212 protein-coding genes, 1 tRNA gene and 1 pseudogene (2 of these 214 only partly in view) are annotated in these 228,259 nt (G+C 70.0%); 98 read left to right on the plus strand and 116 right to left on the minus strand.

The features are described 5' to 3' along the window. The 6 genes from FKO37_RS30300 to FKO37_RS30325 form a co-directional block, all read left to right on the plus strand. Positions 1-108 carry the 3' end of a cation:proton antiporter gene (locus FKO37_RS30300; protein ID WP_238606682.1) on the plus strand. 240 nt of this gene lie to the left of the window's left edge, so 108 of the gene's 348 nt are visible here — the last part of the coding sequence; its start codon lies off the left edge, out of view; it ends in the stop codon at positions 106-108. Beyond that, complete coding sequence (locus FKO37_RS30305; protein WP_238606683.1) at positions 75-425, plus strand: cation:proton antiporter; 351 nt, start codon at positions 75-77, stop codon at positions 423-425. Before FKO37_RS30300 ends, FKO37_RS30305 begins: the two co-directional genes overlap by 34 nt. Positions 426-451: 26 nt before the next feature. Next, positions 452-592: a hypothetical protein gene (locus FKO37_RS30310; RefSeq protein WP_238606684.1), complete on the plus strand. Its 141-nt coding sequence runs from the start codon at positions 452-454 to the stop codon at positions 590-592. Between the two features lie 9 nt (positions 593-601). Next, the gene (locus FKO37_RS30315; RefSeq protein ID WP_238606685.1) at positions 602-1,075 is read left to right on the plus strand and encodes a hypothetical protein; all 474 of its coding nucleotides are present in this window, start codon (positions 602-604) and stop codon (positions 1,073-1,075) included. Positions 1,076-1,218: 143 nt separating this feature from the next. After that, positions 1,219-1,968, plus strand: a complete 750-nt coding sequence (locus FKO37_RS30320) for a hypothetical protein (protein ID WP_238606686.1) — start codon at positions 1,219-1,221, stop codon at positions 1,966-1,968. Between the two features lie 119 nt (positions 1,969-2,087). Continuing rightward, the gene (locus FKO37_RS30325; RefSeq protein WP_238606687.1) at positions 2,088-2,984 is read left to right on the plus strand and encodes an HNH endonuclease; all 897 of its coding nucleotides are present in this window, start codon (positions 2,088-2,090) and stop codon (positions 2,982-2,984) included. 139 nt (positions 2,985-3,123) lie between these two features. Here the strand turns inward: FKO37_RS30325 and FKO37_RS30330 are convergent, their stop codons facing one another. After that, a complete protein-coding gene (locus FKO37_RS30330; protein ID WP_238606688.1) occupies positions 3,124-4,071 on the minus strand; it encodes a hypothetical protein in 948 nt (315 codons plus the stop codon). 92 nt (positions 4,072-4,163) lie between these two features. Here FKO37_RS30330 and FKO37_RS30335 point away from each other — a divergent pair, with 92 nt between their 5' ends. Next, positions 4,164-4,508: a recombinase family protein gene (locus tag FKO37_RS30335; RefSeq protein ID WP_374204419.1), complete on the plus strand. Its 345-nt coding sequence runs from the start codon at positions 4,164-4,166 to the stop codon at positions 4,506-4,508. 2 nt (positions 4,509-4,510) lie between these two features. Continuing rightward, entirely contained in the window at positions 4,511-5,614 is a 1,104-nt protein-coding gene (locus FKO37_RS30340) for a recombinase family protein (RefSeq protein ID WP_238606690.1), read from the plus strand. Here the strand turns inward: FKO37_RS30340 and FKO37_RS30345 are convergent. Continuing rightward, a tRNA-Leu gene (locus FKO37_RS30345) sits at positions 5,596-5,679 on the minus strand. The genes FKO37_RS30340 and FKO37_RS30345 overlap by 19 nt on opposite strands. A 471-nt stretch (positions 5,680-6,150) precedes the next feature. Here FKO37_RS30345 and FKO37_RS30350 point away from each other — a divergent pair. The 10 genes and pseudogenes from FKO37_RS30350 to FKO37_RS30395 all read left to right on the plus strand — a co-directional run. Beyond that, a pseudogene (locus FKO37_RS30350) lies at positions 6,151-6,342 on the plus strand (XRE family transcriptional regulator); the annotation flags it as partial. 428 nt (positions 6,343-6,770) lie between these two features. Beyond that, entirely contained in the window at positions 6,771-7,067 is a 297-nt protein-coding gene (locus FKO37_RS30355; protein ID WP_238606691.1) for a hypothetical protein, read from the plus strand. 591 nt (positions 7,068-7,658) lie between these two features. Continuing rightward, positions 7,659-9,035, plus strand: coding sequence for a flavin monoamine oxidase family protein (locus FKO37_RS30360; protein WP_238606692.1), 1,377 nt, complete (start codon positions 7,659-7,661; stop codon positions 9,033-9,035). A 500-nt stretch (positions 9,036-9,535) separates the two neighbouring features. Then, positions 9,536-11,419: a PAS domain-containing sensor histidine kinase gene (locus FKO37_RS30365; protein WP_238606693.1), complete on the plus strand. Its 1,884-nt coding sequence runs from the start codon at positions 9,536-9,538 to the stop codon at positions 11,417-11,419. Then, positions 11,416-12,054, plus strand: coding sequence for a response regulator transcription factor (locus tag FKO37_RS30370; protein ID WP_238606694.1), 639 nt, complete (start codon positions 11,416-11,418; stop codon positions 12,052-12,054). Before FKO37_RS30365 ends, FKO37_RS30370 begins: the two co-directional genes overlap by 4 nt. Before the next feature lie 272 nt (positions 12,055-12,326). Further along, positions 12,327-13,934: a cytosine permease gene (locus tag FKO37_RS30375; protein WP_238606695.1), complete on the plus strand. Its 1,608-nt coding sequence runs from the start codon at positions 12,327-12,329 to the stop codon at positions 13,932-13,934. 37 nt (positions 13,935-13,971) lie between these two features. Beyond that, positions 13,972-16,047, plus strand: coding sequence for a hydantoinase/oxoprolinase family protein (locus tag FKO37_RS30380; RefSeq protein ID WP_238606696.1), 2,076 nt, complete (start codon positions 13,972-13,974; stop codon positions 16,045-16,047). 1 nt (position 16,048) lies between these two features. Beyond that, positions 16,049-17,815 carry a hydantoinase B/oxoprolinase family protein gene (locus FKO37_RS30385; RefSeq protein ID WP_238606697.1) on the plus strand — a complete coding sequence of 589 codons (1,767 nt, stop codon included), beginning with the start codon at positions 16,049-16,051 and terminating at the stop codon, positions 17,813-17,815. Positions 17,816-17,912: 97 nt separating this feature from the next. Then, positions 17,913-19,169 (plus strand): aspartate aminotransferase family protein, encoded by a 1,257-nt coding sequence (locus FKO37_RS30390; protein ID WP_238606698.1) that lies wholly within the window; start codon positions 17,913-17,915, stop codon positions 19,167-19,169. A gap of 27 nt (positions 19,170-19,196) precedes the next feature. Continuing rightward, entirely contained in the window at positions 19,197-20,750 is a 1,554-nt protein-coding gene (locus FKO37_RS30395; protein ID WP_238606699.1) for an AMP-binding protein, read from the plus strand. Between the two features lie 184 nt (positions 20,751-20,934). On the opposite strand, the gene FKO37_RS30400 is transcribed toward FKO37_RS30395, so the two are convergent. The 4 genes from FKO37_RS30400 to FKO37_RS30415 all read right to left on the minus strand — a co-directional run bounded on the left by FKO37_RS30400 (position 20,935) and on the right by FKO37_RS30415 (position 25,491). After that, positions 20,935-21,711, minus strand: coding sequence for an acetoin reductase (locus FKO37_RS30400; protein WP_238606700.1), 777 nt, complete (start codon positions 21,709-21,711; stop codon positions 20,935-20,937). 78 nt (positions 21,712-21,789) lie between these two features. Beyond that, on the minus strand, positions 21,790-22,674 hold the full coding sequence (locus FKO37_RS30405; protein WP_037814443.1) for an MIP/aquaporin family protein: 885 nt from the start codon (positions 22,672-22,674) through the stop codon (positions 21,790-21,792). Positions 22,675-22,744: 70 nt separating this feature from the next. Further along, positions 22,745-23,884, minus strand: coding sequence for a glycerol dehydrogenase (locus tag FKO37_RS30410; protein WP_238606701.1), 1,140 nt, complete (start codon positions 23,882-23,884; stop codon positions 22,745-22,747). A gap of 155 nt (positions 23,885-24,039) precedes the next feature. Further along, positions 24,040-25,491: a helix-turn-helix domain-containing protein gene (locus FKO37_RS30415; protein WP_051171511.1), complete on the minus strand. Its 1,452-nt coding sequence runs from the start codon at positions 25,489-25,491 to the stop codon at positions 24,040-24,042. Between the two features lie 179 nt (positions 25,492-25,670). On the opposite strand from FKO37_RS30415, the gene FKO37_RS30420 reads away from it, so the two are divergent. The 4 genes from FKO37_RS30420 to FKO37_RS30435 are packed head-to-tail and all read left to right on the plus strand — an operon-like array spanning position 25,671 to position 28,802. Then, positions 25,671-26,696 carry an amidohydrolase family protein gene (locus tag FKO37_RS30420; RefSeq protein ID WP_134666042.1) on the plus strand — a complete coding sequence of 342 codons (1,026 nt, stop codon included), beginning with the start codon at positions 25,671-25,673 and terminating at the stop codon, positions 26,694-26,696. Further along, complete coding sequence (locus FKO37_RS30425) at positions 26,696-27,427, plus strand: iron-sulfur cluster assembly protein (protein ID WP_238606702.1); 732 nt, start codon at positions 26,696-26,698, stop codon at positions 27,425-27,427. The genes FKO37_RS30420 and FKO37_RS30425 overlap by 1 nt, the downstream gene beginning before the upstream one ends. Next, on the plus strand, positions 27,424-28,449 hold the full coding sequence (locus FKO37_RS30430; protein ID WP_238606703.1) for an NAD(P)-dependent alcohol dehydrogenase: 1,026 nt from the start codon (positions 27,424-27,426) through the stop codon (positions 28,447-28,449). Before FKO37_RS30425 ends, FKO37_RS30430 begins: the two co-directional genes overlap by 4 nt. A 26-nt stretch (positions 28,450-28,475) precedes the next feature. Then, complete coding sequence (locus tag FKO37_RS30435) at positions 28,476-28,802, plus strand: putative quinol monooxygenase (protein WP_134731619.1); 327 nt, start codon at positions 28,476-28,478, stop codon at positions 28,800-28,802. A 58-nt stretch (positions 28,803-28,860) separates the two neighbouring features. Here the strand turns inward: FKO37_RS30435 and FKO37_RS30440 are convergent, their stop codons facing one another. The 7 genes from FKO37_RS30440 to FKO37_RS30470 all read right to left on the minus strand — a co-directional run bounded on the left by FKO37_RS30440 (position 28,861) and on the right by FKO37_RS30470 (position 36,240). After that, positions 28,861-29,436, minus strand: a complete 576-nt coding sequence (locus FKO37_RS30440) for a TetR/AcrR family transcriptional regulator (RefSeq protein WP_037814450.1) — start codon at positions 29,434-29,436, stop codon at positions 28,861-28,863. 66 nt (positions 29,437-29,502) lie between these two features. After that, entirely contained in the window at positions 29,503-30,057 is a 555-nt protein-coding gene (locus FKO37_RS30445) for a nuclear transport factor 2 family protein (protein ID WP_238606704.1), read from the minus strand. 11 nt (positions 30,058-30,068) lie between these two features. Next, complete coding sequence (locus FKO37_RS30450) at positions 30,069-31,511, minus strand: aldehyde dehydrogenase (RefSeq protein WP_238606705.1); 1,443 nt, start codon at positions 31,509-31,511, stop codon at positions 30,069-30,071. Then, positions 31,508-31,849, minus strand: coding sequence for a hypothetical protein (locus FKO37_RS30455; RefSeq protein ID WP_043827562.1), 342 nt, complete (start codon positions 31,847-31,849; stop codon positions 31,508-31,510). Before FKO37_RS30455 ends, FKO37_RS30450 begins: the two co-directional genes overlap by 4 nt. Beyond that, positions 31,836-33,806: a primary-amine oxidase gene (locus FKO37_RS30460; RefSeq protein WP_238606706.1), complete on the minus strand. Its 1,971-nt coding sequence runs from the start codon at positions 33,804-33,806 to the stop codon at positions 31,836-31,838. The genes FKO37_RS30455 and FKO37_RS30460 overlap by 14 nt, the downstream gene beginning before the upstream one ends. Positions 33,807-33,834: 28 nt before the next feature. Further along, positions 33,835-35,274, minus strand: a complete 1,440-nt coding sequence (locus FKO37_RS30465) for an APC family permease (RefSeq protein ID WP_238606707.1) — start codon at positions 35,272-35,274, stop codon at positions 33,835-33,837. Between the two features lie 207 nt (positions 35,275-35,481). Then, complete coding sequence (locus FKO37_RS30470; protein ID WP_238606708.1) at positions 35,482-36,240, minus strand: GntR family transcriptional regulator; 759 nt, start codon at positions 36,238-36,240, stop codon at positions 35,482-35,484. A 119-nt stretch (positions 36,241-36,359) separates the two neighbouring features. Here FKO37_RS30470 and iolC point away from each other — a divergent pair, with 119 nt between their 5' ends. From iolC to FKO37_RS30495, 5 genes are read left to right on the plus strand one after another with little or no spacing between them, the layout of a single operon-like run. Next, positions 36,360-37,307, plus strand: a complete 948-nt coding sequence (gene iolC / locus FKO37_RS30475) for a 5-dehydro-2-deoxygluconokinase (RefSeq protein ID WP_238606709.1) — start codon at positions 36,360-36,362, stop codon at positions 37,305-37,307. Beyond that, positions 37,304-38,170, plus strand: coding sequence for a hypothetical protein (locus FKO37_RS30480; protein WP_037814461.1), 867 nt, complete (start codon positions 37,304-37,306; stop codon positions 38,168-38,170). Before iolC ends, FKO37_RS30480 begins: the two co-directional genes overlap by 4 nt. After that, positions 38,167-38,973, plus strand: a complete 807-nt coding sequence (gene iolB / locus FKO37_RS30485; protein WP_238606710.1) for a 5-deoxy-glucuronate isomerase — start codon at positions 38,167-38,169, stop codon at positions 38,971-38,973. Before FKO37_RS30480 ends, iolB begins: the two co-directional genes overlap by 4 nt. Beyond that, complete coding sequence (gene iolD / locus FKO37_RS30490) at positions 38,970-40,835, plus strand: 3D-(3,5/4)-trihydroxycyclohexane-1,2-dione acylhydrolase (decyclizing) (RefSeq protein ID WP_238606711.1); 1,866 nt, start codon at positions 38,970-38,972, stop codon at positions 40,833-40,835. The genes iolB and iolD overlap by 4 nt, the downstream gene beginning before the upstream one ends. 23 nt (positions 40,836-40,858) lie before the next feature. Then, positions 40,859-42,352, plus strand: a complete 1,494-nt coding sequence (locus FKO37_RS30495) for a CoA-acylating methylmalonate-semialdehyde dehydrogenase (protein WP_238606712.1) — start codon at positions 40,859-40,861, stop codon at positions 42,350-42,352. A gap of 478 nt (positions 42,353-42,830) precedes the next feature. Here the strand turns inward: FKO37_RS30495 and FKO37_RS30500 are convergent, their stop codons facing one another. The 6 genes from FKO37_RS30500 to FKO37_RS30525 form a co-directional block, all read right to left on the minus strand. After that, a complete protein-coding gene (locus FKO37_RS30500) occupies positions 42,831-43,706 on the minus strand; it encodes a sugar phosphate isomerase/epimerase (RefSeq protein WP_238606713.1) in 876 nt (291 codons plus the stop codon). 67 nt (positions 43,707-43,773) lie between these two features. Then, positions 43,774-44,766 carry a sugar phosphate isomerase/epimerase gene (locus FKO37_RS30505; protein WP_238606714.1) on the minus strand — a complete coding sequence of 331 codons (993 nt, stop codon included), beginning with the start codon at positions 44,764-44,766 and terminating at the stop codon, positions 43,774-43,776. Beyond that, positions 44,763-45,782: a Gfo/Idh/MocA family protein gene (locus FKO37_RS30510; protein WP_238606715.1), complete on the minus strand. Its 1,020-nt coding sequence runs from the start codon at positions 45,780-45,782 to the stop codon at positions 44,763-44,765. Before FKO37_RS30510 ends, FKO37_RS30505 begins: the two co-directional genes overlap by 4 nt. A 22-nt stretch (positions 45,783-45,804) precedes the next feature. After that, entirely contained in the window at positions 45,805-46,149 is a 345-nt protein-coding gene (locus FKO37_RS30515) for a universal stress protein (RefSeq protein WP_238606716.1), read from the minus strand. Positions 46,150-46,152: 3 nt separating this feature from the next. Continuing rightward, positions 46,153-47,595 carry a sugar porter family MFS transporter gene (locus tag FKO37_RS30520; protein ID WP_238606717.1) on the minus strand — a complete coding sequence of 481 codons (1,443 nt, stop codon included), beginning with the start codon at positions 47,593-47,595 and terminating at the stop codon, positions 46,153-46,155. Between the two features lie 71 nt (positions 47,596-47,666). Continuing rightward, positions 47,667-48,596: a TIM barrel protein gene (locus tag FKO37_RS30525; protein ID WP_134731703.1), complete on the minus strand. Its 930-nt coding sequence runs from the start codon at positions 48,594-48,596 to the stop codon at positions 47,667-47,669. A gap of 162 nt (positions 48,597-48,758) precedes the next feature. On the opposite strand from FKO37_RS30525, the gene FKO37_RS30530 reads away from it, so the two are divergent. Continuing rightward, positions 48,759-49,814 (plus strand): LacI family DNA-binding transcriptional regulator, encoded by a 1,056-nt coding sequence (locus FKO37_RS30530; RefSeq protein WP_308196552.1) that lies wholly within the window; start codon positions 48,759-48,761, stop codon positions 49,812-49,814. Here FKO37_RS30530 and FKO37_RS30535 read toward each other — a convergent pair. After that, a complete protein-coding gene (locus FKO37_RS30535; RefSeq protein WP_238606718.1) occupies positions 49,808-50,713 on the minus strand; it encodes a LysR family transcriptional regulator in 906 nt (301 codons plus the stop codon). The genes FKO37_RS30530 and FKO37_RS30535 overlap by 7 nt on opposite strands. 90 nt (positions 50,714-50,803) lie before the next feature. Between FKO37_RS30535 and FKO37_RS30540 the strand changes: the two genes are divergently transcribed. The 6 genes from FKO37_RS30540 (at position 50,804) to FKO37_RS30565 (ending at position 56,675) form a co-directional block, all read left to right on the plus strand. Next, a complete protein-coding gene (locus FKO37_RS30540) occupies positions 50,804-52,135 on the plus strand; it encodes an aspartate aminotransferase family protein (RefSeq protein WP_238606719.1) in 1,332 nt (443 codons plus the stop codon). Next, on the plus strand, positions 52,132-53,637 hold the full coding sequence (locus tag FKO37_RS30545) for an APC family permease (RefSeq protein ID WP_238606720.1): 1,506 nt from the start codon (positions 52,132-52,134) through the stop codon (positions 53,635-53,637). The genes FKO37_RS30540 and FKO37_RS30545 overlap by 4 nt, the downstream gene beginning before the upstream one ends. A gap of 96 nt (positions 53,638-53,733) precedes the next feature. Further along, complete coding sequence (locus tag FKO37_RS30550) at positions 53,734-54,102, plus strand: BlaI/MecI/CopY family transcriptional regulator (RefSeq protein WP_037814578.1); 369 nt, start codon at positions 53,734-53,736, stop codon at positions 54,100-54,102. Next, positions 54,099-55,037: a M56 family metallopeptidase gene (locus tag FKO37_RS30555; protein ID WP_051729047.1), complete on the plus strand. Its 939-nt coding sequence runs from the start codon at positions 54,099-54,101 to the stop codon at positions 55,035-55,037. The genes FKO37_RS30550 and FKO37_RS30555 overlap by 4 nt, the downstream gene beginning before the upstream one ends. Positions 55,038-55,125: 88 nt before the next feature. Continuing rightward, positions 55,126-55,839, plus strand: a complete 714-nt coding sequence (locus FKO37_RS30560; protein ID WP_238606721.1) for a thioredoxin domain-containing protein — start codon at positions 55,126-55,128, stop codon at positions 55,837-55,839. Further along, positions 55,836-56,675 (plus strand): cytochrome c biogenesis CcdA family protein, encoded by an 840-nt coding sequence (locus tag FKO37_RS30565; RefSeq protein WP_238606722.1) that lies wholly within the window; start codon positions 55,836-55,838, stop codon positions 56,673-56,675. The genes FKO37_RS30560 and FKO37_RS30565 overlap by 4 nt, the downstream gene beginning before the upstream one ends. Positions 56,676-56,685: 10 nt before the next feature. Here the strand turns inward: FKO37_RS30565 and FKO37_RS30570 are convergent, their stop codons facing one another. The 6 genes from FKO37_RS30570 to FKO37_RS30595 are packed head-to-tail and all read right to left on the minus strand — an operon-like array spanning position 56,686 to position 61,327. Further along, positions 56,686-57,729: an LLM class flavin-dependent oxidoreductase gene (locus FKO37_RS30570; protein WP_043827543.1), complete on the minus strand. Its 1,044-nt coding sequence runs from the start codon at positions 57,727-57,729 to the stop codon at positions 56,686-56,688. After that, positions 57,726-57,938 carry a tautomerase family protein gene (locus tag FKO37_RS30575; protein ID WP_037814481.1) on the minus strand — a complete coding sequence of 71 codons (213 nt, stop codon included), beginning with the start codon at positions 57,936-57,938 and terminating at the stop codon, positions 57,726-57,728. Before FKO37_RS30575 ends, FKO37_RS30570 begins: the two co-directional genes overlap by 4 nt. Positions 57,939-57,940: 2 nt before the next feature. Continuing rightward, positions 57,941-59,428 carry an aldehyde dehydrogenase gene (locus tag FKO37_RS30580; protein ID WP_238606723.1) on the minus strand — a complete coding sequence of 496 codons (1,488 nt, stop codon included), beginning with the start codon at positions 59,426-59,428 and terminating at the stop codon, positions 57,941-57,943. After that, positions 59,421-60,152, minus strand: coding sequence for an alpha/beta fold hydrolase (locus FKO37_RS30585; RefSeq protein ID WP_238606724.1), 732 nt, complete (start codon positions 60,150-60,152; stop codon positions 59,421-59,423). Before FKO37_RS30585 ends, FKO37_RS30580 begins: the two co-directional genes overlap by 8 nt. A gap of 6 nt (positions 60,153-60,158) precedes the next feature. Then, positions 60,159-60,710, minus strand: coding sequence for an amino acid synthesis family protein (locus FKO37_RS30590; protein ID WP_037814485.1), 552 nt, complete (start codon positions 60,708-60,710; stop codon positions 60,159-60,161). Next, positions 60,707-61,327 (minus strand): amino acid synthesis family protein, encoded by a 621-nt coding sequence (locus FKO37_RS30595; RefSeq protein ID WP_238606725.1) that lies wholly within the window; start codon positions 61,325-61,327, stop codon positions 60,707-60,709. The genes FKO37_RS30590 and FKO37_RS30595 overlap by 4 nt, the downstream gene beginning before the upstream one ends. 321 nt (positions 61,328-61,648) lie before the next feature. On the opposite strand from FKO37_RS30595, the gene FKO37_RS30600 reads away from it, so the two are divergent. Genes FKO37_RS30600 through FKO37_RS30625 form a run of 6 tightly spaced genes read left to right on the plus strand, consistent with a single transcriptional unit; the run spans position 61,649 to position 65,794 of the window. Further along, on the plus strand, positions 61,649-63,124 hold the full coding sequence (locus tag FKO37_RS30600) for a cytosine permease (protein WP_134665994.1): 1,476 nt from the start codon (positions 61,649-61,651) through the stop codon (positions 63,122-63,124). Positions 63,125-63,156: 32 nt separating this feature from the next. After that, a complete protein-coding gene (locus FKO37_RS30605) occupies positions 63,157-63,585 on the plus strand; it encodes an ester cyclase (protein ID WP_134666234.1) in 429 nt (142 codons plus the stop codon). A 5-nt stretch (positions 63,586-63,590) separates the two neighbouring features. Further along, positions 63,591-64,115: a flavin reductase family protein gene (locus FKO37_RS30610; protein ID WP_238606726.1), complete on the plus strand. Its 525-nt coding sequence runs from the start codon at positions 63,591-63,593 to the stop codon at positions 64,113-64,115. Positions 64,116-64,157: 42 nt separating this feature from the next. Beyond that, on the plus strand, positions 64,158-64,838 hold the full coding sequence (locus FKO37_RS30615; protein ID WP_037814493.1) for a GntR family transcriptional regulator: 681 nt from the start codon (positions 64,158-64,160) through the stop codon (positions 64,836-64,838). 20 nt (positions 64,839-64,858) lie between these two features. After that, the gene (locus FKO37_RS30620; protein ID WP_238606727.1) at positions 64,859-65,449 is read left to right on the plus strand and encodes a 3,4-dihydroxy-2-butanone-4-phosphate synthase; all 591 of its coding nucleotides are present in this window, start codon (positions 64,859-64,861) and stop codon (positions 65,447-65,449) included. Positions 65,450-65,491: 42 nt separating this feature from the next. Further along, positions 65,492-65,794 carry a colicin immunity domain-containing protein gene (locus FKO37_RS30625; protein WP_238606728.1) on the plus strand — a complete coding sequence of 101 codons (303 nt, stop codon included), beginning with the start codon at positions 65,492-65,494 and terminating at the stop codon, positions 65,792-65,794. A gap of 336 nt (positions 65,795-66,130) precedes the next feature. On the opposite strand, the gene FKO37_RS30630 is transcribed toward FKO37_RS30625, so the two are convergent. From FKO37_RS30630 to FKO37_RS30640, 3 genes are all read right to left on the minus strand, one after another. Then, complete coding sequence (locus tag FKO37_RS30630; RefSeq protein ID WP_238606729.1) at positions 66,131-67,096, minus strand: S1 family peptidase; 966 nt, start codon at positions 67,094-67,096, stop codon at positions 66,131-66,133. Between the two features lie 505 nt (positions 67,097-67,601). Further along, positions 67,602-68,162 carry an isochorismatase family protein gene (locus FKO37_RS30635; RefSeq protein WP_037814504.1) on the minus strand — a complete coding sequence of 187 codons (561 nt, stop codon included), beginning with the start codon at positions 68,160-68,162 and terminating at the stop codon, positions 67,602-67,604. Positions 68,163-68,317: 155 nt separating this feature from the next. Beyond that, positions 68,318-69,850: a GMC family oxidoreductase gene (locus FKO37_RS30640; protein ID WP_238606730.1), complete on the minus strand. Its 1,533-nt coding sequence runs from the start codon at positions 69,848-69,850 to the stop codon at positions 68,318-68,320. A 104-nt stretch (positions 69,851-69,954) separates the two neighbouring features. Between FKO37_RS30640 and FKO37_RS30645 the strand changes: the two genes are divergently transcribed. Both FKO37_RS30645 and FKO37_RS30650 read left to right on the plus strand, forming a co-directional pair. Further along, on the plus strand, positions 69,955-70,431 hold the full coding sequence (locus FKO37_RS30645) for a GbsR/MarR family transcriptional regulator (RefSeq protein ID WP_134731557.1): 477 nt from the start codon (positions 69,955-69,957) through the stop codon (positions 70,429-70,431). Positions 70,432-70,486: 55 nt separating this feature from the next. Further along, entirely contained in the window at positions 70,487-71,719 is a 1,233-nt protein-coding gene (locus tag FKO37_RS30650) for a hypothetical protein (protein WP_238606731.1), read from the plus strand. Here FKO37_RS30650 and FKO37_RS30655 read toward each other — a convergent pair. Continuing rightward, positions 71,714-72,709, minus strand: a complete 996-nt coding sequence (locus FKO37_RS30655) for a PQQ-binding-like beta-propeller repeat protein (protein ID WP_238606732.1) — start codon at positions 72,707-72,709, stop codon at positions 71,714-71,716. The two genes, FKO37_RS30650 and FKO37_RS30655, sit on opposite strands and share 6 nt — an antisense overlap. A 271-nt stretch (positions 72,710-72,980) precedes the next feature. Here FKO37_RS30655 and FKO37_RS30660 point away from each other — a divergent pair, with 271 nt between their 5' ends. Further along, a complete protein-coding gene (locus tag FKO37_RS30660; RefSeq protein WP_238606733.1) occupies positions 72,981-73,451 on the plus strand; it encodes a hypothetical protein in 471 nt (156 codons plus the stop codon). A 402-nt stretch (positions 73,452-73,853) separates the two neighbouring features. Here FKO37_RS30660 and FKO37_RS30665 read toward each other — a convergent pair whose 3' ends face one another. Further along, positions 73,854-74,396, minus strand: a complete 543-nt coding sequence (locus tag FKO37_RS30665) for a flavoprotein (protein WP_238606734.1) — start codon at positions 74,394-74,396, stop codon at positions 73,854-73,856. Positions 74,397-74,455: 59 nt separating this feature from the next. After that, positions 74,456-75,163 (minus strand): 5-formyltetrahydrofolate cyclo-ligase, encoded by a 708-nt coding sequence (locus tag FKO37_RS30670; protein ID WP_238606735.1) that lies wholly within the window; start codon positions 75,161-75,163, stop codon positions 74,456-74,458. A 153-nt stretch (positions 75,164-75,316) separates the two neighbouring features. Between FKO37_RS30670 and FKO37_RS30675 the strand changes: the two genes are divergently transcribed. Continuing rightward, the gene (locus tag FKO37_RS30675) at positions 75,317-75,991 is read left to right on the plus strand and encodes an HAD family hydrolase (protein ID WP_238606736.1); all 675 of its coding nucleotides are present in this window, start codon (positions 75,317-75,319) and stop codon (positions 75,989-75,991) included. Positions 75,992-76,040: 49 nt separating this feature from the next. On the opposite strand, the gene FKO37_RS30680 is transcribed toward FKO37_RS30675, so the two are convergent. The 3 genes from FKO37_RS30680 to FKO37_RS30690 all read right to left on the minus strand — a co-directional run bounded on the left by FKO37_RS30680 (position 76,041) and on the right by FKO37_RS30690 (position 79,135). Next, positions 76,041-76,925, minus strand: a complete 885-nt coding sequence (locus FKO37_RS30680) for a phosphotransferase (RefSeq protein ID WP_238606737.1) — start codon at positions 76,923-76,925, stop codon at positions 76,041-76,043. Positions 76,926-77,111: 186 nt separating this feature from the next. Continuing rightward, on the minus strand, positions 77,112-77,762 hold the full coding sequence (locus FKO37_RS30685; protein ID WP_205673300.1) for a response regulator transcription factor: 651 nt from the start codon (positions 77,760-77,762) through the stop codon (positions 77,112-77,114). 5 nt (positions 77,763-77,767) lie between these two features. Then, positions 77,768-79,135 carry a sensor domain-containing protein gene (locus tag FKO37_RS30690; protein ID WP_308196553.1) on the minus strand — a complete coding sequence of 456 codons (1,368 nt, stop codon included), beginning with the start codon at positions 79,133-79,135 and terminating at the stop codon, positions 77,768-77,770. Here FKO37_RS30690 and FKO37_RS30695 point away from each other — a divergent pair. The 3 genes from FKO37_RS30695 to FKO37_RS30705 are packed head-to-tail and all read left to right on the plus strand — an operon-like array spanning position 79,134 to position 81,782. Continuing rightward, positions 79,134-79,895: an ABC transporter ATP-binding protein gene (locus FKO37_RS30695; protein WP_134731689.1), complete on the plus strand. Its 762-nt coding sequence runs from the start codon at positions 79,134-79,136 to the stop codon at positions 79,893-79,895. The genes FKO37_RS30690 and FKO37_RS30695 overlap by 2 nt on opposite strands. Position 79,896: 1 nt before the next feature. Further along, entirely contained in the window at positions 79,897-80,937 is a 1,041-nt protein-coding gene (locus tag FKO37_RS30700; protein WP_238606738.1) for an FtsX-like permease family protein, read from the plus strand. 47 nt (positions 80,938-80,984) lie between these two features. Next, complete coding sequence (locus tag FKO37_RS30705) at positions 80,985-81,782, plus strand: ABC transporter permease (protein ID WP_238606739.1); 798 nt, start codon at positions 80,985-80,987, stop codon at positions 81,780-81,782. Between the two features lie 22 nt (positions 81,783-81,804). Here FKO37_RS30705 and FKO37_RS47630 read toward each other — a convergent pair whose 3' ends face one another. Further along, the gene (locus FKO37_RS47630) at positions 81,805-83,040 is read right to left on the minus strand and encodes a helix-turn-helix transcriptional regulator (RefSeq protein ID WP_238606740.1); all 1,236 of its coding nucleotides are present in this window, start codon (positions 83,038-83,040) and stop codon (positions 81,805-81,807) included. Continuing rightward, on the minus strand, positions 82,995-84,011 hold the full coding sequence (locus tag FKO37_RS30715; RefSeq protein WP_238606741.1) for a trypsin-like serine protease: 1,017 nt from the start codon (positions 84,009-84,011) through the stop codon (positions 82,995-82,997). The genes FKO37_RS47630 and FKO37_RS30715 overlap by 46 nt, the downstream gene beginning before the upstream one ends. Positions 84,012-84,256: 245 nt before the next feature. On the opposite strand from FKO37_RS30715, the gene FKO37_RS30720 reads away from it, so the two are divergent. Then, complete coding sequence (locus FKO37_RS30720) at positions 84,257-84,403, plus strand: hypothetical protein (protein ID WP_238606742.1); 147 nt, start codon at positions 84,257-84,259, stop codon at positions 84,401-84,403. A 274-nt stretch (positions 84,404-84,677) separates the two neighbouring features. Continuing rightward, positions 84,678-85,439: a hypothetical protein gene (locus FKO37_RS30725; protein WP_238606743.1), complete on the plus strand. Its 762-nt coding sequence runs from the start codon at positions 84,678-84,680 to the stop codon at positions 85,437-85,439. A gap of 120 nt (positions 85,440-85,559) precedes the next feature. Here the strand turns inward: FKO37_RS30725 and FKO37_RS30730 are convergent, their stop codons facing one another. Genes FKO37_RS30730 through FKO37_RS47635 form a run of 3 tightly spaced genes read right to left on the minus strand, consistent with a single transcriptional unit; the run spans position 85,560 to position 89,423 of the window. After that, the gene (locus tag FKO37_RS30730; RefSeq protein ID WP_238606744.1) at positions 85,560-87,350 is read right to left on the minus strand and encodes a dihydroxy-acid dehydratase; all 1,791 of its coding nucleotides are present in this window, start codon (positions 87,348-87,350) and stop codon (positions 85,560-85,562) included. A gap of 52 nt (positions 87,351-87,402) precedes the next feature. Beyond that, complete coding sequence (locus FKO37_RS30735; RefSeq protein ID WP_238606745.1) at positions 87,403-88,398, minus strand: helix-turn-helix domain-containing protein; 996 nt, start codon at positions 88,396-88,398, stop codon at positions 87,403-87,405. A gap of 2 nt (positions 88,399-88,400) precedes the next feature. Further along, complete coding sequence (locus tag FKO37_RS47635) at positions 88,401-89,423, minus strand: ketoacyl-ACP synthase III family protein (RefSeq protein WP_037814515.1); 1,023 nt, start codon at positions 89,421-89,423, stop codon at positions 88,401-88,403. 211 nt (positions 89,424-89,634) lie between these two features. Here FKO37_RS47635 and FKO37_RS30745 point away from each other — a divergent pair, with 211 nt between their 5' ends. Both FKO37_RS30745 and FKO37_RS30750 read left to right on the plus strand, forming a co-directional pair. Then, a complete protein-coding gene (locus tag FKO37_RS30745) occupies positions 89,635-90,807 on the plus strand; it encodes a cytochrome P450 (protein ID WP_238606746.1) in 1,173 nt (390 codons plus the stop codon). Between the two features lie 109 nt (positions 90,808-90,916). After that, complete coding sequence (locus tag FKO37_RS30750; protein ID WP_037814517.1) at positions 90,917-91,468, plus strand: hypothetical protein; 552 nt, start codon at positions 90,917-90,919, stop codon at positions 91,466-91,468. A gap of 260 nt (positions 91,469-91,728) precedes the next feature. Here FKO37_RS30750 and FKO37_RS30755 read toward each other — a convergent pair whose 3' ends face one another. After that, positions 91,729-94,200, minus strand: a complete 2,472-nt coding sequence (locus FKO37_RS30755; RefSeq protein WP_238606747.1) for a UbiA family prenyltransferase — start codon at positions 94,198-94,200, stop codon at positions 91,729-91,731. Further along, positions 94,191-95,228 (minus strand): polyprenyl synthetase family protein, encoded by a 1,038-nt coding sequence (locus FKO37_RS30760; protein ID WP_238606748.1) that lies wholly within the window; start codon positions 95,226-95,228, stop codon positions 94,191-94,193. The genes FKO37_RS30755 and FKO37_RS30760 overlap by 10 nt, the downstream gene beginning before the upstream one ends. Before the next feature lie 217 nt (positions 95,229-95,445). On the opposite strand from FKO37_RS30760, the gene FKO37_RS30765 reads away from it, so the two are divergent. Both FKO37_RS30765 and ispG read left to right on the plus strand, forming a co-directional pair. Then, positions 95,446-97,206 (plus strand): 1-deoxy-D-xylulose-5-phosphate synthase, encoded by a 1,761-nt coding sequence (locus FKO37_RS30765; RefSeq protein WP_051729055.1) that lies wholly within the window; start codon positions 95,446-95,448, stop codon positions 97,204-97,206. 14 nt (positions 97,207-97,220) lie between these two features. Beyond that, entirely contained in the window at positions 97,221-98,345 is a 1,125-nt protein-coding gene (gene ispG / locus FKO37_RS30770; RefSeq protein WP_238608357.1) for a flavodoxin-dependent (E)-4-hydroxy-3-methylbut-2-enyl-diphosphate synthase, read from the plus strand. Positions 98,346-98,350: 5 nt separating this feature from the next. On the opposite strand, the gene FKO37_RS30775 is transcribed toward ispG, so the two are convergent. Next, positions 98,351-99,103, minus strand: coding sequence for an AfsR/SARP family transcriptional regulator (locus FKO37_RS30775; RefSeq protein ID WP_063697480.1), 753 nt, complete (start codon positions 99,101-99,103; stop codon positions 98,351-98,353). Positions 99,104-99,711: 608 nt separating this feature from the next. On the opposite strand from FKO37_RS30775, the gene FKO37_RS30780 reads away from it, so the two are divergent. Both FKO37_RS30780 and FKO37_RS30785 read left to right on the plus strand, forming a co-directional pair. Next, the gene (locus FKO37_RS30780; RefSeq protein WP_238606749.1) at positions 99,712-101,733 is read left to right on the plus strand and encodes a hypothetical protein; all 2,022 of its coding nucleotides are present in this window, start codon (positions 99,712-99,714) and stop codon (positions 101,731-101,733) included. Further along, complete coding sequence (locus FKO37_RS30785; protein ID WP_238606750.1) at positions 101,733-105,191, plus strand: ABC transporter ATP-binding protein; 3,459 nt, start codon at positions 101,733-101,735, stop codon at positions 105,189-105,191. The genes FKO37_RS30780 and FKO37_RS30785 overlap by 1 nt, the downstream gene beginning before the upstream one ends. A 3-nt stretch (positions 105,192-105,194) precedes the next feature. Here FKO37_RS30785 and FKO37_RS30790 read toward each other — a convergent pair whose 3' ends face one another. From FKO37_RS30790 to FKO37_RS30805, 4 genes are read right to left on the minus strand one after another with little or no spacing between them, the layout of a single operon-like run. Then, positions 105,195-105,851, minus strand: coding sequence for a response regulator (locus tag FKO37_RS30790; protein ID WP_238606751.1), 657 nt, complete (start codon positions 105,849-105,851; stop codon positions 105,195-105,197). Next, the gene (locus FKO37_RS30795; protein WP_238606752.1) at positions 105,851-107,053 is read right to left on the minus strand and encodes a sensor histidine kinase; all 1,203 of its coding nucleotides are present in this window, start codon (positions 107,051-107,053) and stop codon (positions 105,851-105,853) included. The genes FKO37_RS30790 and FKO37_RS30795 overlap by 1 nt, the downstream gene beginning before the upstream one ends. A 33-nt stretch (positions 107,054-107,086) precedes the next feature. Next, entirely contained in the window at positions 107,087-108,016 is a 930-nt protein-coding gene (locus FKO37_RS30800) for a 4-hydroxy-3-methylbut-2-enyl diphosphate reductase (protein ID WP_238606753.1), read from the minus strand. 43 nt (positions 108,017-108,059) lie between these two features. Beyond that, positions 108,060-109,367, minus strand: coding sequence for an FAD-dependent monooxygenase (locus FKO37_RS30805; protein ID WP_238606754.1), 1,308 nt, complete (start codon positions 109,365-109,367; stop codon positions 108,060-108,062). A gap of 228 nt (positions 109,368-109,595) precedes the next feature. Here FKO37_RS30805 and FKO37_RS30810 point away from each other — a divergent pair, with 228 nt between their 5' ends. Further along, positions 109,596-111,395: a prenyltransferase/squalene oxidase repeat-containing protein gene (locus FKO37_RS30810; RefSeq protein ID WP_238606755.1), complete on the plus strand. Its 1,800-nt coding sequence runs from the start codon at positions 109,596-109,598 to the stop codon at positions 111,393-111,395. Then, a complete protein-coding gene (locus FKO37_RS30815; RefSeq protein WP_238606756.1) occupies positions 111,382-113,151 on the plus strand; it encodes an AMP-binding protein in 1,770 nt (589 codons plus the stop codon). The genes FKO37_RS30810 and FKO37_RS30815 overlap by 14 nt, the downstream gene beginning before the upstream one ends. Here the strand turns inward: FKO37_RS30815 and FKO37_RS30820 are convergent. Then, positions 113,132-113,944 carry an oxidoreductase gene (locus FKO37_RS30820; protein WP_238606757.1) on the minus strand — a complete coding sequence of 271 codons (813 nt, stop codon included), beginning with the start codon at positions 113,942-113,944 and terminating at the stop codon, positions 113,132-113,134. The two genes, FKO37_RS30815 and FKO37_RS30820, sit on opposite strands and share 20 nt — an antisense overlap. A 3-nt stretch (positions 113,945-113,947) precedes the next feature. Then, positions 113,948-115,129, minus strand: a complete 1,182-nt coding sequence (locus tag FKO37_RS30825) for a cytochrome P450 (protein ID WP_238606758.1) — start codon at positions 115,127-115,129, stop codon at positions 113,948-113,950. 169 nt (positions 115,130-115,298) lie between these two features. On the opposite strand from FKO37_RS30825, the gene FKO37_RS30830 reads away from it, so the two are divergent. Both FKO37_RS30830 and FKO37_RS30835 read left to right on the plus strand, forming a co-directional pair. Next, complete coding sequence (locus tag FKO37_RS30830) at positions 115,299-115,988, plus strand: GbsR/MarR family transcriptional regulator (RefSeq protein ID WP_238606759.1); 690 nt, start codon at positions 115,299-115,301, stop codon at positions 115,986-115,988. A gap of 49 nt (positions 115,989-116,037) precedes the next feature. Then, positions 116,038-116,850, plus strand: coding sequence for a hydrolase (locus tag FKO37_RS30835; RefSeq protein ID WP_238606760.1), 813 nt, complete (start codon positions 116,038-116,040; stop codon positions 116,848-116,850). Positions 116,851-117,281: 431 nt separating this feature from the next. Here FKO37_RS30835 and FKO37_RS30840 read toward each other — a convergent pair whose 3' ends face one another. From FKO37_RS30840 to FKO37_RS30885, 10 genes are all read right to left on the minus strand, one after another. After that, positions 117,282-118,814 carry a helix-turn-helix domain-containing protein gene (locus tag FKO37_RS30840; RefSeq protein ID WP_238606761.1) on the minus strand — a complete coding sequence of 511 codons (1,533 nt, stop codon included), beginning with the start codon at positions 118,812-118,814 and terminating at the stop codon, positions 117,282-117,284. 104 nt (positions 118,815-118,918) lie between these two features. Continuing rightward, a complete protein-coding gene (gene fgd / locus FKO37_RS30845; protein WP_238606762.1) occupies positions 118,919-119,941 on the minus strand; it encodes a glucose-6-phosphate dehydrogenase (coenzyme-F420) in 1,023 nt (340 codons plus the stop codon). An 80-nt stretch (positions 119,942-120,021) separates the two neighbouring features. Beyond that, the gene (locus FKO37_RS30850) at positions 120,022-121,605 is read right to left on the minus strand and encodes a PucR family transcriptional regulator (RefSeq protein WP_238606763.1); all 1,584 of its coding nucleotides are present in this window, start codon (positions 121,603-121,605) and stop codon (positions 120,022-120,024) included. Beyond that, positions 121,602-122,891 (minus strand): hydantoinase/oxoprolinase N-terminal domain-containing protein, encoded by a 1,290-nt coding sequence (locus FKO37_RS30855; RefSeq protein WP_238606764.1) that lies wholly within the window; start codon positions 122,889-122,891, stop codon positions 121,602-121,604. Before FKO37_RS30855 ends, FKO37_RS30850 begins: the two co-directional genes overlap by 4 nt. Continuing rightward, positions 122,888-123,952, minus strand: coding sequence for a DUF917 domain-containing protein (locus FKO37_RS30860; RefSeq protein WP_238606765.1), 1,065 nt, complete (start codon positions 123,950-123,952; stop codon positions 122,888-122,890). The genes FKO37_RS30855 and FKO37_RS30860 overlap by 4 nt, the downstream gene beginning before the upstream one ends. Positions 123,953-123,981: 29 nt before the next feature. Beyond that, the gene (locus FKO37_RS30865; protein WP_238606766.1) at positions 123,982-125,127 is read right to left on the minus strand and encodes a M20 family metallopeptidase; all 1,146 of its coding nucleotides are present in this window, start codon (positions 125,125-125,127) and stop codon (positions 123,982-123,984) included. Continuing rightward, entirely contained in the window at positions 125,124-126,062 is a 939-nt protein-coding gene (locus FKO37_RS30870) for a DUF1028 domain-containing protein (protein WP_238606767.1), read from the minus strand. The genes FKO37_RS30865 and FKO37_RS30870 overlap by 4 nt, the downstream gene beginning before the upstream one ends. Continuing rightward, positions 126,059-126,880 (minus strand): alpha/beta fold hydrolase, encoded by an 822-nt coding sequence (locus tag FKO37_RS30875; protein WP_238606768.1) that lies wholly within the window; start codon positions 126,878-126,880, stop codon positions 126,059-126,061. Before FKO37_RS30875 ends, FKO37_RS30870 begins: the two co-directional genes overlap by 4 nt. After that, positions 126,877-127,314, minus strand: coding sequence for a nuclear transport factor 2 family protein (locus tag FKO37_RS30880; RefSeq protein WP_238606769.1), 438 nt, complete (start codon positions 127,312-127,314; stop codon positions 126,877-126,879). The genes FKO37_RS30875 and FKO37_RS30880 overlap by 4 nt, the downstream gene beginning before the upstream one ends. A 12-nt stretch (positions 127,315-127,326) precedes the next feature. Continuing rightward, a complete protein-coding gene (locus FKO37_RS30885; protein WP_238606770.1) occupies positions 127,327-128,334 on the minus strand; it encodes an LLM class flavin-dependent oxidoreductase in 1,008 nt (335 codons plus the stop codon). Between the two features lie 170 nt (positions 128,335-128,504). Between FKO37_RS30885 and FKO37_RS30890 the strand changes: the two genes are divergently transcribed. Beyond that, positions 128,505-129,116: a transglycosylase SLT domain-containing protein gene (locus FKO37_RS30890; protein ID WP_238606771.1), complete on the plus strand. Its 612-nt coding sequence runs from the start codon at positions 128,505-128,507 to the stop codon at positions 129,114-129,116. Positions 129,117-129,277: 161 nt separating this feature from the next. Here the strand turns inward: FKO37_RS30890 and FKO37_RS30895 are convergent, their stop codons facing one another. Beyond that, complete coding sequence (locus FKO37_RS30895) at positions 129,278-129,529, minus strand: hypothetical protein (protein ID WP_238606772.1); 252 nt, start codon at positions 129,527-129,529, stop codon at positions 129,278-129,280. Positions 129,530-129,642: 113 nt separating this feature from the next. Here FKO37_RS30895 and FKO37_RS30900 point away from each other — a divergent pair, with 113 nt between their 5' ends. Beyond that, complete coding sequence (locus FKO37_RS30900; RefSeq protein WP_238606773.1) at positions 129,643-130,821, plus strand: epoxide hydrolase family protein; 1,179 nt, start codon at positions 129,643-129,645, stop codon at positions 130,819-130,821. Positions 130,822-130,832: 11 nt separating this feature from the next. Here the strand turns inward: FKO37_RS30900 and FKO37_RS30905 are convergent, their stop codons facing one another. After that, positions 130,833-131,723, minus strand: coding sequence for a helix-turn-helix domain-containing protein (locus FKO37_RS30905; RefSeq protein WP_238606774.1), 891 nt, complete (start codon positions 131,721-131,723; stop codon positions 130,833-130,835). A 38-nt stretch (positions 131,724-131,761) separates the two neighbouring features. Here FKO37_RS30905 and FKO37_RS30910 point away from each other — a divergent pair, with 38 nt between their 5' ends. Continuing rightward, positions 131,762-132,163, plus strand: a complete 402-nt coding sequence (locus tag FKO37_RS30910) for a nuclear transport factor 2 family protein (RefSeq protein WP_238606775.1) — start codon at positions 131,762-131,764, stop codon at positions 132,161-132,163. Positions 132,164-132,166: 3 nt separating this feature from the next. Here the strand turns inward: FKO37_RS30910 and FKO37_RS30915 are convergent, their stop codons facing one another. The 6 genes from FKO37_RS30915 to FKO37_RS30940 all read right to left on the minus strand — a co-directional run bounded on the left by FKO37_RS30915 (position 132,167) and on the right by FKO37_RS30940 (position 136,167). After that, entirely contained in the window at positions 132,167-132,643 is a 477-nt protein-coding gene (locus FKO37_RS30915) for a hypothetical protein (RefSeq protein WP_238606776.1), read from the minus strand. 265 nt (positions 132,644-132,908) lie between these two features. Continuing rightward, entirely contained in the window at positions 132,909-133,334 is a 426-nt protein-coding gene (locus FKO37_RS30920) for a hypothetical protein (protein ID WP_043828369.1), read from the minus strand. Positions 133,335-133,821: 487 nt separating this feature from the next. Beyond that, positions 133,822-134,313 (minus strand): SRPBCC family protein, encoded by a 492-nt coding sequence (locus FKO37_RS30925; protein ID WP_238606777.1) that lies wholly within the window; start codon positions 134,311-134,313, stop codon positions 133,822-133,824. Continuing rightward, complete coding sequence (locus FKO37_RS30930; protein ID WP_134729971.1) at positions 134,310-134,960, minus strand: SRPBCC family protein; 651 nt, start codon at positions 134,958-134,960, stop codon at positions 134,310-134,312. The genes FKO37_RS30925 and FKO37_RS30930 overlap by 4 nt, the downstream gene beginning before the upstream one ends. 1 nt (position 134,961) lies before the next feature. Next, positions 134,962-135,330, minus strand: coding sequence for a helix-turn-helix transcriptional regulator (locus FKO37_RS30935; protein WP_051729756.1), 369 nt, complete (start codon positions 135,328-135,330; stop codon positions 134,962-134,964). Between the two features lie 189 nt (positions 135,331-135,519). Continuing rightward, positions 135,520-136,167: a TetR/AcrR family transcriptional regulator gene (locus FKO37_RS30940; protein WP_238606778.1), complete on the minus strand. Its 648-nt coding sequence runs from the start codon at positions 136,165-136,167 to the stop codon at positions 135,520-135,522. Between the two features lie 100 nt (positions 136,168-136,267). Here FKO37_RS30940 and FKO37_RS30945 point away from each other — a divergent pair, with 100 nt between their 5' ends. From FKO37_RS30945 to FKO37_RS30965, 5 genes are all read left to right on the plus strand, one after another. Next, positions 136,268-137,716, plus strand: a complete 1,449-nt coding sequence (locus FKO37_RS30945; RefSeq protein WP_238606779.1) for an FAD-dependent monooxygenase — start codon at positions 136,268-136,270, stop codon at positions 137,714-137,716. Next, entirely contained in the window at positions 137,713-138,102 is a 390-nt protein-coding gene (locus FKO37_RS30950) for a RidA family protein (RefSeq protein ID WP_238606780.1), read from the plus strand. Before FKO37_RS30945 ends, FKO37_RS30950 begins: the two co-directional genes overlap by 4 nt. Further along, entirely contained in the window at positions 138,099-138,758 is a 660-nt protein-coding gene (locus tag FKO37_RS30955; protein WP_238606781.1) for an alpha/beta fold hydrolase, read from the plus strand. The genes FKO37_RS30950 and FKO37_RS30955 overlap by 4 nt, the downstream gene beginning before the upstream one ends. Before the next feature lie 666 nt (positions 138,759-139,424). Further along, positions 139,425-141,038, plus strand: coding sequence for a M4 family metallopeptidase (locus FKO37_RS30960; RefSeq protein ID WP_037819597.1), 1,614 nt, complete (start codon positions 139,425-139,427; stop codon positions 141,036-141,038). Positions 141,039-141,146: 108 nt separating this feature from the next. Beyond that, positions 141,147-142,100, plus strand: coding sequence for a M28 family metallopeptidase (locus FKO37_RS30965; RefSeq protein WP_238606782.1), 954 nt, complete (start codon positions 141,147-141,149; stop codon positions 142,098-142,100). Here FKO37_RS30965 and FKO37_RS30970 read toward each other — a convergent pair. Both FKO37_RS30970 and FKO37_RS30975 read right to left on the minus strand, forming a co-directional pair. Then, positions 142,091-144,118 (minus strand): hypothetical protein, encoded by a 2,028-nt coding sequence (locus FKO37_RS30970; protein ID WP_238606783.1) that lies wholly within the window; start codon positions 144,116-144,118, stop codon positions 142,091-142,093. The genes FKO37_RS30965 and FKO37_RS30970 overlap by 10 nt on opposite strands. Positions 144,119-144,676: 558 nt before the next feature. Next, positions 144,677-145,486 carry an IclR family transcriptional regulator C-terminal domain-containing protein gene (locus FKO37_RS30975; protein WP_374204420.1) on the minus strand — a complete coding sequence of 270 codons (810 nt, stop codon included), beginning with the start codon at positions 145,484-145,486 and terminating at the stop codon, positions 144,677-144,679. A 128-nt stretch (positions 145,487-145,614) separates the two neighbouring features. Here FKO37_RS30975 and FKO37_RS30980 point away from each other — a divergent pair, with 128 nt between their 5' ends. The 3 genes from FKO37_RS30980 to FKO37_RS30990 all read left to right on the plus strand — a co-directional run bounded on the left by FKO37_RS30980 (position 145,615) and on the right by FKO37_RS30990 (position 148,588). Then, on the plus strand, positions 145,615-146,178 hold the full coding sequence (locus FKO37_RS30980) for a flavin reductase family protein (RefSeq protein ID WP_037819593.1): 564 nt from the start codon (positions 145,615-145,617) through the stop codon (positions 146,176-146,178). 23 nt (positions 146,179-146,201) lie between these two features. Further along, on the plus strand, positions 146,202-147,776 hold the full coding sequence (locus FKO37_RS30985; protein WP_134729989.1) for a 4-hydroxyphenylacetate 3-hydroxylase family protein: 1,575 nt from the start codon (positions 146,202-146,204) through the stop codon (positions 147,774-147,776). A gap of 74 nt (positions 147,777-147,850) precedes the next feature. Continuing rightward, a complete protein-coding gene (locus tag FKO37_RS30990) occupies positions 147,851-148,588 on the plus strand; it encodes an adenylyltransferase/cytidyltransferase family protein (RefSeq protein ID WP_167754189.1) in 738 nt (245 codons plus the stop codon). A gap of 8 nt (positions 148,589-148,596) precedes the next feature. Here FKO37_RS30990 and FKO37_RS30995 read toward each other — a convergent pair whose 3' ends face one another. Next, positions 148,597-149,538 carry an amidohydrolase family protein gene (locus FKO37_RS30995; RefSeq protein WP_238606784.1) on the minus strand — a complete coding sequence of 314 codons (942 nt, stop codon included), beginning with the start codon at positions 149,536-149,538 and terminating at the stop codon, positions 148,597-148,599. A gap of 74 nt (positions 149,539-149,612) precedes the next feature. Here FKO37_RS30995 and FKO37_RS31000 point away from each other — a divergent pair, with 74 nt between their 5' ends. Then, positions 149,613-150,377, plus strand: a complete 765-nt coding sequence (locus FKO37_RS31000; RefSeq protein ID WP_238606785.1) for a helix-turn-helix domain-containing protein — start codon at positions 149,613-149,615, stop codon at positions 150,375-150,377. Between the two features lie 12 nt (positions 150,378-150,389). Here FKO37_RS31000 and FKO37_RS31005 read toward each other — a convergent pair whose 3' ends face one another. Both FKO37_RS31005 and FKO37_RS31010 read right to left on the minus strand, forming a co-directional pair. Beyond that, the gene (locus FKO37_RS31005) at positions 150,390-151,214 is read right to left on the minus strand and encodes a DUF72 domain-containing protein (RefSeq protein WP_238608359.1); all 825 of its coding nucleotides are present in this window, start codon (positions 151,212-151,214) and stop codon (positions 150,390-150,392) included. A gap of 76 nt (positions 151,215-151,290) precedes the next feature. Continuing rightward, positions 151,291-151,620: a hypothetical protein gene (locus FKO37_RS31010; RefSeq protein WP_051171685.1), complete on the minus strand. Its 330-nt coding sequence runs from the start codon at positions 151,618-151,620 to the stop codon at positions 151,291-151,293. Positions 151,621-151,887: 267 nt separating this feature from the next. Here FKO37_RS31010 and FKO37_RS31015 point away from each other — a divergent pair, with 267 nt between their 5' ends. Genes FKO37_RS31015 through FKO37_RS31050 form a run of 8 tightly spaced genes read left to right on the plus strand, consistent with a single transcriptional unit; the run spans position 151,888 to position 160,259 of the window. Next, positions 151,888-153,114, plus strand: a complete 1,227-nt coding sequence (locus FKO37_RS31015) for a cytochrome P450 (protein ID WP_238606786.1) — start codon at positions 151,888-151,890, stop codon at positions 153,112-153,114. After that, the gene (locus FKO37_RS31020) at positions 153,114-153,956 is read left to right on the plus strand and encodes a polysaccharide deacetylase family protein (protein ID WP_238606787.1); all 843 of its coding nucleotides are present in this window, start codon (positions 153,114-153,116) and stop codon (positions 153,954-153,956) included. Before FKO37_RS31015 ends, FKO37_RS31020 begins: the two co-directional genes overlap by 1 nt. Then, positions 153,953-155,128 carry a helix-turn-helix domain-containing protein gene (locus FKO37_RS47640; protein ID WP_238606788.1) on the plus strand — a complete coding sequence of 392 codons (1,176 nt, stop codon included), beginning with the start codon at positions 153,953-153,955 and terminating at the stop codon, positions 155,126-155,128. Before FKO37_RS31020 ends, FKO37_RS47640 begins: the two co-directional genes overlap by 4 nt. Further along, positions 155,125-156,018, plus strand: coding sequence for a fumarylacetoacetate hydrolase family protein (locus FKO37_RS31030; protein WP_205673217.1), 894 nt, complete (start codon positions 155,125-155,127; stop codon positions 156,016-156,018). Before FKO37_RS47640 ends, FKO37_RS31030 begins: the two co-directional genes overlap by 4 nt. 1 nt (position 156,019) lies before the next feature. Further along, entirely contained in the window at positions 156,020-156,331 is a 312-nt protein-coding gene (locus tag FKO37_RS31035; protein ID WP_238606789.1) for a 2Fe-2S iron-sulfur cluster-binding protein, read from the plus strand. Further along, positions 156,328-157,551 (plus strand): FAD-dependent oxidoreductase, encoded by a 1,224-nt coding sequence (locus tag FKO37_RS31040; protein WP_238606790.1) that lies wholly within the window; start codon positions 156,328-156,330, stop codon positions 157,549-157,551. The genes FKO37_RS31035 and FKO37_RS31040 overlap by 4 nt, the downstream gene beginning before the upstream one ends. Before the next feature lie 52 nt (positions 157,552-157,603). Beyond that, the gene (locus tag FKO37_RS31045; RefSeq protein WP_134669029.1) at positions 157,604-158,674 is read left to right on the plus strand and encodes an NAD-dependent epimerase/dehydratase family protein; all 1,071 of its coding nucleotides are present in this window, start codon (positions 157,604-157,606) and stop codon (positions 158,672-158,674) included. Positions 158,675-158,678: 4 nt separating this feature from the next. Further along, positions 158,679-160,259, plus strand: a complete 1,581-nt coding sequence (locus tag FKO37_RS31050) for an FAD-dependent oxidoreductase (RefSeq protein WP_238606791.1) — start codon at positions 158,679-158,681, stop codon at positions 160,257-160,259. On the opposite strand, the gene FKO37_RS31055 is transcribed toward FKO37_RS31050, so the two are convergent. Beyond that, the gene (locus tag FKO37_RS31055) at positions 160,250-160,711 is read right to left on the minus strand and encodes an SRPBCC family protein (RefSeq protein ID WP_037820677.1); all 462 of its coding nucleotides are present in this window, start codon (positions 160,709-160,711) and stop codon (positions 160,250-160,252) included. The two genes, FKO37_RS31050 and FKO37_RS31055, sit on opposite strands and share 10 nt — an antisense overlap. 211 nt (positions 160,712-160,922) lie before the next feature. On the opposite strand from FKO37_RS31055, the gene FKO37_RS31060 reads away from it, so the two are divergent. Both FKO37_RS31060 and FKO37_RS31065 read left to right on the plus strand, forming a co-directional pair. Next, the gene (locus tag FKO37_RS31060; RefSeq protein WP_238606792.1) at positions 160,923-161,900 is read left to right on the plus strand and encodes an NAD(P)H nitroreductase; all 978 of its coding nucleotides are present in this window, start codon (positions 160,923-160,925) and stop codon (positions 161,898-161,900) included. Between the two features lie 105 nt (positions 161,901-162,005). Further along, positions 162,006-163,058, plus strand: a complete 1,053-nt coding sequence (locus FKO37_RS31065; RefSeq protein WP_238606793.1) for a LacI family DNA-binding transcriptional regulator — start codon at positions 162,006-162,008, stop codon at positions 163,056-163,058. Positions 163,059-163,225: 167 nt separating this feature from the next. On the opposite strand, the gene FKO37_RS31070 is transcribed toward FKO37_RS31065, so the two are convergent. Next, positions 163,226-163,693, minus strand: coding sequence for a hypothetical protein (locus FKO37_RS31070; protein WP_238606794.1), 468 nt, complete (start codon positions 163,691-163,693; stop codon positions 163,226-163,228). A gap of 171 nt (positions 163,694-163,864) precedes the next feature. On the opposite strand from FKO37_RS31070, the gene FKO37_RS31075 reads away from it, so the two are divergent. From FKO37_RS31075 to FKO37_RS31090, 4 genes are read left to right on the plus strand one after another with little or no spacing between them, the layout of a single operon-like run. After that, positions 163,865-165,367: an ABC transporter substrate-binding protein gene (locus FKO37_RS31075; RefSeq protein ID WP_238606795.1), complete on the plus strand. Its 1,503-nt coding sequence runs from the start codon at positions 163,865-163,867 to the stop codon at positions 165,365-165,367. Next, positions 165,364-166,302, plus strand: coding sequence for an ABC transporter permease (locus FKO37_RS31080; protein ID WP_238606796.1), 939 nt, complete (start codon positions 165,364-165,366; stop codon positions 166,300-166,302). The genes FKO37_RS31075 and FKO37_RS31080 overlap by 4 nt, the downstream gene beginning before the upstream one ends. Then, entirely contained in the window at positions 166,299-167,132 is an 834-nt protein-coding gene (locus tag FKO37_RS31085) for an ABC transporter permease (protein ID WP_238606797.1), read from the plus strand. The genes FKO37_RS31080 and FKO37_RS31085 overlap by 4 nt, the downstream gene beginning before the upstream one ends. Before the next feature lies 1 nt (position 167,133). After that, positions 167,134-168,885, plus strand: coding sequence for an ABC transporter ATP-binding protein (locus tag FKO37_RS31090; RefSeq protein WP_238606798.1), 1,752 nt, complete (start codon positions 167,134-167,136; stop codon positions 168,883-168,885). On the opposite strand, the gene FKO37_RS31095 is transcribed toward FKO37_RS31090, so the two are convergent. From FKO37_RS31095 to FKO37_RS31120, 6 genes are all read right to left on the minus strand, one after another. Beyond that, positions 168,875-169,483 carry a dihydrofolate reductase family protein gene (locus tag FKO37_RS31095; RefSeq protein WP_037820686.1) on the minus strand — a complete coding sequence of 203 codons (609 nt, stop codon included), beginning with the start codon at positions 169,481-169,483 and terminating at the stop codon, positions 168,875-168,877. The two genes, FKO37_RS31090 and FKO37_RS31095, sit on opposite strands and share 11 nt — an antisense overlap. A 103-nt stretch (positions 169,484-169,586) precedes the next feature. Then, entirely contained in the window at positions 169,587-170,813 is a 1,227-nt protein-coding gene (locus tag FKO37_RS31100) for a hypothetical protein (protein ID WP_238606799.1), read from the minus strand. A gap of 39 nt (positions 170,814-170,852) precedes the next feature. Then, positions 170,853-171,332 (minus strand): DoxX family membrane protein, encoded by a 480-nt coding sequence (locus FKO37_RS31105; protein ID WP_200864202.1) that lies wholly within the window; start codon positions 171,330-171,332, stop codon positions 170,853-170,855. 103 nt (positions 171,333-171,435) lie between these two features. After that, positions 171,436-171,903 (minus strand): DUF3291 domain-containing protein, encoded by a 468-nt coding sequence (locus FKO37_RS31110; protein ID WP_037820688.1) that lies wholly within the window; start codon positions 171,901-171,903, stop codon positions 171,436-171,438. 32 nt (positions 171,904-171,935) lie between these two features. Further along, on the minus strand, positions 171,936-172,580 hold the full coding sequence (locus tag FKO37_RS31115) for a metalloregulator ArsR/SmtB family transcription factor (protein WP_037820689.1): 645 nt from the start codon (positions 172,578-172,580) through the stop codon (positions 171,936-171,938). A 31-nt stretch (positions 172,581-172,611) separates the two neighbouring features. Further along, positions 172,612-173,112 (minus strand): MarR family winged helix-turn-helix transcriptional regulator, encoded by a 501-nt coding sequence (locus FKO37_RS31120; RefSeq protein WP_037820690.1) that lies wholly within the window; start codon positions 173,110-173,112, stop codon positions 172,612-172,614. 123 nt (positions 173,113-173,235) lie between these two features. Here FKO37_RS31120 and FKO37_RS31125 point away from each other — a divergent pair, with 123 nt between their 5' ends. Beyond that, positions 173,236-174,165, plus strand: a complete 930-nt coding sequence (locus FKO37_RS31125) for an NADP-dependent oxidoreductase (RefSeq protein ID WP_238606800.1) — start codon at positions 173,236-173,238, stop codon at positions 174,163-174,165. A 39-nt stretch (positions 174,166-174,204) separates the two neighbouring features. On the opposite strand, the gene FKO37_RS31130 is transcribed toward FKO37_RS31125, so the two are convergent. Then, entirely contained in the window at positions 174,205-175,461 is a 1,257-nt protein-coding gene (locus FKO37_RS31130) for an alpha/beta hydrolase (RefSeq protein ID WP_238606801.1), read from the minus strand. A 96-nt stretch (positions 175,462-175,557) separates the two neighbouring features. Here FKO37_RS31130 and FKO37_RS31135 point away from each other — a divergent pair, with 96 nt between their 5' ends. The 4 genes from FKO37_RS31135 to FKO37_RS31150 are packed head-to-tail and all read left to right on the plus strand — an operon-like array spanning position 175,558 to position 177,726. Next, positions 175,558-175,995: a MarR family winged helix-turn-helix transcriptional regulator gene (locus tag FKO37_RS31135; protein WP_134730039.1), complete on the plus strand. Its 438-nt coding sequence runs from the start codon at positions 175,558-175,560 to the stop codon at positions 175,993-175,995. A gap of 52 nt (positions 175,996-176,047) precedes the next feature. Continuing rightward, on the plus strand, positions 176,048-176,701 hold the full coding sequence (locus FKO37_RS31140; RefSeq protein WP_238606802.1) for a TetR/AcrR family transcriptional regulator: 654 nt from the start codon (positions 176,048-176,050) through the stop codon (positions 176,699-176,701). A 7-nt stretch (positions 176,702-176,708) separates the two neighbouring features. Next, positions 176,709-177,200, plus strand: coding sequence for a pyridoxamine 5'-phosphate oxidase family protein (locus FKO37_RS31145; RefSeq protein WP_134730043.1), 492 nt, complete (start codon positions 176,709-176,711; stop codon positions 177,198-177,200). Positions 177,201-177,225: 25 nt separating this feature from the next. Further along, a complete protein-coding gene (locus FKO37_RS31150) occupies positions 177,226-177,726 on the plus strand; it encodes a nitroreductase family deazaflavin-dependent oxidoreductase (protein ID WP_238606803.1) in 501 nt (166 codons plus the stop codon). On the opposite strand, the gene FKO37_RS31155 is transcribed toward FKO37_RS31150, so the two are convergent. From FKO37_RS31155 to FKO37_RS31270, 24 genes are all read right to left on the minus strand, one after another. Then, a complete protein-coding gene (locus tag FKO37_RS31155; protein ID WP_238606804.1) occupies positions 177,717-178,907 on the minus strand; it encodes an acyl-CoA dehydrogenase family protein in 1,191 nt (396 codons plus the stop codon). The two genes, FKO37_RS31150 and FKO37_RS31155, sit on opposite strands and share 10 nt — an antisense overlap. 6 nt (positions 178,908-178,913) lie before the next feature. Then, positions 178,914-179,786 (minus strand): TIGR03621 family F420-dependent LLM class oxidoreductase, encoded by an 873-nt coding sequence (locus tag FKO37_RS31160; protein WP_238606805.1) that lies wholly within the window; start codon positions 179,784-179,786, stop codon positions 178,914-178,916. After that, positions 179,783-181,387, minus strand: a complete 1,605-nt coding sequence (locus tag FKO37_RS31165) for a PQQ-binding-like beta-propeller repeat protein (RefSeq protein ID WP_238606806.1) — start codon at positions 181,385-181,387, stop codon at positions 179,783-179,785. The genes FKO37_RS31160 and FKO37_RS31165 overlap by 4 nt, the downstream gene beginning before the upstream one ends. 62 nt (positions 181,388-181,449) lie before the next feature. Next, entirely contained in the window at positions 181,450-182,910 is a 1,461-nt protein-coding gene (locus tag FKO37_RS31170; protein ID WP_205673228.1) for an aldehyde dehydrogenase, read from the minus strand. Positions 182,911-182,912: 2 nt separating this feature from the next. Continuing rightward, entirely contained in the window at positions 182,913-184,142 is a 1,230-nt protein-coding gene (locus FKO37_RS31175; RefSeq protein ID WP_238606807.1) for a CoA transferase, read from the minus strand. Further along, on the minus strand, positions 184,139-185,125 hold the full coding sequence (locus tag FKO37_RS31180) for an alcohol dehydrogenase catalytic domain-containing protein (RefSeq protein WP_238606808.1): 987 nt from the start codon (positions 185,123-185,125) through the stop codon (positions 184,139-184,141). The genes FKO37_RS31175 and FKO37_RS31180 overlap by 4 nt, the downstream gene beginning before the upstream one ends. After that, entirely contained in the window at positions 185,107-186,471 is a 1,365-nt protein-coding gene (locus tag FKO37_RS31185) for an FAD-binding oxidoreductase (protein ID WP_238606809.1), read from the minus strand. The genes FKO37_RS31180 and FKO37_RS31185 overlap by 19 nt, the downstream gene beginning before the upstream one ends. After that, positions 186,465-189,917 (minus strand): indolepyruvate ferredoxin oxidoreductase family protein, encoded by a 3,453-nt coding sequence (locus FKO37_RS31190; RefSeq protein WP_238606810.1) that lies wholly within the window; start codon positions 189,915-189,917, stop codon positions 186,465-186,467. Before FKO37_RS31190 ends, FKO37_RS31185 begins: the two co-directional genes overlap by 7 nt. Continuing rightward, a complete protein-coding gene (locus FKO37_RS31195; protein WP_078870451.1) occupies positions 189,914-190,822 on the minus strand; it encodes a TIGR03620 family F420-dependent LLM class oxidoreductase in 909 nt (302 codons plus the stop codon). Before FKO37_RS31195 ends, FKO37_RS31190 begins: the two co-directional genes overlap by 4 nt. After that, positions 190,819-191,220, minus strand: a complete 402-nt coding sequence (locus FKO37_RS31200) for a Zn-ribbon domain-containing OB-fold protein (RefSeq protein ID WP_167754191.1) — start codon at positions 191,218-191,220, stop codon at positions 190,819-190,821. Before FKO37_RS31200 ends, FKO37_RS31195 begins: the two co-directional genes overlap by 4 nt. Before the next feature lie 5 nt (positions 191,221-191,225). Beyond that, complete coding sequence (locus tag FKO37_RS31205; RefSeq protein ID WP_037812863.1) at positions 191,226-192,398, minus strand: thiolase family protein; 1,173 nt, start codon at positions 192,396-192,398, stop codon at positions 191,226-191,228. A gap of 21 nt (positions 192,399-192,419) precedes the next feature. Beyond that, complete coding sequence (locus FKO37_RS31210; protein WP_134730061.1) at positions 192,420-193,376, minus strand: cyclase family protein; 957 nt, start codon at positions 193,374-193,376, stop codon at positions 192,420-192,422. Next, positions 193,373-194,941, minus strand: coding sequence for a class I adenylate-forming enzyme family protein (locus FKO37_RS31215; RefSeq protein ID WP_238606811.1), 1,569 nt, complete (start codon positions 194,939-194,941; stop codon positions 193,373-193,375). The genes FKO37_RS31210 and FKO37_RS31215 overlap by 4 nt, the downstream gene beginning before the upstream one ends. Before the next feature lie 26 nt (positions 194,942-194,967). After that, the gene (locus tag FKO37_RS31220; RefSeq protein ID WP_238606812.1) at positions 194,968-196,986 is read right to left on the minus strand and encodes a hydantoinase B/oxoprolinase family protein; all 2,019 of its coding nucleotides are present in this window, start codon (positions 196,984-196,986) and stop codon (positions 194,968-194,970) included. Next, positions 196,983-199,094 carry a hydantoinase/oxoprolinase family protein gene (locus tag FKO37_RS31225; protein WP_238606813.1) on the minus strand — a complete coding sequence of 704 codons (2,112 nt, stop codon included), beginning with the start codon at positions 199,092-199,094 and terminating at the stop codon, positions 196,983-196,985. The genes FKO37_RS31220 and FKO37_RS31225 overlap by 4 nt, the downstream gene beginning before the upstream one ends. An 80-nt stretch (positions 199,095-199,174) precedes the next feature. Then, the gene (locus tag FKO37_RS31230) at positions 199,175-200,491 is read right to left on the minus strand and encodes an MmgE/PrpD family protein (protein WP_238606814.1); all 1,317 of its coding nucleotides are present in this window, start codon (positions 200,489-200,491) and stop codon (positions 199,175-199,177) included. 3 nt (positions 200,492-200,494) lie between these two features. Then, positions 200,495-201,835: an MFS transporter gene (locus FKO37_RS31235; RefSeq protein ID WP_199817656.1), complete on the minus strand. Its 1,341-nt coding sequence runs from the start codon at positions 201,833-201,835 to the stop codon at positions 200,495-200,497. 192 nt (positions 201,836-202,027) lie between these two features. Then, complete coding sequence (locus FKO37_RS31240) at positions 202,028-202,660, minus strand: TetR/AcrR family transcriptional regulator (protein ID WP_037812868.1); 633 nt, start codon at positions 202,658-202,660, stop codon at positions 202,028-202,030. A gap of 34 nt (positions 202,661-202,694) precedes the next feature. After that, entirely contained in the window at positions 202,695-203,258 is a 564-nt protein-coding gene (locus tag FKO37_RS31245) for a hypothetical protein (RefSeq protein ID WP_037812869.1), read from the minus strand. Then, entirely contained in the window at positions 203,255-203,782 is a 528-nt protein-coding gene (locus FKO37_RS31250) for a DUF6286 domain-containing protein (RefSeq protein ID WP_238606815.1), read from the minus strand. Before FKO37_RS31250 ends, FKO37_RS31245 begins: the two co-directional genes overlap by 4 nt. Then, positions 203,779-204,147 (minus strand): Asp23/Gls24 family envelope stress response protein, encoded by a 369-nt coding sequence (locus FKO37_RS31255; RefSeq protein WP_238606816.1) that lies wholly within the window; start codon positions 204,145-204,147, stop codon positions 203,779-203,781. The genes FKO37_RS31250 and FKO37_RS31255 overlap by 4 nt, the downstream gene beginning before the upstream one ends. Before the next feature lie 3 nt (positions 204,148-204,150). Beyond that, the gene (locus FKO37_RS31260) at positions 204,151-204,327 is read right to left on the minus strand and encodes a hypothetical protein (protein ID WP_037812875.1); all 177 of its coding nucleotides are present in this window, start codon (positions 204,325-204,327) and stop codon (positions 204,151-204,153) included. Then, the gene (locus FKO37_RS31265; RefSeq protein ID WP_037812876.1) at positions 204,324-204,641 is read right to left on the minus strand and encodes a hypothetical protein; all 318 of its coding nucleotides are present in this window, start codon (positions 204,639-204,641) and stop codon (positions 204,324-204,326) included. The genes FKO37_RS31260 and FKO37_RS31265 overlap by 4 nt, the downstream gene beginning before the upstream one ends. 13 nt (positions 204,642-204,654) lie before the next feature. Next, positions 204,655-205,116 (minus strand): Asp23/Gls24 family envelope stress response protein, encoded by a 462-nt coding sequence (locus FKO37_RS31270; protein ID WP_037812877.1) that lies wholly within the window; start codon positions 205,114-205,116, stop codon positions 204,655-204,657. Between the two features lie 183 nt (positions 205,117-205,299). Here FKO37_RS31270 and FKO37_RS31275 point away from each other — a divergent pair, with 183 nt between their 5' ends. After that, on the plus strand, positions 205,300-205,509 hold the full coding sequence (locus FKO37_RS31275) for a CsbD family protein (protein ID WP_037812879.1): 210 nt from the start codon (positions 205,300-205,302) through the stop codon (positions 205,507-205,509). A gap of 283 nt (positions 205,510-205,792) precedes the next feature. Here FKO37_RS31275 and FKO37_RS31280 read toward each other — a convergent pair whose 3' ends face one another. From FKO37_RS31280 to FKO37_RS31300, 5 genes are all read right to left on the minus strand, one after another. Further along, positions 205,793-206,653, minus strand: coding sequence for an alpha/beta fold hydrolase (locus FKO37_RS31280; RefSeq protein WP_238606817.1), 861 nt, complete (start codon positions 206,651-206,653; stop codon positions 205,793-205,795). A gap of 101 nt (positions 206,654-206,754) precedes the next feature. Beyond that, positions 206,755-208,140, minus strand: a complete 1,386-nt coding sequence (locus tag FKO37_RS31285; protein WP_238606818.1) for an MFS transporter — start codon at positions 208,138-208,140, stop codon at positions 206,755-206,757. A gap of 33 nt (positions 208,141-208,173) precedes the next feature. Next, entirely contained in the window at positions 208,174-209,196 is a 1,023-nt protein-coding gene (locus FKO37_RS31290) for an ADP-ribosylglycohydrolase family protein (RefSeq protein WP_238608360.1), read from the minus strand. Between the two features lie 14 nt (positions 209,197-209,210). Further along, positions 209,211-210,146 carry a carbohydrate kinase family protein gene (locus FKO37_RS31295; RefSeq protein WP_238606819.1) on the minus strand — a complete coding sequence of 312 codons (936 nt, stop codon included), beginning with the start codon at positions 210,144-210,146 and terminating at the stop codon, positions 209,211-209,213. Beyond that, the gene (locus tag FKO37_RS31300) at positions 210,143-210,862 is read right to left on the minus strand and encodes a GntR family transcriptional regulator (protein ID WP_037812885.1); all 720 of its coding nucleotides are present in this window, start codon (positions 210,860-210,862) and stop codon (positions 210,143-210,145) included. The genes FKO37_RS31295 and FKO37_RS31300 overlap by 4 nt, the downstream gene beginning before the upstream one ends. Positions 210,863-211,637: 775 nt before the next feature. On the opposite strand from FKO37_RS31300, the gene FKO37_RS31305 reads away from it, so the two are divergent. Then, the gene (locus FKO37_RS31305; protein WP_051728933.1) at positions 211,638-212,222 is read left to right on the plus strand and encodes a helix-turn-helix domain-containing protein; all 585 of its coding nucleotides are present in this window, start codon (positions 211,638-211,640) and stop codon (positions 212,220-212,222) included. A gap of 42 nt (positions 212,223-212,264) precedes the next feature. Here the strand turns inward: FKO37_RS31305 and FKO37_RS31310 are convergent, their stop codons facing one another. Next, positions 212,265-213,431 (minus strand): LLM class flavin-dependent oxidoreductase, encoded by a 1,167-nt coding sequence (locus tag FKO37_RS31310; protein WP_134730083.1) that lies wholly within the window; start codon positions 213,429-213,431, stop codon positions 212,265-212,267. Positions 213,432-213,626: 195 nt separating this feature from the next. Between FKO37_RS31310 and FKO37_RS31315 the strand changes: the two genes are divergently transcribed. The 6 genes from FKO37_RS31315 to FKO37_RS31340 all read left to right on the plus strand — a co-directional run bounded on the left by FKO37_RS31315 (position 213,627) and on the right by FKO37_RS31340 (position 218,565). Continuing rightward, a complete protein-coding gene (locus FKO37_RS31315; protein ID WP_238606820.1) occupies positions 213,627-214,994 on the plus strand; it encodes a cytosine permease in 1,368 nt (455 codons plus the stop codon). Continuing rightward, a complete protein-coding gene (locus FKO37_RS31320; protein ID WP_238606821.1) occupies positions 214,991-215,398 on the plus strand; it encodes a RidA family protein in 408 nt (135 codons plus the stop codon). Before FKO37_RS31315 ends, FKO37_RS31320 begins: the two co-directional genes overlap by 4 nt. A 12-nt stretch (positions 215,399-215,410) precedes the next feature. Beyond that, positions 215,411-216,187 carry a creatininase family protein gene (locus FKO37_RS31325; RefSeq protein ID WP_238606822.1) on the plus strand — a complete coding sequence of 259 codons (777 nt, stop codon included), beginning with the start codon at positions 215,411-215,413 and terminating at the stop codon, positions 216,185-216,187. Positions 216,188-216,221: 34 nt separating this feature from the next. Continuing rightward, a complete protein-coding gene (locus FKO37_RS31330) occupies positions 216,222-216,794 on the plus strand; it encodes an NADPH-dependent FMN reductase (protein WP_238606823.1) in 573 nt (190 codons plus the stop codon). Continuing rightward, entirely contained in the window at positions 216,791-217,408 is a 618-nt protein-coding gene (locus FKO37_RS31335; RefSeq protein ID WP_238606824.1) for a 3,4-dihydroxy-2-butanone-4-phosphate synthase, read from the plus strand. The genes FKO37_RS31330 and FKO37_RS31335 overlap by 4 nt, the downstream gene beginning before the upstream one ends. Positions 217,409-217,833: 425 nt before the next feature. Continuing rightward, on the plus strand, positions 217,834-218,565 hold the full coding sequence (locus FKO37_RS31340) for a twin-arginine translocation signal domain-containing protein (RefSeq protein ID WP_051728937.1): 732 nt from the start codon (positions 217,834-217,836) through the stop codon (positions 218,563-218,565). An 825-nt stretch (positions 218,566-219,390) separates the two neighbouring features. On the opposite strand, the gene FKO37_RS31345 is transcribed toward FKO37_RS31340, so the two are convergent. The 5 genes in view from FKO37_RS31345 to FKO37_RS31365 are tightly spaced (at most 12 nt apart) and all read right to left on the minus strand, a layout consistent with a single transcriptional unit that may run on beyond the window. Further along, a complete protein-coding gene (locus tag FKO37_RS31345; protein ID WP_238606825.1) occupies positions 219,391-220,071 on the minus strand; it encodes a winged helix-turn-helix transcriptional regulator in 681 nt (226 codons plus the stop codon). A 12-nt stretch (positions 220,072-220,083) separates the two neighbouring features. After that, complete coding sequence (locus FKO37_RS31350) at positions 220,084-220,515, minus strand: thioesterase family protein (protein WP_037812894.1); 432 nt, start codon at positions 220,513-220,515, stop codon at positions 220,084-220,086. Continuing rightward, positions 220,512-225,719, minus strand: a complete 5,208-nt coding sequence (locus FKO37_RS31355) for a type I polyketide synthase (RefSeq protein ID WP_238606826.1) — start codon at positions 225,717-225,719, stop codon at positions 220,512-220,514. Before FKO37_RS31355 ends, FKO37_RS31350 begins: the two co-directional genes overlap by 4 nt. Then, positions 225,716-226,648 carry an enediyne biosynthesis protein UnbU gene (locus FKO37_RS31360; RefSeq protein WP_238606827.1) on the minus strand — a complete coding sequence of 311 codons (933 nt, stop codon included), beginning with the start codon at positions 226,646-226,648 and terminating at the stop codon, positions 225,716-225,718. The genes FKO37_RS31355 and FKO37_RS31360 overlap by 4 nt, the downstream gene beginning before the upstream one ends. Continuing rightward, positions 226,645-228,259, minus strand: partial view of a CRTAC1 family protein gene (locus FKO37_RS31365; protein WP_238606828.1) — the 3' portion only. It continues 299 nt past the right edge of the window; 1,615 of the gene's 1,914 nt are visible here — the last part of the coding sequence; the start codon falls outside the window, past its right edge; it ends in the stop codon at positions 226,645-226,647. The genes FKO37_RS31360 and FKO37_RS31365 overlap by 4 nt, the downstream gene beginning before the upstream one ends.

The following is a 228,259-nucleotide window of genomic DNA, read 5'->3' on the forward strand; positions in this document are numbered from 1 at the left end:
GTCGGGCAGATCTGCTCAGTGGTGTTGCTGCCGGTCTTTTTCGTGGTCGCCGGCCTCAACGTCAATCTGTCCGCGTGGGCGCCGGCGGGCTGGCGGAGCTCGGTTTGATCCTGCTGACCGCGATCGGCGGCAAGTTCGCGGGCGCCTTCCTCAGTGCCCGAGCCAACGGCGTGCAGGCACGCCACTCGGTGGTGCTGGCGACGCTGATCAACACGCGCGGCCTGACCGAGCTGATCATCCTCGCCGTCGGTCTCCAGCTCGGAGTGCTCGACCACGCGCTTTATTCGGTCATGGTCGTCATGGCCGTGGTCACCACCGCCATGACTGGGCCGCTGCTGCGGCTGTTCTATCCGGATGAATTCATCAGACAGGACGGGGTGCGGGCGGGCGGCGGCGTGAGGCGCCGTCCCGCGCCGCACGACTGATCCGCTGCGAGATCTGCGGACGGAAGATGCAGGATGCACCGATCCGGAAGGCGGTCTACTACCGGTGCATGGCCCGAACGTTGGCACCTGGATCACCCGCGCTGGAGAGCCACCCGAAGACGGTCAATCTGCGGGAAGACGTCGTGATGCCCGCGCTGAACGGCTGACTGTGTCAGGTGTTCGACCCGGCGAACCGGGACGATACGGTCGCCGCGCTGGTGGCTTCGCAGAGCGGGACGCACGCGACCGGCAGGGAGTCAGCGGAGAAGCGATTGGCCGATGCGGAGTCGCGGTTGCGCCGACATCAGGCGGCGATCGAGGCAGGTGCGGATCCGGCCGCAGTGGTCGAGGCGATCAACACGGCGCAGGCGGAGCGGGAGGCGGCGCGTGCCGAGTTGCAGCACTTGCCGAAGGCGAGCGTGATCGAGGCAGCGGAGGGCTACGCGCGGCTCGATTCGATGGACGACGTGGCCCGAGCGCTGAACTCGCGGACGCCGGAGCGGATCACGCGGGTCTACCAGGACCTCGGCGTCCAGCTGAGCTATGACAATGAAAAAGAGGCGGTCGTAGTGACCGCCTCTCCCCGTGTGTCTAACGTGTGTGTCCGAGGGGGGGACCTGCACACTATCCACACGCTTGACGCTGGGTAACGACGGGTGACGGTCCGACCTTCTCCCGTCAGTCGGCCTTGGCAACACGGAACCGACTGGGCGCAGCGATGCCCAGACAGGTTCAAATTTACCCACCTGAATGACGCGGCGGGACTGTCGGTGGGACGTGGCATCCTGCAACTATGAAGAAGGACCAACTGCTCGACTACGCCGATGACCTCGCTCATCGACTTCGCACCGGTTTGGCGTGGAAAGACGGTGAGTACGGCAGCGGTTACTGGGAGGCCGACAAGAAGGAACTGTTTCGCCTGGTCGCCACCGCAACCGAGGCCCGGGAGTTCCTGCGTCTGTACGCTGGCCCAGACAGCCAGTGGTTCACTCAGGCGGCGGACCTCTATGTGAATCACGGCGAAGGGCAAAGCCGGGAGACCGGTATCAGGGCGATCGGCGATCTTCTCGATGCGTGGTCTCGACAGGTCCGTGCAGGCGTGATCGAGATCTTTGGAGAGCGCGCGCTCGAAGAGATTTCTAGCACTCGCACGGACCTGATGGATCAAGTGCGCCATCTACTGGAAGACAAGACAGTCCACTCCGCCGCTCCGATCGTACTCTGCGGTGCTGCTCTGGAGATCGCACTGCGCGCGATCGCCGACGCCAAGAACGTCGCGTACCCGGTCCGCTCCGGCATCGATGTCCTTGCCGCGGAGCTGCGGCGCGCTCGGCTGATCACTGTGCAAGACGTGAAAGAGATCAACGTTTGCGCAGGTGTCCGAAACCTGGCAGCACACGGTGAATTCGATGCCCTTGACGCGAAGCGAGCTGGCCTGATGGAGCAGATGACAATTACTTTGCTGCGTCGACTCGCGGAGATCCAAGCGGGTCCTGACACTGCGTCATTCGACAGTCCGCAGCAATCTGCAACGCGTAACTAGGCGCAAGCGTACACCCGCTAGCGGTCACACTTAGCAACTCTAAAATACAGATCTTTAAAGATTCGACATATCGACGAAAAATGTGTCAATTGTTCACAATATTTGGGGGGTAAAGTAAGATGTCCGCACGTGAGGCAAAGAACTGGATCACGCATAGATACTTTCGCACATACTCCATCGCTAGCGAGTTAGCGAGGATCGCGAACAATCCAGATTTCCATGAGCTGGAACACTTGTTTATTGAGGATGGCGTTCTGGAGTTCACGCCAAACTGGAAGAAAGATACGCTGGTTCACAAGTTCGCGCGATGGATCGCTGACGAGAAGTTTATCAACGACACCTCTGGGCCATACGTTGTTGAATACATGCAGAGCGAAAGCGGTTCGATTTACACAAAACGGTTTCTTCCTGTTGATCTGTGCATGACCGCGTACGGCTTCGACTCAGAGCCATTTGAGGTTCCTCCTCCGGACGGAGATATGGTCGAAATCAGGCCAAAAGTTTCTGAATGGCGAGAATCGTCGAAAGTTGCAGACGCATGCTACGAATACATGCTGAACGACTTAAGGCTAAGTCAGATTTATCATGACCTTCTCGCGCGAATTGCAGACGAGGTTTTCCATGTCGTATTTATTAACCGCGTTCTCATGGCTCGACTCAATGAAATCATTTCCATGAAAGTCAGAGAGATTGGCCCGGAAACCGTGGAAGAGTATGGCGGCGATGCGGCAAACTTTTTACGGGGCGGGTTCAGGCTTAAGCGAACTGCACCGCCAGCATGGGTTCGACGAGCTGTATTTCATCGCGAAAAAGGAAGATGCGCTTTATGTCGTGCCAACTTGTCACCCGTGCTGAGTTCGATTCCAGGTTATCAGTTCGATCATATTGTCCCCATATCGCATGGTGGCCTGAATGACTTGACGAACATGCAGCTGCTATGCGAGTCATGCAATAAAAGTAAGTCGAATTCTTCGTCGGCAACTAGCCCCATATATCAGAAATGGTATGCAGAATAGTTTACGACAAAAGGATCTGCGCGGCCGATACTCTCATGCTATAGGCGGAAGACCCGTCGCCTCCGAAGGTATAGTCCGAACTGTCGGCTGGTCGGACTGCCAGTCGGGCGGGCTACTGATTTCAATGAGCGTGAGCAGGTTACTTACTATTGGCAATCACGAGAGCAATAATCGAGACTGTCAAGCTGAGCCACGATGACAACGGCAGTATGTAGTCTTTGGCAAGCTCCCATCGGCTCCGCTCATGTGCCGGATTCAGGTAGCGAACATCTCGCTCTTTGCAGGAGATTGCATCTAGTGGCCCAGAAGGGAGGTTGCTATACAGCGATCGTACAGCGGGTATAAGATCTTCTCGTCGAATTGCGACAACTGCGGCTACGTCATAGAGGAACCCATATAGCAGAATCCACTTCGTCGGGTCGACTCCTGGATGTGTGATATCCAAGTCGTCGACAATTTCGATATCGATGAGGGGTGCGGATAGACGTACTGCGCGTTCGGCTACAGTCGGGGGAGATTGCCAGGTGCGTCGACTCTGCTGCAGCAAGGCGAACAAAGCGCGGCTGGCCAATCCTGCAAAATTTAATGCTTCCACAAGACTGCCGTCATAGTGCGGCTTGAATCTCAGCCAACGAGGGTTTTCTACATGCTGTTCCTGTCCGGACTCCAGCATTCGCAGCGCAATTCCTATAGCGCGGAAAAATCGACGCTTTGCACCGCCCGCCCTTGATAGCCAAATCGCTCGAATGAAAACAGATACTATAACTGCGAGCAGGAAACGCCCGAAGAGACCGATGTCCTGAATAAGCGATATCCTGCTTGTCAAAAGTGTCAGGTATCCAATTAAGATAAGGTAGCACGGTGTGGCTAGTGCTCTCATAAGCCTGTAGCGAGAAAACTCGTGACTATATTGTCGAGCATGCCATTGCTGCCCTAATTTCAACATTAGTTCTTCGGTGCTTGAAATATTTATCCTGGGATAACGTCGAAGTCTTCCAATTCTCGGATGCGTCCACGTACGAGGGAATTTGGAAGGATCGAACTCGCCGATATCGATTGGGTCATGTGGCTGGTTCTTGCTGTTCATGGTCGCTATGATAGCGCCGAAGTTCGGCGTGCGATATACTAATTAGTAGGAGTGTTTGCTGATGGCTGTTTTTAGGAATCCGGCCATCCGGCGTGGCGAATGATCGGCATAAATTTTACAGAGCATGCCGTCTAGAGGGTTCTTTTCAGTTCTCGTTGATCGCACCGAGGTTTGCGGCCTACGGGGTGGATCTGTGGGTGCCTGAGCTGGGCGGGAAGTTCGATCCGCGGAACCCTTCGCACAAGATGTTGATGAGTGTGCTGGGCGGGATGAGTGAGTCGGAGCGGCAGCATGTCCAGGCCCGGGTGCGTGCGGCGATGGACGCGCAGGTGGTCAATGAGGGACGGCATCAGGGCGGTCGTGCACCGTATGGGTACGTCGTGGTCGACGGTGGACCGCATCCGAATCCGCGGAAGGCGGCGGGGGGTTCCGCCTGAGGTTGCTCACGCTCGACGAGCCGGCAGCCGACGTCGTCCGCCGCATCTTCGCGGAGTACCTGGACGGGAACGGCGACCGCGCTATCGCGAACATGCTGAATCTGGAAGGGATTCCTTGTCCCTCGGCGAAGCGGCCGGATCAGAACGGGCATCGGCTCGCCGACGGGTGGCAGGGCAGCACCATCCGGGCGATTCTGGACAATCCGCGGTACACCGGCTATGCCGTCTTCGGCCGGTGGGCCAAGCACGAAACGCTGCTGGACCCGGATGACGTGGCGGCGGGTCACGTGGTCCGGTTCCGGCGCGCGACTCCGGATCGGATCGTCCGGTCACGGAAGCCTGCTCATCCGGAGATCGTGTCGGTCGAGACCTTCACGCAAGCGCAGTTGCTCCGGCGGTCGAAGTCGAGCGGTGGGCTCGCGACGTCGCGGAGGTCGGAGCGTGGTGCTCGCAGCACGGCGCGGCTCTACTTGTTGCGCGGCCTGGTTCGGTGCGGTGTCTGCGGTCGGAAAATGCAGGGTGCGACGATCCGTAAAGGCGCGTACTACCGGTGCACGGCGCGGACAATGACACCAGGCTCCGCGATGTTGGCCGATCATCCAAAGACGGTGAACTTGCGTGAGAGAACCGTGGTCGAGGCGATCAACGGGTGGGTTGGACAGCTGTTCGACCCTGAGCACGTGGACGAGACGGTTGCCGCGCTGCTTAGCTCGGCAGGCGGAGGGGCGGGGAACGCGCGTGAAGTCGCGCGGCGTCGGCTGGCTGATGCCGAGGCTCGGCTTCGTCGGTTCCAGGACGCCATCGGCGCGGGAGTCGACCCGTCGGCAGTCGTCGATGCGGTGAACCAGGCCCAAGCGGAGCGGGCCGCGGCCAAGGCCGAACTGGAGAGCACACCAGCCGGGCGGAGGATCACGGACGCGGAGATCTACGCGATGATCGATTCGCTGGGCGACGTCGGAGCCGCGCTGGTGGACGCGAAGCCAGCTGGCCTGGCCCGGCTCTACGGCAAGCTGAACCTGGAACTACGCTACGAACCAAAAGAGCTGGCTGTCTATGTGACAGCCAGCCCTGGTGTAGATAGTGAGTGTGTCCGAGGGGGGACTTGAACCCCCACGTCCGTTAAGGACACTAGCACCTCAAGCTAGCGCGTCTGCCATTCCGCCACTCGGACTTGCTGATGAAGAGAGTATACGACGATCAGACACGTCATTTCAGGGGGGTGCGAAACAGCGCTGAGAGCTCGCATGATATTCTCATATGTTCTCAACATTCAGATACTCATTCGCATCTCTGCAGGTCGGCCCTATACAGGTCGCGTTCGAGCAGTCGCCAGCGCACTGCGGCGGCCCTCCAGATGCTCCAAGACCGTCCTTAACGCTTGAGCATCCCTATCGGCGACGGGCAGCTTCGCTCACCGGCAAGTCGAACAACGACACGTCCGCAGGCCCAGGCACGCAGCGAACTCGCACAACCCTCGACTTCTGGGCGGACAAATCCGACGAGACGCTCCAAGTAGCCGAACCTCCGATCAACCCGTATGGTAACGAACGGTTACAATCGCGCTACGCAGCGCTAGAAGATCGCAATGACGCGCTAATCTCGGCGCTGAGGCGGAGCGCTGAGGCGGAGCGCGGAGGAATAGGTGTCGGAGGATTGGGCGGCGGTCGCGAAGGCGATCGACATGCGGGTGCACGAACTCGGCTGGCGGCAACGCGAGCTGGCGGAGCGGTCGCACGTGTCGCAGGCGATCGTGCGCGAGCTGCAGCACCACACTGTCGAGCGCCGACGGAGCGCGCGCACGCTCGAAGCCCTGTCGACCACGCTCGGCTGGCACTCGCCCAGAGGCACACCTTGGGAGGACAGGGCCGGTCCTGTCCATGCGGCCACTTACCCATGCGGGCCGCGGATGCAGTGACATCCACGGCCGTCTCGTGAGCAAGGAAACCCGCTTCCCATGGCGAAGCGGGTGCTCGCTCAGCGGCGCAGACCTCCAGGACGGCCCGGGGGGGGGGACGCCGGATCCCGGCTCCGCCGGGGCCTGGCTCAGGAATCCCGCATAGATGATCTTCACCAGGACCGCGTAAGCGTAAGGTCTATCCACGACCGTTGACCGGAAAGACGACACTGTCGTCCGGCTCGGCTTTGAAGGACACAGCCGGCCGGAAGCACCTCCTCAACGGCGGCACCTACGACGTCATCGACGTCCTGGTAGAAACCCTTGTGCGGAGCGGACAGCCAGCCACGGGGGCTACGCTGCCGACCATGACGGCACAACCGCGTCGCGCCGCGGTCCGCGCCGAACTTCGCCCCGAATTCCAGCAGTTCGTCATGGGAACCGGCGACGTGCTCACCGTTGCCCGGCAACTCACCGAACGCACATCCGGTGCCGACGCAGTGACGTCGTCGGATACCTGCATGCTGTTCACGCTCCGGCCGGGAATTGCCGACGTCAGGCTGACTGTCGAAGTCTGGGCTACGCCACCGTCCCCTCCCCTGGCGCAGGTGCAGCGATTCACTAGCACGCTCCGGACTGAGAGCGAACTTCTCCAGATCGTCTGATGTCCGCGATTACTCCGTCGCCGTATTCCTGACCGAGTTGTCGCGCGAGCACGACGATGTCTTCGACACGGACGTGAGAACGGAAAACTGGCTGGTTCACCTCTGGTGATCTCCGCCAGGCCCGGCAGAGGCAGGCTTCTGCCGGGCAGGCGGCCCGGTCCTCCCGAAAATTTCTCGAGCGAATCCAGCGAGAGTGCTCGTGAAATGCAATTCGGCATAGACCGGTCCGCACTGCAACGGTGGTCGTCTGAATAAGAGAAACTGTAGTAGTCGCCCGAAGCTCTCGGCAGCCATCGGGCGGGAACCTGGCGGATGGAAAGGTTCCGGATTTCCCGGCTGGTCTGTGGCCAAGGAACTCGGTGCATCGTGCACCGGCCCTCGGGAAATCAGGTGCGTTCTGCAGTGGGGAGCCGCTGTCGCTGGCAGGAACAGTGGAAAGCATCGGCAGCAGAAAGAGCGAGAACCAGGGCGGTCATGACAGCTGAGGCATCCGGACACCGGGCCGCCCAGCTGTGCGCGGGATTTTCGCAGCCGAGGCGATTACCCGATGCATCGCACACCACGCGGACCGCGTGTGTCAAGGAGGGAACTATGTCGAAATCTGTTGAGCGTGAACCGAATACCGTATCGGCGGACGTCGTGATCGTCGGCGCTGGATTCGCGGGGTTGACCGCTGCGGAACGACTCGCGGACCTGGGGGTGTCCGTGCGGGTCGTGGAGGGGCGCGACCGGATCGGTGGCCGGTCGTATTCCGGCGAGGTCGCGGGGGTCAAGGTCGATCTCGGGGCGACGTGGGTTTCGCGGCGGCACACGGAAATCCGGAATCTCGCGAGCCGGCTGGGGTGTACTACGACCTCGCAGTTCGCCAAAGGTCTCAATGTTCTGTGGATGGGCGGGGAGCGCAGTACCTACCAGGGCACCATTCCCGAGATTTCGACTGAGGCCGTGGAGGACATGGGCCGCGTGCAAGGGATTCTGCACGAGCTGCTCTCGACGGTCGACGTCGAAGCGGTTTGGGAGTCTCCGGAAGCCGACCGGCTCGATGCGATTTCGTTCGGTGAATGGCTCGACCAGAACGACGCGCAGCCTGGCACGCGTGCGCTGATGACCATTCTCAGCAAGGTGCAGTGGGGCTGCAGCCCGGGTGACGTCTCGCTGCTGCACGCGTTGCGCTACATCCGCGCGGCGGGCGGGGTTTCGCACATGCTGGACGTCGAGGACGGTCAGCAAGAGGAGCGTTACGCCGAAACCACTCAGGAGATCGCCACGCGGCTCGCCGAAAAGCTCGGCGACCGGGTGGTGGTGGGCACTCCGGTCTGGCGAATCGCGCAGGACGGCAGTGGCGTTAAGGTGAGCACCGACTCGGAGGTGATCAACGCCCAGTACGCCATTGTCACCGCTGCTCCCGCGCACCGGGCCGACATCGAGTTCGAGCCAGCGTTGCCGGAGAAGGGCGAGTGGCTGGCCAAGACCTGGCGGATGGGCGCGTTGAGCAAGGCGTTCGTCGCCTACGAGAAGCCGTTTTGGCGCAGCAGCGGGCTTTCCGGCGAGGCACTGACCGACACCGGCACCGTGTTCATCACTTTCGACGTCTCGCCTGACGACAGCGGACCGGGCATTCTGATGGCCTTCTGCGACCCCCGGGTGTACGACAACTTCAGCCCGGAAGCCCGGCGGGACCGCGTCGTCCGGCAGCTCGTCGATCTGTACGGGCCGCAGGCCGGCGCCCCGATCGACTACGTGGACCACTGCTGGGGCACGGAACCGTTCGCCCCGGGCGGTCCGAATCCGGCGGTTCCCCCTTACGCGTCCGGCAGTTACGGGAGCGCTCTCGCCGAGCCGCACGGGCGCGTGCATTGGGCTGGGGTGGAAACCGCGGGCGAGTGGGCCGGAACGATGAACGGTGCGGTCCTGACTGGTCAGCGGGCTGCTGAGCAGGTCGCTCGGCAACTCGGTGTCTTCAAATAATTCGCGCTGTTTCCTCGGGAGCAGGACGGGTCGGTCCTGCTCCCGAGGACTCCTCGATCAGGTGAGCCGGGGCAGCGGGTGCACCGTTCCGGAAGAGCGCGGAGCCGCGTGCGGTGCCCCTCCCCCGCCACGTCCAGCGAGTCCTCGACCGTGAACGGGACGCCGTGAAACGCCGTCGCCCCGGCGAAACCGCTGCGGGACAAGCGCTTGGCGATGCTGGACGCGGCGGTGCGGGATTCCGAACGCGCAACCGGTACGCCGCGTGCGCTCAAGTCATCAGCTCCGGCGGCGACCTTGGCAGGAATCCCGAAGTCACAGCGAGTATCGGCGCGGATCAGCTCCTTCAGCTCTGCGATCCGGCGGGCTGTCCGGGACGCGCCGAGGTCATGACGCGGTCAGTTGCACAACGGCGACCTGAATCGAAAGAGCGGCCTCAGTTCGCCCTGCTTACCAGCGTCATGGGCCGACGCACTGCCGGTGTGCGCCTAGGATCTGCGGCTGTGGACGTGTCGCGCCGATCCAACGGAGTATCGACGGCGGCCGCGGAGCTGATCGAGCTCGCGGTCGCGCCGTCGTTGATCGTGCGCCACGGGCCGGACGGCGCCGAGGTGGTTGCCGCCAGCACGGCGTTCAGCGCGCTGCTCGGCCATTCTGTTCCGGCGGGCACCTGCTTGAGCGAGCTGTTCCCGGCGCTGCCCGCCGACGCGCTCGCGGCTGGCTGCGGACCGCGCGAGGTGAGTCTCGCCGGTGCTGGCGGGGAGACTCCGGTGCTTCTGCGCGTCGACCGGTTGCGGTCCGACGAGCTCACCGGGCTGGTGCTCGTGCAGCTCGACGTCACCGCGTCGCGCTCCCGGGCCGATCGCGCGCTCTGGGAAAGCGAGCAGATGATGCAGGCGATCGCGGACGCGGTCGACGCGCTCATCTACCTCAAGGGCGCCGACGGGCGTTACCTGCTGATCAACAGTTCGTTCGAGAAAGCCACCGGGGTCCGCCGGGAGGAGGTCGTCGGGATGACCGACGACGACATCTTCGGCGCCCGGCTCGGCCGCACCTATCACGCCAACGACCGGCGCGTACTCGACGCGGCCCGGAGCATGATGTTCGAGGAGCTGGTCCCGGGAGACACGATCTACCTGTCGACGAAGTTCCCGCTGATCGGCGAGGACGGAAAGCCGTACGCGGTCGGCGGCATCTCGACCGACATCACCGACCGCAGCCACGCCGAGCAGGCCGTCCGCCTCGCTCGCGACGAGGCGGAGCGCGCCAACGCGGCGAAAACGGAGTTCCTGTCCCGGATGAGCCACGAGCTGCGCACGCCGCTCAACTCGATCCTGGGCTTCGGCCAGCTCCTGGAGCTCGACCTGCGGGGCGAGCAGGCCGACCGGGCGCACCGGATCGTGCAGGCGGGCCACCACCTGCTGAACCTCATCAACGAGGTCCTCGACATCACCACCACCGAGCACGTCGGACTGGACGTCGAGGTCGAGCCGGTCGGCGCGGTCGAGGCCTTCCAGGAAGCGCTGGTCCTCGTGCGCCCGCTGGCGGAGGCCCGCGGGATCACCCTCGCCCGGGATTTCCACGGCGGCCTCGACACCGCCGTCGTGGCCAACCGGCGCCGGCTCGCGCAGGTGCTGTTGAACCTGCTCAGCAACGCGGTGAAGTACAACCGCCCGGACGGCATGGTGACCGCGTCCTTCCGCGCCGGCGAAGGGCGGATCCGGTTCCTGGTCACCGACACCGGCCGGGGGCTGACCGCCGAGGAGGCCGAGCGGGTTTTCGCCCCGTTCGAGCGCCTCGACGCCGGCGGGACCGAGGTGGAAGGGACCGGTTTGGGCCTGACCCTTTCCCGGACCCTGGTCGAGGCGATGGGCGGGACGCTGGGGGTCGAGCGGTCGAAACCGGGCCGCGGAAGCGTGTTCTTCCTCGAACTGCCGATCGCCCCCGGGGTGCGGCCGCAGCACGAGGCGGCGGAGACCGGGCCTGGCGAGCCGCTCGCCGACCTGTCTTCGGTGCACGTCCTGTACATCGAGGACGCCGACGCGAACGTCGAACTCGTGCGAGGCGTGCTCGAGCGGCAGCGCGTCGCCGAGCTGACCTGCGCGAGGACCGGGGCCGACGGCGTCGCGCTCGCGCGCGTGGCCCGGCCCGACATCATCCTGCTGGACCTGCATCTCCCGGACGCCGACGGGGAGAACGTCCTCGCCCGCCTCCGCGCCCAGCCGGAGACGGCGGCGATCCCGGTGGTCGTCGTGTCCGCGGACGCGCTCGGGCCGCGCATCACCCGGCTCACCGAGGCCGGGGCCGCCGCCTACCTGACCAAGCCCGTCGACCTTCGTGCGCTCGTCCGCACAATCAGCGAACTGACCTCGGAGAGCCGCGGATGAACCTGGTGCGGGTGCTGCTCGCGGACGACCACCCCGTCTATCGCGACGGGCTGGCCGCGCAGCTGGGAAGCCATGCCGAAATCGAGGTCGTCGGAGTGTCCGGGGACGGCGCGCACGCGCTCGAACTGCTTCGCCAGACCGAACCCGACGTCGCGGTGCTCGACCTCATGCTCCCCGGGGCCGACGGAATCGAGATCATCGAGCAGTGCGCACGCGAGGGCCTCGCGTCGCGATGCGTGATCGTCTCCGCGTACGAGGACAGTGCGACGGTCTACCGCGCTCTGGCTGCCGGCGCCCGCGCCTACCTGATGAAGATCGTCTCCGGGCAGACCGTCGCCGAGACCGTCCTCGCCGTCGCCGGCGGAGCTACCGTCATCCCGCCCGAGCTGCAGACGGGCCTGGCCGAGGAACTCCGGCGACAGGCCCGGCGGCAGGAGCAGCCGCCGCTGACCGAGCGCGAGCGCGACGTGCTGCGGCTCGCCGCCGAGGGAATAGCGATCAAGGACATCGCCGCCGAACTCTTCGTGGGCGTGACGACGGTCAAGACTCATCTTCAGCACGCCTACGAGAAGCTCGGCGTGAACGATCGGGCCTCGGCAGTAGCCGCGGCGATCCGGCGCGGCCTGCTCGACTGATCCCCCGCCACCGGCCGCGCGGAGGATGCCTTCCTCCTCCGGATGGCCGGAGCGATCTCCTCCCGAAGACCGTCCGCCGGGATGACCCAGGTCACAAGGGCCGCTCGTAGCGTTGTCCGCGGCGATCGACGGCCCGCCCACCCCCAGCGGCCCGGTCGCCGGAACCGCATTCGCCGGTTCGCAGCGTCGCCGCCCAGTCGACGGCGGCCCATCCGGTCGTGTCCGCCGCACCCGCCCGCGGCGGACGACCATGGCCATCCGAGGACTGCCCCATGACTGCCGATTCCTTCCCGGAGACCGAACACCCCGTCAGACCTCCGCTCCGCATTACCCGCACCGACCACCCCGCGGTCGTCAAGCAGGCCGCGACCCAGGACTACGCCACCCACGTCGTGCCGTTGACCGGCCGGGCCGGCCGGACGTCCCTGTCGATGGCGTGGCTCGCGACTTTCAGCGCGATGTTTTGGCTCTACGTAGCGGTTTCGGTGGACCAAGCCGTCGGCCGCACGAACGCCGTCGTCGGCATGGTTCTCGCCTCGGTGGTCTTCGGGCTCGTTCAAGCCGTGCTGGTCCGCTACGCCATTCGTTCCGGGCTCACCGTGGCCCTGCTTTCCCGACGGCTGTTCGGTTATCTCGGCGGCGGCCTCGCTCCGCTCCTGCTCGGCGCCACCGCGATCTACTACGCGGTCTTCGAGGGCTCGGTGATCGCGGTCGCGCTGCAGCGGTGGTTCGCGCCGACCAGCGACATCCGCATCTGGTACGCGATCGTGGTCCTCTACGCCGTGCCTCTCGTGATCGGCGGAGTCCAGCGCTGGCTCGACCGGCTCAACGGCGTGCTGCTCCCGCTCTATCTCGCCGGGCTCGTCGCGCTGGTGCTCGCCGCCGGCATCCAGCACGGATTCGCGTCCGGTCTGGCAGCCACGCCGACGCCGGCCGGGCTCGCGCTTCCCGGCTGGGTCACCGCCTTCATGGTCTACCTGGGCACCTGGGTCCTGATGATGTTCGCCGTCGACTACGCCCGCCTTGGCCGCCCTTCAGACGCGCGGTTCCACTCGCGGGTCACCTTCGGAATTCCTTACTACTTGGCCACATTCGTGCTCAACGGCGTCATCGGCATCTTCGTGACCACCGCCGTCCTGCCGGGGCAGGCGGCCTCGGAGACCGGGGTCATCGACGCGGTGCTCGGCACCCTCGGGGTCGCGGGCCTGCTGTTCATCCTGGTCAGCCAAACCAGGATCAACACGGCGAACTACTACGTCGCCTCGACCAACCTGGAGGCGTTCGGCGAACGCGCGCTGCGGCTGCGCTGGCCCCGGATCGCCTGGTCGGTGATCGCCGGAGTCATCGTCTTCGCCTTCATGCTCACCGACGTGCTGTCCTATCTGCTGACCGCACTGGCGTGGCAGGGAGTGTTCGTCGCCGCCTGGGTCGCCATCGCGCTCACCCACATCGGGCTGGTCCGCGGGGACCGCGACGGCATCCCCGAGTTCCGTCCCGGCCGGCTCCGCAACGTGCTGCCCGGCCTCGCGGCCTGGATCCTCGCCTCGCTGACCGGGATCGTGCTGACCGAATCCGGCCGCCCCGGCGCCTGGTACACGACCCTCGCACCGGCGATCACCTGTGTCCTCGCCGCGCTCCTGTACGCCGTCGGGACGCGGGTCGGACGGTCGCCCTTGCTGCCTCGCGGGGACGACCCGCGCGACGAGGTCGACGACGTCTGGGGCGCGCGGATCCGGTGCCACGCCTGCCAACTCTCCTACACCGCCATCGAAATGGACCGCGACCCGTCCGCCGGTCTGGCCGCGATCTGCGCGGGCTGCGCCGCGGAATCCGCCGATTTCGTCCGCGCCGCCCGGCGCGCCGGCGCGCGCACTGCCTGACCCGCCGCTCCGAACCCCTGCTGAAAGGACTGGACCAGTGCCCTACAAGATCACCGTCGACACCGGCGGCACCTTCACCGACGTGGTCGTGACCGACGCCGACGGCCGCCTCACGATCGGCAAGGCGCCGACCCGCGAGCGAGCTTTCGACGGCGTGCGCGGAGGAGTCGAGGTCGCCGCTGCCGAACTGGGCATCACCGCCGGGCAACTGCTCGCGGACACGACCACGTTCGTCTACTCCACGACGCGCTCGACCAACGCCATCCTCGAGGGCCGCACCGCCCGCACGGCGCTGCTGGTCACCGAGGGCTTCCCGGACATCCTCGTGCTGCGCGAGGGCGGCAAGCACGACGGATTCGACCTCAGCGTGCGCTATCCCGAGCCCTACGTCCCCCGCGCGCTCACCAGCGAAATCCCGGAACGCATCGACTCCGAGGGCGACGTCGTGCGGCGCCTGGACGAGGACGCGGTCCGGGACATCCTCCGCCGGCTGCGCGCACAGGACGTCGAAGCCGTCGCGGTCTGCCTCCTCTGGGCGATCGTCAACGGTGCGCACGAACGCCGGGTCGGCGAGCTGATTTCCGAGGAGCTGCCCGGGATTCCCTACACGCTCTCGCACGAGGTCAACCCGATCGTCCGGGAGTACCGGCGAGCCTCGACGGCCGCGATCGACGCCTCCCTCAAACCGATGATGAGCGCGCACCTGTCCGCCATCGCCGAGGATCTCGCCGCCGCCGGATTCCGCGGGGAACTCATGGTCGCGACCTCGTTCGGCGGCGTGCTGCACCTGCCCGACGCCGCGGCCCGGCCGGTCGACACGGTCCGCTCCGGACCCTCGATGGCCCCGGTGGCCGGACTGACGTTCGCCCGGGCCGAGAACGACAACCGCGACGTGATCGTCTGCGACACCGGCGGGACGAGCTTCGACGTCTCGCTCGTCCGGGCCGGCGCGGTCACCTTCACCAACGAAACGTGGCTGGGCCCGAAGTATCTCGGGCACCTGACCGGAACGGCCTCGGTGGACATCCGCTCGATCGGGTCCGGCGGCGGCTCGATCGCGTGGGTCGACGACGGCGGGCTCCTGCGTGTCGGCCCGCGCAGCGCCGGCGCCGATCCCGGGCCGGCTTGCTACGGCCGCGGCGGGACCGAGCCGACCGTCAGCGACGCTGCCTGCGTCCTGGGCTACCTCGACCCGGACACGTTCCTCGGCGGCCGCATGCCGCTCGACCGCGACGCCGCCGACACCGCGGTCGACGGGCTCGCCGCGACGCTCGGGCTCAGCCGGGAGAAGACCGCGGAGTCGGTCCTGACCGTCGCGAACGAGCACATGGTCGGCGCGATCCAGGACATCACCATCAACGAGGGCGTCGATCCCGCGCGGGCGCTCGTCGTCGCGGGCGGCGGTGCCGCGGGGCTGGGCATCGCGTCGATCGTGCGCGCGCTCGGGTGTTCCTCAGTGCTGATGCCGCGATCGGCCGGAGCGCTCAGCGCGACCGGCGGCCAGTTCTCCGACATCGTCGCGGAGTTCACCGCCAGCCAGTTCGCCGACACCAGGTCCTGGGACTTCGAAGCGGTGAACAGCGTCCTCAAAGGACTCGACGAGCGCGCGGACGAGTTCGCCGCCGGACTGCGCGAGCGCGGCGTCGACGGCATCACCGTCGACCACCTCGTCGAGGCCCGCTACGCCTACCAGGTGTGGGAGCTGGAAGTGCCAGTCGGCGCGCAGATCGACGACGCCGACGGCCTGGCCGCGCTCCGGCAGGCCTTCGACGAGGCCCACGAGCGCGTCTTCTCGGTGAAGGAACCCGGTGCGCCGTTGGAATGCCTGACGTGGAAGGCGCGGCTGCGCGCCCCGGTCGGAAGCCGCGCGGTCGCCGCGGTCACCGAGCGCCGCGACGGGCTCGAACCGGTCCGCACGGGCGCGGACCGCGTCAAACCGGCCTACTTCGACGGCGCTTGGCACGACACGACTGTCGTGGCCGGCGGGTCGCGACCGCCCGGCACCGTCCTCGCGGGGCCGCTCATCGTCGAGGAACCGACCAGCACCCTCGTCGTGCCGCCGGGCGCCCGCCTGCACGTCACGTCCGCCGGCAACTACCTCGTGGAGGTCTGACATGACATCCGGGACCCTCGATCCCGCCCAGATGGCGGTCATCGCCAACCGGCTCGACACGATCGTCCGCGAGATGACCAGCACGCTGCTGCGCGCCGGCCGCTCCTCGGTCATCGCGGTCGCGCGGGACTTCTCCTGCTCGATCGTCACCGGCGAGGACGAACTGCTCGCGTCCGCCGAAGGCCTGCCGGTGCACATCTTCGGCGCGCATCTGCAAACCGCCGAACTGCGCCGCCGGCATCCTGACCTCCGCGACGGCGACGCCTACCTGGACAACGATCCTTACGTCGGCGGCTCGCACCACGCCGACCACACGATCATGGTGCCGGTGTTCGTGGGCGACACGCATCTCTTCACCGCCGTCGCCAAGTCGCACCAAGCCGACATCGGCAACAGCATGCCCACGACCTATTTCGCGATGGCCAAGGACGTCTACGAGGAGGGCGCGCTCAACTTCCCGTGCGTGCAGGTCCAGCGCGACCGCGAGGACATCTCCGACGTCATCGAGATGTGCCGCAGGCGGATCCGGGTGCCCGACCAGTGGTACGGCGACTACCTCGCGACGCTGGGCGCGGCCCGGACCGGCGAACGCCGGCTCAAGGAACTCGTCGACGTCTACGGCCTCGAACTGATCCGGCAGTTCGTCGCCGAGTGGTTCGACTACTCCGAGCGCCGGATGACCGCGGCGATTTCGGCGCTGCCGTCCGGGCGCTACGTGCGGCACGGGCAGCACGACAGCGTCGGGCCGCTGCCCCCGATCCCGCTCAAGGTGGACCTGACGGTCGACGCCGAGGCGGGCCGGGTCAGCATCGACCTGCGCGACAACCCGGACTGCGTTCCGGCCGGCCTGAACATGACGCGCTCGACGGCGACGAACATGGCGATCGCCGGGCTGTTCAACAACATCGACCCGACCGTGCCGCACAACGCCGGTGCTTTCCGCCGAGTCGAGGTCCTCCTGCGCGAGAACTGCGTCGTCGGGATCCCCCGGCACCCGACGTCCGCCTCGATGGCCACCACGAACGTCGCGGACCGGCTGGTCAACCTCGCCCAGTCGGCCCTCGGCGAAGCGGGCACCGGCCACGGCGTCGCCGAGGGCGGCACCGGCATGGGACCGGGCATGGGCGTCATCTCCGGGACCGACTGGCGGACCGGGATGCCGTTCGTGAACCAGATGTTCGTCGCCAACAACGGCGGCCCCGCCTCGCGGGACTGCGACGGGTGGCTGACCTGGATCCTGCCGGTCTGCGCCGGCCTGCTGTACCGGGACTCGATCGAGATCAACGAGCAGAAGTACCCGGTCCAGTTCGGCTACGTGCGGCTGCTCCCCGACTCCGGCGGGCCCGGCAGGCACCGCGGGGCCAACGCGATGGAACTGGCCTACACCGCGCGCGGAAACCCGGTCGACGTCGTGTGGACGCTCGACGCCCACGAGTCGCCGCCGAACGGCATCCACGGCGGCGGCCCCGGCGCCGTGGCCGCGGCCGCGCTCCGCCACGCGACCGGCGAGGTCACCGAACTGCCGGGCACCGGTGCGATCGCCCTCGAACCGGGCCAGTACGTGCTCAACACGACCGCGGGTGGCGGCGGATTCGGCGACCCTCGTACCCGCGACGCCGACGCGGTTCTCCACGACGTCGCCGAGGGTTACGTCACCCGCGACGCCGCCGCGGAGGTGTACGGCGTGGTCATCGTCGGAGAAGAGCACGCGGCCCGGGTCGATCAGGACGCGACAGAACGGCGACGGGCCGCGTTGGGAGCAGTGTGAGCGAGGCGCCGTGGCCAACAGCAATGCTGGCCACGGCGCCATCCACTTCAACACCGACCTCGGCGATTGCTTCGGTCTCTTGAGGAGGGATTTCCTGATGGCACTGGAAAGTTCGCGTCTGGCTTTCGAACGGGCCCGGCGCAGCATCGGCGGCGGGGTGGCGTCGGGGTTGCGCCTCGCGATGCGGCCGCATCCGCTCTACGTCCGCGAAGCACGCGGCGCGCACGTGTGGGACCTCGACGGCGACCGCTACCTCGACTACGTCATGGCCTGGGGACCGATGCTGCTCGGCCACAGCGACCCCCGCATCATCGAAGCAGCCTGCGCGGCCGCGGCCCGGATGCAGGTCGTCGGCACCGGCCACGCACTGGAATACCTCGCCGCGGAAGCCGTCCTGGACGCGGTCCCGCACGGGCAACGACTGCTCTGGAGCAACACCGGCACCGAAGCCGTCCAGATCGCCCTGCGCCTCGCCCGGGCGGCGACGGGTCGGCGACGCGTGGTCAAATTCGCCCGCAGCTACCACGGCTGGCACGACAGCGTCTACGCCGGACTCGCCGACACCGACACCGACCGGGCTCCCGCGCTCGCGTCCAAAGGCCAGACGCCCAGTGTCCTCGACGACCTCGTCATCGCGCGGTTCAACGACATTGCCATGGCCGAACGCCTGCTCGCCGAAGCAGTGGAACGCGACATCGCGGCGGTGCTTGTCGACCCGATCATGAGCAACGGCGGCGTCGAAGCCCCGTCGGCGGAGTTCCTGCCCGCGCTGCGCGCCCTGTGCGACCGGCACGGCGTCGTCCTCGTCTTCGACGAAGTGATCGCCGGATTCCGCATCGCCCGCGGCGGTGCCGCCGAGAAATACGGCGTGCACCCGGACCTGTCCGTGTTCGGCAAAGCCATCGCCGGAGGATTCACCCAGAGCGCCGTCGTCGGCCGCGCCGACCTCATCGACCAGGTCACCGACGGGGTCGTGCACGCCGGGACCTTCAACGCCAACCCCGTCGCGTTGGCCGCCGTCGAGGCGACCATGCGCGTGCTCGCCGACCCTGAGGTCTACCTCGCGCTGGAACGCGTCTCCGAGGAGTTCGAGAACACCGTCGGCGCCGTGCTCGCCTCCGCACCGGGCCGGGGCAGCCTCAACCGGGTCGGCTCGCTCCTGCAATACGTCCCCGACGGCGGCGCCACCGGCCTGCACGGAACCGGCGGCCCCTGGAGCCACATCCTCGACGGCATGCTCCACCACGGCTTCCTCTTCATGCCCTCCGGAAAAGTCTTCCTCTCCACCGCCCACACCCCCGCCGACATCGACGCCACCGCCGACGCACTCGACAAAGTGCTCCGCCAGCTGTAGCCGCCCCATCTTCAGAAAGGACCGCGGATGCCACCGCCGTTGTCGTTCGAACCCCTGACCCCGACTTCGTTCCTCGATCGTGCAGCCGCGGCGCACGGCGACCGGACGGCGGTGATCGACGGGGACCGGCGCTGGACGTACACCGAATTCCGCGAGCGGTGCACCCGCCTCGCCGGCGCGCTGGCGGAGATGAGCGAGGCCCGACCCGTCGCGGTGCTGGCGCCCAACACGCATGTGCTGCTGGAAGCGCACTTCGGCGTGGTGTGGGCGGGAGTGCCACTCGTCGCGGTCAACACCCGGCTCTCCGCGCGGGAAATCGCCTACATCCTCCAGCATTCGGGGGCTTCGGTGCTGATCCACGATCCGACGTTCGACGCCCTCGCCGACGACGCCCTCGCGCGGCTCGACTCCCCTCCCCGACGGATCCGCGCTGGGGAGGATTACGAGGCACTCCTGGCCGCGGCCGAACCGGTGCGGCATACGCCGTCCGACGAGCTGGCGCTGCTGTCGATCAACTACACCTCGGGAACGACCGGCCGGCCCAAAGGCGTGATGTACCACCATCGCGGGGCCTACCTGCAGTCCATGGCGATGGTCGGCCACACCGGGCTGACGCCGTCGGCCGTGCACCTGTGGACCTTGCCCATGTTCCACTGCAACGGATGGTGCTTCCCGTGGGCGGTGACCGCAGCCGCCGCGACGCACGTGTGCCTGCCGAAAGTCGACCCCACGCAGGTGTGGCGGCTGATCCGGGAGGAGGGCGTGACGCACCTCAACGGCGCTCCCACCGTACTGTCGATGATCGCGTACGCCGAAGAGGCAGCGGCCCTCCCTGCGGGACGAACCGTTCGGATCGCGACCGGCGGCGCGCCTCCGTCACCGGCCATCCTGCGGCGGATGGAGTCCCTGGGCTTCGACCTCACGCACCTGTACGGGCTGACCGAAACCTACGGCCCCGCCATGATCTGCGACCGGCGCCCGGAATGGGACTCCCTCGAGGAGCGGACCCGGGTGCGGCTGATGGCGCGCCAGGGCGTCGGGAACATGATCTCGTGCGTCCCCCGGGTGATCGACGAGGACGGGAACGACGTCCCGGCCGACGGCGAGACCGCGGGGCAGATCGTGTTGCGCGGCAACAACGTCATGCTCGGCTACCTGGACGACCCGGCCGCGACCGCAGCGGCGGCGCCCGACGGCTGGTTCCGGGCCGGGGACATCGGCGTGGTGCACCCCGACGGCTACGTGGAACTGCGCGACCGTGCGAAGGACATCATCATCTCCGGCGGGGAGAACATCGCGTCGATCGAGGTGGAGCAGGCGATCATGGACCACCCCGCCGTCCGCGAGGCGGCCGTGATCGCGGTACCCGACTCTCGCTGGGGCGAGGTGCCCGCGGCTTATGTCACGCTCCTCGACGGGCTCGCCGCGACCGAGCAGGAGATCATCGACCACGTCCGGCAACGGCTGGCCCGTTTCAAAGCCCCGAAGTCCGTGACGTTCGGGGAGCTGCCCAAGACGTCGACGGGGAAGATCCAGAAGTTCGTGCTGCGCGAACGGCGTGCTGCGAGCCAGGCTGGCTGAGTGGGCGTTCGCGAGCAGTCGGATCAGGCGGGGACACGTTGCTGAACCGGCTGATGGAGGTCAGTGGGGATTCCTTTTTGGACACTCATGCGGGGTGCGGTCGACGAGCATGCTGGCGGCGTTGGCCACAAGCACTCCCAAGCTCCGGGCGCCGTGGGCCGGTGCCCGGAGCTTAGGGCGCGGTTCAGGCGAACTGGATCCCGCCGTCGATCATCACGGACTGGCCGGTCATGTAGTCCGAATCGGGGGACGCCAGGTACGACACGTAGCTGGCCACGTCCTCCGGGACCGAGACTCGGCCCAGGTGGATGAGGTCGGAGTACTTCGCGATGGCCTGGCCCTTGCGCAGGCCCTCGGATTCGGCCAGTTTCTCGTCGATGAGGTCCCACATCGCGGTGCCGACGATGCCCGGGCAGTAGGCGTTGACGGTGATGCCGTGCTTGGCCCATTCCATCGCCGCGGCCTGGGTCAGCCCGCGGACGGCCCACTTCGACGCGGAATAGTGGCCCAGCAACGCGAACGGCCGGTGCGCGACGATCGAGGCGGCGCCGATGATCTTGCCTCCCCCGCCCTGTTCGATCATCTGTTTCGCGGCGGCCTGGTAGCACAGGAACATGCCGCGGGCGTTGACCGCCATCATCCGGTCCCAGTCCTCCGGCGTCAGTTCCAGCAGCGGCAGGACCTGCGCGATGCCCGCGTTCGCGACCATCACGTCCAGGGAACCCAGCGCCTGCACGGTTTCCCCGACCATCGCGGTCACCGCGGCCGGGTCGGACACGTCCGCGGTGACCGTCGCGGAGCGGCGGCCGGCGGCGCGGATTTCCTTGGCTACCGCTTCCAGTTCGCCCGCGTTGGCCGGGATGTCGTTGACCGCGACGTCGTGTCCGTCCGCCGCGAGGCGCAGTGCGATTCCCCTGCCGATGCCCCGGGCGGCTCCGGTGACGAGAATGTTCTTGCTCATGCGACAACTCCTTTGTCTTCGCTGGGATCCGGCAGAAATGCCGGCGGCGTTTCGGGGCCGTTCAACGCGTCGGTTGTCTCACTTTGAGACGCTTTTCCCGAGTGGGAGCGAATCGCGCGCGTGCAGGACATCGCCGATGAAGAAGTCGTACAGCAGCACCCCGACGGCGCCGCCGATCAGCGGTCCGACGATCGGAATCCACAGATAGCCGCCGGGACCGGGCAGTGCGGCGTCGCCCCATCCGGCGAGGAACGCGAAGAGCCGCGGGCCGAGATCGCGGGCCGGGTTGATCGCGTAACCCGCGTTCGCGCCGTAGGAGAGGCCGATCGCGGCGACGGTGAAGCCGATCAGCAAGGGAGCCATTTTCGGCGTCGACGCCGCGATCCGGCCGTCGATGATCGCGAGCACCACCGCGAGGAGCACGGCGGTGCCGACCACTTGGTCCAGCAGCGGTCCGAGCCAATCGGTGAAATAACGCGCGGGCGCGGTCGCGAAAATGGTGAACGTCGTGTTCTTCCCGTCCGCTCCGGCCGCCGCCTCGAACGCGCGAATGGCCGGGTGGTACACCGCGAAAACCAGTGCAGCGCCGGCGAACGCGCCGAAAAGCTGTGCTCCGCAATAACCGGGAACCCGCCGCCACGGAAACCGCCGCCGCAACGCCATCGCGAACGTCACCGCGGGGTTGAGATGCGCGCCGCTGACGCCGCCCGCAAGCAGGACGGCGAACGCGACCGCGAACGCCCAGCCCCACACGATCAGCATCCAGTCGCCGGTGCCCTGGAAGATCACGGTGGGGCCGGCGGTACGGCCCGAGCCGGGCAGTCCGGCCACCGCCATGGCGACACAGCCGTCGCCGAGCGCGATGAGCACGAACGTGCCGAAGAATTCGGCGAGCAGGTCGCCGTAGCCGCCGCGGAGCCGTGCGAGGGCTCCCTGCCTGCGCAAAGGTGGTGTGTCGGTCACAGACGGGCAGGCTTGACTACCCGTGCGGCGGCGAGGGTTTCCGCTCGCCGCCCGGGCGGGCGCGGTTTCGTCAGGCGTGCGCCAGATACGGCACTGGGTCAGGGAGTTTCGCCTCGCGGCGGACCCTGGTCGCGAAGCGTTCGATCGAGGCCAGCGCGCTCGCGACGTCGCGGCTGTGCACCGCGAACGGCATGGCGTGGATGGTCTCGCCCTCGGCGGTCGCGGCGTCGGCGACCGCGCGCAGGCTGTCGTGGTCGTCGCTGCGCAGGCCGACTTCGGTCAGGGTCGTAGGCAGTCCGACCCGGGTCGTGAACTCGACGAAGTCGCGGACCTCGCCGGACGGCGCGCCTTCCAGCACGAGTTGCGCGATCGATCCGATGTTGACCTTCTGGCCGTGCGCGAGCCCGTGGGTGGCCGCGACCGCCGTCAGTCCATTGTGGACGGCGTGCGCCGCGGCGAGTCCGCCGGATTCGAAGCCGAGGCCGGACAGCAGCGTGTTCGCTTCGATTACTTTTTCCACCGCCGGCGTGACCTGGGAATCGCGCACCGCGTCGACGGCCTGAAGTGCGTTGTCCCACAGCACTTCCCAGCTGAGCTTGGCCAGCGCGGTGCCGGTGACCGTGGGCAGCCCGCCCGCCATCGTCGTCGAGTTCGACTGGGCGGTGGCGCGCGCTTCGAGCCACGTCGCCAGTGCGTCGCCGACCCCGGCGGCGAGCAGTTCGACCGGCGCGTTCGCCACCACCTGCGAGTCGACGAGCACCAGGTCGGGGTTGCGCGGAAAGAACCGGTACTCCTCGAATTCGCCGTTTTCGGTGTAGATCACCGAAAGCGCGCTGCAGGGGGCGTCGGTCGAGGCCACCGTCGGGCAGTTCGCCCAGCGGATCCCGGCGAGGTGGCCCGCGGCCTTCACCGTGTCGATCGCGCTCCCGCCGCCCACCGCGACCGCCACATCGGCGTCGGCTTGCTGCAGCACACCAGCGATCCGATCGACCTCCGCCGCGCTCGGGAGGCCGCGGAACGTCTCCCGCCGCACCGGCAGGCCCGCGCTCTTCAACGACGTCTCGACGTCGTGGCCGACCATCCCCCACACCAGATCGTCGGCGACGACCACCGGCCTCGCCCCGATCGGCGCGAGATATTCGCCGAGCCGCCGGATCGCGCCGGCTCCTTGGACGTACCTGCTCGGGCTGATGACGGTGCGCAGCGACATTGCTGATGCTCCTTCGGGATGTGCCGAATCCGTGTCCTTCGACCGGCCGGTGGCCCGATCGTAGGAAGGCGGCAAGCGGAGCGGCGGGACCTGCCGTCTCACTTTGAGACACCCGGCCGGTCCCACTGAACGTCGCTACGGCGCGGCTGTCGGCGTCACGAGCGAAACTGGCGCTGGTCGATCCCGTACTGGGCCATTTTGCGGTAGAGCGTGGCCCGGGCCATGCCGAGTTCCTCAGCCGCCGCCACCACTGTCGCCCCCTGCTGCGCGAGGCATCGGACGATCTCGTCGCGTTCGAGTGCCTGCAGGCGGTTGAGCCGGTGCCCGGCGTTCGTGAAGATTTCCGCGGGCAGGTGCCGGCTGTCGATCGTCTCGGAGCGAGCGGCGGCGGCCTGGACCACCCGCCGGAGTTGTTTGACGTTCTCCGGCCAGTCGTAGGCGCACAGTGCGCGCGCCGCCGAGGGCGTGAACGCGACGGCCCGCCCCCGCGACTGGTGGGCGAAGTGGTGCGCCAAGGGCAGCACATCGTCCGGCCGGAAACGCAGCGAGGGCGCCTCGACCACGGTGTCCACCAGCGGCAGGAGCGCGGCCGGGACCTCAGCCGAGGCGGCGGTGAGCACGAACGACGCTGCACTGCCACGCTCGCGCAGCGCCGCGAACCGGGCAGCCAGTTCGCTCGCCGCCCACGCCGGCAATGCGTCGACGCCGGCCACGATCACGCAGGTGTCGTCCTTCCCCAACTCGGGCTCCCACACCGTGAGCCACGTCTGCACGTCCTCCGGGGCGGGCGCGCGGGCGTTTAGCAGCCGTTCGCGCGAGTGCAGCTCCCGGCGCGCGAGTGCCGCCAGCGCGGTCTTGCCCGCCCCCGGCTCGCCCGTCACGAGGACCGTTCGTCCCCAGCGCATGGCAGCCGAGGCTTCGGAGACCGCGTGCTGCCAGGTCGCCGACAACCGCGGCGGATCAAGCCGGTCGGCATACATCCGGTACACCTCGCCGCGCGGCGCCGGACGCGACTGCCGCCCGGACGCGCGCGCCAGCATCAGCGCGCTGGTGTGCCCCGCCGCGGTCTGCGCGAGCGCGAGCAGCAGCTCCGAGGACTGCTCCGACCAGGTCGTGAGGTTCACGCTGCCCGCCAGCGCACCGCTGATCGGCTCCAGCACCGGGACCGCGGCGCACGTGTAGCCGCGCAGGCTGGTGCAGTAGTGCTCCCCCGCGCGCACCAAGGACGGCACGCGGTCGGCGAGCGCTAGCCCCAGTCCGTTCGTGCCGGCATTGCTCTCCGCGAAATAGAACCCAGGCGCCAGGTGGACCCGGTCGAGCGACCGCGTGATCCCCATGTCCCCGCACATCCGGCTGAGGACCAGGCCCTCGGCGTCGGTGAGCATGAGGCTGATCGGCTCGTTCGCGAGCGTCGCGTGCAACCCCTCGAGCACTTCGTTGCCGCAGTCGTACAGCAACGATTCAGTGTCCACCGCACCGCTGAACACCGGGGTGACCTCGTCGCCGGGCACCCCGTAGCGCTCGCTGCGCTGCCACGAGGCGCGCAACCGCGGCGCGGTCGAACCTCGCGGCGCGAGCGGCCCCGATTCGCGCGGGCTGTGCGCCATATCGGCCTCCCGGGAGACGCGCCACTGCGTCGGACGGGATCGAGGCTACCCGCGCGCGGGCGCTCCGCAGTGCGGCCGCTGTCTCAAACTGAGACAGCGCGGCCCTGCCTGACCTGCGCCGGGATCCCTACCGTCCGAGTCCGGACGTGCCGATGAGGTCACGACGGGAGAGGAAACCGATGTACACCAAGGACGGGGAGAGCTACTACATCCTGGACGCGCACGTCGCGCTCTGGGACGCCCGGCCGGGCAACCAGCGCAACATCCACGGCAAGCAGTTCATCGACTGCTTCTACGACTACCACCGCAACCTCAGCCCGGAGTCCGAGGTCTGGCCCTACGAGGACTACCTCTACCAGGGCGGCGACCGGCTGATGAAGGACCTGTTCGCCGACGGCTACGTCGACCACGCGATCTTCCAGCCTGCCCTGCTGCCCGCGTTCTACACGAACGGCTTCGGGCAGACCGAGGAAGCGTTCGCGCTGGCCCAGCGGCATCCGGACAAGCTCACCTACAACCACTGCTGGGACCCCCGGTTCGGCGAGGACGGGCTCAAGCAGCTGCGCGAGGACGCGAAACGGTTCGGGCTCAAGGGCGCCAAGCTCTACACCGCCGAATGGTTCGGCGATTCGCGCGGCTGGAAGCTCGACGACAAGTGGAGCTACCGCTACCTGGAGGCGGCCCAGGAGCTGGGCGTCAAGAACATCCACATCCACAAGGGCCCGACGATCCGGCCGCTGGACCGCGACGCGTTCGACGTCGCCGACGTGGACAAGGTCGCCACCGACTTCACCGAGCTGAACTTCGTCATCGAGCACTGCGGGCTCCCCCGGCTGGAGGACTTCTGCTGGATCGCCACGCAAGAGCCGAACGTGCACGCCGGGCTCGCCGTCGCGATGCCGTTCATCCACACCCGGCCGCGGTATTTCGCGCAGATCATCGGGGAGCTGCTGTACTGGCTGGACGAGAACCGGATCCAGTTCTCCAGCGACTACGCGATCTGGACGCCGAAGTGGCTGGTGGAGAAGTTCGTCGACTTCCAGATCCCGGCGGACATGACCGAGTACCCGCCGCTCACCACCGAGGTCAAGAAGAAGATCCTCGGGCTCAACGCGGCGGCGATGTACGACATCGAGGTCCCGGCCGAACTGCGCGTCGCCGACGATCCGGCCGAGGCGACCCCCGACGCGGTGGCGGTCGGCTGATGCCCGCACTGGAAGAGCGCGCCCGCGACGCGCTGTCCGCCGTCTTCGACCCCGAACTGGACGAACCGATCACCGATCTCGGCTTCGTCCGTTCGCTCGAAGCCCGCGACGGAACGCTGACCGTGCACCTGCGGCTGCCGACTTCGTTCTGTTCGCCCAATTTCGCGTACCTGATGGCATCGGACGCGAAGGACGTGCTGACCGCGCTGCCCGAGGCGGGCCGGGTCGAGGTGCTGCTGGACGACCACCACGATTCGGACCTGATCAACCGCGGCCTCGCCGCCGATGCCGGCTATCGCGGCACGTTCGGCGACGAGGCGGAACAAGACCTCGAGCAGCTGCGGGCGACGTTCCGGCGCAAGGCGCACACTGCGGCCATGGAACGGGCGCTGACCGCGCTGCTGCGCGCGGACCGAGCCCTGAGCGAAGAAGCGCTGCACGACGTGACGCTCGGCGACCTGCCCGACGACCGGGTCACCGCCGCGCTCCTGCGCCGCCGGGAAGCGCTCGGTCTCGCGGTCACGCCGGACCAGCCGGTGCTCGTCGACGACCGCGGCCGGCCGTATCCGAAGGAGGAAGTGCCGCTGCGGCTGCGGTTCGCGCGGTCGGTCCGGATTTCGATCGACGGCAACGCGCACTTCTGCCGCGGCCTGCTCCGCACCCGTTATCCCGAATCCGCGGCCGACCAGGCGCCGCGGCCCGGCTCGCCCGAGGAGGCCCGAGCATCGTGAAAGCAGTCCAGGTCGTCGGTTACGACCAGCAACTTCGGCTCGCCGACGTACCCGTCCCCGAGGTCGCCGGCCCGTACGACGTCGTCGTGCGGATCGGCGGCGCCGGCGTGTGCCGCACCGACATCCACATCCTCGAAGGGCAGTGGGCGGAGAAGTCCGGCATCGCGCTCCCCTACACGATCGGCCACGAAAACGCGGGCTGGGTGCACGCGGTGGGCAGCGCGGTCACCAACGTCGCCGAGGGCGACAAGGTGATCGTGCACCCGCTGATCACCTGCGGCCTGTGCCGCGCCTGCCGCGCCGGCGACGACGTGCACTGCGCGGCCAGCCAATTCCCCGGCATCGACACCGCGGGCGGTTACGCCGAGTACCTCAAGACCTCCGCGCGCAGTGTGGTGAAGCTCGACGATTCGCTGGAACCGGCCGATGTCGCCGCGCTCGCCGACGCCGGGCTCACCGCGTATCACGCGGCGGCCAAGGCAGCGCGGCGGCTGCGCCCGGGCGACCGGTGCGTGGTGATCGGCGCCGGCGGGCTCGGGCACATCGGCATCCAGGTGCTCAAGGCGCTCACCGCCGCCGAGCTGATCGTGGTCGACCGCAACGAGGACGCGGTGAAGCTGGCCGAATCGATCGGCGCGGACCACGGCGTGGTCGCCGACGGCGGGCACGTCGCCGCGGTGCGGGAGCTGACCGGCGGCGAGGGCGCGGAGACCGTGCTCGACTTCGTCGGAGAGGGCGGAGCGACCCGCGACGGCGTCGCGATGCTGCGCCGCGCGGGCGACTACCACGTGGTGGGCTACGGCGAAAACATCGACGTGCCCACGATCGACATCATCTCCGCCGAGATCAACTTCATCGGCAACCTGGTCGGCTCCTACACCGATCTGTGCGAGCTGATGGTGCTGGCCGCGCAGGACCGCGTGCGCCTGCACACCGCGACCTACCCGCTCGAGTCCTTTCAGGACGCGCTCGACGACCTGGCCGCCGGCCGCGTCCGCGGACGCGCGATCCTGGTTCCCTGAAACGGAAAACCGCTCCGAGGAGACCGATGATCTTCATCACCGCCAAGTTCCGGGTGAAGCCGGAGCACGCGGACGCGTGGCCCGAGATCTCCCGCGCGTTCACCGAAGCGACGCGAGCCGAGCCTGGCTGCCTCTGGTACGAGTGGTCGCGCAGCCTCGCCGACGCCAGCGAATACGTGCTGGTGGAAGCATTCCGCGACGACGACGCGGGCGCCGCCCACGTCGGTTCGGCCCACTTCAAGACCGCGCAGCGCGAGCTTCCGCCTTATTTGGCCGAAACGCCGCGCATCGTGCACGCGAAGGTGGACCAGGAAGGCTGGTCCGAACTCGGCGAACTGGCCGTGCGCGACTGACCGGTACCGGGAACAGTCCGGCCGGGGCTGGTTTGACGCATGGTCAAGCCAGCCCCGGCTACTCCACGCTGCGCTCAGCCACAGCCCCCGCATACGCACGCAGCAACGCCCGCAGCTTCGCCGCCGCTCGTTCGCCGCGCGACGTGTCCCCGAACGCCGTCAAATGGAACACCAGCCCGTCGAGGGCCAGGAACACCAGTTCGGCCAGGTCGGGGTCGTCGAGGCCGTGTGCGGCGAGTTCGCGGCGCACCGCGTCGCGGTACAAGTCGTTGGCGCGTTCCATGACCGGGCGCAGTTCGGGGCGGCGCCGGGCTTCCATGGTCAGTTCGTACTGGAAGGCCTGTGCCCCCGGATCGGCGGTCACGAGCGAGACCAGACCCGAGGCGAACTCGTCGAAGCCCTCGCCCTGCGACGACAGCTCCGCACCCTGGACGCTGCGCTCGACGCAGTGCGCGAGCGCCTCTTCCACCAGCGTCCGCCAGTCGCCGAAGTGGTAGCGGACCGAACCGTGGGTGACGCCGGCTTCGGCGGCGACCGAGCGGTAGGTCAGCCCGCGCAGGCCCTGCGCCGCTACGACCCGTACCGCGGCGTCCAGCAGCGCTTGCCGTCCCGTACCGTATGCCAGCCCTGCCATCGCGTCCTTCCCGTCCGGTTGCCTCGGCTCAGCGTAATCCGCGGCGAACCGGACAGGAGGGGCCGGTCACGGCTTCAGCAGCACCGACGTCGACGGGTAGTCGCTCGCGAACCGGTCCGGCAGCGGGGCGACGAACACGTTTTCGGTGCGGGTCCGGGTGATCCGCCAGCCGTCCGGCTCCTTGCGGAAGGCGTTGTTGAGCCGGCTGGAGCGCAGCAACGACTTGCCGTCCGAGAACAGCCACGGCTGCATGTGGATCCACTGTCCGTCGGCGGTGTCGCCGTGCACGTGGATCTGCTCCGAAGTCAGGTAGTGCGCGTTCAGCAGCAGCGCCGGATCCTGTTTCTCGCCCCAGAACCGCTGGAAGTGCTCGCGGATCGCCGGTTTGCCCTCGGCGCGGCCGAACTGGCCGTCGTAGTACTCGCCGACGCCTTCCCACACCGCGTCCTCGGTGTAAAGCTCAAGGATCAGCTCGATCCTCTTCGCGTCGTCAGCCACGCCGTACTCGGGATTCGGCGTGTCGCAGAGGAACATGTAGCGCGCCTGCAGCCGCCGGATGTCCGCCTCGGCTTCGAGCACCTCGACCCTGCGGACCAAAGCCGCCACGGTCTCGTCGGTCATCGATTCCCCTTTCACAGTACGATGGTCACGGTTTTCGCCTCGGTGTTGGCGAGAATGCCCTCGTAGCCCAGTTCGCGGCCGACCCCGCTCGCCTTCAGCCCGCCCCACGGGAGCTGAGGGGCCAGCGGCGACCAGCCGTTCACCCCGACCGCGCCCGCTTCGAGCGCGGCCGAAACGGTGTGCGCGCGCCCGACGTCGCGGGTCCACACCGTGGCCGCGAGCCCGTAGTCGCTGTCGTTGGCTATCGCGACCGCTTCGGCCTCGTCGTCGAACGGGATCACCGTGCCGACCGGGCCGAAGATCTCCTCGCGTGCGATCGCCAGGTCGTTCGTGCCGGAGAAGACCGTGGGCGCGACGAAAAAGCCCGGCCCGTCCGGGGAATTTCCCCCGGCGACGAGTGCCGCGCCCTCGCCTCGTCCTTTGTGGACATAGCCGAGCACCCGCTCGCGCTGGGCGCCGTTGATCAGCGGGCCCATCGTGGTCGCCGGGTCGAACGGGTCGCCGAGCACCTGCGCCGCCGCGGCGTCCCGCAGTCCGTCCAGCACCGCGTCCAGCACGGGCCGCTGCACGAGGATGCGCGTCCCGGCGGCGCAGACCTGGCCCTGGTTGGTGAAGATCCCCGCCGCGAGGCCGGCCACCGCGGCGTTCAGGTCCGCGTCGGCGAACACCAGCTGCGGGGATTTGCCGCCCAGCTCCAAGGTCGTCCGCTTGAACGTGTCCGCGGAGTTGCGCAGGATGCGCCGCCCGACGCCGGTGGAACCGGTGAAACTGACCTTGTGCACGCCCGGATGCCGCGCGAGCGCCTCGCCGGTGACCGAGCCCCGACCGGTCAGCACCTGGATCACGCCGGGCGGGAAACCGGCCCGTTCGGACAGCTCCGCGAGCTGCAGGATGGACAGCGACGCGTCCTCCGCCGGCTTCACGATCACCGTGTTGCCCGCGGCGAGCGCGGGAGCCAGCTTCCAGCCGAGGATCATGAGCGGCGAGTTCCACGGCACGATCGCGGCGATCACGCCGACCGGTTCGCGGCGGGTGTAGGAGTGGGTCGGCGCGCCGAAATAGCCGTCGGTGGGAACGAACTCGCCGGTGATCTTGTCCGCCCAGCCCGCGTAGTACCGCAACGACGCCACGAGATTCGGCACGAACATGCCCTGCGCGATCCCGGCGGGCGCGCCCATGTCGAGCGACTCCAGCCGCGCGAGTCCCTCGGCCTCCTGCTCGACCAAGTCCGCCAGCCGGGAGAGCAGCAGGCCTTTCCGGGACGGCGGGGTCGCCGCCCACTCCCCCTTCAACGCCCGCGTCGCCGCCCGCACCGCGCGGTCCACGTCGGCCTCGTCGGCGGCGGCGATTTCCGCGAGGGGTTCCTCCGTCGCCGGGTTGAGCGTGGTGAATCCCGGCGCACCGCCCTTCGTCCAGACGCCGTCCAGGAACAGCGCGGTCACGGTGTCAGTCATGCGGTTCTCCTTTGCGAGTGGCGCGCGAGGTACCACGCGCCAGCGGCGATGCCGCCTTCGGTGACGGTGAGGACGGCGAGCGCCGCCGATCCGGAGTGGTGCCCGGTCCCCACCGCGAGATGGATCGCGACCATGGCCGCGGCGTTGCCCGCGACCAGCCGCAGCGCGGACCGGCCGCCGCGCCACAGATGCGCCGCGCACGGCAGGCACAGCACGGCCATGCCCGCGAAAACCGCCGTCAGAGCGGGCGTGTGCGCGGCGACGGCGACGTGGGCGAGCGCACCGGCCATCGCGAACACGGCGAGCCAGCGGCACAGCGCCAGCTCACGGCCCGGCATGACCGGCCGTGCCGCAGCAGCCGGATTTCCCGCGGAGGTCAGGCACGTCGAGGGTCGGGTTGCGGTCGAAGAAACCGTCCGGCTTGAGCTTGAACCCGGCGTAGTCGACCGGCATGATCGGCCAGTCCTCGGTGCGCACGAAATGCGTCAGGCCGAAGGTGTGCCACAGCACCACGTCCTCCCCGTCGATCGGCCGGTCCCGCGCGGTGTAGGCGGGCAGCCCGTCGTCGCCGGGGTTCTGGTTCACCGTGTAACCCGAGGGCCACAGCTGGTCCCGGTCGTACCGCGAGACCCAGAGATGCTCGCGGGCGAATGCCGCCCGGCGGGCGATCGAAGAGTTTTCGTCGGCCAGCAGCGCCGGCTGGCCTTCCGGGTGCAGCACGTACGAGGTCGGCTTGCCCAGCCGGTTGGTGCGCTCCGCGCTGGAGATCGCCCACACCCGGTTGAGGTGGTTCGCCGCCTTCCGGCGGGCTTCGCGTTCGGTGCGCAGCCGGGTGCGCTTGCGGCCGATCGCGTTGCCCCACGGGTTGTTCTCGCCCATCGCCACCGGTGCGACGTCCAGTTCGTCCACGCAGTTGCGCACCCCGTCGACGGTCAGGTCGAGGCGCACCGAGAACAGGTGCTGGTGCACCGGGGCGCCGAGGCCGGGCGCGAGCTCACTGAAGTGCGGGTCCGAGCCGTCGTACCCGGACGGGAACGGGATGCCGGTGGCCTTGGCTTCGAACTCGATCGTGCCGTCGAGGTAGAAGTACCAGTAGAACCCGTAGTCGTAGTTGCCGACGGTGCCGAAGAACGACACCACGAGCCGGCGCTGCCGCCGCGTCTGCGAGGTGCCGGTGAAGATGTCGTTGTGCTTCCACAGCACGCCGAAGTCCTCTTCGTGGATGCAGATCGCGTTGCGGATGAGCTGCGGGCGCAGGTGGTCGTCGGCCACGACGGCGTCGGCGTAGGTGATTTCGCCGAGACAGTCGCAGCCCAGCTCCAGCGAGTTCGCGAGCCGCCCGAACTGGTACTCGCCGAGGTCGAAGTAGTTCTGCCAGCCGTGCGCGGGCCCGGGATCGCCGTAGTTGACCACCATCTCCGCGACCGAAGCCCGGTAGACGACCGGCCGCCGCACGCCGCCGTCGGCATAGGACACCTGGTGCAGGGTCAGCCCCTCGCGGCCGTTGAACCCGAGCCGCAGCTGCCAGTTCTGCCACGACAGGACGCCGTCGTCGTACTGGAACGAGACGCCTTCGGGCTGGGTGATGGAGATCGGCTTGAGATCGGTGCGCTGGGGGCCGCGGACGGCGTCGTGCAAGTAATCGCCGGACTCCTCGGGCACGTGGTCGACGTGCGTCTCCACGACCCGCAGCACCCGCCGGTTGCTCACGTCGACGTGCGCGATCACCCCGCCGACCGGATGCGCCCACGGCGGTTCGCCGGGGTGCGGCTGATGGAAGGAGAGCACGCGGTACACACGGGTGCCGACCTCGTCGGGATAGCCGAACACCCCGGCCGACAGCGGCACCGTCCGGACCTTGCCGACATCGTCGACGCCGCGCTTGGCGACCGCGGCGAGCCACTGCTCGTCGCTCTTGACGATCTCGTCGACCAGGTCGTAATCCTCGTCCAGGCACGGGCCGAAGCCCACCTCGGCCGGGTCGAGCACCGTCCGCGAGACGACTTCTCCCGCGGTCAGGTCCACCACCACGGTGCTGAGGCCGAGCGGTTCCAGTTCGGTCACCAGCACCGCCACCTCGCGCGGCAGCGGGGTCCTCCCGTCCCAGGCGAGGACGTCCTGCTTGTCCGGTTCGCGAAGCAGGACGTAGGAGAACCGGGTCGTCGCGGACACGAGACCGGCTTCCTCGAGAATCCTTCGCGCGGCTTCGAGTTCGGCCGCGGAGAGCACAGCCAGCGGATGCGGGGCGGCGTTCCCGCCGTCGACCGGCGACACGGGCAAAGTTTGGGTGGACATAAGCCTTTCCTTGGTCAGAGGGAAAAAGTCAGGCGGGTTCGGTGGCCGGGGCGGGGGTGCCGCGCGGCACGGTCCGGGGCGAGCGCAGAAGCCCGGCGGCGAACACGACGGGCACGATGGCCAGCAGCAGCCACACGGTCGTCGCGCTGCCTCCGGTGAGTACTCCGAAGTTGCGCACCACCTGGCTGAGGATTCCGAGCATCAGCACGGCGGAGAGGGCCGGCGCGAGCAGTGTGGTCCAGAGATTGCGTTCGGCGCGGGTGCGCCGGAAGTAGCCGATGACCGCCGCCGAGGTGAGCGTGTACAGCACCACGAGCGTCGCGACGGCCAGCCCGGACAGCCAGCTGAACAGCTGGCCGACCGGGTCCATCCCGGCCGCCGCGAACGGCAGCACCACCACCGCGGCCAGCAGCGACTGCGCCAGCGAGGCCGCGGCCGGGGCCTGGTGCCGGTTGGTGCGCTCCAGGATCGGCGGGAACAGGCTGTGCCCCGCCATGGTGTGGAAATAGCGCGTGATCATGTTGTGGAAGGACAGGATCCCGGCGAACAGCGACGTCGAGAGCAGCACGTCGGCCGCGGTCCCCGCCCACTCCCCCAGCACGCTGTTGAGCGGCGTCACCGCGAAGGAAGCGGGGTCGGTCTGCAGCGCCGTCCGCGCCGCCTCCTGCGCCTGCCCCGCGCCGTAGAAGCAGACCAGCGTCCAGGTCAGGAACGCGAGGAACACCGCGATCAGGACGACCGCGATGTAGGTCGCGCGGGGCACGGTGCGCCGCGGGTCCTTCGCCTCGCCCGAGTAGATCGCCGTCGATTCGAATCCGAACATCGACGCGATCGCGAACATGATCGCGACTCCGGGCGCGCCGGCCAGCACCGCTTTCGGGCCGAAGCTCGCGGGAACGTCCAAAGCGGACCATCCCTTGGTGACGACCACGCCGACGGCGAACCCGGCCAACAGCAGCAATTCGAACGCCACGAGCACGGCGAGCACGCGGGCGCCGAGTTCGATCTTGCGCGAGCCGAGGAACCACACGACAGCGATCGCGCCCGCGACACAGGCCCACCACGGCACGGAAATGCCCGCGTGCCGGGACAGCAGCCCGGACAGGCTGGCCCCGAACAGGCCGTACATCGCGATCTGGATCGCGTTGTAGGACAACAGGGCCAGCGCGGATCCGCCGGAGCCCGCGCGACGGCCGAGCCCCGCCTTGATCACGGCGAAAAAGCCGCCGCGGGTGTCCACGTGCCGCGTGATCGTGGTGAACCCGACCGCGAACAGCACGATCACGACGCCGACGACGAGATAGGCGCCGGGCGCGCCCGCCCCGTCCCCGAGCGCCACGGCGAGCGCGGCCGCGCCCACGATGCTCGTCAGCGGCGCTTGCGCCGACAGGACGAAGAACAGGATTCCGGGAACGCCGAAAGCGTTCCGCTTGAGATCGGTCTGGTGCTGGACTTGCGCGTTCGACATTGAGCGCCTCCGCCGGGAACGGCTCGGCGGCGCCTGCGCCGGCGCCGCTGGTGTTGCCGACAACCTTCAGCGCCAGACCCAGAACTTGTCAAGTGGATAGTTTCGCGGATTCATGCACGTTGGCGATGAATCCCGCTGTCTCGCCAGGGGTATTGCGAAGACCGCTTTCGCCCCCGGCCGCGGAACTGTCCGAAATGGACAGTCGCGTCAGGAATTCGCCAAGGAGAGGTTGAACGAGTACCGCGAAGCCCGGTACACATGCCATCCGTACTCGACGACCCGGCCCGTCTCGTCGTAGGTCGTGCGCTGCATGGTCAGCAACGCGGCCCCCGGCTTCTCGTCGAGGAGTTCGGCGTCCTCGGCGGTCGCGAGGCGGGCGCCGATGTTCTGCTGCGCGGAGTGCAGGCGCAGCCCGGTCCCGCGCAGCAGCTGATACAGGCCCTTCTCCCGCAGGTCCTCGTCCGACGGGTCGATCAGGCCGTCCGGGAGGTAGTTGTTCATCACCGCGAGCGGTTCGCCGCCCGTCGAGCGGATCCGCTTCAACCGGCGCACGCGCGTCAGCCCCGGGGCTTCCAGCAGCCCGGCGGCCTCCGCGTCGGCGTCCTCCACGCGGTTGCACAGCACCGTCGTCTCCGGAGTTCCGCCCAGCCCGGCGAGGTCGTCGTACAGGCTGCTCAGCCGCAGCGGACGGGTGACCTTCGTGCGCACCACCTGGGTGCCGACCCCGCGCTTGCGCACCAGCAATCCCTGGTTGACCAGCGACTGGATGGCCTGGCGGACCGTGGGCCGGGACAGCCGCAGCCCGGCCGCGAGGTCCAGTTCATTCGCCAGCCGCGCGCCCGCCGGCAGGCGGCCGTCCTCGATCGCGGCGTGCAGCTGGCGCGCGACCTGGAAGTACAGCGGTTCGGGGCTGGCCGGATCCACCGCGATCTCGCGCGCGGGGTCCCAAGCCGGACTGGCGTTCATCCTCGGGAGCCTACCGACTCAGGTGCCGATGACCTAATGTCCATATGTCTTGACAAAGTCCCTCGAGGTCCTGCACTGTCAGAGGGCGGAGCCACCGCGGCAGGCAGGAGGACGCGACGATGACCACGGGGTTCGACCTCGTCACCATGGGCCGGATCGGGGTGGACGTCTACCCCGAGCAGATCGGCGTCGGGCTGGAAGACGTCACCTCGTTCGGCAAGTATCTCGGCGGCAGCGCGACCAACGTCGCGGTCGCCGCCGCCCGGTACGGCCGGGCCTCGGCGGTGATCACCAAGACCGGCGACGATCCGTTCGGCCGGTTCCTGCACCGCGCGCTCGCCGGATACGGCGTGGACGACCGGTTCGTCGGAACCTCGCCGCAACTGCCGACGCCGGTGACGTTCTGCGAGATCTTCCCGCCGGACGATTTCCCGCTCTACTTCTACCGTTTCCCGAAAGCGCCCGATCTCGACATTTCCGCCGATGAACTCGACTTCGACGCGATCCGCGCGGCGAAGGTGTTCTGGGTGACGGTGACCGGGCTGTCGCAGGAACCGAGCCGTTCGGCGACGCTGGCGGCGCTGGAGGCCCGTGGTCGCAGGGGGATCACGGTGCTGGACCTCGACTACCGGCCGATGTTCTGGGACTCGCGCGAGCAGGCCCGGGAATGGGTCGGCAAGGCGCTCGAACACGTCACGGTCGCGGTCGGCAACCTCGACGAATGCGACACCGCGGTCGCCGTCCGCGAACCTCGGGAGGCGGCGAAAGCGTTGCGGGACAAGGGGGTCTCGCTCGCCGTGGTGAAGCAGGGCCCGAAGGGCGTGCTCGCGGTGGACGACACCGGCGAGGTCGAGGTGCCGCCGGTGCCGGTGGAGGTCGTCAACGGTCTCGGCGCGGGCGACGCGTTCGGCGGCGCGCTGGTGCACGGCCTGCTGTCCGGTTGGGACACCGCGCGGGTGATGCGGTTCGCGAACGCGGCCGGCTCGCATGTGGCGGGCCAACTGTCCTGTTCGGACGCCATGCCCACCGAAGACCAGGTACTGCGCAAGCTCGGAGGAAAAGAATGAATACGGTCGAGCGGATCGTCGCCAAACGCGTGCGCGATCCCGAAGCGATCGCCGAGGCCGCTGCCGTGCGCGTGCGGGCCAAGTCGCCGTTCAACGACAAGGGCCGCACGATGATCATCGCCGCGGACCACCCCGCGCGGGGCGCGAACGCGGTCGGCTCCGATCCGCTGGCGATGGCCGATCGCGGCGAACTGCTGGAGCGGCTGTGCCTCGCGCTGGAACGCCCCGGCGTCACCGGCGTGCTCGCGACCCCGGACATCGTCGACGACCTTCTCCTGCTCGGCGCGCTGGACGGCAAGACGGTGATCGGGTCGATGAACCGCACCGGGCTGGCCGGGTCGAGCTTCGAGATCGACGACCGGTTCGCCTGCTACGACGCGGAAACCATCGCGCGCATGCGGTTCGACGGCGGCAAGACGCTCACCCGGATCTGCCTCTCCGACCCGGCGACGCCGAACGTCCTGGAGAACACCGCGAAGGCGATCGACGCGCTGGCCGACCGGAAGCTCGTCGCGATGGTCGAACCGTTCCTGTCCGAATGGGTCGACGGCCGGATCAAGAACGACCTCTCCCCCGACGCCGTGATCCGCTCGATCACCATCGCGTCCGGGCTCGGCCGCTCGTCGGCCTACACCTGGCTGAAGCTGCCGGTGGTGGCCGAGATGGAGCGGGTGCTGGCGGCCTCGACGCTGCCCGCGGTGCTGCTCGGCGGCGAGGTCAAGGATCCGGACGCGGCGTTCGCGTCCTGGCAGCAGGCGCTCGCGCTGCCGACGGTGCAGGGTCTGGTGGTCGGGCGGTCGCTGCTCTATCCGCACGACGGCGACGTGGCGAAGGCGGTCGATACGGCGGTGGGGTTGCTGTGAACCGGTTCAGTCTCGAAATCACCCCCGAATCGGCCGGATGGGGCTACTCCGGCCTGCGCGTGCTGGAACTCGACGGCGCCGAGACCGTCTCCACCGGCGACGCGGAAACGCTCGTGCTCCCGCTGTCCGGCAGCTGCTCGGTGTCGGTCGACGGCGAGACGTTCGAGCTGGCCGGGCGCACCGGCGTGTTCGACGCGGTCACCGATTTCGCTTACCTGCCCAGGGATGCCGAGGCGACGATCACCGGCCAAGGCAGGTTCGCGCTGCCCTCGGCGAAGACCTCGAAGCGGCTGCCCGCCCGGTACGGCCCCGCCGACGGCGTGCCGACGGAACTGCGCGGCGCGGGGAACTGCAGCCGCCAGGTCAACAACTACTGCCTGCCGCACACCTTCGACGCCGACCAGCTGCTCGTCTGCGAAGTGCTCACGCCGGGCGGGAACTGGTCGTCCTACCCGCCGCACAAGCACGACGAGGCACGCGAGGGCGAAAGCGAACTCGAGGAGATCTACTACTTCGAGGTCGCCGGCGGCGGCATGGGCTACCAGCGCGTCTACGGCACTCCCGACCGCCCGATCGACGTCCTGGAAGAGGTCCGCACCGGCGACGTCGTGCTGATCCCGCACGGCTGGCACGGCCCGTCGATGGCCGCGCCCGGCTACGACCTGTACTACCTCAACGTGATGGCCGGACCCGGACCCGAACGGGCGTGGCTGATCTGCGACGACCCCGCGCACGCGTGGGTCCGCCAAACCTGGGAATCCCAAGACGTCGACCCGCGGCTGCCGTTCGGAGGCGCACGATGAGGCTCACCACCGCGCAAGCCCTGGTGCGGTTCCTGGCCAACCAGTACTCCGAGCGCGACGGCGTCGAACACCGGCTGATCCCGGGCTGCTTCGGGATCTTCGGGCACGGCAACGTCGCCGGGATCGGCCAAGCGCTGCTGCAGGCGGCTCGCACCGGCTCCGACGACCTGCCGTACTACCTCGCGCGCAACGAACAGGGCCAGGTCCACGCCGCGACCGCGTTCGCGAAAATGCGCAACCGGCTCCAGGCCTTCGCCTGCACCGCGTCCACCGGCCCCGGCTCGACGAACATGATCACCGGAGCCGCCCTCGCCACCACGAACCGGATCCCCGTCCTGCTGCTGCCCAGCGATATGTTCGCCACCCGCGGCCCCGACCCGGTGCTGCAACAGCTGGAGGACACCCGCGGCGGCGACGTCACGGTCAACGACGCGTTCCGCCCGGTGTCGAAGTACTTCGACCGGATCACCCGGCCCGAACAGCTGATCTCCGCCGCCCTCGCCGCCATGCGGGTGCTGACCGACCCGGTCGAGACCGGCGCGGTCACGCTCGCGCTGCCGCAGGACGTCCAAGCCGAAGCCTACGACTGGCCCGAGGAGTTCTTCCGCCGCCGCGTCTGGCACATCGACCGCCCGGTGCCCGAACCGGATGCACTCGGCCGCGCGGTGGACCTGCTGCGCGCCGCGAAGGCCCCGCTGATCGTCGCTGGCGGCGGCGTCGTGTACTCCGAGGCTTGGGAAGAACTCCGCGCGTTCGCCGCCTCCACGGGGATTCCCGTCGCCGACACGCACGCGGGCAAGGGCGCGGTCCCGTGGGACCATCCGAGCGCGGTCGGCGGCATCGGCTCCACCGGCACGTCCGCCGCCAACGCGCTCGCCGCGGAAGCCGACGTCGTGCTGGGCATCGGCACCCGCTACAGCGATTTCACCACCGCGTCCCACACCGTGTTCGGCAATCCGGGCGTGAAGTTCGTGAACCTCAACGTCGCGCGCCTCGACGCCGCGAAGCATTCCGCGGAAATGGTGCTGGCGGACGCGAAACGCGGCATCGCCGCCCTGCACGAAGCCCTCGCCGGATGGCAGGTCGACGACGCGTACCGGACGCGGGCGCGGCTGCTGGCCGACGAGTGGAACCGCACCGCGGACGCCTGCTTCGCCGTCGGGCATCAGCCGCTTCCCGCGCAGACCGAGATCCTCGGCGCGCTCAACAGCGAACTGGACGACCGCGACGTGGTCATCAACGCCGCCGGCTCGATGCCGGGCGACCTGCAGATGCTCTGGCGCGCCCGCGATCCGAAGGCCTACCACGTCGAATACGCCTACTCGTGCATGGGCTACGAGGTCGCCGCGGGCGTCGGCGCGAAAATGGCCGCGCCCGACCGGGAAGTGGTCGTGCTCGTCGGCGACGGCTCGTACCTGATGATGGCGCAGGAAATCGTCACGATGGTCGCCGAAGGGCTCAAGGTGATCATCGTGCTCGTGCAGAACCACGGGTTCGCCTCGATCGGATCGTTGTCGGAATCCCTTGGCTCGCAACGATTCGGCACTTCCTACCGGTACCGTGCCGACAACGGCCTGCTCGAGGGCGGCGTACTGCCCGTCGATCTCGCCGCCAACGCCGCCAGTCTCGGCGCGACGGTGCTCCGCGCGTCCACTGTGGACGAGTTCCGGGCCGCGGTGAAACAGGCCAAGGCGAACTCCACGACCACCGTCGTGCACGTCGAAACCGACCTGCTCGGCCCCAACCCGCCCGGATCGGCGTGGTGGGACGTGCCGGTCAGCGAGGTGTCCGACCTGGACTCGACCCGAGCGGCGCGCGAAACCTACGCCGACGTCAAACGCAAACAGCGCCCGTACCTCTGACCGACCTCTCGACGAGGAGCGAAGTGAACACCATCGAACACTGGATCAACGGCGTCTCCACCCCCGCCGGTTCCACCCGCACCGCGCCGGTCTACGACCCCGCTACCGGCAAACAGCAGTCCGCCGTCCTGCTCGCCGAATCGGCCGACGTGGACACCGCCGTCGCCGCCGCCGCGAAGGCCGCCGAGTCCTGGAGCGAATCCTCGCTCACCCAGCGCACCCGGATCCTCTTCGCCTTCCGCGAACTGCTGGTCAAGCACGAGGACGAGCTCGCCCGCGTCATCTCCAGCGAACACGGCAAGGTCGTCGACGACGCGCGCGGCGAGATCGTGCGCGGCCGCGAGGTCGTCGAATACGCCTGCGGCATCGCCGACGCGCTCAAGGGCAGCTTCTCCGACCAGGTCTCCCGCGGCGTCGACGTGCACGACTTCCGCCAGCCGCTCGGCGTTGTCGCGGGCATCACCCCGTTCAACTTCCCGATCATGGTGCCGCTCTGGATGCACCCGGTCGCCATCGCCGCCGGCAACACCTTCGTGCTCAAGCCCAGCGAACGCGACCCGTCCGCGTCCAACCTGGTCGCGCGGCTCTACGCCGAAGCCGGCCTGCCCGACGGCGTGTTCAACGTCGTGCACGGCGACAAGGTCGCGGTGGACGCCCTGCTGGACCACCCGGGCGTGTCCGCGGTGTCGTTCGTCGGCTCCACGCCGATCGCCAAGTACGTGCACGAGCGCGGCACCGCGACCGGCAAACGCGTCCAAGCCCTCGGCGGCGCGAAGAACCACGCCGTCGTGCTGCCCGACGCCGACCTCGAGTACGCCGCCAACCACCTCACCGCCGCCGCGTTCGGCTCCGCCGGGCAACGGTGCATGGCGATCTCCGTCGCGGTCGCGGTCGGCGACGCCGGCGACCGGCTGATCGGCGTGCTGGAACGCAAGGCCCGCGAGGTCAAGGTCGGCCCCGGCTCCGACGCCACGAACGACATGGGCCCGGTCGTCACCGCCGCCGCGCGCGACCGCGTGGTCACCGCCGTCGCCCGCGGCGCCGAAGAAGGCGCGACCGTGGTGGTCGACGGACGCGGCCACTCGGTCGACGGGCACGAGGAAGGCTTCTTCGTCGGACCGTCCCTTTTGGACCACGTGACCACCGAAATGCAGGCCTACCGCGAGGAAATCTTCGGCCCGGTGCTGGCGGTCGTCCGAGTGTCCACAGTGGACGAAGCGATTGCGCTGATCAACGCCAACCCGTACGGCAACGGCACCGCCATCTTCACCGGGAGCGGCGAAGCGGCCCGCCGCTTCCAGCGCGGCGTGCATGTCGGCATGATCGGCGTCAACGTGCCCATTCCGGTCCCGATGTCGTACTACTCGTTCGGCGGCTGGAAGGACTCCCTCATCGGCGACAGCCCGATCCACGGCCCGGCCGGAGTGCGGTTCTACACGCGCGCCAAGGTGGTCACCACGCGGTGGCCGGAGACCGAGGCGCACGGGGCGGCGTTCAACTTCCCGACTGCTAACTGAACCACGACGAAGGGGCGCACCCGGCCGGGCGTGCCCCCTTCACTGAGGTTTTCTCGTCAATGCCAGGGACTTAAGCTGGGCGGCTTCGGCCTGCGGACTGTCCGCACAGGACACCAAACCCGCCGAAATGCCCGACTGATATCCGTCTGACCGTATCCGTGAGTCCGTGAGGGGCCCCTTGAGGGAATCAGATTCCCTCAAGGGGTCCCTCACAGACCGCACACCGCGCTTCCGCCCGACCGGCCCGCCTGCCGACAGCCAGCCCAGCCTTCCCGACCCGGGCAGACGCGCTCCCCACGCACCCGCAGGGCCGCCTTAAGTCCCTGGCACTGGAGGTTTTCGCGTACGTGAGGGGAACCCTGAGGGAATCTGATTCCCTCAGGGTTCCCCTCACGTACGCCGGCACCAGCCCAACCGCGCCCCTCGGCCAGAAGCAGCTTCACCCCCACCGCACTACTGAGAAAACCGCACTGTAGCCCTAAAGCTTCCCGCCCCCAAAATGCTTCTCCACCAACCCGGCAGCCTTCTCCCGCTGCCGCACCGAAATCTCCTCCGCCCGTTCCTCCCAGCCGAACACACACGACGACACCACCCCGTCAAACCCGACGTCGGCGAGCGCGGCGAAAACCTCGTCGAAATCGACCTCGCCCCGCCCGATCTCGGCATGCTGATGGACCCGGACCGTCGAACCCGGCGGATTCACGATGTACCGCAGCCCGCTCGACGCAGTGTGGTCGAGGGTGTCAGCGAGGTGCACGTAAGTGACCTTGTCCCCAGCGTCAGCAATGATCCCCGCCGCATCGTTGCCCTGATGGAACGTGTGCGGCGTGCAGTAGAGGAACGAGATCCACTCCCGATTGAGCCCCCGCACGAGCCGCACAGCGGCATGGCCGTCTTCGATGAAGTCGTCCGGATGCGGTTCCAGCACCAGCTTCACGCCCTCGCGCTCGAACACCGGGATCAGCTCGTCCATCGAGCGCAGGAACTGGCTTTCGGCGAACTCGGCGGCCTCCGGACGGCCGTTGAACTCCGAGTTCATCGTGTCCACCCCCAGGTCGACCGCGATCTGGATCGCCCGCTTCCACGCGCGCACCGCGGCTTGGCGTTCCTCCTCCCCCGGGCCGGACCAGCGCAGCACAGGCAGCACCGACGCGATGCCCACCCCGGCGTCGGCGGCGCGCTTGCGCAGTTTCGCCACCGTGGCGTCGTCGGCGCGCGGGTGGCCGAAGAATGGGATGAAGTCGGCCTTCGGGGACAGTTCGAGCCACGAGTAGCCCAGGCGCGCCACCACGTCCGGCAGGTCGAGCACGGAATGGGTGGCGTAGAACATCTGCGGGTCGAGAGCGAGTTTCACGGTTTCCTCCGGAGGACAGGCGGGGCGGCCGGGAGAATGCCCCGGCCGCCCCGCTCGTGGATCGGCTTCACAAGTCGCGCGCGGCGGCGTGCAGGTTTTTCGCCGCGAGCGCGAGCCCTTCGGTCTGCGAGTAGGCGGCGTCCTCGTGTTCGATGTTCACCGCGGTTTCCGGGTCGACCTCCCGCAGCGCGCGCAGGAAACCGGTCCAGTAGCCCGTGTCGTGCCCGAGGCCGACCGCGACGAACTTCCACGCCGGGTCCTGCGGCCACGCCGAGCACCAGTAGCCGATCCCGGTCGGGACCTTGCCTTCCTGCGAAGCGGGCACTCGGGTGAACGACGTGTCCAGCACGCCGCGGACGTCCGCCCCGGGGCAGAGCGTCACGTCCTTCGCCGCGGCGTGGAACACCAGCGGGCCCAGCCACCGGATGCAGGCGAGCACGTCCATGCCCTGCCACATCAGGTGCGACGGGTCCAGTTCCGCGCCGAGGTTCGTCGCGCCGGTCTCGTCGACCAGCCGCTTGAGCGTCACCGGCGAGAACGCCAGGTTGTGCGGATGCATCTCGATCGCCACCCGCACGCCGTTTTCCCGGGCCAGCGCGTCGATCTCGTTCCAGAACTCCGCCGCGACGTCCCACTGGTAGTCCAGCACGTCCAGGTACACGCCGTCCCACGGGTTCACCACCCACGACGGGTATTTCGCGTCCGGGTCCGAGCCGGGAGTGCCGGACATCGTCACGACATTCCGCACGCCGAGCAGCCCGGCCAGCCGGATGCTGCGGCGCAGGTCCTCGGCGTGTTTCGGCCCGACGCCCGGCAGCGGGTTGAGCGGGTTCCCGTTGCAGTTCAACGCTGTCAGCTCGATGCCGCGCTCCGCGAACGCCGCCAGGTACTCGCGCCGCGCCGAGGCCGAGGACAGCAGCAGGTCGACCGGGCAGTGCGGGGCCGGGAGGAACCCGCCGCTGTTCACCTCCGCCGAGGTCAATCCGTTGGCCCGCAGCACGTCGAGCGCCTCGGCCAGGGTGTGGTCGTGCAGGCAAGCGGTGTAGGCACCCAGCTTCACCGCGCGTCCCCGGCGTAGAAGGCGGGCCGGTCCTTCATCGTCACCCCGACCACCCGGCCGGTGTGCAAGGCCTCCACCGTCGCGTCGGTTATCACCGTCGCGGCGTAACCGTCCCAAGAGGACGGTCCGGCCGGTTCGCGGCCGGCCGCGAGCGTGTCGATCCATTCCTGAAACTCAACGTCGAACGCCGCGGCGAACCGCTGCTTCCAGTCCTGGAGCACCGCCACCCGGCTCGACCCGGCGGTGCGCACGGCGGGACTCGACGGGTCGGGCAGCCGGACCAGCCCGGCCTCGCCCACCGTCTCGCACTGGATGTCGTAGCCGTACTGGCAGTTCACGAACACCTCGAGGTCGATCCGCACCCCGGCCGCGGTCTCGAACAGCATGATCTGCGGGTCCCGCAGGTGCGGGAACCGGTTCCCCGTCGACCGCGGCGTGAGCACCTGCGCGGACACGATCTCGTCGGACAGCAGCCAGCGCAGCACGTCGATCTCGTGCACGGCGGTGTCCTGCGCGGCCATCTCCGAGTGGTAGCTCTCCGGCACCGTCGCGTTGCGGTGCGCGCAGTGCACCATCAGCGGCGTGCCGATCTCGCCCGCGTCCAGCACGCGTTTCATCTCGCGGTACCCCGCGTCGTAGCGGCGCATGAACCCGACCTGCACGAGCCGGCGGCCGAAGGCCTGCTCGGCCTCGACGATCCGCAGGCAGTCCTCCGCCGTGGTGGCCAGCGGCTTCTCGCAGAACACCGGCTTCCCCGCGGCGATCGCCGCCAGGACGTGCTCCGCGTGCGTCGGCCCCCACGACGTGACGACCACAGCGTCCACATCGGACTGTCCGATCAGGTCAGCTCCGTCGGCCGCTGCCCGGGCACCGACCGCCTCGGCGACCCGCGCAGCCCGTTCGGCGTCGAGGTCGGCCACGGCGACCACCTCGGCTCCGGCGACCACGTCGGTCAGCCGCCGGACGTGGTCCTGCCCGATCATCCCGGCCCCGATCACTCCCACGCGTACGGTCACGGCGGGTTCTCCCTTCACCTCTTCAGTATTCGGCTGTCTTCACAGCCAGGACAGGCACCTCCGCGCCGAGCAGCAGCCGCTGCGCGACGCTGCCGAGCACGAGCTTCCCCACCGGCGAACGCCGTTTCATCCCGCTCACCAGCAGGTCGACCTCGCCGGCCCGCTCGGCCAGCAGGTCGAGCACGTGCTCGGCGACGTCCACGCCCGGGCGGCGGTCCAGCACCTCCGCCGCGTCCGGCGCGTCCAGCGGGGTCAGCCGCAGGTTCGCCACCAGCAGCTTCGTCCCGCGCAGCGCGGCTTCCTCGATCCCGCGAGCGAGCGCGAGATCCCCTTCCCGCGAGTCAGTGACCGCGGCGAGCACCGCCATCGTTCAGCCCTCCTTCGCGGCCAGCGCGGGCGCGCCGAACCGGTGGTGCAGCTCGGTTTCCAGTGCTTCCAGCGAGCGGCCGCGGGTCTCCGGGACGACCTTCGCCACGAAGGCGATCGCCGCCAGCCCGAGCAGCACGAACAGGAAGAACGTCATGGAGATGTGCAGCGCGTCGACCAGGATCGGGAACGTCAGGCCGATCGCGAAGTTCGTCAGCCACAGCACCAGGCTCGCGATGCCCATGCCGAGCCCGCGCAGCTTCAGCGGGAAGATCTCCGACAGCATCAGCCAGGTGACCGGCGAGATCGCGCCCTGCTGGAACGCCAGGAACGTGATGGTCAGCGCGAGCACCACGAACGCCCGGCCCTGCCCGGCGGGCAGCAGCAGGGAGAACAGCCCGATCAGCAGCAGCGCCGACGTCGTGCCGATCTGCCCGGCGATCAGCATCGGGCGGCGGTTCACCTTGCCCAGCAGGTAGATACCGGCGAAGGTGGCCAGCACCGAGATCACCCCGTTGGCGATGTTCGCGGTCAGCGCGCTGTTCGCGGAGAACCCGGCGTCGGTGAGGATCTGCGTGCCGTAGTACATGATCGAGTTGACCCCGGTCACCTGCTGCACGACCCCGATCCCGATGCCGACGAGCACCAGCCGCCGGATCCACGGAGTGGCGAGGTCGCGCAGCCCGCCGGTCTGGGACTTCTTGTCCTCCAGCGCGAGCCGGCGCACCTCGTCGAGTTCGGCCGTCGCGCGCTGCTCCGAGCGCACCTGCTTCAACACCGCCAGCGCGTCGGCGAACCGGTCCTTCGACACCAGCCAGCGCGGGCTTTCCGGCATCACCAGCATGCCGAACCACAGCACCACCGCGGGCAGGGTCGCGATCACCAGCATCCAGCGCCACACGCCGTTGCTCTCGCCGAACGCGTTGCCGATGAACGCGTTGAAGGTGAACGCGAGCAGCTGGCCGGACACGATCATCAGCTCGTTCTGGGTGACGAGCCTGCCTCGCCGTTCCGCAGGCGACACTTCGGCGAGATAGGTCGGCACGGTCACCGACGCGCCGCCGACGGCCAGGCCCAGCACGAACCGGCTGAGCACCATCACGGCGGTGACCGGGGCGAGCGTGCAGCCCAGCGTGCCGATCAGGAAGATCGCGGCCAGCACCAGGATCGTGCGCCGCCGTCCCCGCCGGTCGGCCAGCCGCCCGCCGAGGATCGCGCCGAGCGCGGCTCCCAGCAGCAGCGAACTCGTGACCAGCCCTTCGGTGAACGGGGACAGGCCGAGGTCGGCCTTCATGTACGGCAGCGCGCCGTTGATGACCCCGGTGTCGTAGCCGAACAGCAGGCCGCCGAACGTCGCGATGACGGTGACCAGCCGCAGCCGGCGGGAATGCGGGCCCTTCTCCTCAAGCGGTACGGCCGGTGGCGTCGTTGCCCGGACGTGACTCATGCGGTTGCTCCCGGTTCGGTGCGCCAGACCCCACTGGCGCGTGAGTTTCCCCGTGGTTCCCCGGATCGTGTTCAGCCCAGGCGCGGCCGGGCGGTGCCGGCCAGTCCCTGCGCGGCGAGATATTCGCGGGTGCGCACCGCGATCGGCAGCGGGACCTCGGCCGCGCACGGGTAGAGATCCTGTTCCACGATCACGAACAGCTCCGCGTCCAAAGCGGACAGTGCCTCGACGACGGACGCCGGGTCCGGCACGCCCGCGGGCGGCTCGACGCACACGCCTCGTTTGACCGCTTCGCCGAACGACAGCCCTTCGGCGGCCACCTGCGCGAGCACGTCCGCGTCCATCTGCTTGATGTGCACGTAGCCGATGCGTTCGGCGAACCGGCGGATCAGGTCGAGGTTGTCGCCGCCGCCGTAGGCGACGTGCCCGGTGTCCAGGCACAGGTTGGCGTACCGGGAATCGGTCTCGTTCAGGAACCGCTCGATCTCCGGCTGGGTCTGGATGTGGCTGTCCGCGTGCGGATGCAGGACCAGCCGCACGCCGTACTCGTCCAGCAGGATGCGGCCGAGTTCGTTCGCGCGCCCGCCGAGCGAGTTCCACTGCTCCGCGGTGAGCCGCGGTTCTTCGGTGTACGCGCCGGTCTTCTCGTCGCGGTACATCGGCGGGATGAACACGAGATGGTGCGCGCCCGCGGCGGCGGTCAGCTCCGCGACCCGGCGGGCCGTAGCGACCGTCTCGGCCCACTTTTCCGGGCGGTGCAACGCGCCGAACGTGGTGCCGCCGGAGACCTGCAGGCCCCGGGCGGCGGCCTCGTCGGCCAGTTGCCGCGGGTCGGTGGGCAGGTAGCCGTACGGGCCGAGTTCGAACCACCGGTACCCGGCGCTCGCGAGCTCGTCGAGGAAGCGGGTCCAAGGCACCTGCTGCTCGTCTTCGGGGAACCACACGCCCCACGAGTCGGGCGCCGACCCGAGGCACAGGTTCCCGGCGGTGATGCGGGACATCGTCGTCACTTGCGGTCCTCCCGGACGTCGGAGGGAATCTGTCTAGCGCGCTCTACTAGCGCGCTCTAGTGCGAAGAACTATGCTGGCTGTCACACCCGGGTGTCAAGGGCGGGCGGGAAAGCCTGGAAGAATCGCCGGGAACGCCGACGAGAGGAGCGCACGTGCCCGACCGAGTGCCGCCCGGCCCCGCGGACGGCGCGGAACCCGCGGGCAAGCCGCGGCGCCCGACGATGGTCGACGTCGCCGCCAAGGCCGGCGTCTCCCGCGCGCTCGTCTCGCTCGTCTTCCGCGACCAGCCCGGAGCCAGCGAGGCCACCCGGCAGCGGGTGCTGCGCGCCGCCGACGAACTCGGCTACCACCCGGACAACGCGGCGCGGCTGCTCGCCCGGGGCCGCAGCCGCACGCTGGGCGTCGTGCTCACCGTGCACCAGCCGTTCGACGCGGACCTGGTCGAGGGCATCTACCCGGAGGCCGAACGCCTGGGCTATGACGTGCTGCTCTCCGCCAGCGCCCCCGGACGGGACGAAGCCAAGGCGGTGGAAGCCCTGCTGAGCCACCGCTGCGAGGCGGTGATCCTGCTCGGCCCCACGTCCCCGCAGGCCTACCTCGCCGAACTCGGCCGGCGCACGGTCGCGGTGTCAGTCAGCCGGCGCGTCCCCGGCGCACACCTGGACAGCGTCCACACCGCCGACACGGTCGGGGTCCGCCAAGCCATCGACTACCTGGCCGAACTGGGCCACCGCGAAATCGTCCACGTCGACGGCGGCAAGGGCCCGGGAGCCTCGGACCGCCGCCGCGCCTACCGCGGCGCGATGCGCAAGCACAAACTGCCCGCCCGCGTCCTGCCCGGCGAGTACACCGAAGACGCCGGAATGGCCGCCGCCCGGCAGCTGCTGGACGAAGACCGCCTGCCTACCGCGATCCTGGCCGGCAACGACCGCTGCGCCGCGGGCCTGCTGCACGCGTTCGCCCGAGCCGGGCTCGACGTGCCCAAAGACCTGTCGGTGGTCGGCTACGACGACAGCCATCTGTCGCATCTTTCGCACTTCGACCTGACCACCGTCCGCCAGGACGCGAACCGGATCGCCGAACAGGCCGTCCGCCAGGCAGTCGCCCGGCTCGAGGACGAAACCGTCGCGCCGGCCGAGACAGTCCTCGACCCGAAACTGGTCGTCCGCGGCACCACCGGTCCGCCGCCGCTGACGATGGCTCACTGAGGCCGATCGGACAACTCGCGCACAGTCTCCGCCGCGGCCTCCGCGAAGTTCTTCGCGGCTTGCGGCGCGTCCGCGGAACAGGCGACCGCGACCGTGCACTCCGGAAGATCCGAGATCGGCACGAACCGCACTCCCGGACGCGCGTAGAACTGGCTGGCCGAAGCGGGCACGATCGACAAGCCCCGCCCCAACGCGACGGCCTGAAGCTCCGCTTCGAACGTGGCGGCTTCGCAAGCCACCACAGGGGATTCGCCGCGCAGGCCGGTCAGGATCCAGGAATCCCGCCACCGCCCGTCGCCGGGAGCGGCGACGATCGGCTCGCTCAGCAGGCGGGCCACGCCGACCTCCGGCTCCCCGGCGATCGGGTGTCCTTCCGGGACGCACGCGACGCATTTTTCGCGGCGCAGGATTCGCTCGCGCAGGTCGGGCAAATCCAGCGGCGGGCGGACGATCGCGACGTCGGTTTCGCCGGTGTCGAGCCCGCACCGGGGCGCGGAGAAGTCGTACTCCACCAGTTCGACGTCCAGGTCCGGATACCGGCCCGCGAACGCCCGCATGATCGCCGGGACCAGGTCGACGACCGCGCCGATCAGGTACCCGACGCGCAGCGTGCCGACCTCGCCGACCGCCATCCGGCGCGCCAGGACGGCCGCCTGGTCGAACCGGGCCAGCACCGCCCGTGCCTCGGCGAGGAACGTCTCCCCCGCTGAGGTGAGCGCGGTCGCGCGGGTCGTGCGCGCGAACAGGCGGAAGCCCAGCTGCCCTTCGAGCTGGCGGATCGTGTAGCTCAGCGACGGCTGGGAGATCAGCAGCGCCTCGGCGGCCCTCGTGAAGTTCGCCGCCTCGGCCACGGCGACGAACGCGCGCAGGTGCCGCAACTCCACATTCATAGAGAGCATCTATGAAGTCTACTCAATTCCGTCTTTCCGCCGGACCGCCTCGCGTTCTTACGCTCGGGCGGACATCCACCGCGCTGCCAAGGAGAAACCGTGACGAGCACGCTGACGGACACGCCCGACCTGCACCTCCTCGGGCGGGAGGCCCTCCTGCACGAGCCGGCCGGCGGCGACCCGGAGAAGCTGACCCTGGTCCGCGCCCAGGGCTCGCTGGTGTGGGACGACCGCGGCAACGAGTACCTCGACTGCACCGCGCAGGCCTGGTCGAACAACCTCGGCGCCGGCGACGAGCGCGTCATCGAGGCCGCGATCGCGCAGACCCGGGAGCTCACCCACGCCCGCCCCACTTTCCACACCCCGGCGCTGCTCGAGCTGGCCGCGCTCATGGTGTCCATCGCCCCCGGCGACCTCAACCGGGTCGGGTTCACCCTGCACGGGTCGATGGCGGTGGAGATGGCGCTGAAACTCGCCCTGCGCAACCGCCCGGACGCCGAACACGTCGCGGTGCTGCACGACGGGTACCACGGACGGTCGATCGCCACCATGGCAGCCAGCTGGCCGCATCCGGGCAACGCGTTCGCCCGGCTGCAGCCCCGGTTCCTGCGGCTGCCCCGGCCGGACCTGTTCCGCCCCCGGCTCGGCCGGACCGCCGAAGAGGACACCGAACTGACGCTCGCCGTCGTCCGCGACATCCTGGAGAAGGGCGCCGAAGGCCCGGTCGCCGCCCTGATCTACGAACCGATCCAGGGCAACGGCGGGCACAACGAGTTCTCCGCGAGCTGGCACCGGGGCATCCGCGAGCTCTGCGACGAATTCGGGATGCTGCTGATCGTCGACGAGGTGCAGACCGGATTCGGCCGGACCGGGCGGATGTGGGCGAGCGAGCACTACGGCCTCGACCCCGACATCCTCGTGTTCGGCAAGGGCGTCGGCGGCGGCTTCCCGCTCGCCGGGGTCCTCGCCAAGCACGAGCACGCGAAGTTCCTCGCCGGCGACGACCAGCTCACCTTCGGCCAGTTCCCCGTTTCGATCGCCGCCGGGCTCGCGACGGTCAAAGCGATCATCGAGGACGACCTGCCCGCCCGCGCGGCCGAGCACGGTGCCTATGCGACCGAGCGGCTGCGGGAGATGCAGACGCGCCACCCGCTGATCGGCGACGTCCGCTCCCCCGGCCTGATGGTGTCGATCGATTTGGTCCGCGACCGGGCGACCAAGGAACCGGCGCCCGCCGAAGCGCACGAGGTTTTCCTTCGGGCGCAACGCAAGGGAGTGATCTTCGGGGAAAGCCGCTACGCGAACCTGGGCAGCCTGATCAAGATCAAGCCGCCGCTCGACATCAGCCGGGACCAGCTTTCGCACGCTCTCGACGTCCTGAACGACGTGCTCGGCGAGGTCGAACGCGACTACGGGACCGGCGTCCGGTGAACGCGCCGGAACACCCGGGCGCCACCCGGGCCCGCGCCGCACGGGTTTCCGACGACGACGATCTCGCCACGCTCGGCTACCGGCCGCAGCTGCGCCGGACCATGAGCTCGTTCACCGCGTTCGCGCTCGCGTTCTCGATGGTGTCGATCAACACCGGCATCATCACCCTGTTCACCGATCCCTACCAGTACCTCGGCGGTTCGGCGGTCTTCCTGTGGCTGCCGGTGCTGCTGCTGGTCCTCACCCTGGTCGCGGTGTACGCGCACCTGGCCGGGCGGATCCCCATCACCGGCTACGCCTACCAATGGTCGAGCCGGCTGGTCGGCCCGAACTTCGGCTGGTTCACCGGCTGGATCGCGCTGGTCTCGTTCCTCGCCGGCACCGCCGGGACGGCCGCCGCGGTCGGCACCGTGTTCGCGCCGGAAATCTGGACGGACCCGACGCCGCGCCAGGTGCAAGCGCTGTCCATCGGCTGCACCGTCGTGGTCGCGGGGCTGAACATCATCGGGGTCAAGGTCGCGACGCGGATCAACAACATCGGCGCGTCCATCGAACTGATCGGCACCGTCGTCCTCGGCATCGTGCTGGTCGCCGGGCTGCTCGTGTTCTTCGGGCACACCGAAGGCCCCCGGATCCTGACCGACACCCACCCGCTGAGCGGAGGCGCGGCGACCCTCACCGGAATCTCCCTGGCGGCCCTGCTCCCGGTCTACGTGCTCCTCGGCTGGGAAGGAGCCGCCGACCTCGCGGAGGAAACGCTCGACCCCCGCCGCGCCGCCCCGCGCGCGATGTTCCGGGCCGTGCTCGTATCCGGCGTCATCGGCTTCCTGATCTTCGCGCTGCTCGGCATGGCCCTGCCCTCCGACCCCGCGACTTTCTTCGCCAGCGCGGAAAACCCGGTGCTGCGCTTGCTCGCCGTGCATCTCGGGCCGTTCGCCAGGGCGATGATGATCGTGGTCGCTTTCGCCTCGATCTTCGCCTGCCTGATCGCCAACATGGCGGTCGCGACCCGGATGACCTTCGCGCTGTCCCGCGACAACATGCTGCCCGCGTCCCGGGGCCTGCAGAAGGTCGGCAGCCGCAGCCGCGCCCCGGTCCGGGCGATCGTCTTCGTCGCCGCGGTCGCGATCGGCCTCAACCTGCTCAACGGCGGCATCGTCGGCCAGATCTACGCCATGGTCGGCCTGACCTACTACCTGGTCTACGGCCTGACCCTGACCGCGACCGCCATCGCCGCCCGCCGAGGCCGCATCCCCGCTGCCCGGCCCGGCGTCTTCGACCTCGGCCGCTGGCTGAACCCCGTCGTCGTGCTCGGCCTGCTCTGGTGCGCCGCGGTGGTCGCTGCCCTGACGGTGCCGGAGGAGAACCGGCAGAACGCGGTCACTGCCGCGGTCGTGCTGGGGGTCGGGTTCCTGTGGTGGGTCGCGGTGCTGCGTCGTCGACTGAACAACGGGACGGCGGGGCCGCCGAATCCAGAACACGCCATGCCGGAATCCCAGTGATCAGCCGAATCGCCCGCCGGACAGTTGGCGGGCGATTCGCGTCAGCAGGCACCACCGGGAGACACCCGTCCGACCCGGCTGTGGTACATCACTGTGGTGGCTGGTCTAGGTGACTTGGAAAGCCGAATCATGGCGGCGCTGTGGGACTCGGACGTCCCCCAGACCGTCCGTGCGGTCCATTCGACGCTGCGGGCCGAGCGCGATCTCGCCTACACCACCGTCATGACCGTGCTCGACAACCTGCACACCAAAGGCTGGGTCGTCCGGGAACGCGACGGGCGCGCGTGGTCCTACCGTCCTGCCCGCGCGCGGGAGGAAGCCGGGGCGCAGATGCTTCGCGATCTGCTCGACTCGCTGGGTGATCCGCGCGGGGTGCTGATGAGCTTCGCGCGCGACATGAACACCGAGGAATCGCAGTTCCTGCGCCAAGCCCTCGACGAGCCCCGGAAGCCGGAGCGCTCGTGACGCTCGCCGTCGCCTTCCTGCTCGCCTCGGTCGTCATCGCCGCCGGGGCACCCCGTTACCTGCGGCCCGGCAGCACGCCGCGGGTCCATCCCGCCCTGTCGCTGTGCGCGTGGCTGGTCGCCGCCCTCTCGATGATCGCGACCGCCCTGTCGGCGGCCGTGATCCTGCTGAGCCCCGACCCGGCCGTCCCCGACGGAGCGCTCGGGCTCGCCACCGTCTGCTGGCGGGCGATCGGCCACTCCGCGTTCCCGTGGCTCCTGCTGACCCGGCTCCTCACCGGTCTCACTGTGCTGCTGCTCCTCGTCCGGCTCGGCAGCGTGCTGACCGCGGATCTGGTCAGCGGCAGCCGGAACCGCCGCGACCGCGCGAGGACCCTGCGCGCGGTGGCGCGGGTGTCCGGCGACGTCTGGTGGGTGCCTAGCGAACAGCCGCTCGCGTTCTCGATCGGCCGGTTCCGCCGCGGGATCGTCGTCGCCTCGACCGCGGTGGACCGCCTCGACGACGACGTCGCCGAAGCCGTGCTCGCGCATGAACGAGCGCATCTGCGCGGACGGCACCACCTCGCGGTCACCCTCGCCCATTCGATGGCCCGCGCACTGCCGTGGGTTCCGTTGTGCCGAGCCGCCCCGGCCGCGATTTCCGTGCTGTGCGAGCTTTCCGCGGACGCCGCGGCGGTCAACGCGTGCGGTCTTCCCGCCGTCACTGGTGCCCTGCACTCGATGGCACCCGCCCCTGCACCGCCCGGTGTCGTCGGTTTCGGCGCGCACGTACAGGCCAGGGTTTCGTGGCTGACGCGGCCCCGCTCGCCGATGCTGCGGCGCTCCGGGGCGATCTCCCGCGGCCTCGCCGGAACCACTGCGCTCTTGCCGCCGCTGGTGTCCGCCGCGATGGCGGTCGCGTCGCTCACGCTGCTCTGCCTGAGCCGCACCAGCTGACTTCCCGGCCCCGGCTGATCTCCGGTCATCGCTGTCTACTAGGTTCTTAGTAGTCAACTACTATCGACTTAGTAGAGGAGTCGGCGGCATGGCTCGGCGCAACGGCGGAGTTCCCACCCTCGTCCTCGCAGCGGCGCTGGCCGTCGCCGTGCTGGGACTCGTGGTCTTCGCGGTCATTTCCTCGAAGACCGACACGAACGCCTCGCCCGCCTCCGCTGCCCCGGCGGCCAAACCGTCCCTCGGCCCGCTCGGCGAACTCGCGCACCGCAAGCCCGGCGATCCGCTCGCGCTCGGCAAGCCGGACGCGCCGGTGTCCATGGTGATCTTCTCCGACTACCGGTGCCCGTTCTGCGCGAAGTTCAGCAAGGACACCGAACGCACGCTGGCCACACGGTACGTCGACACCGGCAAGCTGCGGATCGAGTGGCGCGACTTCCCCATCTTCGGCGACCAGTCGATGCAAGCGGCGATCGCGGGCCGCGCCGCGGCGCTGCAGGGGAAGTTCTGGGAGTTCAACCACGCTCTCTACGACGCCGCGCCCGAGAAGGGCCACCCGGACCTGCCCCCGGACCGGCTCCTGGAGTTCGCGCGCACCGCCGGGGTTCCCGACCTGGCCCGCTTCCAGCAGGACTCCGCCTCCCCGCAGCTCGCCCAGGAGGTGCGCACGGACCTCGCCGAGGCGTCCGCGCTCGGGGTGTCCAGCACGCCCGCGTTCTCCGTCAACGGCTACCCGGTCCTCGGCGCCCAGCCGACCGAGCTGTTCGAGCAGCAGATCGACCGCGCCCTGGCCGGCGCGTCGTGACCGGCGTCAGCCTGCTCACCGCGTTCCTCGGCGGTCTCCTTTCTCTGGTCAGCCCGTGTGCCGCGCTGCTGCTGCCGTCGTTTTTCGCTTACGCGTTCGGCACAGTCGGCGCGCTGCTTTCGCGCACCGCGGCCTTCCTCGCGGGTCTCATGGTCGTGCTCGTGCCGCTGGGCGCCGGGGTGGCGGCGATCGGGGAACTGCTCACCCGCTATCGCAGCATCGCCACCACCGTGGGCGGCGCGTTGCTGGTTCTGCTCGGGCTGATGACGATCGTCGGCCTCGGATTCGGCAGCACCGCCGCCGGCCGGTTCGCCGGGAAATGGCGAATCTCCAGCCTGGTCTCCGTTTTCGCCCTCGGCACGGTGTACGGCCTCGCCGGATTCTGCTCCGGCCCGCTGCTGGGCGGCATTCTGACCGTCGCCGCGCTCGGCGCGCACCCGGCCTACGGTGCCTTGCTGATGGCCGTCTACGCCGTCGGGATGGCAGCACCGCTGTTCGCGCTGGCCCTGCTGTGGGACCGCCTGCGCCTGTCTTCGCGACGCTGGCTGCGCGGCCGCGAGCTGCGGATCGGCCCGCTGCGCACCCAGTCGACGTCCCTGATCTCCGGCCTGCTGTTCATCGCCATCGGCGTGCTGTTCCTGGCCACCGACGGCACCGCAGCCGTCGGGGCCGCGGTCGGCGTCGACCAGCAATTCGAGGCGCAGCAGACGGTCCAGCGGGTTTTCGGCGCTATACCGGATACCGTGGTGGCGCTGGCCCTGGTCATCATCGTGCTGACGGCGATGTTGGTGCGCCGATCCCTGCGCCAGAAGCGCAACGACCCCGACGGCGCGTGACGGCGAACTGTCAGGAGAAGACCGGCACGACGTCGGAGATGAAGCGGGCGAGGGATTCCTTCTTCTCTTCGTGCGTCATGCTGTTGTCGGTCCAGTAGCTGAACTCGTCGATGCCCAGTGCTTCGTATTCCTTGAGGCGGGCGATGATCTCCTCCGGGGTGCCGATCATCGCGGTGCGGTGCAAGGAATCGAGCGAGAATTCGGGACGATCGGCGAACTTCGATTCCGGGCTCGGCTCGAGGAAACCGTTCTCCGGCACGGCCTTGTTGCCGAACCAGGCGTCGAAGGTGCGGTAGAACCGGGAAATCGCCGCGGCCGCCGGACGCCAGCCGTCGGGGTCGTCGGGCGAGTGCGCGTAGGTGTGGCGCAGCACCATGATCTCCGGCTGCGGGACCTCGGGGTGGTTGCCGACCGCGGTGTCGAACTTCTCCTTGAGCGCGGCCACCTCCTCGTCGCCCTTCATCAGCGGCGTGACCATGACGTTGCAGCCCTGTTCGACCGCGAAGTCGTGCGACGCCGGGTCCCGGGCGGCGACCCACATCGGCGGCGTCGGCTGCTGGACCGGCTTGGGGACGCTGGTCGCGGTCGGGAACTGCCAGATCTCGCCGTCGTGGGCGTAGTCGCCCTGCCAGAGCGCGCGGACCGCGGGCACCAGTTCCCGCAGGTGCTTGCCGCCGTCGGTGGCCTTCAGGCCGGGGGCGAGCCGGTCGAATTCGATCTGGTAGGCGCCGCGGGCGACGCCGACTTCCATGCGGCCGTTGCTGATCACGTCCAGCAGCGCGGTTTCGCCCGCGGCGCGGATCGGGTTCCAGAACGGGGCGATGATGGTGCCCGCGCCGAGCCGGATGGTGCTGGTCTTGGCGGCGAGGTAGGCGAGGACGGGCATCGGGCTGGGCGCGATCGTGTACTCCATCGCGTGGTGCTCGCCGACCCACACGGTGCCGAACCCGCCGGCCTCGGCCATGAGCGCCAGTTCGGCCAGGTTCTCGAACTGCTCGCGGTGGGTGGTCTGCTCGTCCCAGCGTTCCATGTGGACGAAGAGGGAGAACCTCATTGAAACTCCTTCGGTCGGCCGTCGTGCATCTCGGCGATGGTCTGGTTCCCGGTGGCCCAATGGGTCCGGGGGATTTCGCGGACGAGGACGCGGATGTGCTCGGGCCGGGCGCCGACGGTGCTGAGCACCGCCTCGTGCACGGCCGAGATCAGGTCGCGGATCTGCTGTTCGCTCCGGCCCTCGGCGAGGCTGATGTCGATGTTCGGCACGATCAGCCCCGCATCACGAACGGATCGGGCACCGGGCCTTCGTCGGTGTTGATCCAGACGCTCTTGAGGCGGGTGTATTCCTTGATGGTCTCGGTGCCGTGCTCGACGCCGACGCCGCTGGCCTTGAAGCCCTGCCGGGGCGACATCGGCGACATGGCGCGGTAGGTGTTCACCCACACCGTGCCGGCGTCCAGCCGCGCCGCCATCCGGTGCGCGCGGGCGAGATTCGTCGTCCACACGCCCGCGGCGAGCCCGTAGTCGGTGTCGTTCGCCAGCGCCACGACCTCGTCCTCGGTGTCGAACGGCATAATCGCGGCGACCGGGCCGAAGATCTCCTCGCGCACGGCGCGCATTCCATTGTGGACGTCCACGAGCACAGTGGGTTCGTAGAAGCAGCCGCCGAGCCCGCCGTCGGTGGCGCGGCCGCCGGTCAGCACCCGGGCGCCCTCGCTGCGCGCGAGGTCCACATAGGACGCGACCTTGTCGCGCTGGTCCGGGAACGCGAGCGGGCCCAGTTCGGTGTCGTCGGCGAGCGGGTCGCCGATGCGGATGCTGCGGGCTCGTTCGCTGACGCGTTCGAGCAGTTCGTCGTACACGGCGCGGTGGGCGAACACCCGGCTGCCCGCGATGCAGGTCTGCCCGGCGGCGGCGAAAATCCCCGCCACCACGCCGGTCGCCGCGTTCGCGACGTCCGCGTCCTCGAAGACGATGTTCGGCGACTTCCCGCCGAGTTCGAGTGTCGAGCCGATGAACCGGCCCGCCGCGGCGGCGGCGATCCGCGACCCGGTCGCGGTGCTGCCGGTGAACGAGATCTTGGCGAGCCCGGGGTGGTCCACCAGCGGCTGTCCCGCCTCGCCGCCGAACCCGGTCACGACGTTGACCGCTCCGGGCGGGAAGCCCGCCTCGACCGCGAGTTCGGCGAGGCGCAGCACCGTCGCGGACGTGTGCTCGGACGGCTTGATCACGACCGTGTTGCCCGCGCACAGGGCCGGCGCGAGTTTGCTGCCGGTCAGGGTGAGCGGGGAGTTCCACGGCGTGATGGCGCCGACGACGCCCAGCGGCTCGCGGACGGTGTAGTTGAGGACCCGCCGGTCGGACGTCGGGATCACGTCGCCCTGGATCTTGTCCGCGAGCCCGGCGTAGTAGTGGTAGTACTCGGGCAGAGTGGCGAGCTGGCCGCGCATTTCGCGCAGCAGTTTCCCGTTGTCGAGGCTTTCCGAACGGGCGAGTTCTTCGGCGTTCTCGGCGATCAGGTCGCCGAGGCGGCGCAGCAGATGACCGCGCCGGGTCTGGCTCAGCTCCTGCCATTGCGAGTCGTCGAACGCCTTGCGGGCGGCTTCCACCGCGGCGGCGATGTCGCGGTGGTTGCCGCGCGCCGCCTCGTACAGGACTTCGCCGGTGGCCGGGTTGGTGCTCGGGAAATACTCGCCCGAATCCGGCGGCGTCGGCTTGCCGCCGATGAAGTGGTACAGCCGTCGCGGCTCAGACATGGGAGCACCTTCCGATGAATGCGGTCAAACAGGTGACGAGTTCGCGGGGGTTCTGGACGGGAAGCATGTGCCGGGCGCCCGGGATCACCTCCGCCGTGCAGTCCGGGACGGCCTCGGCGAGCCGGCGGGTCATCTCCGGCGTGGAGCCCGGGTCCAGTTCGCCGGTGACCGCGAGCGCCGGAGCCCGGATCTCCCCGAGCCGCGGCCCGATCTCCGCGTCGGCCGTCGCGAACACGCGGTAGCAGCGGGCGAAACTGGCCGGATCATTGGCTTCCAGCGTGGCTTCGGTGGCGCGGATCCGGTCCGCGGACACGTTCGTCCCGTCGAACCACCGGTGCAGCGAGGCGGCCGTGCTCGCTCGCGGGTCGGCCTCCGCCGTGGCCAGGCGCTTCAGCACCGCCGCCCGTTCGGCCTCGGTGCGACGGCAGACCGAACTGACCGAGGTCAGCGTCGCCACGAGTTCCGGGCGGTGCACCGCCAAATGCTGCGCCACGAGCGCGCCGAGCGAGAATCCCACCACGTGCGCGCCGGGCGGGATTTCTCCGGCGACGCCGGCCGCGAGATCGCCCAGCGTCGTGCCCTCGGGTACCGGCGGACGCGAGCCGTGGCCGGGCAGATCGGGCGCGACGATCCGGAACCGGCCGCCGAGCAGTGCGGTCACCGGCTCCCACACGGTGCGCTCGAGGCCCACACCGTGCAGGAGAACCAGCGTCTGCGCGGTCATCGGCGGCTACTGCTCGGTGGTGAGCGGAGCGAGCCGCTGCTGGGGACGTCCCTGCGCGGCGGCGGCGAGGGCCACGACGATCTCGCCGGCGTGCGGCGCGTCGGCGATGCGGACCTCGACCGTCTGGTGATGCGAGCGGATCGTGGCGTCGGTGATGTGCTTGAGCGGGATGTCGAAGACGATCCCCGCCGGCGCGCGCTTCTCGACGGCGGGCAGCAGCGTGGTGGCGTTGGCCGCCTTGCGGAAGTGGTCGCCGAACTTCAAGGTGTGGATGAGCGCCGAGCCGTGCTCGATCTCGCCCTCCAGCCCGACGATGGCGGCCTTGCCGTACGCCTCCGCGGGCCCGCCCAGCGCCTCCATCACCCGGGGGGCGAGCAGGGCGCCGACGTCCGAGGCCGTCGCCTCGATCCCGGGAGCCAGGTCGTCGACGAAACCCTGTCCGTGCCAAGGGTTTTCGATGATCGCGGCGACCACGGCGACCCGCGCGGCCGGCTCCACCGGGCGGCCGCCCTCGGTGAGGGTCTCCTCGACGACGGTGACGATCTTGCGCAGCTTCATGACGGAACGCTCTCCAGTTTCTTCGAGGTGACAGCGGGATCGGTGGTGCGGTCCCCGATGCGGGGATGCGGGCGGGGGCCGGTGGAGGCCGCGGCGACGACGACGATCTCGCCGGGCCCGGGGGCGTCGGAAATCCGCGTGGCGACCGTCTGGTAGTGGCTCCGGGTCGCGGCGTGGGTCTTGTGCCACAACGGAACCACCAGCGTCGTCCCGGCCTCCGCGCGGGTGTCGGCGAAGCAGATGATCGATTCGCCGTCGAGGAACTCGCGCATCAGGTTGCCGAAGTACGGGGTGTGGATCAGCGCGCCGCCGTGCTCGATCTCGCCGGCGTTGCCGACCACCGCGGCCTTCCCGAACGCCTCGACGGCGTCGACCCCGCCCAGCGCGTCCAGCAGCCGGCCGGTCAGCACCCGGGCCAGGACCGGCGCGATCGACACGACCTCCGGCGACAGGTCCCGCGAAGGACTCGTGCCCAGCCACGGATTCCGCAGCACCGCGGCGACGCTCGCCTGCACGGCGGGCCGCGCGGGCGGCGCACCGGCCTCGGCGACCACCTCTTCGCGGTAGACCACGACCTTGCGCAGGCCGATCTCGTCAGCGCTCACTTCCTCTTGCATGCCACAGACCGTAAGTCGGGACGGGTCAGACGTCAAGAGATCGGGTGTGGACCGCACCGGTCCCACTCGTCAAAAGCCCCAGTTCGACGCAGATCGGAAGTACATAACAGCAGATCAAGTGCGGTTTCTCGGCTTGGCCACCAGCCGGGCCGCCGCGTCCTCCCCCGCACTGGCGGCCGCAACCCATTGACATGCAAGCGTGGCCGCGCTTACCTTCTCTTGCATGCCAGGGAAGCGGCCCCGCCGCAGTACCGGCCGATCCGGACGCCCCGTCGTCCGCCTTGTCTCCCGCGCTTCGATCCCCCTGCGAAAGGTGATCCGATGCCCAGCAACGACGCTGCATCCCCGGTACCGGCCGGGGAAGCACCGGACCTGCACTACCGCGACCGGATCGCGGTGGTCGAACCGTACGGAGTGGACGCGATCCCCGACTCCGAACGGCACGGCAAGCCGGTTTCGCAGTTCTTCATCTGGTTCGCGGCCGGCATGAACTTCCCGATCATGGTGCTCGGGTTCGTCGCGTCCGGCTTCGGGCTGTCGCTCACGTCCGCGGTCACCGCGATCATCGGCGGTTCGCTGCTCGGCGCGGTGCTGATGGGCGTCTTCTCCCGGATGGGCGGGCGCCTCGGCGTCGCCCAGCAGATCCAGGCCCGCGGGCCGCTCGGGTTCTTCGGGAACTTCATCCCGGTCGCCTACGTGAACGTCTTCGCGGGCATCGGCTGGGCCGCGGTCACCGTCATCCTCGGCGGCCAGGCGCTCAAGGCGCTCGCCCCGGGCATCCCCTATTGGCTGGGCACGCTCGTGCTGGTCGTGCTGCAGCTGGTCGTGGCCGTGTTCGGCTACAACATGATCCACTATCTCGAGCGGATCCTCGCGGTCGTGCTGTTCTTCGGTTTCGTGATGATCACCGTCGTCTCGGTCAGCCGCGGCTGGACCGGCAGCTTCCAGTCCAACCCGCACGCGTCCGGCTGGATCGGCGGCACCGGCGGCTGGATCACCTTCGCCGGCTACTTCCTGTCGTTCCTGATCGCCTGGTGGCCGTTCGCCTCCGACTACTCCCGCTACCTGCCCGACAGCAACCGCGTCAACCGCGCCACCGGCATCTGGACCTTCGCCGGCAACTTCCTGTCGCTGTCCTGGCTGGGCATCGCGGGCGCGCTGCTGGGCAACTCGGCCGCGTCCGGCGAAAGCCCCATCGAGGCGCTCGACCGGCTCACCGGCCCGTTCCACATCCCGGCGCTGCTGGTCATCCTGATCTCGTCGTTCTCGCAGAACTTCCTGAACGTCTACGGCGGCGCGATCTCGGTGCAGACGCTGCGGATCCCGATCAGCCGCCGCACCGCGGTCACCGCCATCTGCGCGGTCGCCTACGCGATCAGCCTGTGGGCGGACGAAGGTTTCGAGGCGAAGTTCAAGACCTTCCTGTTCCTGGGCGCGTACCTGATCGCCCCGTTCGGCGCGGTGCTGCTGCTCGACTACGCGCTCGGGCACCGGCGCGACCGGTCGCGCATCGCCGAACTCTACGACTCCCGCCGGATCCTGGAATGGGGTTTCGTCGCCTGGGTGGTCGGCGCGGCGGTCTCCGCGCTGTTCTGGAACCTGTCGTTCTACGTGGGCCCCATGGCGAAAGCGCATCCCGAGTGGGGCGACCTGTCGTACTTCGTCGGCTTCGGCGTCGCGGCGATCGTCTTCGTCCTGACCTACCGGCTGCCGCCGTTGTGGCACCGCGAGAAGCCGGTTTTCGACGACCCCGCCGTCAAGGCCGCCGAGGTCAAGAGCACAGCCCGGGCGTCCTGACCGCCCCGCACCAAGAGAAGGGACACATCGTGATGGCCGACAACGACTCCCGGCGCGACCGCATCCGCGCCGCCTGGGAGAGCGCCTGGGACCGCGGCGAGGTCGACGCTCTCGACGACCTGCTCAGCCCCGGCTACCGCCGGATCGAAAGCGGCGGCGCCGAACACGACCGCGACCAGTTCAAAGCCTCCATCGTCTCGACCCGCTCCGCGTTCCCGGACCTGACGACCGTCGTGGACGAGATCGTCGTCGAAGGCGACCGCGCGGCCATCCGCTGGCACAGCACCGGTTCGCACACCGAGTCGTTCCTCGGCGTTCCCGCGACCAACCGGTCCGTCGCGGTCAACGGCGCCACCTTCGCGCGGTTCAGCGAAGACCGCATCTTCGAGGAGACGGTCACCTGGGACCCGCGCGCCCTGCTCACCGCACTCGGCATCGTCGCCGTCGGACAGGACCGGTGACCGCCATGACTTCCACGATCCCGCCGAGGAACACCCCGATGACCTTCCCCGACCCGGACCTGATGAAGCAGGTCAACAGCCGGTTCGTCAGCGGCGTCACCGTCGTGGCCGCGCTCGACGGCGACACCCCGCGCGGGCTCGCCGTCAACGCGTTCTCCAGCATCTCGCTCGACCCGCCGACGGTGATGGTCGCCGTCCAGCACACGTCCTCCACGCACGACTGCCTGTACCGGACCGGGCACCTGGCGATCAACATCCTGTCCGCCGGGCAGCTCGACGTCGTCAACACGTTCGCAACGAAATCCGCCGACAAGTTCGCGGGCCTGGACTGGACGCCGGGCCCGCACGGCAGCCCGCTGCTGGAGGGCAGCGCCGCGCGGATGGAGGTCGAGATCCGCGAGCGGCTGCTGGCCAGCACGCACACGGTGTTCATCTGCCGGGTCGTCCACGCGGAGGCCGCCGACATCCCGTCGATGGTGTACAGCGCAGGTAGGTTCTTCGACGGAAGCGCCCTCGATCCGCTGGCCTAGGCCGGCAGCGGAACGCGGGGCAGGCGAAGGGAGACAGGCACCATGGCTGGCGTCAACGGGACGAGCACCGGCTCCATCCAGGGCAGGCTGATCGCCGAGATCCGGCGGCGCATCATCGCCGGCGAGGTCTCGCCCGGGATGAGCCTGTCCGAACTCGCGCTCGCCGAGGAATTCGGCGTCAGCCGCACCCCGGTCCGGGAAACCTTCAAACAGCTGCAGACCGAAGGCCTGGTCGAGATCCGCCCGCGCGTCGGCACCTTCGTCACCGCACCGTCCCGCCGGGAGATCACGGAACTGTTCGAGATGAAGGAACTCCTCGAAGGAGCCGCGGCGCGCCTGCTCGCCCAGCGCGGCCAAGTGCCCGAGATCGACCAGCTGAAAGAGAACCTGCGCCAAGCCGACCTGGCCGTCGACGCCGACGACCGGGCGCGCTACGCACAGCTCGTCGAAGAATTCCACGACCTCATCATCGTCGGCGCGGACAACCGCAAACTCGAAGCGCACTACCGCACCCTGATGAACCAGCTCGCCTACTCGCGCCTGGTCACCACGTCGCTCAAACAACCGGGCCGGCCGCACCAGTCCGACCGCGAACACCACCACGTCCTCGAACTGATCCTGTCGAAAGACGGCGACAGCGCCGAACAGGTCATGCGAGAGCACGTGCGAGCCAGCCGCCGCGCCCTCCTCGCAGGCCTGCGCACCGGCGACGCCGCACCCTGACCACCGCAAGGAAACCCACGATGACCGACCTCTGCACCCTCCCCGCCCCAGCCGACGCTGTTTATCTCGCCCTCGCCACCGGCCGCCCCGCAGTGCTGCAGGACGACGACGGAGCCGTGCTCGTCCTGCCCGCGCAGTCCTCGACACCCGAACTGCTGCACTTCGCCATCCGGTACTCCAGCGGCCTGCTGCACGCCGCCGCCCCGTCCGCCTGGCTGGACCGCCTGCGGATCCCTGACCAGCCCGTACTCGCCTCGGAAGACAGCGGAACGTCCTTCACCGTCGCCGTCGACGCGGTCGACACCGGAACCGGCATCTCGGCCCGCGACCGAGCCCGCACCATGCGAGTCCTCGCCGATCCGGGCACGGTGCCCGCAGATCTGATCCGTCCTGGGCATGTGCTGCCTGTCCGGTGCGCTTCGAGTGGCCGCCCGCGGGTGTGGGAGCGAGCGGTCGAACTTGTTTCCGCGGCCGGGCATCATCCGGTCGCGATGGTGTGCCGGTTGGTCGACGATCGGGGCGAACTGCTGGATGACTTCGCGGCTGCTCAGTTCGCTGCTGAGCATGGGCTTCCTGTGGCTGCCTGGGGACCGGTGCAGCACGGTCTTTGACGCGCGCGGGAGGCGATTGCTGCCTTGGGTGGAGGGGGGACGATGAGCGCCGCCGAAGAGCACAAGCGCGACGCAGCCGACTACGGCGACCTGACCGGACGGTTTGTCGACCGCACGATCAATGCTGCCCAATTCGAACAGCAGTACTTGGAATTGATGAAGAACGACGAAGCTCTGCATCCTGACGACGTGTTCGCCGTCCTCGACAAGCTGTTCTCCGACGTTGACGAGTACTTCGTATCGCCGGAAGCTTCAGCGGCAGAACGACGCGAACTGGACGAAGCGTTGCGCGAACATGCCGCCGCCGCGCTGGCGCGCCTGCAGGGGCTTGGCGCACTCGGATAGTGCCTGCAGCGGCCAGCTCGAGCTTCAGCCGGGGCAGATCATCGCTCCGGCACGAGAGATCGTTCGGCACGAGGCTCATCGCCCGCCAGTCTCTCCCCCGTTCGCCAGCGCTCGGTCCGCCTGCTCACGTATGCCGTGATGATCGATCCGGCCGACGGTGCGCACCCGAAGCGGCAACCGCCGGACGCGAGACTTGCGTCGTGAGGTTCTTCGGCCGGATTTGCCGGACGGTGGACCACTTGGCCGCTGGGAACGCGGCAAGCCCTGGACGCGACCGTCGGGAGGCCCGGTTCCGGAGCCTCCCGACGGCACCCGAGGATCAGGACTGGGGCAGCGTCACCCCGTACCGCTTGGCCGACAGCGTCGCCGGGAAGAAGCACGACGTCTGCGTGTCTCCCCCGGAGAGAGTGCCGAGACCCTTGCCCCGTCGTAGGCCGGGCCGCCGGAGTCGCCGTGGTCGGAGTGGGCGGTCGTGCAGAACTCGTGGTAGACCGTGTAACCCTCGGCTTCGAAGGTGTAGTCGACCTTGGTGACCTTGCCCGACGTCACGCCGGAAGTAATGCCGGCGCGCTTCATCTCTTCGCCGACTGTCGCGTCGGCGAATTCGGTGATCTTGGTGCCGTCGTTGATCTCGCTCGGTCCGTCGCCCGAAGCGTTCTCCACGAGCATGTTGTCTTCGTCGGGGAACACCGCGTCGACGGTCTTGCCGTCGTTCCACGGACCGCCGCCGCCGAGTTTTTCGCAGTGGCCTGCGGAAAGGAGCAGCTTCTTGCCGTCCTTCTCCACGTTGAATCCGTTGGAGCAGGACGCTTGGCCGTTGCTGATCTTGTCGCCGCCCTTGATGAACAACGACATGGCGCCCGGATGGTGTTCGACGCGGACCATGTCGCCGTGCTGGCGGGCGGTCTCGAGCAGCGCGTCCTTCTGCGCCTTCGGGGTGGCGTCGTAGACGTCGACGACGACCTGGTTGTGCGCGAGGTCGAGGCCCCAGCCTGCGCTGGGCACGCCGCCGGTCGCGTCCAGTTGCTGTTTCACCGTGCCGAGTTGGCTCAGGCTGTACTTCACCACCTGCGCGTTCAGGCCGGAAGCGCGCACCTTGGCCGCGTCGGCGTCGTTGAGCACAGTGACGACCGAGGCGCCGCTGTCGTCGAGGTAGTGCCCGCCGGTGGCGGAGCCGAGACTGTTCATGACCGCGGCCGGTGTCGCCGCTGCGAACGCTGCGGGCACGGTGGTCATGGCGAGGGCCAGCGTGCCGAACGAGCCGACGGCGAGGACGCTCAGCCTGAAACGTGTCGATCGCATGTGTTTCCTCCTGCGCGGAACGGGAGAGAAAGGACGTGCACCGCAGGGGAAGCCCGCCTCCGGGCTTCCGGATTCGGTGCCGGACTCGGCTAGCTGCGGAGGGATCTCCTCCCCCGGGCGTCGGGTGACCGGATCATGAGCCTCCAACCGTCTCGTTGTGGAAACGGAACGTGATCAACCTGAGGTTCGTGATTCTCGAACAGTTCCGGGCAATCGCGACACCGACGAAGGTAGGTTCACGTTTGGCGCAATGCGCGCGCCCGAACGGCGCAGCGGCGGGATGCGTCCGAGCCAGTTGGCGGACGAGTGTCCATTTGAGACGGTTACCGCGTATCGACACGCTTGGTCAACCAGGAAATCGCGCTCGCGCGACTGGAGCAATCAGCCTTACGCTGAACGGACCGAAGTCGCGGCCAGGCTGGGCATCAGCCCGACACCTGCGTGAAGCGCGGCGTCGGCAGCAACCCCGAGCCACCCTCCTCGGCGGGCCAGGGGCGGAGACGGTTCAGTCGATGGCGGCGAAGTCCATTTCCTTCGTCCGCACCGTGCCCGCCGAACGACCCGGCGCGCGGTGGTAGGTCCAATAGAGGTTCGTGTGCGCGATGACCTGATCCGGCGGCGGGGCGCCCCATTCGGAATGGTCCTCGGTCGTGTGCGCGTCGGCGACCAGAAGCGCGTCGTACCCCTTCACGATCGCCGTGTGCAGTGTGGCCCGGATGCACTCGTCGGTTTGCGCGCCGGCTACCACGAGCTTGCCGACCGACAGATCCGAGAGCACTTCTTCCAGTGCGGTGCCCTCGAACGAATCCGCGTAGTTCTTCTCCACCCGGCGCTCGCTCTCCGCAGGCGCGAGTTCGGGCACGATCTGCCACTCCTCGCTCCCCGAGGCGAGCTGCTCGTCGGAATGCTGCACCCACACCACCGGCACCGCGTGTTCGCGGGCGTTGGCCACCAGTTCCGCCACGTTCGCGACGACCTCGTCCCGCGCGTGCGCGCCGGAAACGACCGCGTTCTGCACGTCGATCACCAGCAATGCCGTTTTCGGCCGGTTGTCCAGTGTGGTCATTTTCCCCTCCAGGCAAAGTCCCCCACGAACCAGCAGCACCATAGCGCGCCTTTCGCGGCATTGCTACCGCGCGATCCAGCGCGGTTGTTCGATTCGGAATTCTTTTTTGTCGCTGGGGGCGGGACCCGGGTTTCAGCGGAGAGGAATCTCGGCTTTTAGCGGTCGAGTCGTTCGGCCATCAGCTCGCCCGCCATGATCGATGCCAGGTTGGTATTGGCCCGGGGAACGAAAGGGAAGATCGACGCGTCGACCACGCGCAGGCCGTCGAAGCCGAGTACTCGGCAGTCGGGATCGACGACCGTGTCGCGGTGTCCGGGGTCGCCCATCCGGCACGTGCTGGTGGCGAGCAGGTGATCGTCTAGCTCGCTGTCGTTGTCCAGCACCGCGAACAGCTCCTCGTTCGCGCTCTCCAACGAGCCGCTGAGGATCGGCGCGGTCTCGTCGGAGCGAGCTAGTTCGACCAGCGCTCGAATACCGGCGCGTAGCCGCGGCAGGTCGCGTTCGTCGGAGAGCATTCGCTGGCGCACCAACGGTTGCGCGTCCGGATCAGTGGAGATCAGGCTGACGTCGCCGCGAGAATAGTTCTGGTTGAGCCACACCCCGTACGAACCGGCCCCGGCTCCGGTGTCCGCGAACGCCATGGCGAGCACGCTCTGGTTCATCGAGACGAACATCAGGTCGCCTTCGGGCGCGCCGGGGCCGCTGGTGAAGCGGACGCAGACGTTGGTGTGCCGGTCGTCCGGCGTCTTGATCGCGGCCGCTTCGGTCAGCGGGAGCTGGATCATCGCGATCGGATGGTCCTGCAGGCCGCGGCCGACCGGCAGGTCCGCGCGGACGTCGATGCCGAGCGACCGCAGCTGACCCGCTGGTCCCACGCCGGAGCGCTGGAGGATTGTCGGCGTGTGGATCGCGCCTGCGCTCAGCACGACCGTGTCGGCGAGCTCCGTCGTGGCCGTCCCGCCGATGACGGCCCGGACGCCGATCGCGCGGCTGCCGTAGAAGAGCACCTGGTCCACGATCGCGTCGCCGCGGATGGTCAGGTTCGGCAGCGCCCGGGCGGGTTCCAGGTAGGCGTCGTTGACCGAAACCCGCCGCCCGGCGCGGGAATTGATCGGGTACGGCGAGACGCCGCTGGCTCCCGGAGCGTTCACATCCGGTGCCCAGCCGTAGCCCGCGGCGATCGCCGAGCGGTGCAGCGCGGCGTCGACCGCGCCCCAATTCTCCTGCGGCATACGGTAAATCGGAGTCGGGCCGCCGCGGCCGTGGTAGGGCTCGTCGCCGAAAGCCTCGTCGTCCTCCAGCTTCGCGAAGTACGGCAGCACGTCGCCCGGTCCCCAGCCCGGCAGCGCCCAATCAGCGAAATCCGCCATCGGCGGGCGGATCGCGATCTGCCCGTTGATCGACGAACTGCCGCCCACGCCCCGGCCGCGCCAGTACAGCGCCGGCAGCTGTTTGTCCGTGCGCGTGGAGTCCAAGCCTCGCCACACCATTTCTTTGGCCGCGGCCGGGTCCAGCAGGGCGACGATGGGATTGGGCGAGCGCCACGCTTCGGGCATCTCCGCGGACCGGTAATCCGGACCGGCCTCGAGCAGCAGGACCCGCTTGCCCCGTTCCGCCGAGCGGACTGCCAGCGCCGCTCCCGAGGATCCGGCGCCGACCACGATGAGGTCCCAGCCGCTGTCCGCCATGTGCCTGCCCCTTCGCCGGTCTCCGTGGCGGCTAGAATGATCCCCGGCCGTACGTTCAGTCAAGAGTGAACGTTCAGTTTTTCCTGAGCTACCGTGAGGTGCCGATGACCTTGCCCGACCGGTCCGCCGAGCACGCGCTCGTCGAGGACTTCGGCCTGCGCATCGGCCGGGCGATGGGCTGGCCGCCGATGGCGGGCCGCACCAGCGGCGTGCTGCTGCTCAGCGAAAAACCCCTGACCCTCGGCGAACTCCAGGACGCGCTCGACGCGAGCAAGGGTTCCGTGTCCGAGATGACGCGGCTGCTCATGGTCAACGGCGTCGTCGAGCGGACCAAGAACCCCGGCAGCCGCCAGTTCGTCTACCGCTGGCGCGACGACGCCTGGCTCGGCTGCCTGCAGCACCAGGTGAACGCGACCCGCGAACTGCTCGAGCTGGCCGAGAGCGCACAAGAACACGGCAAACACCTGGCAGCCGAGCAACGCGCCCGGCTGCGGCGAATGCGCGACTACTACGTCTTCATGACCGAACAGCTCGAAGCGCTCCTGGCCGAGTACTCCAGCCGAACCGAGTCCGATGCCTGACCCGGATGACTCAATCCGGACCTGCGCGCACTGACCTGGCCTTAAGGTGAGCCAGGTGGAGCCATTGACCGCGATCGCCACGATCGCCGCGAAGTACGGCGCTTCCCAGCTGATCCGTGCGCTCACCGGGAACGACGAGCTCAGCGGGCTGGCCTCGGAGCTGCTCGGCGAACTCGTGGCCAGCGAAGACCGCCTCAGCGAGCAGATGGCCGGGATCGGCCGTCAACTGGACGAGTTGCTGGATCAGCGGTACACGGTCGCGTTGGGGGCCGGGCAGCGGGCGTTGCGCGACGCGAGCACCGCGCCCGAGCCGCGCTCTCGGGCCGCCGAGCTGGCCCGCGCGCGTGACTTGTTCCGCGAGGCCGCCGCGGCAGCCTCAGCCAAGTCCCCGCTGCAGATCGCGGTGGCCGAGCGGTACGTGGCGCTGTGCTCCCTCTCCGCGGGCCGCCCCGACGCCGTGCCCGCGGCGCTGGACACGTTGAACGAGGCGGCCTTCCGGGCGCTGACCGAGGCGCTTCCGCTCTTCGGGCCGAAGGCCTACGAGAAGGCCCGGGAGCAACTCCCCCGGTCGAGCCGGCTGGGCCTGCGGGGCCGGCGCGAGGAGCGGATCGACGAGTTGGGCAGCGACCTCGTCGACGCGGTCGACGACGTCGTAGACCTCGCGCTCAACCTGCTCGCCGAATCCGAGGCCCTCGCGCGCGGGCTCGGCCAGGACCTCGGACCGGAAACCGACGTCGACCTGCTCCTGCCCGCGGGATACGAAGACGACGAGCGACTGGCCAGCACCGCGCAGGTGGTGGTCCGGCCGATCGAGCCCGGTCCGCTGCGGTTCGGTCCGTTGACGGTCGATTTCGGCGACATCCACCCTGTTCCAGGCCAGCCGTCCCCGCCGCAGCCTCCTAGTGCTGCGTCCGCCGCCGCCGTGGTCGCCGCCAAGCTCGCGCAGGACTCGCCGCCGGGGTACGCGGCGACGGCGCGGCCGCCCGGCTTCGAGGTGGAAGTGCTTGTCCGGTCGGACTTTCCCGTGTCGCCGTCCCTGATCGTCTCGTTGCGGCCCGGGCTGGTCCTGGCGGACGAGGTGCTGCTCGAGGTGATGCCCGGCCAGCCCGCGTTCACCGGGGTCGCCAGCGGCATGCTCGCCGCGCGGATGCAGGAGATCCGGCTGCCCTATTTTCACCCGGACAGGTTCGTCAACGAGTGGACGGTGAACATCAACAACGTGGTGATCTTCCAGTCTTCCGATCGCCAATTGCTCGAACTGGAGGGCGGCGGCGCGCGCTTTTCATGAGCACGCGCTGTTCCTGACCGCGATGGCGATCAGACTCCCCTTGGCTACCGCGAACAGCCGATCGGGGGCGGCGCTGCGCAGCGCCCAGATCCGCCGGGCCACGCGGGTGCGATTGGCGAGCCGTCCGTCGGAAGTCAGGTGGAACAGCACGCCGGAGGTGCCGGCGATCAGGAAGCCGCCGGCGGTCGGGAACACCTGGCCGACGAGCCGCTCCCCGACATCGACCCGCCACTGCAGGCGTCCTCCGGCGGGGTCCACGACCGTGTAGCCGCGGGGTTCAGGCAACCACAGCAATCCTCCGGCTTGTTCCGGCGCCGCAGCCACAAGGTCAGTCTCGGCCTGGACGAACTCGCGGGCAGTGTCGGACGACAGGTCGATTTCAGGCAGGGCACGTCGGCCGCAACGCAGCAGAAAACGGCCGGGCCCGACCGTTGCGATGCTGGATCCGGCGTCGTTGTCCACGAGCGGCTGCGGAAGCCGCCATGCGGCCCGTACCCGGCCGTCGCGCCGATCGATCAAGCGCACCCGGATGTCGCCCGGTACGCCGATCAGGAAGCCGTCACCGGCGGGCACGGGCAGCACGGTGCGGATTCGCTGCTCGGTTTCCCAGCGGAGCCGCCCCGTCGCGAGGTCGAACGCGCGCAGCGGCGTGTACCCGCACCAGCCGCCGACGAGCACGACGTTCGCCGAAACGACCAGATGCCCGGGGGTTGCGGGGACGTGCGCGGACCAGATCTCGCGCCCGGCCGCGAGGTCCAAACAGGACAATCGGGGGTTGTTCTGCGGGATCACCAGGCAACGCTCACCGACGACGGCAATCGCTCGCGGCCACGTGCCGATCGGAACATCCCACCGCACAGCACCGTCGGCCGGGTCGAGGCTCACCAGCCTGGTGCTGCGCTCGTGGACGATGACGTGACCGCTCGTCACGGCCAGGCCCGAGGCAACGCCGCGCTGGTGCAGCGGATGCTCCCACTCGATGTCGATCACCGCATCAGACCACCACGATCAGGTGACCATCGGCAACCGCATTAGGTGCGCCGCGAAACCAGGCGGCCCGCTTTATTCTTCGCGCGGCAACAATTTCGCTAGGCAACATTCTCGGCCAGATGTCCCGGGACATGCGACCTTTTCTGATTTCCCCAAGGCCCACGGCTGACACATTCGGAGCCGCTGCACCGAATACGTCAGAAACGGAGCTTGACATCGGTGCAATGCTGAAAGTTCGCAGTCGGAAATCCATCTATCGCCGAGGGGTGCCATGAAAAAGACCGGTTTGCTCCTGACGCTCGCTGCCGTCCTCGTGCTGAATGCGCTCACGTCCGCCGGGACGTCGGCCGCGGTCCCCCGCCGGGGTCCGGATTCGGCCTTCGAGGCCTACGTGACCTTGTTCAACCAGACCAACCGGGTCCTGACCCTCAAGGCGTCGCACCTCGACCACGGGTGCTGGGACACCGAACCGTCCAGCCGGATCCAGCCGCACACGGCGGTCTATTGGCGGTCCGACAGCTGCGGGGCGTTCACCGGCACCGAAGGCTGGGTGAACTACACGATCGAGAGAACGGGGGGGCAAGGCTACGCCTACGCGCACTGGAACCTCCCCTATTCCGGCTCCAATTCCTTCGACGGCACAGCCGGCGGGCTGTTCACGATGACCACGCAGGGAAACAACGAACGCCACGCACAGGTCAACTACATCCTCAAATGTGTCATTCCCAGCTGCGTGGGGTGAGGCATCTGGTCCGCCCCAGGGAGTAAAACGACAGCCCGGTGGCCCTTCTCTTCGGTCGCCGGGCCTGACGCGGCAGGTCCCGCAGAGCGAGTCGCAAGAGGCGCAACTACCGTGACCTGCTCGCTCCAACCAGACCCACCGCAACCGCGCCGCCCCGTATGCCTGGGCCAACTGTCCCAGGCGCGCGATCCCCGCAGCGGCCGCAACAGAACCCGTTCCCCAAGCCCGTTCTGGCGACGCCCGCTGCATGCACAGCCTCTCCCGGGGATCCCGCACGGCGTGACCGGGTCCAACCGTCCAGCTCCCCCGGGAAGTCGCAGCGACTCCCAGCACCGCGCGGAGGATTCCGACCGGCAAGCCTGCAATGGAGAGGCGAGCAGTCGCAGTGCGAGCGCCTCGCCTTCAACATCCTGAGAGTTCCTTTACGTCTCGTAAAGCCGCGACGATCTGCGGCCAGTCGAAGGTGGCCAGACCGTCGTCGGCGCGCACAGTCACAGCATCCGGATCCATCGTGGAGGCACCCGCGTTGACCAGTCTGGCCACGCTCTCGCCGTACGCAGGATGCCTGCGCAGTATGGCTTTCACGCACGGCACAACGACAATCGGGACACCCGTGCCAAGCATCTCGTTGAGAATTCCCAGAGCGAAGGTATCGCTGAATCCGGCCGCCCACTTGTTGATCGAGTTGAACGTCATCGGCGCCGCCAGCACAGCCGCTGCGCGAGGAAGCGACTCCCGTTGCTGCGGGGATCCGGAGTGAACCCGCGTGATGCAGCCTGTCGCAGCAGCGAATTCGTCCAGATCGATCCACGACGCCGCGTTCGGAGTGGCGATGACACAGACCGACCAGCCCTCGCAGGTGAGCGTCCCGACGAGCTCCTGGATCCGCAGGACCGGCGGAGCAGCAGTGACTACCAGATACAGCCACCGCGATTTGTCGCTCATTCATCCCTCCCCTGTACGTATCCTGCGCGAACCAGGTGCCAACTAACGGCGACTGCGCGTCAGCGGCGCGCGAAGAGCCGCGACAGCGCCGGGACAGCCCGGATTTTCTCGCTGCTCAGATGACTCCACACGATCCCAGCGGGCCGGCGGCGCGCTTCGCAGTAGATAACTTGCGTTGGCGTCACGATGACGTCAACGCTGAAGTCGTGCTCGGTTTCGGGGAGATCGGTATCCACGACTTGAAGCTCGTGCACGGTGGTGATGATCGTCGTCTGCGGGCCGATCAGCCCAGCTTCCGACAGGAGGGCAACCTCGATGTCCGAGTAGCCTGCCCCCTTTCCGACTCGCGCGCCTCGCCTGTCGACTGCGACACTGCCGCAAACGACGACGTCTATCGGTTTCATCTGTCCGGGGCCTACCGTCGGGGCAACGTCGGCAGCATACTTGCTCTGCGCGGCTTCAATGCTGACCCTTTCCGGATCGAGCGCGTAGAAGGGGTTCGGGTTGTCCATCGCGGGCACGGCCATGCAGAGAATCTTTCCGTCCCGCAAAGCCCTCTCCCGCACCAGCAGTTGAGCGCGATCCGGATTGGACTTGACCACCCGTGCGTCCCGCCAAACGTCCAGCGCGGCCAAACGCTCCGCTGCTGCCGCTGTTCCAGCGAATGACGGAATGCACCCAGCAGCGCCCCTCGGGTCCACCGCTTCGGCGTCAAGCGCTGCCCAGACACGCTCACGGGCAGCGCGCTTCGCTTCGTCGATCTCCATGTCTCTGTTGTACCGTGCAGATCGCTGCACCTCATACCTCAGGTTGAGCACCGCGTTGGCCTCGGACGCGTCGATCGCTTTGGTCCCAGATCGAGGAGCACGGTCTCGCCGCCGGGCGACTCGTTCAGAGCGGTCTTGCCGTAGGAGTAGTACATGGTCACTTCTGTGGTGTTCGACGTCGGTGAAACGCTGCTCGATGACTCCCGCGAATGGGGTGAGTGGTCCGATTGGCTCAACGTGCCTCGGCACACTTTCTCCGCGGTGCTCGGCGCCGTCACGGCGCAGGGCCGAGACAACGCCGAGACCTTCGAGTACTTCCGCCCCGGATTCGATCTTGCGCTCGAGCGGCAGCTCCGTGAAGAAGCTGGTCGCGGTGAGCAGATAAATGAAGACGATCTTTACTTTGACGTTCGCTCCTCGCTCTCGGGGCTTCGGGAACTAGGCCTTTGGCTGGGTGTCGCCGGGAACCAGACGGCCCGTGCGGGAGATCTCTTGCGTGCCTTGCATCTGCCGGTCGACCACATCGGCACTTCCGGCGAGTGGGGTGTGGCGAAGCCTGATCCGCGGTTCTTCGAGCGGCTGATCGAGCTGGCGCCCGGCGAGCCAAGCGAGATTGTCTACGTGGGCGACCACCGTGACAACGACGTCGTGCCGGCGAGGGCCGCGGGTTTGCGCACGGCGTTGATCCGGCGCGGCCCGTGGGGTTTCCTGTGGGCCGACGACCCGGCAGTGCGCCGGCATGCCGACTGGGTTATTGGTTCCCTCGACGAGCTCCCGGCGCTTCTTGCGGCAGACCGGCGCCGTGGTGCCCAGCAGAGTCACACCTAGCACCAATCGGGGCCTTCTGACGCGGATGGCCTGCAGTCGTTTCCTTCCGTCAGAAGGCATTCCACGTCCACGGCTTCGGGATCTCGCCGCGCAAGCAGGCTATGCGGTGCGATGCTTCCCGCGCGGCGTCGGTGCTCGTCGCGCCCTTTGCCAGCACAAAGGTCGCCCACCGCAGTTCCTGGATGTCGGCAAACGTCCGGAAAGACGCCGCCGTGGTGACGTCACGGCCATAGGCTGTGGCGAAATCGCGGTAGTCGGATCGGCTCACCCGGACAAAGTCCGCGAAGTCCGCCGCGAGCGGAATCAGGTCCCAGTCGCGGTCTCCGAGCGAGACGTGCTCCAAATCGAGGAGCACCGGCTTTCCGTCTGCGAGCACAGCAACGTTGTTCTGCCACGCGTCCCCGTGGATCACCGTCGGAGAATGGCGTGTTCGCTCTCGCTGCAGCCGTTCGCGCAGAACACCGACCTGGTGCGCAAGCCAGGCACGGTCGTAGTCCGGAAGGTGCCGCGCCGCAGCGATCCGGCCGGCGACCCCAGCGAACGGATCGAACATCCGCAAAACAGGGTGCGCCGGCGGCTCCAGGCGGTGGAGCAACCGGAGAATGCCGCCCAGTTCGGCGGGGCTGGCGGGGCGGTGCGCAGGCAGTTCCCGCCACCAGGTCACCGGCCGGTCATGGACGACGACCGGCTGGGCGATGTCGTCCAGAACAGCGACCGAGTTGATGCCAGTGCCTGCCAGCCAGCGGGCCGCCTCGATCTGGAATTCTGCGGCTTTCTCAGTGCCGGCGGGGCCGATGCGAGCGACACAGCCGCCGACGAGCCGGTACATCAGGTTGGATCCGTCGCGGATCAGAACCGCTCCGGCAGGATTCAAGCCCGCTCGTCGTGCCGCGGCCGCCAGAACGTCGCCCGCAGGCTTCGAGGTCGCTGTCACGCTGACGATGATGTCAACGTCTGGTGCATCCGGCCGGACAGTGCGCGCGTCAGCGGACGATGGCGAGCCGATCCAGCACGGGTGAGTCCGGAACCCGCGCTTGTCCGTTGCTCGTTGCTGCCGCAGATCGACGCGCGTGGGCCAGCGTTGGGCACCCGGCGGACCGAACCTGGACCGCAGGATGGGTCAGGGCGATTCGCGCAGGTAGGCCAGGACCGCGAGGACTCGCCGGTGTGTGTCGGGCGCGACGGGCAGCTCCAGCTTGGCGAAGATGTTGCCGATGTGTTTGGCCACCGCCGCTTCGGTGACCGACAACTGGGCGGCTATCGCGGCGTTGCTCGCGCCTTGGGCCATGTAGTCCAGCACTTCGCGCTCGCGGGCGGTCAGGCGGGAAACAGCGGGGCTTTCCCGGTTCCTGGCGAGCAATTGGCGAACCACTTGCGGATCTATCACCGTTCCGCCGGAGGCGACGCGGCGGATCGCGTCGGTGAGGACGTCGATGTCGCCGAGGCGGTCCTTCAGCAGGTAGCCGACTCCCGCGGAGTCGGAGCTCAGGAGTTCGGCCGCGTAGGTCTGCTCCACGTACTGGCTCAGCACGAGCACGGGCAAAGCCGGCTGCGTGGTTCTCAGCCGCAAGGCAGCGCGCAGTCCTTCGTCGGCGTTTCCCGGGGGCATCCGCACGTCGGTGATCACGAGGTCGCATTTCGTCCGGGACAGTGCTGCCAGGAGCTCCGGAGCGGTGCCTGCCTGGACGACCACGCGGTGGCCGTGGAATTCCAGGATTCGCACCAGCCCCTCGCGCAGCAGGACCGAATCCTCGGCCACCGCGATCCGCAGCCCGGTCACGGCAGGGGCTCGCTGGGGATGCGCACGCGCACCACCGTCGGGCCGCCGGGCGGGCTGGACAGCGCCACCGTTCCCCCGACCACCGACGCGCGGTCGGCCAGCCCGCTCAGGCCGCCGCCACCCTCCTGGTCGGCACCGCCCCGGCCGTTGTCCCGGATCTCCACCAGCAACACGCCTTGCTGGTAGCGCGCGACGACTTCGGCCCGATCGGCACCGCTGTGTTTGACGACGTTGGTCAGGGCTTCGCTCACGGCGTAGTAGGCGGCGCTCTCCGCCGAATCCGGCAGTCTCGTGCCGACTGCGGTGTCCACCCGCACCGGCAGGGCGCACCGGTCCGCCAGGTCGCCCAGCGCGGCGTCCAATCCCCGGTCGGACAGGATCTTGGGATGGATGCCGCGGATCAGGTCGCCGAGTTCCGCCAGCGCGAGTTTCGCCTCCGTGTGGGCGCGGTCGACCAGGGCGCCGGGGCCGCTTCCGCCGTCCAGCTGGGTGCGGGCCAGGCCCAGCACCATCGCCAGCGACGTCAGCCGTTGCTGGGCGCCGTCGTGCAGGTCTCGTTCGATCCGGCGGCGCTCGGCTTCGTGCTGGTCCACCATCCGGGCCCGTGAGCGCCGCACTTCCACCAGTTCGAGCTCGTCGCCTCCGCGGGCCGGCTCCAGCATCGCCCGGCTCACCCTGGCCCGCGCGCCTGCCGCCGCGGGCAGAACGAACACAGCGGCCGCCAGCACGGCAGCTCCGAGAGGCACTATCGCCCAGACGAGACCGCTTCGCACCATCGCCGCCCCGGAAGGCACCCATTCGGACGGGGACAACGCCACCACCAGCGGAGCCGCGATCATCGCGCCGGGCAGCACTACGCCGACGAGGACGACGATCAAGTCGAACACCCACAGCAGGGTGGCGAGCAGGGCGGTGTAGCCCAGCTCCTGCCAGGTGACCCGTTCCCGCAACCGGGCCTTCGACCGGCGCCACCACCCGCCCGCGCACGACGAGCGGAGGGCAGCCCGCACCGGCCCGGGGCTGACCCACCCCAGCCTGCGTCGCTCCACTCTGGCGACGGGGATTCCCAATTGGCACAACAAGATTAACGGCACCACCCCGATCGCGACCGGCAACAGCGCAACTCCCGCGCCTGCCGTCGCCACGATGACCAGCAGGCAGCCGACGCCCAGCGGCACACCGCTCAGCAAGTACGCCGCCGAGCGCACCACGCCGGCTTTCGACCTGTCCCGCACCATGGCTCCCTCCCTCGGAAACCACCATAGGTCCGTCGGCGCGGGCCGCGCAGGTATACCCAGCACTACCTTTGAACACCTGCCTGGGCCCGTGCGCGAAGGCTCGAACCAGGGTTGGCTTGAGCGCATGGGATCTTCACCGTCGGCTGAGTCCGTTCGTCTGGTGCGCCTGACCAAAGTGCACGGCGCCGCCCCGCACGAGGTGGTGGCGCTGAACGCGATCGACCTGGCATTCCGCCGCGGCACGTTCTCCGCTGTCATGGGTCCCTCCGGTTCGGGGAAAACGACGCTGCTGCAGTGCGCGGCCGGCCTGGACCGGCCCACCGACGGCGCGGTCTTCCTGGGGGACACCGACATCAGCGCCTTGTCCGAGCGGAAGCTCACCTCGTTGCGCCGGGACCGGATCGGGTTCGTGTTCCAGAGTTTCAACCTGATGGCGACCCTGACCGCCGTGCAAAACGTTTCGCTGCCGCTGCGTCTTGCCCGGCGCGGGGTGCGAGCCGATCGTGCGCGCCAACTGCTCGAACAGGTCGGGATGGGCGACCGGACCGGCCACCGGCCAGCCTCGTTGTCCGGCGGCCAGCAGCAGCGGGTGGCGATCGCGCGTGCGCTGGCCGGCAACCCCGAGGTGGTGTTCGCCGACGAACCGACCGGCGCCCTGGACAGCCGCAACGGTCGCCAGGTGCTCGAATTGCTGCGGAAACTCGTCGATGACGACGGCCAGACCGTCGTGATGGTGACGCATGACCCGGTAGCCGCCGCCTTCGCCGATCGGGTGACGTTCCTGGCGGACGGCCGGATCTCCGGCCATCTGGACAATCCCACCGCTCGGGTGGTCGCCGACCTGATGACCACGCTGGAGGAAACCGTGCCGAAAGAGGTCGGCTGACGTGCTGTGGATCGCCTTGCACACCCTGCGCGGCAGGCGCGTGTCGTTCGCGGGAGCGTTCCTCACGCTGGTTTTCGGCGTGGCCATGATTTCCGCGTCCGGCACGGTGATCGCAGTGTCGGGAGACGGGAAGAGCACTGCCGGCCCCGCCGCCCGGACAGCTCTGGCCGAGGCCGGCAGCCTGCTGGCGCTGTTCGCCGGCATCGGCGGATTCCTGACGGTTTTCATCGTGGCGAGCACCTTTTCGTTCACGGTGTCGCAACGTCGCCGCGAGTTGGCGTTGTTGCGGATGGCCGGCGCCGGTCCCGGCCAAGTGCGCCGGATGGTGCTGGCGGAGACGACGGTCCTCGGCACGGCGGCGGCAGCGGCGGGCGCGTTGCTCGGCGTCCCGCTCACCTCGGTGCTCGGCGACGTCCTCGTATGGAGGCAGGTGCTGCCCGCCGGCATCGAGTTGCCGTTGACACCGTCGCGGCTGGTCGCGCCGATGCTGGTGGCGTTCGTGCTCGGCCTGGCAGTCGCGATCCTCGGCGCGTGGCCCGCCGCGCGCCGGGCCGGTGCTATCCGGCCGGTGGAAGCCTTCCGGGAGGCGGTCGTGGACACCCGGCCGATCCCGCGGGGCCGCCGCTTTCTCGGGGTGCTGGGCCTTGCCGTCGGCCTGGGGCTGATGGTGCTGTTGCCGCGCGTGCCCCCGGACGGCCAGCTCCCGCTCGCCCTGTTCACCGCCCAGCCGATCGTGGTCGGCCTGGCCCTGCTGGCACCCGTGTTCGTCCCGCGGCTCACCGGGCTTGTGGTCGCGCCTCTGGCCGCGTTCACCGGAGCCAGCGGTCTGCTGGCGCGAGAGAACCTGCGCGCCGCGATCCGCCGGACCGCGTCCTGCGCGGCTCCAGTCCTAGTCACGATCGGAATCACCGGCTCCCTGCTGGCGGGCACGAGCTCGGGGCAGCGGGGCGGGCGAGTGCGGCGAAGCTCTACACGTCGCAACTGCGGGCTACTGGGGACAACCTGGACACAGCTGTGCCGGGCGTCCGCGCCGCAGTGCTAGTCGAGGACGCGGCTGTAAGCGCTTTGGTCCACCGCACAAGCAGGGAGATGGCTGCCCTCGGCGTCGCGGGGAAAGGTGTCTCCGACGTACTCGGACTGGGCACTACCACCGGCGACCCGGCTCAGCTCACCGGCTCGGCCGCGATGCTGGGGAGGCGGCAAGCGGCGGGCTTCGGCTTGACGGTCGGAGACTCGGTGGGCCTCCGGATGCCCGATGGCGCAACGGTTCCGGTCAAGGTGGTGGCTCTCTATGACGGCCCGCCTTTGACCGCTCCCCTGCTGCTGCCTGAACAACTCGTGGCCCACCACCGCGCGGTCGGAGCCCGTCCGCCCGCGCTGCACGTGGCGCTGAACAATCCGGCGGACGCCGCCAGGGTGGAAAACCTGTTGGCAGCGAAGGGCTACGAGGTGACGTCGACGGCCGCATGGCTGGCGACTTCGGCGGGGTTCCGTGAGGACGGCATGCGAATCGGCGCGGAACTGCTGGCATGGTTCGCCTTGCTGTACACGCTGTTCGCTGTCGCCAACACGGTCACGATGTCGTTCAGCGAGCGCGCGGGCGAGTTCGCCCAGCTGCGGTTGCTCGGCGCCCAACGCGCACAAGTGTTGCGGATGGTTCTGTGGGAGGGCACGGGAATCGCGCTCACCGGCCTCGTCCTGGGAGCGGCGGCGGTGGCACTGGCAGTGGGCGGACTGTGGCAGGCGGTGCGTTCGGCCGGGCTCGACATCCCGCTCGACCTGCCATGGGTTCCGCTGCTGTCGATCGCGGCGGGTTGTGTCGTGGTGCTGCTGACCGTGTCCACAGTGGCCACAACGGTGGCGATGCGTCCCTCAGACACGCGTTGACACCCAAGCGCAGCCCACAGATTCACCTGGCAGCAGCCAGCTCGCCCCGCGAAGCCACCTTGAGTTTTCGCAGTACGCTGGCCACATGCTGTTCCACTGTGCGGCGCGAAAGGAACAGCACCTCCGCGATCTCGCGGTTGGTATGCCCGTCCGCCAGAAGACGCGCGACGTCCTGTTCCCGCGGCGAAAGCTCGTTGCCGTAACCACGTCTGCCACGCCGGGACGGGGCTACTGCGCCGGTCGCGCGGTGGGTGTGGCGGCGGCGGGCGGCGGCCCGGGTCGCGCCTAGGCGGGCGAAATCCTCTGCCAGGGCCGGGAAGGCCTCGGCGGCGCCCGGTTCGCCCATCGCCAGCTGGCTGCGTGCTAACTGTTCTCTCGCCAAGGCAGCGGGATATGGGGCGGGCAGGCGGTCGTAGCCATCGCTTGCTTTGTGGAAGAAGTGAGCTGCGCGCGCATGGTCGTGGCGATGTGCGGAGAGGATGCCGCGGCACAAGAGCAGGGCGACGGTCGCCAAGGGTGCATCGAGGTCGGGGACTTCCTGGGAGGCCTCGTCGATCAACGCGGCGGCGGCTCTGGTGCGGCCGATGCGGCAGTACGCCTCGACGGCGACCGGCAGCAACTCGCCGGACCAGGACCAGGCTCCCTTGGCGCGCAATAGCTCCAGGCCGAGGTCCGCGCGGGCTGCGGCAGCCTCGTTGTCGGAGTGCGACAGCAGCATGCTCGCGATTCCGGCGTGCGCGGCGAGCACGACCGGGGTCACCGCGTTCTCCGGTTCGTCGGGGCCGACCGCGGCGAAATGGGCGGTGGCCCGGTCCCATTCTCCCCTGGCGGTCGCCAGCAAACCCAGCACCAGGGAAAGCTCGCCGCTCATCGGCAGCAGCTGCCGGTATTCGGCGAGCAGGGAGCGGGCTTTGTCGTCGAGTCCGTCCCATCTGCCGGTGAGCCAGTCGGTGTGGACGCCGGTGGAGCGTGCGATGCCGATCAGGTACGGGGCGCCGCAGTCCGAGGCGAGTTCGATTGCGCTGCGCACCAGGCTGCTTGCGCGTCGGTGGTGGCCGATCCACACGCATGCGTCGGCGACGTTGGCGTGCAGCCGGGCCAGCTGGCGTTGTTGTTCGGCTGACGAGACCGCGGTCGGGACGGCGTCCATCGCCGCCAGTGCGTCGGGGTCGCCGATCTGGAGCCGGGACGGGAGGCAGCTCGCCAGGAGGGTCAGGACGAGGGTGCGGTCAGTCGTGTTCGCGATGACCTCGTCCACCCGGTCGAGCCAGCGCAGGTGCTCGGCGACCGGGGTGGCGCCGAACCACGGCTGGCCGAGACGTACATGCCCGGGTCGACCTGGACCGAACCGGGGGTGGCGCCGAGGGAGAAGCTGTCGGTGCCGACGTTCCCGATCTGCTCGGCGACCCAGTCCCCCATGTCGTTGTTGAGCCTGCCGTAGACGCTGTACCACTTGAAGTCGCTGCGGCTCCACGACGCGACGCCGACCACCTTGCCGTCCACGATCAGCGGGCCACCGCTGTCGCCGGGCAGGATCGTCGGGTCACCGTTGGAATAGCCGGCGCAGATCATCGTGGCGTCCTGGAAACCGGCCCCGACGCCCTGGCAGTTCGAGCCCTCGCGGATCGGCAGGGTAGCTTTGTTGACGGTGACGTCCCGCGAGTCGTCGTTGAAGTCCTTCTTGCCGTAGCCGACGCCGACCCCCTCTTTGCCAGGCTTGGTGAGCTCAGTGTCCGCGGAGGTGGCCACCTTGGCGTACTGGCCGTTCGGCACCGGGATGTCCGCGTCCGTGGTGACGATCGCGACGTCGTAGCCCTGGTCGAAGTTCACGTATTTGGGGTGGGTTTCGTAGCTGACGACGCCCACCCGGGTGCCGCCGCCCGCGTTCAGGTCGTCGAGGCCGTACAGGAACGTTTTCTTGCCCTCGGCGGCCTTGCAATGCGCCGCGATCAGGATCTTGCGCGGCGCGACGACCGAGCCGGTGCAGGTCTGGCCCTGCGGGCGGGTGCCGCCCTCGCGCAGGCCGGCGACGATGAACGGGAACTCCGCGACCGAGCTGTCCTGCCCGTGGTAGAACTGCGGCCGCATGGCGGGCGGGATGTGCGTGTCGCCGGTCGGAGCGACCGCGGTCGTGTTCGGTGCTGCTTGGGCAGTGCCGTCGAGGAGCGGGGCGGAGAGGACGGCCAGCCCGGCGGCCAGCAAGCCCAGTGTCCGGTGGGGTCTGTTCACAGCGGTTTCCTTTCCTGAGGCAGGAAGGTCACCTTCCGGTGCCCGGCCGGGCGGTAGCAATCCGGGAACCGGACCGTATGGGTACGGAACTATCTCCGCTCCGCGCGCGAGGAATATTCGCGCGGACCCTAAATTCCGCTCAACCGAGCCTAAGCAATCCTCAAGTTTCCCGCCGCGGGCTCCGGGGCGGAATAGAGTGGCGATGTCGGACCATGAGGGAGAACAGCCGGCCGTCAGGGGGAATCATGCTCGAAGCATTCGTCATCCTCGGTGGGATCATCATCGTTCTGCTCGCGGCGGGGCTGCTCGTGGCCTCGAAGGACGTCGGCCGCAAGGGGAACGCGGGCCAGCCTCAGCGCGGCTACTTGTTCCTCAGCAAACCGTGGAGCTGACGGCGTTCGCGCAAAAAATGCCGCGCCGCCGGAAATCGCGGAAATAAGCGCGCTCGAACGCACACAACCGTCGGCGGATGCGCGTTTTCGCCAAGGCGAGATCCCATAGTGGTCCCGCTGCCGCGGCGACCCAGCCGTGTCGCGGCGATCAGACCCGCCCGTCGCGCTGTCCGGTAATCGATGGGAGGCCTCGTCCGGTTCCGGTAGGTTGTCGGATATCTCGGTGCACCGGGAACGACGACCCGTGGGATTGGGTCCGTACGAGGGGAATCAGATGCACAAGGGTTTTGTCCTGTCCGCAGGCCGTGCGGTCGTGGCGGTCGCCGCTGTCAGCGGGCTGGCGGCGTGTTCGTCGGGGACCGCGGCGGCTCCGGCGGAAACCGCCGCCGCGCATGCCGAGGTCTTCGGCGCGGGCGGTTACCGCGGCATTGCGCCGGGGATGGCCAAGGAGGCGGCGCTCGCCACCGGGAAGCTCGCCAACGCGCCGGTCTCCATGCTGGACGGCTGCACGGTCCTGAGCTGGCAGGGCGGCCCCGCGCCGGACCAGGCCAGACTCGCGGCCGAGGCCGCGGCGCAGAAGAAGGCCGACGAGCTCTACGCCAAGTCCGACGCGGCGGACCGGGACTCGAAGGAGAACACCGGCAAGTCCGCCGCGGAATTGGCGAAAGCAGCCGCCAAGGACGCGGAAGCGGCCCAGCTGGCGGCCGACTCCGCGATGGCGAGCGCCGAACTGGCGGGCAAGCGGGAAGAGCGCGACAAGGCGTTCGCCGCGGCCGGTGGCGCGTCGTTCGGCAAGAACGGCGTGCACGAGCTGGGCGCGCCGCCCGACGCCAAGACCGCGGAGGGCATCGGCATCGGCTCGTCGCTGGCGGACCTGCACAAGGCGTACGACGCGCGCGGCCTGAAGCTCGCCGAGGCCGGGCGGTTCGAGATGCCCATCGCGGAGAAGCCGGGCTGGCGGTTCGTGTTCACTCCCGCTGCCAACGGCACGGTCGGCGGAGTGGCGATCTCCGACGGCGTCCTGAAATGCCGGTGACGCCGTGGTGGTAAGTCCATAGTGGACTGATGAAGGCCTCCTTGCCGTTGCGGGCAAGGAGGCCTTCGCTTTCCCCGGATCGAGCACTCCGCTCGCTATCCACAGTGGACGAACGATCGGTCAGGAAGAGACCTCCGACATCCCCGCGCCCTCGATCGCGGAGGCGGCGAGGGCGCGCATGCGGCGCAGCAGGCGGGACGTCACCGGGCGGACCAGCGGGTGGACGCCACCGTTCGCTTCGGCGGCCTGGTGCCACTTCGCCAGGCGAGCCTGGTGGACGGCGGGGTCGGCCAGTTCGGCGCACTCGAGGGTGTCGGTGTTCAGGTCGACGGTGATCGTGTCGCCGTCTTCGACGAGGGCGATGGGGCCGCCGAGCGCGGCCTCCGGGCCGACGTGCCCGATGACCAGTCCGACCGATCCTCCGGAGAACCGCGCGTCGGTCATCAGCGCGACGGAGATGCCTTTCCTCCGGCACAGCGCGGTGATGCGGGAGGTCGGGTCGAGCATTTCGGGCATGCCCGGAGCGCCCCTCGGGCCTTCGTAGCGGATGACGACCATGTCCCGGTCCGCGAATTCGTCCGGCGTCTCGACGAGTGCCCGCAGCAGGGCCTGCTCGCTGTCGAAAACGCGCGCCCGTCCCTCGAACCGGCCGTCGACGACGCCGGTCTCGACCCCGGCCAGCTTGATCACCGCGCCGCCCTCGGGGGCGAGGTTGCCTGAGAGCAGCCGCAGGCCGCCGGTCGGCTTGAACGGCTCGGCGACGGGGAAGATCACCTCGCTGTCCGGGGCGGGCGGGGCGAGCCGTTCGACCTGCTCGCCGAGCGTCTCGCCGGTGCAGGTCAGCGCGGAGCCGTCGAGCAGGTCGTGCCGGAGCAGTTCCGCCACCACCGCCTGCAGGCCGCCGGCGGCGTCGATGTCCACCATGCTGTACTGCCCGAACGGGCGGGCGTCGACGAGCACCGGGACGCTCCGGGAGAGCCGGTTGAACTCCTGCTGCGTCATGACCTCCGACCAGAAGTCGAGGCCGGCCGCGCGGGCGATCTCCGGCGCGTGCAGGACCACGTTCGTCGAGCCGCCCAGCGCGATCGCGACGACCGCGGCGTTGCGGAACGCCGCCGGGGTGGCCAGCTGCCGCGGCGTGATCCCCCGCTGCGTCATGATTTCCAGGCAGTCCACGATCTGTTCGGGGAATTCCCCGGTCCGCCGCGGATCCTCGGACGCGGGCGACACCATGTGCAGCGGCTCCAGCCCCAGCACGGCGATGAACGACTGCATCGTGTTGTAGGTGAAGATCCCGCCGCAGCTGCCGTGCCCGGGACACGCGTTGCGCGCCCACCGCTCGCGTTTGGCCGCGTCCGGGTCCCCGGCGACCTGGAAGCAGCTGACCAGGTCGATCCGCTCCCCGGTTTCGGGGTCCGTGCCCGGCCGGATGGACCCGTCGGAGAGCACTACCGCGGGCACGTCGCGCTCCAGGATGGCCGCCGTCGCCCCGACCGGGGGCTTGTCGCACGCCACCACGGCGACGGTTCCCCGGATCTCGCTGCCCTCGAAATGCAGCGACAGCCCGTCGTTCGTCGTCTCGCGGCCGATCAGCGAGTACCGCATCTGCGGCGTGCCGTTGCGCTGGCCGTCCGAGATCCCGCCCGAGTAGTTCGGGGCCAGCAGCCGGACGGGCAGGTCGCGCTCGCGGATCCGGCGCGCCAGCGCTTCGTGGATCGCCTCGACCTTGTCCGCGACGCCGACGTAGCAGACGCTGTCGCCCAACGTGCCCACGACGCCCCACGCGTCCCCGTGGATCTTGTCCACGTCCTGGCCCAGCGCTCGGGCCGTGGCCACCGCCTGGCAGTCCTGGCCCGGGCGCCACACATCCCGGCGGCTCGACTCGTCCATCAACGCTCCCGTCTTCGACACGATCGTCCCCATGGTCGCAGATCGGGGCGGGTGCGCATCCCGGCTTCGACGGTCAACCGGCGTGCGGGCGGGCCTGGCCGGTGCGGAGGGCGGTCAGTTCGTCCAAGCAGTACTCGGCGCGGCGGGCGGAGCCGTAGCGGGTCAGTTTGCCCCGGCGGGCCCACTGGCGGACGGTCGCCTCAGGCACTCCGGCGGCGAGCGCGGCTTCCTTGGTGGGCACGGTGCGCCGCCGGTGTTCCTCCTGGGTGCGGACGTCGAGCCAGTCCTCCGGGGGCAGGTCGTGCCCGGCTTCGCAGGCGACTGTGGCGGTGGCGGGCCGCAGGTGCACCGGGGCGCGGCAGCCGCCGACCGGGCAGTTCCCGACCGGGACGGCGGGGCGCGGGTCGTCCAGGGCGGCGGTCGCGGAGGAGATGAGGTCGGAGAGCTCGTCGAGGAAGTCCGCGCCGCTGGGGTGTGCGGCCAGCCAGTCCCGGTGCGCGGCGAGGAAACGCACCAGCTCCGGCACGGTCCGCCGCGGCGCCGCGACCTGTCGTTCGGCGGCCACCAGTCCCGCCCAGGAGGCCAGGACGCCGAGGATCCGCGACCGGGCGTCGAAGGCGGCCTCCCGGAACGGCAGCCCGGTCCCCCGGCGGGCGGGGTGTTCGCGCACCGCGCCGCCGGTCCGTCCGGGCTGCAGCGCGGCCTCGCAGCGGGAGTAGAGGAGGGGAAGCGCGGTCAGCCCTGCGCCGACCGGGTCGGTTCGGCCGGACGGTCCGGCCGGGCGGCTTGGCTCGGCGGGACGGGTTGGGGCAGTCAGCCGGGCAGGGTCGACCGGGCGGGTCGGATCAGCCGCGCGGGCCGGGGCAGCCGAGCGGCTCCCGCCGGACGTGCGGATTCGGTCGTCCGGGCGGCTTCCGGCAGCCGGACGAGTCCGACCGGCCGCACGGGCCCGCTCGACCGCATCACCCGCCTCGGCCAGACGACCCGCGTCCGCTGGGCGAGCCCCCTCGCACAGACCGCCGGTCTCCTCCCGGCAGGTCGCGTCCGCGGGCCGGGACTCGTCGGGCATGGTCAGTTCCGTTCGGGGTCCGGGCTGTCTTCCAGCATCTCCAGGACAGCCGAGGTGATGGTGTAGCCGGTGCCGCCGCCGAGGAGCAGGATGCGGTCGCCTTTGCGGGCCCGGCCGGTGCTGACCAGGTGGTGCAGGCCGGCGAACTGGTCGCCGGTGCCGAGGTGGCCGGTGGTGCGGCCGAATTCCCAGTTGGTGCGCTCCAGCGGGATGCCGAGGAAGCGGTCGGCGATGTCGGCGGCGCGGGCGGCGGTGGTCACCACCGGGACGGCGAACGCCAGATCCGCCGCGGTGATGCCCGCTTCGTCGAGGACGCGGTGCAGGGAGGCGCCGAACAGCGCGGCCATCCGGCCGTAGTGCTCCAGCATCGGCAAGTCCTTGGCGTGGAACTGTTTGCGCATCGCGTCGAAGTCGACCGGCGGCTGCTGCGCGCCGGCGAATCCGCCGCCGCGGGCCTCGCCTTCGAGGGAGTTGTCGGCCATCGTCGAGAGCGACAGGACCCGGGCGAATCCGCCGGAACCGCTCAGCAGCAGCGCGCTCCCGCCGTCGGCGAGCACCGACTGGTCGCCGTACCAGCGGCGGACCCACGGGCTGTCGAAACGGTCGCCGGTGGTGACGAGCACGGCGTCGTCGGGGCCGGTCACGAACCGGCGGCCCAGTTCGAGCGCGCCCATCGCGCCGTTGCATTCCTGGACCACGTCGAACGACGGGACGTCGCGGCCGACCGTGTGCAGGGCGACGTACGGGGCGGCCTGCCAGTAGTGCGCGCCCTGGTAGTCGACGTAGGAGTGGAACACCGCGCGGACCGTGCCGAAGTCGCGGGCGGACGCCATGGCCAGCGCGCCCCGTCCGGCGATCGCGGCCATTTCCGCCGGGTACCGCTCGGTCTCGACGCACGCGGAGCGGACGCCGTCCGTCTGTGCCGACTCGACGTCGTACCGGTTCGCCGCGACGGCTTCCTCGGCCGTCTCCCGGTCGGGCAGGCAGGCGCCGACGCCCGCGACGTACAGGGGGCACGGATTCACCGGGTCGCTCCTTCCCCGGCGCAGGGCCGGACCCCGCGCCACGATTGGACGAACCGACCGTACGGCGCGGTGATTGGGGCGGCGTTGAGCCGGTGTGGACGCTCCGGCGGCGACGGCTGTGCGCCGGGCGGACCGGCTGGTAGGAGGGAGCACGGGGCCGGGTTCCGGCTCCGTCCGCAGTTCCCACCGCGGTGGGCCATCGGGAGGTTCCGTGTACGAATTGCCGTTTCCGCCGAGCGAGGACCTGTCCCGGCTGGCCCCGCAGTACTACCGCCTGCTCGAGGACGAGCCGCTGACGAAGGTCCGCACGCCCGCCGGGGACGAGGCCTGGCTGGCCTGCGGATACGACCTCGTGCGGGACCTGGCCTCCAGCCCGGTCCTGCGGCGCGGCCACCGCACGCCGGAATCGGCGGCGCGGATCAACGATTCGGTGGTGCAGGGCGGTCCGACCGAGGAGTTCGACGGCGAACTGGAGCGGCACACCCGGATGCGCAAGCTGCTCACGCCCGCGTTCTCCGCGAAGCGGATGCTGGCTCTTCAGGAAAGCGTCGAGGAACGGGTCGACGCGCTGCTCGACGAACTCCCCGGACCGCCCGCCGACCTGCACGCCGCGCTGTCCCAGCGGCTGCCCGCGATGGTCATCTGCACGCTGGTCGGGGCGCCGTACGAGGATTACGAGCTGTTCCGGTCCTGGACGTCGCGGCTTTCGGGCACCGGCGATCCGGAGGCGGGCCGCGCGGCGCAGATCGAGTTCGGCGTCTACATGGCCGAACTGCTGGAGCGGAAGAAGCGCGAACCGAGCGAGGACGTCTTCTCCGACCTGGCCGCGGCGGGCGGAGTGGAACTGCCGGAGGCGGCCCGGCTCGCGGCCGCGCTGCTGTTCGCCGGGTACGAGACCACGATGAGCCGGATCGATCTCGGCACCGTGCTGTTCATCCGGAACCCCGCGCAGTGGGCGAAGCTGACCGCCGACCCCGGGCTGGTCACCGGTGCGGTGGAAGAAGTCCTGCGGATGGTCGTGACGAACATCCAGGACACCGGAGGCTCGGTCCGGTACGCGGCCGAAGACCTGACGGCGGGCGACACGACCATCCCCTCCGGCGACGCGGTGCTGCTCGCCTACCACGCCGCGAACCGGGATCCGCGGGTGTTCGAGCGGCCGGACGAGTTCGACATCACCCGCTCGCCCAATCCGCACCTCGGTTTCGGGCACGGGATGCGGTACTGCGTGGGCAACACGCTCGCCCGGATCGAGCTGCGAGCGGTGTTCGGCGCGCTGGCGAAACGGTTCCCCGGACTGCACCTCGCCGCGGACGGGGACGCGCCGCGGCGCCGGGCGGAATCCGTGACCGGCGGGGTGACCGAGCTCGCCGTCAGCTGGTGAACCAGGCCGGTCGGTCCCAGGATTCCACCCTCCTTTGCACCCCCGGGTGGATGCCCGCCCGGGGGTGCGCTGCCTACCGTGGGGCCGACCCCGAGGAACGGATTGCGCGATGTGGAAGACGTTGGACGAAATCTCGAACATCGTGGCCCTCGTGGCCGGCGGCGCCTACATCGTCTGGTCGATCATCCGCCGGTTGCGCGGCACGCCGATGTCCACGAAACGGCTGCTGGTCCTTCCGGTGGTCTGCTTCGCCGTCGGCATCTACATGGCTGCCGGCGACGTCACGAAGGCGACCGCGCTGGACTGGGAGCTGCTGGGCGTCTTCGTGCTCGCGGCGTACGGCGAGGGCCTCGGCCGCGGCGCCACCATCCGGCTCTACGAGCAGGACGGCCTCCCGCACCAGAAGTACAACTGGCTCACCGTGACGATCTGGCTTTCGCTGATCCCGCTGCGCGTCGGCATGGTCCTGCTGGCCCAGCACTGGCACGCGGACATCGCGGGCGGCACCGACATGGTGGGCATCCTCCTCGGCCTGACCTTCCTCGGCGAGGCCTCGGTGGTCCTCCCCCGCGCCCGTCGGATGGGGCTCAACCTGAGCCTGTCGCCGAAGAAGAACGCCAAGAAGGACAAGGCTTCCGACCGGGTTGGGCACGCTGGCTGAAACGGATGGCAGTCAAGGTGTCGCGCCCTGGCTAGGAATGTCCAGGACCGCACGGTGCATCCCAATGTGGCATTGGGTGCGTCAGATGCACCCAATGTGGCGTTCGGTGCGTGAGATGCACCCAATGCCACATTGGGGTTTTCTCAGTGGATGCGGTGAGCGGCCTCGGTCCCGGTGAACGTACGTGAGGGGAACCCTGACGGAATCTGGTTCCGTCAGGGTTCCCCTCACGTACGCATCAGCGGCGTGACTGCGGTGCGTCAGGCAACCGGGCGGGCGCGGGTCAGCAGTTCGGCTACCCGGTCCGTGCCTACCGCGCCGCGTTTGAGTTCTGTCAGCACCGCGTCGATGTCCGCGGGTTCGACCGTCAGGCCGCGTTCGGCGGCGACGGCTGTCACGGCCGAGCGGCCGGAGTGCTTGCCCAGCACGATCCGGCGCTGCCTGCCCACCAGTTCCGGTGGGTAGGGCTCGTAAGTGCTGGGGTCGCGAGAGATTCCGTCCACGTGGAGGCCGCTTTCGTGCACGAACGCGTGCGCGCCGACGACGGGAGCGTACGCGGGCACGCGGTCGCCGATGAGCCCGGCGACGTGCCGCGCCAGCGGTTCCAGCAGCGGGAGGTCGAGGCCGGTCGAGTGCCCCATCGCGGCTTCCAGTGCCATGACGACCTGTTCCAGCGGGGCGTTCCCGGCCCGTTCGCCGATGCCCAGCACCGAACACTGCACCCCGGACGCACCGCCGAGCAAGCCCGCCAGCGAGTTCGCGGTGGCCAGGCCGAGGTCGTTGTGACAGTGCACGGCCAGCGGCAACGGGCAGCTCTCGCCGACCCGTTCCACCAGCTCCCGCATCGTCCACGGCTGCGCGATCCCGGCGGTGTCCGCGAGGCCCAGGGCATCCGCACCGGCGTCCGCGGCTGCCTCGTACACCGCGGCGAGGACGTCCGGGTCGGTGCGGGTGGCGTCTTCGGCGGCGAATACCGCCTGCCGTCCGGCTGCCTTGACCCGGCGCACCGCGCGGTCCACCCGACGTTTCAGCTCGTCCACGTCGATGCGCAGTTTGTGCCGCAAGTGCGATTCGGACGTGCCGATGAACACCGCGACGCTGTGCGCGCCGGTGTGCAGCGCGGCGTCCACGTCCGCGTCGGCGGGGCGGGCGATCACCTGGATGACAGTGTCCAGCTCGGCGGCCACGATGGCGCGGATCGCGGCGCTCTCCTCTTCCGACACCACCGGGAAGCCCGCTTCGATCATCGGGACGCCCAACGCCGCCAGCCGCCGGGCCAGTTCCAGTTTCTGGTCCGGACGGAACGCCACCCCGGGCATCTGCTCACCGTCGCGCAGCGTGGTGTCGCTGACAACCACTCGCTCCGGCAGCTGCCCGGTGCGCAGCGGTTCGCGCGGTACGGCGGTGGCTCGGCCGCGCGGTCCGCGGAATTCGTTGAACAGCTGGTTGAGCAGCATCATGTCGCGGGCGGGCGCGTCCATCCGCAACGCGCGGGTCAGGTAGGCGCGGCGGGGATTGCTGGTTCCGTCCAGGAAAATCGCCGCGAACACCGCGCCGGTGGTGGTGATCGTCAGCCGGGGCAGTTCCGGCTCGGGCTCGTCGGCGGATAGGCGTCGCACGGCGTTGTCGGCGGTGCACAAGACAATCACCATGTCCGGTTCGGACAGTCGCACCTCGATCAGCCGCGCCCAGCCGTTCAGTGCCCGCAATCCGGTCTCGCGGGCGGCAAGTCCGGCTAACTGCTGGTCCACGAAGGACAGAACCGCTTCGGCGTCCACAGTGGACTTGTCCTTGCCCAGCTCGTGCCGGGCACGCAGGATCCGCTGACTCCCCCACGCACAGGCCAGCGCGACCACAGTGATCGGGACGCCGATGGCGAGACCGCAGCCCAGCGTCACGAACGCGCCTGCCAGCAGGACCCGTTCGAGCACCAGCACGGTATGCGCCCGATAAGCCCGCAGCCGGGTCACTTCCTGAGTCCACAATGGAGCGAGGGCGGCCACCGCGGCTATGGCGGACAAGGCGAACACGACGAGTGCGGCGAAAGCCGCGGACGAAACCACGAACTGCGCGACCGCGCACAGATAAGCGACCAGGATCGTGCCGGTGGCCACCCGCACGCCGACGGTCAGCCCGTGGCGGACCGGCAGGGTCGCGTAGCCGCCTTCGCGGTCGCCGTCCACGTCGCGCAGGGCACCGACGAGGTTCGATCCCGTGTCGTGCAACCAGAACGCAGCTGCCAGAGGGAGGACCGTAGCCGGAGGGAGGTCGGCTACGGTCATCGCCCCGAACAGGCAGGCGAACGCCGAAATGAGGCCGCGCACCGCGTTTCCGGCCAATCCGCGCCCTTTGAAGAAACTGCTGTACGCGATGCCGAGCAGCAAGGCGACCAGGACGAGGCCGATCGTCCGCCAGTTCACCACGAGCCCGATGATCCCGCCGACGGCGGTGAGCCCGATCAGCATGCCCAGCGCGGTGCCGGGGCGCATCCGGCCGGACGGGATGGGCCGATGCGGTTTCGCGGTCGCGTCCAGGTTCCGGTCGAAGTAGTCGCCGCCGTACAGCCCGGCCAGCCAGCCGATCGTCGGCACCGCCCAGGCGCACAGCAACCGCAGCGGCGACGCGCCCGGATCGGCCAGTGCGGCACCGGCCAATCCCACGAGGCCGACGTAACAAGCGGTGTACGGCCGCCACGTTTCGACGTGCGCGAAGAGGATCTCTTTCAGCCGCATCGGTTCACAGTCGCCTGTGCGAAGTAGGACAGCGTTTCCTTGCTCGGCGTGCTGGGCAGCACTTCGAGGACTTCGGTTGCGCGCACGGCATATCCGCGGGCGGCGTCGGCAGCCGCGTCGACTCCGCCCGCTTCGCGCACCAGTGCGGAAACCGCGGCCAGGCGCGTGGCCGGGTCGCCGGTGCCGCGCAGCTGGCGGTCGAGTTCCGCGGACACCGCCTCGCCGCCGAGTTCGCGCGCGAGCAGGAACGGCAGGGTCAGCCGCTGGTTGGCGATGTCGCTGGTGACGGCTTTGCCCATGGCGTCGCCGTCGCTCGTGTAGGCGAGCAGGTCGTCGTGGATCTGGAAGGCCGAGCCGAGAAGTTCGCCGTAGCTGGCGAGCGCGGTGCACCATTCCGGCGGCCCGCCGCCGAGGATCGCGCCGCTGGCGCAGGCCGCGCGGAACAACGCCGAGGTCTTCAGCCGGATCATTTCCAAATAGGACGGTACGTCGCAGACGTAGCCCTCGCACAGTTCGGCTTCCATGCTCTGCCCGCGGCACAGGTCGATCCCGGCCGCGGCCACCGCGGTCATCGCGCGCGCGACGCGTTCGTCCGGCACCCCGCGTTCGCCGCATTCGCCGAGCGCGGCGAACAAATAGAAGATCAGCGCGTCGCCGGCCACGATCGCGTCGTCGCGGCCGTAGGCGGCGTGCACCGACGGGCGGCCGCGGCGCATCGTGTCGCCGTCGATGATGTCGTCGTGGATCAGGCTCGCCACGTGGCCCGCCTCCGCGCCGGCCGCCGCGGGCACCACCTGTTCGACGTCCGCGCCGACCGCGCCCGCCGATTCGAGCAGCAGCAGCGGCCGGAACAGTTTCCCGCCGGGCACCAACGCGTAATGGCAGATCCGGGCGAGATGCGCGCCCTCGGCGTCCCAGCTGTTCTCGAGGTGTTTTCCGACCAGCGAAACCAGGTGATCGATGCGGTCGGAACGGTCCAGGATGGCCGTGCCGAAATCCCGTTTCCCGGTGCTGTATGTGCTTTCCATGACCGTCCCATTCCGACGATTTCCCCCGTGCCTGCCGACGGTAGGGAGCCCGCGCGCCCGCGGACAAGGCCTCGGGCCCGTCCTCAATACGGGGTCAACAAGGCTTCAACAGCCCGGCCGGAACGGTGTTGCGGAAACGTTGAGCGGCGCTCTCCGGCGCCTTGTCGCCCGCCCGGAAGGCGCCGTACGTTGCCGGTCGTCTCGAGGAGGACGACGCATGGCTTTGCTGGAGAGAATTCGGGGACCGCGCGATCTCGACGGGCTGTCCGGAACGGAACTCGGCGCGCTCGCCGAAGAAATCCGCGGGTTCCTGGTCTCCGCGGTCGCCCGGACCGGCGGGCACCTCGGGCCCAATCTCGGGGTCGTCGAGCTCACCCTCGCCCTGCACCGGGTTTTCGATTCGCCGTGCGACACGCTGCTGTGGGACGTCGGGCACCAGTGCTACGTGCACAAAATCCTCACCGGCCGCCAGGACGGGTTCGCCGGGCTGCGAGGCGAGGGCGGGCTGTCCGGCTATCCGAGCCGCCGCGAATCCGGCCACGACGTCCTCGAGAATTCCCACGCGTCCGCCGCGCTTTCCTGGGCGGACGGGCTCGCCAGGGCCTACGAGGTGCGGCAGGTCTCCGATCGCGCGGTGGTCGCCGTGGTCGGCGACGGCGCGCTGACCGGAGGAATGGCCTGGGAAGCGCTCAACAACATCGCCGGTGCGCAGCGGCCGGTCGTGGTGGTGCTGAACGACAACGGCCGCGCGTACGACCCGACCGTCGGCGGACTCGGCCGTCATCTCGCGGCGCTGCGGCGCGATCCCGGCGACGGCGGCGTTTTCTCCGCGCTGGGCATGGACTATCTCGGCCCGGTGGACGGGCACGACATCGCCGCGCTGGAAACCGCGCTGCGGGACGCCCGCGCCCGGAACCGGCCGGTGGTGGTGCATTGCGTGACCCGCAAGGGCGCCGGGTACACACCGTCCGAAAAGGACCCGGTCGACCGGCACCACGCGATCGGCCCGTTCGACCCCGGAAGCGGGACGGCCCCCGCCGGGCCGCCGTCGTGGACCTCGGTGTTCAGCGACGAAATGATCAAGGTGGGCAACGAACGCGAGGACGTCGTCGCCATCACCGCGGCCATGCGGGGCCCGACCGGGCTCGCTCCGTTCGCCGAGCAGTACCCCGGCCGGTGCTTCGACGTCGGGATCGCGGAGCAGCACGCGGCGGCGGCCGCGGCCGGGCTGGCTTACGGCGGCCTGCATCCCGTAGTGGCGGTGTATGCCACGTTCCTGAACCGCTGTTTCGACCAGGTGCTGATGGACGTCGCCCTGCACGGCGCCGGCGTGACTTTCGTGCTGGACCGCGCGGGGCTGACCGGCGACGACGGGCCGAGCCACAACGGCATGTGGGATCTTTCGCTGCTGCAAGCGGTTCCCGGTCTCCGGGTGGCCGCTCCCCGGGACGCCGCACAGCTGCGCACCCAGCTGCGCGAGGCGATCGAGGTGGCGGACGCGCCGACCGTCGTGCGGTTCCCGAAGGGCGCGGTGGGTCCGGACATCGAGGCGATCGAACGGCACGGGCCGGTCGACGTGCTCAGCCGCGGTGTCCGGGAGGACGTGCTGGTGGTCGGCATCGGCCCGCTCGCCGGGCCCGCGGTGGCGGCCGGGGCGGGGCTGGCCGAGATGGGCATCGGCGCGACCGTGGCGGATCCGCGCTGGATCCAGCCGGTGCCCGACGCGCTGGTCGCGCTGGCGCGGGCGCACCGCGCGGTCGTGGTGGCCGCGGACTGCGGACGCGCCGGCGGGCCGGGAACCCTGCTGGCACAAGCACTTCAGGACGCCGGTTCGGATGTTCCGGTGACCGGGCTGGGGATTCCGCAGCAGTTCCTCGAACCTGCCAAACGGGCGCGGCTGCTGACCGCGCTGGGACTCACCGCGGATGCCATTGCCGAGGCGTCCCGCCGCACTGTCGAGAAAGGACTGTCCGAGTGACCGTCGCGTTGGGCATGCCGGGTTTGCCTGCTCCTGTTCTCGCCGAGCGTCGCAAGACCCGCCAGCTGATGGTGGGGTCGGTGGGGGTCGGCAGCGACCACCCGATCTCGGTGCAGTCGATGACCACGACGCTGACCTCCGACGTCAACGCCACCCTGCAGCAGATCGCCGAGCTGACCGCGGCGGGCTGCGACATCGTGCGCGTCGCGTGCCCGTCGGCCGACGACGCCGAGGCGCTGCCCGCGATCGCGAAGAAGTCGCAGATCCCGGTGATCGCCGACATCCACTTCCAGCCCAAGTACGTGTTCGCCGCGATCGAGGCCGGCTGCGCCGCGGTGCGGGTGAACCCGGGCAACATCCGCAAGTTCGACGACCAGGTCAAGGAAATCGCGCAGGCGGCGAAGGACCACGGCACGCCGATCCGGATCGGCGTCAACGCCGGCTCGTTGGACAAGCGGCTGCTCGAGAAATACGGCAAGGCCACCCCGGAAGCCCTCGCCGAATCGGCGATGTGGGAAGCCTCCCTCTTCGCCGAGCACGACTTCCACGACATCAAGATCTCGGTCAAGCACAACGACCCCGTCGTGATGGTCCGCGCCTACGAAATCCTCGCCGAACACTGCGACTACCCGCTGCACCTCGGCGTCACCGAGGCCGGGCCCGCGTTCCAGGGCACCATCAAATCCGCCGTCGCGTTCGGCGCGCTGCTGCGCCAGGGCATCGGCGACACCATCCGGGTCTCCCTCTCCGCGCCGCCGGTCGAAGAGGTCAAGGTCGGCACCCAGATCCTGCAGTCGCTCAACCTGCGGCCCCGCAAACTCGAGATCGTGTCCTGCCCCTCCTGCGGACGCGCCCAGGTCGACGTCTACACCCTCGCCGACCAGGTCACCGCCGGCCTCGAAGGCATGGAAATCCCGCTGCGCGTCGCGGTCATGGGCTGCGTCGTCAACGGCCCCGGCGAAGCCCGCGAAGCCGACCTCGGCGTCGCCTCCGGCAACGGCAAAGGCCAGATCTTCGTCAAGGGCGAAGTCATCAAGACCGTCCCCGAGCACGCGATCGTGGAAACCCTCATCGAAGAAGCCATGCGCATCGCCGACACCGTCGACACTCCGGGCACACCCACCGTGACGGTGGGCTGAGGCGATCAGGTGGGCTGACCGATGGCGAGGATCCGTTGCAGCAGCCGCTGCAGCTCCGGCGCGGGCGCGATGCCCAGTTCCTGGTCGAGCGTGCGGCGCAGCGTGCGGTACACGTTCAGCGCGTCGCTGCGGCGGCCGGAATGCGTCAGCGCCTCCATCAGCCTCGCGTGCGCCCATTCGTTCAGCGGCTGGCTGATGGTCAGCGACCGCAGTTCCCCGATCAGCTGCAGGTACCGGCCGAGCGCCAGGTCGGTCTGGATCCGCAGCGCCTGCGCCGCGGTGCGCTCTTCCTCGAGCCGGGCCTTGAACGGCCGCAGAATCGCCCCGGTCTCCACGTCGGCGAGCACGCGCCCGCGGAATACCTCCAGCGCGCGCCGGAAACTTTCCGAGGCCTTTTCATGTTCGCCGGCCTCGTAATGCGCCCGGCCCGAGTGGTAAAACGCGGAAAACCGGCTGACGTCCAGCTGGTCGCTGCCCAGCGAAAGCTGGTAGCCGGAGGAGACCGTGCGCAAGCCGTGCCCGCCGCCGGGGCCGTCCATGGCTTTCCGGATATGGCAGACATACGTGCGCACGGTCAGCGCGGCCTGACGCGGCGACTCCTCGCCCCACAGTTCGTCCACGATCTGGTCCGTGCTCACGATCTGGTTGTGGTAGAACAACAACAACGCGAGCAGCTGCCGCACCTTCGGCGCCTTCGGCATGCGTACTTCCGCGTCCCCGCATTCGACCCGCAACGGGCCCAAAAGCTTGAAATCCACGGCTTTCCCCCAGGAATCACCGCGCGAAGAGGCCCGGGCGACCCGCCCTCTCCGCACCAGCCAGTTTGTACCGCTTGTACCGCACCCAGTAACGGCGCTTCGCGGGGTCCGCGCCGCCGGTATCCGGAGTTCCCGGACCGCGTCGCGCGGTATTTCTTTTTCTCCCGCCAGTGCCGCTGGGCGCAGCTTGCCACACCGGGTTCGGCACTGTCCACCGACACCGCGGCCGAACCGGGTAATGCACAACCGCGCGGACTGCACGGCACTTTCCGGAAGTAACGAAAAACCCCAGCGAGCCCCCGCGAAAGTCAGAGTCGGGCAAAATATGGATATCGCTATTTAATCTGTATTTACCTTTCGTCCGGCGCCGGTCTCCGCCGCCCCGCCCGCCGAGGGGATTTTTCCCCGCGCCCGTGCGCCGCGGGTCCCGGTTGCGCGGCCGTTGAGCCTCCGTTGACCCGGGGCGTTGCACCCACGGGTGGAACCGGCCAACCCACCCGCGAACCCAACCAGCGGTGGACGACGCCCGCCGGGCCGGGCTCCTACCGTCGGCGGCAGCGGTCGTCGCGGGGTCCCGCGGAAGAGCCACCGGAGCCGGGAGGATTGTCATGTCGGGCGCGCCACTCGCCTTCGTGCACCACGCGAACCAGCTGAACATCACCGACGGCTACGACAACCGGGACGGCATCGGGCGGATCTGCGACGGCTACGCCGAGGTGCTCGACCTGCACCGCCGCTACCGGATCCCGACCGGCCTGCACCTGTCCGGCACGCTGCTCGAAGCCGCGCTCTGGCACCGTCCGGATTTCGTCGGCCTGGTCCGCGAACGGATCGCCGACGGCACCGTCTCGCTGCTCGGCGGCACCTACTCCGAGCCGATCATGCCCGCGTGCTCGGAGTGGTCGAACCGCCGCCAACTGGCCGCCGCCGCGGATCTGCACCGGCGGCATTTCGGCGTGCCCGGCGGCCAGCCGCCGACCGCCTGGCTGCCGGAGCGGGTGTGGGCGCCGGAGCTGGCCGGGGTGCTCGCCGAGGCGGGCATCCGCCGGGTCCTGGTGGACGACCGGCTGCTCGCGAAGCCGGTCCCCGAGGACGGCTACCCCGCGGACTCCCGCGCGCACGCGGACCTGCACGGACCGTTCCACTGGGACTCCGAGCAGCCTCCGCCGTTCCGGCCCGGGCTCGCCGATCTGCGCCTGCTGCGCCCGCGCGCGGTGACCGGCGACCTGACCGTGCTCCCGATCTGTTCCTACCTGCGGTACCTGTTCCCGCCCCGGACGGACGCGCATTTGACCTTCCTGGAGGCGTTCCTCGCCGACGTCGGGCAGCGGCAGACCGGCGAGGAAATCCTCGTGTACGCCGACGACATGGAGCGCGCGGCCGGCGTCGGCGGCTGGGAACCCGCGCTGGAACGGTACGAGCGGCTGCTGCGGTTCCTGGCCGAATCCGGGGCGGTCGAACCGGTCAGCCTGGATTCGTGGCTGGACGGACGCCCTCAGCCCGCGCCCGCCGACGTGCCGGCGGGGACCTACTACGAACTGGAAGTGGACTGGTCGGCCGGGCCGTCGTACCGCGGCTGGACCGACACCCAGGAATGGTGGTCCTACGGGGAATTGCTGGACTCCGTCGAAGCCGAACTGCGGGAAGCGGGCAGTGCTGTCGAACCGCGGCTGCAGGCGGTCGCCGAGCGGATGCTCCTGCTGGGCCAGCACGAACTGGGCTGGCACGACTGCACGGAGGACGGCCGGGGCCGCGCGCTGGCCCCGTGGGTGCGCGCCACCGCCTCGCACGCGCGCCTGGCCCGGCCGCTGCTCTCCGCGGCGCGCTGGGCGGCAGGCGGCCGTTACGCGCCGTCCGCCGGTCTGCACGACATCGACCGCGACGGCGACGGAGAACTAATCCTGGTGAGCGACGACGTGTGGTGCCTGGTTTCCCCGCGGGAGGGCGCGCGGGTGACCCTGCTCGCACACCGCCGCCCGCGCGGTTCCGGCGAGGACGGCCCGGCGCTGATCGTCGGAAATCCGGCCGACCACTGGAATTTCCAGGAGGAACTGCACCGCTACATGGAGGTGCCCGCCGCGCATCCCGGCGCGCTGGCCGACCGCGAGACCGCGCACCGCGCCTGGCTCCCGTGGGTGTCCGCACAGGACGCTTCCGCGGTGGCGGTCGACCTCCGCCCGGTCGACGGCTCCGCGACCGAAGTGCGCCGGTACGCGCTCCGGCACGGCGTCCCGGCGCTGCTGGCCTGCATCCACACCGCGACGCCGGGGCGGCGGATCGAGAACCTGATCGTGCCCGACTACCTGGAAGCCCTGCTCGGCGGCAAGGAAGCGGTCAGCGCGGTCGGCGGGGAACTCTGGCGCGGCTGGAAAAGCGGGGCGAGCCAGTGCTGGCTCGCGTTCGATCCCGGACAGGCCGAGGTGGTCGCCGACGAGCCGACCGCCGCCGGGCACGGGTTCCCGGCCACCGTCGTCGCCCACGACACGCACGTGGACCTGTTGCTGGGCGCGGGATTCGTGCACGACGCGTTCGCGGTGCGGTGGCTGGCCATGGCGCGCGACGTCCTGCACCCAGCCCCGGCCGGGCAGCCGAGGGCGGCGGCGCTGGCCGCGCCCACCGGCGTGGTGTGATGGCACCACCGCTGCGCAGGCTGGCGCGCTACCTGCGCGGGCATCGCGGCGCCACCGCGCTGGCGGCACTGGCTTCGTTGGCCGCCACCGGTTTCGCCGCGGCGCTGCCGCTGGTGCAGCAACGGCTGATCGACCGCACTGTCGTCACGCACACTGACCCGATCGCGCCGTATCTGGTGGTATTGCTGGCTTTCGCGCTCGGCCGGTTCGCGGCCACCGCCGTCCGGCAGTACTGGGGCGGCCGGACGGCCCTGGACGTGCAACGCGAATTGCGGGCCGACGTCGTGGCCGCGGTGCATCGGCTCGACGAGAGCCAACGCACCGGGTTCGGTGCCGGACAATTGCTCGGCCGCGCGACCGGTGACGTCTGCTACGCACAGGGCCTGCTCGATCCGCTGCCCGCCGCGGTCGGCAACCTCGCGCTGCTGGCGGCGTCGGCGACCGCGATGGTGCTGCTTTCCCCGGTGCTGACCGGGCTGGTGCTCGCGGTGTGCCCGCTGCTGGTGCTGGCCGTGCACCTGGCCCGCAGCCGGATCTTTCCGGCGGGACTGGCCGCGCAGCAACGGTCGGCGGAGCTGACCGGCCGGGTGTCCGAGGTGCTGGACGGACTGCACGTGGTGACCGCGTTCGGCCGCCAGGAGCACGAACTGGCCGCCATCGAACGGGACGCGGCCGCGGTGCGCACCGCGCGGATCCGCACCGCGCGGGTCTCCGCCGCGGTACTGCCGTTGATGAGCGCCGTACCGCTGGCCGGGCAGGTCGGCGTGCTGGGCATCGGCGGTTGGCTCGCGCTGCGGCACGACATCAGCCTCGGCACCTTCGTCGCCTTCGTGAGCTACTTGGCGCAGTTGGTCGGCCCCGTGCGCGCACTGGCCGGTTTGGTCGGGTACGCACAGGAAGCGCGCGCCGGGCTGGAGCGCTGCTTCGCGCTCATCGACACCCAGCCAGCACTGCAGGACGGCTCGCGCGGGCTCCCCCAAGCCGCGCTCGGAGTCGAACTGCGTGACGTGCATTTCGGCTACCACGACGAACCGGTGCTCCGCGATGTGTCGCTCACGATCGCGCCGGGCGAGTACGTAGCTGTTGCTGGGGCACCGGGTTCCGGGAAGTCCACCTTGCTACGGCTGTTGTGTCGCCGCTACGACGCGACCGCTGGCTGCGTACGCGTCGGTGGTGTGGACGTACGCGCACTGAACGGCGAAGCATTGCATCGCGCGGTTGGTGTGCTCACCGAAGAACCTCAGCTGATGCCCGGCTCCTTCCAGGCGAACATCGCATACGGCGCGCCCGACGCCGACCATGCACGAATCGTCGCGGCTGCTCGCGCGGCCGGGGTGCACGACTTCATCATGGCAAGCCCAGACGGCTACCAGACCAGGATCAGCGATGCCGAGTTGTCCGGTGGGCAGAGACAACGCATCGCGCTCGCCCGGGCGTTGCTCCCGGACCCGAAGCTGCTGTTGCTCGACGACCCGACGACCGCGGTGGACGCGGTGACCGAACGCGCCATCCACCGCCACCTGCGCGGCCTGGCCACCACTCGGGTCGTGGCGACCAGTCGCCCGAATCTCCTCCGTACCGCCGACCGGGTGGTGCTGCTGGAATCCGGCCGCGTGGCGGACGTCGGGACCCACGAGGAACTGCAAGCCCGCTCCCCCGCCTACCGGGCTCTCCTCGGCGAAACGGAGCCCGCGCCACCGCCGCCGAAACCCGCCTTTTCGCCAGTGCTGGCGGCACCCGTCACTGTCCCGCCTCGCCAGCACGGACTGTTTCGCGCGCACCGCAAGGGATTCCTCGCCGGTTTGTCGCTGCTCGCCGCCGGTACGGCCACCGATGTGCTGCTGCCGCTGGCTGTGGGCCGCGGCGTGGACTCGGGCGTGAACGCCGGACAGCTCGGTGTACTGCTGGCATGGGTCGCCGCCGGTGCGGGCTTGGTCGCGCTCAACGCGCTGAGCACCGCGGGCGAAACCGTGGTGACCGGCCGCACCTGCGAGCGGGTGCTGTTCGGCCTGCGCCGACGCACCGCGCAGCACGCACTGGCGCTCGGCCCCGCGGAACGGGACCGCGGCCGGTTGATCACCCTGCTCACCGCCGACATCGAGGCACTGTCCCATTTTCTGCGCAACGACCTGCCCGGAGCGTTGGTCAGCGCGGTCACCACGATCGGCGCGATCACCGCACTGTCCTTGATGGACGGTGACCTGCTGCTGCTCGCGCTGGCGGGAGTTCCGTTGGTGGTGCTGGCCACGATGTGGTTCCGCCGCCGTTCCACCCCGCTTTACGCCCTCGCACGAGAGAGCCTGGCCGCTTTCACCACCGCGCTCCGCGAAACGATCAGCAGGCTCACCGTCGTGCAGCTTCACGGCCGACGCGCAGACAGCGTCGCCGAACTGGGCGCGCACGACCGCCGATACCGCGACGCCCGCGTACGCACGCATCTGTGGACCGCGCTGTACTTCCCGTTCGTCGAGCTGGTAGGCGCCGTGACCGCCGCGGTAGTGCTTGCGGCCGGAGCAGTGCGCATCGAAGACGGCACGCTCACCGCGGGCGTACTGGTCGCCTTCGTGCTGTACCTCGACTCGCTTTTCGCGCCCGTGCAACAGTTCGCCCAGGCCTACGACGGCTACGCACAGGCTGCTGTCGCCGTACGACGCCTTCGCGCCTTCCTCCGCACCGAACCGGCCGTACCGTCGCCGCGACAGCCAATCGCCCCGTCCCAGCCCCGAGGCGCCGTGCGGTTCAACCAGGTACGCATGCGCTACCCCGGCGCACCGCGCGACGCCCTGTCCGACATTTCGCTCGACGTACCGGCAGGCAGCACGCTGGCCGTGGTCGGGGCCAGCGGCGCGGGCAAGTCCACGCTGCTGAAGCTGCTTCTCCGGTTCCACGATCCGTGCCAGGGGCACGTTCTGGTGGACGGCGTCGACCTCCGCAGCTACGACGTACGGTTGCTACGCAGGCAAATCGGCTTCGTGCCGCAGGAGCCGTACCTGTTCGGGCGCAGCGTGCTCGACAACATCCGTTACGGCTGCCCGGATGCCAGCCCGCGCGACGCCATCGCCGCCGCCCGCGCGGTGGGGGCGCACGAAGTGTTCGAAGCCCTGTCGGACGGCTACGCCACTACGGTCGGCGTCGGCGGCTCCGCGCTGTCGGCAGGCCAACGTCAGCTCGTCTCGCTCGCGAGGGCCCGGCTTCTGGCGCCCACGATCCTTGTCCTGGACGAAGCCACCGCGAACCTGGACCCGCGCACCGAAGCACGGTGCCAAGCGGCGACCGCCGCAGCGTGCGCCGGACGCACGGTGATGCTCGTCGCGCACCGCCTGTCCACCGCCGCACATGCCGACCGCATCGCAGTGCTGGAGGACGGACGGCTCGCCGAACTCGGCACCCATGCCGAGCTTGTGGCGGCACAGGGCCACTACACGAAACTGTGGGGTTCCCTCGAAACCACGGGCTGAACCTCACTCCCCCGTCAACCCGTGCCGGAACGCATACCGCACCGCCTGCGCCCGGTCCCGCACGCCGATCTTCGCGAAGATCCGGTTGATATGGCTCTTCACCGTCGCCTCCCCGATGAACAGCCGCCCGGCGATCTCGCGATTGGACAGTCCGCCGGCCACCAGCCGCAGCACCTCGACCTCGCGACCGCTCAGCACCCCGTCCGCCGCGGAACGCACCGGCGGCTCGGCAGGCTCGTTCATCCCGGCGAGCAGACGCCGCTGCACCTCGGCGTCCATCACCGACTGGCCGGACGCGGCGGCCGCCAGCGCACGGGCGATGTCCGCGCGGCCAGCGTCCTTCGTGAGGAACCCCAGAGCACCCGCCCGCAACGCTTCCCGCACCGAGCTGTCGTCGGCATAAGTGGTGAGCACGACGACCTTCACCGCCGGGTACTCCGCGCGCAGCCGGGCGGTGGTGCTGACCCCGTCCCGGACCGGCATCCGCAGGTCCATCAGGACCACGTCCGGCGGATCGGCGGCAACCATCTCCAGCACCGCGTCCCCGTTCGCGGCGGCGCCGACCACCGTCGTGCCGGGGAAGGTCTCCAGCAGGGTCACCAGTCCCTCGCGCACCGCCGTCTGGTCGTCGGCGACCAGCACCCGCAACGGCCCGTCCATCAGTCCCCCTCGGTTCCCGTGCGCGGCACCCGCGCCCGCACGGTCCAGCCCGGTCCTTCGGCCGCCGCGTGCAGCGTGCCTTCCAACTGCTCGATCCGTTCCCGCATCCCGATGAGCCCGTAGCCGCCGCCGGTCGTCGTGCGTTCAGCCTCCCCGGGAGCGCCGTTCCGCACGACCAGTTCGACCTGCTCCTCGTCCACCGACAGCGAGACAGTCACCGGCGCGCCCGGCGCGTGCCGCCGCACGTTCGTCAGCGCTTCCTGGCCGAGACGCTGCAACGCCAGCGTCACTTCCGGGCGCAGCTCCGACTGTTCGGCCGGCTCCTCGAAAGACACCGGCACGTCGGGATAGTCGGCCTGGTAGTCCTCGACCAGCGCGCTCAGGAACTCCGGCAGCGAGCGTTTGTCCCCGCGCAGCGCGCCGATCGCGCGGCGGGTCTCGGCCAGGCCTTCGCCGGCCAGACTGCGCGCGCGGATCACGCAGGCCCGCGCCCGGTCCGCGCCCGGCACCGTCTCCAGGAGCGCGTCGGCGGCCTCCAGCTGCACGATCAACCCGCCCATCGAATGCGCCAGCACGTCGTGGATCTCGCGCGCGATCCGGGCGCGCTCGGCCAGCGCCGCGGAACGGGCCTGTTCTTCTTTCGCGACCTGGGTTTCCACCAGCAGCATCTCGGTCTGCGCGATGTGCAGCAGGCGCTGCCTGCGCACGATCCCGGCCAGATACGAGGCCGCCGCGGCGAGCACCGCGAATCCGCCGGGCAGCAGGTTCTCCCAGAACCGCTCGGCGATTCCGACCGCCGCCATCGCGAAGACGGCGACCACTCCGGCCGGGCCCGGCTCCACCACGCTGGCGGCGGCGAGCACCATCAGGCAGACCAGGATCACGCCGACGTCCGAACCGGAGGTGCCGGGTACGAGCAGCGCGCCGCCGACCACGCCGACCAGCAGCGCGATCAGCCGCAGCAGGCCCTCCCGGTCGCGCAGCAGGCCCCAGCCGAACCAGCCCGCCGCGCCGACGAGCAGGCCGAGCAGGTTGAGCCCGGGCAGGCCGTGCGTGCCGATCCCCGGCGAGGCCACCGCGACGGTGTAGGCCAGCACCACCATCAGGCCCACGCGCACCGCCCAGCGCGCGGCCACGGCGAGCGCTTCGGACCGTCCTTCGCCGGACACCGCGGCCCGTACGGTCCTCCTCGCCTCGTCCATGCCTGGCAGGTTAACCGCAGGCGCGGCCGCGGGTTACGACCGCAACTCGCGCGGTGGGGCGAAACTCAGCTTCTCCTCGGCGGTGCGCACCTCGCGCACGTCGCCGAAACCGTGTCCGGCCAGCAGTTCGAGCACCTGCTCGACCAGATCCTCCGGCACCGACGCGCCGCTGGTGACCCCGACCGTCGTCACCCCGTCGAGCCACGCGGGGTCGACCGCGGCGGCGTCCTCGACCAGATACGCCGCGGAAGCGCCGCCGTCCAGCGCGACTTCCACGAGCCGCACCGAATTGGACGAGTTGGCGGAACCGACGACAAGCACCAGACCGGACTCGGCGGCCAGTTCCGCGACCGCTTCCTGCCGGTTCTGGGTGGCGTAGCAGATGTCGTCGCTCGGCGGGTCGGACAGCAGCGGGAACCGTTCGCGCAGCCGGCGGACGGTCTGTTCGGTCTCCGCGACCGAAAGGGTGGTTTGGGACAACCAGGTCACTTTGGCCGGATCGCGCACTTCCAAACCGGCCACCGCGTCCGGGCCGTCCACCACGATGGTGTCCGCCGGTGCCTCGCCGCTGGTGCCTTCGACCTCTTCGTGCCCGTGGTGGCCGATCAACAGGATCTGGTCGCCGCGCGCGGCGGCACGCACGGCCTCGCGGTGCACCTTCGTCACCAGCGGGCACGTCGCGTCGATAGTGCGCAACGAGCGTCCCGCAGCGGCTTCGTGCACCGCGGGGGCGACGCCGTGCGCCGAGAACACCGTGACCGAGCCAGGCGGCACTTCGCTCACCTCGTCGACGAACACCGCGCCAAGACGCTCGAGACGGCGCACCACGTGCGTGTTATGCACGATCTGCTTGCGCACGTAGACCGGCGCGCCGTGGCGCTGCAGTGCGGCCTCGACGGCGCGTACGGCGCGATCCACCCCGGCGCAGTACCCGCGCGGGCTCGCCAGCAACACCTGTTTCATGGCCGCGACCGTAAGCGGGGAGCGGCGGAGCGCACGAGATTCCTCAACGCGGGTCCAAGGTGGCCTCAACGGCGCCGTCCACGCCCGCTCGACGCGGAGGCAACTCATCGGCCGCGCGGTCCGGCCAGCCGAGTTGCTGCAACCGGTCGAGAACGGAGAATTTCCGATAACCGAGACCGGAGATGTTGTGCATGATCTTGTAGCACAACCGGCGATTCCGGCCGTGGCAGGAAAGAATGTACTTGCTGCGCGCGTACCCGAAATTCCCGACCGCGGTGGTGAACATTTCCGCGAACCGGTGACTGAATTCGGAAATGGTTTTGAGCTCCGGGCGGCGCACCCGGTTGTATTCGGCGAGCGCGGCGTCGACCGCGCCGGATCCGGCGGTGGAGACGTCCCGGAACGCCCCGGCCAGCCGCACCGCGTCCGCGATCGCCGCGTTCATGCCCTGCCCGGCCATCGGGTGGACGGCGTGCGCCGCGTCGCCGATCAGCGGCATCCCGGCGCCGTGGAAGACCGGCGCGACGAACCGCCGCGCGGACAGCACCCGGCAGGTCGGCACCCCGGCGCGCACGGACTCGGCGATCGGCGCCACGCTCGGGCACGCGGCGACCGCCTCGTCCACCCAGCCGGCCAGCCCGGCCTTGCCGATCCGGTTCACCAGCCCGCGCTCGACCTGCAAGTACAGCCGCCCGCCGCCGCCGGGCATCGGGTACATCACGCGCATCCCGTCGCGGGTGATCGTGGTGGTCGCCTGGTGCGCCAGCTCCGGCACGCCGGCCAGGTCGATCGCGACCACCTGGTGGTCGTAGGGCGTGGTGTCCACTTCGATCCCGACCTGGCCGCGCAGCTTGGACGCGTGCCCGTCGGCCGCGACGACCAGGTCCGCGGACACCTCGGCGCGGGCGCCGCGCTCGCGCAGCACGACCCCGGCGACCCGGCCGGACCCGTCCCGCACCGCGCGCTCGACCGAGACCCCGCGGCGGAATTCGACCGTCGCGGGCAGCGCCTGGATCAGGTTGTCCAGGATGCCTTTGTAGGTGTGGGTGAGGCAGTGGTCGTAGGCGCTCGGCAGCCACCGGTAGTCCATCGCGCACAGCTCCGCGCCGTCGTCGCCGGCGCAGACCAGCCGGTCGATCCGGCGCCCGCCCGCGCGGCGCAGGGTTTCCAGCGCGCCGATCGAGTCCAAAGTGGCCAGCGAACCGGGCTGGAGGAGCTCGCCCTTGAACGTTTCCACCGTGTCGGTGAGTTTGTCGACCAGCAGCACCCGGCGCCCTTGCCCGCCGAGAAGAATCGCCGCGGTGAGCCCGCCTGCCCCGGCCCCGCATATGACAATGTCGTAATCGCTCACACCATTTACCGTTCTGCTCCGGAAGACGCGCGAAAATAGCACCGCGAGTGCACAGAAGAATCCCCCGCGAACAGCGTGACACGGCCCCGGGAACCCGTCAACGCGGCCGCCGCGCGGTTGACCGCGCGAACTCGGCCGTGTCACACTGATCGCGCCACGCCTGTGTCCTTTTCCCGGGCGTTCCGGCCGCGATTCCCTTTTCCACGCCAGGTCCGAAAGCGAGCGACCATGAGCCTCGACCCGATCCTCCCGCCCGCGGAGCTGGACCGCGCGCTGGCCCGCACCGCCGACGCGCTGTTCGCCCTCCAGCGCTCCGACGGCAGCTGGGAAGGCAGGCTGTCGGCCAGCCCCGGTTCCACCGCCGACGTGGTGATCGCCATGCACCTGGCGGATCCGGAAGGCTGCCGCGACCTGATCCGCCGGGGCCTGGACTTCCTGCTGGCCAACCAAGGCCCGGACGGCGGCTGGGGCGACGACGTCGATACCGAGCCGACGCTGAACGGCACCGCGCTGTCGGTGGCCGCGCTGGCGCTGGTGATCCCGGACGAGGCCGCCGGGCAGATCCGCCGCGGCTGGGCGCGCGTCGAGGAATTCGGCGGCACCGCGGCGATCCGCGACGTGGAACAGTGCTCGCTCACCGTCCTGGTGCACTTCTACCTGGTGCTGGCCGGGCTGATGAGCGACGAGGGCCTGCTGCGCTGCCCGATCGAACTGGCCCTGCTGCCCGCGCCGCTGCGCCGCAAGCTGACCTTCGCGATGCCCACCGCGCTGTCGTGGGGCCTGATGTGCGCCGAGCTGATGCCCGGCGGCCGGGTCCGCACCGCGCTCAACAAAGCCGCAACGCCGAAGGCCATCGAATACCTCGAAGGGCTGGTCGGGTTCGAAGGCCCGGAAGGCGGTTTCGTCGAGTCGCCGATGATGTCGGCCAACGTCTGCATCGGGCTCACCATCGCGAAACAGCGCCCGGACATCGTGCGGCACTGCCTCGACTACTTCCGTGCCACCATCAAGCCCGAAGGCGGCTGGGCGGTCACGCGCGACCTCGAGGTGGACGCGACCAACTTCATCACCACCGGTCTCCAGCACGCCGGGCTCGGCGACGACGCGCGGGTGACCAAGGCGGTCGGCTGGATCCGCTCCGCACAACGGGACGAGGACTTCATCTGGACCGGAGCCCCGCCCGGAGGCTGGGGCTGGGGACTGCCGTCCGGCTGGCCGAACAGCGGCAACACCGGCGACGCGGTGATCGCGCTGTCCGGCGACGGCGCGGACGTCAGCGACCCGCAGGTGCGGCGCGGCACCGCATGGCTGCTCCGCCAACAGAACTACGACGGTTCGTGGAGCTGCTTCGCGCAGGTCGGCCGGATCGCGAGCATGGACCCGTCGTTCGCCATGGTCGGCAAAGCGCGGTCGCCGAAGGTGCTGTACGGCCCTTGCGCGGTGATGTCCGCCGAAGCGTTCTCCGCGCTGGCGTTGTCCGGACGCTGCCGCCCGGACGACGAACCGTTGCGCAACGCGTACGCGTGGTTCGCGAAGGTGCAGCGCGCGGACGGCGCCATCGAGAACAAGTGGTACGTCGGGCAGGTATGCGGTACGGGCTCCGTCCTTCGCGCGCTGGGCGACGCCGGTTTGGGTTCGAGCGCGGTCGCGCGGCGCTGCGTGTCGTGGTTGCGGCTCAACCAAAACGAAGACGGAGGCTGGGGCGACGCGCTCGGCCGGGGCCACTCCACGGTCGAGGAGACCGCGATGGCCTTGCTGGGCCTGTGCGCGTCCGGAGTGACACCCACCGCGCCGATGGCGGCCCGCGGCGCGCGGTGGCTCGTCGACCATCGCGACGCGGACGGCCTGTGGCAACCCAGTCTGCTCGGCGTGTACTTCCTCGAACTGCTGTACCGGCACGACCACACCGCGAACGGCTATGCCCTGCAAGCACTCGCGCGCTATCGCGAAGCACTGCGCGACAACACCGCGACCGCGCCGGGAACGTTCGACCAGCCGCGTTGGGCGGTGCCGCATGTCGGCCGCTGAGCAGGTAAAGCCGTGGAGCGCGGAGTTCGAGGAACTGCTGCGCAGCGAGCTGGCATTGTGCGACGACACGTCTTCGCTGGAACCCGACACCCCGTTGCTGCACTACGGTCTCACGTCGCTGAGCACGCTGGCGTTGAGCAGCAAACTGGTTACGCGGTACGGCATCGAGCTGCCCGCCTTCGACGAGCGCGCGTTCCGTACGCCGCGTTCGCTGTGGAAACTCGTCGAAGGCACCACCGGCGCTTTGGCAAGCGGAGACGCGGAAACGGCGGCCTGGCGCGCGCCCGCCGAAGGATTGGCCGCGCGGTTCGCCGAGACAGCCGCCCGGTTCGCCGACGAGCCGTGCCTGGTCGACAACGCCGGTGCATTGACGTACGCGGAAACCGCGGCCCACGCCGCCGCGCTCGCCGAAACCATCGGCGCGGGCGGCGTGGTCGCCGTGCTCGGCGAACGGGAGATCGCGACGTACTGCGCCTACCTCGGGGTGCTGTACGCGGGTGCCGCGATTGTGCCGCTGTCGATGGACTTTCCGCCGGAGCGCAACGCCGACATCATTCGCCAGGCCGGCGCGCGCTGCGTCGTGCACACCGATCTGCGCGGCGAAGAACCGCTGGAGGCACAGCTGTCCGCCATGGCCGGGATCCCGGTGGTGGACATCCACGACGCGGCACCTCCCGGCACAGCGGCACGGGCCGCCGCTCCGGTCACCGGCGACAGCCCCGCGTACCTGCTGTTCACCTCCGGCTCGACCGGGCGGCCGAAGGGGGTGCGGATCACCCACGGGAACGTGGAGGCGTTCCTGGCCGCCGCGCTGCCGTCGTTCCGGACCGGGCCGGGGGAAGTGTTCTCCCAGTGCCACGGGCTGACGTTCGACTTCTCGGTGTTCGAGATGTGGGGCGCGTGGAGCAGCGGCAGCGCACTCGCCGCCGTGCCCCGCGTGCACGCGCTCAACCCGGCGGGGACGATCGCCCGGCACAGCGTCACAGTGTGGGCCTGCACGCCGAGCTTGCTCGAAGCGGCCGCCGCCGCGGGGAATCTGGCGCCTGGATCGCTGTCCGGACTGCGGCATGTGGTGATCGGCGGCGAACCGCTGCGGCGCGAGACCGTCGCACTCGCCCGCGCCGCCGCTCCGGAAGCGATCATCGACAACGTGTACGGGCCGACCGAGACGACGGTGTGGGTCAGCACCTACCGGCTGGCTCCCGCCGACCCGATCCCCGGCCACGCGATCCTGCCCATCGGCACCCCGACCGCCGGTGCCGAGCTGAGCCTCGACGCCGACGGGGAACTGCTCGTCGCGGGCCCGCAGGTGTTCGCGGGCTACTCGGATCCGTTGCTGGACCAGGGAAAACTGGTCACCCGCGACGGGCGGCGCTGGTATCGCACCGGCGACCTGGCGGAGTGGCACGACGGCCTGCTGCACCATCGCGGCCGGCTGGACGGACAGGTCAAGATCCGCGGCCATCGCGTGGAACTCGCCGAGATCGAACACGCGGCGACCCGTCTCCTCGGCGGTGTGCGCACTGCCGCGACTCCCGTGCCCGGGGTCCGCGGCGACACTGTGCTGGCCTTGTTCGTGGAGACCGGCTCGACCGACGAGGCCGCTCTGCGCTTGGAGCTGGGCCGCAGCCTGCCGGGGTACATGGTCCCGGACCGGATCTTCGCGACCGACGAACTCCCGTTGAACCCGCACGGGAAACTCGATCGCGCACGGCTGGCGGCGCGCACCACCTCCCCTACCGGATCGAACGGGTGACCAGCTCGTCGAACTCGCGATCCGGCAACGTCCGGTTCAGCTCCAGCAGTTCCTCGGCATGCAGGCCGACGGCGTAACGAGTCTCGGGCGAATCGGCTTCCACCGCCTGCCGGATGGCCTGCGCCACGACACCAGGATCGGCACCCCCGGCGAGCCCCGTTTCGGCCTGGCCAGCCATCTTCTCAACCATCGCCCCATAAGGCCCGCCGCCGGAGTACTCCCGCAACTGCGCGGCGGTCTGGTCTTCGAACTCGGTCTTGATGATGCCCGGCTGGACGACCACCACGTCGATGCCGAAGGGCCGAACCTCCATGCGCAACGTGTCGGAGTACGCCTCGAGCGCGTGCTTCGAGGCGTAGTACCAGGCACCGAACGGCAAGCTGATCACCCCGCCGATCGAGGACACGTTCACGATGCGGCCCGCCCCTTGGGCGCGCATCGCGGGCAGAACGAGTTGGACCAACCGCGCGGGCGCGAACAGATTGACCTGGAACTGATCGCGGGCAGCCTCCAACGGAACATCTTCAGCGGCCCCGTGCAGCACCGTCCCGGCGTTGTTGATCAGGACGTCGATCCGTCCCTGTTCGTCCAGGACGGTGCGCACCACGCGAGCGAGGTCGGCCTCGTCGCGAGCGTCCATCGCCAGCGGGTGTCCGCCAGCGTCGCGCAGTTCGTCCATTTTGGACACCCGGCGCGCGGCTCCGTACACGACGTGGCCCGCCCGCAGCAGTTCCAGCGCGGTGGCGCGGCCGATTCCCGCTGAGGCACCGGTGATCAAGCAAACTTTCGACACAGGTCAGGCCTCCCACGCGACGGGCAGCTGGTGCACGCCGTAGATGAGCATGTCGCTGCGCATCGCGATGTCCGAAGCAGGCACGGCGAGGCGCAGCGAGGGGAACTTGGTCAGCAAAGCGGGCAGCGCGACCCGGAGCTGGACGCGGGCGAGTTGCTGGCCCAGGCATTGGTGGATGCCGTGGCCGAAGGCGACGTGCCCGCTCGCCTTGCGGCGCAGGTCGAGGTTGTCCGGCGCGGGAAAGTGCGCGGGGTCGTGGTTCGCGGCGGGCACCGAGATGGTGACTGACTCGCCCGCGCGCACCTGCTCGCCGGCGAGTTCGACGCCTTCCAGCGCGGTGCGCACGGTGAACGGGATGATGCTCAGGTAGCGCAGCAGTTCTTCGACCGCGTTGTCGGCCAGTTCCGGTTCGGCGCGCAGCAGTGCCAGCTGGTCGGGGTGTTCAAGCAGGGCGAAGATGCCCAGCGCGAGCATGTTCGTGGTGGTGTCCAGTCCCGCGCCCAGCAAGGTGAAGCCGATGTTGACCAGCTCGGTGTCGGTGAGATCGCTGCCGGTCAGGTCGCTGAGCAGGTCATCGGTGGGCGCTTTTCGCTTGGCTGCCACCAATTCGCCGATGACGCCGTGGACCGCGGCGTAGGCCGCGCCGGTTTCTTCCGGGGTGTTGTCCAGCCGGAACAGGGTGAGCGCCTGCTGCTGGAACCGGTCCCGTTCGGCGTAGGGAACCCCGAGCAGTTCGCAGATCGTCTGCGCGGGCAGCGGCTGCGCCAGAGCCGGGACCAGGTCGGCCGGGCTGCCGCGCTCAGCCATGGCGTTCAGGCAGCGGTCCGCGACCGCCTGGATCCGCTCGGACAGCAGGCGCATCCGGCGGACGGTGAACTGGCCTGCCAGCAGGTGCCGGTAGCGCGTGTGCTCGGGCGCGTCCATGCTGCCGAACATTCCCGGCGGCGCGGGCTGATCGCTGGCCGGAGCGCCTGGGATCGGCATATGCCGCAATTCGGCTCGCGCGCTGAACCGGCGGTCGGCCAGCACCTCGCGGGCCAGCGCGTGGCCGGTCACCAGCCATCCGGCGTGGCCGTCCGGGTAGTCCAGCCGGCTGAGCGGACTCTTCTCGCGCAGTTCGGCCAGCCCTCGCGGCGGGTCGAACGGCAGGCCGGCCGGACGCTCGGTCGGCAATGTGCTGGTCATCGCCAGCTCCCTTCCCGTGAACCTCTTGCGGGAAACAGTAGGACAATGTTTTAGTGAGCAGCAAACGCAGAATCTGCATCTACGCAGGCAGCGGCCTTATTATCGATGCATTGGCCTGAAGGTGAATGCACCGGAAGGGCTCCGGGACGAGCGAGGCGGAGACGATCTGATGCCACCCGGCAGGTTGAGCTACCCGGAACGGCAGCGCGTCGCGGCCGGGTTGGCGGACGGGCTGAGCTACGCCGAGATCGGGCGCAGGCTGGGCAGGCCGAAGTCGACGGTGATCCGCGAGGTCGCCCGCAACGGCGGGGCGCACGGTTACCAGGCCGACCGCGCCGAACAGGCCGCCCGGCGACGGGCGCGACGCCGGGCCCCCGCCGCGCCACCGGTCCCGCCGCCTCGGGCCGCGGCCGATCCGCAGACCCGCAGCGACTTCGAGACGCGGTTCGCGCAGATGGCCACCCAGACCGGGATGCCGTCGATGATGGCGCGGGTCCTGATCTGCCTTTTCACCGCGGAGTCGGGCAGCCGCACCGCGACCGAGCTCGCCGCCCGGCTGCGCGTCAGCCCGGCGTCGGTCTCCAAAGCGGTGGGCTGGCTGGAAGAACGGGGCATGCTCCGGCGCGAGCGGAACGGCCGCCGCGAGCATTACCTGATCGAGGACGACGTGTGGCAGCAAGCCTGGCTGGCCAGCATGGAAGGAATCGCCCAGTGGGCGAGCTTCACCCGCCAAGGCGCCGAACTGTTCGGCGGCGACACGGTGGTCGGCACCCGGCTCCTCGCGACCAGCCAGTGGCTCCAGCACATCCGGCAGGACATGATCGAGGCGGCCGAACATTGGCGGCAGGCCGCGCTGTGACGACGGCCGCCCTTGACCTCAAGTTAAGTGGAGATACCAGAGTGGCCGCATGACCGTCTGGATGTGCGGAACGTGCGGGGTCGAACACCCGGACACCGAAATGCCGCCCGCCGGGACCTGCCGGATCTGCGCGGACGAGCGACAATACGTCCGTGCGTCCGGGCAGTCGTGGACCACAATGGACGAACTGGCGGCCGTCCCGCACGAACTGGTCCACGAAGAGCCGGAGCCGGGGATCCACCGGCTGCACCGCGAACCGGAGTTCGGCATCGGCCAGTGGACCTACCTGGTCCAGACCGAAGCGGGCAACCTGCTGTGGGACCCGCCCAACGCCCTCGACCGGCCCCTGCTCGACAGAATCGCCGAACTCGGCGGCGCCGCGGCGATCGTGGCGAGCCATCCGCACATGTACGGCTCGCAGGTGAGCCTCAGCCACAGCCTCGGAAACGTCCCGGTGTTGGTGCATTCCGCGGACCGCCAATGGGTGCAGCGGGAAGACCCGGTGATCCGCGAATGGCAGGGCACCGAACAGATCCTGCCCGGCGTCACCCTGGTCGAAGCGGGCGGGCATTTCCCGGGCGCCGCCGTCGCGCACATCGCGAACGGCGCACTGCTGGTCGGCGACACCATCGTGCCGGTCGCCGCGCCGGGCTGGGTGACGTTCATGCGCAGCTATCCCAACCAGATCCCGCTTTCCGCCGGGCTTGTCCGACGTCTCGTGGACCGGCTGGAGCCGTACGCGTTCGACCGGCTGTACGCGCTCACCGGGGCCAGCGTGCCGACTGACGCGAAGGCCGCGGTGCGTCGTTCAGCCGAGCGCTACATCGGCTGGGTCGACGGCACGAACGACCATCTCGGCTGACTCCCGTTACGACGCCCCTTCTGCCGGCCGGGGAAACTTTCCCCGGTAAGCAGGAGGTTCGATTGCGAAGCAGGCAACTATCGCCGCCGATTCGCTGTTCAGGAACAGCTGGAACACCAGCCCGTTCCGGGGCCGGTCATCGATCGTCCCGAGCGTCAGCCGCCGCTCGCCCCACGAGTTCAGAGCGTGCACCGCGGCCTCGAACCCCACCGAATACTGCCCCGCCTTCGCCGCGATGCGACGCCGGCGGCGAAAGATGGATTGCAACGAGAAGGTCTCGGCACCGCCGTACTCGTCCCACGCCGCACCGCGATCGAGCGCGTCGGCAGCGCGACCCAGGCGTCCGCACTTCCCGACCGCAGCAAGCCCAGCAGCGTTTCGCGTTCCACGACGCTATTCTTCCACCCGGTTCCCGTCTGCACGCCTTGTTTTCATGACCCGAGCATGAGTGGCGACACCAAGAGCCGCGTCTGCAGTTCGATCGTGAAGCGCTGCACGGGATCATCGAGGTCGACCGCACACAGTTCTTCGATGCGTTGCAGCCGGTACCGAAAGGTGTTGCGGTGTATGCGAAGTGCCGCCGCCGCACGGGTGGCGTCGCCGCCCGCGTCGAACCAGCAGCGGAGGGTGTTCAGGTATTCGGCACCGCGCGGGGAAGGGTCGCGGCGGAGGACGTCGAGGGAGCCGTCGAGCAGGGCCGGGTGTTCGGCGGCTAGTTCTGCGAGTTCGGAGATCAGGACGTGCGGCAGCAGGTCCGTCAGGTGGGCGGTCGCTGGTGCCGTCAGGACTCGCGACGCGTGCCGGAGCGGGCCTACTTCCGCTCGGATTTCGGACGCGGTGGCGCAGGGGCGGCCGAGACACGCCACCAGCGGTGCAGCGGCCGACGCGCGCCTACGCAGGCGTTCGGTGAAATCGGCGGGTCCTGGGTCAGGCATCGACGGGAACAGGACGAACAGGAGGGAACCCAGCGTTGCCGTGGCCGTGCGAGGGTTCAGCATTCGGGCGCAACGGGCCAGGGCTCCCTCGCGATCGGGGGTGACCTCGCCCAGGGCGGCGAGACGCCATCGCTGCGAAGTGCCGAGTCGTTCGGTCAGTGCTTCCAGTGATCCCGAACCGGTGAGGAGTCCGCGCAGGAGCTCCGCGCGGATCGCGTCTTCGTCGTCTCGCCCGGCGGGCCCGTCGATGAACCAGGCAGCGGCGGCCGTCGACACCTCGCGCAATACCCGTGCCACGGGCGTCTCCCGGCGCGGCGCGCAGAGGACGTAGCCGCCGATGGTGGTGCCGGAGTGGATCGGGGCGGCCCAGCGCACATCCCCGTGCGGGAGGTCAACGCGGGCGACGCTTCGGACCTGGGCGAGGCGCTTCCGCAACTCCGACGGGACTCGCCGGGCTAGCACCATTTCGCTGGTCAGGGCGTCCATTGCTTCGCCGCAACCGAAGGCGAGAACGCGGAAGGACGCGTCGGCGACCACCACGGCACCGTCGAGGGCTAGGGCCGCGCTTTCGGCGAGATCGTAGAGACCGGCCGGGGTCGCTGTCACGCCGCCGAATCGGGCACCGGACAGCAGGGAGTGCAGCACGGTGCCGATCTCGGCCCATTCGACCTGTCTGGCGACCACGAGCACGGGCACCGCAGCAGTGGCGAGGTCGAGTTCCGGCGGCAGAGCACTCTCGCGTACGACTAGCGCTGCGGCTCCCGCGCGGCCAGCAGCGGTCAGGGCTTGCGCTAGTTCGTCGGCGGTCGGGCGGGGCTTCGTCATGAGCACCAGTTGGTGCCGACCCGGCAGGCGGGCGGGATCCCACGGCGTCGCCCCGGCCAGCGGACGGTTCAGGCCCGAAGCGGGGGCCGCCACGCTGAACCAGCCGCGTCGCGCGCTGACCAGGAGCGGAAGCCGGATCGTCCCGTCCGGCGGAGGGAGATCGGCGGCGATCGGTTCTCCTGGCCGGGTGTCGACTGCCGTCATCGGGCCGCTCCTTCCGTCCACGCCACGCTGCGTCGGGGGAAGGCTAAACAGCGCCCGGAGCGCCGTCAGTGGGCTCAGCGCACTGCGAAGACCGCTCGGCAGGGCTATCCGCCCAGCCGCCGCAACCGGGGCAGCAGATCCCGCCGGGCGAGGCCGAGGAAGCGGGCTTGGTCGTCGCCGGGCGCGTGCAGGACCAGGTCGGTGAAGCCCGCCTCGACGTACGGCCGGATCCGTTCGACGACCTCGTCGGGATCGGCGGAAACGATCCACCGGGACGCGATCTGGGACATCGGCAGTTCGTCGGCGACACGCTCCATGGCGACGGGGTCGGAGATGCCGTGCTTCTGTTCGGCGGTCAGGGACAGCGGTGCCCAGAACCGGGTGTTCGCGACGGCGGCCTCGGCGTCGGTGTCGTAGGACAGCTTGATCTCGATCGAGCGCGCGACGTCCGCGGGCTTGCGGCCGGACTGCTCGGCCCCGGCGTCGACAGCGGGCTGGAGCTTCTCCGTGTAGAGCTCCATGCCCTTGCCGCTGGTGCAGATGAAGCCATCCGCCGTCCGGCCCGCGTATTTCGCGACCACGGGGCCGCCTGCCGCGACGTAAATCGGCACCGGGTGGGCCGGTCGGTCGTAGACGGTCGCGTTCTCGGTTTGGTAGTACTCGCCGTCGAAACTCACCCGTTCCTCTGTCCACAAGCGACGGATGAGGTCGATCGCCTCGCGCAGGCGGGCGAAGCGTTCCTTGAAGCCGGGCCATTCCAGGCGGGCGACCGCGACCTCGTTGAGCGCTTCGCCGGTGCCGAGACCGAGCAGGACGCGTCCGGGATAGAGCGCGCCGAGCGTGCCGAAGGCCTGCGCGACCACGGCCGGGTGGTACCGGAAGGTCGCGGTCAGCACGCTGGTGCCGAGCCGGACCCGTTCGGTCCGCTCCCCCGCCGCGGCGAGCCAGGCCATCGAGAACGGGGCGTGCCCGTGCCGGTGCCGCCAGGGCTGGTAATGATCGCTCACCAGCACTGAGTCGAAGCCCCGCTCCTCGGCGAGGACGGCCAAGTCCACCAGGTGGCGCGGCCCGAACTGCTCAGCGGATGCCTTGTAGCCGATGGTGATTCCCGTGGTGCGTGTGTCCATTCCGGACACTCAACCCGGCTGGCGGCGCGGAGTCATCGTGCACGGCGGACGAACTCCAGCCCGCTGCCTTGTGCGCGACGTCAGCCGGGCTCGTCCCAATCCACCCCTGCCGCCCGCGTCGCCAGATGCACCGCCAACCGGTCGTCCGGATCGCCGAGATCCACCGGGAGCAACTCGGCAATCCGTTCCATCCGCTGCATCACTGTATTCCGATGCACCCCCAGCGCCTCCCCCGCCGCCTTCGCCGAAGACTGGAAATCCAGATAACACCGCAAAGTCCGAACCAAACCACCGGAGGGATCCGCCTCCTCCAGCGGAGCGAGCAGGTCGGCCGCCGCGCCGCGCAAAGGTGCGGAGCCGTACCAACCCGCGATCAGCTTTCGGGCGTTGCCCGCGTCGATGTGCTCGACGACCGCCCGGCGGTGCGCGGTGTGGGCGAGCAACGCCGCGCGGCGGGCCTGTTCGGCAGAGCGGCCGATGCCCGCCGCACCAGTGTGGGCCCGGCCTACTCCGGCGCACAGCCGCAGTCCGGGATGCTCCGCTTCGACGGCCGCGAGTGTCCTGGCAAGCCGGTCCAGTAACGGGCCGGGATCCTCGGCTTGCGCGTCGGAAGTCAGCCAGAACAGCCATCCTTCGGCGCGTTCGACAAGCCTCGCGGCGACTCCGTGTTCGCCCAGTTGTGCTTCCAATTCCGTACCCAGCGCGGACATCCGGAGCGCGGACGGGGCGGCTGCCGCCTGCACCTGGACCGCGGTGTGCCGTCCGGCGAGCCGCCAGCCGAGTGCGGTGGCCCGTTCGACGGTGCGGCGTCCCGGTTCGCCGGGCTGTTCGAGGATTTCGCTGAGCAGGAGCGAACGGCGCCGGTGTTCGCGTTCGTCGCGGACCGCCTCTCCGGCCACGTGCACGGCGAACGACAGCGCGGCGATCGCGATCGCGCGCCGGACCGGTTCGAGCAGCACACCGGCCGCGAACCGGGGCCGCCGCACCGCGATCCAGTAGACCGCGGGTCCGGTCGTGACGACCTGGACCGGGTGCAGCATTAGTTCGCCGTCCGCCCCGACAGTCAGGGCGACCGGCCGCGAATCGGCCAGCAAGGCAGGGTCGGCACACCTGCCGAGCAACGCGTGCACCTCCGGGTCACCGGCCACGAAACGGGCCTCCGCGTCGACGAGCGCTACTGGTTCGCCGAGCGTCGCCGAGAGCTGCGAAGTGAGCGCGTTCGCGTCGGCGGGCGGACGCTGGAAGCGGCGGGACGCGTCGCCGAGCACCCGCAGGCCCGCGATCTCCGGGGCGCTGACGTAGGGGTCGAACGCCGTGATCACCCCGGTCGGAGTGCTGTCCTCGACGCCGATCAGCGGCAGCGCCAGACGGTCGGCGAGCCTGCGGGTGGCGAAGGGCACCGGCCGGTGCGGGCGGGCCGCGATGATCCCGGACAGGCCCGCGCTGCCCGCCAGCCGGATCGCGAGGTCCGCCGCGAGATCGTCGAGGACCAGCTGCTCACGCCCGAACACCACGACGCTGCGCGGGGCGAGCTCGGAAATCTCGTGCACCGCGGATCCCGCGACGACCGCCCCGACGGGCCGCTTCAGCCCGGTCTCGCCCGCGAGCACCTCGTAGTGCTCGATCAGGTCGAGGTCCAGCAGCTGGGCGAGGGTGACCGTCATGGCGCCGCCGGTTCCAGGATCGGCCCCACCGCGGTCGCCTGGAGGCGCGCGGCCGGCACCGGAACGTAGGTCATCAGGGCCTCCCTCACCGGGGTTTCCCGCAAGGTGCGGGGGTCGGCGCCGGCCCGGACCGCGGCGTCCCGGGCCAGTTGCCGGGCGCGGGCCGCCGAATCTTCCCGTCCGCCGGCGCCCTGCCAGAAGATCCGGTCGACCGAGCCCGCCGCTTCCGCGGTCGCCGCTCCCGCGGCGGCTGCGAGATCGCCGTCCGGCGGCCGAATCGCGTCGGGCAGGGACCGGTCTCCGACAAGCACGACCGGGAGATCGTCGTATCCGTACCGCGCACGGGCGACCGCTGCGGCGACGGACATCGAGCGGTCCACCACGGTCAACCGCGGGAGGCGCGAGCCGATCCGGACGCCGCCGAATTCCCGGTGCGCGCCCGATTCGGGCAGCAGGCCACCACGCGTCGACCCGACCACAGTCTGGTTGCCGGTCGCGTCCACCACCACCGCCGAGGGCAGTCCGGCCAGCCGCGCGGCACCGTGCAAGAACGCCGCCTGGGCTGCCCCGAGGCAAGCCGTGGCGTGTCGCTGCGCAGCGAGTTCGGGTAGCACGGTTCCGTCCCCGCGAACCACATACAGCTCCGCATCGGGATTGTGCTTCCGAACCGTGGCGCCCAGTTCGTCGATCCCGGCGCGGGCGGACTCGGCCAGCGCGGCGTCGAGCACGGCGGTGTTCTCCCGCTCCAGCAGCCCGATCGCCTCGGTCTCGCTGCCTTTGCGCACCGGGACCTCCGGCCCGAGCACGTCGGCGAGGACGGCCGCGGCCTGCTGTTCGTGGTCGGGATTCTCCAGTCCGTGGACTCCGGCGACCGCGACCGCGCGGACGGTTCCGGCGCACCGGCGGGCGAATTCGGCCACCGCGGCGAGGTCCAGCGGCGCGGACGCTGTGCCGTCGTATTCGTGCCCGCCCCGCACCATCGCGACGGGTCCGGCGAGCGCACTGGACAGCTCGACCGGCCAGCCCACAAGCGGCGGAAGCGCGGTCGCACCGCCGATGCGCAGCACCCCGACCGGAGATCCCGCCTCGGCGGGCACGGGTTCCGGCAGGATCGCCACCACCCGATCGACCGCTTCGGCATCGACCTCCGCGAGCAGCGCATCGAGCAGTCTCGACGGCGAATCGGTGCCGGGAACTCCCCGGTGGGACGCCACGATTCGGTTCGCCGCGTCCAGTGCCACGGCTCGGGCGGCGACGGCGTCGAGGCCCACTCGCAACCGGCTCATCGGACACCAGCCAGAGGCGGCGAACCGTCGAACCGCACCGGATCGACGGCGTACCCGAACGCGCGCGGCCCGGCCGCCGCGTGTCCTTCGGGGGTGTGCCACCGCTCGTCGACCGGGCTGGCGATCACGTGCACTTCCTGCCCGGCGGCGAGGTCAACGGTCTGTGTCAACGCGCCCGTGTCCGCGTCCGCGACGCCGATCAGGTCCGGGACCGTGGCCAGCACCGTGCCTTCCCGGCTGACGATCAGGTTCTCGTTCTGGAAGTCGATCCGCACGAAACCGTCTGGGGTGTCGAGCGAAACCACGCCGCGCGGCCAGCCGTCCGAGGAATGCTGCAGGACCTCCGCGACGGTTCCGGTGCACACCAGGCGTCCGCCGCAGGCACGCAGGTACGGGTCGTGGCCGTCTTCGGCGAGCGCTGCCCCGATCCGGGCGCATTCGCTGATCGACCCGGCCGCGCCGAGCCGCGCGCAGTCCCCGGCGGTCACCCGATACGCGCTGATCAACGCCACGAGACCCAGCGGCGGCAGCACGGCCCGCACCAGCTCGCCGAGCACGGCGTCGGTGCCTTGACTGAACTCCGCGACGATGCCGGAGCCTCCGACGACGGTGATCGGCGAGGCGGAGAATCCGGCCAGCCGCAGCAGCGTCAGGTCGATCGAGGGCAGCGTGCGGCGCATCAGGTCGAGGTCGAGGCACGGCAGCCCGAGTTCGGCCGCGACCGCGAGCGGAACGGCCACGTTCACGCTGCCGAGCTGGATCGGCAGGACCGCCGCGCACTCGCGCCCGGCCCGTGCTTCCACCGCCTTTCGGAGGGTCTCCGCTTCGACGGTGCTGTGCGCCTTCTCGACGAGCGTGTGCGGGGTCCCGCCGGACACCACGGGGAGGACGAGCGCGTCCGGGTCCAGATCGCCCGCCGTGACGAGCGGGATCGGCCCGTGCCGCCGGACGGCCGCGAGCAGGAGCTGTTGCGCCAGGTACGGGTCGCCGCCGCCTCCGCTCCCGAAGTGCCCCGCGCCGCGCACCACGTCGTCGATCGCGGACTCGGCGACGTGCTCCATGCGCAAACCTTAACCGGCGTCGTGGCTGCTCAGGCGGTGGCGACACCCCGGAAACCGGCATACAGCCGAGCGAACGCGCGGGCGGCGGCGGTCAGCTCGGCGACCGGCACGTACTCGTCGGCGGTGTGCGCGACCGTCATCGACCCGGGCCCGTACACGACCGTCGGGATGCCGAGCTGATTGCGCAGGAACCGCGCGTCCGTGCCGAGTTTCAGCCCGCGAACCGGTGCGTCGTCCGCCGCCTCGCGGACCTCGGTCACAAACGGGTGCTGCGGGTCCAGTTCGGAGCCCTCGGCGAAGGCGAGGACGTCCGCGTCGTAGTCGAACCTGCCCGCGGCGTCGATCAGTCCGGTGACGGTGGCCAGCGCCTCGTCCCGGGTCTGGCCGGGCAGCACGCGCCGGTCGATCCGCAGCCGGCATTCGGCGGCCACGATGTTGACGGCGGTGCCGCCCGCGATGGTTCCCGCGTTCGCGGTCGGAGTGCCCAGGAGCGGATGCGCTTTGTCGCCGAAGTCGGCGAGGTGGAGCGCCGAGACGATCCGCGCGGCGTCGGCGACGGCGGAGTGCCCGGCGGCCGGATCGCTGCCGTGCCCGGCCCGCCCGCGCACCACGATCTCCACCATCAGCGAGCCGCGTTCGGCCACGCCGACCCGCAGTTCGCTGGGTTCGGGCACGACGGCCGCGTCGGCGTGCACCAGCCCGGCCGCGACCAGCGCCTCGGTCCCGGCCCGGCCGCCGGTCTCCTCGTCCGCCACGAGATGGAAGACGATGTTCGCGGGCGGCACGATTCCGGCGTCGCGGCAGGCGCGCATCCCTTCGAGCGCCGCGGCGATCCCGCCCTTCATGTCGCAGGCGCCGCGACCGTAGAGCAGGCCGTCCCGGACCAGCCCGCCGAACGGCGGCACCGTCCAGTCCTCTTCGGACACTGGCACGACGTCCACGTGCCCGTTGACCAGCAGCGTCGGCCCGTCGCCGGACCCGATGCGGCCCAGGATCGACGGACGGCCCGGTTCGGGCTCGAAAACCTCGACCTCGGCACCCAGTTCCGCCAAGACTTGATACAGCGGCTCGACCACCGGCCGTTCCCCGCCGGGCGGGTTTTGTGTGTCGCACCGGATCAAGTCCGCCGCCAGGTCTGTCACCCTCGCAGCTTGGACGGCGGCAGCGGCGTTCATGCGGACTCCTCAAGGTGTGCGGTCATCGCGGCGAGGGCTTCAGCGTCGAGAAACCCCAGCGGCGCAAGCCCTTTCGCGAACCCCGCCAACGCAGGACGGAACGCCGCCACCTCCGCGAAGAGGTCGGCAGCCTCCCGATGCCGTCCGGCGCGAGCGAGCAGGACCGCGCGCCAGAAGTCGGCCTCGCGGTTGTCCGGCCCGATCACCTCCGCCGCCGACGCGAGACCTTTCAGCCGCGCGTCCAGCTCGTCCGGCGTGACACCCTCGAACGGCCCGAGCGTCAAGCCGCGCGCGAACATCACCCCGCCGACCGCGCCGAAGGCTCGCGAGCGCGGGAGGAGCCGGGACAGTTCGGCGAGCGGATCCGGATGGTCGTCGACCCGCAGGTCGACCACCACCTCGTTCCACGGCGTCGGGCTCCGTCGGCCGGAGACGACCAGCAGTGCCGCCGACTGGGCACCGCGCACGTCTCCCCCGGCACCGTCCGCGGCTTGGAGCCCGGCGAGGATACGGTCGGCGAGGTCGCCGCCCGCGGTCTCGAAGGCGGACAGCGCGGCCTGGCACACGTCCGGGGCAGCCAGCATGTTCCCTTGCACCGTCACCTGATGCCCGCGCGCGGAACCGGCGTGCGGCGCGCACGAGCCGCCGGTGTGCGTGCCCACCGACCCCCGTGCGTCGACGATTCCCAGCTGGCGATAAGCGGAATCCGGGTCCTCGGCCACCAGCAAGTCCACAGTAGACGGTGCGGGTACGCCTGCCCGCAACAGCTCCAGGCCGCGAGGTCCGTAGTCGACGTTGACGAACGCCTGGGTGGCCACCGCGCCGACGCCCGCCTCGGCCCACGGCAGCAACGTGCCGACGCCGAAGAAATGGGTCTGGGCGCCGACCCCGAGGCAGCCGGTGGCCGGATCGCGCGCGACGATCGAGTACGTCACGGCCTTCCTTCCTCCGCCCGCGCGAGGTGGTTTCGGAGGAGGTCTGCCACCTGGCCGGTTTCCTCGAGCATCGGCAGGTGACCCGTTCCGTCCAGCTCCACCGCAGTGCCGCCGGTGGCTTCGGCGAGTTCGCGCGACATCGCGGGCGGGCACGTCGGATCCTCGGTTCCGGCCACTGCCAGCACCGGAATTCCCGATGTGGCCACCTTTCCCGCCAAATGCCGGATATCCGCGCCGAACGCTCCGTAAAGGATCTCCGCGACCACCGTCGTCGGCCGGGTGCCGACCGCTTCCGCCATCACCTCCCGGACCCGCGTCGAATCCCGGTGCTTCCGGCCCACTATCTCCGGCACCTGACCGGCGAAGTACCCGGCGGTCCCGGCGGCCTCGAGTTCGCGCACCATCGCGGCGATCGCCTCGGCCGGAACGCCGGTGCCCAGCGTCGAACCGAACGCGGCGACGCTGCGCACCCGCCGGGGATGCAGCGCGGCCAGCGCGACGCTGATCGTGCCGCCCAGGGACCCGCCGGCCAGATGCGCCTCGTCCAGCCCGAGGGCGTCGAGGACGGCCAGGACGTCCGGCACGTAACCGTCTTCGACGGTGAACGGGCCGGACTGCCCGGAATTCCCGTGCCCGCGCAGGTCCGGCGCCACGACCGGCCGGTCGAGCCGGGCGGCGACGTCCTCCCAGACCACTGCCGCGGAGTTGATCGGATGCAGGAGCACGAGCGGGACGCCGGACCGGTCGTCCGCCGTGCGCAGCACTGACAGCTTCCCGGCCGGTCCCTCGACGCTGACGCGGTCCAAGCCCCTGCTCATTCCGTGCCGTGCTTGGGCATCTGCGGGTCCTGGACGCTGACGTGCATGTGCCAGATCCGCCAGTCCGGGCCGCCCTTGCCGTCGTCGCGGCGGAAGAACTCGGTGGTGCGGAACGGGGTCGGGACCGCGTCCTGCTGGCCGGGAGCCAGCACGTCGGCGGTTCCTTCGGCGGTGAGCAGCGCGACGTCCCCGAAGACCTGGACGTCCGGGCCGACGGTGTCCTTGATCGCGGTGATGCTCAGCCCGATCTTCGCGGCGTTGACCCACAGCCGGTGCTTGTCCAGCACGCCGTGGTAGGTGTGGCCGTTGAGGTTGAACTGGTGGTAGCCGTCGCCCTCGGGGAAGTACTGCAGCATCCGGTCGGCGACGAGGCCGATGTTCGCCTCGTACCAGCCTTGGTGCGCTTCGAGGATCCGCTCGAGGTCAGTGCTCATGGTCGTGCCCTTTCAGTGGGTGAATTCGCCGGTCAGTTCTCCGACCGCGGCGAGAGTTTCTTCCGCGCCGCCGGCGACGACGGTCGCGATGGCGACGTTGTCCGCGCCCGCGTCGAGGTATTCCTTGAGGCGGGCCCGCGCGGTGTCCTGCCCGCCCACGACGCCGAAAACGTCGAGCCACTCGTCCGGCATCTCCGCGGCGACCACCTCGGGACCGCCTCGCGAGAGCATGTCCGCGAGCTGCTCGTTGGCGCCGACCGCGCCGAACAGCGGGCCAGGGCCACTCGCGGCGAGGTAAAAGGCAAGAACCGCTTTGAGCGCTTCCCTTGCGGCGGCTGCCTGCCCCGGATCCCGCGTGACGTTGGCCGCGGCGAGGACGGTGATCGTGATGCGCTCTTCCCGCCCGGCCGCGCGCGCGGCTTCGTCCAGCTTGCGCCGCGCGCTCCGTACGTATTCGACCGGTGCGAGCGCGCTGACAAGCAGGCCGTCCGCCATCCGGCCGGTCAGCTCGAGCCCCTTGTCCCCGAGCACCCCGGTGAACAGCGGCACCGGCTCGGCGACCGGATGCGTGATCGCGACCTGGCGGAAGGCGGCGAACCGGCCCTCCTCGTCGATCGTCTCGCCGCGCAACAGCCCTCGGACGGCGGTGAGGGTTTCGCGCAGGGCGCTCATCGGCGACCGCTGGGTCAGGCCCATTTGCGCGGTCCAGGCGGGGACGCCGTGCCCGATCCCGGGCATCAGCCGGCCGGGGTAAGCGCGGGCCAGCGTGCTGATTTCCATGGCCAGCAACGCCGGATGCCGGACGACCGACGACACGACCCCGATGCCGACCGGGACCCGGGAAGTCGCTCCGAGCGCGAGCGCGGCGCCCGCGATGCCGCCGAGGAAGAAGTAGTCCTCGGGCAGCCACAATTCCCCGAAACCGGCGGCTTCCGCGGCCGCGGCTCGTGCGCCGATCTGTTCCGGCGGAGTGGTGCTGCCGAGCAGCACTCCCAGCCGGCTGCGGGACGGGTGGGTCATCGGCGGGCTCCTGTCGTGCGGGCTGGTTCACCACGTTGGGCTCGACGTTAGGAACCGCACCGGGTCCGGCGCTTCGGGCACGGCGACGAAACGGGCGGAACACGACAGTGCACGGTGCACGACCGGCTGCCGTTTTGTGCCAAGGTGGAGGCAAAGGGAAGGCGGAGACGATGCGCGAGTGGCGTTGGCTGGCAGCGGCAATGCTGGGACTGTGTCTCGCCGCCTGCACCGGTCCCGCCAGCCAGCCGGAACCCAAGACCCCGGCGACTCCGACCACCTCCGCACTCAGCGGGAGCTACGACCCGGCACGGTTCGCCTCCATGGTCCGGACCCGCGCTCAAGAGGCGGGGGTGTCCCCTCGGCTGGTCATGGCGATTCTCTTCAACGAGTCGTACAAACCGCACGATCCGGCTCTCGAACGCGCCTGGCAGCGGCTCAAGCCGGGAGCCGCGTTCGGGGTCGCGAACATGCACGAAGCGACCTTCGACGCGACGAAGAAGGGCCGCGCGTTCGCCGGACGTTCATGGGACCAGCTGCCGGACGACCCGGACCTGGCGATCCAGGCCGAATCCTGGTACCTGCACGACCTGGCCGCGCAACTGCCCGCGCACCGGTCCGGCTCGATCACCTCCGACGAACTGCTCGCGCTCGGCTACAACGCGGGACCGGGCGCGATGAAGAGCTTCGCCCGCGGGACCAAGCCGGGCGCGCAGGCACAGTCCTATTTGGACACTCTGCGCGGGAACTGGGCCAAGGCGGGCAAGGCGCTCGGCGAGCCGTGAACGGGTTCCGGCCCCCGAACGCCGCGATCAAGCCGACCCGACCGGTACCCGGCGCCGATCCTCGCCCGCACTCCGGAGGTGCCGAGCGTCCGGCCGTATCCGTCGACCGCGAACCGGCCAGTGTCCTCTTCGGACACATACGGCTCCCGGCATTTCCGCGCTCACCCGCAGCCGCCCGGGGCCTCGACGCGACAGAAGCCCTCGGGTGCCCCAGCCGGGATGAGCGGCGTGATCCACTCCGTCACCGCGTCGACGACCGCGGCTTCGAGATCGTCGCGCGTCACCCTCCCGGCCGCGGCGGAACGTCGGGCTCCGCGCGCCGCGGCCCAGAACCGCTCGAGCCTGGCGGAAGTTTCGTGCGACGCGGAGCCAAGGATCCCGGTCACCGCGGCCCGGCAGTCACCCGCGTCCACGGGAGCGAGCTTAGAGCGGGCCACCTCTGTGGACTCCGCACCGCAATAATTGACTCGCACACCGCAATCCCGAACATTGAGGCAGCGCCCGGCCCAGCCCTACGGTTCCTTGCGTGGCTGACATTTCTGCAGGCGAGACCCCCTCCCCCGAACGCTTCGCCATCGACGTCGACGACGCGGACCTCGCCGATCTGCGGACCAGACTGGACCGAGTCCGGCTGCCCGAACACGAGACCGTGCCGGACGCGTCCCAGGGAATCCAGCTGGCGCAGCTGTCGACCCTGCTGACCGCTTGGCGCGAGCACGATTGGTCCGCGCTGCAGGAGCGGTGGAACGCCATCCCGCACTACCGCGTCGTCCTGGACGGCTTGGGGATCGCGTTCTGGCACGTCCGTTCCGCCGAGCCGGACGCGCTTCCGCTGGTGCTGACACACGGCTGGCCCGGTTCGGTTCTCGAGTTCGAGGACGTCATCGGCCCGCTGACCGATCCGGTCGCGCACGGCGGTTCCGCGCGCGACGCCTTCCACCTCGTGATCCCGGCGCTGCCTGGGTTCGGGTTCAGCGACCGACCGCGGGAGCAGGGCTGGAATCCCGGCCGCACCGCGCGGGCGTGGGCGCAGTTGATGACCGTGCTCGGCTATCCGCGGTTCGGCGCGCACGGCGGGGACTGGGGCGCGTTCGTGAGCACCGAACTCGCGCGCCTGGTCCCCGAACGCGTCGCGGGCCTGCACCTGACGATGCCGATCGCCTCCCCCATTCCCGACGACCTGCTCGCGCCCGGCCCCGCCGAACAACGCGTCCTGGACCGGCGGAACCGGCACCTCGCCGACGGCTACGGCTTCGGGCTGCAAATGAGCACCCGCCCGCAGACCCTGGGCTATTCGCTGCTCGACTCCCCCGCCGGGCTGGCCGCGTGGCTGGGCGAGAAATTCGCCGCCTACTCCGACACCCGGCCGGAATCCGGCGGCGGCGTAAGCATTTCGCAGCAGATCGACACCATCGCGCTGTACTGGCTGACCGGCACCGGCGCGTCCTCCTCGCGGTGGTATTGGGAGGCGATGCGCTGGGTGGCCCGCAGCGCGGAAGAGGAGAACGCGCAGCCAGTGACCGTGCCGACCGCCTGCTCGATCTTCCCGGCCGACCCCTGGCCCGCCGTCCGCCACTGGGCCGAACGCCGCTACCTCGACCTGCGCTCCTGGCACGAACTCGACCGCGGCGGCCACTTCCCGGGGCTGGAGCAGCCGGAGCTGCTCGTGTCCGAGATCCGGGAAGCGTTCCGGCGCCAGCGCTGATGCCGGGTCCGTCAGGAATCGCGGTACGCCGAGGGCCGCGTCCCGGTGTGCCGCAGGAACGCCGTCGACAACGCGGCCGGGTCAGCGAATCCGCAGCGCCCCGCGATCTGGGCGATGGTCAGTTCGGTGCCGCGCAGCAGCCGTTTCGCCTCGTCGATCCGCAACCGGGTCAGGTACCGGTACGGCGTCTCCCCGGTCGCTTCCTTGAAGACCCGGACCAGGTGGTAGACGCTCAGATGAACCTCGCCGGCGAGATCCGCCAAGGTGACCGGCTCGGCGAGCCGCTCGCGCATCGCCGCGACGACCGCCCGGACCCTCGCGTTCTCCCGCGTCGGCGCGGCCCGGGCGGACCGCCGCGTGTGCCGGGTAAGCAGCTGCATCGTCAGGAACGCCGCCGCGGATTCGGCATACAGATCGTCGGTCGCGCCCGCACTGCCGACGGCTCGGATGATCTCCTCGACCAGCGGATCTCCCGCCGTCAGCGACGCAGCCAGCGCGTCGAAGTCCACCGCGGCGCCGCCGAGCTGCGCGGCTGTCGCGTCGACGGTGTCCCGCGGAATGTGGACCTGCACGCTGTCCAACACGCCCGCTGCCCGGTAACGCCGCACCGCAGGCTGATCCGGAAGCATCAACTCGACGCGCCCCGACGTCCACGAAGTGCGCCCCCACCGGCCGTCCCGGCGCGTCTCCATCACCGCGCTCCGCCCGACCGGCAACACCAAATGCAGATCCGCCGCGGCGGGCAACGCCATTTCCTCGGCGACGGGGACGTGCTCGAACCGCTGCACGAGCAGGGACTCCCAGCCAGCGTCCGCCCAGCTGCAATACGTGCGCCGAACGTAGCGCGCCATGTCGAACCCGGCATACGGCTGGAGATCCAGCCGCGTGGAGTCGAACACCATGGTTCCCAGGCTAGCGACGATCAACACCAGGAGGCTCGATGACCACCGCTCGCACCGCCAGCCAGGCCCTGCACGCCGCCGTCCGGAGGCGAGACAAGGAGGCCTGGCTGGCGCTGTTCGCCGCGGACGCCCTGGTGGAGGACCCGGTCGGCCCTTCCCAGTTCGACCCGGACGGCACCGGGCACCGGGGCCGCGACGCCCTTTCCGCGTTCTGGGACCGGGCCATCGCGCCCAACGACTCGATCGAGTTCCTCTTCGACGACTCGTTCGCCTGCGGGCACGAGGTCGCTTACACCGGCCACGTCCGCAGCGAGAACGGCGGACAGGTGCTCGAGGCCGAAGGAGTGTTCGTCTATCGCGTCGACGAGGCGGGGAAAATCCTTGCGGTGCGCGCCTTTTGGGAGGTCGAACGCACCATGCGCACGATGCGGCCCGCGTGAGGGCTACGCGCGACGCTCGAAATGGCGGCGAGTCCGCTGGCGCGACAGCCAGTACAACGCGTGCGGGACCCCGGCCAGGAGACCGCACCCGGCGATGCATACACCGGTCACGAAAATCGGGTAAGAATCCACGCCATCGCTTCCGGCGCGCGCATTCTTGAAGGCGAAGGTTGCCCGGGTCAGCACGAGGTCCCCGATCGCGACCAGGCCGACCGCAGCCGCGGTCAACCGCCGCAGACGCTTCTCCCAGGCCAGCACAGGGACCTCAGCGCGCCCCTCGCGCAGCCGGACCCGCAGCGCGGCCACCGCTGTCCCCGCTCCGATCAGCAGACCCGCCCCGGTCGTGCCCAGGCCGAAGAGGAGGGCTCCTCCGGCGCCGATGTTGGCGCCGCTGTGCGGCGGCGCGGTGATGAGCATGACGAATCCCATGCCCAGCAGCACAGCCCCGGCAATGAGGATCCAGCTCGTGATGACCGTCAAGGTCCTGACATTGATTCTCGCGGTACTCATGGTTCCTTCCGGCTGAATGACGCCTCCGCCCGGTCGTCCCGGCCGCTGGTGCGCAGCGCCGGTTTCGCCCGGGCATTCCCCCTCCTGATCACCCAGCCGCTCGCGTCGCTCGCCTCGGGCGAAACGCGGGAACAACTGATTTCAGGCAAATCCATCGTATCCGGCCACAACCCGCCGAATGGGCCTCAGCGACGGTGTCGCCAAACGGTTACCAAGACAGGCACTCGAGCCTTTCTCAGCCGACACGCGGCGCGGGGATCACGACCCCGTCCGCGGGCCGGTTGCCGCGGTAGCGGGCCACGACGACCCGGACCCCGTTGCGGAACGCGTCCGGCATCGCCGCGAGCACGGTGCTGCGCGGCACCGGACGCGGAACGTCCAGCCCGGTCATCGGCCGGGCAAGGCCGATCCCGCGGACGGTCCACCGCAGCCGCCCGTCCTTGTCCTGATCGGTGAACTCCAGCGAAACCGGGCGCAATGCCGCCACGCGCACGAGCCCGCTGTCCGGCCCGGTCGGGATCAGCACGTCGCCCGCGTCGAGAAGAAGGCAGACCCGCAGGGCAGGCGTCAGCCCGTCGATGGCAACGATCCCGCGACGGCCCCGTTCGGGTGACCGGAGCAGCCGGACGCATTCGCGGTGCGTCAGCTCCACGTCGTCCATCGCCCGGCTCCTCCCCTGCGCTTCGGTGAGCCCAGGATCCCGATTCCGCCTCGCGGAGCGCAAGGACGCCCACCGCCGGACGGCACTTCCTGCCAGGACTCAAGGCTTATGCGGTCCGGTGCGGCGCATTTCCCGCTGCTGTTGAACTATTCGCCGGAAAACTCGATCACGCCAGCCTTGTTCACCGGGTCGTGGGACAGGCGCGGCGGGCACTATCGCGGATCGCGGTACCAGCGGCGATGGACCATCGGCTCCACAGCCAGCACGACGACCGCGGCAGCGAATGCGACCGTCCAGGCGAGCCGGTGGCGGCTTCGGCGGCTGGGGCCACGCCGAGGCCAACGCGGCGGCAATGGTGCGGTATCCGACCCCGTGCTTGCGCTGCGACGCCCGTTCCGGCAGGCCTGCCTTGGCATCGCGGCATACCGGTCGACGCGTGCGGCGGGTGTGTTCGCCATGCTGGCCGGACCCGCGACTCAGCGGCAGGTCAGCTCGCCCCCTGCCGGACGTCCGTCCCGTGCTCGGCGAACGCTTTGAAGTCCCGCATGTGCTGCTGCGACTGCTTGCGAAACGAGCCGACCATGAGCAGCGCCACCAGTCGCATCAGGGGCCCGTCGAACCGAAACTCGCTCTCGCTCTCCCACAGCGTCTTGTCCGGACCAGCGTCGACGATCCGATCGCGCTGGGCCTGCCACATCCCTTTGGCGGTGATCTCCCGTTCGTAATGCACGACGACCGACCTGGGCACTGCGCGGATGTCCGCGGGCTCCAGCCGAGTGATGGTCTCGGTGGCCTCCACCCGCTGTTTGCCCCGCTGGAACACCACGCGCGAGGTGGTGCCGACCTGGCCGTGTACTCCGTTCACCGGTTCGTGCAGAACCAGGCCCCGCAGCCACTTCGCCAGGTGCGCCGGGTCGGAGATCAGCTGGACCACCTTCTCGCGAGGCAGGGCGATCTCGATCGAGTTGGCGTACTTCATCGCTCGCTTCCTTCGGGGGCGTAGAACGCGGTGGTGGCTGCCACCGCAGCCGCCACGCGATCCGGGTCGCCGCCGGCGGCCAGGTGAGCTTCGCCCCATGCCGCCGCGCTGCGCCGTGCGAACTCGCGTCCCCCGGACAAGGTCCGGAACTCGTCGTGATCGAGGGTCTCGCCGTCGGCCAGGAAGCGCGAAAAGGAGAGGAGATGCAGATCCCAGCCCACGCCGCCGGCGCCCGGGCCGTAAGTCGGGAACATGGGCTCCCCGACGGCCGCGGCGTGGACCAGCTCGAATTCGGTGCCCCCGGCAGTGCCCGGAGACAGCCTCACCTCGACCTCGCTCGTGCCCGGCCACTCGTCGGCCCCGGGCCCGAAGAGCCAGGACACCCGCAGCCGCCGCGGCGGGTCGCAGGCGAGGATCTCCCCGTGCTCACCGCCGTCCAGCTCGAACGATCCGCCCAGGCGCAGGTCACCGGTCACCGGCTTCAGCCAGCGGCCCAACCGCTCGGGGTCGGTGATGGCGTTCCACACCTCGTCGACCGACGCGTCGTAGTCACGCCGCAGCTCGATCGTGTACGCGTCGCCGGCCGGCAGGGTCGCGGTGCCCATCGCCCGGCGCGCAGCGGCCAGTTCGTCCAGTACGTCCTTCATGTCATCGTCCTTTCGCTGGCGGACCGGCCTTGCCGACACCCGAGGTCCGGGATGCTCGCCTGCCGCGGGCCAGCTCAGTGCCCAGGGCATCGAGCCGCTGATTCCAGAACCCGCGAAACCGGTCCAACCACTCGTCGACCTCGCTCAGCGGCGAGGGGTCGACGGCGTAGAACCGGCGGGCTCCCTCGGCCCGGACCGAAGCGAACCCGTTCTCGCGCAGAACGCGCAGATGCTGCGAGACAGCCGGCTGGGACAGTGCGAACTCGGCTCGAATCACGTCGGTGATCGCGCCCGAGGTCTGCTCGCCGTCGGCGAGCAGTTCGAGAATGCGGCGGCGCACCGGGTCGCCGAGAATGTCGAACGCGTGCACTACCCGGATCATACCGGCTCTCGCTTATATAAGCCAGCGCCGGTACTTGGTCCATCCACGGTGTCGGCGCCCGATCCGTCTCGCCAATGCCGGTGTCGACCGAGACCTGCTCCCGGCGTCAGCAAGACCGATGTAGTCACCCAGCCCGCAACGCGCCGGTGCCATTGGCCGCACGGTGAAACCCGGCCGTCAGGGCAGGTCGGCGGTGAGCAGGCGCAGGCCCTGTTCGAAGAGGTCGGTCAGGTCGGTTCCGGTCAGATGGTCTTGGGCCTCGGCGAGGTGTGGATAGTCGCCGTCTTGGATTGCTTCGCGCAGGTGGCCGATGTCGGCGGGCAGGTCCGGGCCGGACTGGATTGCTGCTTGTTCTTCGAGGGTGTGGCCGGTTGCGAAGTGCAGGACCAGCAGCGCAGTTTTCATCGCCGCTGCGGCGTCGAGGCCGGTTTCCCGCAACGCGCCGTTGAGGGCTTCGGCGAAGCCCAGGGTGTTCGGCCCGATGGCGTGCGTGCCCGCGTACACCCGCGCACCGTCGCGATAGGACAGAAGTGCGGTGCGCAGGCTTCTCATCAGGGCCAGCACCCGTTCGCGCGGCTCGGCGATTCCGTCGGCGGCGGTGAGGCAGCCGTCCAGCATCGACTCGGCCATGGCGGTCAGCAAGGCCGTTTTGGTCGGGAAGTAGCCGTAAAGCGTCCCCACTTGGACGCCGACCGCGGTGGCCAGTTTTCGCATGGTGAGCGCGTCGAGGCCCTCTTCGTCGAGCAGCCGGAGCGCGGCGGCGGTGACGTGGGCCCGGTCGGCGGCGGGCGGGCGTCCTCGGGTGCGGGGCTGGTGCGCGGTCATGGCATGGCCAGCCTAGCAGCGTGTTTGACAGCTTCGCGCTTCCTCAGGACACTGACGGCAGGCTTAAATGAACGCTGTTCGGAAAATAATGGAGGCGGTTGTGGACACCGAGGTCGTGATCAGCGGGGCAGGCCCGACGGGGCTGCTGCTCGGCGCGGAACTGGCGCTGGCCGGGGTGCGGGTCCGGATCCTCGAACGGCAGCAGGCGCGGCACGGCCAGTCCCGCGCGCTCACACTGCATCCGCGCAGCATCGAGATCCTCGAACTGCGCGGCATCGCCGACCGGTTTCTCGACCGGGGCCGCACCGTCCCGAGCTGGCATTTCGCAGGGCTGTCGCGGAAGCTCGACTTCTCCGCGCTGGACACTCGGCACGGCTACACGCTGTTCCTGGAGCAGGCGCAGACCGAGCAGCTGCTCGAAGAACGCGCACGCGACCTCGGCGTCGAAATCTCCTACGGGCACGAAATCGTGTCGCTCGCCCAGGACGACGACGGGGTCGATGTCACGGGCATCGGGCCGGACGGGGACTTCCGGCTTCGCGCCGCGTATCTCGTGGGCTGCGACGGCGGCCGCAGCAAGGTCCGGGAGTCCGCCGGCATCGGATTCCCGGGCTCGGACGGCACGATGAGCTCGATGCTCGGCGACTTCGCGGTCGTCGACCAGGAGGCGATCGCCGCGGCCTGGCGTGTTCCGCTGCTGATCGCCCCGCTTTCCGGAGGACTGACCCGCATCGTGGTCACCAGTCCGGAGCGCATGCGCGTCCCGGCAACGGAACCCGTGACGTTCGAGGAGTTCCGCGCCACCCTGGTGGAACTCACGGGCACCTCCTTCGGCATCGCGGAGCCGCGCTGGCTTTCGCGCTTCGGCAACGCCACCCGGCTGGCCGAGCATTATCGGTCCGGCCGCGTTTTCCTCGCGGGCGACGCGGCGCACATCCATTTCCCGGCGGCGGGCCAGGGCCTCAACACCGGCCTGCAGGACGCGATGAACCTCGGCTGGAAACTCGCCGCCGAGCTCAACGGCTGGGCGCCGCCGGGCCTGCTCGACACCTACCACGCGGAGCGTTTCCCGGTGGGACAACTGGTCGCCGACAACACCCAAGCCCAGACGCTGTTGCTGGAACTCACCCTGGTCCCCGACTACCAGCGTCCGGTCGCCGCGGTGCGCGGACTGCTGGATTCGTTGCTCGAAATCCCCGAGGTCAACGCCCGGCTGGCCGGTCTGGTGTCCGCCCTGTCGACGTCCTATCCAGCACCCGACGACGACCCGCTCGTCGGCACCCGCGCGCCCGGCCGGATGCTCGGGTCGCAAGGCGCGAATATTTTGCACGACGGTACTTTCGGCTACTTCGGAGACGGCGCAGAGCAGGTCGCCGAAGGCTGGAAAGACCGGATCACGGTGACCAGCACCCGACCCGAGAACCTCAGCGAACTCCTCGTCCGACCGGACGGCCACATCGCATGGGTCCGCCGCGAAACCGATCCGCCGGACGCCGCGCGCCGGGAAGCCGCGATCACCGCCTGGGCCGGAGCGGCGGCGCGGCGATGACCGAGTACCTGACCCCTGCCGGGCTGCACCGCATCCCCGGAGCCTTCACCCCGGTCGTGCGCGTCGCCGACCTCGTTTTCCTTTCCGGGCAAGTCGCCTGGGACGAGCACGGGAACCTCTGCGGCGACGACCACGCGACCCAGATGCGGCGGATCGCGCACAACCTCGACGTCGCGCTCGCCGCCGCCGGCTGCGGCCGCGAGGACATCGTCAAGGAAACCGTTTACGTTGTGGACTATCGCCCCGAGCTGATCTCCGGACTCTTCGCCGCACTGCGCGAAGGAGTGCCCGCGGCGCCGGCGAGCACCCTGGTCGGAGTCGCCGCGCTGTTCGCCCCCGACGTGCTGGTCGAGGTCGACGTCATCGCGAAGGTGCCCGCGCCATGAGCCACTACGTCCTGGTACACGGCTCGTGGTGCGGCGGCTGGATATGGGACCGGATCGCGGCGCGGTTGTCCGAGCAAGGGCACACTGTCGCCGCGCCCACGCTCACCGGCCCCGGATTGCAGCAGCACCTCGACGAAGTCGGGCAGGTGCTCGAAGACCAGGTCGTCCTCGTCGGCCACAGTTACGGCGGGATGGTCGTCGCCGGGCTCGCGGACGCGCATCCGGAGCAGGTGCGCGAAGCGATCTATCTCGATGCTTTCCTTCCCTCGCCCGGCGAATCTGCCTTCGACCTCATGCCGGTTCTGCGTCGGCTGTTCGCCGAAGCGGCGCAGTCCCATGACCCGTCGGGCCGGGCCGTTCCGCCGTTCGGGCTCGACGCGCTCGGATTCACCGACCCCGCCGTGGTCTCCCGGCTGCGGCCGATCGACCTCGCCAGCCACGAAGAACCCCTGCCGCCGTCCTCGGCCACGCGGCCGCCTGGCCGCTACGTTCTTTTCGGCGAGCACTCTCCTTTCTCGGTTATGGCTGCCCGTGCCCGGGAGCAGGGCATGGAATGCCGGACCGTCGCGACCGGCCACTTAGGACTGTGGACAGCGGCCGCCGAAGTGTGCGCGGCCCTGACTGGGCCGGAGGGATCTCTTCCCGGACGTCGCTGAGGCAGCGAGGTCCGGGCACCCGAGGGCGTGCCGGGCACACGGCGCGTCCCGCCGCGATCGGCGAGCCCGTCCGGATCAGACCGGGCAGACCCCTGGCCCGGCAGCGCACCGCCGCGCGAGTCCAGCCCGTAACGAGCCCATCCGGATCAAGCCGGGCGGATCTCTGGCCCGGCAGCGCCGCACCGTAAGTCCAGCACCTAACGAGCCCGTCCGAGCCAGGCCGGGCGGCTCGCTGGTCCGGCAGCGCACCGCCGCGAACCCAGCCTCTGGTCCGAGGCATGCGAACGCGTCGAGTTCGCCTGGCAGCAATGCTTCGCCGACCCGCGGCAGACAGCGCCGCACTTGCGCTCGCCATCCCCGCCGGGGAACGACCTCCCGCTGGCCCGGCCTTTCCGCCGTCCGGACGCTTCCGACATTCGTACGGCACCCGGGACATTCCCTACGAAAGTCGCCCAGGGCCCGAAAACGCGAAAAATCCCAGCACCGGCAACGCATATACGAATTGACCGCTGAATCCGGAACATTCCGTTGGTCCGTTTGGAGCATTGACGCTCCCGGGCGCCGATCCTTTACTCGACTGTGCTCGGCCGCATACCCACCGTGAGCAGCCGGGCGCGTTCCCTCTCCCCGCACCCATCGTCCTGCCTTCAGGGAAGGAAGACCTCGATGCCCCATCGCGGACTCACCACGGGCCTGGCGGCCGCCGCCGGTCTCGCCCTGTCCCTCGCGTTGCCGTCGGTCCCGGCGAGCGCGGCCTCCCCAGCCCAGCCCGTTTCCCCGGACGCGGCCGCCGCTCGCGCCGCCGACCAGGCAGTCGCCTCCGGGCTCGGCGGGCTCAGCCGCGGCCCGGCGGAGGCGTTCCGGCGCGTCGGCCAGACCGCGGGCGACGCCGGGCTCTTCTACAGCGCCTACGAGCGCACCTACCAAGGCCTGCGGGTCGTCGGCGGGGACGCGGTCGTCGTCGCGGACGGGGCCGGCAACGTCCGGGACACCAGCGCCGCGGAAACCGCGCCCATCGCCGTCGGGACGCAAGCCGTTCTCGACGCCGCGAAGGCCGCTTCCACGGCACGCGCCCAACTGCCCACTGTGGACAGTGTGAGCACGCCCGAAAAGGTGGTGCTGGCCGGGGCGAATCCGAAACTGGCGTACGAGGTCGTCGTCACCGGGCGCACGGCCACGGCACCGAGCAGGCTGCACGTGTTCGTCGACGCCGCCACCGGCGCGGTGCTCGACCAGCGGGACGACATCAAGACCTTCAGCTCCGGGGCCAAGTCCCAGGCGCGGCCGAACGCGGTGAACGCGGCGGGCACCGGCAACAGCTACTACGTCGGCACCGTCTCCATCGACACCACCGGATCCGGCAGCTCGTACTCGATGCGCGACCCGGGCCGCCCTGGCATCAGCTGCGGCCGCGAGGGCGGGTCTGTCTACAGTGGACCGGACAACAGCTGGGGCAACGGTTCCGGGACGAACCTCGAGACCGGCTGCGTCGACACCCTTTTCAGCGTCCAGACCGAATGGAAGATGCTGAAGGACTGGCTGGGCCGCAACGGCATCAACGGCAGCGGGCGCGGCTACCCGGCGTCCGTCGGCCTGAACGACGTCAACGCTTACTGGGACGGCTCTTCGACCCACTTCGGGCACTCTCAGGACAACCGGCGCCAGGCCACGTCGATGGACGTCGTCGGCCACGAGTTCGGGCACGGCATCTTCCAGACCACGCCGGGCGGCGCGGGTTCCGGCAACGAGAACGGCGGCTTGAACGAGTCGACCGGCGACATCTTCGGCGCGATGACCGAGGCATACGCGAACAACGCGAAGGACCGGCCCGACTACGAGGTCGGCGAGGGCGTCAACCTGGTCGGCCAGGGCCCGATCCGCTACATGTACAACCCGTCGAAGGTCGGCGACCCGAACTGCTACTCGTCGTCGATCCCGAGCACCGAGGTGCACGCCGCGGCCGGTCCGCAGAACCACTGGTTCTACCTGCTCGCCGAGGGCTCGAACCCGGGCGGCGGCAAGCCGGCCAGCCCGACCTGCAACAACAGCAGCGTCACCGGGATCGGCATCCAGAAGGCCGCCAAGATCTTCTACAACGGCCTGCTGAAGAAGACCTCGTCGTGGAACCACAAGGCGGCCCGCAAGGCGACGCTCCAGGCCGCGATCGCGCTCTACCCGGGCAGCTGCACCGAGTTCAACGCCACCAAGGCAGCTTGGAACGCCGTCTCCGTCCCCGCGGTGTCCGGCGAGCCGACCTGCACGACGCGCACCACGCGCTGACCTGACGCGGCCGGGTCCCGCTCGCCGCCGCGCGACGGGACCCGGCCTGCCCGGCCAATCCCCCGAGAACACCCGCTCTCCCCACCCCAACCGAAGGAACGCACCGTCATGAAGTGGAAGACAAGAATCGGCGCCGGGGTCACCGCCCTGGTGGCGGTACTGGGCGTCGTCAGCGTGCCCGCGGCCACCGCCGCGCCCGCCTCGGCGCTCGCGGCCCCGGACATCTCGCTGGCCAACATCAAGACCCACCTCAACCAGTTCCAGGCCATCGCCCGCAACAACGGCGGCACGCGCTCGCCGCGCGGCGGCGGATACGCGGCGTCGGTGTCCTATGTGGAAAACCTGCTCAAGAACGCGGGCTACACCACGAAGCGCCAGACCTGCACGAGCTGCACCGGCCGGTCGCAGAACCTGATCGCGGAATGGCCGCAGGGCGACGCGAACCAGGTTCTGATGCTCGGCGCGCACCTCGACTCGGTGAGCGCAGGCCCCGGCATCAACGACAACGGTTCCGGCAGCGCGTCGATCCTCGAGGTCGCGCTGACGCTGGCCCGCACCAACCCGGCGATGGCCAAGCGCGTCCGGTTCGCGTGGTGGGCCGACGAGGAGTCCGGCATGGTCGGCTCGCGGTACTACGTGAGCACGCTGTCGAGCGCCGAGCGCGCGAAGATGACCACCTACCTCAACTTCGACATGATCGGCTCGAAGAACTGGGGCTACTTCGTCTACGACGACGTCGCTTCCGTCAAGGCCGTGTTCGACGAGTACTTCGCCTCCATCAACATCGAGACCGAGGGCGACACCGAAGGCGACGGACGGTCCGACCACGCGTCGTTCAAGCGCGCGGGCATCCCGGTCGGCGGCCTCGCGACGGGCGCCGGCGACATCAAGAGCTACGAACAGGCCGAGAAGTGGGGCGGCACGCCGGGCGCGGCGTTCGACAACTGCTACCACCGCGCCTGCGACACGACGTCGAACATCCCGGACACGCCGCTGGAGAAGAACTCCGACGCGATCGGCTACGCGGTGTGGAAGCTGGCGGTCGCGGCGGCTCATCGCTGACCCTGACTTCCAGCGCCAGGACCGGGCACCCGCTCCGGGTCGCCGTCGCTAAGACGGCGGCCCGGAGCGTCCGGCTCTCCGGCGAGAATCGGTTCGATCAGGAACGGGCGGTGTCCCGCGAGGTCGGGCAGGTCGAAATGCTCGAACTCGTTGCGCCGCACGTGCCATCGGACGACGCGGCGAGTCAGTCCGCGGTGCGGCTGGGAGAAGACCAGGGTGTCGGGGGTTTCCCAGACCGGCGCGGACGGCACGGCTTCGCCGGACTCGCAGCCGTCGGGAAGCGGGTGTTCGCCGATGGTCCTGGTGGCAAGGTCGAGCAGCTGCGCGACGGGCGGGTCGTACCCGAACGAACACATCCGCGTGCCGCCCGGCACGAACCGCCAGCGGTGGGGTTCCGGGACTTCCCGCCGTTCCCCGGACGCGGTGAATACCGCCAGTCCCCCGGCTTCTTCGCGCAATTGCGCCCCGGACAACGGATCGAGCCGATGGACAGGTGAGGCGAGGTCCACCGGTTCCGCACCCGGTGTCCAGCGGGAAGCGACGAGGGCTCCCGAATCCGTCGTGAAGTAGACAGCACCGTCGTGGATGCCCAGGACGCTCCGGGTCATCTCAGGCGATGGGGGAAGGCTCCACGCTTCTTCCGTGGTCACATCGTACAAATGCACCTGGTCCCACGTCCGTCGGCCGATATGGGTCTGCACGCCCGCCAGGTAGCGTCCGTCCGCACTGCGGACGGGCCGGATGTCCAGGTCCACCGGAAGCTGCCGGGCCGTGCCCGACCAGTCGATCAGCTGTCCCTGCCCGCCGGATGCGGCGACGTAAATCCCGGCCAGGGTCTCGAACGCGCGATACCGATAGTCACTCTCGACCCGGCCGAGGATCGCCAGTTCTCCCCCGCGCCATACGCCGACCGTGCCGTCGCCGGAAACGAACCCGGCTCGCGGCGGAGGACCGGCCACAGTCGGAGGTTCCTCTTCGCGAACCATTCGGACGAGGGGCACTGGCTCATGCCGCAGTGGTGGGCGGGGAAGCGCCGCGACGGTGTCGTTGTCCCGGCGGATCAGCTTGTCGCTGACCGAATACTCGAGCAACGGCTCAACGGTTTCCTCCGGGACCGCCAGCAAAGCGGCCAAATCCTTGACGTGCGCCGGATCCGACCACGCCGCGATGCTGACGAGATCCGCCGCGAGCAGGATGCAGACGGCGCGGACGGCGGCCGCGTCCAACCGGGCGGCCAGGTCCGCTGGCAGGTCGAGCACCTCCGTGGCGCGCCGCGGCGTTCCCGCCGAGTACCCGCCGGTGCCGTCGTCCACGAGCAGGCCTGCCGCGACCAGCAAGGGAATCGCGTCCCGTCGCGTGCGCGGCGGGTCGACGCCCAACTGGGCACACACGGTGTCCGAGGGCGGTTCACCGGGCAACGGTTCGTCGAGCCAGCCGTCCTGGCGCGACATGCCCACGAGCGTGAAGTACCACGAGACTTCGATCAGGTGGTAACCCACTACCTCTTGCCAGCCCGGGTCCTCCGGATGCAACGCGGGACGGGTGCGTTTGAGCCACCGCGGCGGCTCCGGTCCGTCGGGTGACGGCCAGAACTGGATCAGCCAGACGTCGCCCTCTTCCCCGGCCGCCGCCGGTTTCCGGCAGACCCGCGTACGGAAAAGGCCTCTCGCTCCCAGGTTCAGTGCGTCGCCGCCGGCGCCGCCGGTGAGCAATCCCAGGCTCACGGCCCCGGAGCGGCTGTGAAACGGCGACTCGACAATGTCTTCCCATGCCTCGAGCCGCAGTTCCGGCGGCCCGTCGTGGGCTTCGCAGCGCACGGCTTGCCAGGGATGGCTTGCCGAGCAGTGCAGCCAGCCGTCGCCCGCTGTCGCGACCGTGCCGGACAACGCGTTCGTCGCGAGTTCGCCGAGCAGTTTGTTGTCCAGCGCGGGCGCGCTGCGGTATACGTCGTCTCGAAGCACAATGGTGCCGTAGTCGGGCAGGTACTCGTCCTCCTCGGAGAACCCCAGAAGCGTCATGTCCAGCAAGGTAGCGGCGGGGTCTGACAATTTCGGCGGCAGCGGGATTTCGCCGGTGTCAGTGCTGGATAATCTCGCGCGGCTCGCAACGCTATTCGCGAAAAGGCGGCGGGCGGAGAACGGAATTCGGATGACGCGGCGGGAAGAGAAACAGAAATATCGCGGAGGACACTCGATCGTGGCACCGATCAAGCGCGGTGAGTATGCGCCCAGCCTGCTCGCTCGATGCCGAGTTCGGCGTCCCACGCAAGGGCGAAGAGCACGCGTCCAGCCTGCCCGCCCAGACCGAGTTCGGCGTCCCGCTCAAGGGCGGCGAGTATGCGCTCAGTCTGCTTGTTCGATGCCGCGTTCGGCACCCCGCTCAGGGGCGAACAGCGCGCGCAGCCTGCCCGTTGAGGCAGAGTTCGGCCTCCCGCTCAAGGGCGGCGAGTATGCACCCAGTCTGAGGCAGAGTTCCCCCGCGAAACCGCTGGTTGCCTTAGAGCGACAGGGACATCCTCGCGCAGGGCATGACGCCGTCGTGCAAGTCGCCGCGACAAGAACGACCCGGCAGCAACCTCAGTAGAAGCCGTCCCGCTTCACCGGCACCGGCCGCGGGTCGTACCCGAGGTCCGTGCTGATCGCCGCCGCCGTTTCGAGCAGCACTGGGACGGTTTCCTTGCGCAGCCGTTCCGGCGCGAGCCGTCCGGTGGCCGTCGACGAGGCCAGCGCCGCGACGACCGCCCCGCTCCGGTCGCGCACCGGGGCCGACGCGGACAGCAGGCCTTCCTCCAGTTCGCCGTCCACAATGGACACACCGTCCTCGCGCACCGCGGAGAGCGCGAGCCGCAGTTCCGCCGGATCGGTGACCGTGCGCGCGGTGTACGCGCGAAGCGGGACGTCCTCCAGGTAGCGGGTGATCCGCTCCGGGCCCGACCACGCGAGCAGCACCCGGCCCATCGAGGTCGCGTGCGCGGGCAGCCGGGTGCCGACCGCGACGTTGATGCTCATGATCCGCCGCACCGGCACGCGGGCGACGTAGACCGCGTCGTTGCCGTCGAGTTCGGCCAGCGACGCGGACTCCCCCGTCGCCTCCGCCAGCCGCAGCAGGTGCGGCTGCGCCAGGTCGATCATCGCGCGGGTCGCCGTGTAGTGCTGGCCGATGGTCAGCACGCGCGGGGTCAGCGACCAGCGCGGTCCGTCGCTGGTCACGTAGCCCATCCGCTGCAGGGTCAGCAGCAGGCGGCGCACCGCGGGGCGCGACAGGTTCGTCGCGGTCGCCAGTTCGGTGAGCGTGGGGTTGGTGCGCTCCTCGTCGAAGGCGAGGAGCACGGCGAACCCGCGCTCCAGGCTCTGCACGAAGTCGCGCTCGTTTCCGGCTGCCGTCACGCTCCGCAGTATTTCACCCGCTCCGGTACTGGCCTTGACCTCCGTCGCCTCCTGATGCATCCTTCCAACCACTGCACGCATAGCGTTCACATCGTACGCATAGCGTACATCGCACGAGGAGGTGCGAGATGACGGTTCCGTCCCGCGAACTGCGCGACGCGTTCGGCCGGTTCGCCACCGGCGTCACCGTGGTGACCTGCCGCAGCGACCAGGGCACCCCGCACGGGGCCACGGTCAACGCGTTCACCGCGGTCTCGCTCGAACCCGCGTTGTGCCAGGTCACGCTGACCCGGCAGTCCAAGGCCTGCAGTTACCTCGACGGCGCCGCCTTCGCCGTCAACGTGCTCGGCGCCGACCAGGCAGACACCGCCTGGCACTTCGCCGGACGTCCGGCCGATCCCGGACCTGAATGGGCCGAAGGGCCGGTCGCGCCGGTCCTGGTCGGCTCCGCCGCGGTGTATTCGTGCCGCCCGTGGCGCACCTACGACGGCGGCGACCACCTGATCGTGGTCGGCGAGGTCGTCGACGTCGCTGTCGAAAACCGGCAGCCGCTGCTCTTCTACGCCGGCGCGTTCCGCGAACTCGGCCCCCGCGAGACCGGCACCCACTGGGGCGGCTCGCTCGACTGCCCCGAGGCGGGCTGGTTCGGCGCCTCGACCACGTTCACCCCGCTGCGGCCGCACGCCGCCTGACCGCCACCCGAAAGGACATCGCCATGACCATCCAGCAGGACCGCTCAGAGACCTCCGAGACCGCCGCCCCCACCGCTTCCGCGCCGATGACCGGCGACGAATACATCCAGTCCGTCCAGGACGGACGCGAAGTGTGGATCTACGGCGAGCGCGTCAAGGACGTCACCACGCACCCCGCCTTCCGCAACCCGGTCCGGATGACCGCCCGGCTGTACGACGCGCTGCACTCGCCCGACACCCGCGACGCGCTGACCGTGCCGACCGACACCGGCAACGGCGGGGTCACGCACCCGTTCTTCCGCAGCCCGCACACCGTGGACGACCTGCTCGCCGACCGCCGCGCGATCGAGACCTGGTCGCGGATGACGTACGGCTGGATGGGCCGCAGCCCGGACTACAAGGCCAGCTTCCTCGGCACGCTCGGCGCGAACTCCGACTTCTACGCGCCGTTCGAGGAGAACGCGAAGCGCTGGTACAAGGAATCGCAGGAGAAGGTCCTGTACTGGAACCACGCGATCATCAACCCGCCGGTCGACCGGAACCTGCCGCCGGACGAGGTCGGCGACGTGTTCATGAAGGTGGAGAAGGAGACCGACGCGGGCCTGATCGTGTCCGGGGCGAAGGTCGTGGCGACCGGTTCGGCCATCACGAACTACAACTTCATCGCCCACTACGGGCTGCCGATCAAGAAGAAGGAGTTCGCGCTCATCTGCACGGTGCCGATGGACGCGCCGGGCGTGAAGCTGATCTGCCGCACGTCCTACACGCAGCAGGCCGCGGTGATGGGCAGCCCGTTCGACTACCCGCTGTCCTCCCGGATGGACGAGAACGACACCATTTTCGTGTTCGACAAGGTCCTCGTGCCGTGGGAGAACGTGTTCCTCTACGGCGACATCGAGAAGATCAACGGGTTCTTCCCGGTCTCCGGCTTCATCCCGCGGTTCACCTTCCACGGCTGCATCCGGCTCGCGACGAAGATCGACTTCATCGCCGGGCTGCTGCTCAAGGCGCTGGAGATCACCGGCAGCAAGGACTTCCGCGGCGTGCAGACCCGGGTCGGGGAGGTCGTCGGATGGCGCAACACGTTCTTCGCGCTCGCCGACGCGATGGCGCGCAACCCGGACGAGTGGACCAACGGGGCGCTGCTGCCCAAGCTCGACTACGGCCTGACCTACCGGATGCTGATGATCCAGGCCTACCCGCGGATCAAGGAAATCATCGAATCCGACGTGGCCAGCGGCCTGATCTACCTCAACTCGCACTCGATCGACTTCAAGACCCCCGAGGTGCGGCCGTACCTGGACAAGTACGTGCGCGGCTCCAACGGCTACGAGGCGGTCGACCGGGTCAAGGTGATGAAGGCGCTGTGGGACGCGGTCGGGTCGGAGTTCGGCGGACGGCACGAGCTCTACGAGCGCAACTACTCCGGCAACCACGAGAACGTCAAGGCGGAGCTGCTGTTCGCCGCCGAGGCCCAGGGCACGACCGAGTCGATGAAGGGCCTGGCCGAGCAGTGCCTCGCCGAATACGACCTCGACGGCTGGACCGTGCCGGACCTCATCGGCAACGACGACGTCTCGTTCCTGAAGCGGCGCTGACCGGTCCGCCGCGGCGCCCCCGCATCCCCGGGGGCGCCGCGGTTCCGGTCCCGGCACGAGCGCGGGAGGTTCGCGTGAGCACGGTTTTCTGGCACGGCATCGCCGAGGTGCCGGACGGATGGGGTCCGTCCGTCGTCGCGCTCGGCGTCTTCGACGGACTGCACCGCGGCCACCAGCGGGTTCTGGACCACGCGGCGCGCCTCGGCCGGGAGCGCGGCGCGCCGGTGGTCCTCACGACCTTCGACCCGCATCCGGCGACCATCGCCGGACGGCCGCGCGACACGACTCCGGTGGCGACGGTGGAACATCGCGCCGAACTGGCCCGCCGGCACGGTGCCGACCAGGTGCTCGTCCTCCCGTTCACCGAATGCCTCGCGCGCACGCCGGCCGAGGAATTCGTCGACGGCGTCCTGATGCGCACCCTCAACGCCACCGCCGTGGTCACCGGCAGCAACTTCCGGTTCGGCCACCGAGGCGCCGGGGACACCGCCTTGCTGCGGAAGCTCGGACCCGCCCACGGCTTCACCGCGCATGCCGTCGACCTGCTTCCCGGCTGTTCCTCGACTCTGGTCCGCACCTTGGTCACCGCGGGCGATCTCGTTGGCGCCGCAGCGATCCTCGGCCGCCCGCACCGCGTGCACGGGACTGTCGCGGGCGAAATCGTCACGCCGTGCACCACGCTGTTGCCGCCGCCGGGGAAATACCGGGCCCGCACCCCGTACGGCGACCGGACCGTCGCGGTGGACGCCGGGGTGCTGCTCGCGGACTTGCCGGACGGGCCGACCGCGGTGGATCTCGTCGACGCGGGGTGACCGGGGCTTCAGCCCAGCCGGGGGAACAGCCCGCGGGCGTTCCCGGAGTCGATCGCCCGGCTTTGTTCGGCGGTCAACCCGCTTTCGGTGTCCAGGATCTCAGTGAACCGGGTGCTCACTCCCATTGTCGCGTAAGGGAAGTCGCTGCCGTACAGAATCCGCGCGGGATCGGCGAACCGGGCGAGCGCGCCGAGAGCGTATTCGCCCGACGACAGCGCCGTGTCCCAGTAGAAGCTGCGGAACCGGGCCAGCCAGTCGTCGGCGGTGGGTCCGGCGGGCTCCAGCGCGGCTTGGATCTGGCAGAACCGCAACGCCGCGAAGGGGACGAAACCGCCCGCGTGCGAAAGGATGATCCGCACGTTCGGGTAGCGCTCGGTGATGCCGTTGAACACCATGTGCACCGCGTTGCGCGTGGTGTCGAACGGATAGTCCACCATCGGTCCCGGGATGCCGGGCAGCAGCGGCACGAGCGGATGCGCGGGATGGATGAAGACCACCGCGCGGTGGCGGTCGAGCGCTTCCCAGAGCGGCGCGTACCGGTCGTCGCCCAGGTAGACGCCGTCGTAGTTGGAGAGCAGGACCACGCCGTCGGCCCGGAGCGCGCCGAACGCGTGGTCGACCTCCGCTACCGCGCCTTCGACGTCGGGCAACGGAACCGTGGCGAACAGCCCGAACCGGTCCGGGCGTTCCCGCACCAGCTCGGCGGTGTATTCGTTGACGCGGCGGGCCATTTCGCGACGCGCCGGGCCGGTCCAGCCGGTCACGCTCGGGGCGGTGAGCGACAGTACGCTCGTGGCGATGCCGTTGGCGTCCATGTACTTCAAGTGGTCATCGGGCGTCCACGGGGGCAGCGTCCAGCCCGACGGGTCGCCGCCGTGCTGTGCGAGGGCCTCGCCCCAGAACGGAGGGACCAGGTGGGTGTGGACGTCGATGCGTTCGCGGTCGATCATGCCTCCACCGTGCGCCCTCGCCGTCCGGCGCGGGAGGGGAAGAATCCGATCCCCCTCCCCCGAAGCCCGCGCTGATGGCACGCGACCCTCGGCTCGTCCAGCTCGGGGCGTTCCTGCACGCCCGCCGTGACGAGGCCCCGCCGCCCGCCTCCGCCGAAACGGGCCGCCGTCAGGTGCCCGGCCTCCGGCGCGGTGAGGTCGCCGCGCTGGCGTACGTCAGCGACGAGTACTACACGCGGATCGAGCAGGGCCGGGTCATGCCGAGCGCCGACGTGGTCCGCCGCATTGCCGCCGCGCTCGGGCTCGACGAAGACCAGACGCAGTACGCGCTGGATCTCGTCACCGTCCCCGACGTCCCTCCGCCGAACCCGGAGCCGAGCGATCCGTTGCGCCGCCTTGTCGACCGGATGGGCGAGATTCCCGCGGTGCTCGTCGGACCGGCGACGGCGATCCTGGCCTGGAACGCGGCTGCCGCGCGGCTGATGACCGATTTCGGCGCGGTCCCGCCGGAACGCCGCCGGTACGTGCAGATGCTGTTCACCGATCCGGTGCTCCAGAGCCGGTTCGCGGACCTGGAAGCGATGCGGCGCACGACGATCGGCATCGTGCGCGCGAGCAGCCCGGCAGGCCCGCCGACCGGGGACTGGATCGACGAACTGCTCCGGACCGACGCCGAGTTCGCGGCGCTCTGGGAACGCAACGACGTCGTCCGGCCGCACACCCACCTGCGGGTGCGCCTCCGGCTGCCGGGCGGGGTCGAGGAGACCGTGGACCAGATTGTCTTGCAGGTGGTGGACGATCCCCATCAGCGGCTGATCGCGTTCGTCCCGGCTGGATAGCCGGCCCGGTGCTCAGAACAGCGTCGCGGGTTCCACCGGTTCCGGCTCGGGCAGCGCGTCCAGACCAGGCACCAGCGCGCGCACGTCGTCGTGGAACCGGCGGGCGAGCGCCGGGGCTTCGTCGTTGTCGGGAGTGTGCAGGAAAACCGTCGGCGAGCGGCCTTCTCGCAGCCAGCCGGCGACCACCTCGGCCCACGGCTGCCAGCCCGCGACCGTCTCCTCCACCGAGTCGCGGCCCAGATAACGGACGACCGGCCGGTCGGTCAGCGCTCGCGTCCGACGCGGCAGCCGCGGTTTCTTCGCCCAGGCGTCCTGTTCGGCCTCGCTGGTCGGCGGACGCTGGAAAAAGACCGTGGTGTCGAACGGCACCCACTCGGCGTCCGCGGTCGCGAGCGTCCCTTCCAGCAGCGACGCCGCGCTGGCGTCACTGAAGAACTCGGGATGCCGCACCTCCACCGCGCGCCGCAGGTCGGCGGGGAGGCGGCGCAGGAAACGGCCGAGCACGTCGACGTCCGAAGGGCCGAACGAGCCGGGCACCTGGGTCCACAGCACGGCCCGCTCGCCGAGGGGTTCGAGCGCGTCCAGGAACGCCCGCATCTCGGTCTCGACCCCGGCGAACCGCCGTTCGTGCGTCACGGTCTTGGGCACCTTGACCACGAACCGGAAGTCGGGGCCGGTCTGCTGCGCCCACGTTTCGACAGTGCTCCGGGCCGGGGTCGCGTAGAAGGTGGTGTTGCCCTCCACCGCGTTGCACCAGCCCGCGTAGGCCCGCAGGCGCTCCTTCGCAGGCAGCGACTGCGGCAGGAACCGCCCTGGCCACGCCTTGTGCGTCCACATCGCGCAGCCGACATGAAGCCGTGCCACTTCTCGTCCGCTCCCCTCGCTCGCAAGGGAAATTACTACCCGGGCGCGGTCATCCGTGGGTCCGGGGCCGGTAGTCGCCGTACTGGTGGCGGCGTGCGGGTCCGCGGCGGCGGAGCAGGTGCGCGGGCACGTAGTGGCTGACCGGCCGCGACCATTGCTCGTCGCCGGTGACGAGCTGGTAGGTGACCCAGCCGAGCAGCCCGCCGTCCTCGCGGCGCGCCCATTCGAACAGCAGCCCGGGGTGCTCGGTCTCGATCCGCAGCCCGGCGCGGTCGCGCGGCGCGAGGATCTCGGTGCCGAGCACGAGCAGCTTCCGCACGCCCACCCACACCGGAATCGGCGGATCCACTTTCCGCACCGTCGACGGCCACTCGCTCACCTCAGGCTCACCTGCTCGCTTCCCCGCTCCCGGACCGCCCGCGGTTCCCGGCGGCCCGCACGGGAGTCGAACATGTGTTCGCATCGGGTGTCAACTGGGACTGGACCGCGGGTGACCGGCGTCTCGGGGCCGCTCCCGGCTTCGGGACAAGGCACAAACGGGCGCGGCGATTTTCGTGTTTTCGCCGATGACGCGCGTCGGGGCCGCTGCTTAGCATCGTCGGGGCAGACGCCCGGGTGCCCGAGCGAGATCGAAGGGGATTTCGTGATGACCAACGCCGCAGAAGTCGTTCGCCTTGATCCGTCGGACCCGGCGTTCGGCGCCGACCGGCACGCCGCCTACCGCGGCCTCCGCGAAGCCGCCCCGGTCGCGCGGACCGTGGTCAACGGGCAGGATTCCTGGCTGCTCACCGGGTACGCCGAGGTCGAGAAGGTCCTCAAGTCCCCGGCGAACACGGTGCAGCCGCACCCCGGCGAGTTCCCGGCGCACATCGGCTCCGGCCCGGCGGCGGAGTTCTACCGGTTCTCCTTGCCGAACGTGGACGCGCCCGCGCACACCCGGCTGCGCAAGCTCGCGTCGCCCGCGTTCCAGCCGCGGTCGGTCAAGCGGATGCGCGCGTGGGTGGAGGAGATCGTCACCGCGGGGCTGGACGAACTGGCCGGGCGCGACGGCGTGGTCGACTTCGTGCGCGAGTACGCGATGAAGATCCCGGCCCTGATCGCGTGCCGGCTGCTGCACGCGCCGATGGCCGACGCCGCGACGGTCCTGGAGCGCATGCCCGGCCTCAACGCCGTCCTCAGCCAGGGCGACATCACGCCGGACCAGCTCGCGGAAGCCGACGCGACGGCGCAGTTCTATTTCGACTACATCGGCGACATCGTCGACACGCTGCGCGGAAAGCTCGACGAGGACGACCCGGTCGGCGCGCTGCTGCTCGCGGAAGCGGACGGCGAGCGGCTCTCGCGGACGGAGCTGGTCGTGACCCTGGTCGGGTTCTTCGTCGCCAGCTACCACACGACGATGGTCGCGATGACGAACGCGGTTTACGCGCTGACCTCGAACAAAGACCAGTTCCGCGCGCTGGCCGGCGACCCGTCGACGGCGAGGGCGGCGTGGGAGGAGAACCTGCGGTTCGAGGCCCCGGTGCATTTCGTGTGGCGCTACACGGGAGCCGGCCTGGAACTGGGCGGAACCCCGATCCCCGAGGGCGACCATCTGCTGCTCGGGCTGGCCGCCGCGAACCGCGACCCGGCCCGGTTCGAACGGCCCGACGCGTTCGACCCGCGCCGCCCCGACAACCGGCATCTCGCGTTCACCGCGGGCGGGCACTTCTGCCTCGGCGCGCCGTTGTCCCGGCTGGAGGGCGAGATCCTGCTGCGCGAACTGCCGCGGCGGCTGCCCGATCTGGAACTGTGCGACGCCGAACCGCCCCGCACGACCGACCTGACCTTCGCCATGATTTCCCGGCTCGACGTCGCGCCCCGGGGCCGGTGATGGGCGGCCGGTGGGGCCCCGGCGGCGCGCAGTGCGCGGTCGCGGTCACGTTCGACCACCTCGGCGAAGCAGCCGAGATCCAGCTCGGTTCGGCCCAGCCGACAGGCGATCACCACAGCGTGACGCGAGAGCTTCCTGCCTTGCTGACGATGCTGGCCGCGCACCAGTACTCCGCGACGTTCTTCGTGGAGGCGTGGAATTTCCGGCAGTATCCGGACGCGGTGCGCGCGATCGCCGAGGCGGGCCACGAGGTCGGCTGGCACGGCTGGCTGCACGAGCCGTGGCACCGGTCGTCGGCGGAGGAGATCGACGAGTCCCTCCGGCTGAGCCTGGACGCCTTCGCCGAACTAGGCATCCGCCCGCGCGGTGCCCGGCCTCCTGCGGGACTGCTCGGTTCGCACTCGATCGACCTCCTGGCCGAACACGGCTTCGACTACGTCTCGCTCGCCGGAACGGCCTTCGGGACCGCGGTCGGTGACGCGGCGAAGCTTCCGCTTCTGCCGTATCCCTGGCACGGCGTCGACGGCGCCTACTACATCCCCGGTTTCACCCGGCTCCGCCAGCCGCCCGGCGACGAGCCGGTCGGCCCCGGCGGACTTCTCGACGGCTACGCGGCGATCGTGGACGACACGGCGGCCGCCGGCGGCTGCACCGGGCTGATCTTCCACGTGCCGTGGCAGGACCGCCCCGACCGGGTCGCGGCGATCGGGACACTGGTGGACCGGCTCGCCGCGGACGACCGCGTCTGGCTCGCCCGGGCCGACGAAATCGCGGACTGGGTCCGGAGCCATCCGGCGGACTTCCCCGCCGCCGCCCACGTCGACCGGGTGCCGGCGTGGTGAGCGAGGCGTCCCGGCCGCGGTTGTCGGCGGTCCCCGGGCCGGCGGATCGCGAGCGGTTCTGGGCGTCGGTCGAAGACACCCTGGACGAACTGGCGCGTGGGCTGGTCGCGCGGATCCGGGCCGAACTGCCGTCGTACGCGCGGCTTCCGGAGGACGAGCACTTCCGGAACGTCCGGGCGCTTTACGGGACGATGACGCGCAGCCTCGCCGCCGGGTCGCCGCCGGATCCCGAAGTGCTGCAATCGATCCGCGCTTCCGCCCGGCGGCGCGCGTACTACGACATGCCGGTATACGACGTGCTGGCCGCTTTCCATTACGCGCACCGGGATTTGTGGGAGGCGCTGCGGCGATCGGAGCTGGCCTCGGAAGCGCTGCTGGTCGAACTGGTCGGCCCGATGGCGCACTGGTCGCAGGCGATGAGCCAGGCGGTCGTGGACGCTTACGTGGCTCAGCAGGGCGGCCGCGAGCAGCACGAACGCGAGACGCGGGCGCGCTTTTTCGATCTCCTGCACGCGGACGGGCCCGGCGAGGGCATCGCCGACGTGATGCGCGAACTCGCCTTCGACCCGGACGGGGAGTTCACCGTCCTCGTCGCGGGAAGCCGCTGGTGGCCGCGCGAATCCGTCGACGCGCTGCAGCGCGCGGGACGGCGGATCACCGGGGTGCTGCACGTCGACGCGCGGGCGGGACTGATGACGGTCGTGTCCCAGGGCGCGGCGGTCGACGACGTCGTGACGCTCGCCGCCGAAGTCGGCGGCGAGAACCGGCCGCTCGGCATCGGGCTCGCCCGCACGGGCCCGGCCGGGATCCGGCTCGGCCTCGGCGACGCCGCGCGGGCCCTGCGGCTCGCCGAGGCCGACGGCCGCGCGGCGGTCCGGTTCGAGACCGAATGGTTCCGCGCCACGATCCCCGATCTCGCCCCGCTCATCGGCCCTCTCCTCGACCCGGCGGCCCGGATCGCGCGCGAGCAGCCCGATCTCGCCGACGCCGTCGTCGCCTACGCCGAGTCCGGATTCACCTTGCGCGGGACCGGATCCGCGCTCGCGCTGCACCCGAACTCCGTCTCCTACCGCCTCTCCCGATGGCACCAGCTGACCGGGCTCGACGTGCGGTCGTTCACCGATTTGGCGCTGTCGTTCGCGGCCGTCACCGAAGCCAGGAGGAACCCGTGAAGCTCGTCAGTTTCGGACCGCCCGGAGCGGAGGAACCGGGGGTGCTGGTCCGGCCGGACGCGATCCTTCCGTTGCGCGGAGCCGCGTTCGCCGGGGGATGGAGCGCACTGCTGGCGCGCTGGCCGGTCGCCGAACCGCTGGTGCGGGCCGCGGTCGCCGGGCACGCCGGCACCGATCTGGTGCCGCTGGCCGGCACGCGGCTCGGCCCGCCGGTGCCCCGTCCCGGCACAGTCATCGCGATCGGCTTCAACTACCCGGCCCACGGCGGCGAGGTGCTCGGCGCGCGGCCCCCGGGCGAGCCGGTCGTGTTCCTCAAGCCCGCCAGCAGCGTGTGCGGCCCGGCCGACCCCATCGTCTGCCCGCCGGAGACCCGCCAGCTCGACTACGAGGTCGAACTGGCGGTGGTCATCGGCCTTGGCGGGCAACGGATCCCGCGCGCCGAAGCGCTGAAGCACGTGGCCGGGTACATGGTCGCCAACGACGTCACGGCGCGGGACGTCGCCTTCGGCGCGGGCGCGGACCATCCGCTGCTGTTCCAGATCGCGCGGGCGAAGGGGTCCCCTTCGTTCTGCCCGACCGGGCCGTGGCTGGCGACCCCGGACGAGTTCGACCCCGCCGGGGCCGGGCTGCGGCTGTGGGTCAACGGCGAGCTCCGCCAGCAGGACTCCACCGCGGGCATGGCGGTCGGGGTCGCCGGGCTGATCGAGTCGGTCAGCAGGTCGATGGCGCTGCGCCCGGGGGACGTCCTGCTGACCGGCACGCCGCCGGGCTGCGGCTTCCAGCTGGACCCGCCCCGTTTCCTCGCCGGCGGAGACGTCGTCGAGGCCGAGATCGACGGGCTCGGCCGCATGCGCTCCCCCGTCGTCGAGCACTCGCTGGAGAGGATCTGAAGTGCCGAAGGTGATCTTCCGGGCTCCGGACGGCGACTGGGCCGTCGACGTGCCGCCGGGCACTCCCCTGATGCAGGCCGGCCTCGACGGGGACGTCGAGGGAATCGTCGGCGAATGCGGCGGCAACGCCATGTGCGCGACCTGCCACGTCTACGTCCCCGAGGACGCCGCGGACGACTTCCCGCCGATGAGCGAGGCCGAGGACGAGATGCTGAACTGCACGGCGTCCGAGCGCCGCCCGTCCAGCCGGCTGAGCTGCCAGCTGCCCGCGCCGGAGCACGACGTGCGCGTCGACCTGCCCGAAGAACAGTGACCGGCGCCGACCCGGTTGTGATCGTGGGCGGCGGGCACGCCGGTTTCCACGTCGCGCTGTTCCTGCGCGAGGAAGGCTCCGACGTCCCGATCGTCCTCGTCGACCGGCTGGACGGCCCGCCGGTGCAGCGGCCGCCGTTGTCGAAGGCGATGCTGTTGAACGACACCGAACCGCGGCTGGAGTTCCGCAAACCGGAGTTCTACGCGGCGCGGGGCATCACGCTGCTGCGCGACACGGTCGCCCGGATCGACCGGGGCCGCCGCGTCGTGCGGCTCGGGTCGGGCGGGTCGCTCGGCTACCGCGAGCTGGTTCTGGCGACCGGCTGCCGGGCGCGCGAGACGACCGTGCCGGGAGCCGGGCTCGCGGGAATCCGCGTGCTGCGCGTCCCGGACGACGCCCGTGCCGTCCGGGACGCGCTGGCCGAGGCGCGCGATGTCGTCGTGGTCGGCGGTGGGTTCATCGGACTCGAGGCAGCCGCCGCCGCGCGCCGCCGGGGCTGCGCGGTCACGGTCGTGGAAAGCCTGCCCCGGGTCATGCAGCGGGTCGTGTCGGCCGGGATTTCCAGGCATTTCCGTGCGCTGCACGAGGCACAGGGCGTGCGCGTCCTGACCGGCACGACGGTCCGGGCCTTCGACGGCGACGCCCGGGTCCGGCAGGTGGAGCTCGCCGACGGCACGCGGATCCCGGCCGACATCGTGGTGCTCGGGATCGGCGTGGAGCCCGAAGCCGGGCTCGCGCGCGAGTGCGGACTGGCGGTCGGCGACGGAGTGGAGGTCGACGCCGCGCTGCGCACGTCGGATCCGCTGATCTCTGCGGTCGGCGACTGCGCCTCGTTCCCGGCAGGCGACGGACGCCGCCGACGGCTCGAATCGGTCCAGAACGCCGCCGATCAGGCCCGCGTCCTCGCCGCCCGCCTCGCCGGGCGGACAGTGCCGTTCGACGCGGTGCCGTGGTTCTGGACCGAGCAGTTCTCGGCCAAACTGCAGATCGCCGGACTGCTGCCGGACCGCGAGACCGAGACGGTGCGCCTCGCCGGGGAAGACGCGTTCTCCGTCCTGCATTTCCACCGCGGCCGGCTCGCCGCGGTCGAGTCGGTGAACCGGCCGGTCGACCACGTCGCCGCGCGCCGCCTCCTCGCCGGTGAGGCGCGCCTCAGCCCGGACGACGCGCGCGATCCGCAGTTCCGCCTCTCCGACGCACTAGCCGCCCGAACCGGTTGAGACGCTCGGCACCTGGACGTTTCCGCCAGTGCGGAGCGGGTAAACGGCCCGCATGCGGATCGTGATCACAGGCGCCAGCGGGAACGTCGGCACCGCGTTGTTGCGTGCCCTCGGACCCGGCCACGACGTCGCCGGTGTCGCCCGCCGGGTGCCGGATCGCGCCGCTGAGCCGTACTCGCGCGCGGAATGGCATTCGGTGGACATCGGCGCGCCGGATGCCGACGAGCTGCTGACCGGAATCTTCACCGGTGCGGACGCAGTCGTGCACCTGGCCTGGGCCATCTCCCCCGCCTGGAGCGACCCGCCGATGGCGCGCACCAACGAAGGCGGCACCGCGAACGTCCTGAAAGCGGTCAGCAAGGCGGGCGTCGGACAGGTGGTGTGCGCGTCGTCAGCAGCTGCCTACGCGCCGGAGCCGAACGACGAGAAAGTCACCGAGGACTGGCCCTGTCGCGGGATCGCGGCCAGCGCGTACAGCCGGGGCAAGGCGGATCTGGAAGACGCACTGGACCTGTTCACGTCCACGCACCCGGACGTCGCGGTCGCGTGGATGCGCCCATGCGCGATCCTGCAACGGCGCGCGGCGGGGGAATTCACCAGGTGGCTGCTCCCGCCCGCACTGCCGCCCCGCCTGATCGGCGGGCGGTTCTCGCCGGTGCCGCTGTGGCAGGGTCTGCGGCTCCAGGCCGTGCATACCGACGACGTCGCCGAAGCGTTCCGGCTGGCTCTCGAACAGCGCGCGGTCGGCCCGTTCAACCTCGCCGCCGAGGACGTTCTCGACGCTTCCGCCTTCGCGCACGCCGTCGGTGGCACCCGGATCGCGGTACCGAAGCCGGTCGCGCGGACGGTCGCTCGCGCGGCCTGGCTGGCCGGGCTCCAGCCGTTGCACCCTGGCTGGCTTGAGCTCGCTGATCAGGCCGCGCTGGTCGACGCCTCGCGGGCGCGGCTCGTGCTCGGCTGGACGCCGCGGTACAGCTCGGCCGAAACCGTCCAGGACCTGGTCGCCGGGATGCGCCGGAAGGACGGCGCGCCGTCGGCCCCGCTCGCCTCGTCGCGTCCCGGGCTCCTCGACCGCGCAAGGGCGCTGGGCAGGGGCCGTCCGACCCGCCAGTCGCAGGCCTGAGCCCGTGCACACCGCCGACGCGATCGTCATCGGAGCCGGGCACAACGGGCTCGTCGCGGCGAACCTGCTCGCCGACGAGGGCTGGGATGTCGTGGTCCTGGAGGAACAACCCGCTCCGGGCGGGGCCTTGCGCACCGAGGAGATCACCGCCCCCGGCTTCCGTTCGGACCTGTGCGCCGCGTTCTTCCCGCTCGGCGCGGCGTCCCCGGTGCTCCGCGGCCTCGACCTGACCGAGCACGGCCTGCGCTGGCTCCACGCGCCGGACGCGCTCGCGCACGTTTTCCCGGACGACCGCTGCGCCGTCCTCTCCCGCGACCTCGACCGCACCGCGGAATCGATCGCGCAGTTCGCTCCCGGCGACGCCCGATCGTGGCGGGAGCTTTTCTCGCAGTGGCAAGGATTCCGCGACGAATTCCTGGACGCGCTGTTCGCTCCGTTCCCGCCGGTGCGGGCCGGTGCCCGGTTCCTGCGCCGCACCGGAACCGCCGAGGTGCTGCGGCTCGCGCGGATGCTCACGCTGCCCGCCCGCCGATTCGCCCGCGAACGGTTCGAGGGCGAGGGCGCCCGGCTGCTGCTCTCCGGAAACGCCGCGCACAGCGACCTTTCCGTCGACAACGCCGGAAGCGCGGTTTTCGGCTGGTTGCTGGGGATGCTGGCCCAGGACGTCGGATTCCCGGTCCCGGAGGGCGGGGCGAGCGAACTGGTGGCCGCGTTGGTGCGCAGGCTCCGATCCAAGGGCGGATCTGTCCATTGTGGAACACCGGTGACCGAGGTGCTGGTGGCGCGCGGCAAGGCGGTCGGGGTGCGCTGCGCGGACGGCGAGCCGATCCGGGCTCGCAAGGCAGTGCTGGCGGACGTCACCGCGGAGACATTGTACGGCAAGCTCGTCGCACCGCAATGGCTGCCTTCGCGGTTGCTGGCGGATCTCCGGGTGTTCGAATGGGACAGTGCGACGGTGAAGCTCGATTGGGCGTTGTCCGAGCCGATCCCGTGGACCGCGAAGGACGCCCGCGGCGCCGGAACCGTCCATTTAGGATGCGATGAGGACGGATTGTCCGCTTTCGGCGCGGAATTGGCCCGGGACCGGGTGCCGGAGCAGCCGTTCCTGTTGCTGGGCCAGATGACGACAGCGGATTCGACGCGGTCTCCTGCCGGTACAGAATCCGTGTGGGCGTATACGCACGTCCCGCGCGGCGTCGACCGCGACACAGTGCGGCGACAGGCCGAGCGCATCGAGGCGACGGTGGAGCGCAACGCCCCGGGGTTCCGGGATTTGATCCTCGCGCGCCGTGTGCAGGGCCCGGCGGACTTGGCCGACCACGACGCGAACCTCGTCGGCGGCGCGATCAACGGCGGCACGACGGCGATCCACCAGCAGCTGTTCTTCCGTCCGGTGCCGGGACTCGGCCGGGCCGACACGCCGGTGGACCGGCTGTACCTCGCCGGCGCCGCGGCGCACCCCGGCGGCGCGGTCCACGGCGGGCCCGGCGCGAACGCCGCCCGCGCCGCGCTGGCCCGCGAGCACCTGCTCGGCCCGGGGTACGCCGCGGTGATCCGCGCGGCGAACCGGGCCGTCTACGGCTGACTCTCGCCGGTCCCCCGCCAACGCCCGAGCGCCAACGCCGCCAACCGCGCCAGCGACTCCCGGTTCCGCGGCCCCAGCACCAGAGCCAGCACGCTTTCCGGGACCAAACCGCCCGCCCCGCTCGTCACCCGCTCGGCCATTCGCACGATCGTCTGGCCCTCGCCGTCCGGAGCCAGCGACAGCTCGATCCGCGCCGTGCCGAGCGCGCCGCCCCGGGCTTCCAGCTCCAGCGAAACGCCGGGTTCGACCGCCAGCACCACCGTGGTGTCCTCCAGTTGCACCGGCCATCCGCCGACGCTGTGGTGGATCCGCGCGCCCGGCTGGGGCCAGCTCGCGTCGACGTCGCGGATGTGGCAGCTGCCCACCACCCAGCCGGAATAGGACCAGCCGTCCGCCAGCACCTCGAATACCGCTTCCGGCGGCGCGGGCACCGTCCGGCTCACTTCGACCATGCGTCTCCTCCTCGTTTCCCGCCGGATTCCCCCGGAGGAGACGGGCAAACTCCGGGCCGGGCCGCCGCCCGGACGCGAGGATCGCGAGCTTCGCGGACGCAGGTCGCTCCGAATTGATGAACCTCGGCCCCTATCGCGGGCCGCCGAGGGAGCGCACCATGGAGCCTGGCACCGACCGGACGCACTCCCCCAACCCGAGCGGGAAGCAACAATGCCGAATCCACGGCCGAATTCACTGGCGAGTTCGCGGGTTCCCGGACCCGCGGCCGTCGAGGCGGCGGTGGCCGCCGCTCTCCTCGCGCCGGGCGCCTCCGACGCCCCGTTCTGGCACTGGCGCACCGGGTACCGCACCCTCCATCTGTACGCGGACCCGGCCAACTGGCGAGCCGCCAACGACTCCGCCGGGCGATGGCAGACGCTCACCAGCGGCGCGGCCCTGCACCACCTCCGGGTCGCCTTCGCCGGTCTCGGCTGGGCCTGCACGGTAGACCGGCTGCCGTGCCCGCTGGAACCGGGCCACCTGGCCGTCGTGACGCCGCATCCCGGCGAACCGGCTCCCGGGGAAGCCGCTCTGGCGACGTCGATCCCCCGCCGCCGGGAGGACTTGCGCCCGTGCGGCGGACGGCCCGTGCCGTCGGATTGCCTCGACCGGCTGTCGCAAGCCGCCGCCCGCGAAGGCGCGGTCTTGCACCCAGTGGAAGACCGCGCGGTCCGCAGGTACCTCATGACCGCGCTCGGCGAAGGCACGCGAGTTCCTGCTCAGCTGCCTCGGGAAGAGGCGTATGCGCGAAGCGCATCTCTGGCGGCTCCGCAAGGCGTCCTCGTCCGCGCAGCCGCGGGATACCGGATCCCTCGAAGCGAAGCCGAACCGCGAAGCGACGGCGCGACGCTGGTGGTGCTCAGCACGCCCGGCGACGATCACCTCGCCTGGCTGCGCGCGGGAGAGGCGCTGAGTTCGGTGCTGCTGACCGCCACCGTCCACGGGCTCTCGTCCGGCCGGTTGAGCCGGGCCAGCCGCCGGATGCGCGAGACGCTCGCGGAACGCGTCACGCTCGGGCACGCGCCCCAGGCGGTGCTGTGGGTGGGACGGCCGCCGGTCGGCGTTAAACGGCTCCAGCGGACGCGGTCGCACGCCAGCGTCGACGACGTCCTCGAACCGCTCCAGGCGCCGGCGCGGTACGGCGGTTGACCCGCTTCGCCCGCGGTCGGCGGAAAGTTCGGTCACCGCCGCGCCGTCCACTTCCCACTGTGCCGGATGGACGCGGCTCTCGCGCCGGTGCTTTAGAGTGGCACCGTGGCAGCGGAAACCGGCGAATTCCCCCGCGCCGAGCGTCCCGGGCGCCGGCCGGTTCTCTCCGATGTCGCGCGACTGGCCGGGACCTCGACAGCGGTCGTCAGCTACGTCCTCAACGACGGACCCCGTCCGGTGGCGGAAAAGACGCGGCGCAAGGTCGAGGACGCCATCCGGATGCTCGGCTACCGGCGCAACCCGCTCGCCGGCGCGTTGAGCGGCGGACGGTCCAATCTGGTCGGTTTGCTGGTGCCGGACACCGCGAACGCTTTCTTCGGCGAGATGTCGCGCTGCCTCGAGGCCGAGGGCCGCCGCCGGGGTTTGCTCACCCTGCTCGGCAACACCGATTACCGACCGGGCCTCGCCGACGAGTACGGCGAAGCGTTCTCCGAACTGCGTCCGCGCGGGATTTTCGTGACCACCGGCGAAAAGCCGCGGCTGTCGACCGAAACTCCGTGCGTGTACCTGCAATGGGCGGCGCCGGACGACTCGCCCAGCGTGGCGTTCAACGACTTCGACGGCGCGCGGCTCGTCACCGAACACCTGCTCGGGCACGGATACGAAGACATTCTGTGCGTGGCAGGCGAATTCGCGGTAGGGCCGGCGGAAGGCCGCGAAGGCGGCTGGCGGCGCGCGATGGCGGATGCCGGGCTGCCCACCGAAGGCAGGCTGGTCCGGACGTCGTTCGACAAGGTCGAAGCGGGCCGCGCGGTACGCGAGGTGCTGACGAGCGGCCGCCGGATCCGCGCGGTCTACGCGACCACCGACGAGCAGGCGCTGGTGACCATCCGCATCGCGCACAGCCTGGGTTTGCGCGTGCCGGAAGACCTCGCGGTCGTCGGCTTCGACGGAACCCGCGAGGCCCGCCTCGGCGACGTCCCGCTCACGACGGTCCGCGTCCCGCTGGAGGAATTCGCGGTCCGGGCTTTCGACGCGCTCGACGGGCGTGGTGATTCGTCCGTGCTGGACGGAACGCTCAGCATCGGCGTGACCTGCGGCTGCGAACCCGGTGCCGCCGAGGAAACCGCGCACGCCGGAGCTGCCGCGCGCGGGTAGCCGCCCCCGCCGCGGCGATACGACCGTCGACTCGTCCGCATTGGACGAACCCTCACCCCCGGCGTCACCTGCGGTCGCGAACCCTGCGCCACCGAGGAAACCGCACACGCCAAAGCCACCGCAACCGGATAACCGCCCCGCCGCGGCCATCACGGCGGGGCGATCCGTTAAACCGCGAGGGTGTTGTGCTCGTCCGACGCGTACTCCGCGTTCAGCGACAGCGCGCTGAACCGGAACGGCCGGTCCACCCGGGTGAAGCCGAGCGGGCAATGCCGCGTGCCCCCGGGCAGGTAGACCGAACCGCTGGTCGTGATCACGTGGCGGAAGCCCTCGATGTCGAGGTAGATCTCCGCGCCGAGGTCGTCCGGGTCCGCCGGGTTGTTCCCGTGCCAGATCAGGACCTCGTCGTAGTCGTGCTGGTGCTCCTTGACCCACTGCACGGGGGTGTCGCATTCGCTGATCCACGTGTAGGTGAGGTGGATCTTGCTCTCCGGGACCTCCTTCGCGCGCATGAGGGCGAGCGATTCGCCGACGTTGGGCGGTTCGACGACGCCCGCCGCGGCTCCCTCGTTGACGAGATCGTCGAGACAGTTGGGCATTTTCCTCACGAACAGACGCTCGTACGGGCTGGTCATGGGGCTGCTTCCTCCTCTGCTCCGCCGGACGTCGCGGTCCGGCAGGAGCCCACTCTAAACGATTAGCTTCTCCACTTGTAGACTCTTCCCTCGTGCCGGAACTGGCCGTACCCTGTGGCGACGCTCGGCAGATCTAAACGATTAGATTTCTGGCTTCCCTGGAGGTCCCCAGTGTCGCGCAGACCCCGATGCCTGCCAACCCTCCTGCTCGCCGCCGCGCTGCTCGCCGGCTGCAGCCCGCCGTACGACGCGGCGGCGGGCGGGCCGAACACGCTTCGCATCGCCGTTTCCGCCGACGCGGGCGAGAGCCTCAATCCCTACGTCGGCACCCAGAGCCCGATCCAGGAGCTGCGCAGCTCCCTGCTCTTCGAGGGGCTCACCGCCTTGGACCCCGAGGGCAAAGCCGAATGGCGGCTCGCCACCGGAATGACCTCGAACGCCGACCGGACACAGTGGACGATCACGCTGCGCCCCGGCGTGAAGTTCACCGACGGCACCGAATTCACCTCCGCCGACGTTGTGTCGAGCATCAAGCACCTGCGCGATCCCGCGCATGCCGCCCAAGGCCTGGCGCTGATCCAGATGATCGACCCCGGTTCGGTCCGGGCGGTGGACAAGCTCACCGTCCGGGTCGGACTGACCGAGCCGTTCAGTCCGTTCAAGGAGATCTGGGCGAGCGTCCTGCTGCCGATGACCAAAACCGGTTCGGCGCCGGGGAAGCCGATCGGCACCGGGCCGTTCGCGGTCAAGTCGTTCGTGCCCGGTCGCGAGTCCACAGTGGAGCGCTTCGACGGTTACTGGGGCGAGAAACCGAAGCTCAGCGCGGTCCAGCTGATCGAGTACCAAAGCCAGCAGGCTCAGGCGAACGCGTTGCTGTCCGGGCGGGTCGACATCGCCTCGAACACGAGTCCGACGATCGCGAAGTCCCTCGTCGGCCGGGACGGCATCCAGTTGCTGGACAGCAAAGGGAACTTCAGCCTGCGGATCGGGCTCAACACGGCCGTCCCGCCGTTCAGCGACGTCCGGGTGCGGCAGGCCTTGCGGCTGCTGGTGGACCGGCAGCAGATCGTGTCCAACGTCTTCAGCGGCTACGCCCGGATCGCGAACGATTACGAGACCACCGCGCCCCCGTGTACCGCGCCGGACATCCCGCAGCGCGCGCCGGACGTCGCGGCCGCGAAACGGCTGCTGGCCGAGGCCGGGCAGACCGATCTGGCCTTCGCGATCAACACCGACGGCCTGCTGCCGGGCATGTCGGAACTGGCGCAGGTCTTCGCGCAGAACGCCGCGCAGGCCGGGGTGAAAGTGAGCGTCAACGTGGTCCCCACGCCGGAACTGCTGGCGAAATGGGGCAAGTGGCCGGCTTACGTCGACTACAACCCGGTCCCCTACCTGCCGTCCGTGCTCGGCTCGCTGCTGCCGGACCGGATCGGCAACGGCGCGAACTGGAACGACCCCGCGTTCGTGAAGCTCGCCGGGAAGCTGTTCTCCTCGCCCGAAAAAGACCAGTGCCCGCTCATGAACCGGATGCACGAGATCGAGTACACGAGCGGCCCGAACATCACGCCCGCGTTCTCCGACGTGCTGATGCCGCACCGGCCGGCCGTGCGCGGGCTGGTGCCGGACGTGAACGGCCGCCCGCTGTCGTTCCTGACCGGGGTGACCGTCGGATGACCGCGCGCTGGCTCGCGCGCCGGCTCGCGCTCGGCGTGCTCGTGCTGCTGCTGGTCTCGATCCTGGTTTTCCTGGTGACGCAAGCGTTGCCGGGCGACGTCGCCCGGATCGTGCTCGGCAAGGACGCCACCGCCGAGCAAGTCGCCGCGTTGCGGCATCAGCTCGGACTCGACCAGCCGCTCGTGACGCAGTACGGCCGCTGGCTCGGCGGGCTGCTCACCGGCGACCCGGGAGTGTCGCTGCAGAACCGGGAACCGGTTTCGGAAATCCTCGGACCGCGGATCCTGAACTCGTTCACCCTCGGCTTCATCTCGATGCTGCTGATCCTGCCGCTCTCGGTAGTCGCCGGAGTGCTGAGCGCCGCGCGCCGCGACAGTTTCGCCGACAAAGCGTTCGTCGCGGTCACGTCGCTGAGCATGGCGCTGCCGCCGTTCGTCGTGGGAATGCTGCTGATCGCGCTGTTCGCCACCTCGATGCTCGGGGTGCTGCCGGGGGTCTCGGACATCCCGCCCGGCGACCTGCCGTGGTGGCATCCGGCGGAACTCGTGCTGCCGGTCGCCACGCTCGCGTTCATGGGGGTGATGTATTTGGGACGCCTCGTCCGCGCTTCGGTCATCGACGCGCTGGACAGCGAATACGTGCAGATGGCCGTCCTCAAAGGACTGAGCCGCCGCCGTATCCTGTTCCGGCACGCGCTGCCCAACGCGATCGCGGCGAGCCTGCCCGCCGCCGGTCTGGTCGCCGCGGTCACGATCACCGGCGTCGTGGTGGTCGAATACGTCTACTCGTACCCCGGGCTCGGCACGGCGCTGGTCAGCGCGGTGAACTCGCACGATCTGCCGGTCCTGCAGGCGTGCGTGCTCATCCTCGCGGCCACGTACTACCTGTGCAATCTCCTCGCGGACGTCCTCGCCGCAGTAGGGCGGAGCCGATGAGCGTCTCGGTGGTGCGCCGCGCGGCCCGGACCGGACGCGCCCGGCTGGGGCTCGGTTTGCTTGCTGTTACGGCATTTATCGTCATCTTCGGCCCATTGCTCGCGCCGTGGCCGCCGACCGCCATCGTCGCGCCGCCGTTGGAGGGACCGAGCGCGGAATTCCCGCTGGGCACGGATCTTCTCGGCCGGGACGTGCTCAGCCGCCTGCTCTCCGGAGGCGGCACCCTCACCTGGATGACGCTGCTGGCCACCGCCATCGGCGTAGTCCTCGGCGCACTCATCGGGCTGACCGCGGCCTACCGCGACGGGCTCGCCGACACCGTCCTCATGCGCGCGATGGACGTCGTGCTGAGTTTCCCGGAGACCATCTTCGTGCTGGTCTTCGTGGCCGCGTTCGGCCGGCACCCGCTGCTCACCGCGTCGCTCGTCGGGGCGGCGTTCGCGCCCGGCGTCTCGCGCGTGCTGCGCGGCGCGGCGCTGCCGGTGCTCGACAGCGAATATGTGTTGTGGGCCAAGGCGAATGGGCTTCCCGGGCGGCAGATCGTCCTTGGCGAGGTGCTGCCCGGGGTGACGTCGCCGCTGATGGTGGAGACCGGAATGCGGCTGGTGTGGGCGGTCACCGCGATCGCCTCGCTGAACTATCTCGGCTTCGGCATCGCGCCGCCCGCTCCGGACTGGGGGCTCATGGTCAGCGAGAACCAGGACGGTCTGGCGGCCGCGCCGCTGCCCGTGCTGGCGCCGATCGCGCTGATCCTGATGATGGCGCTCGGCGGCAACCTCGTCGCCGAGTCCGTCGCCCGGACGGTCAGCCGCACGGAAGGAAAGAGCTGACATGACCGACCTGGCCAAGGAAGTCGTGGTGTCGAGGGTGACCGTCGAGACCGCCGGGAACCCCATCGTCCGGGAGATCGGCTTCGAACTCGGCCGGGGCGAGGTCCTCGGCGTGGTCGGCGAGTCAGGGTCCGGCAAGAGCACTCTCGCGCTCGCGTTGCTGGGCTTCGCCAGGTCCGGCGCGAAGATCACGGGCGGACAGGTCGTGGTCGACGGGGTGAATCTGCTTTCCTTGCCCGCCGCGGAATTGCACCGTGCGCGAGGCCGGAAAGTCGCGTACGTGCCCCAGGATCCGGCGACCGCGCTGAACCCGAGCCTGCGTGTCTCGACCCAGCTGACCGAGGGATCGGGCCAGCCGCTGCCCCAGGTCCGGCAGTTGCTGGACACCGTCGGACTGCCCGGCGACGACGCGTTCCTGCGCCGCCGCCCGCGTCAACTGTCCGGCGGCCAGCAGCAACGGGTCGCCATCGCGATGGCCGTCGCCGCCGGGCCGCGGTTGATCGTGCTCGACGAGCCGACGACCGGACTCGACGTCGCCACCCAGTCCCGCGTGCTCGACCTGGTCCGGGACCTGTGCCGGACCCGCGACCTGGCGGCGATCTACGTGTCGCACGATCTCGCGGTGGTCTCCGACGTCGCCGACCAGGTGATGGTGATGTACGGCGGCGAGGTGGTCGAACACGGTCCCGCCCGCGAGGTCCTGACCCGCGCCGCGCACCCCTACACCCGCGCTTTGCTGGCGGCCGTGCCCTCCGCGACCCATCGGCAGCGGCTGGTCCCCATCCGCGGCCGAGCGCCCGGTATCGACGATTCTCGTGCTGGGTGCGCCTTCGCACCACGCTGCGATCACGCCACAACCGATTGCGGCACAACGCATCCGGTGCTGACTCGCTCGGCTTCGGGAACCCTCGCACGGTGCATCCACGCGGACGAAGTAGCTCGGACTGCGCGAAGCGTGCCGCGCGCACCCGAGCCGGACCCACCTGCCGCGGACCAGGCGGCGCTGTTGTCGGTCTCCGGCCTGAACGCCAGCTACCGCGGACGGCAGGTCGTCTTCGACGTCTCGTTCGACCTGCGGCCCGGCCAGTGCCTCGCGGTCGTCGGCGAATCCGGCAGCGGCAAGACCACCATGTCGCGGTGCCTGGCCGGGCTGCACACCGAGCAGCAGGGTTCGGTGGTCTTCGGAGGCAAGCCAGTCCCGCCCTCCGCCGCCCGGCGGGACTCCAGCACCCGGCGCGAACTGCAGTACATTTTCCAGAACCCCTATGGCTCGCTGAGTCCACATCGGACGGTCGAGGACGGTCTGCTGGTCCCCCTGCGGCACTATTTCGGCGTAACCGCCCGCGAAGGCCGCCGCCGGGCCCGCGCCGCACTCGACCGGGTCGAGATCCCTGCCCGGCTGGCCGGCCGCTACCCGGCGGAACTGTCCGGCGGACAACGCCAGCGAGTCGCGATCGCCCGGGCGCTGGTGTGCGAGCCGAAACTGATCATCTGCGACGAGGTGACGTCCGCTTTGGACGTTTCCGTGCAAGCGTCCGTAGTGGAATTGCTGCGCTCATTGATGAACGACGGCCCCTCGATGATCTTCGTGACGCATAACCTGGCGGTGGTGCGCAGCATTTCGGACGAGGTCGTCGTGCTCAGCGAAGGCCGGGCCGTCGAGTCAGGACGGACTGATCAGGTGCTCGCCGCGCCGTCGCATCCGTACACGCGGAGCCTGCTCGCCGCGACGCTGGAGGTGCCTACGAACTGACGCGGCGATAGCGGATGTGCGTGGTGAGCGGCGAATGCAGCACCTCGACGGGCTCGAAACCGAAGGATTCCACCCCGTCGAACATGCTCTCGCCCGACCCGAGCAGCACGGGCGCGATGTCGAGCGTGAACTCGTCGATCACCCCGGCGATCAGCGCCTGCCGGACCGTCGACGCCCCGCCGGCGATGTCGACGCCCTTGTCCCCAGCGGCTTCACACGCCGCTGCGTAGGCGGCGTCGAACCCGTCGGTGACGAAGTAGAACGTCGTCCCGCCCTCCATCTCGATCGGCTCGTGAGCATGATGAGTCAACACGAACACCGGCGCGTGATATGGCGGTTCGGCGCCCCACCAGCCGGACCAGTCCTCGTCCCAGTCGCCGCGGACGGGACCGAACATGTTCCGCCCCATCACATACGCACCCCTGGGCCGCATCAGCCACTCGCTGGCGGTCTTGTCGGCGTCGGTGGCGCGGGGGTCGCCGATGTGCCAGCCGTGCAACTCCACCCCCCGCTTGCCGAGCGGGTCCTCCCGGCTCTGCGCCGGCCCGGCGACGAACCCGTCCAGCGACATCGACATGTGACAGGTGGTGTCCGGCATGGCGGACCTCCCGAGTGATTGCGGTTTGCAAGCGGTTGGGAGGAAGATAGCACCGGGGAGGCGGGAACGCCATGCGTTGAGCGGGATCCGGTGCCGCGTCGGCTCAGTCAGCCAGCTTGCCCAGGAATGTGGTGGTCCGGTGCCAGGCGAAGTACGGCTCGGAAGCTTCCCGGTGCGCCCCGCAGCGACGACCGGCCAGGTGCTGCATGCGCAGTTTCAAGCTTCCAGCGGGAAGTTTGCCGAGTTCGACGGTCCGGATGCAGCCGGTTTCGTCGACCGTGACCCAACCCGCCTCGTAGAGGATGTCGCAGCCGAAGCTGCAGGCGAGCATGGCGATGTCGCGGAGATTCCGCCGTTCGTCGTCGGTGCAGGCTGCGCGCTTCTTCACGTGCGCGGCGACCAGGAAATCCACCGGGAACTCATCACCGCACAACGCACACGGCGCAATGGTGCGTTCGTTGGCGAGCAACCGGCGGAGCTTGTGCTGCTCGGTCCGGACTTTGACCTGCGCCCGCACGTCCAGCTCGCCGTAATGGACGTCCGTCGCGTCGGGTTCGACGGCAGAACTGTGCAACGTCACCGTTGCCGGGGAGGTGGTGGTCGTGACGTGCGGCAGAGTGGCGAGGACTGCCCCGACGAAAGCACTCCGGTGCCCGAGTTCTTCCACGGAAACCTGGATCTTGCCGCGCGCGGTGAGCACGTCCAGCCCGTACTGGATGTCGACGAGCGGGACGGCCTGCCCGCCCGGGGACCGGTCGGTGCCCACCAGCACCGAGCCGTCCTCGACATCGATGATCCGGTTCTCCTTGCCGGTGACCGTCCGGATCGTCTCGCCCTTGAGGCTGCGGAGCAGGTCGCCCACCAGTGCCTCGCTCGCCGAGGGTGCGGCGAGATCCGCCTCGAGCTGCGCCGCGTCGCCCGGCCCGCAACCCGGAACCTCCAGCCGCAGCTCGATCCGCTTCTGGTTGTTGCCCTCTTTCGCTGCGCCGTCTTTCAGGCCGACCCTCCCGGACGCCCGGGTGATCTGCCGCCGCACCTGCCCGATGTCGCGCTCTTCGGCCAAATGGATCGGAACCGGGACGATGCTGCGCTCTTCCTCCGGCAGGCGGTTGGCCTGCGACGACGCGACCACGCCGGAGACCACGACCGCTTGCCGGTCCCGAAGGCGGCGGAGCAACAGCGTCAAGGCCTCGTTGTACTGATTGTTGCGCGGCTGCGGCCCGGCGCTCCGGCCGCCTGCGCTCTCCATGACCAGGCTCAACCGCTCGCCGTCGGAAACCACGGAGAACTCCGCGTTCAGCTCATTGCCGTCGTCTTTGCGCGCAAACACGGGATCAGCTTTCCAGACCTGGCCGGCCGCCGTCGACGATCAGAACAGCGAGCCCGCCCCGATCGCCGCGCATACCGACAGGAACAACCCGCCCACCGCGAAGCCCAGGGGCTTCTGCCGCCATGCCGTGTGCCGGTCCAGGGCGTACCACCCCGGGCCGGTCAGCAGCAATGCCAGCGCCATCGCCGCGAGCGTCAGTTCCAGTTCGAATCCCGGGCCGCTGGTGCCGAACAGGCCGCCTGACCACTTCACCCGGACCGCGCTGATCGCCACGCCCAGCAGGCCTGCCGCGGCGAGCGGGGTCAGCAGGCCCAGCGCCAGCAGGACCGCGCCGGCGACTTCGGTGATGCCGGTCAGCCAGGTCAGGAATTCGATGTTGTGGCTGAACCCGTAGCCGCGCAACACGTTCTCGAAATGTGCCATGCCCGCGCCGCCGAACAGGCCGAAGACCTGCGTGAGCCCGTGCGCCCCCATCGCGACCGACAGCATCAGCCGCAGCACCAGCAGACCGAAGTCCAAGCCGCCATTCTCATCCGACCAACGGGACATGTTCGCCACGCCGGACACCCTAGCCATCCCGCGGGCCGGTCCCGGCGACCCACCGGACGTGTCGCGGAAACCGTCACGGCGCGGAGGCGGCGCCCTCGGGCAGATAGCTGTCCCGGAAACCGAACGCGCTCGGCGAAGGTCCCTTCTCCCGCAGCAGTTCCAGCCGCTCGACGGCCTCCTCGACCGTCGGGACGTGCCCGGCGGGCACCCACCACAGCACCTGGAACGGTGCCTTCGGCAACTCGAACCATTCCGACCGGCGGCGCAGCATGTCCAGATGGCCGCTGCGGTAGACGTAGTCCCACAGCGCGTCGCGGCTCTCCCAGACCGACATGTTCACCAGGACGTCGTCGCCGAGCGAGGTCCGCAGCGAGGTCGCGTCGTTGCCGCCGTCCTCGACGAGGCGCCACACGAAGCCGGGCGCGTTGTCGGCGACCTCGTTCAGCGTGTCGAGCATCGATGTGAAGCCGTGCATCCGGGGGTCTTCGAGGGGATGTCTGAGGATGCCCACGTTGAGCTGGGCGAGGTGATGTTCCGTCACTCGTTCACCTCACCATCGCCGGACGTTCTATGTCAACTCTCATTATTTTTAGAAGGCTCGACGACGACGCAGCACAGGCCCGGACGCGGATCCATCCGGGCGCGCAGGCCTTCGGCGTCGTCGAGCAGTCCTTCCAGCAGCGCCAGGTTCATGCCGCACACCAGCCCCGGATGCCGTTGCGAGAGGACGTGGAACGGGCAGTTGACGAGGCGCAGGACGTCGCCGTCCTCGCGGGGTTCGTACCCGCGGGCGGCCAGCAGCTCCTTCGCGGCGGCGAGGTCTTCGACCGGGCAAGCGGCGGCACGGCCCTCGCGGCGGGCGGCGGCCTGGAGTTCGGTGTCGAGGCGGGCGACTTCGGCGACCTCGGCGAGCAGGTCGGCGGCGGTGCGGTAGTCACGCGCCGGGACGGAGAACTGGCGTTCGGCTCCGGACCGGCGGTAGAGCTTCGCCGGGCGACCGGCGCCCGGGCCCGAACGTCCGCTCAGCCGCTTGCTTTCCGTCTCCAGCAGCCCGGCGTCCACGAGTTTGTCGAGGTGGAAAGCGGCGAGCGTGCGCTGGATCCCGGCCCCCTCGGCCGCCTCGTTCCGGCTCACGTCGTGGTCCTGGGTGACCACGTAGTCGTACAGCCGCCGCCGGACCGGGTCCTGCAGGACGGCGATCGCCTCGATGTCTTCCACGCCGCCAGTCTAAGAACAACGACAATGCGCGTTAGAGGACGCCGCTCCCCTTCGAGCTCCTCCGCGTCGAGACCGACCGGGGCGGCTCGGCGCGCATGTGGTCGCGGACGCGGGTCATGATGCCGCCCAGTGCGTCCAGGTCCGAAGTGGACAGTGGGGCGAACAGCAACCGGCGGACGGCGTCGATGTGCCCGGGAAGCACCTTCGCGACCAGCTCCCGGCCCGCGTCGGTGATGCCGACGACGGTGGCCCGCTGGTCGTCCGCACTGGGGCCGCGGGTGACCAGGCCCGCCTTTTCGAGCAGACCCGCCTGGTGAGTCAGGCCGCTGCGGCTGTAGACGACGCCGTCGGCCAGTTCCGTCATCGTCAGCGGCCCGGCGGAGTCGGCGAGCCGGGCGAGCAGTTCGAACTGCACGTAGCTGAGGTCGCCCTCGGCCCGCAGTTGCTGGCTGACGGCGTGCTGCAGCAGGTTCACCGCCTCCATGAGCGCGAAGTAGGTGTTGAGCTGCTTGGGCTCCAGCGCGTCCGCCATGCCGCCAGTCTAGATGCTTCGGAGTCGAATCATTGTGGCCGTCCTCACGTCTCCGCGACTTTGCTTCGATATCGAAGCATACTCGGAGTTGCTTCGACTTCGAAACACATTACGGAGGATGTCATGAAGGCAGTGCGCTACCACCGCTACGGCGGAAGCGAAGTCCTGGCGCTCGAAGAGGCCGAGCGGCCGGCTCCTGGCGACGGGCAGGTGCTCGTCCAGGTCGCCGCCACCTCGTTCAACCCCGTCGACCTCGGGATCCGGGCGGGCGGCCTGCAGGAGGTGTTTCCCTTGACCTTCCCGCACGTGCCGGGCATCGAGGTCGCCGGGACGATCGCCGAGCTCGGTCCCCGGGTCGACGGACGCCAGGTCGGCGACGCGGTCGTGGCCTTCCTGCCGATGAACGCCGACGGCGCGGCCGCCGAGTACGCCGTCGTTCCCGCCGACGCGCTGGCGGCCGCCCCGAAGACGGTCGAGCTGCCCGACGCCGCCGCGCTGCCGGTCGGCGGATTGACTGCCTGGCAGGCGCTTTTCGACGACGCTCGCCTGCAAGCGGGCCAGACGATCCTGATCAACGGCGCAGGCGGAGCGGTCGGTGGCTTCGCCGTTCAACTCGCCCATCAGGCAGGCGCGACGGTGACCGCGACCTCGAGCCCGCGCACCGCGGAACGCCTCCGCGACTACGGGGCCGACCGGATCATGGGGCACCTCGACTTCACTTCCGACGCCGTCGACGGAGCGCCGTTCGACGTCGTGCTCAACCTCGTGCCCACCACCCCGGAGGAGACCGCGGCGCTCGCCGGCCTGGTCGCCGACGGCGGAGCGCTGGTCAGCACCACCACTCCCCCGCCGGAAAATCCCGGACGCGGCATCCGGACGGCGCGGGTGTTCGTCGTCAGCAACGCCGAGCAACTGGCCGAACTCGTCGAGCGCGTCGACGCGGGGACGTTGCGGATCACCGTCGCCGACCGGCGGCCGCTCGCCGATCTCCCCGCGGTGCACGAAGAAGCAACCTCAGGACGACTCGTCGGCAAGACCGTCCTCACTCCATGAAAGCCCCGGCTCGAGCGCCGACCCCAGCGCTCGAACCGCTCAGCTCCGGGCCTTCGCCAAACCGACCGGAGTCGCCCCGAGCCACCAACGCGGGTCCGCCGTCCCCTCGGTCGTGCGGCCGTCGCGGTGGACGAAGAACCGCTCGTCCCGCCCGGGCGTGTCGAACTCCCCGTCGAGACCGCGCGTCAGCCACTCCGCGCCGAAGGCGAAGACCTCCGCTGCCGTGCCGCCCAGCGGGTGGAATTCGTCCTCGTAAACCCGCATTTCCTTGGGCGCACGGATCTTTTCGTAGGTCTCGAGCGCGCTCTCCACTGGCGTCAGCTCGTCGAATTCGCCGATGCCGAGCAGCACCGGGCAACGAATACTGGTCACGAGGTCGCCGAGCGGCATCTTTTCCTTCAGGTCGCGGTCGAACGCCGCTTCGTCGGTGTAGCCCGCCATGTACAGGTAGTTGTTCTTGAAACTCGGCTGCGCCCGCTCGAAAATCGTCTCGAAATCGCCGGACACCGCTTCGAACGCGGCGACCGCGCGCAGGCGGGTGCCGGGCATCGCCGCGGCGCGCAGGGCCCAGTACCCGCTCATGCTGATGCCGAACATGCCGATCCGGTTTTCGTCCACTTCGGACAGACCGGCGAGGTACGCGGCATAGGTTTCGAGGGCACGCTCGTAGTTGTCCAGGGTCACGGTCAGCCCGCGCGCCCGCGTCTCCCCCTGTCCCGGTCCTTCGATGGACAGCGCCACGACTCCGCGCGAGGTGTAGTAGCGCTCGGCCGCGAAGATGTAGTCCTCCTTGATCATGTCCATGCCGGGGCCGAGAATCACCGCCGGGGCACCGGAAACCGGCTGTGCCGGCAGGTGCAGGAGAGCGAAGATCTTGCCGCCCTCGAAGTCCAGTTCGACCCGGCGGACCGTGTGGCCCCGAAGCTCTCCCAGCCGCGCCACGCACGAATCGCAGCGTTCGCGGAACTTCGCCTTGCGTCCGTCGGCGGAGTCGAAGATCGAGTACTGCGCGCGGCCGTACATCACCGCCGCCCGCAGGTACAGGTCCGACGCCGTCCGGCGGTAGCCCAGCCGCTCGTGGTGCGCGGCCCGCTCCTCCGCCTGTCCCGCGACGACGGCCCACGCCTTCGGCAGCATCGCTCCGGCGCGGACCATCGCGAACACCTTGTCGAAGTCGGCGTGATCGTGCCCGAGCTGTTCGAGCGTGCCCTTGCCTTCCGGGTGCAGCGCGTCGAAGCCGCCCTGCGCCAGCGCGATGTCCAGGGCCCAGCTCTGCCCGGCCGAACGTGTCGTCATGCTCGCCTCCTCAAGTGACTAAGTACTTAGCTAATGTGCCACGGCTAGACTCCGCGCAGCAAGGAATGCGGCGGGCACCACAGGAGAGAAGACCCGATGGGCGACGAGGCGATCACCCGGCTGGCACGAGCCGCCTACCGGCTCAGCGCGGCCGATTCCCGGCTGCGCGGCCGCGCGACCCGCAGCGCCGAAGCCCTTTCGCTCGCGCACGCCCGCGCGCTCAAGAGCCTGGCCGAACACGGGCCGATGACGGTCAACCAGCTCGCCGGGCACGTCGAAACGACGGGGGCGGCGGTCACCCAGCTGGTCAACGGCCTGGCCAACGCCGGTTACGTCACGCGCGAACGGGCCGCCTCCGGGGACCGCCGCACGTCGATCGTCGCGTTGACCGACGCGGGCCGCCGCCGGCACGAGGAGCGCGAGCAGGTCCTCGCCGCCGGATTGCGCGAGCTGACCGAAGACCTCGACGAGCAGGCGATCGACGCCGCGGGCACGGTGCTCACCCGGCTGGCCGGGCTGTACGACCGGCTCTGACCGTCGCCGCAGCCTCTATCACGTGATTGAAACGGCTGATAGAGTCCGCGGCATGGGCAGCGAAGCCGCGCGGAGTCCCGCTCGCGGGGAGGCGACCGAGCAGCGCCTGATCGCCGCCGCGGAACGGCTTTTCGCCGAGCACGGCGTCGGCGCGGTGTCGCTGCGGACCGTGATGCAGGAGGCGCGGACGAACGTCGCGGCGATCCACTACCACTTCGGTTCCCAGGAAGGCCTGCTCGACGCGGTCCTGCGCAGCCGGCTCGACCAGGTGACCGGCGAGCGGAACGCGGTGCTGCGGGAGTCCCCCGGAAAAGACGCCACCGCACGAGAATTGGCGCGCGCGTTCGTGCAGCCGGTGGTCGCGGTGCTCGAATCGGGCGGCGAATGCTGGATCCGGCTGGTCGGCCGGCTGCTGGCGACCGGCGGCGACGGGCTGGACGCGGTCGCCGAGTCGTTCTTCGAGCGCAACGCCGCGTTCGTCGCACAACTGGACCGGCTGTGCCCCGGAGTCCCCCGCCGGACGCTCGATTTCCGGCTGTCCCAGGCGATGACCGTGACGCTGAACGTCCTCGGCGACGTCAGCCGCACCCGCCGCCTGCACGGGCCGGACGCGGCGGACTGGACCACCGGCCAGATCGTCGGCGACCTCGTCGACGTCGTCACCTCGATACTCGCCGGCCCGCCCGGGGCCCGCCGCAGGAAGTGAGGAACCGATGGGAACCAACCAGCGAGCGCAGATCGAGATGAGCCCCGAGGAGGTGTCGGCCTACCTCGCCTCGCAGCGCACCGCGACGCTGGTGTCGCTCGGCCCCGACGGGCATCCGCACGCGGTCGCGATGTGGTACGCGGTCATCGACGGCGTGCTGTGGTTCGAGACGAAAGCCAAGGCGCAGAAGGCAGTCAACCTCCGCCGCGACCCGCGCGTCACCGTGCTGATCGAGGACGGCCTGACCTACGACGTCCTGCGCGGCGTCTCGCTCGAAGGGCGCGCCGAAGTCGTCGACGATCCGGACGCGCTCTGGGCGGTCGGGGTCAACGTGTGGGAGCGATACCACGGCGAGTACACCGACGAGGTGAAGCCGATGGTGGAATTCATGCTCCGCAAACGGGTCGCGATCCGCGTCGACGTGGAGCGGGTCCGGTCCTGGGACCACCGCAAACTCGGGCTCGACCCGATGCCGCTCGCCGGATCGACCGCCCGCTGACGCGTTCGCCCGCCAGGAGGTCACGATGGGCCGCTTTTCCCTTCCCGCACAGGCGCCGAAAGGCCTGGACTCGCCGGTGACAGCGGCGCTCATGAAGTACATGTCCCGAATTCAGGTCAAAGTCTTCACCCTGACCAACGGCCGGGTCGGCCACAACTGGCGCGTCGGCGCGGGTTTCCGCAAGCCCGTGCCGACGCTGCTGCTGGACCATCGCGGCCGCAAGTCCGGGCGGCGGTTCACCACGCCGCTGCTGTACCTGCGTTCCGGCGACGACCTGGTCGTCGTCGCCTCCCAGGGCGGGCTGCCGAAACATCCGCAGTGGTACTTCAATCTGCGCGCGGAACCGGAAACCCGCGTGCATCTCAAGGGCCGCCGCGACGTCCCGGTCACGGCGAGAGTCGCGTCGCCGGACGAACGACGCGAGCTCTGGCCGCGGTTGGTGGAGCTGTACGCGGATTTCGCGAAGTACCAGGATTGGACGGAACGCGAGATTCCGGTCGTGGTGCTTGCCCCGCGTCAGGCCTGATACTCGCGGAGGAGGCCGCGGCTGATGATGGTTTTCTGGATTTCGCTGGTGCCCTCGCCGATCAGCAGGAACGGGGCCTCGCGCATCAGGCGCTCGATCTCGTATTCCTTCGAGTAGCCGTACCCGCCGTGGATCCGGAACGCCTCCTGGGTCACCTCGGCGCAGTACTCGCTGGCGATCAGTTTCGCCATCCCCGCCTCGACGTCGTTGCGGGCGCCGGAATCCTTCAACCGGGCCGCGTTCACCATCATCAAATGCGCGGCCTCGACCTTCGTCGCCATCTCCGCGAGCTTGAACGCGATCGCCTGGTGCTGCGCGATCGGCTTGCCGAACGTCGACCGCTGCTGCGCGTACGCGATCGCCAGCTCGAACGACCGGATCGCGATCCCGCACGCCCGCGCCGCCACGTTCACCCGGCCGACCTCGACGCCGTCCATCATGTACGAGAAGCCCTTGCCCGGCGCCTCCCCCAGCACCTTGTCCGCGCCGATCGTGAAGCCGTCGAACACCGCTTCGGTGGTGTCGACGCCCTTGTAGCCCATCTTGTCGATCTTGCCCGGGATGGTGAGCCCCGGAAGCACCTCGCCGAACCCCGACGGCTTCTCCACCAGGAACGTCGTCAGGTTCTGATGCGCCTTCTCCGCGCCCTCGTCCGTCTTCACCAACAGCGCGATCAGATTGGACGAGCCGCCGTTGGTCAGCCACATCTTCGCGCCGTCGATCACGTAGTCGTCGCCGTCGCGCCGCGCGCGGGTTTTGATCGCCGCGACGTCCGACCCGAGGTCCGGCTCCGACATCGAAAACGAACCCCGGACCTCGCCGGTCGCCATCCGGGGCAGGAAGTGCTGCTTCTGCTCCGGCGTCCCGTGCTGCTTGATCATGTGCGCCACGATGAAGTGGGTGTTGATCACCCCGGACACGCTCATCCAGCCGCGCGCGATCTCCTCGACCACCAAGGCGTAGGTGAGCAGCGACTCGCCCAGGCCGCCGTACTCCTCCGGGATGGTGAGCCCGAACAGGCCCATCTCCTTCATGGCATCGACGATCTCCGCCGGGTACTCGTCCGCGTGTTCCAGCGCCTGCGCGTGCGGGATGATCTCCTTGTCCACGAACGAGCGCACCGTGGACAGAATCTCCTGCTGCACATCGGACAAACCCGCGGTCCGGGCCAAACGAGCCATCAGGGGTCAGCTCCTCATCGCGGCGATGACGCGAGCGAAATCGCGCATCGCCGGTTCGGGCACCGTGACGTAGCTGAAGCCGAACGTCTTCCGGTGCTGGTTAAGGGTTTCCGCGATCTCCGCCGGAGGTCCGGAAAGGACAGTGGGCACCTGCGCCAAATCGATCGGTTGCGCCTCGAACCGGGGCAGCCGGTCGACTGCGGACTGGCGGTCGCCGTCGAGGGTGACGGCGTGGATGAGCAGGTTGAGTTCGAGGTCGTCGAAGCGGTGCGGGGCCGTTTGCCGCACGTGGTCCACGCGAGCGGCGAGCGCGTCCGCGCCGAGGAACCGGAGCATGCCGGGGCGTTGCCCGGGTGCGGCCCCGCTGAACGCGACGATGTCGGCATGTTCAGCGGCGATCCGCAGGACCCGGTCGCCGTTGCCCGCTACGCACAACGGCGGCCGCCGGACCGGGCTCGGGCGGTGGTCCGGGTCGGCGAGAAGCCGCCCCACCTCCAGCACGGTGCGCTCGAGGTGGTCGACCCGTTCGGACGCGCTGCGCCACGGAATCCCGGCACGGTCGAATTCCGCTTTGACGTAGCCGGTTCCGAGCGCGACCTCGAGGCGTCCGTCGAGCAGCGCGTCCGTTCCGGCGAGGTCGCGGGCCAGCAGCACCGCGTTGTAGAACCCGGAGTTGAGCACGAACACCGCGAGCTGCGGCCGGGTGGTGGCTTCGGCCGCCGAAACAAGCGCGGGCAACGGCGCTGGCATGCCCAGGTGGTCGGCGACCGCGATGACGTCGTAGCCGAGGTCTTCGGCTTCACGGCACCGCGCCTGCCATTCCGCGCGCGAGGACGGCGTGAGCAGGTTGACTCCGAACCGGAACTCCCGTGCGGTCATCCGCGGGTCTTCCGGATCGCGTCGACGGCGTTGTGCCGGTCCGCAGCGACGTAGACAGTCCCGTCGGAGCCGAGCGCGAGACCGCCGGAGCGGGCGTACGGGACGTCCAGGTAGCCGACGTCGAGTCCGGTCGCCAGCACCTCGGTTTTTCCTTGCCGGTTCACCGAAAGCACGCGGTGACCGGTGGCGTCGAGGACGACAGCCGTTCCGTCCGGCCGGACCGTGACGGCCCGCAGTCCGCCGAGTCCGGCAGCTCGTTCGACGACCTTTCCGGAGGCGGGTTCGACCTCGAGGAGACGGCCGCGAGCATCCGCGACCAGAACTGTCGCGCGCTTCGTGACGGCAAGACCCATTGGTGCACCGAGGTTTTCGACCAGCGGACGGACGTCCTCGCCGACGACGCGCAGCAGCCTTCCCTTCGCGGGTTCGGAAACCACCAGGCTGCCGTCGGACAGTTCGACGGCATCCGCGGGATTGTCGAGGCCGTGCACCTCTCGGACGACCTTCCCAGTGCGGCGGTCCATCACCTGGACGGACCCGATCAGTTCCGAGGTGAGCACGAAATGGCCTGCGGTGACGCTGATCCCGGACGGAAACTCCAGCGAGGACGACAGCCGACGCTGGATTTCGCCGACCGCACCGGTGCGCGGGTCCACGGTGCGCAGCGCGGTCGCGTCCGCGATGTAGAGCGTCCGCCCGTCGGAGGCGAGATCGGCGGGGAAAGCCAGTCGGCTGGACGTAATGACCGTGACAGCGCCGGTGTTCAGGTCCACTCGGGAGACGGAACTGTCGGCCATGTTGCTGACATAAGCGTGCCCGCTGGAGTCGATGATCATGTTGTCGTCCGCGGCGGGCAGCATCGCCACGGTGTGCTTGGCGCCGTCCGGGTCGATCCGGGCCAGCTGACCGGTCGCGCCGTCGAGCGCGTAGAGGCGGTTCCGCGGATCGAAGCGGACGGACACCGGCTGCCGGAATCCTTGGGCCAGCACCGAAATCGCTCCGGTTCGCGGATCGACCCGGGCCACTTCCCCGTATTTCGATCGCGGCGCGTAGATCATGCCGTCCGGGCCGAAGGCGAACGCGTTGAGCCCGCCCGGATCGCGCACGACGAGGCGCGGCGCGGCCTGACCGGCCAGGTCGATCTCCCAGAGCGCGTCGGCGAAGGTCAGCTGCCCGACGTACAGGTGCTTGCCGGACCGGTCGAACGCGATGGAGTTGACGCCGGGGAGGTCGCGGGCGACGGTGCGGATCCGGCCGTCCGGTGCGCGGCCTTTCACCACGCCGCCGACCGGGTCGGTCCACAGGATTTCGCCGGAGGGGGCCACCGCGAGGTCGTCGGAACGGCCGTCGCGCGGGCCGACGAGGGTGTGGTTCCGTCCGGTGCGCGGGTCCACCGCGGAAATGGTTTCGCTGGCGAGGCTGGCGGTGAGCAGGTCGCCGTTCGGGGCGAGGGCGATGCCGTTCGGCGAGTGCAGCGTGGTGCCGCCGACCAGCCGCTGGACCCGGTAGCGGGTGGCGGCGGCAGCGTCCGGGACAGCGGTCAGGGGCAGGACGAGCGCGAGGGCGAGCGCGACAGAGCGCAGGCGTCGAACAGGGGGCACGGGTCTTCTCCTCCGCGGTCGGTCCCCGGGGCCGCACGGTGCGGCCCCGGGGCGGCGCTGGGTCAGAGCTGGGCGGCGCTGGCGTAGACGGACTGGAATTCCAGGTAGCTGTCGAGCGCCTCGGGCCCGAGTTCGCGCCCGACGCCGCTGCCCTTCATCCCGCCGAACGGCGCGCCGAGGTCCTGGAGGTAGTAGTTGAGGCCGATGGTCCCGGTCCGCACACGGCGGGCGAGGGCGAGGCCGCGGTCCTCGTCGGCGGTCCAGACCGAGCCGCCGAGCCCGTATTCGCTGTCGTTGGCGAGGCGGACCGCGTCGTCCTCGTCCTCGTAGGGGGTGATGGTGACGACCGGGCCGAAGATCTCCTCCTGCGCGATCCGTTCGCGGTTGTCCACGTCGGCGAACACCGTCGGCTCCACGAACCAGCCGCGGGACAGCGCGGCGGGACGGCCGCCGCCCGCCACCAGCCGGGCGGCGGAGGCGCGGCCCAGTTCGAGGTAGCCGAGAACCCGGTCGAGCTGTGCCTTGCTGGCCATCGGACCGCACGTGACGGCCGGGTCGAGCGGATCGCCCAGCACCATTTCGCGCGCGTACTGCGCGACCGCGTCGACCACCTCGGCGTAGCGCGAGCGCGGGGCGAGAATCCGGGACTGGACGGTGCAGGTCTGGCCGTTGTTCTGGAAGCAGGCGTTGTCGAGACCGGCGACGAAGGTGTCGAGGTCCGCGTCGTCCAGCACGATGGCCGCCGACTTCCCGCCCAGTTCCAGCGTGCACCGGCGGATCAGCCGCCCGCATTCCGCGCCGATGGTCCGTCCCGCGGCGGTGGATCCGGTGAACGCGACCTTGTCCACCAGCGGGTGGGACACCAGCGACGCACCGGCTTCGCGACCGGCGACCACGATGTTGAGCACGCCCGGCGGCAGCCCGGCTTCCGCGGCGGCGTCGGCGAAAACGTACCCGTCGAGCGCGGTTTCCGGCGACGGCTTGAGCACCACGGTGCAGCCCGCGGCGAGCGCCGGCGCGATCTTCATCATCGCGAGCACCTGCGGGTAGTTCCACGGCGTGATCGCAGCGACCACGCCTACGGGCGCGCGCCGCACGACCGTCGATCCGGACGCGCTCGGCCGGATTTCCTCCAGCTGCGTCGCCTCGATCTGGTCGGCATACATGTTCAGCAGCCCGGCCGGCGCGTCCCCGTTGAAGGCGTTCGACAGCCCGATCGGCATGCCGTTCTCCCGGCTGACGAGCGTGGCGGTGTCGGCGGAGCGGGCCGCCAAAGCCGCGGCGAACCGGCGCATCGTCGCCGCGCGTTCCGCAGCGGTGGTCCGGCCCCACGGACCCTCGTCCAGCGCGCGGCGGGCGGCCCGGACGGCGGCGTCGATGTCAGCGGCGGAACCCAGTGCGGCGCGGCCGAGCGGTTTCTCGGTGGCGGCTTCCAGCGCGAGGTGGGTTTCGGTGCCCTTCGGCTCGGTCCAGGTGCCGTCGATGAAGAACCGGGTGCGGTCGAGGGCGATGCTCGAATCGATGGTCAACGTACCTCCTTGTACGGGTTTTCCGGCGCGGCGATGACCCGCCGGTCGTGCAGGCCGCCGAGTTCGGCGGCGGTGAGGCCGAGCACGTCGGCCAGTACGGAATCGGTGTCCGCGCCGAGTGCCGGGCACGCTCCGGCGGGACCGCGTTCGCCGGAGAAGCGCAGCGGCGACCGCGCCGTGACGGCCGGGCTGCCGCTGGGCAGCCGCAGGTCCGCGAGCACGTCGTGGGCTTGCTCGCGGTGTTCGGCCACGAGGTCGGCCATCCCGCGGTAGCGGCCCCACAGGACCCGGGCGGCGTCGAGTTCCTTGCCGACCTCGCCGAGGTCTCGCGCGGCGAACCACGGCCGCAGGACCGCCGCGATGGTCTCGCGCAGGCGGTACCGTTCGGCTTCGTCGCGCAGGTCCGCGTTCAGTGCCTTTTCCAGTGCGGTGAACACTTCCGCGGTCCCGGTGGCCGACTGCAACGCGCGCCACTGGCCGTCGGTGAGCGCCACGACCATCACGCGGGCGTCGTCCCGGCAGGCGAAGTCGACGCCGAAACTGCCGTAGACGTGGTTGCCGTGCCGGGGTCGTTCCCCTTGCCGGTCAGCGGCTTCCGACAGCCAGCCCAGGTTCGCGACCCCGGCGAGAGCCACGTCGGACAACGCCAGCTCCACATAGGCCCCTTCGCCGGCGCGGTCGCGACGGTGCAGCGCGGCGAGCACGCCGGTCGCGACGCTCAGCCCGGTGACGAGATCCCATGCGGGCAGCACGTGGTTCACCGGGGCGGCCCAGTCGCCGCTGCCGGTGATTCCCGGGACCCCGACCTCGGCGTTCACCGTGTAGTCGACCGCGGGCCGTCCGTCCGGATATCCCTGGACGCGCACGTGAATCATGTCGGGACGGCGGTCGGCCAGCCGCTCGTGGGCCAGCCAAGGGCGGCCGACCGCGTTGTCGATGAGGATTCCGCGGTCTCGGCCGGGAGCGGTGGCCAGGGCGAGAACCAGTTCGCGGCCTTCCGGATTCCGCAGGTCGATCGCGACCGAGCGCTTGCCCTTGTTCAGGGACGCCCAGTAGTAGCTCTCCCCCGTCGGCGCGACCGGCCAGCGGAGGTAATCGCTGCCGCCGCCGATCGGGTCGATGCGGACGACGTCGGCACCCAGTTGCGCGAGAGTCAGGCCACCGGTCGGTCCGGCGACGAAACTCGCGCACTCCACGACATGGACACCGGCCAGCGGTCTAGTCACGACTCTCCTCCAGAAGGAACCACCACAGCCCGCCCGGTCACCCGGTCAGCGAAAGCACGCGCTGCGGCTTCGAGCGGGTAAGGAGTCACCACGGGCCGCACCCGGCGCTCGGCGACCAAGGCCATCGCGTCGGCGAAGGTGCGCATCAGCGTGGACCCCGAGCCGGTGATGACGGCTTCCTTCTCGAACACAAAAGCCGGGTGGACCCGGATCGGCTCCCCGCTGACCTGCCCGGTCAGCACGTACCGGCCCGCATGGGCGAGGGCGCGGAAAGCTTGGCGGAACACGGATTGGTGCCCCGTGTTGTCGAGCACGACGTCGACGCCCCGACCGTCGGTCGCGTCGAGGATGTCCTGCCCGGCGGTGTCTCCGGCGAGCACCACCTGAGCGGCATTCCCCAGTTGCGCGGCCTTGTCCGGGCTCCCGGTGAGTGCGAGCACGCGCGCCCCGAGCGCGGCGGCAACCTGAACTGCGTGCAACCCCAATCCCCCACTGGCTCCGGTGACCAGGACCGTCTCGCCGGGCTCGACTCGCGCCACCCGGCGGAGAGCTTGCAGTCCGGTGCCGACTGCGCAGGCGACCACCGCGGCCTCGGCCAGCGACACCCCGGGCGGCACCGGGAGCAGGGCGGATTCCGGCAGCACGGCGTATTCGGCGAACCCGCCGTAGAGGAACGCACGCTGCGGACAGCGCAGTTCATCGCCGGTCACGCACGGTTCGCAGCAGCCGCAGGTGCCGAACTGCTTCGCCGCGACCCGAGCACCGGCCGCGAACCGGGTTCCACCGGCGACGACGGTTCCGGCGATCTCGTGACCAAGCACCGCGGGCAGCGGAAGGGTCAGCAAACCGGCCCGGTCGGCCTGGTCGTGCCCGCACACCCCGCAGGCCGCGACCTTCACCAGGACTTCCCCGCTGCCGGGTTCCGGACAGCCCACCTCAGCGACCGCCAGCTCTCCCGGAGCGCTCAGGACGACGGCGCGCACGACGCGATCACCTTGCTCGGGTTGAGGATTCCGTGCGGATCGAGCGCGTTCTTGACCGCCGCGTGCATCGCCAGCACCGCCGGGCTGAGTTCCCGGGCGAGCCCGCCGCGTTTGAGCAGGCCGACGCCGTGTTCCCCGGTGACCGTGCCGCCCAGCGCGATCGCCTCGTCGAGGATCTCCTCGAACGCGGCCTCCGCCCGTGCCCTTTCCTCGGCCGGGACGACGAGCACCGGGTGCAGATTGCCGTCCCCGGCGTGCGCGACATTCGCGATCCGCACGGCGTGCCGGGTGCCGATGGCTTCGATCCGCCGGAGCATTTCCGGCACCGCACCGCGGGGTACGCAGACGTCCTCGGTGAGCACCGGACCCAGCCGTTCGAGTGCCGGGTATGCCAGCCGCCGCGCGGCGAACAGCGCCTCGGCTTCGTCCACATCGGACGATGCGGCCGCCCACGTGGCTCCGGCCGCGGTGAAGCAGTCGGTCAGCACCTTCGCCTCGTCCTCGCCGGGTGCGTCGGTGCGGCCGAGCAGCACCGCTTCGGCTTCGGCGGACAGGCCCATGTTCTTCCAGGCGTCCACCGCGGCGAGGGTGTGCCGGTCGATCAGCTCCAGCGCCGACGGCACCACACCCGACTCGCTGACGGCCGCGACCGCGTCGCCCGCCGCCGACAAGCTGGGGAAATACCCGGCGACCGTGCGTTCGGCGGCCCGTGCGCCGCGCAGCCGCACGGTGACCTCCGTGACGATGCCGAGCGTGCCTTCCGAGCCGACCATCAGCCCGGTGAGGTCGTATCCGGCCACGCCTTTCGCCGTCCGGCGGCCGAGCCGGACCAGGTCCCCGGCCCCGGTGACGACTTCCATCCCGAGCACATAATCGCGGGTGACGCCGTATTTGACGCAGCACAGCCCGCCGGCGTTGGTCGCGACGTTGCCGCCGATGGTCGACCACGGCGCACTCGCCGGGTCCGGCGGGTACCAGAGGCCGTGTTCCGCGCACGCCGACCGCAGGGTTTCGTTCACGACGCCGGGTTCGACCACCGCGAGCCGCTCGGCGGCGTTGATCTCGCGGATGGCGGTCATCCGCTCGGTGGACAACACGATCCCGCCGCCGACCGCGTTCGCGCCGCCGGACAGACCCGTGCCAGCCCCGCGCGGCACGATCGGCACGCGGTGGCGCAGGCACACCTGCACGGTCTGCTGGATCTCCTCGGCGGTGTGCGCCCGCACGACAGCCAACGGCAGCTCGTGCGGAGCCCAGACCGCCTCGTCGTGGGAGTAGGCAGCGAGGACGTCCGGATCAGTGAGGACCCGGCCAGCGGGCAACGCCCGGCGGAGTTCGTTCAGCACGGCGCACCAGCTTTCACCGCACGGAACTCGTCCATCCGCTGCACGAGCGTGCTCCGGTATGTCGCGACCGTGCCGAGCTTGACGTCCTCGTACCCGCGCACCAGATCCGGCAAGAGAGCTGTTTCCACTGCCAGGGCATGGTTTTCCGGGTCCAGCCGCTCGGCCAGTTCGCCGACGACCCGTTCGTATTCGGCGATCAGGTCACGTTCCAGCCGCCGGACCGCGGCGCGGCCGAACGGGTCCAGCGGGGTGCCCCGCAACCGCCGTCCCGCCACCAGAACCCGGAAAACCGGCTTGAACCACGGTCCCAGTTCGATCTTGCGGCGCATGCCGAGCGCCTTCAGCACCGGAGGATGCAACCGGTACGCGATGCGGGCGTCAGCGCCGAACCGCGCGCGGGCCTGGCGTTCCTGCGCCGGATCCAGCGAAAGGCGCGCGACCTCGTACTCGTCCTTGTAAGCCATGAGCTTGTACAGATTCCGCACTACCGCCTCAGTCAGCGCCGTCGCGCCCGGGACTGCGCTGGACTCGGCACGGCGCACCCGTTCGACCTGCTCCACGTAGCGGCGTGCGTAGGCGACGTTCTGGTACGCGATCAGATCCGGCACCCGGACCTGCAGCAACCGCGCCAGTTCAGCACTCTCGCCGACAGTGGACAGGAGTTCGCGGGCTTCCGGGGTCAGCGCGGGCTCCGGTTCGGGTTCTCCGCGCAAGCTCGCGAGCACAGCCGCCAGCGCTCCCTGGTCCGCGACCCACTGCCGACCGCGGCGGAACGCCTGCACGTTGGTCTCGACCCGAACCCCGTTGCGGGAGATGGCTTCTTCGATCGCCTCGGCCGGGATCGGCAGCGCGCCGCGCTGGTACGCCACCCCGGTCAGCAGGAGGTTGGCGTACTGGTCCTGGCCGAACAACACCTCGGCCATTTCCCGGGCGTCCAGCGCGGTCACGGTTCCGGTCGCTTCGCGGAGCCGGTCGAGCAACGCCGTTTCCTCCGGGAACGTGACGCTGGTGTCGGCAACCATCGCCCCGGTCGGGACCTTCGAGGTCGAAACCACCGCAGTGGTCCGGCGTGAATCGGCGACGGCGAGGTAGCGCGGGTCCGCGGCGACGAGCACGTCGGCGCCGAGGTAGAGGTCGCACTCGCCGTCGCTCGCCTTGTTCGCGTGCGCCGCGCCGATCTTGACGTCGGAGACGACCGCACCGCCCTTCTGTGCGAGCCCGGTCTGGTCCAGCGACCGCACCGGCAGCCCGGCGATGCTCGCCGCGGTCGCGAGGATCTGCGACAGCGTGACCACGCCCGAGCCGCCGACCCCGGTCACCCGCACCGTGAAGCGCTCAGCCGAGACCGTCCGCTTCGGCTCCGGAAGCGGTGCCGCCAACGGTTCGGCAAGCGGCCGTTTCCCCGCGCTCTTGCCGGGAAGCACGGTGAGGAACGACGGGCAATCCCCGTCCAGGCACGAGAAATCCTTGTTGCAGGACGACTGGTCGATCCGGGTCTTGCGGCCGAACTCGGTGTCGACCGGCTGCACCGAAAGGCAGTTCGACTTCTCCCCGCAGTCGCCGCAACCCTCGCAGACGCGTTCGTTGATCACCGCGTGCTGCGGCGGTTCCGGGGCGAGCCCGCGCTTGCGTTTGCGGCGCAGTTCGGTCGCGCACTCCTGGTCGTGGATCAGCATCGTCACGCCCGGGACGCGGGCGAGCGTCTCCTGCGCTTCGGCCAGCCGGTCCCGGTGCCAGACCCGCACGCCGCGGCCCAGCCCCACCCGCCGGTACCGCGCCGGTTCCTCGGTGGTGACGATGATCCGGCGCACGCCCTCGGCCCGCATCGCCGCGATCACTTGGGGAACGGTCATGCCCCCGGTCGGCTGCTGCCCGCCGGTCATCGCGACGGCCGAGTTGTACAGCAGTTTGTAGGTGATGTTGACCCCGGACGCGACGGCCGCGCGCACCGCCAGGCTGCCGGAGTGGTGGAAGGTGCCGTCGCCGAGGTTCTGCACCAGGTGGTCGTCGCGCACGAATGGCGACATGCCGACCCATTGCGTGCCCTCGCCGCCCATCTGGGTCAGTCCGGTGATGTCGCCGTAGTCCTCGCGCCCGGTCATCAGGACCAGGCTGTGACATCCGATCCCGGCGCCGACCAGCGAACCCTCCGGCGTCTTCGTGGACGAGTTGTGCGGGCAGCCCGAGCAGAAGTACGGCGTGCGCGCGGCGAGCGGAAGCGCGATCGTGCGTCGCGGGGCCCGCCAGGATTCCACGGACGGGAAGCCGCCGTGCGCACGCAACCGGAGCGCGAGCGCCGCGGCAATGCGGTCCGGATCCAGTTCCCCGTCGGCCGGGACCAGCGCCGTGCCGTCGGGTCCGCGTTTGCCGGTGACCGCCGGAGCGTCGGCGCGGCCGTAGAGCAGGTCTTTGACCGCGGTCTCGATGAAGGAGCGTTTCTCTTCCACGACCACGATTTCGCGCAGTCCCGCCGCGAACCGGGCGACGATTTCGGGGTCGAGCGGGTGCACCATCGCGAGCCGCAGCAGCCGGACACCGCGCCGCTCCAATTCGGACTCGTCCAGGCCCAGGATCTCCAGCGCCTGGCGGAGATCGTGATAGGTCTTGCCCGCGGCGACGATCCCGATCCGGGCATCGCGACCGCCGACGATCGTGTTCAGCCTGTTGGCCGCGGCGTAACGACGGGCGAGTTCGAGCCGCGCGCCGTCCCGGCTGCGCTCCAGCCTGCCGAGGTCCGGCTGCAGCATCCGGGCGGTCATCTCGTGGACGAACGGCCGCCCGTCGACCACCGGATCCGGTGCCACGGAACGGAACCGGCCGGGATCGACGCGCACGGCGCCGGTCCCGTCGGCGACGTTGGTGGCGATCTTGAACCCGACCCAGAGCCCGCAGGCCCGCGACAGCGCGACCGCGTGCTGCCCGAGGTCGAGCACCTCCTGCGGATCCGCCGGGTACAGCGTCGGCAGGCCCAGGTCGGCCAGCAGCAGTTCGGAGCTGCCGGGCACCGTCGAGGACTTCGCGCCCGGGTCGTCGCCGACCAGCGCCAGCGCGCCGCCGAGGCGGTGGGTGCCCATGAGATTGTTGTGCCGCAAGGCATCCGAGGCGCGGTCCAGGCCAGGAGACTTGCCGTACCAGTAGCCGGTGACGCCGTCGACCCGCCGGTTCTCCGACTGGGCCGCCAGCTGCGCGCCCTGCACCGCGGTGGCCGCCAGTTCCTCGTTGACGCCCGGTTTGAACACGACGTCGTGCTCGGCCAGCAGTTCGGCCTGTTTGCCGAGTTCGAGGTCGTATCCGCCGAGCGGCGAGCCCTCGTAGCCGGAGACGAACGCCGCTGTGCGCAGCCCCGCCCGCTGGTCGGCGCGGCGGACGTCGAAGGGCAGCCGGGCCAGCGCCTGGACGCCGGTCAGCTGGAACTGCCCTTCGACCGCGCGATAACGATCAGTCACGACGGAATTCCTCCCTCGGAAACCAGCGCCCGAAGCTGGTCCAGCACCGGCTCGACACCCGGCGTACCGGTCAACGGATGGATCGCCACGTGGTCGGCCCCCGCGGCGAGATGCTCGCGAACCCGCGCCGCCACCAGTTGCGGATCACCGCAGACGACCAGCTCGTCCACCAGCCGGTCGCTCCCGCCGTCGGCGAAGTCGGCGTCCCCGAAACCCAAGGCGCGCAAGTGATTCACGTAATTCCGCAGTGCCAGCCGGGTCGCGATGTGCTTCCGCGCCACCTCGCGCGCCCGCACAGCGTCTGGGTCGACAACCACCGCCTGTTCCGGAACGAGCAACGGTTCCGGACCGAGCCGTTCCCGGGCGGCGGCGGTATGCGCGGGCGGCACGAAGAACGAGTGCATTCCGGCGGCCCGGTCGCGGGCGAGTTCCTGCATCCGGGGCCGCAACGCCGCCAGCACCCGCGGCACTGCGCGTTCCGGGCGCGGCCCCTGGTAACGGTCGCTGTCCAGCACATCGAGGTACTCGCGCAACGCCGTCAGCGGCCGGTCATGGCCGCTCCCGCGTCCGGCCTCCGCGTGGCTGGCGCCGAGACCGAGCACGAACCGTCCGGGGAACGCCTCGCCGAGAGTCTGGGCCGCGCCTTCAGTGGCGACCGCGTCCCGGGCCCAGATGGTGGCTACCCCGGTGGCCACGGTCAGCCGTGTGGTCGCCGACAGCAGCAACGCGGCGTTGGTGAAGATTTCCTTGTGCGCCGGGGATTCCCCGATCCACAGAGCACCGTACCCGAGGTCCTCGACCACCCGCGCCGCCTTCGCGGCCTCGGCAGCGGGGACCTCCGCCAGGACGGACAGCCACACGCCGACCGGTCCGATCCGGGCCGCCAGTTCACGAGACAGGTTCACGCCCGCTCCCCCGGCCCGAATTCCGGCAGCCACACCCCGTCGCCGACCTCGCGGAACGACACGACGACCGGTTCGCCGAGCACGGGATCGCCGGAGCCGGTCCACGTCGTCGTCAGGTTCGGGCCGCTGTCGAGCCGGACCTGCACCACGACGTACGGCACGTCGTCGCCCTCGAAGTACCGCTTGTGGAACCGGACCCAGCTGTGCACCCGGCCGGTCCCGGCGTCGATCGTCCACTCGACGTCGCGGCGGAAATCGCGCGGACACACCGGCGACGGCGGCCAGAACGCCACGCCGCACGAGCCGCACACCGGCACGCGCAGTTCGCCGCGAGCCGCGCCGTCGAGGTGTTCGACGTCCTCGGGGTAGCGAAGCGGAAGAGGTCGCGCAGTGGTCATCGTGGTCACCGGTCCTTCGTGAAGACAGTCGAATCGCCGAACGGCGTCGCCCACTGGACGACCTCGCATCCGGTCACCTGGCGGTCTCCGGCCTGGCCGCGGATCTGGCGGACCGCCTCGGCCATGTGCCCCCAGCCGCAGAGGTGTGCCTCGGACAGCAGCCCGCCCGCGGTGTTGACCGGCAGTTCCCCGCCGAGCTCGATCCGGCCGTCCTGCAGCCATTCGAGAGCTTGGCCTTCGCCGGTGAAGCCGAATCGCTCCAGCACGAACACCACATTGGGCGAGAAAGCGTCGTAGAGCTGCAGCGAATCCACGTCGCCCGGCCCGGACAACCCCGCCATCGCGTACACCGGATGGTCCTCGACCCGGCGCTCGTCGCCTTGGGTGAACACGCCCAGCCCGGGCGGTGCGAAGATGAACTCGTCCCGGCCGGCGCGCAGGCCCTGCATTCCGGAGACGATCACCGCGGGCTGCCGCAGATCGCGCGCTCGCTCCACAGTGGTCACCAGCAGGCAGGCACCGCCGTCGCTGAGCAGCGCGAAGTCCGGACGGCGCAACGGTTCCACGATGTACGGCTGCGCGTCGTAGTCCGCTTGTTCCAGCGGTTTGGTCATCTGCGCGTTCGGGTTGAGCCGGGCGTGGCGGCGCATGGCCATCGGCACCGCGGAGATCAGCGCGGGGTCGACGCCGTACCGCTCGCAGTACCGGCGGAACGCCATCGCCGCGCCCGCACCGGGAGCGGTCATGCCGTACTGCGGCAGTTCCCCGTGCGAGCCGCCGCCTTGCCGCAGCCCTTCCGCGTCGCCCGCGCCGCCGACCATGCCCAGTCCGGAGAATGACACCCCGGCCAGGCAGGCGGCGACCTCGGTGGTGCCGAGCGCCACGGCCTGGGCGGCCGCTTGCAGCGCGGGACCGACGAAGCGGCCGTGGCTCCAGGTCTGCACGGCGGCGCGGATCCGCAGTCCGAACGCCTCCGCCATCCGGTCGTAATCGATCGACAGCGGATAGCCGACGTTCGTGAACAGCCCGTCCACGTCCCCGGCGCTCAGCCCGGCGTCGTCCAGCCCGGACTGGAGCGCCTCGGCGGCCAGGTCGAGACCGCTGCGCGCGGATTTCCGGGACAGCTCGGTGATGCCGATCCCGACTATCGCCACCTGGCGTACCGGTCCTAGCGGCATGTTCGTTCCTTTCTCGAAGCGTCAGAGAATCGCGTGCGCGTTCGCGGGGCTGCCGACCCCGCGCGGCAGCGGCAGCACCCCGGAGACGAGGAGGAACTCGTAGCTCCCCCGTTCCGCACACGCCCGCGCGAGCCGGTCCAGCAGCCACAGCTCGCCCAGCGGCATGCCCTGCAACGCGATCAGCCGGCGGTGCAGGAAGCCCTTGGCGCGGTTCACCGGGAAGACCTCGACGCCGACGTTGTCCATCGCGACCGCGGCGAACTCCCGGTCCCAGAGGTACCCGGCCATGTCCTTCGCCGACTCCAGTCCGGGGCAAGCGAAACCGGTGCCGATCGTCCCGCGCAGCGCGGCCCGCTCCCGCTCTGGCAGCTCCCGGTACCACTCCGTCCATCCGGTGCGGACCACGAGGATGTCCCCGGATTCGAAGACGGTTCCCTGCGCGGCGGCGACCTCGTCGAGCAGCGCGGCGGTGATCTCCACCGGCTCGTCCGGAGCGAGCGGCGTGCCTTGCGCCGCGAGGTGCCCGGCGACGTCGACCAGCACCCCGCGCCCGCCGAAGCCGTGCTCGGCCCACCGGTCGACGCCCAGCACCTCGCTGCTCGCCAGGTCGGCTTCGCTGCGGCCGCCCCAGTAGCCGTGCCGTCCGGCGTTGATGTGTCGCAGCCCGTCCCACTGCGAGGAACCCTGCAGGTAGAACCCGTCCAGCCGGTCGTCGTGCCCGGCCGCGGTGTCCTCCACGACGTGCCGGAACAGCTCGCGTTCCTCGAACAGCCCGGGAGCGGGTTCGTTCAGCGGCAGAGTCAGCGAGATCATCTGCCCGCTGCGCACCGTCTTCGCCGCGGCGAGCCGCTGCTGCGGGCCGATCAGGTTGAGCGTGCCGATTTCGTCCGCGCGCCCCCACACGTCCCACGCGTGGTGCTCGTCCCGGTCCGGCAGCGTCGGCAGGTCCGCGAACGCCGGGGTGCGCCGCCCGGTCATCCCGCCGCCTCCAGCATCTCGCGCAGCTTGAGCTTGCTGACCTTGCCGGTGTGCGTCTGCGGCACCGCGGCCGAATCCAGCACCACGACCCGGGCGGGCACCTTGTAGCTCGCGGCCCGCGACCGGACGTACTCCCGCAGCCGGTCCGCCAGTTCGGTCCCGTCGGCGCCGCTGCGCTCGTCCGCGACGATGACGCAGGCCATCTCCTGGTCGCCGTCCGGAGTGGACAGTCCGAAGACGTACGCCTGGTCGACCTCGGCGTGCTCGCCGAGGATGCCCTCGATCTCCACCGGCGCGACGTTGATGCCCTTGATCTTGAGCATTTCCTTCCACCGGCCGCCGAACGACAGCCGCCCGTCCGCGTCGACCGACCCGAGGTCGCCGGTGCGGAACCAGCCGTCCGGGGAATGCGTGCCGCCGCTGACGTCGGACCCGCTGAGGTAGCCGTCGATCACGCAGCCCCGGATCTCGATCTCGCCGGTGGCGCCGGGCGGGCACACCGCCCCGGACTTGTCCACGATGCGGATCTCCTGGGTCGGCAGCCGCCTGCCCTGGGTGTGCAGCTTGATTTCCGGCAGATCGCTCGCGTCGGTCATGGTCACGAAGCCGTAGGACTCGGTCAGCCCGTAGGCGCTGCACGCCTCGGTGATGCCGAGCCCTTCGATGGCCAGCCGCTTGTCCTCGGCGTTGAACCCGACCGGGCCGGTCCGCAGCGAGGAAATGTCCCGGCTGCCGAAACTCGGCGCGGCCAGCAGCGCCCGGACCGCCGTCGCGAGCCCATAGGAGACAGTGCACCGTTCGCGCTCGATGAAGGCCAGCGACGCGTCGCCGTCGACCTTTTCCTCGACGCACAAGGTCAGGCCGTGGCTCAGCGCGACCGGCAGCGCGTTGCAGGCCCCGTAACCGAAGAACAACGGCATCGCGAACCACAGCCGGTCGCCCGGACCGACGTGCATCCGCTCGCCCATCTCGTACCCGTTGCGCAGCAGCTTGCCGTGTTCCAGCGGCACCGCCTTCGGGAGCGCCGTGCTGCCGCTGGTGTAGAGGATCATCGCGAGGTCGTCGGGTCCCGCGCTGCGTTCCGGAGCCGGGGCGGGCTCGAGCCCCGACGGGAACGGCTCGGCGGACGGCCAGAACAGCGCGCCCAGATACCCGTCGGCGCGGGCTCCGGGCTCGAAGACCTCGCCGTGCCCGGCCGCGGTGAGCTCGGCGAGCATGTCCTTGCCGAACACCCGCTGTTCGGTGACCACCAGCCGCAGATCTGCGGTGCCCACCAGGTGCGCCAGCTCCGCCGACCGGTACCAGGTGTTGACCGGCACCGCGACCAGCCCGGCCCGCTGCGCGCCGAGCATCGTGACCAGCCAGCGCAGCCCGTTCGGCAGCAGGATCCCCACCCGCTCGCCCGGCCGCAGCCCCGCCGCGCGGAACGCGCCGGCCAGCTCGTCGCACCGCTGCGCGAATTCGGCGAAGGTCAGCCGCCCCTCGGGCGCGACCACCGCCTCCTCGCCGGGAAACAGTTTCGCCAGCGCCGCCAGCGCGTCCGGGAAAGTATCCGGGGCAACCACGTCGTTCCGCCTTTCGTTGTGGCCCGTCATCGGGCGTCCGGGTGCACGACCACGTCCGCGCGCAGCAGGGTTCCGGTGTCCGGGTCGGCGAACTCCGCGAGTTCGACCCCCGGCCTCGGCTGGCACCACTGGCCGCGTTCGGCCAGCCGTTCGTGCGCCGGGCTCCGGCGCACCGCCAAGCCGTCTTCCCGGGGCCATTCCCGCCTGCTCGCACGGATTCCGTCCCGCTCGCGGTTGGTCTCGGCGAGGTCCGGGCCGCCCGCGGCATCGAGCACGACGCCGTAGGAAACCCGCGCCGCGTCCGCCGTCACCACGCCCGCGCGCACATCCGCCGCGACCAGGTCCGGGTCGCGTTCCAGCGGATCCCCGTAACCGCCACCGCCGCCGACCCGCAGCACCACCACGTCGCCGGCACCGACCGAAAGCCCGAACTGCTTTCCCTGCAACGGTTTCGGCGCGGCAGCGAGGTCCTCGACGGCGCGCGGGACCTCGCCTCGGGCGAACGCCTCGTCTGCCCGGGCCCCGGAGACCAGCGCCGAACCGCTCGTGGAACCGGGATAGCCGCCGAAGACCCCGCACGGCGGAACCTGCCAGCAGGCCGCCATGACGTGCTCCTGGCCGCCCGGCGTGTACCACGGCGTGAACGCGAGGTCGATGCCCGCGCCGCCCCGGGTCCGGCCCGGTCCGCCGGAGTTCGGGTTCAGCTTGCGCCACAGGTACAGCACCGGATAGGCGAGTTCGTTGATCTCGATGTCCGGAATGCTGTTCTGCGGCTGGGCGAGCACGCCGCTGACGTCCATGCCGTCCGCGATCGCCTGCGCGCCCGCTCCGCTGCCGCCGCCGTTCATGTCCGGGAACGGCACGAGCCGGCCGGATTCGTCGGGAGCGTAGAAGAAACTGGCGCTCCACGAGTCCTGCCACGGCGCCGTCACGTGCTCGCGGACGAAAGCGTTTTCGCTGCCTGCCTGCAAATCGGCGAGCAGCCTGGTGACCACCTTCCCGATCCGGAACCCGGTCTCGATGTGCCCGGCCCCCATCGGCGCGGGCTGGCGCGCGTCGCAGATCGTGCCCGGCCGGGTCACCACCTCGATCGGGCGCAGCGTGCCCTGGTTGATCGGCAGGTCCGGCAGCAGGGTGATCAGCAGCGGGGAGACGACCGCGCCCAGCGTGGTCGCCGCGCTGACGTTGATGAACCCGTCGGTCTGCGGCGCGGACTCGATCAGGTCGAACCGCAGCGCGTCCTCGCTGACGGTGAGCGTGCAGCGGATCGGATACAGCTCGTCGGCGTGCCCATTGTGCTCGGCGAATTCCTCGGCGGTGAACGTGCCCTTCGGCAGATCCGCGATCCTGCGCCGGACGGCCTGCTCGGCCAGGTCCTTGGCGGCCTCGACATACCGGCGGAAAGTGTCCGCCCCGTACTGCTCGACGAGCGCCTGCAGCCGTTCGTCGCAGCGGTGACAGGCGGCGATGAAACACCGGATGTCGTTGAGCACCAGCTCCGGCACCCGGATGTTCGTCTCGATGATCCGCCACACGTCCTCGACCGGACGCCCCTGGTCGACGATCTTCACCCCGGGCAGCCGCAGCGCTTCGCCGTAGACCTCGGTGGCCGTCGGGTCCATCCCGCCGGGCGCGGCGCCGCCGAAGTCGTTGACGTGCGCCTCGGCCCAGCACCACGCCACCAGCTGCTCGCCGAAGAAGATCGGCCGCACCACGCCGACGTCGACGGCGTGCGCGTTGCCGGTGGTGAACGGGTCGTTGCAGAGGAACATGTCCCCCGGCCGGATCTGCTCGCGGGGATACGTCGCGAGCAGGTGCCGGACCGCCTGGCGGGCCGCGCCCAGGTACATCGTGATGTAGCCGGCGTAGCTGATGATGTCGCCCTCGGCGTCGGCGATGAAGGTGGAGAAGTCCACCGCCTCGGCGATCGCGGGGCTGCCGGAGGCGCGCATCATCACCACGCCCATTTCCGCGGCGACGTTGTCCAGTGCCTTGGCGAGAATTTCGACGTCCACCGGGTCGAGCCCGGTCGCGGCGGCGGTCATGCGGTTTCCTCCCCGGTGCACCCGGTCGTCCGGGCGGTGTCGGTCAGCAGGTAGTTGCCCCAGCCGTCCACGTTCAGTTCCCAGCCCTCGGGCAGCGAGACGGTGGTCAGCGAGTGTTCGATCAGCGCCGGGCCGGATATCCTGGCCCCGGCGGTGATCCGCCGCGCGTCGTAGACGTCCACTTCGGACTCTCCGGCCCGCCGGATCCGCCTGCGTCCGACCGGTTCGGCCGCGTCGCCGGTCGGCGCCTGCTTGGCCGGTTCGAAGAAGTCGACCCGGCCGGTCGCGGTGACCCGCACCGACATCAGTACCACCGGGCTGCCCACCCAAGCCGTGCCCTCGCCGTACTCCTGCTCGTAGCGCGCGGCGAACCCGTCCTGGATAGCGACCAGGTCCGCTTCGCCGAACTCGTCCCGGCGCGGGATCGGCACCCGCAGTTCCCATTGCTGGCCAAGGAACTTGAAGTCGCCCTCCCAGCGGACGTCGATCCGGTCGTCCGAGTAGCCCGCGGTGTGCAACGCCTCGACGAGTTCCGCGTCGAGTTCCTTCAGCGCGTCGTGCACCGCCTCGGCCCCGCCGCCTTGCCACATCACCGAGCGCGCGCGGGTGCGCACGTCGTCGCTGGAAAGCAGCCCGCGTGCGGAGAACACCGCGGCTTCGGCCGGGATCACGATCTGCCGGATGCCGACCGAACGGGCGATGTCCGCGGCGAACAGGCCGAGCGCGCCGCCGAAAGCCACCATCGCGAACCGGCGCGGATCGTGCCCGCGCTCCACCGTCACGGCGCGGACCGCGTTGCCCATGTCCGCGACCACCATCCGGTGCACCGCCGCCGCGGCCTGAACCGCGTCCACGCCCAGCGGTTTCCCGATCTCGCGGGCGAGGGCTTCGCTCGCGCTGTCGGTGTCGAGCGCCCGGCGACCGTCCAGAAAGGACCCGGAATCCAGCAGCCCGAGTACCGCGGACGCGTCGGTCACGGTCGCTCGGGTGCCGCCCTTGCCGTAGCAGATCGGCCCCGGCTCGGCTCCCGCGCTGTGCGGCCCGACCTGCGGAACTCCGCGCGAATCCAGCCACGCGATGCTGCCGCCGCCGGTGCCGATGGGCAGCACGTCGATCTTGGACAGCGCGGTCAGGAACCGCTCCCCCAGCATCACCCGCCGGGTGACGTTCGGAGTCGCGTCGCGCAGCACCGAGACGTCGAACGACGTGCCGCCCATGTCCGCGGTGACGATGTCCTTGAGACCGAGCCGGTCAGCCAGCGCCCGCGCCCCGATCACGCCGCCGGCCGGTCCGGAGTCGATGAGCGTGATCGGCCGCTGCCGGGCTTCCGCCGCGCTCGACGTGCCGCCGAAGCCCTGCATGAACGCGACCGGTTCGCGCAGCCCGCGCGCCGCCAGCTCGCGCTCGATCCGCTCGGTGTACTCGGCGACCCGGATCCCGGTGAACGCGTTGAGCACCGTGGTCATCGTCCGCTCGTACTCCCGGATGACCGGGTGCAGCCGCGACGCGACGCTCAAGAACAGCTCCGGATGCTCGGCCTCGACGATCGAGGCGAGCAGTTCCTCGTGCTCCGGGTTCGCGAAGCCCCACAACAGGGACACGGCGATCGATTCGACACCCTTGGCCGCCAGCGCATCCACGGCCTCGCGCGCCCGCCGCTCGGTGAGCGGAACGACGACCCGGCCCTTGCGGTCGATCCGCTCGGGCACCTCGAGCACGTTCTCGCGGGCGACGATCTGCGGAAGGCTGAGCTGCTTGTGGTGGTCGCGGTGCGCGTTGCGGGCCGACCGCGCGATCAGCAGGTTGTCGCCGAATCCCTGCGTGGTGATCAGCCCGACCTTCGCGCCGCGCAGTTCGGCGACGGCGTTCGTCACCACGGTCGTGCCGTTCACGAACCGCGTCGTCGCGGCGAGCAGCCCGGTCAGCGGCAGCCCGACGCGGGCGGCGAGATTCTCCAGCGCGGCAAGCAATCCCGCGGCGAGGTCGTCCGGAACGGTGTCGGACTTGTCCGCATAGGACTGTCCGTCCGAGGCGAGCGCGACGACGTCGGTGAACGTACCGCCGATGTCGCACCCGATCTGAAACGTGACTTCGGAACGCAACGTCATTGTCCTTCCGTGGAACGGCTCCCGGCCTGCGAGCCAGATTAGACACGACATAGTGTCGAGTCAAGCGACAACTTGTCGATTCAGTGCAGATGCGCGGCGAACTCCGCGGAATCGGTGCCGGAGAAGGGTTCCCGGACGGCCCGCAGTACCGTGTCGACCCCCGCGCCCAGCACCGGCTCCGCATAGGAACGGAACTTCGCGGGCACGGACACCCGCCCTTGCTCCCGGCTTTCCGCGGACACGACGCGTCCGTCGGCGAGCCGGACTGCCACTCGCGCGTCCCGGCGCGCCGGAAAAGCCGCGTCCGCAACGGGATCCACTGCTGCCGAGATCCGCGCCGCCAGCTTCGCCAACCCAGGATCGAGCGCTCCGGCATAGCGGTCCGGACGGATCGCGCCGTCGGTCAACGCGGCCGCCACCGCGAACTGCAGGCTCATCTGCCGGGAAATCGGTGCTGCCAACGCAGTTGCGTTGTCACAGCCCGGATAGCGCGCCGCTACGCCGGACGTGTGCACTGTGGCTTCGACGACCTGCTCGGGGTGAATTCCTTGTCCGGCAAGGACGATGGCCGCGTCGATCGGTTCCTGAGTCAGCGCACACGACGGGTACGCCTTGAAAAACGTCTGCGAGATCGCCATCCGATCCAGCCGGACGTGCGGCGGCCTGGCTTCGTCTCGTGCACCGCCGAATGCCTGGCGCAGGCCGAAAATCCCGTCCACCGCCGACGCCGCGCCAGTCGCGCCTTCCTGGGCGAGCAGCGCCGCGACGACACCTGCCCGCGACGCTCCGGCGTTCTGGAAGAACACCTCGGTGGTCCCGTCGTGCGCCCACTGGCACAGCCCCGCAGCGGAACTGGCAGCAATCCCAAATGCGTGCCCGGTGGCCGCTGGACTGAGCCCCAGCAAATGCGCTGCCGCAGCTGCGGAGCCAAAGGGACCGAAGACACTGCTGGCCCGCCATCCGCGTACGCCGAACTCCTCGGTCAGCACTGCGGCCGAAACCTGCGCGATGGCCTCGTAGCCGAGGACGATCGCCCGCAGCAGCGCGGGCAACGGCGAGCGCAGGCGTTCCCCGATCGCCAGCGCCGCCGGAATCACCACCGTCCCGGGATGCACGCGGCTTTCGGCATGCGTGTCCTCGTGCAGCAACGCATGGCAGGCAACGGAATTCGCGAACACCGCGTCCGTGAGCCCTGTCCTTCGGCCGCCGGTCGCCCAGATCGTGGCGTCGTCGCCGCTGCCCGAGATCGCCCTGGCCTGCCTGGCCCACGGCAGGTCGCGTCCGCCGTAGGCGCAGGCCAGCGCGTCGAGAAGGCAGGTACCGGCTTGGTCGATCAGCTCGCCGGTAATCCTCGGGGCCGCGGTGTCGAGTTGCTCAGCGAGATCGGTGAGCAACACGGGTCACACCCCTTCGGGAGACCGCTCGCTGACCGCCGGAGCCGACTCCGCGTCCTCCACCCGCTTGGTCGCGCGCCGCACGAACAACGCCGCGATCAAGCTCAACAGCGCACCGAACATCAGGAACAGCGCGGGCGCACGGTTGTCCCCGGTGGCTTGCACGAGCGTCTGGCTGACATAGAGCGCCGGACCGCCCAGCAACGTCGCCGCCAACGCGAACCCGACCGCGAACACGGTGGCGCGCACCCGGGCGGGAAGAACCTCCACATAGGACGCCGGAGCCACCGCCGTGTACAGCGCGGGCAGGACGCCGAGCAGCACCGTCATCCCGATGGCCGCGCCCAGGCTTTTCGCCGAGGAGAGCCCGATGAACAGCGGATAGGCCAGCACGAAGGTGCCCGCGGACAGCCCCAGCAGCATCGGCCACCGGCCCCACCGATCCGACAACGGCCCGCCCAACGCGACCAGCACGACCGCCACCGCGATGCTGATCACCGTCGCCAAAGTAGCTTGCGACTGCGAGAACCCGAGACGGATCAGGTAGGTCTGCGCGTAGGTGAAGGCGACGTAGTAGCCGACCTGCTGGAACGCGGCGATGCCGAAGATCAGCACGATCAGCCGCCAGTGCGCGGTGAACGACTCCTTGACCGGCGACGCCGGCACCTGCGTGCGATGCTCCAGCGCCCGGAACTCGGGGGATTCGTCGAGCTGGGAACGGATGTAGAGCCCGACCAGGCCGAGCGGCAGGGCCAGCAGGAACGGGATCCGCCAGCCCCAGCTCGCCATCGCGGCGGGCGTCAGCAGGGTGCTCAGCAACAGCACCGCGCCCGCGGCCAGCAGCAGGCTCGCCACGCTCCCGATCTGCACGCGGCTGGTCATCGCGCCGCGCTTGCCGCGCGGGGTGAACTCGGCCGCGTACGTCATCGCCGTGCCGTACTCGCCGCCCGCCGCGAGGCCCTGCAGCAAGCGGAACAGCACCAGCAGGATCGGCGCCCAGACGCCGATCGACGCCACCGGCGGCAGCACGCCGATCGCCGCCGTGCTGCCCGCCATCAGCGCGACCGTGGCGACCAGCGCGGGTTTGCGCCCGATCCGGTCCGCGATCGAGCCGAACAGCAGCGAACCCAGCGGCCGCACCACGAAGGCGACGCCGAACACCGCGAAGGCGGACAGCAGTGCGACCCCCGGCTGTTGCGCGGGGAAGAACAGTTTCGAAAGCACGACCGTCAGAAAGCCGTAGACCGCGTAATCGTAGGTCTCGACGGTGTTGCCGATGGCGGACGCGAAAACCACGCGCCGCATCAGCGCCGGAGACGGGGCGGCGACGCCAGGACTGGAGGACATAGGGGACGCTCCCGAGTCGTCGTTGACAGGTGGGCGAAGACCGGCGTCTTCCCTGTCGACGCCTCGACACCAGGCGGGCAGGCCGCACAGGGCTGCGGCCGTCCTTGCCTGACCTGCGCGTTCACTGGCGGCGCAGGTGTCCCCGGAAGAATAAGGACGACACTGTGTCGAGTCAAGCGTCAAGCTGTTGATCTAGTCGCGCTCCAGCCCCAGCGCGTCGACCCACAGCCCGGTCACCACGTCGAGCAGCCGCGTCCGCTCGATGACGAACACCTTCTGCACGATCGCGCGGAAACACACCTGGTCGAGCTGCACCATCAGCAGTTCGACCCGCAGCCGCCGCTCCTCGCGCCGCGCCTGCGGGAACTGGACGAGGTACTCCTCGAGCCCGCCGGCCAGCTGGTCGATCTGGTCCTTCCACCGGGCCGCGACCTCGAGATCGCTGGCCATCGCCTCGTGGATCGCGGGCAGCAGCGCCGCCTGGCTCTCCCACCAGGACAGCGCCCCGTCGAGCCAGGCGCGCACGCTCGCCGCCCTGCCCTCGGCGAGCGCCCGCCCGAGCAGCGACCAGTACTGCGCGCTCTGGTCCTCGCGGACCGCGCGGTAGACCTCGGTGAACACCTCGGCCTTGTTGGTGAAGTGCAGGTAGAACGTCGCCCGGTTGACCTTCGCCGCCTTGGCGATGTCGCCGATCGAGGCCTGCCCGTAGCCCCGTTCCTCGAACACCTGCCGCGCCGCGGTGATGATCCGCTGCCGCGTCATCCTCCGCTGCTCCTCGCGCACCGAAAGCAGCTCCGTCGATTCATTCGACACGTTGTCGCCCACGCGCAGATGGTAACGCCGGGGTCTCCCCTACCCCTCACCCGACACGGGACGCCGCCTTGCCGGTGAACCGGAACTCGATCGCGACCGGAATGTCCTTCAGCTCCAACGCTTCCTCGAGCCGCGGCAGGCTTTCTCCGGTGATGCGGCCGCGGATCTCGCCCAGATCCGCGTCCCGCTCGCACGTGAGGATCAGCGCCAGCGACGGCGTCTCCCGGGTTCCGGCGAGCGACGCGCTCGCCTTGTGCACACCGGGATGCCCGCGCAGTTCCTCGACGAACGGGGCCACCGCGTCGTCCGCGCGCAGTTCGGTGCGTCCGTAGGCGGGATCGGTTTCGAACCGCCACACTCCCGTGCGCGGCCGGTGCGCGAGCTGGGCCAGCAGCCAGCGCAGCGCGAGCAGCCCCGCCACGACGGCCGCCGCGGCGATCGCGTAGAACACCCAGGTGGGCGGCTCCGCGGTGCCCGGCACGAGCGGCGCCTCGGGATCGATGAGCCTGAGCACGCGGAAGTGCGTAGCCAGACCGAATCCGCCCGCGGCGAGCAGCACCAGGCCGATCACCGCGAGCAGGACGCGGTTGAGCGTGGCCGGACGGTTCATGAGGCCTCCCTCGTCGCACGGACTCGCACCGACACGGCGGGCCGCCGGGCCGGCGAGATGTGGTCGAGCCGGGATTCGACGGCCGCGCGGACTGCGTCGGACAGTCCGTCCGTCCGGGTGCGGGCGGTCTTCACCCGCACTTTGACCTTGCGCGAACCGGTCGAGAGCCGGGCTTGCTCGACGCCGTCCACGTCCGCCGCGGCCGCGCGCAAGGCGGACCGGTAGCCCGTGGTGTCGGCCCCGGAATCCGGGTCTCCCGTCAGCGGGAGGATCCGGCGTTTGCCCGGCAGGAGCGCCGCCCACAGCAGCACCAGCCCGGCCAGGGCCACTGCGGCTGAGATCAGCGCCGGGACGAGGTCGGTCCAGTGCGCGTTGTGGACCGCGGTCGCGACCGCGCGATAGTCCAGCCACGGCTGATTCCCGGTCAGCCGCTGGATCGCCGCGACAGCGACCAGGACGCACACCGCCAGCAGCACCACGGCGGTCAGGCTCGCCGGAAGAGACCGGCGGGTTCGGCGCTTCACTCCACCCTCCTCTGTCCCGCGGCCTCGGTGTGCAAGGCCGCCACCGTGATGCCGACGCGGCGGACCGGCATCCCGGTCAGTTCCTCGACCCGCCCGCGCAGATGACCGCGCACCCGCTCGGTGGTCGCGCCGACCGGGGCCGGGTATTCGAGCGAGATCCGCACGTCCAGCTCCACCTCGCCGCCCGCGATCCGCGCGGACGTCTTCGCCGACCGGTCCAGCGCCTCACCGCCGAGGCTGATCCCGAGCGTCCGCCCGGCGGCCCCGCCCACCCGGTCGATCTCGCCCGCCGCGTGGGCGGCCAGCCGCTCGACGGTGTGCTCGCTGATCGTGAGGATCCCCCGCTCCTCCGCTGCGACAGCCACGGCTCACCCCCGGTCGCGGCCGGTGAGCTGCGAGAGGTCGAGCTTGCCGTCGAGCAGGCGGCCGACGAGCAGTCCCGCCGCGCCCAGCACGAGGACCAGCAGGAACGCCCCGAACCCGCCGATCGCGGCGGCGAGGCCCAGCGCGAGGCCGGTGACCAGCCCCAATCCCGTTGCGTTCACGACACCGTCTCCTTCCGGTTTTCCGGCCCGGGTTCCCCCGCGGCCGGCACTTCGACGTCGGCGATCAGCACGTGCACCGGACGGCCGGGGGACGCGGCGGCCGCGCGCACCGCGGCCGCCACGTCGCCCGCCGAGAACGGGGCCCGGACCGTCACGCCGACGGTGACGTCCTCGTCGGTCACCCGGACTCCGCCCACCCGGCCGCCCGCCCCGAGCGTCGCGACCCGGCCGAACTCGCCGCCGTGCACGTCCGCCACCTCGGGCAGTTCGCGCACCGCGGCGGCGATCCGGCGGGCCTCCTCAAGCGGGTTCATCGGTCCCGTCCGCTCACTGCACCCGGCCGCTGTCGCCGGACGCGTCCTCCTCGTCGTCCGACGGCAGGTGCAGGTCGCCGACGTTGATGTTGACCTCGACCACCTCCAGCCCGGTCATCCCCTCCACCGCGCTGATCACGTTCCGCCGGATCGAGCGCGCGACCTCCGCGATCGACACGCCGTACTCGACCACGATCTGCAGGTCCACCGCGGCCTGCTTCTCCCCCACCTCGACCGAAACGCCCTGCCCGGCCGATGCGGTCGCGCCCGGGATCCGCTCGCGCAGCGCCGAAAACGCCCGCGCCGCGCCGCCGCCGAGGTCGTACACGCCGGGGATCTCCCGCGTGGCGAGCCCGGCGATCTTCTGCACCACCACGTCCGCGACGGTGGTCGTCCCCTGCGAACTGGTCAGCGGACCGGCGTTGACCTTCTCCACGTCCTGGGTCTTGGCCGCCGTGTCAGTCGTCGAAGCCATCGATTCTCCTCCAGTCGGTTCCCGTTGTTCAGTTCATCGGATCGACCCGGCCGCCGCGCAAAACTCACTCCCCGAACGAGTGGCGACGATCACATCATCGGGTGAGTGACGATTCGGGATCCGCGTTGTCGTTCACTCTGACGCATTCCCGCGTTCGTTGTTCGGCAATGAAGGAGGGCACTCATGTCGATGGGCGACAAGATCGGCGCCAAGGCAGACGACTTCGGCGGCAAGGCCAAGGAGGCCGCCGGTTCGCTGACCGGCGACGAGAAGCTGGAGAACGAAGGCAAAGCCGACCAGGCGAAGGCCGGGATCAAGGAAGCCGCCGAAAACGTGAAGGACGCTCTCGGCGACGCGGCGGGCAAAGTCAAGAACGCGCTGAAGAAAGACTGACTTTCTCCTCGAGAACGCGGGATTCCGGCACGGAGCCGGGGTCCCGCGTTCGCTTTTCGGCGGTCAGTGAGATTTTCTCAGCCACTGCGGCGGGCGGCCCCGTTGCGGCGATGCACTGCCGCCGGGCTGCGTGGCTTTCTCCGCTCTCGCCGACGTACGTGAGGGGAACCCTGAGGGAATCAGATTCCCTCAGGGTTCCCCTCACGTACGTTCGCACCGCGCTCGCGGGCCTAGCGCGCGGCGGCAAGATCCGCCCCGCGCTCACCCGGCTAGTGAGAAAACCTCAACGCTGCAGCAGATTCTCCACCGCCGCGACGACCACGTCCGGCCGGTCGAGCGGGACGTCGTGAGAACTGCGCTCAGCAGTGACCAGTGTCCGGTTCGGCGCGGCGTGCGCGAAGTCCTGCTGCGCCCGCCGCCACAACTGCGCGTCCTCGGGAGTCGGAAACGGCGTCTCGGCGGACACGATCACGGCCGCCGGAATGCCGGACGGCCAGGTCAGCTTGTGATACGCCGCGTGCACCGGCCCGTAGCCGTCGGCTTGGGCGAGCAACTGGCGCGTCTGCCGGGTGGACGGCGCCTTCTTGAGCTCTTCCACTTGTCTCTCGTTCAACGCCACTAATTTGGCGGTCTCAGCCGGGGTGAAGAACTGTGGCAGATTAGCGTCCACGAACACCGCGCCCGCAACCCAGCGCGGATGGCTCCGGGCGAAGGAAAAGGCGACTTCGCCCGCCAGCGAATGCGACACGAGAAAGACGTTTTCCGTTACTCCCAGCTGCGTCAGCCCCGCGGCGAGATCGGCGGCGGCATTGTCCGCCCGCCACGGGCCGGGTGCCTCGTCGCTTTTGCCTTCCCCGGCCCGGTCGTAGGCGATCACCTCGGATCCGGTCTTCGCCGCGAGTTCCGGAACGACCTTGCGCCATTCCGAAGAATCCATCCCGCCGCCCGCGTCGAGCACAATCGCGGGCAACCGGCCCGGAGTCACGGAAAACGCCATCTTGCGGCCATTCACCGGGACCAAGTGCGGTCCGGCGGCCGGAGGATCGGCCGCACCAGCGCACGCAGCCGCGCCGCCGATCGCGACAACCGCCGCCACCAGGGCAGCGAGCCGCGCTTTTCCCTGCCGTACACCAGAATTCGTCACTGGATCCCCCTCCACGCGCCAAGAAACAACCCCAGCGTTGCGAAGAATCCAGTCGAACGCGATACCGCTGGCTGCCCAAGCGCAGTAGGGGCAACCCCACCTCAGTCGCCGAGCGGAAGAGAGCGTTCTCCAGCCGCCGCGCGCCGTTCGGCCAGGTCTTTCTCCACTGTCGGGTAGATCCGCTCCAGCCGGTACGCCCAGAACAGAATGATCAACAGCACGAACAACGCCATCGGCACATAAACGAACAACGCGTTGATCGCGGACAGCGCCGAATCCGGCTGCGTATGGTTCAAACCGTTGTAGCCCGCCGCGCCCATGACCCAGCCGAGCACCGCCGCGCCCAGCCCGTACCCGAGCTTCTGCCCCATGCTGCCCGCGCTGTACAGCACGCCCTCCAGCCGGCGGCCGTTCTTCCACTCGCCGTACTCGATGGTGTCGGGCAGCATGCCCCAGATCGCGCCGAAAATCGGGATCCGCCCGATGCCGCGGAGAACCGAGCCGGCGACCGCCAGGGTCATGTCCGTCGGGTCGATCGCGATGATCAGGGAACCCGCCACGAAGATCGCGGCGCCGACGATCATCGGCGCGACCTTGCCGAACCGCTGGTACACCGGCTGCATGAACAGCATCCCGAGCAGCGCCGGGATGTAGAGCAGGAACGACATCAGCGCGGCGAACCCGGCGTTGCCCAGGAAGTACTGGGCGAAGTAGGCCGTCGCCCCGGTGTAAAGCGACTCCGCGACGCTGAACACGATGAAGATCGCGAACAGCAGCAGCCAGTAACGGTTCCGTCCCGCGAGCTTCAGCGATTCGGCGATCCCCGGCTGGTCCTTCGGCGGCGCGGTGTCGACGAGACGTTCCCGCGTGTTGCGGAAGGTGATGAAGAACAGCACCGCCGCGACCGCGCCGAACAGGCAGAACGTGATGATCCACGCCCGCTGGTCGTCGCCGAGCGCGCTCACCAGCGGCAGGGTGAGGACGGTGACGACCAGCGAGCCGAGGGTGGCGCCGAACATCCGGGTGACGTTGAGCCGGGACCGTTCGGTGAAGTCCCGCGTCATCCGGGTGTTCAGCGTTCCGTACGGGATCACCGCCGCGCTGAGGGCGATGTTCATCAGCGCGTAGGTGATCGCGATGTACACCAGCGTCGGCGCCGGGTCCATGCCCGGCACGGTGAACACGAGGATCAGCGCGACGGCGAACGGCCCGGCGGCCCACAGCACCCAGGGACGCGCCTTGCCCCAGCGGGTCGAGGTCCGGTCGACGATCGCGCCCATCCCGACGTCGACCACGCCGTCGAACAGCCGCGCGACGAGCACGATCGTGCCGACCGCCGACGCCGCGGCCCCGATCACGTTGGTGTAGAAGAAGACCACGTAGGTGGCCAGCGCGCCCCAGGCGATGTTCGTGGCCAGGTCACCGCCTCCGAAGGAGAGGCGTTCCTTCCGGCTCACCGTGGCGAATTCTTCGCTTCGTGCGCTCATCGTCGAGCGTCCCTTCGGATCGGGGTGGGGAGATCAGTGCTGGGTCGCGGCCAGCAGTTCGTCGGCGAGCGCGGCCAGGTCGAGGTCGTTCGCGCGCTCCACTTGGGCGACGGCGGCCGGGTCGATCGCTTCGATGCCGCGGTACGCGCCGGCGATCGCGGCCGCCATGCAGCCGATGGTGTCGCTGTCCCCGCCCGCGTTGGCCGCGAGCCGCGCGACGCGCACCGGATCCCCGCCGGCGGCAACGAAGAACCCGAGCGCCGCCGGCACCGCTTCCGCAGCGGGCAGGCCGACGCCGATTTCTCCGGCGATCAGGTCGATGGCGTGCTCGTCGTCGCGAGCCGTGATGGCCAGCGCGACCGCACGTTCGATCCGCCGCTCGACCGACGCGCCCGGCACGTCCCGGCCCTCGGTCCGGCCGAGTTCGGCACCCGCTCGCGCGCCGTCGACGGCCGCGCGGACGATGTCGACGATCTCCGCGCCGGGAGTGCACGCCCGCGCGACGGCGGCGGCGATGGCCGCGGCGCCCGCGACGCCGGGCGGCGTGTTGTGGCTGGGCACGCAGGTGGTGAACGCGGTGCGGACGGCCGCCTCCGGGTCGCCGTGGTGGAACAGCCCGACCGGCCCGACCCGCATCGCGGCCCCGTTGCTGGCGCCCTGGGTCATGATCGTCCCGGTCCGGCCGACCTCGCGCGGGTCCTCGCCGCGTTCCAGCCGGGCGATCGCCTCGCGGGTGGTCGGCCCGGCGAAGTGCGGGAAGTAGTTCTCGTTCTTCGACCATTCGATCAGCAGCCGCGCCATGTCGTCGGGGCTCAGCGCGGCTCCGGTGCGGGCGAGCAGCCGGGTCAGCAGGATCATCTGGCTGGAGTCGTCGGTGATCTGCGCGGCGGCGCGGCCCTTGGCGTAGGGCGCGCCCGGGAGCGGGGCGTGGAGCTCGGTGACGTAACCGCCGAACGCGGCGCGGATCTGGTCCCGGCTCAGTTCCTCGGTCGGCGCGCCGAGCGCGTCGGCCAGGCAGGCCGCGGCGAGACTGCCGTGGATCTGGGAACGCAGCACAGAATTCAACTCGGTTACCTCTCAGTCGTGATCGTGATCAAGTCGTCTGGCCACCCGCCGCGCTGCGAGCCGGACAGATAGGTGCGGCCGCCGACAGCGGTCACGCACCGGGTCGCCTGGGCCACCGCCCGGCGAAGGCTTTCGGACACTCCGGCCCCGGCCAGCAACGCGCCCAGGAACGCCCCGGCCAGCGCGTCACCGGCCCCGGTCGTGTCGACGGCGGTCACCTCGCCGGTCAACCGCGCGCGATGCACGACCCCGTCGCGGTCCACAGTGGACGCTCCGTGCGCGCCTTCGCTGAGGACAACGAGTTCCGCGCCGAGCCGGATCACCCGCTGGGCCGCTTCCCGCGGAGTGGCAGCGAGTTTGGCCGCCGAAGCGGCATTCAGGAAGACGATGTCGCTGAGCCCGAGCAGCCGCGCGAACTCCGGCTGGCCGGGTTCGAACGCGTCCGGTTCGAGATCGACGGCGACCCGCGCCCCGCGCTCCCGGCCGAGTTCGGCGACGGCGGCCGCCCACTCGAGATCGTCGGCCAGCGGAGCCACGATGTCCGCCCCTGCCAGGACCGACGCGTCGATCTCCTCGATCGCCGGAATCTTGATCCCGGTGTCCGCGCCGGTCAGCGCCTTCTCGCCGCTCGCGTCGAGCTGGACGAAACACATCCAGGTCGGATGCTCGAGGTCGCGGAGCGAATGCTCGAGCGACACCCCGAGCCTGCTGAGTTCGGCCAGCGCGGCGTCAGTGTCCGGCCCCGCTCCGGTCTTGGTGATCAGGTCGACCGCGATGCCGTGCCGCGCGGCCGCCGCGGCGAGGTTGGCGCTCATCCCGCCGCCGTAGACGCCGGACAGGGAGCCGATGGCCTTGTTGTCGTTGCCCGCGATGTGCGGGACCTGGACGAAGTAGTCGATGCTCGCGTCCCCCACGACGACGAGCCGCGGCCCGGCGCTCATCGCTCGCTTCTGAGGTCGATGTCGAGGTGGTAGCGATCGCCGCGCAGGATGTAGCGGGTGAACTCCACCGGCCGCTGATCAGCGCCGAACGACGTGCGCTCGCGGAGCATCGCCGCGACCCCGGGCTCGACCTGGAGCCGTTCGGCCTCCGCCGCGGAGAGATTGACGGCGCTGACCCGCTCCCGCGCGTGCGTGGGCTGCGCGTCGCGGCCGGAGAGGAACGCGTACAGCGAATCCCCGGTGAACTCGGCGAAGTCGATCCCGGGCTGAGGCGAAAGATAATGGTCGAGGAAGACGAACGGATCGTCGCCGATCCAGTACCGCCGCTCGATGTGGCTCACCGTGTCGCCGGTTTCGAGGTCGAGCGCCTTGGCAACCGCTTCGGCTGCGGGTTCCTCGGCATTGCTGAGCAACTCGGGCCGGATCGCGAAACCGCGCTGCCGCAGCTCGCGCCCCAGACCGAGCATCGGGCTCATCGCCCGGATCTCGTTCGACGCGACGATGCTGCCGCGACCATGGAACCGCTCCACGAGCCCGAGCCGCTGCAACTCCTGAAAGGCGCGCCGGACGGACGTCTGGGACACCCCGTACTGCGCCCGCAACTGACTCTCCGACGGCAGCCAGTCCCCCGGCTTCAGCCTGCCGCTGAGGATGTCGCGCTGGATCTCGCTCTGAATCGTGCGATAAAGCGGCGCACGGCTGGGTCGACCGGTCATACAACTTAGTGTACTAAGTGTGTCAACTGGCTCGCCGAGGCTTCCGGGAGCACTTTTCGACGACGAGCCGAACCGGTCGCGTAACAGGCTTCCGGCTCCCGCCGACTCGATGGGCACCAGTCGGATCGGTCGGGCACCCAGCGAACGACCAGTCCGCGCTGGGACGGCCGTGGAGGTTGAACCGCGATGACGCAGCGAAAACGACCTGGCAAGCGCGTGCTCCTCGCCGCACTCTGCGCATTCGCCGGTGCCGCGTGCGCAGGCCCCCAATCAGCGAGTCCGCCCGGCACGCCGTCCTCATCGGCCGCGGCTTCCAGTACTCCCTCGCCCGCCAGCCCGTCGCCGTCGACCCCGACCGCTGCCCCCAGCGCCGCGGAAGCACCGGCGACAACCACGCCGTACGCATCGCTTCCGGCTGGCTATCCCAAAGTCGTGCAGGTCTCGTCATTGCCCAGCCAGGTGCGCAATTGGTTCCAAATGCAGGGCACCACCCGAGCCGTCCAGCTCGCCCCGGGAGTGTGGACCGCGCTCCAGGACGGCGCGACCGTCGAAGATGCCGTAAACACAGACGTACTCGACGGCTTCTGCAGCTCGATCAAGGCTTTCGAACGCGTCTACCGAAGCGGCCGCATCCATTCCGGCGCCTGCTGGTGAGCCCGCGGTCCCCCGCACAGGACGCCCCATCAGGATCCGGGCGAGAATTTCCCTTGCACATCGCCCCGTCCCCCCTCCAACGTCCACTTCGGAACACCCCCGCTCCGGTATAGTCGGGCCAATGCGAACCCCTCCCTCCCCCGATTCCGGCGCTGCGCCCGATCCCGCGCAGCTGCTCGGGGCAAGGGTGCGCGAGCTGCGGCGCGGCCGAGGGCTCACCCTGAAGCAGGTCGGCGAGGTTTCCCGTCTCTCGCACGCTTTTCTCAGCCAGTTCGAGCGCGGGCTGGCCGCCGCGAGCGTCAGCACGTTGCAGCGGATCGCGGTCGCGCTGGACACCACGGTGTCGGCACTCCTCGCGGGTCCCGCCGAGCAGGGCGTGGGATTGCTGCGCGCCGACGAGGGAATGGTGATGCCGGGGGCCGAAATCCCGACCGGGTCCACGGCGCGGGCGTTGTCCAGGGCGGGGTTTCCGGTGCAGCCCATCGAATACACCGGCGGACCGGCGGAGTTCGGCGAGTATTTCGAGCACGTCGGGCAGGAGATGCTGTACGTCGTCACCGGGCGGATCGAGCTGGATTTCGCCGACGGGCGCCGCGAGCAGCTGGGCGAGGCCGACGTGGCCACCTACCCCGGATCGCGGCCGCATCGCTGGCGCAGGCTGGGCGACGAACCGGTCCGGGTCCTGCTGATCAACGCCGGGGAATGACCGCGCGGCCGGGAGAAGCCGCGCGGTCCGGAAAAGCCAGGCTCAGCGCAGCAGCGGCACGACTTGCTCGCTGAAGCGCCGCATCTGCTCGGCGGCCATGTCGTAGGTGTGCCCGGGGAAATGCGGGAACACCACGAGCTGTTCGAGGCCGAGCGTGTCCTTGTGGTGCTGCACGATCTCCGCGACCTCTTCCGGCGTGCCGACCGCCCAGCACTTCTGCCGCGTGGACTGCTCCAGCGTCGGCACCAGCCCGGCCGGAGCCCGGTTGCCGTCGTCGCCGCGGTAGCCGCTGCTCCAGCCGAACGGGGCGAGCAGGTTCCAGAACTCGTCGTGCCCGATCCGCCCGGTGCGCCAGGCCTCCTCGTGGGTGTCGGCGATGTGCACCGGCAGCACCAGAATGCGGTTCTGCCCCGGGGCCAGCCGGGTGCCGTGGCGCTGTTCGTACAGTTCGGCGTAGCGCTCCCACTGCTCGCGGATGTATCCGTGGTACTGGTTCCACCAGACACACCCGTGGCCCACCTCGGCCGCGTAGTCCAAAGTGGGCGGACTGGTGACCGCCTGCCAGATCTCGACGGGATGCAGCGGACCCGGCACCAGCGTCAGCGTGTCCGCGTCGTGGTCGGGGTCGCGGTTGTCCGGCGGCGGCAGTTCGAAGAACTTCCCGTTGTACGAGAAGGTTTCCTGGCTCAACGCCGTGCGCACGATGTCCATGTACTCCGCGAACACCTCGCGGTTGTGCGCGTCGATGACCTTGCGTTCCTCGCTGGACGTCATCACGCCGATGTCCGCCTGATGCGCGGTGAGGCTGCGCAATTCGCGCGACACCGTGCCCCGCCCGACGCCGAGCACTGCCCGCCCGCCGGAGAGGTTGAGCAGGCTGCTGAAATCCTCGGCCAGCCGCAGCGGATTCCACTGCGGGACGATGCTGAACATCGACCCTAGCCGGATCCGCGACGTCCGCGCGGCCAGATGCGCTTCGAGCAGCATCGCGTTGGGCACGACCTCGTAGCCCTCGTGCTGGAAATGGTGCTCGGCCAGCCAATAGCTGTCGTATCCCAGCTCCTCGGCCAGCTCGCCCATCCCGACCAGCCGCTCGTGCGCGTGCCACACCTGCTCGCGGGTGGCGCGGCGGCGCGCAGCGGGCACCGGGTTCCCGGCCAGCACGTCCGGCATCTCGACCGAGCCGAAGAAAAACACTCCGTGCCGCACAGCGCCTCCATCCCGCCCGGGCTCGGCCGGGTCGTCCGCAAAAATGTAAGTAATATCAACACTGTGCGGCGCGACCTGCGGAGTGTCAAGCCCCAGCAGCCTCTTGACATCTCGGGAAGCCGCAGCGCAGGCTGTGGCATCCGTGTTACCTATATCAACACTTCCGCCGCAGGGGGCTCTTCCGCTGGAGGACAGATGGTCAAAGACGCCCAGGCAGTCCGCCCACCCGCCGTGTCCGTCGAGCACCACGGCATCGAAAGGATTCCCGACGACCAGCGCCACGGTTCGCCGCGCTCCGCCTTTTCCCTGTGGTTCGCGGGAAATCTGCAGTACTCGGCGCTCGCGGTCGGTGCCATTCCCACCGCGTTCCTCGGCCTCGGGTTCGGCGAAGCCGTCCTCTCGCTGGCCATCGGCATCCTGATCGGCAGCGTGCTGCTGGGCTTCGCCGCCTCGATGGGCCCGCGCGCCGGCGTGCCGCAGATGATCCAGTCGCGGCTTCCGTTCGGCTACTACGGCAATTTCCTGCCGGTGCTGCTCCTGTGCCTGACCGGCCTCGGCTACTTCGCGGTCAACACCGTGCTCGGCGCCTACATCGTCCGCGAGCTGTTCGGGCTGCCGTTCCTGGTTTCGCTCGTCGCGGTGGCGGCGGTGCAGATCGTCATCGCGATCGTCGGGCACGATCTGGTGCACCAGGCCGAACGCTTCCTCGCGATCGTCGCGTCCGTGCTCTTCGTGATCCTCACCTGGTACGGCCTGGCGAAAGGCGATCTCGCCGCGTCCGGCGACGTCCTGCACCGCGGCGCGGGCGGGGTCGCCGGCGGCATGCTGACCACCGTCGCGCTCGCTTCGACCAGGACGTTCGGCTGGTCGATCGGCGGCTCGGACTACACGCGTTACCTGCCGCGCGACACGTCCCGGCGGCGCGTGCTGCTCGCGGCGTTCTCCGGCGCGTCGCTGGCCGGGCTGTGGATGGCGGTCGTCGGCGCGGCAATCGGCACTGTGATCACTGTGGACAGTCCGACCGACCTGGTGGCGAAGCTGATCCCGGCCGGCCTCGCCGCCGTGATCCTGGTGGCGCTGCTCGCGGCTTCGATCTCCGGCAGCGTCCTGGACATCTACACCGCTTCGCTCGGACTGCTGATGGTCGGCGCGAAGGTGCGCCGCTGGATCTCCGCGATCATCATCGGCGTACTGGGCACCGCGGTCGGTTTCATCGCCGGGCACAACGCCGGATCCGTCTTCGGCACCTTCCAGAATTTCCTGTTCCTGATGGGTTACTGGATCGGCCCCTGGCTCGGGATCGTCGTCGTGGACGCAGTGGTCTTCGGCCGCCAGGAGATCGATCCGCAACGGTATTTCGACCGAACCCGGCGGTTCCGCCCCGGCCTGGCGGCGTTCGTGATCGCCATCGCGGTCTCCGTGCCGTTCATGGACCAAAGCCTTTACACCGGCGTTTTCGCGGCCCGCTTCCCGCAGTTCGGCGACCTCACCCCGTGGGTCGCGGGCGCGGTCGCCGCCGTGGCCTACTACCTCATCCGACGCTACCGGAAGGCCGACGAGTGACGAAACAAGCGCTTGGCCCCCTGAAATACGGCACCACGGTCATGCCCTGGGGCAGAGGAGCCGCGGCGGGCGGCTTCGTCTTCCTCAGCGGAATCGACGGCGTCACCGACGAGCACGGCCGGCCCGCCCACGGCGTCGCCGCGCAGACCCTGGTGACGCTCAACCGGGTGCACCGGCTGCTCGCCGACGCGGGCGCGGAGTTCGAGGACATCGTGCAGTTCGACCAGTTCCTCGCCGATCCCGCCGACCGCGCGGAGTACATGCGGGTGCGCGACGAATGGCTGGCCGAGCACGCGCCGAAGCTGCTGTCCGAGCGTTCGTACGCGTCGCTGCTGATCTATCCCCCGCTGGCCACCCCCGAGATGCGGGTGGAAATCCGGGTCGTCGCCTATCTGGGCGCTTGAAGGAGATTCCCTATGGCTTCACGGTTTTTCGCCGAGCTTCGCGCGTCGCAGGTCAAGGCTGCCTGCGGCCCGTCCTCGGTCGCGGTGCTGCCCGTCGGCGCCATCGAACAGCACGGCCCGCACCTCCCGCTGGCCACCGACGCGCTCGTCGCCGAAGCGGTGTCGAAGGAAGTCGTTGCCACGCACGACGAAGACCTCTGGCTGCTGCCGACGCTCAGCTACGGCCGCTCCGTCGAACACACCTGGGCGGCGGGCACCCTGTCCCTGTCCACGGCGACCTTCGCCGCGATGCTCGACGACATCGGACGTTCGGTCGCCGCCGCGGGGATCCGCCGGATCGTCCTCGTGAACGGCCACGGCGGGAACGTATCCGAAATCCAAACCGCGCTGCGCGATCTGCGCTTGGCCTACGGCCTCCTGACGTTCGGCATCAACGTCTTCCTCCCCGAGGAGCACGACCCGGCTTGGGCCGCGAGCGAAACCGGTCTCGGAATCCACGGCGGCGCCGCGGAAACGTCGCTGATGCTGCACCTGCGCCCCGACCTGGTCGACCTGTCCGCGGCAGAACGGCGGATCCCCGCGCAGATGGCCGACAACGTCCACGCCCGCTTCGGCGGCAGCGTCGCTTTCGGCTGGCTGGCCAACGATTTCGGCCCCGAGGGCTACCTCGGCGACCCGACCCTGGCCAGCGCCGAAGCGGGCGCGAGCGGGTTCAAGTCGATGGTCGCCACCTTGGGCGACCAGCTCGCGGAAGTCGCCCGCTTCGATTTCCCCGACTCCGCCCGATGACTCAGCCCCTCTCGCCGCAGGAAGCCGGTTCGCCATGCATACACCCCTGATCGTCGGCATCGGCGGCACTGTCCGCCCCGATTCCTCCTCCGAACGAGCCCTCCGCACAGTGCTCGACCACGTGCGGGCACACGGTGCCCGCACCGAACTGTTCACCGCGCGCGAACTCGATTTCGCCATGTACGAACCGGATCTCGCACACCGCTCCCCGTCGGCGACCGCGTTCCTCGACGCCGTCCGCCGCGCCGACGGCGTGCTGATCTCGACGCCCGGATACCACGGCGGACTGTCCGGCCTGCTCAAGAACGCCCTGGATTACCTCCAGGACCTCGCCGACGACGACCGCCCCTACCTGCACGGACGCGCCGTCGGCTGCATCGTCAGCGCGTACGGGCCGCAAGCCGGGGTCACGACGTTGACGTCGCTGCGCTCGACCGTGCACGCTCTGCGCGGCTGGCCGACCCCGCTCGGCGTCGTGGTCGACTCGACGGCTCAACCGTTCGCCGCCAACGGCCGCGTCGCCGACCGGAAACTCGCCGCCCAGCTCGCGACCGTCGCCGAGCAGGTGGCCCGGTTCGCGACCGCAGAGATCCGGACGGTCGCATGACGCTCTCGCTCGATGCACGCCCCGTCGACGCCGCCCTCGACGCGCTCTCGGCCGGACAGCCGATCGTGCTCACCACCCCCGGCGACGCGGCCCTCGTCCTGCCCGCGGCGGAGGCCTCCACGAGGGCGCTGGCGTTCGTCATCCGGCACTCGTCCGGACTGGTCGGCGTCGCACTGCCCGGCGACCGGTGCGACGCACTCGAACTGCCGCCGATGCGACCGACCTTCCGCCACGACGGCGGCCCTGGCTGGTGCGTCGCGGTCGACGCCGCGACGGGAGTCACTACGGGGATTTCCGCCGCGGACCGGGCCGAGACGATCCGCCGCCTCGCCGACCGCACCACCCGGCCGGACGACCTCAACCGACCCGGGCACGTGCTGCCGTACGCCATCCGTCCGCACGGGGTTTTCGACATCCCCGAAGCGGGGGTCGACCTGTGCCAGCGGGCCGGACTGCCCGCTGCGGCCGCTTTCGCCGCGCTGGTCAATCCGGAAGATCCGACGCGGATGGCTACGGCGGATGAGGCACTTGTCTTCGCCGCCGCGCACGGGTTGGCGGTGCTCGATTCGGCCGATGTTCTCGGGAATGGCTCGGGCGATCTTCGATCCAGATGAAGGCCCTCTCCGGACGGGGGTATCGCGACGGGCTGCACGGTTGAGGGGAGTTCGGCACCGCGCTGCATCCCCTCCGAAGCTTGACCGCGCTCCCGTCGGTGTTGCCGACGCCACGAGTCCCGGCGCAGGTACCGGCCCGCGCCGCCGAGCGTCCTTTGTGGACCGAATCTGAACCGGATTCGCCTTGGCAGAAGCGTTCTCGTCCGCATTCCGGGGAGATCGTCGCCAAGGCCCGGCGAGCGACACCCGACCTGATGACCGGGGTCGCCTGTCCGGCTGGCGGGGTCCCCCGGGTCCGGTCGCCGTGGGTCATCGGCGGCGGACACGACCGGGTCGATCTTGCTCCGGACCCTGGTCGCGCGAGCAGTCACTACCTTAAATTCAAGCGAGCCAGAGTCTTCGAAACGCACTCGCGGAGGTAGAGGATGCCTGCTCCGAACGACGAGAAACCCGACCGGCAAGGTTCAGGCAAGGACCGGCGGGACTTCCTGAAGGGGGCCGCCGCCGCGGCCGCGCTGGGGGTGGGCGGGGTCGCGGCCGGCGGCTTGCTGGGCGGGCAGCAGGCCCAGGCCTTCCCGCAGCAGACCGGACTGCCGCCGATCGGGGCGGAGATCCCGTGCAGCTGCCTGGCGATCAACACGCCACTGCAGATCCGCACAGCCCTGGTCAGCGTCGATTTCCGCGGCGGGATCAAAGTGCGGGTCGACGTGAACCCGGACGACCCGGTCAACTCGGTGCGCCTGCGGGTCGTCGGCCACCGCGTGACGGCCGAACTCCCCGGCGGCGACAGCGCGGAGCAGGGCGGCGGCACGATCACGATCGAGCAGAACGACGTCGACGTGGACGCCAAGAGCCTGCTCAAACTCACGCAGAAGTTCCCGCCGCGCTACGAACAGGTCATGGTGCTGAGCTTCACCATGACGATCGACCAGCCAGACGGCCTCCTGCGCCGGGCAGGCATCCGGTCCCGGAAGGCATACGAGCCGCTGGTGCTGACCACGAAGGAACCGGGGATGCTCGTCGGACAGCTGACCCAGTTCCCGCCGCGCGGGGACCTGTACCAGCTGCAGAACCCGATCGACCTGGTGCTCCCGGACGACCCGGACACGACGATCGCGTCGATCCAGAAATTCCCGGTGAAGGTGGGCGGCCTCTGACGCCCCTCGGGATATCCGGCTCGCGGCCCGGTTCGCCCTTGCGAGGGCGGGCCGGGCCGCTTCGCGAGTTCTGGGACGACGGGGCGACGGCAGCGCCCTTGCCCTGCAAAGTGGGCCGGGCGGCCTGGCAGGGACAGCGGCAACGGCGGCGCGCTTGCCTGCAGAACGCGCCAGGCCGCCCAGCAAGTACTGGGGCGGCGGCGCGCTAGCCCTGCACGGCGGGCCGAGCCGCCTCGCGAACTCTGCAGCGACCGGGCGACGACAGCGCATTTCCCTGCAACGCGGGCCGGACAGCCAGTCGTGAGACAGCGGGGCAACGGCGGCGCGCCTGCCCGCAGAACGCGGCGGGCCGCCCCGCAAGTGCTGGAGCGGCGTGCTAGCCCTGCACGGCAGGCCGGGCCACCTCGCGAACTCTGCAGCGACCGGGCGACGACAGCGCCCTTGCCCCGCACAGCAGGCCAGGCTGCCAGTCCTGGGCCAGCGGGCAATGGCGGCGCACTTGCCTACAGGACGCGCCGCCGCCGCGCAGGTGCTGGGGCGGCGGCCCGGCCCCGCACGCCGGGCCGGGCCACCTCGCGAACTCTGCAGCGACCGGGCGACGACAGCGCCCTTGCCCCGCACAGCAGGCCGGGCCGCCAGTCCTGGGACAGCGGGCAACGGTGGCGCGCTTTCCCTGCAGCGGCCGGGCCGCTTCGCGAGTTCGGGGCGGCGGCACGCTTGCCGTGCGGGGCGGTTCTCGTGGGCGGCGATTCCGGTGAGAACCGGCATTGCCGCTCACCAGCCACCTGCTCGCCGGTTATCCCGTCGGCGAGTTCGCTGCCCAGATCACCCGTCCGCGCGCGCAGCGGGTCGCGTCATCAGTCCCAGCACCGTTGAGCAGCGGACTACCGCGTCGGGGTCGCCGGAGAACGTCAGTTTTCCTGTCGCCAGCGCCTCGAATGGGCCGAGCGCGCCGGCGCCGATGCGGACGAATGTTGTCGCGTCGGTACGGATGCTCAGTACCGGGGCTTCGGCGGGTCCGCGTGCCGTGGTGAGTGCGCCGCGGTCGACGGTCAGGTGGAAGGTTTCGTCGTCCACCTGGAATTCGTACGTTTCCGAGACCTCCGGCAGCCGGCTCGCGTCCGCCATCGACTGGACGGCCAGCAGTGCCCAGTGCGGGCGGGTGACCATGTCCGTGCTCGGTTCGCCCAGCAGGCCGATGCCCCATTTCGACAGCGCCAGCACCGGTTCCCGCAGTCGTTCGCCCAGCGGGCCGAGCCGGTAGGCGTGTCCGGCGCCGGTTTCGGAGCGTTCGACGATTCCGGCGCCGCTCAGCTTCTTCAGCCGGTCCGCGAGGAGGTTGGTGCCGATGCCGGGCAGGTCCGCGAGCAGTTCGGTGTAGCGGCGCGGGCCGAGCAGCAGTTCGCGCACGATGAGCAGCGTCCAGCGTTCGCCGACGGTGTCGAGGGCGGCGGCGAGCCCGCAGTACTGGCGGTACTGGCGTTCTCCTCGGGCGGTGGTCGTCACCAGCCCAGTTTACTACGCGATTTTCAAGTACGGCGTCAGGGCCGTCCGGAGCTGCTCGGGGACCGGGACTGGTTCGAGTCCGGCGGGGCCGCGGGTCATGCAGGCGACCGACTGGTGCCCGCGCGCCACCAGCTGCGGCACCGCGACCTCGGTCCGGTAGTAGTCGAACGCCATCGCCACCCGGTGGCCCTCGAGTTCGGTCAGGGTCATGCGCAGTTCGACGACGTCCCCGGCGGTCAGTTCGCCGAAGTACTCGCAGCCGCAGCCGGTGGTGACCACGGCGAAGCCGTCGGTGAGCGAGGCGAGGACGTCCGGGGCGTGCTCGGCGAGGAACCGTTCCCGGCAATGTCCTTGCCAGCGAACGTAATGCGCGAAGTAGACGTTGCCGACGAGGTTGGTCTCCTCCAACGTGACGGGATGGCGGTATCGGTAGGCGGGGGTCATGCGATGCCGACCGTGAGCAGAGCGATCGCGACTGGCAGCGGGTAACCGTCCACAGTGAACACTGCGGAGGCGATCCGCGCGCGGCCGGCGGCGAGGACGAGCCAGCCTCCGTCATACGCTCCGGAAAACCTTGCCTCCGAAGGACTCGCGCTCACCTGGGTCAGGCACCGCGTCACTGTCGAGACCCGCGCGGCCAGGCGTTCGGGCGGCTCCTCGCACGGGCCTGAGAGCACGCGGAGCAGCCTGGGGTCTGGTGGTTCGTGCGGTTCCACGAATTCCCAGGCACAGGCGGCCGGGCAGGAGCTGTCGGCAGCCACGCTGAACGGTTCGCCGATTGATACTCGCAGCGACGGATCGAGTCCGAGCGCCACCGCTGTCCGGGTGATCGCGACGGACAACAAGGACGGGGGCCAGGGCCGGTCGTCGGGCAGTGAGCCGGTGTCGGCCAGGCGTAAGCCGGTCCAGCGGACTGCGGTGCGGCCGTCCGCGTCAGTCGCCGCGACGTTCCAGGTGTAGCGGCCGTCCGCGGCGTCTTGTTCGGTGCCGCGGAGTTCCCACGGACCTGCCGCGCGCGGGTCGAAGTCGACGCGGTCGCAGGCGACGGGCAACAGCCGACGCGTCGGGACGCAGGCTTGGAGGACGTGCACGGTGGCGTCGTGGGCGGCCGGGTCGCCGAGTACCGAGGCGAACCAGGGCTCGTCGTTCGGGGTGATCGTGGCCAGGCAGGACCACGGGTCCGGGACGGCTGCCGAGGTGACCCGGCGGAACTGTCCTTTGTGGAACAGAAGCCGGTCGTACAGTTCGGTCGGCTCGATGCGGCCGTGGTCGGGGACGACCGGCGGCGCAGTGTTTTCGCTGGTAGACAAGGGGAAAGTGGCAGTGAAGTGGTCTGCCTGGAAGGCGGATTCGGCACAGCGCAACACGGTGGTGATCACGTCGCCGTCCCGCAGCGCGCAGACTCGGACGACGTGCTCGCCGGTGTCGGGAATGATGACCGGCCGGTCGAACTTGACGTCGCACGCGGTTGTCAAGGCCCGACCAGCGACCACGGAAGCGGCCTGCGCCATGGCTTCCAGCCCGACGACGGCGGGCAGCAGGGCTGCTCCGTCGATCCGGTGACCGTCCAGCCACGGATCGGTGCGCAGGGAAAGCGTGGCGTCGGCGACGAGTTCGACGCCGGGGTGGCCCGCTCGGATCCGCTCCAGCAAGCGGCCGGTTCCGGCCGGGAATTCCGCGCCGAGCCGTCCGTGCACGGACACGTCGGCGGGCGTCGACGGCGTGCGCAGCAACCGCAGGAACAGTTCGGTTCCTTCCTCGACCGGGATTGGCGTGGTGCCGGAGCGGACGAGGGTCTGCGCCGCGCCCATGCGTTCGGCCATGCCAGCGCCCGACCAGGCGGACCAGGCGATGTCGAGCACTCGGCAGGACGGCACCTCCCGGGCGAGCCGTCGAGCCTCGGCGCGCAGGAGGCCGTTGGCCAGCGCGTAGTGGCACTCCCCCGCCATCCCGGCCGACCCGATCACTGAGCCGAATGTGACCAGCAGCCGCAGCGAGTCCGGCGGGACGGCGGCGAGCAACGCGCGAAGGCCGGTGACCTTCGGACGCAGGTGAGCGCGGATCCGGTCGGGCGTCAGGTCGGCGAATCGGGCGGGTTCGTTGATGCCGCTCGCGTGCAGCAGGGCGGTCACCGGGCCGGTTTCGGCGGTGAGTTTTTCCACGGCGAGCGCGACGGCATCCGGGTCGCCGACGTCGGCGGCCTCGTAGGCGACGCGGATCCCGTCCGCCCTCAGCCGGTCCAAGTTGGACTGGAGGAGTTCGTCGGTCTCCGGATGAGAGCGGCCGAGAAGGGCGAGCGCGAGCCCCGTTTTGCGGGCCAGGGCGTGCGCACACTCGTAGCCGATGCCTTTGCCGCCACCGCTGACCAGGAGCACGTCTTGCTCGTCGAGGAGGGTTTCGTCCGGCTCCGCGGCGACGAGTTGCTCGCGCGGTTCATACCAGGAGCCGTCCTCACCGAGGACTAGTTCGCGGAATCGGCCGGGCTCGGCGTGGAGTGCTGAGAAATCCGCGGTGCCGACCGGGACCTGGCCGAGGGTGATGCCGATCCCAGGGTGTTCCTGGTGCAGCGAACGGAAGAAGCCGCTGAGCGCGCAGTCGTGCGTCACGACCACGAGCGTCTGGTGGCGCAGGGCTTTCCGCCCAGCGTCGAGCAGCGCCTCGATGTCTTCCGGGTCGGCGAGGCACACAGTTTCCGTCGGACGCCACGGTTCCGGCCTCGCCGGGGCCAGGACCTCGGTAAAGCAGCCGGTCCAGGGCCGCACACCCGGGGTCTCCACGTCGGGTTCCGCGGTCTCCGGAAGCCGTTCGATCTCCGCGATCACCTCGCCGACCGAGCTGTCGGCGAACGCCATCGACACCGACGGCAGCTTCCGGCCGAGCGCCGACGCCGCCTCGACGACGAGCTGGGTCGCCCGCAGCGAACTCAGGTTGAGGTCGGCGAGGAGACGCGCGTCGGAGCCGATGAGCGCTGCGTCGAGTTCGGTGGCCTCGGCGAGCAGGCCGGTGACGGTCGCGGCGGCATCGCGAGCCGGAGCAGCGTCGAGCGCTTCCCGCGGTTCAGGGATCGCCGAGGGTGCTGCCGAACACGGGTTCGTCAGGAATTCTGGTTCGCGGTCGAGGTCGAGGGGACGCGCGGCGCGTCCGGCGAACCAGCGGGCGAGGTTCGCGACGGCTCCGGCGGCGAACAGCGCGGCAACGGAGTCGGCGGCTGCCCGGTCGCCGGATGAGCCGATGTCCAGGCTGACCGCATCCCGACCAGCCAAGGCGCTCAGGGCACGGCCGGGGCCTGCCTCGACAAACAAGTCCGCGTCGACGGCCTGTACGGCGGTCCGGAACTGCACCGGCGCGCACAACTGCCGGACGAGCAGTTCGCCGAGATCGTCCTCGTCGGTGAGCGGGCGGCCGTACACAGTGGACACCACTGTGCGCCGTACCGGAGCGAGTGCGATGCCCTTGAGGAACGCACGCCACGGCTTGGTGCAGGCAGCCATGGCGGAGCTGTGGAAGCCGTGAGACACCGGAAGCCACGTGACGCGGAAACCGCGCCGCTCGGCCCTGTCCGCCACCGTCCGGAGTTCGGCCACCGAACCGGAAAGCACCTGCGACAGAGCGGAGTTGTCGGCGGCCAGCACGACGTCCGTGCCGGTATGAAGCGCCTGCGCCTCGTCCGCGCTCGCCGCGACAGCGAGCATTCCGGTGCCGGGGGTGCCGTATTTGCCCATGATCCGGCCGCGTTCGACGGCCAGCCGTTCACCGTCCTCGGCAGACAGACAGCCCGCCCACGTGAGCGCGGCCAGTTCGCCGAGACTGTGCCCGATCGCAGCGCTCGCGGTGACGCCAAGTTCGTCGAGCCGCGCGAGCGCCGTGCGGCAGGCACGGTAGATCGCGGGCTGGGCGAGCGTGGTGTCGGCTGGTTCCGTGCCGCTCGCGCCTTGCCCGGGGAACAGCAGCCCGACCCGGCCTGGTACGGCGTTGCCCAGCCAGCAGCTCGGGGATGCCGCGAGCTGACCATGGGGCAGCGACGGCACCTCGGCTGCTGCGCGAGCAGCAAGAGAACCCAGCTCGGCCGGAGTGTGGGCGACCAGCGCGGCGCGGACTGGCCCGGCGGTGCCTAGGCGTCCGTACTGGCAGGCGAGGTCGTGCAGTTCGGCTCGCGACAACCGCGGCGCTGCCTCGGCGATCCGGGTTAGTTCGGCGGCGACGAGAGCGGGGTCCGGTCCGCTGACCGCGATGACGTCGAATTCCGGAGTCGGCCGATCCGCCACCGACGACCGCACTGGCCGGGTCCGCGCCGGAGAGCCCAGCACGACGTGGGTGTTGATGCCGCCGAACCCCATGGCGCTCACCCCGGCGAGGCGGCGGCCCTCCGGCCAGGGCTCTGCCTCCAAGAGCACCCGCAGGGTCTCGCCCAGCGCCGGATGCGGCGTCGCGCAACCGGTGGTCGGCGGCAGCAATCCGGAGGACACGCTCAGCGCGGCTTTGACCACCCCAGCGGCTCCGGCAGCTGCTTTGGTGTGCCCGATGTTCGCCTTGACCGAGCCGAGCGCGGCGGCCGACGACGCCCCCGACCGGGCCCGGTTCAGCGCTGTCAGCTCGACCAGATCTCCGACCGCCGTCCCGGTGCCGTGTCCCTCGTACAGCCCGATCTCGGCGTGCTCGATCCCGGCCATCTCGCCCGCGCGGCGCAGCGCGAGCAACTGGCCGTCCGGCTCGGGCCGGGTGATGCCGCCGCGGCCGTCCGAGGAAACGCCCCAGCCGAGGATTTCCGCGTACACCGGCAGCCCCGCCGCGCGGGCGTCCTCGGCGCGGGCGAGCGCGAGCATTCCGCAGCCCTCGCCGGGCCAGAAGCCCGCCGAACGCTCGTCGTAGATCCGCATCTCCTCGGCGGCCAGCGCACCGGTCTTGGCGAAGCCGACCAGCTCGAACGGGTCGAGCGACAGGTCCACTCCCCCGGCCAGCGCGAAATCGGCACTACCGTCGCGCAGCGCACGGCAGGCGGTGATCACGGCGAGCATGGACGAGGCGCACGCGCCGTCCACGGTGTACCCGCCGCCGTGGAAGCCGAAGTGGTTGCAGATGCGGCCCGCGATGGTGTTGGCGAGACTTCCGGCCAGCGTCTCGTCCCCGACCTCGGGAAACGCTGCCAGGTACCGCTTTTCCGCTTCCGCGAGGTCGACCTCGGACAGCGTGGCGCGCAGGACGTCGCGGACGTACGGCCAGCGCAGCCGCAGGGTCCGGGCGCGGGTCACTTCGCCGGTGAGGCTGTTGCCGACCACGACGGCCACCCGGTCCGCATCCAGGCCGACGCCTGCCGGATGACCCGCGTCGGCCAGCGCCCGGTCCGCGGTTTCCAAGGCCAGCCAGTGCGCGGGATCGGCGGCGCGGAACGTCGAGCCGGGGATCCGGAAGGCCTCCCGGTCGAACTCCCAGTCCGCCAGTACCGCGGCCTGGGTGCTGTAGGTCCGGTCCGGGACGCTGGCGTCGGCGCTCCAGTAGTCGGCGAGGTCGAGGCGCCCCGACGGCAACTGCCGGAACGCGCGGCGGCGGTGGAGCACGGTTTCCCACAGCTGCGCCGGGTCGGCCGCGTCCGGGTAGCGGCAGGCCATCCCGACGATCGCGATCGGCTCGCCGGGTTCGCGGCGGGTCATGCGGGCTCCCGGGCCGGGACGGGCTCGGCAGCGGTGCGCGGTGCCGGGACCAAGACCGTCCATTGCGGACTCTTCCGGGCAGCGATCGCGAGCACCGCCGCCCGCAGCGCGCAGGTGATCGTCAGCGCGAAGAACAAGCCGAAAACGACGTGGAACTGCACGAGCACGCCGTACACCGCGGCGGTGGCGAGCCCGAAGTACACCTGGTTCCGTCGCGAAGACGGCGTGGTGCCCGGGTCGGTGATCATGTAGTTGGTGAACAGGACGAACGCCGTGCCGGTGAGCGGCAGCACCGCGCTGACCAGCGAAATGTCAGTGAACAGCGCGCGCAGCAACGCTTGGCCGAGGAAGCCGCCGACCCAGCCGAGGATCAGCGGGACCTTGCCGGTGAGCTTGGCGTTCAGCATGGTCCCAGCGATCAGCAGCAGTGCGGGCACGAGCGCGCCCCACCAGCCGGTGACCCATTCGGTGAACTCGTACGGCGGCGCGATGCCGACCCAGCCGAACAGCAGCAGGACCACCACGATTCCGACGTTGCTCGGGTTCAGCACGTGCCTGCTGTTGCCGCCGATCCGCACCCGCACGACGTACTTGGAGGCGACACCGACCACCGCGGCGAGCACCGTCGGCATGAACCGGTCGTTGGCGTACAGGAGCATCGCGCACGCCATGCCGGTGATGTAGGCGGGGAGCAGGAAATCGACCACCGCACCGGGTTTGCCGAGGTAGCGCGGGCGACGTTCGGCGGCCGCGGCCTCCACGGACTCCAGCACGATCTCCGCGGCCAGCGCGGCGAACACGGCGACCACCGGGGTCAGATACGCCTGTTCGAAGCCGAGCACGGTGTGCCCGAGCACGGTCAGCACGGTGATCGACGCGCCGAACCGGCGCAGGGCAGCGGAACGGCGTTCGCTCGGCGACTTGGTCACCGGTCCTCCTCGATGGTGCCGTCGGGGTTGAGCCGCAGCTGGTGCCAGCCGGGCGGAAGCGTCACCGAACCCTCGTGGCGGTGTCCGCAGCCGTCTCGCCACGCCAGGCGGACCGGCACTGTGGACGGCGGCTCGCTGCCCAGGCCGAAGTGCAGGTCAGGGGCGTTGACGCCGTTGTGCCCGTTGGCCGGGTACACCTGTTCCAGCCGCTTCCCGCCACCGGGTGCGGCGACCTCGGCCTCGGCCCCGATGGCGGGCGAGGTCGGCCCGCCTGTCCCGCACGCGGTGCCGCCGACGGGTTTTCGCAAGCGCAGTCCGAGGAAGGCACCGGCCGGCGAGGTATTGCGGTACAAAGTGGACGGTGCCCACTGGTTGGCGACGACGAAGTCGAGCCGCCCGTCGCCGTCCACGTCGCCGACCGCGAACGCGCGGCTCACCGCGTCGGTCCCGACTCCGACCCGGTCCGCGACGTTCACGTAGCGGCCGTCCGAGCCGCGGGCGAAGAACGAGTTGTGATCATGCCCCGACAGATCGGTTCCCTCGGTGAATCGCGGCCACAACGCGGGGTGGCTCAGCACGAGGTCGTTCGACATCGCGGTCTCCTGCAGTTGCGCCCACCGGTTCACCTCGCCCGCGACGAACCCGGTCGCGTGCATGACCTCGTCGGCACCGGAGTTGGCGAAGTCAGCCGCCTTGACGTCCCACGACCATCCGGTGCGGGACAGACCGAGGTCCTCGCTGCGGTCGTCGTAGGGTGCCACCCCATCGCGTAATCGGGCGGCTGTCCGCGCGCGGTCCATAGTGGACTGATAGGCGAAGTTGCTTTCCTGCAGCGCGTACGGCTCGGTGATGTTGCTGACCAGGATGTCCGGGACGCCCTTCGCGTCGAGGTCGGCGAAGGCCACGCCCATGCCCTTGAACGAATCGTTGCCCAGCACTTTCGATTTCGGTGTCGTCGCGTGCCTGGTCCCAGTCGCCGTGCGGAACGCGACGCGGCCCGGAGCGGACTCGTTGACCAGCAGATGATCAGGACCGAAGTCGTTCGCCACGTAGAGATCCGGCAGTCCCCGGCCGCCGATGTCCTGGGCGCCGAGCGCGAGCGCCCACCCGGTTCGCGTCTCCGGCGGGAAAGCGTCGGGCACCTCAGCGAACCGCCCGGCTCCGCTGGAGCGGAACAACCGGAGTGTGCCCCCGTTCGCGGCGTGCGACAGCGAATCGTTCATCGTCAGTTCCGGCTGGTGCGCGGTCGGGTCGAGCACGCGCGCACCGTCCGGGAAATAGTTGCCGAAGACGAGATCGGTGTGCCCGTCGCCGTCGAAATCGCCGATGGTGGCGGCGTTGGTGTTCCAGACCTGCCACGGGCTGACCAGTTCGCGCGCGCGGAACGCGGCCGCGGACGGCGCGGCCCCGGGCAGGCGCTCGAAGACGACCGGGGAACGGCCCCAGTAGTAGACGACGACGTCCTGGCGGCCGTTCTCGTCGACGTCCGCGGGCAGGCAGCCCATCGGTGCCGCGAAGGACGGCATCTCCAGCCCTGACGGCGTCAGCGCGAACGGCTGGTACCGCGCGCCGGTGCCAGGGGCGGGCTCGACGGTGACCGTGTCCGTGCGC

The sequence above is a fragment of the Amycolatopsis sp. Poz14 genome, from assembly GCF_006704225.1.
Lineage (GTDB): Bacteria > Actinomycetota > Actinomycetes > Mycobacteriales > Pseudonocardiaceae > Amycolatopsis > Amycolatopsis nivea.

Excerpts from the sequence above, each read along its gene's own strand:
- FKO37_RS30310 (WP_238606684.1), top strand. The coding sequence starts at position 452 with ATGCAGGATGCACCGATCCGGAAGGCGGTCTACTACCGGTGCATGGCC.
- FKO37_RS30320 (WP_238606686.1), top strand. The coding sequence starts at position 1,219 with ATGAAGAAGGACCAACTGCTCGACTACGCCGATGACCTCGCTCATCGA.
- FKO37_RS30325 (WP_238606687.1), top strand. The coding sequence starts at position 2,088 with ATGTCCGCACGTGAGGCAAAGAACTGGATCACGCATAGATACTTTCGC.
- FKO37_RS30330 (WP_238606688.1), bottom strand. The coding sequence starts at position 4,071 with ATGAACAGCAAGAACCAGCCACATGACCCAATCGATATCGGCGAGTTC.
- FKO37_RS30355 (WP_238606691.1), top strand. The coding sequence starts at position 6,771 with ATGACGGCACAACCGCGTCGCGCCGCGGTCCGCGCCGAACTTCGCCCC.
- FKO37_RS30360 (WP_238606692.1), top strand. The coding sequence starts at position 7,659 with ATGTCGAAATCTGTTGAGCGTGAACCGAATACCGTATCGGCGGACGTC.
- FKO37_RS30370 (WP_238606694.1), top strand. The coding sequence starts at position 11,416 with ATGAACCTGGTGCGGGTGCTGCTCGCGGACGACCACCCCGTCTATCGC.
- FKO37_RS30375 (WP_238606695.1), top strand. The coding sequence starts at position 12,327 with ATGACTGCCGATTCCTTCCCGGAGACCGAACACCCCGTCAGACCTCCG.
- FKO37_RS30385 (WP_238606697.1), top strand. The coding sequence starts at position 16,049 with ATGACATCCGGGACCCTCGATCCCGCCCAGATGGCGGTCATCGCCAAC.
- FKO37_RS30390 (WP_238606698.1), top strand. The coding sequence starts at position 17,913 with ATGGCACTGGAAAGTTCGCGTCTGGCTTTCGAACGGGCCCGGCGCAGC.
- FKO37_RS30395 (WP_238606699.1), top strand. The coding sequence starts at position 19,197 with ATGCCACCGCCGTTGTCGTTCGAACCCCTGACCCCGACTTCGTTCCTC.
- FKO37_RS30400 (WP_238606700.1), bottom strand. The coding sequence starts at position 21,711 with ATGAGCAAGAACATTCTCGTCACCGGAGCCGCCCGGGGCATCGGCAGG.
- FKO37_RS30410 (WP_238606701.1), bottom strand. The coding sequence starts at position 23,884 with ATGTCGCTGCGCACCGTCATCAGCCCGAGCAGGTACGTCCAAGGAGCC.
- FKO37_RS30415 (WP_051171511.1), bottom strand. The coding sequence starts at position 25,491 with ATGGCGCACAGCCCGCGCGAATCGGGGCCGCTCGCGCCGCGAGGTTCG.
- FKO37_RS30420 (WP_134666042.1), top strand. The coding sequence starts at position 25,671 with ATGTACACCAAGGACGGGGAGAGCTACTACATCCTGGACGCGCACGTC.
- FKO37_RS30425 (WP_238606702.1), top strand. The coding sequence starts at position 26,696 with ATGCCCGCACTGGAAGAGCGCGCCCGCGACGCGCTGTCCGCCGTCTTC.
- FKO37_RS30435 (WP_134731619.1), top strand. The coding sequence starts at position 28,476 with ATGATCTTCATCACCGCCAAGTTCCGGGTGAAGCCGGAGCACGCGGAC.
- FKO37_RS30440 (WP_037814450.1), bottom strand. The coding sequence starts at position 29,436 with ATGGCAGGGCTGGCATACGGTACGGGACGGCAAGCGCTGCTGGACGCC.
- FKO37_RS30445 (WP_238606704.1), bottom strand. The coding sequence starts at position 30,057 with ATGACCGACGAGACCGTGGCGGCTTTGGTCCGCAGGGTCGAGGTGCTC.
- FKO37_RS30450 (WP_238606705.1), bottom strand. The coding sequence starts at position 31,511 with ATGACTGACACCGTGACCGCGCTGTTCCTGGACGGCGTCTGGACGAAG.
- FKO37_RS30455 (WP_043827562.1), bottom strand. The coding sequence starts at position 31,849 with ATGCCGGGCCGTGAGCTGGCGCTGTGCCGCTGGCTCGCCGTGTTCGCG.
- FKO37_RS30460 (WP_238606706.1), bottom strand. The coding sequence starts at position 33,806 with ATGTCCACCCAAACTTTGCCCGTGTCGCCGGTCGACGGCGGGAACGCC.
- FKO37_RS30465 (WP_238606707.1), bottom strand. The coding sequence starts at position 35,274 with ATGTCGAACGCGCAAGTCCAGCACCAGACCGATCTCAAGCGGAACGCT.
- FKO37_RS30470 (WP_238606708.1), bottom strand. The coding sequence starts at position 36,240 with ATGAACGCCAGTCCGGCTTGGGACCCCGCGCGCGAGATCGCGGTGGAT.
- iolC (WP_238606709.1), top strand. The coding sequence starts at position 36,360 with ATGACCACGGGGTTCGACCTCGTCACCATGGGCCGGATCGGGGTGGAC.
- FKO37_RS30480 (WP_037814461.1), top strand. The coding sequence starts at position 37,304 with ATGAATACGGTCGAGCGGATCGTCGCCAAACGCGTGCGCGATCCCGAA.
- iolD (WP_238606711.1), top strand. The coding sequence starts at position 38,970 with ATGAGGCTCACCACCGCGCAAGCCCTGGTGCGGTTCCTGGCCAACCAG.
- FKO37_RS30515 (WP_238606716.1), bottom strand. The coding sequence starts at position 46,149 with ATGGCGGTGCTCGCCGCGGTCACTGACTCGCGGGAAGGGGATCTCGCG.
- FKO37_RS30520 (WP_238606717.1), bottom strand. The coding sequence starts at position 47,595 with ATGAGTCACGTCCGGGCAACGACGCCACCGGCCGTACCGCTTGAGGAG.
- FKO37_RS30525 (WP_134731703.1), bottom strand. The coding sequence starts at position 48,596 with ATGTCCCGCATCACCGCCGGGAACCTGTGCCTCGGGTCGGCGCCCGAC.
- FKO37_RS30535 (WP_238606718.1), bottom strand. The coding sequence starts at position 50,713 with ATGCTCTCTATGAATGTGGAGTTGCGGCACCTGCGCGCGTTCGTCGCC.
- FKO37_RS30560 (WP_238606721.1), top strand. The coding sequence starts at position 55,126 with ATGGCTCGGCGCAACGGCGGAGTTCCCACCCTCGTCCTCGCAGCGGCG.
- FKO37_RS30570 (WP_043827543.1), bottom strand. The coding sequence starts at position 57,729 with ATGAGGTTCTCCCTCTTCGTCCACATGGAACGCTGGGACGAGCAGACC.
- FKO37_RS30580 (WP_238606723.1), bottom strand. The coding sequence starts at position 59,428 with ATGTCTGAGCCGCGACGGCTGTACCACTTCATCGGCGGCAAGCCGACG.
- FKO37_RS30585 (WP_238606724.1), bottom strand. The coding sequence starts at position 60,152 with ATGACCGCGCAGACGCTGGTTCTCCTGCACGGTGTGGGCCTCGAGCGC.
- FKO37_RS30590 (WP_037814485.1), bottom strand. The coding sequence starts at position 60,710 with ATGAAGCTGCGCAAGATCGTCACCGTCGTCGAGGAGACCCTCACCGAG.
- FKO37_RS30595 (WP_238606725.1), bottom strand. The coding sequence starts at position 61,327 with ATGCAAGAGGAAGTGAGCGCTGACGAGATCGGCCTGCGCAAGGTCGTG.
- FKO37_RS30600 (WP_134665994.1), top strand. The coding sequence starts at position 61,649 with ATGCCCAGCAACGACGCTGCATCCCCGGTACCGGCCGGGGAAGCACCG.
- FKO37_RS30605 (WP_134666234.1), top strand. The coding sequence starts at position 63,157 with ATGGCCGACAACGACTCCCGGCGCGACCGCATCCGCGCCGCCTGGGAG.
- FKO37_RS30610 (WP_238606726.1), top strand. The coding sequence starts at position 63,591 with ATGACTTCCACGATCCCGCCGAGGAACACCCCGATGACCTTCCCCGAC.
- FKO37_RS30615 (WP_037814493.1), top strand. The coding sequence starts at position 64,158 with ATGGCTGGCGTCAACGGGACGAGCACCGGCTCCATCCAGGGCAGGCTG.
- FKO37_RS30620 (WP_238606727.1), top strand. The coding sequence starts at position 64,859 with ATGACCGACCTCTGCACCCTCCCCGCCCCAGCCGACGCTGTTTATCTC.
- FKO37_RS30625 (WP_238606728.1), top strand. The coding sequence starts at position 65,492 with ATGAGCGCCGCCGAAGAGCACAAGCGCGACGCAGCCGACTACGGCGAC.
- FKO37_RS30630 (WP_238606729.1), bottom strand. The coding sequence starts at position 67,096 with ATGCGATCGACACGTTTCAGGCTGAGCGTCCTCGCCGTCGGCTCGTTC.
- FKO37_RS30635 (WP_037814504.1), bottom strand. The coding sequence starts at position 68,162 with ATGACCACACTGGACAACCGGCCGAAAACGGCATTGCTGGTGATCGAC.
- FKO37_RS30640 (WP_238606730.1), bottom strand. The coding sequence starts at position 69,850 with ATGGCGGACAGCGGCTGGGACCTCATCGTGGTCGGCGCCGGATCCTCG.
- FKO37_RS30645 (WP_134731557.1), top strand. The coding sequence starts at position 69,955 with ATGACCTTGCCCGACCGGTCCGCCGAGCACGCGCTCGTCGAGGACTTC.
- FKO37_RS30660 (WP_238606733.1), top strand. The coding sequence starts at position 72,981 with ATGAAAAAGACCGGTTTGCTCCTGACGCTCGCTGCCGTCCTCGTGCTG.
- FKO37_RS30665 (WP_238606734.1), bottom strand. The coding sequence starts at position 74,396 with ATGAGCGACAAATCGCGGTGGCTGTATCTGGTAGTCACTGCTGCTCCG.
- FKO37_RS30670 (WP_238606735.1), bottom strand. The coding sequence starts at position 75,163 with ATGGAGATCGACGAAGCGAAGCGCGCTGCCCGTGAGCGTGTCTGGGCA.
- FKO37_RS30675 (WP_238606736.1), top strand. The coding sequence starts at position 75,317 with ATGGTCACTTCTGTGGTGTTCGACGTCGGTGAAACGCTGCTCGATGAC.
- FKO37_RS30695 (WP_134731689.1), top strand. The coding sequence starts at position 79,134 with ATGGGATCTTCACCGTCGGCTGAGTCCGTTCGTCTGGTGCGCCTGACC.
- FKO37_RS30690 (WP_308196553.1), bottom strand. The coding sequence starts at position 79,135 with ATGCGCTCAAGCCAACCCTGGTTCGAGCCTTCGCGCACGGGCCCAGGC.
- FKO37_RS30705 (WP_238606739.1), top strand. The coding sequence starts at position 80,985 with ATGGCTGCCCTCGGCGTCGCGGGGAAAGGTGTCTCCGACGTACTCGGA.
- FKO37_RS30720 (WP_238606742.1), top strand. The coding sequence starts at position 84,257 with ATGCTCGAAGCATTCGTCATCCTCGGTGGGATCATCATCGTTCTGCTC.
- FKO37_RS30725 (WP_238606743.1), top strand. The coding sequence starts at position 84,678 with ATGCACAAGGGTTTTGTCCTGTCCGCAGGCCGTGCGGTCGTGGCGGTC.
- FKO37_RS30735 (WP_238606745.1), bottom strand. The coding sequence starts at position 88,398 with ATGCCCGACGAGTCCCGGCCCGCGGACGCGACCTGCCGGGAGGAGACC.
- FKO37_RS30750 (WP_037814517.1), top strand. The coding sequence starts at position 90,917 with ATGTGGAAGACGTTGGACGAAATCTCGAACATCGTGGCCCTCGTGGCC.
- FKO37_RS30755 (WP_238606747.1), bottom strand. The coding sequence starts at position 94,200 with ATGCGGCTGAAAGAGATCCTCTTCGCGCACGTCGAAACGTGGCGGCCG.
- FKO37_RS30760 (WP_238606748.1), bottom strand. The coding sequence starts at position 95,228 with ATGGAAAGCACATACAGCACCGGGAAACGGGATTTCGGCACGGCCATC.
- FKO37_RS30765 (WP_051729055.1), top strand. The coding sequence starts at position 95,446 with ATGGCTTTGCTGGAGAGAATTCGGGGACCGCGCGATCTCGACGGGCTG.
- ispG (WP_238608357.1), top strand. The coding sequence starts at position 97,221 with ATGCCGGGTTTGCCTGCTCCTGTTCTCGCCGAGCGTCGCAAGACCCGC.
- FKO37_RS30780 (WP_238606749.1), top strand. The coding sequence starts at position 99,712 with ATGTCGGGCGCGCCACTCGCCTTCGTGCACCACGCGAACCAGCTGAAC.
- FKO37_RS30785 (WP_238606750.1), top strand. The coding sequence starts at position 101,733 with ATGGCACCACCGCTGCGCAGGCTGGCGCGCTACCTGCGCGGGCATCGC.
- FKO37_RS30790 (WP_238606751.1), bottom strand. The coding sequence starts at position 105,851 with ATGGACGGGCCGTTGCGGGTGCTGGTCGCCGACGACCAGACGGCGGTG.
- FKO37_RS30795 (WP_238606752.1), bottom strand. The coding sequence starts at position 107,053 with ATGGACGAGGCGAGGAGGACCGTACGGGCCGCGGTGTCCGGCGAAGGA.
- FKO37_RS30800 (WP_238606753.1), bottom strand. The coding sequence starts at position 108,016 with ATGAAACAGGTGTTGCTGGCGAGCCCGCGCGGGTACTGCGCCGGGGTG.
- FKO37_RS30810 (WP_238606755.1), top strand. The coding sequence starts at position 109,596 with ATGAGCCTCGACCCGATCCTCCCGCCCGCGGAGCTGGACCGCGCGCTG.
- FKO37_RS30815 (WP_238606756.1), top strand. The coding sequence starts at position 111,382 with ATGTCGGCCGCTGAGCAGGTAAAGCCGTGGAGCGCGGAGTTCGAGGAA.
- FKO37_RS30825 (WP_238606758.1), bottom strand. The coding sequence starts at position 115,129 with ATGACCAGCACATTGCCGACCGAGCGTCCGGCCGGCCTGCCGTTCGAC.
- FKO37_RS30830 (WP_238606759.1), top strand. The coding sequence starts at position 115,299 with ATGCCACCCGGCAGGTTGAGCTACCCGGAACGGCAGCGCGTCGCGGCC.
- FKO37_RS30835 (WP_238606760.1), top strand. The coding sequence starts at position 116,038 with ATGACCGTCTGGATGTGCGGAACGTGCGGGGTCGAACACCCGGACACC.
- FKO37_RS30840 (WP_238606761.1), bottom strand. The coding sequence starts at position 118,814 with ATGACGGCAGTCGACACCCGGCCAGGAGAACCGATCGCCGCCGATCTC.
- fgd (WP_238606762.1), bottom strand. The coding sequence starts at position 119,941 with ATGGACACACGCACCACGGGAATCACCATCGGCTACAAGGCATCCGCT.
- FKO37_RS30850 (WP_238606763.1), bottom strand. The coding sequence starts at position 121,605 with ATGACGGTCACCCTCGCCCAGCTGCTGGACCTCGACCTGATCGAGCAC.
- FKO37_RS30855 (WP_238606764.1), bottom strand. The coding sequence starts at position 122,891 with ATGAGCCGGTTGCGAGTGGGCCTCGACGCCGTCGCCGCCCGAGCCGTG.
- FKO37_RS30860 (WP_238606765.1), bottom strand. The coding sequence starts at position 123,952 with ATGGAGCACGTCGCCGAGTCCGCGATCGACGACGTGGTGCGCGGCGCG.
- FKO37_RS30865 (WP_238606766.1), bottom strand. The coding sequence starts at position 125,127 with ATGAACGCCGCTGCCGCCGTCCAAGCTGCGAGGGTGACAGACCTGGCG.
- FKO37_RS30875 (WP_238606768.1), bottom strand. The coding sequence starts at position 126,880 with ATGAGCAGGGGCTTGGACCGCGTCAGCGTCGAGGGACCGGCCGGGAAG.
- FKO37_RS30880 (WP_238606769.1), bottom strand. The coding sequence starts at position 127,314 with ATGAGCACTGACCTCGAGCGGATCCTCGAAGCGCACCAAGGCTGGTAC.
- FKO37_RS30885 (WP_238606770.1), bottom strand. The coding sequence starts at position 128,334 with ATGACCCACCCGTCCCGCAGCCGGCTGGGAGTGCTGCTCGGCAGCACC.
- FKO37_RS30890 (WP_238606771.1), top strand. The coding sequence starts at position 128,505 with ATGCGCGAGTGGCGTTGGCTGGCAGCGGCAATGCTGGGACTGTGTCTC.
- FKO37_RS30905 (WP_238606774.1), bottom strand. The coding sequence starts at position 131,723 with ATGGTGTTCGACTCCACGCGGCTGGATCTCCAGCCGTATGCCGGGTTC.
- FKO37_RS30910 (WP_238606775.1), top strand. The coding sequence starts at position 131,762 with ATGACCACCGCTCGCACCGCCAGCCAGGCCCTGCACGCCGCCGTCCGG.
- FKO37_RS30920 (WP_043828369.1), bottom strand. The coding sequence starts at position 133,334 with ATGGACGACGTGGAGCTGACGCACCGCGAATGCGTCCGGCTGCTCCGG.
- FKO37_RS30925 (WP_238606777.1), bottom strand. The coding sequence starts at position 134,313 with ATGAAGTACGCCAACTCGATCGAGATCGCCCTGCCTCGCGAGAAGGTG.
- FKO37_RS30930 (WP_134729971.1), bottom strand. The coding sequence starts at position 134,960 with ATGAAGGACGTACTGGACGAACTGGCCGCTGCGCGCCGGGCGATGGGC.
- FKO37_RS30940 (WP_238606778.1), bottom strand. The coding sequence starts at position 136,167 with ATGACCGCGCACCAGCCCCGCACCCGAGGACGCCCGCCCGCCGCCGAC.
- FKO37_RS30950 (WP_238606780.1), top strand. The coding sequence starts at position 137,713 with ATGACCGAGTACCTGACCCCTGCCGGGCTGCACCGCATCCCCGGAGCC.
- FKO37_RS30955 (WP_238606781.1), top strand. The coding sequence starts at position 138,099 with ATGAGCCACTACGTCCTGGTACACGGCTCGTGGTGCGGCGGCTGGATA.
- FKO37_RS30960 (WP_037819597.1), top strand. The coding sequence starts at position 139,425 with ATGCCCCATCGCGGACTCACCACGGGCCTGGCGGCCGCCGCCGGTCTC.
- FKO37_RS30965 (WP_238606782.1), top strand. The coding sequence starts at position 141,147 with ATGAAGTGGAAGACAAGAATCGGCGCCGGGGTCACCGCCCTGGTGGCG.
- FKO37_RS30970 (WP_238606783.1), bottom strand. The coding sequence starts at position 144,118 with ATGACGCTTCTGGGGTTCTCCGAGGAGGACGAGTACCTGCCCGACTAC.
- FKO37_RS30980 (WP_037819593.1), top strand. The coding sequence starts at position 145,615 with ATGACGGTTCCGTCCCGCGAACTGCGCGACGCGTTCGGCCGGTTCGCC.
- FKO37_RS30985 (WP_134729989.1), top strand. The coding sequence starts at position 146,202 with ATGACCATCCAGCAGGACCGCTCAGAGACCTCCGAGACCGCCGCCCCC.
- FKO37_RS30995 (WP_238606784.1), bottom strand. The coding sequence starts at position 149,538 with ATGATCGACCGCGAACGCATCGACGTCCACACCCACCTGGTCCCTCCG.
- FKO37_RS31000 (WP_238606785.1), top strand. The coding sequence starts at position 149,613 with ATGGCACGCGACCCTCGGCTCGTCCAGCTCGGGGCGTTCCTGCACGCC.
- FKO37_RS31005 (WP_238608359.1), bottom strand. The coding sequence starts at position 151,214 with ATGTGGACGCACAAGGCGTGGCCAGGGCGGTTCCTGCCGCAGTCGCTG.
- FKO37_RS31015 (WP_238606786.1), top strand. The coding sequence starts at position 151,888 with ATGACCAACGCCGCAGAAGTCGTTCGCCTTGATCCGTCGGACCCGGCG.
- FKO37_RS31020 (WP_238606787.1), top strand. The coding sequence starts at position 153,114 with ATGGGCGGCCGGTGGGGCCCCGGCGGCGCGCAGTGCGCGGTCGCGGTC.
- FKO37_RS31045 (WP_134669029.1), top strand. The coding sequence starts at position 157,604 with ATGCGGATCGTGATCACAGGCGCCAGCGGGAACGTCGGCACCGCGTTG.
- FKO37_RS31055 (WP_037820677.1), bottom strand. The coding sequence starts at position 160,711 with ATGGTCGAAGTGAGCCGGACGGTGCCCGCGCCGCCGGAAGCGGTATTC.
- FKO37_RS31060 (WP_238606792.1), top strand. The coding sequence starts at position 160,923 with ATGCCGAATCCACGGCCGAATTCACTGGCGAGTTCGCGGGTTCCCGGA.
- FKO37_RS31070 (WP_238606794.1), bottom strand. The coding sequence starts at position 163,693 with ATGACCAGCCCGTACGAGCGTCTGTTCGTGAGGAAAATGCCCAACTGT.
- FKO37_RS31080 (WP_238606796.1), top strand. The coding sequence starts at position 165,364 with ATGACCGCGCGCTGGCTCGCGCGCCGGCTCGCGCTCGGCGTGCTCGTG.
- FKO37_RS31085 (WP_238606797.1), top strand. The coding sequence starts at position 166,299 with ATGAGCGTCTCGGTGGTGCGCCGCGCGGCCCGGACCGGACGCGCCCGG.
- FKO37_RS31090 (WP_238606798.1), top strand. The coding sequence starts at position 167,134 with ATGACCGACCTGGCCAAGGAAGTCGTGGTGTCGAGGGTGACCGTCGAG.
- FKO37_RS31095 (WP_037820686.1), bottom strand. The coding sequence starts at position 169,483 with ATGCCGGACACCACCTGTCACATGTCGATGTCGCTGGACGGGTTCGTC.
- FKO37_RS31120 (WP_037820690.1), bottom strand. The coding sequence starts at position 173,112 with ATGGCGGACGCGCTGGAGCCCAAGCAGCTCAACACCTACTTCGCGCTC.
- FKO37_RS31125 (WP_238606800.1), top strand. The coding sequence starts at position 173,236 with ATGAAGGCAGTGCGCTACCACCGCTACGGCGGAAGCGAAGTCCTGGCG.
- FKO37_RS31130 (WP_238606801.1), bottom strand. The coding sequence starts at position 175,461 with ATGACGACACGTTCGGCCGGGCAGAGCTGGGCCCTGGACATCGCGCTG.
- FKO37_RS31135 (WP_134730039.1), top strand. The coding sequence starts at position 175,558 with ATGGGCGACGAGGCGATCACCCGGCTGGCACGAGCCGCCTACCGGCTC.
- FKO37_RS31140 (WP_238606802.1), top strand. The coding sequence starts at position 176,048 with ATGGGCAGCGAAGCCGCGCGGAGTCCCGCTCGCGGGGAGGCGACCGAG.
- FKO37_RS31145 (WP_134730043.1), top strand. The coding sequence starts at position 176,709 with ATGGGAACCAACCAGCGAGCGCAGATCGAGATGAGCCCCGAGGAGGTG.
- FKO37_RS31150 (WP_238606803.1), top strand. The coding sequence starts at position 177,226 with ATGGGCCGCTTTTCCCTTCCCGCACAGGCGCCGAAAGGCCTGGACTCG.
- FKO37_RS31155 (WP_238606804.1), bottom strand. The coding sequence starts at position 178,907 with ATGGCTCGTTTGGCCCGGACCGCGGGTTTGTCCGATGTGCAGCAGGAG.
- FKO37_RS31160 (WP_238606805.1), bottom strand. The coding sequence starts at position 179,786 with ATGACCGCACGGGAGTTCCGGTTCGGAGTCAACCTGCTCACGCCGTCC.
- FKO37_RS31200 (WP_167754191.1), bottom strand. The coding sequence starts at position 191,220 with ATGACCACTGCGCGACCTCTTCCGCTTCGCTACCCCGAGGACGTCGAA.
- FKO37_RS31205 (WP_037812863.1), bottom strand. The coding sequence starts at position 192,398 with ATGCCGCTAGGACCGGTACGCCAGGTGGCGATAGTCGGGATCGGCATC.
- FKO37_RS31210 (WP_134730061.1), bottom strand. The coding sequence starts at position 193,376 with ATGACCGGGCGGCGCACCCCGGCGTTCGCGGACCTGCCGACGCTGCCG.
- FKO37_RS31220 (WP_238606812.1), bottom strand. The coding sequence starts at position 196,986 with ATGACCGCCGCCGCGACCGGGCTCGACCCGGTGGACGTCGAAATTCTC.
- FKO37_RS31225 (WP_238606813.1), bottom strand. The coding sequence starts at position 199,094 with ATGACGTTGCGTTCCGAAGTCACGTTTCAGATCGGGTGCGACATCGGC.
- FKO37_RS31235 (WP_199817656.1), bottom strand. The coding sequence starts at position 201,835 with ATGTCCTCCAGTCCTGGCGTCGCCGCCCCGTCTCCGGCGCTGATGCGG.
- FKO37_RS31245 (WP_037812869.1), bottom strand. The coding sequence starts at position 203,258 with ATGAACCGTCCGGCCACGCTCAACCGCGTCCTGCTCGCGGTGATCGGC.
- FKO37_RS31265 (WP_037812876.1), bottom strand. The coding sequence starts at position 204,641 with ATGAACCCGCTTGAGGAGGCCCGCCGGATCGCCGCCGCGGTGCGCGAA.
- FKO37_RS31270 (WP_037812877.1), bottom strand. The coding sequence starts at position 205,116 with ATGGCTTCGACGACTGACACGGCGGCCAAGACCCAGGACGTGGAGAAG.
- FKO37_RS31275 (WP_037812879.1), top strand. The coding sequence starts at position 205,300 with ATGTCGATGGGCGACAAGATCGGCGCCAAGGCAGACGACTTCGGCGGC.
- FKO37_RS31285 (WP_238606818.1), bottom strand. The coding sequence starts at position 208,140 with ATGAGCGCACGAAGCGAAGAATTCGCCACGGTGAGCCGGAAGGAACGC.
- FKO37_RS31295 (WP_238606819.1), bottom strand. The coding sequence starts at position 210,146 with ATGAGCGCCGGGCCGCGGCTCGTCGTCGTGGGGGACGCGAGCATCGAC.
- FKO37_RS31300 (WP_037812885.1), bottom strand. The coding sequence starts at position 210,862 with ATGACCGGTCGACCCAGCCGTGCGCCGCTTTATCGCACGATTCAGAGC.
- FKO37_RS31305 (WP_051728933.1), top strand. The coding sequence starts at position 211,638 with ATGCGAACCCCTCCCTCCCCCGATTCCGGCGCTGCGCCCGATCCCGCG.
- FKO37_RS31315 (WP_238606820.1), top strand. The coding sequence starts at position 213,627 with ATGGTCAAAGACGCCCAGGCAGTCCGCCCACCCGCCGTGTCCGTCGAG.
- FKO37_RS31325 (WP_238606822.1), top strand. The coding sequence starts at position 215,411 with ATGGCTTCACGGTTTTTCGCCGAGCTTCGCGCGTCGCAGGTCAAGGCT.
- FKO37_RS31330 (WP_238606823.1), top strand. The coding sequence starts at position 216,222 with ATGCATACACCCCTGATCGTCGGCATCGGCGGCACTGTCCGCCCCGAT.
- FKO37_RS31335 (WP_238606824.1), top strand. The coding sequence starts at position 216,791 with ATGACGCTCTCGCTCGATGCACGCCCCGTCGACGCCGCCCTCGACGCG.
- FKO37_RS31340 (WP_051728937.1), top strand. The coding sequence starts at position 217,834 with ATGCCTGCTCCGAACGACGAGAAACCCGACCGGCAAGGTTCAGGCAAG.
- FKO37_RS31350 (WP_037812894.1), bottom strand. The coding sequence starts at position 220,515 with ATGACCCCCGCCTACCGATACCGCCATCCCGTCACGTTGGAGGAGACC.
- FKO37_RS31355 (WP_238606826.1), bottom strand. The coding sequence starts at position 225,719 with ATGACCCGCCGCGAACCCGGCGAGCCGATCGCGATCGTCGGGATGGCC.